This window comes from Caulobacter sp. GW821-FHT09B08, assembly GCF_059418225.1.
Map to the genome: position 1 here is coordinate 55757 of NZ_JBWKPL010000004.1, position 225096 is coordinate 280852.

At 69.0% G+C, this 225096-nt stretch carries 206 protein-coding genes, 4 tRNA genes and 4 pseudogenes (2 of these 214 only partly in view); 124 read left to right on the forward strand and 90 right to left on the reverse strand.

Going from position 1 to position 225096, the window contains the following annotated elements:
- The 4 genes from AC07OA_RS13640 to mopJ all read right to left on the reverse strand — a co-directional run.
- On the reverse strand, positions 1 to 40 hold the start of the coding sequence (locus AC07OA_RS13640) for a DUF5985 family protein (RefSeq protein WP_494664362.1). The gene continues 242 nt to the left of window position 1, outside the view; 40 of the gene's 282 nt are visible here — the first part of the coding sequence; its start codon is at positions 38 to 40; the stop codon falls past the left edge of the window.
- On the reverse strand, positions 37 to 306 hold the full coding sequence (locus AC07OA_RS13645) for a DUF5985 family protein (RefSeq protein WP_494664363.1): 270 nt from the start codon (positions 304 to 306) through the stop codon (positions 37 to 39). The genes AC07OA_RS13640 and AC07OA_RS13645 overlap by 4 nt, the downstream gene beginning before the upstream one ends.
- A complete protein-coding gene (locus AC07OA_RS13650) occupies positions 303 to 677 on the reverse strand; it encodes a hypothetical protein (RefSeq protein WP_494664364.1) in 375 nt (124 codons plus the stop codon). Before AC07OA_RS13650 ends, AC07OA_RS13645 begins: the two co-directional genes overlap by 4 nt.
- A 112-nt stretch (positions 678 to 789) precedes the next feature.
- Positions 790 to 1296 carry a motility/cell cycle regulatory protein MopJ gene (mopJ, locus tag AC07OA_RS13655; protein WP_494664653.1) on the reverse strand — a complete coding sequence of 169 codons (507 nt, stop codon included), beginning with the start codon at positions 1294 to 1296 and terminating at the stop codon, positions 790 to 792.
- A gap of 339 nt (positions 1297 to 1635) precedes the next feature.
- On the opposite strand from mopJ, the gene AC07OA_RS13660 reads away from it, so the two are divergent.
- Entirely contained in the window at positions 1636 to 2652 is a 1017-nt protein-coding gene (locus tag AC07OA_RS13660) for a 2-hydroxyacid dehydrogenase (RefSeq protein WP_494664365.1), read from the forward strand.
- A 171-nt stretch (positions 2653 to 2823) separates the two neighbouring features.
- On the opposite strand, the gene AC07OA_RS13665 is transcribed toward AC07OA_RS13660, so the two are convergent.
- From AC07OA_RS13665 to AC07OA_RS13680, 4 genes are all read right to left on the reverse strand, one after another.
- Entirely contained in the window at positions 2824 to 3243 is a 420-nt protein-coding gene (locus tag AC07OA_RS13665; protein ID WP_494664366.1) for a Ros/MucR family transcriptional regulator, read from the reverse strand.
- A gap of 218 nt (positions 3244 to 3461) precedes the next feature.
- On the reverse strand, positions 3462 to 4682 hold the full coding sequence (locus tag AC07OA_RS13670) for a DUF2336 domain-containing protein (protein ID WP_494664367.1): 1221 nt from the start codon (positions 4680 to 4682) through the stop codon (positions 3462 to 3464).
- Positions 4683 to 4809: 127 nt separating this feature from the next.
- On the reverse strand, positions 4810 to 7149 hold the full coding sequence (locus AC07OA_RS13675; RefSeq protein ID WP_494664368.1) for a methyl-accepting chemotaxis protein: 2340 nt from the start codon (positions 7147 to 7149) through the stop codon (positions 4810 to 4812).
- A gap of 145 nt (positions 7150 to 7294) precedes the next feature.
- Positions 7295 to 8977 carry a hypothetical protein gene (locus AC07OA_RS13680; RefSeq protein WP_494664369.1) on the reverse strand — a complete coding sequence of 561 codons (1683 nt, stop codon included), beginning with the start codon at positions 8975 to 8977 and terminating at the stop codon, positions 7295 to 7297.
- A 177-nt stretch (positions 8978 to 9154) separates the two neighbouring features.
- Here AC07OA_RS13680 and AC07OA_RS13685 point away from each other — a divergent pair, with 177 nt between their 5' ends.
- Complete coding sequence (locus tag AC07OA_RS13685; protein WP_494664654.1) at positions 9155 to 9832, forward strand: DNA alkylation repair protein; 678 nt, start codon at positions 9155 to 9157, stop codon at positions 9830 to 9832.
- 150 nt (positions 9833 to 9982) lie between these two features.
- Here the strand turns inward: AC07OA_RS13685 and AC07OA_RS13690 are convergent, their stop codons facing one another.
- From AC07OA_RS13690 to AC07OA_RS13710, 5 genes are all read right to left on the reverse strand, one after another.
- On the reverse strand, positions 9983 to 11188 hold the full coding sequence (locus AC07OA_RS13690) for a hypothetical protein (RefSeq protein WP_494664370.1): 1206 nt from the start codon (positions 11186 to 11188) through the stop codon (positions 9983 to 9985).
- A 123-nt stretch (positions 11189 to 11311) separates the two neighbouring features.
- Positions 11312 to 12343: a hypothetical protein gene (locus AC07OA_RS13695; protein WP_494664371.1), complete on the reverse strand. Its 1032-nt coding sequence runs from the start codon at positions 12341 to 12343 to the stop codon at positions 11312 to 11314.
- Positions 12226 to 13146, reverse strand: a complete 921-nt coding sequence (locus tag AC07OA_RS13700; RefSeq protein WP_494664372.1) for a glycosyltransferase family 2 protein — start codon at positions 13144 to 13146, stop codon at positions 12226 to 12228. Before AC07OA_RS13700 ends, AC07OA_RS13695 begins: the two co-directional genes overlap by 118 nt.
- A 23-nt stretch (positions 13147 to 13169) precedes the next feature.
- Positions 13170 to 14300, reverse strand: coding sequence for a GNAT family N-acetyltransferase (locus tag AC07OA_RS13705; protein WP_494664373.1), 1131 nt, complete (start codon positions 14298 to 14300; stop codon positions 13170 to 13172).
- Positions 14301 to 14387: 87 nt separating this feature from the next.
- Positions 14388 to 14882 carry a GAF domain-containing protein gene (locus AC07OA_RS13710; protein ID WP_494664374.1) on the reverse strand — a complete coding sequence of 165 codons (495 nt, stop codon included), beginning with the start codon at positions 14880 to 14882 and terminating at the stop codon, positions 14388 to 14390.
- Positions 14883 to 15086: 204 nt separating this feature from the next.
- On the opposite strand from AC07OA_RS13710, the gene AC07OA_RS13715 reads away from it, so the two are divergent.
- A complete protein-coding gene (locus AC07OA_RS13715) occupies positions 15087 to 16193 on the forward strand; it encodes a Fic family protein (protein ID WP_494664375.1) in 1107 nt (368 codons plus the stop codon).
- A gap of 9 nt (positions 16194 to 16202) precedes the next feature.
- Here the strand turns inward: AC07OA_RS13715 and AC07OA_RS13720 are convergent, their stop codons facing one another.
- Entirely contained in the window at positions 16203 to 17087 is an 885-nt protein-coding gene (locus AC07OA_RS13720) for a crotonase/enoyl-CoA hydratase family protein (protein ID WP_494664376.1), read from the reverse strand.
- A 192-nt stretch (positions 17088 to 17279) separates the two neighbouring features.
- On the opposite strand from AC07OA_RS13720, the gene AC07OA_RS13725 reads away from it, so the two are divergent.
- The 7 genes from AC07OA_RS13725 (at position 17280) to AC07OA_RS13755 (ending at position 24703) form a co-directional block, all read left to right on the forward strand.
- Positions 17280 to 18950, forward strand: a complete 1671-nt coding sequence (locus AC07OA_RS13725) for a GMC family oxidoreductase (RefSeq protein WP_494664377.1) — start codon at positions 17280 to 17282, stop codon at positions 18948 to 18950.
- Complete coding sequence (locus AC07OA_RS13730) at positions 18950 to 20488, forward strand: acyl-CoA synthetase (RefSeq protein ID WP_494664378.1); 1539 nt, start codon at positions 18950 to 18952, stop codon at positions 20486 to 20488. Before AC07OA_RS13725 ends, AC07OA_RS13730 begins: the two co-directional genes overlap by 1 nt.
- A gap of 150 nt (positions 20489 to 20638) precedes the next feature.
- Positions 20639 to 21070: a hypothetical protein gene (locus AC07OA_RS13735; RefSeq protein WP_494664379.1), complete on the forward strand. Its 432-nt coding sequence runs from the start codon at positions 20639 to 20641 to the stop codon at positions 21068 to 21070.
- Positions 21067 to 21747, forward strand: a complete 681-nt coding sequence (locus AC07OA_RS13740; RefSeq protein WP_494664380.1) for an HTTM domain-containing protein — start codon at positions 21067 to 21069, stop codon at positions 21745 to 21747. The genes AC07OA_RS13735 and AC07OA_RS13740 overlap by 4 nt, the downstream gene beginning before the upstream one ends.
- A gap of 52 nt (positions 21748 to 21799) precedes the next feature.
- Positions 21800 to 23128, forward strand: a complete 1329-nt coding sequence (locus tag AC07OA_RS13745) for an Nramp family divalent metal transporter (protein WP_494664381.1) — start codon at positions 21800 to 21802, stop codon at positions 23126 to 23128.
- A 52-nt stretch (positions 23129 to 23180) separates the two neighbouring features.
- Entirely contained in the window at positions 23181 to 24197 is a 1017-nt protein-coding gene (locus tag AC07OA_RS13750) for a nucleotidyltransferase family protein (RefSeq protein WP_494664382.1), read from the forward strand.
- 59 nt (positions 24198 to 24256) lie between these two features.
- Positions 24257 to 24703 (forward strand): MaoC family dehydratase, encoded by a 447-nt coding sequence (locus tag AC07OA_RS13755; protein WP_494664383.1) that lies wholly within the window; start codon positions 24257 to 24259, stop codon positions 24701 to 24703.
- A gap of 83 nt (positions 24704 to 24786) precedes the next feature.
- On the opposite strand, the pseudogene AC07OA_RS13760 reads toward AC07OA_RS13755, so the two are convergent.
- Together AC07OA_RS13760 and AC07OA_RS13765 are read right to left on the reverse strand one after the other, a co-directional pair.
- Positions 24787 to 24986 (reverse strand): annotated as a pseudogene (locus AC07OA_RS13760) (CsbD family protein).
- Positions 24987 to 25070: 84 nt separating this feature from the next.
- A complete protein-coding gene (locus AC07OA_RS13765) occupies positions 25071 to 25925 on the reverse strand; it encodes a trypsin-like serine peptidase (RefSeq protein ID WP_494664384.1) in 855 nt (284 codons plus the stop codon).
- Between the two features lie 104 nt (positions 25926 to 26029).
- Between AC07OA_RS13765 and AC07OA_RS13770 the strand changes: the two genes are divergently transcribed.
- Together AC07OA_RS13770 and AC07OA_RS13775 are read left to right on the forward strand one after the other, a co-directional pair.
- Positions 26030 to 28225 carry a S9 family peptidase gene (locus tag AC07OA_RS13770; protein WP_494664385.1) on the forward strand — a complete coding sequence of 732 codons (2196 nt, stop codon included), beginning with the start codon at positions 26030 to 26032 and terminating at the stop codon, positions 28223 to 28225.
- On the forward strand, positions 28222 to 28773 hold the full coding sequence (locus tag AC07OA_RS13775) for a GNAT family N-acetyltransferase (protein WP_494664386.1): 552 nt from the start codon (positions 28222 to 28224) through the stop codon (positions 28771 to 28773). The genes AC07OA_RS13770 and AC07OA_RS13775 overlap by 4 nt, the downstream gene beginning before the upstream one ends.
- 3 nt (positions 28774 to 28776) lie before the next feature.
- On the opposite strand, the gene AC07OA_RS13780 is transcribed toward AC07OA_RS13775, so the two are convergent.
- Entirely contained in the window at positions 28777 to 29667 is an 891-nt protein-coding gene (locus AC07OA_RS13780) for a hypothetical protein (protein ID WP_494664387.1), read from the reverse strand.
- Between the two features lie 146 nt (positions 29668 to 29813).
- Between AC07OA_RS13780 and AC07OA_RS13785 the strand changes: the two genes are divergently transcribed.
- Positions 29814 to 30161 carry a hypothetical protein gene (locus AC07OA_RS13785; protein WP_494664388.1) on the forward strand — a complete coding sequence of 116 codons (348 nt, stop codon included), beginning with the start codon at positions 29814 to 29816 and terminating at the stop codon, positions 30159 to 30161.
- Positions 30162 to 30222: 61 nt separating this feature from the next.
- The gene (locus AC07OA_RS13790) at positions 30223 to 31560 is read left to right on the forward strand and encodes a hypothetical protein (protein WP_494664389.1); all 1338 of its coding nucleotides are present in this window, start codon (positions 30223 to 30225) and stop codon (positions 31558 to 31560) included.
- A gap of 76 nt (positions 31561 to 31636) precedes the next feature.
- On the opposite strand, the gene AC07OA_RS13795 is transcribed toward AC07OA_RS13790, so the two are convergent.
- Both AC07OA_RS13795 and AC07OA_RS13800 read right to left on the reverse strand, forming a co-directional pair.
- Positions 31637 to 32065, reverse strand: coding sequence for a Ros/MucR family transcriptional regulator (locus AC07OA_RS13795; RefSeq protein ID WP_477096600.1), 429 nt, complete (start codon positions 32063 to 32065; stop codon positions 31637 to 31639).
- Between the two features lie 593 nt (positions 32066 to 32658).
- Positions 32659 to 32732, reverse strand: a tRNA-Gln gene (locus AC07OA_RS13800).
- A gap of 170 nt (positions 32733 to 32902) precedes the next feature.
- On the opposite strand from AC07OA_RS13800, the gene AC07OA_RS13805 reads away from it, so the two are divergent.
- Positions 32903 to 32979, forward strand: a tRNA-Pro gene (locus AC07OA_RS13805).
- Positions 32980 to 33122: 143 nt separating this feature from the next.
- Positions 33123 to 34910 carry a signal peptide peptidase SppA gene (gene sppA, locus AC07OA_RS13810; RefSeq protein WP_494664390.1) on the forward strand — a complete coding sequence of 596 codons (1788 nt, stop codon included), beginning with the start codon at positions 33123 to 33125 and terminating at the stop codon, positions 34908 to 34910.
- Positions 34911 to 35425: 515 nt separating this feature from the next.
- Here sppA and AC07OA_RS13815 read toward each other — a convergent pair.
- The gene (locus AC07OA_RS13815; protein ID WP_494664391.1) at positions 35426 to 38488 is read right to left on the reverse strand and encodes a TonB-dependent receptor; all 3063 of its coding nucleotides are present in this window, start codon (positions 38486 to 38488) and stop codon (positions 35426 to 35428) included.
- Positions 38489 to 39106: 618 nt separating this feature from the next.
- Between AC07OA_RS13815 and AC07OA_RS13820 the strand changes: the two genes are divergently transcribed.
- The gene (locus AC07OA_RS13820; protein WP_494664392.1) at positions 39107 to 39517 is read left to right on the forward strand and encodes a TIGR01244 family sulfur transferase; all 411 of its coding nucleotides are present in this window, start codon (positions 39107 to 39109) and stop codon (positions 39515 to 39517) included.
- Between the two features lie 9 nt (positions 39518 to 39526).
- Here the strand turns inward: AC07OA_RS13820 and AC07OA_RS13825 are convergent, their stop codons facing one another.
- Entirely contained in the window at positions 39527 to 39679 is a 153-nt protein-coding gene (locus AC07OA_RS13825; RefSeq protein ID WP_494664393.1) for a hypothetical protein, read from the reverse strand.
- Positions 39680 to 39754: 75 nt separating this feature from the next.
- Between AC07OA_RS13825 and AC07OA_RS13830 the strand changes: the two genes are divergently transcribed.
- Complete coding sequence (locus AC07OA_RS13830) at positions 39755 to 40648, forward strand: MBL fold metallo-hydrolase (RefSeq protein ID WP_494664394.1); 894 nt, start codon at positions 39755 to 39757, stop codon at positions 40646 to 40648.
- 141 nt (positions 40649 to 40789) lie between these two features.
- Here the strand turns inward: AC07OA_RS13830 and AC07OA_RS13835 are convergent, their stop codons facing one another.
- Positions 40790 to 43828, reverse strand: a complete 3039-nt coding sequence (locus AC07OA_RS13835; protein ID WP_494664395.1) for a long-chain-fatty-acid--CoA ligase — start codon at positions 43826 to 43828, stop codon at positions 40790 to 40792.
- Between the two features lie 209 nt (positions 43829 to 44037).
- On the opposite strand from AC07OA_RS13835, the gene AC07OA_RS13840 reads away from it, so the two are divergent.
- Positions 44038 to 45813, forward strand: a complete 1776-nt coding sequence (locus AC07OA_RS13840; RefSeq protein ID WP_494664396.1) for an ATP-binding protein — start codon at positions 44038 to 44040, stop codon at positions 45811 to 45813.
- 4 nt (positions 45814 to 45817) lie between these two features.
- Here the strand turns inward: AC07OA_RS13840 and AC07OA_RS13845 are convergent, their stop codons facing one another.
- Entirely contained in the window at positions 45818 to 46645 is an 828-nt protein-coding gene (locus AC07OA_RS13845) for an SDR family oxidoreductase (RefSeq protein ID WP_494664397.1), read from the reverse strand.
- 129 nt (positions 46646 to 46774) lie between these two features.
- Positions 46775 to 48274, reverse strand: a complete 1500-nt coding sequence (locus tag AC07OA_RS13850) for a bifunctional aminoglycoside phosphotransferase/ATP-binding protein (RefSeq protein WP_494664398.1) — start codon at positions 48272 to 48274, stop codon at positions 46775 to 46777.
- Between the two features lie 142 nt (positions 48275 to 48416).
- Between AC07OA_RS13850 and AC07OA_RS13855 the strand changes: the two genes are divergently transcribed.
- Positions 48417 to 49040, forward strand: coding sequence for a TetR/AcrR family transcriptional regulator (locus AC07OA_RS13855; RefSeq protein WP_494664399.1), 624 nt, complete (start codon positions 48417 to 48419; stop codon positions 49038 to 49040).
- A gap of 3 nt (positions 49041 to 49043) precedes the next feature.
- Here the strand turns inward: AC07OA_RS13855 and pdxH are convergent, their stop codons facing one another.
- The gene (gene pdxH / locus AC07OA_RS13860) at positions 49044 to 49709 is read right to left on the reverse strand and encodes a pyridoxamine 5'-phosphate oxidase (RefSeq protein ID WP_494664655.1); all 666 of its coding nucleotides are present in this window, start codon (positions 49707 to 49709) and stop codon (positions 49044 to 49046) included.
- A gap of 91 nt (positions 49710 to 49800) precedes the next feature.
- Between pdxH and AC07OA_RS13865 the strand changes: the two genes are divergently transcribed.
- Together AC07OA_RS13865 and AC07OA_RS13870 are read left to right on the forward strand one after the other, a co-directional pair.
- Positions 49801 to 50142, forward strand: coding sequence for a hypothetical protein (locus AC07OA_RS13865; protein WP_494664400.1), 342 nt, complete (start codon positions 49801 to 49803; stop codon positions 50140 to 50142).
- Positions 50143 to 50199: 57 nt separating this feature from the next.
- Positions 50200 to 50901 carry a DnaJ domain-containing protein gene (locus AC07OA_RS13870; protein ID WP_494664401.1) on the forward strand — a complete coding sequence of 234 codons (702 nt, stop codon included), beginning with the start codon at positions 50200 to 50202 and terminating at the stop codon, positions 50899 to 50901.
- Positions 50902 to 50911: 10 nt separating this feature from the next.
- Here AC07OA_RS13870 and AC07OA_RS13875 read toward each other — a convergent pair.
- The 4 genes and pseudogenes from AC07OA_RS13875 to AC07OA_RS13890 all read right to left on the reverse strand — a co-directional run.
- A pseudogene (locus tag AC07OA_RS13875) lies at positions 50912 to 51052 on the reverse strand (hypothetical protein); the annotation flags it as partial.
- A complete protein-coding gene (locus AC07OA_RS13880; protein ID WP_494664402.1) occupies positions 51051 to 51218 on the reverse strand; it encodes a hypothetical protein in 168 nt (55 codons plus the stop codon). The pseudogene AC07OA_RS13875 and the gene AC07OA_RS13880, both read right to left, overlap by 2 nt.
- Positions 51219 to 51442: 224 nt before the next feature.
- Entirely contained in the window at positions 51443 to 53374 is a 1932-nt protein-coding gene (locus AC07OA_RS13885; RefSeq protein WP_494664403.1) for a sialate O-acetylesterase, read from the reverse strand.
- A gap of 61 nt (positions 53375 to 53435) precedes the next feature.
- Positions 53436 to 55916: a glycoside hydrolase family 3 N-terminal domain-containing protein gene (locus AC07OA_RS13890; protein WP_494664404.1), complete on the reverse strand. Its 2481-nt coding sequence runs from the start codon at positions 55914 to 55916 to the stop codon at positions 53436 to 53438.
- A 140-nt stretch (positions 55917 to 56056) separates the two neighbouring features.
- Here AC07OA_RS13890 and AC07OA_RS13895 point away from each other — a divergent pair, with 140 nt between their 5' ends.
- The 5 genes from AC07OA_RS13895 (at position 56057) to AC07OA_RS13915 (ending at position 63059) form a co-directional block, all read left to right on the forward strand.
- Entirely contained in the window at positions 56057 to 58030 is a 1974-nt protein-coding gene (locus AC07OA_RS13895) for a glycoside hydrolase family 97 protein (protein WP_494664405.1), read from the forward strand.
- A 12-nt stretch (positions 58031 to 58042) separates the two neighbouring features.
- Entirely contained in the window at positions 58043 to 60232 is a 2190-nt protein-coding gene (locus tag AC07OA_RS13900; protein WP_494664406.1) for a hypothetical protein, read from the forward strand.
- An 8-nt stretch (positions 60233 to 60240) separates the two neighbouring features.
- Positions 60241 to 61863 carry an alpha-L-fucosidase gene (locus AC07OA_RS13905; protein ID WP_494664407.1) on the forward strand — a complete coding sequence of 541 codons (1623 nt, stop codon included), beginning with the start codon at positions 60241 to 60243 and terminating at the stop codon, positions 61861 to 61863.
- 192 nt (positions 61864 to 62055) lie between these two features.
- Positions 62056 to 62817, forward strand: coding sequence for an SDR family NAD(P)-dependent oxidoreductase (locus AC07OA_RS13910; RefSeq protein ID WP_494664408.1), 762 nt, complete (start codon positions 62056 to 62058; stop codon positions 62815 to 62817).
- Between the two features lie 56 nt (positions 62818 to 62873).
- Positions 62874 to 63059 (forward strand): hypothetical protein, encoded by a 186-nt coding sequence (locus tag AC07OA_RS13915; RefSeq protein WP_494664409.1) that lies wholly within the window; start codon positions 62874 to 62876, stop codon positions 63057 to 63059.
- Between the two features lie 2 nt (positions 63060 to 63061).
- On the opposite strand, the gene hutC is transcribed toward AC07OA_RS13915, so the two are convergent.
- On the reverse strand, positions 63062 to 63775 hold the full coding sequence (gene hutC, locus AC07OA_RS13920) for a histidine utilization transcriptional repressor HutC (RefSeq protein ID WP_494664410.1): 714 nt from the start codon (positions 63773 to 63775) through the stop codon (positions 63062 to 63064).
- Positions 63772 to 65277 carry a formimidoylglutamate deiminase gene (locus AC07OA_RS13925; RefSeq protein ID WP_494664411.1) on the reverse strand — a complete coding sequence of 502 codons (1506 nt, stop codon included), beginning with the start codon at positions 65275 to 65277 and terminating at the stop codon, positions 63772 to 63774. The genes hutC and AC07OA_RS13925 overlap by 4 nt, the downstream gene beginning before the upstream one ends.
- An 84-nt stretch (positions 65278 to 65361) precedes the next feature.
- Here AC07OA_RS13925 and hutI point away from each other — a divergent pair, with 84 nt between their 5' ends.
- From hutI to AC07OA_RS13955, 6 genes are all read left to right on the forward strand, one after another.
- Complete coding sequence (gene hutI / locus AC07OA_RS13930) at positions 65362 to 66567, forward strand: imidazolonepropionase (protein WP_494664412.1); 1206 nt, start codon at positions 65362 to 65364, stop codon at positions 66565 to 66567.
- Positions 66568 to 68103 (forward strand): histidine ammonia-lyase, encoded by a 1536-nt coding sequence (gene hutH, locus AC07OA_RS13935; protein WP_494664413.1) that lies wholly within the window; start codon positions 66568 to 66570, stop codon positions 68101 to 68103.
- Positions 68100 to 68915 carry an N-formylglutamate deformylase gene (gene hutG, locus AC07OA_RS13940; RefSeq protein ID WP_494664414.1) on the forward strand — a complete coding sequence of 272 codons (816 nt, stop codon included), beginning with the start codon at positions 68100 to 68102 and terminating at the stop codon, positions 68913 to 68915. Before hutH ends, hutG begins: the two co-directional genes overlap by 4 nt.
- The gene (hutU, locus tag AC07OA_RS13945) at positions 68912 to 70576 is read left to right on the forward strand and encodes a urocanate hydratase (RefSeq protein WP_494664415.1); all 1665 of its coding nucleotides are present in this window, start codon (positions 68912 to 68914) and stop codon (positions 70574 to 70576) included. Before hutG ends, hutU begins: the two co-directional genes overlap by 4 nt.
- Before the next feature lie 13 nt (positions 70577 to 70589).
- Positions 70590 to 71174 (forward strand): HutD/Ves family protein, encoded by a 585-nt coding sequence (locus tag AC07OA_RS13950; RefSeq protein WP_494664416.1) that lies wholly within the window; start codon positions 70590 to 70592, stop codon positions 71172 to 71174.
- Positions 71175 to 71306: 132 nt separating this feature from the next.
- Positions 71307 to 71987, forward strand: coding sequence for a peptidoglycan DD-metalloendopeptidase family protein (locus tag AC07OA_RS13955; protein WP_494664417.1), 681 nt, complete (start codon positions 71307 to 71309; stop codon positions 71985 to 71987).
- 172 nt (positions 71988 to 72159) lie between these two features.
- On the opposite strand, the gene AC07OA_RS13960 is transcribed toward AC07OA_RS13955, so the two are convergent.
- The 4 genes from AC07OA_RS13960 to AC07OA_RS13975 form a co-directional block, all read right to left on the reverse strand.
- On the reverse strand, positions 72160 to 75000 hold the full coding sequence (locus AC07OA_RS13960; RefSeq protein ID WP_494664418.1) for a TIM-barrel domain-containing protein: 2841 nt from the start codon (positions 74998 to 75000) through the stop codon (positions 72160 to 72162).
- Positions 75001 to 75067: 67 nt separating this feature from the next.
- Positions 75068 to 76720, reverse strand: a complete 1653-nt coding sequence (locus tag AC07OA_RS13965; RefSeq protein ID WP_494664419.1) for a DUF5597 domain-containing protein — start codon at positions 76718 to 76720, stop codon at positions 75068 to 75070.
- 300 nt (positions 76721 to 77020) lie between these two features.
- Entirely contained in the window at positions 77021 to 78526 is a 1506-nt protein-coding gene (locus AC07OA_RS13970) for a tryptophan halogenase family protein (protein WP_494664420.1), read from the reverse strand.
- A gap of 125 nt (positions 78527 to 78651) precedes the next feature.
- Entirely contained in the window at positions 78652 to 81663 is a 3012-nt protein-coding gene (locus tag AC07OA_RS13975) for a TonB-dependent receptor (protein ID WP_494664421.1), read from the reverse strand.
- 283 nt (positions 81664 to 81946) lie between these two features.
- Here AC07OA_RS13975 and AC07OA_RS13980 point away from each other — a divergent pair, with 283 nt between their 5' ends.
- The 14 genes and pseudogenes from AC07OA_RS13980 to AC07OA_RS14045 all read left to right on the forward strand — a co-directional run bounded on the left by AC07OA_RS13980 (position 81947) and on the right by AC07OA_RS14045 (position 97489).
- Positions 81947 to 83683, forward strand: a complete 1737-nt coding sequence (locus AC07OA_RS13980; RefSeq protein WP_494664422.1) for an IlvD/Edd family dehydratase — start codon at positions 81947 to 81949, stop codon at positions 83681 to 83683.
- 8 nt (positions 83684 to 83691) lie between these two features.
- Positions 83692 to 84627, forward strand: a complete 936-nt coding sequence (locus AC07OA_RS13985) for a 2-dehydro-3-deoxygalactonokinase (RefSeq protein WP_494664656.1) — start codon at positions 83692 to 83694, stop codon at positions 84625 to 84627.
- Positions 84620 to 85240, forward strand: a complete 621-nt coding sequence (locus AC07OA_RS13990; protein WP_494664423.1) for a 2-dehydro-3-deoxy-6-phosphogalactonate aldolase — start codon at positions 84620 to 84622, stop codon at positions 85238 to 85240. The genes AC07OA_RS13985 and AC07OA_RS13990 overlap by 8 nt, the downstream gene beginning before the upstream one ends.
- 42 nt (positions 85241 to 85282) lie before the next feature.
- Entirely contained in the window at positions 85283 to 86839 is a 1557-nt protein-coding gene (locus tag AC07OA_RS13995; protein ID WP_494664424.1) for a sodium/sugar symporter, read from the forward strand.
- A 188-nt stretch (positions 86840 to 87027) separates the two neighbouring features.
- The gene (locus tag AC07OA_RS14000) at positions 87028 to 87750 is read left to right on the forward strand and encodes a FadR/GntR family transcriptional regulator (RefSeq protein ID WP_494664657.1); all 723 of its coding nucleotides are present in this window, start codon (positions 87028 to 87030) and stop codon (positions 87748 to 87750) included.
- Between the two features lie 102 nt (positions 87751 to 87852).
- A complete protein-coding gene (locus tag AC07OA_RS14005; protein WP_494664425.1) occupies positions 87853 to 88857 on the forward strand; it encodes a glycoside hydrolase family 5 protein in 1005 nt (334 codons plus the stop codon).
- Positions 88858 to 88994: 137 nt separating this feature from the next.
- Positions 88995 to 90011, forward strand: coding sequence for an L-glyceraldehyde 3-phosphate reductase (mgrA, locus tag AC07OA_RS14010; RefSeq protein ID WP_494664658.1), 1017 nt, complete (start codon positions 88995 to 88997; stop codon positions 90009 to 90011).
- A 46-nt stretch (positions 90012 to 90057) separates the two neighbouring features.
- Positions 90058 to 90252: pseudogene (locus AC07OA_RS14015) on the forward strand (helix-turn-helix domain-containing protein); the annotation flags it as partial.
- Between the two features lie 157 nt (positions 90253 to 90409).
- Positions 90410 to 90751, forward strand: coding sequence for a hypothetical protein (locus AC07OA_RS14020; protein ID WP_494664426.1), 342 nt, complete (start codon positions 90410 to 90412; stop codon positions 90749 to 90751).
- A 209-nt stretch (positions 90752 to 90960) separates the two neighbouring features.
- A complete protein-coding gene (locus AC07OA_RS14025; protein WP_494664427.1) occupies positions 90961 to 91314 on the forward strand; it encodes a hypothetical protein in 354 nt (117 codons plus the stop codon).
- A 151-nt stretch (positions 91315 to 91465) separates the two neighbouring features.
- Positions 91466 to 91903, forward strand: a complete 438-nt coding sequence (locus AC07OA_RS14030; RefSeq protein ID WP_494664428.1) for a hypothetical protein — start codon at positions 91466 to 91468, stop codon at positions 91901 to 91903.
- A gap of 143 nt (positions 91904 to 92046) precedes the next feature.
- Positions 92047 to 93111, forward strand: a complete 1065-nt coding sequence (locus AC07OA_RS14035; protein WP_494664429.1) for an efflux RND transporter periplasmic adaptor subunit — start codon at positions 92047 to 92049, stop codon at positions 93109 to 93111.
- Positions 93112 to 93120: 9 nt separating this feature from the next.
- Complete coding sequence (locus tag AC07OA_RS14040; RefSeq protein WP_494664430.1) at positions 93121 to 96246, forward strand: efflux RND transporter permease subunit; 3126 nt, start codon at positions 93121 to 93123, stop codon at positions 96244 to 96246.
- Positions 96247 to 96379: 133 nt separating this feature from the next.
- Positions 96380 to 97489 (forward strand): YeiH family protein, encoded by a 1110-nt coding sequence (locus tag AC07OA_RS14045; protein ID WP_494664431.1) that lies wholly within the window; start codon positions 96380 to 96382, stop codon positions 97487 to 97489.
- Here the strand turns inward: AC07OA_RS14045 and AC07OA_RS14050 are convergent.
- Positions 97482 to 98156 carry an arylesterase gene (locus AC07OA_RS14050; RefSeq protein WP_494664432.1) on the reverse strand — a complete coding sequence of 225 codons (675 nt, stop codon included), beginning with the start codon at positions 98154 to 98156 and terminating at the stop codon, positions 97482 to 97484. The two genes, AC07OA_RS14045 and AC07OA_RS14050, sit on opposite strands and share 8 nt — an antisense overlap.
- A gap of 57 nt (positions 98157 to 98213) precedes the next feature.
- Here AC07OA_RS14050 and AC07OA_RS14055 point away from each other — a divergent pair, with 57 nt between their 5' ends.
- Together AC07OA_RS14055 and AC07OA_RS14060 are read left to right on the forward strand one after the other, a co-directional pair.
- Entirely contained in the window at positions 98214 to 98912 is a 699-nt protein-coding gene (locus AC07OA_RS14055) for an ABC transporter ATP-binding protein (protein WP_494664433.1), read from the forward strand.
- Positions 98912 to 101425 (forward strand): ABC transporter permease, encoded by a 2514-nt coding sequence (locus AC07OA_RS14060; protein ID WP_494664434.1) that lies wholly within the window; start codon positions 98912 to 98914, stop codon positions 101423 to 101425. Before AC07OA_RS14055 ends, AC07OA_RS14060 begins: the two co-directional genes overlap by 1 nt.
- Here the strand turns inward: AC07OA_RS14060 and AC07OA_RS14065 are convergent.
- Positions 101319 to 102476 carry a D-alanyl-D-alanine carboxypeptidase family protein gene (locus tag AC07OA_RS14065; RefSeq protein ID WP_494664435.1) on the reverse strand — a complete coding sequence of 386 codons (1158 nt, stop codon included), beginning with the start codon at positions 102474 to 102476 and terminating at the stop codon, positions 101319 to 101321. The genes AC07OA_RS14060 and AC07OA_RS14065 overlap by 107 nt on opposite strands.
- 82 nt (positions 102477 to 102558) lie before the next feature.
- Between AC07OA_RS14065 and AC07OA_RS14070 the strand changes: the two genes are divergently transcribed.
- Positions 102559 to 103656: a L,D-transpeptidase family protein gene (locus AC07OA_RS14070; protein ID WP_494664436.1), complete on the forward strand. Its 1098-nt coding sequence runs from the start codon at positions 102559 to 102561 to the stop codon at positions 103654 to 103656.
- Positions 103657 to 103829: 173 nt separating this feature from the next.
- On the opposite strand, the gene AC07OA_RS14075 is transcribed toward AC07OA_RS14070, so the two are convergent.
- Entirely contained in the window at positions 103830 to 105824 is a 1995-nt protein-coding gene (locus AC07OA_RS14075; protein ID WP_494664437.1) for a TonB-dependent receptor, read from the reverse strand.
- A gap of 167 nt (positions 105825 to 105991) precedes the next feature.
- Here AC07OA_RS14075 and AC07OA_RS14080 point away from each other — a divergent pair, with 167 nt between their 5' ends.
- Positions 105992 to 107449, forward strand: a complete 1458-nt coding sequence (locus tag AC07OA_RS14080) for a carotenoid oxygenase family protein (RefSeq protein ID WP_494664438.1) — start codon at positions 105992 to 105994, stop codon at positions 107447 to 107449.
- On the opposite strand, the pseudogene AC07OA_RS14085 reads toward AC07OA_RS14080, so the two are convergent.
- From AC07OA_RS14085 to AC07OA_RS14100, 4 genes and pseudogenes are all read right to left on the reverse strand, one after another.
- Positions 107437 to 107517, reverse strand: a pseudogene (locus tag AC07OA_RS14085) (hypothetical protein); the annotation flags it as partial. The gene AC07OA_RS14080 and the pseudogene AC07OA_RS14085 overlap by 13 nt on opposite strands.
- A 47-nt stretch (positions 107518 to 107564) precedes the next feature.
- A complete protein-coding gene (locus AC07OA_RS14090) occupies positions 107565 to 108455 on the reverse strand; it encodes a hypothetical protein (protein ID WP_494664439.1) in 891 nt (296 codons plus the stop codon).
- Between the two features lie 64 nt (positions 108456 to 108519).
- Entirely contained in the window at positions 108520 to 109305 is a 786-nt protein-coding gene (locus AC07OA_RS14095) for a DUF1295 domain-containing protein (protein ID WP_494664440.1), read from the reverse strand.
- On the reverse strand, positions 109302 to 110522 hold the full coding sequence (locus AC07OA_RS14100; RefSeq protein ID WP_494664441.1) for an acetyl-CoA acetyltransferase: 1221 nt from the start codon (positions 110520 to 110522) through the stop codon (positions 109302 to 109304). The genes AC07OA_RS14095 and AC07OA_RS14100 overlap by 4 nt, the downstream gene beginning before the upstream one ends.
- Positions 110523 to 110634: 112 nt before the next feature.
- On the opposite strand from AC07OA_RS14100, the gene AC07OA_RS14105 reads away from it, so the two are divergent.
- The gene (locus AC07OA_RS14105) at positions 110635 to 111579 is read left to right on the forward strand and encodes a winged helix-turn-helix transcriptional regulator (RefSeq protein WP_494664442.1); all 945 of its coding nucleotides are present in this window, start codon (positions 110635 to 110637) and stop codon (positions 111577 to 111579) included.
- Here the strand turns inward: AC07OA_RS14105 and dgcA are convergent.
- Together dgcA and didA are read right to left on the reverse strand one after the other, a co-directional pair.
- Positions 111576 to 112589, reverse strand: coding sequence for an N-acetyl-D-Glu racemase DgcA (dgcA, locus tag AC07OA_RS14110; RefSeq protein WP_494664443.1), 1014 nt, complete (start codon positions 112587 to 112589; stop codon positions 111576 to 111578). The two genes, AC07OA_RS14105 and dgcA, sit on opposite strands and share 4 nt — an antisense overlap.
- 32 nt (positions 112590 to 112621) lie before the next feature.
- Positions 112622 to 112831, reverse strand: coding sequence for a DNA damage-induced SOS-independent cell division inhibitor A (gene didA / locus AC07OA_RS14115; protein WP_494664444.1), 210 nt, complete (start codon positions 112829 to 112831; stop codon positions 112622 to 112624).
- A 126-nt stretch (positions 112832 to 112957) separates the two neighbouring features.
- Here didA and AC07OA_RS14120 point away from each other — a divergent pair, with 126 nt between their 5' ends.
- The gene (locus tag AC07OA_RS14120; protein ID WP_494664445.1) at positions 112958 to 113269 is read left to right on the forward strand and encodes a polyhydroxyalkanoic acid system family protein; all 312 of its coding nucleotides are present in this window, start codon (positions 112958 to 112960) and stop codon (positions 113267 to 113269) included.
- Between the two features lie 25 nt (positions 113270 to 113294).
- Here AC07OA_RS14120 and AC07OA_RS14125 read toward each other — a convergent pair whose 3' ends face one another.
- The gene (locus AC07OA_RS14125; RefSeq protein WP_494664446.1) at positions 113295 to 113777 is read right to left on the reverse strand and encodes a low affinity iron permease family protein; all 483 of its coding nucleotides are present in this window, start codon (positions 113775 to 113777) and stop codon (positions 113295 to 113297) included.
- 91 nt (positions 113778 to 113868) lie between these two features.
- Here AC07OA_RS14125 and AC07OA_RS14130 point away from each other — a divergent pair, with 91 nt between their 5' ends.
- From AC07OA_RS14130 to AC07OA_RS14165, 8 genes are all read left to right on the forward strand, one after another.
- Positions 113869 to 115131, forward strand: coding sequence for a cation:proton antiporter (locus AC07OA_RS14130; RefSeq protein ID WP_494664447.1), 1263 nt, complete (start codon positions 113869 to 113871; stop codon positions 115129 to 115131).
- A gap of 109 nt (positions 115132 to 115240) precedes the next feature.
- Complete coding sequence (locus tag AC07OA_RS14135) at positions 115241 to 117304, forward strand: MASE1 domain-containing protein (RefSeq protein ID WP_494664448.1); 2064 nt, start codon at positions 115241 to 115243, stop codon at positions 117302 to 117304.
- Positions 117305 to 117380: 76 nt separating this feature from the next.
- Positions 117381 to 118361 (forward strand): ABC transporter substrate-binding protein, encoded by a 981-nt coding sequence (locus AC07OA_RS14140; protein WP_494664449.1) that lies wholly within the window; start codon positions 117381 to 117383, stop codon positions 118359 to 118361.
- A gap of 8 nt (positions 118362 to 118369) precedes the next feature.
- Positions 118370 to 119113, forward strand: coding sequence for an ABC transporter ATP-binding protein (locus AC07OA_RS14145; protein WP_494664450.1), 744 nt, complete (start codon positions 118370 to 118372; stop codon positions 119111 to 119113).
- The gene (locus AC07OA_RS14150) at positions 119110 to 119865 is read left to right on the forward strand and encodes an ABC transporter permease (protein WP_494664451.1); all 756 of its coding nucleotides are present in this window, start codon (positions 119110 to 119112) and stop codon (positions 119863 to 119865) included. Before AC07OA_RS14145 ends, AC07OA_RS14150 begins: the two co-directional genes overlap by 4 nt.
- Before the next feature lie 105 nt (positions 119866 to 119970).
- Entirely contained in the window at positions 119971 to 120627 is a 657-nt protein-coding gene (locus tag AC07OA_RS14155) for a hypothetical protein (RefSeq protein WP_494664452.1), read from the forward strand.
- Positions 120624 to 121715 (forward strand): DUF2336 domain-containing protein, encoded by a 1092-nt coding sequence (locus AC07OA_RS14160; protein ID WP_494664453.1) that lies wholly within the window; start codon positions 120624 to 120626, stop codon positions 121713 to 121715. The genes AC07OA_RS14155 and AC07OA_RS14160 overlap by 4 nt, the downstream gene beginning before the upstream one ends.
- Positions 121716 to 121783: 68 nt before the next feature.
- Complete coding sequence (locus tag AC07OA_RS14165; RefSeq protein WP_494664454.1) at positions 121784 to 122356, forward strand: hypothetical protein; 573 nt, start codon at positions 121784 to 121786, stop codon at positions 122354 to 122356.
- Between the two features lie 7 nt (positions 122357 to 122363).
- Here the strand turns inward: AC07OA_RS14165 and AC07OA_RS14170 are convergent, their stop codons facing one another.
- The 4 genes from AC07OA_RS14170 to AC07OA_RS14185 all read right to left on the reverse strand — a co-directional run bounded on the left by AC07OA_RS14170 (position 122364) and on the right by AC07OA_RS14185 (position 125429).
- Complete coding sequence (locus AC07OA_RS14170; protein WP_494664455.1) at positions 122364 to 122807, reverse strand: hypothetical protein; 444 nt, start codon at positions 122805 to 122807, stop codon at positions 122364 to 122366.
- 67 nt (positions 122808 to 122874) lie between these two features.
- On the reverse strand, positions 122875 to 123177 hold the full coding sequence (locus tag AC07OA_RS14175) for a hypothetical protein (RefSeq protein ID WP_494664456.1): 303 nt from the start codon (positions 123175 to 123177) through the stop codon (positions 122875 to 122877).
- A 61-nt stretch (positions 123178 to 123238) separates the two neighbouring features.
- On the reverse strand, positions 123239 to 124615 hold the full coding sequence (locus AC07OA_RS14180; protein ID WP_494664457.1) for a hypothetical protein: 1377 nt from the start codon (positions 124613 to 124615) through the stop codon (positions 123239 to 123241).
- A gap of 364 nt (positions 124616 to 124979) precedes the next feature.
- Positions 124980 to 125429: a DUF2214 family protein gene (locus AC07OA_RS14185; RefSeq protein WP_494664458.1), complete on the reverse strand. Its 450-nt coding sequence runs from the start codon at positions 125427 to 125429 to the stop codon at positions 124980 to 124982.
- A gap of 117 nt (positions 125430 to 125546) precedes the next feature.
- Between AC07OA_RS14185 and AC07OA_RS14190 the strand changes: the two genes are divergently transcribed.
- Positions 125547 to 126017 (forward strand): ribonuclease H, encoded by a 471-nt coding sequence (locus AC07OA_RS14190; protein WP_494664459.1) that lies wholly within the window; start codon positions 125547 to 125549, stop codon positions 126015 to 126017.
- A 3-nt stretch (positions 126018 to 126020) separates the two neighbouring features.
- Here AC07OA_RS14190 and AC07OA_RS14195 read toward each other — a convergent pair whose 3' ends face one another.
- The 5 genes from AC07OA_RS14195 to AC07OA_RS14215 all read right to left on the reverse strand — a co-directional run bounded on the left by AC07OA_RS14195 (position 126021) and on the right by AC07OA_RS14215 (position 130148).
- Entirely contained in the window at positions 126021 to 126248 is a 228-nt protein-coding gene (locus tag AC07OA_RS14195; protein ID WP_494664460.1) for a DUF6289 family protein, read from the reverse strand.
- 92 nt (positions 126249 to 126340) lie between these two features.
- Positions 126341 to 126721, reverse strand: coding sequence for a methylglyoxal synthase (locus AC07OA_RS14200; protein WP_494664461.1), 381 nt, complete (start codon positions 126719 to 126721; stop codon positions 126341 to 126343).
- 85 nt (positions 126722 to 126806) lie between these two features.
- Positions 126807 to 127376, reverse strand: coding sequence for a hypothetical protein (locus AC07OA_RS14205; protein ID WP_494664462.1), 570 nt, complete (start codon positions 127374 to 127376; stop codon positions 126807 to 126809).
- Entirely contained in the window at positions 127373 to 128440 is a 1068-nt protein-coding gene (locus tag AC07OA_RS14210) for a hypothetical protein (protein ID WP_494664463.1), read from the reverse strand. The genes AC07OA_RS14205 and AC07OA_RS14210 overlap by 4 nt, the downstream gene beginning before the upstream one ends.
- A gap of 106 nt (positions 128441 to 128546) precedes the next feature.
- Positions 128547 to 130148: a peptide chain release factor 3 gene (locus AC07OA_RS14215; protein WP_494664464.1), complete on the reverse strand. Its 1602-nt coding sequence runs from the start codon at positions 130146 to 130148 to the stop codon at positions 128547 to 128549.
- Positions 130149 to 130368: 220 nt separating this feature from the next.
- On the opposite strand from AC07OA_RS14215, the gene AC07OA_RS14220 reads away from it, so the two are divergent.
- Positions 130369 to 130512: a hypothetical protein gene (locus AC07OA_RS14220; protein WP_494664465.1), complete on the forward strand. Its 144-nt coding sequence runs from the start codon at positions 130369 to 130371 to the stop codon at positions 130510 to 130512.
- 118 nt (positions 130513 to 130630) lie between these two features.
- Here AC07OA_RS14220 and AC07OA_RS14225 read toward each other — a convergent pair whose 3' ends face one another.
- A complete protein-coding gene (locus tag AC07OA_RS14225; protein ID WP_494664466.1) occupies positions 130631 to 131011 on the reverse strand; it encodes a hypothetical protein in 381 nt (126 codons plus the stop codon).
- 245 nt (positions 131012 to 131256) lie between these two features.
- Here AC07OA_RS14225 and AC07OA_RS14230 point away from each other — a divergent pair, with 245 nt between their 5' ends.
- From AC07OA_RS14230 to AC07OA_RS14240, 3 genes are all read left to right on the forward strand, one after another.
- Entirely contained in the window at positions 131257 to 133056 is a 1800-nt protein-coding gene (locus AC07OA_RS14230) for a PAS domain-containing hybrid sensor histidine kinase/response regulator (protein ID WP_494664467.1), read from the forward strand.
- 94 nt (positions 133057 to 133150) lie between these two features.
- Entirely contained in the window at positions 133151 to 133876 is a 726-nt protein-coding gene (locus AC07OA_RS14235; RefSeq protein WP_494664468.1) for a 2OG-Fe dioxygenase family protein, read from the forward strand.
- Positions 133877 to 133983: 107 nt separating this feature from the next.
- Entirely contained in the window at positions 133984 to 135918 is a 1935-nt protein-coding gene (locus AC07OA_RS14240) for a PAS domain-containing protein (RefSeq protein WP_494664469.1), read from the forward strand.
- Between the two features lies 1 nt (position 135919).
- Here AC07OA_RS14240 and AC07OA_RS14245 read toward each other — a convergent pair whose 3' ends face one another.
- The gene (locus AC07OA_RS14245) at positions 135920 to 136261 is read right to left on the reverse strand and encodes a DUF1491 family protein (RefSeq protein WP_494664470.1); all 342 of its coding nucleotides are present in this window, start codon (positions 136259 to 136261) and stop codon (positions 135920 to 135922) included.
- Between the two features lie 69 nt (positions 136262 to 136330).
- Here AC07OA_RS14245 and AC07OA_RS14250 point away from each other — a divergent pair, with 69 nt between their 5' ends.
- Positions 136331 to 137224 carry a hypothetical protein gene (locus AC07OA_RS14250; protein WP_494664471.1) on the forward strand — a complete coding sequence of 298 codons (894 nt, stop codon included), beginning with the start codon at positions 136331 to 136333 and terminating at the stop codon, positions 137222 to 137224.
- A gap of 153 nt (positions 137225 to 137377) precedes the next feature.
- On the opposite strand, the gene divJ is transcribed toward AC07OA_RS14250, so the two are convergent.
- Entirely contained in the window at positions 137378 to 139132 is a 1755-nt protein-coding gene (divJ, locus tag AC07OA_RS14255) for a cell cycle sensor histidine kinase DivJ (protein WP_494664472.1), read from the reverse strand.
- Positions 139133 to 139322: 190 nt separating this feature from the next.
- On the opposite strand from divJ, the gene AC07OA_RS14260 reads away from it, so the two are divergent.
- Both AC07OA_RS14260 and AC07OA_RS14265 read left to right on the forward strand, forming a co-directional pair.
- The gene (locus tag AC07OA_RS14260) at positions 139323 to 140186 is read left to right on the forward strand and encodes a sensor histidine kinase (protein WP_494664473.1); all 864 of its coding nucleotides are present in this window, start codon (positions 139323 to 139325) and stop codon (positions 140184 to 140186) included.
- Positions 140187 to 140227: 41 nt separating this feature from the next.
- On the forward strand, positions 140228 to 140650 hold the full coding sequence (locus tag AC07OA_RS14265) for a SufE family protein (protein ID WP_494664474.1): 423 nt from the start codon (positions 140228 to 140230) through the stop codon (positions 140648 to 140650).
- Positions 140651 to 140702: 52 nt separating this feature from the next.
- Here AC07OA_RS14265 and AC07OA_RS14270 read toward each other — a convergent pair whose 3' ends face one another.
- Positions 140703 to 140864, reverse strand: a complete 162-nt coding sequence (locus AC07OA_RS14270) for a hypothetical protein (RefSeq protein WP_494664475.1) — start codon at positions 140862 to 140864, stop codon at positions 140703 to 140705.
- A 78-nt stretch (positions 140865 to 140942) separates the two neighbouring features.
- Between AC07OA_RS14270 and trhO the strand changes: the two genes are divergently transcribed.
- Genes trhO through AC07OA_RS14285 form a run of 3 tightly spaced genes read left to right on the forward strand, consistent with a single transcriptional unit; the run spans position 140943 to position 142792 of the window.
- Positions 140943 to 141887, forward strand: coding sequence for an oxygen-dependent tRNA uridine(34) hydroxylase TrhO (gene trhO / locus AC07OA_RS14275; protein ID WP_494664476.1), 945 nt, complete (start codon positions 140943 to 140945; stop codon positions 141885 to 141887).
- A 59-nt stretch (positions 141888 to 141946) separates the two neighbouring features.
- Positions 141947 to 142312, forward strand: a complete 366-nt coding sequence (locus tag AC07OA_RS14280) for a hypothetical protein (protein ID WP_494664477.1) — start codon at positions 141947 to 141949, stop codon at positions 142310 to 142312.
- A gap of 27 nt (positions 142313 to 142339) precedes the next feature.
- Positions 142340 to 142792: a PA2169 family four-helix-bundle protein gene (locus tag AC07OA_RS14285; protein WP_494664478.1), complete on the forward strand. Its 453-nt coding sequence runs from the start codon at positions 142340 to 142342 to the stop codon at positions 142790 to 142792.
- Positions 142793 to 142880: 88 nt separating this feature from the next.
- Here AC07OA_RS14285 and gafZ read toward each other — a convergent pair whose 3' ends face one another.
- The 3 genes from gafZ to AC07OA_RS14300 form a co-directional block, all read right to left on the reverse strand.
- Entirely contained in the window at positions 142881 to 143594 is a 714-nt protein-coding gene (gene gafZ, locus AC07OA_RS14290) for a gene transfer agent activator GafZ (protein WP_494664479.1), read from the reverse strand.
- On the reverse strand, positions 143591 to 143977 hold the full coding sequence (gafY, locus tag AC07OA_RS14295; protein ID WP_494664480.1) for a gene transfer agent production transcriptional regulator GafY/HdaB: 387 nt from the start codon (positions 143975 to 143977) through the stop codon (positions 143591 to 143593). The genes gafZ and gafY overlap by 4 nt, the downstream gene beginning before the upstream one ends.
- Positions 143978 to 144116: 139 nt before the next feature.
- A complete protein-coding gene (locus AC07OA_RS14300; RefSeq protein ID WP_494664481.1) occupies positions 144117 to 145034 on the reverse strand; it encodes a sugar kinase in 918 nt (305 codons plus the stop codon).
- A 128-nt stretch (positions 145035 to 145162) separates the two neighbouring features.
- On the opposite strand from AC07OA_RS14300, the gene AC07OA_RS14305 reads away from it, so the two are divergent.
- The gene (locus AC07OA_RS14305) at positions 145163 to 145723 is read left to right on the forward strand and encodes a type II toxin-antitoxin system PemK/MazF family toxin (protein WP_494664482.1); all 561 of its coding nucleotides are present in this window, start codon (positions 145163 to 145165) and stop codon (positions 145721 to 145723) included.
- Between the two features lie 131 nt (positions 145724 to 145854).
- On the opposite strand, the gene AC07OA_RS14310 is transcribed toward AC07OA_RS14305, so the two are convergent.
- The 3 genes from AC07OA_RS14310 to AC07OA_RS14320 all read right to left on the reverse strand — a co-directional run bounded on the left by AC07OA_RS14310 (position 145855) and on the right by AC07OA_RS14320 (position 148471).
- Positions 145855 to 147609: a DUF885 domain-containing protein gene (locus AC07OA_RS14310; RefSeq protein WP_494664483.1), complete on the reverse strand. Its 1755-nt coding sequence runs from the start codon at positions 147607 to 147609 to the stop codon at positions 145855 to 145857.
- 50 nt (positions 147610 to 147659) lie between these two features.
- Positions 147660 to 148265 (reverse strand): hypothetical protein, encoded by a 606-nt coding sequence (locus AC07OA_RS14315; protein WP_494664484.1) that lies wholly within the window; start codon positions 148263 to 148265, stop codon positions 147660 to 147662.
- A 131-nt stretch (positions 148266 to 148396) separates the two neighbouring features.
- Positions 148397 to 148471: transfer RNA gene (locus AC07OA_RS14320), tRNA-Gly, on the reverse strand.
- A 192-nt stretch (positions 148472 to 148663) separates the two neighbouring features.
- Here AC07OA_RS14320 and AC07OA_RS14325 point away from each other — a divergent pair.
- The gene (locus AC07OA_RS14325; RefSeq protein WP_494664659.1) at positions 148664 to 149512 is read left to right on the forward strand and encodes an SDR family oxidoreductase; all 849 of its coding nucleotides are present in this window, start codon (positions 148664 to 148666) and stop codon (positions 149510 to 149512) included.
- Here AC07OA_RS14325 and AC07OA_RS14330 read toward each other — a convergent pair.
- The 3 genes from AC07OA_RS14330 to AC07OA_RS14340 are packed head-to-tail and all read right to left on the reverse strand — an operon-like array spanning position 149509 to position 150996.
- A complete protein-coding gene (locus tag AC07OA_RS14330; protein ID WP_494664485.1) occupies positions 149509 to 149793 on the reverse strand; it encodes a type II toxin-antitoxin system RelE/ParE family toxin in 285 nt (94 codons plus the stop codon). The genes AC07OA_RS14325 and AC07OA_RS14330 overlap by 4 nt on opposite strands.
- A gap of 4 nt (positions 149794 to 149797) precedes the next feature.
- Positions 149798 to 150067 carry a CopG family ribbon-helix-helix protein gene (locus AC07OA_RS14335; RefSeq protein ID WP_494664486.1) on the reverse strand — a complete coding sequence of 90 codons (270 nt, stop codon included), beginning with the start codon at positions 150065 to 150067 and terminating at the stop codon, positions 149798 to 149800.
- 56 nt (positions 150068 to 150123) lie between these two features.
- Entirely contained in the window at positions 150124 to 150996 is an 873-nt protein-coding gene (locus AC07OA_RS14340) for an alpha/beta hydrolase (protein ID WP_494664487.1), read from the reverse strand.
- 56 nt (positions 150997 to 151052) lie between these two features.
- Between AC07OA_RS14340 and AC07OA_RS14345 the strand changes: the two genes are divergently transcribed.
- Both AC07OA_RS14345 and AC07OA_RS14350 read left to right on the forward strand, forming a co-directional pair.
- Complete coding sequence (locus tag AC07OA_RS14345; RefSeq protein ID WP_494664488.1) at positions 151053 to 152219, forward strand: glycosyltransferase family 4 protein; 1167 nt, start codon at positions 151053 to 151055, stop codon at positions 152217 to 152219.
- Complete coding sequence (locus AC07OA_RS14350; protein WP_494664489.1) at positions 152216 to 153187, forward strand: glycosyltransferase family 9 protein; 972 nt, start codon at positions 152216 to 152218, stop codon at positions 153185 to 153187. The genes AC07OA_RS14345 and AC07OA_RS14350 overlap by 4 nt, the downstream gene beginning before the upstream one ends.
- A 24-nt stretch (positions 153188 to 153211) precedes the next feature.
- Here the strand turns inward: AC07OA_RS14350 and AC07OA_RS14355 are convergent, their stop codons facing one another.
- The 3 genes from AC07OA_RS14355 to AC07OA_RS14365 form a co-directional block, all read right to left on the reverse strand.
- Entirely contained in the window at positions 153212 to 153751 is a 540-nt protein-coding gene (locus AC07OA_RS14355) for a hypothetical protein (protein ID WP_494664490.1), read from the reverse strand.
- Between the two features lie 210 nt (positions 153752 to 153961).
- A complete protein-coding gene (locus AC07OA_RS14360) occupies positions 153962 to 154489 on the reverse strand; it encodes a hypothetical protein (protein WP_494664491.1) in 528 nt (175 codons plus the stop codon).
- Between the two features lie 195 nt (positions 154490 to 154684).
- Positions 154685 to 155296 carry a YitT family protein gene (locus AC07OA_RS14365; protein ID WP_494664492.1) on the reverse strand — a complete coding sequence of 204 codons (612 nt, stop codon included), beginning with the start codon at positions 155294 to 155296 and terminating at the stop codon, positions 154685 to 154687.
- Between the two features lie 256 nt (positions 155297 to 155552).
- On the opposite strand from AC07OA_RS14365, the gene infC reads away from it, so the two are divergent.
- The 17 genes from infC to AC07OA_RS14450 all read left to right on the forward strand — a co-directional run bounded on the left by infC (position 155553) and on the right by AC07OA_RS14450 (position 172687).
- A complete protein-coding gene (gene infC / locus AC07OA_RS14370; RefSeq protein ID WP_494664493.1) occupies positions 155553 to 156074 on the forward strand; it encodes a translation initiation factor IF-3 in 522 nt (173 codons plus the stop codon).
- Between the two features lie 173 nt (positions 156075 to 156247).
- Complete coding sequence (locus AC07OA_RS14375) at positions 156248 to 158197, forward strand: alpha/beta hydrolase family protein (RefSeq protein ID WP_494664660.1); 1950 nt, start codon at positions 156248 to 156250, stop codon at positions 158195 to 158197.
- A gap of 92 nt (positions 158198 to 158289) precedes the next feature.
- Positions 158290 to 159540 carry an MFS transporter gene (locus tag AC07OA_RS14380; RefSeq protein ID WP_494664494.1) on the forward strand — a complete coding sequence of 417 codons (1251 nt, stop codon included), beginning with the start codon at positions 158290 to 158292 and terminating at the stop codon, positions 159538 to 159540.
- 58 nt (positions 159541 to 159598) lie between these two features.
- Complete coding sequence (locus AC07OA_RS14385) at positions 159599 to 161527, forward strand: S9 family peptidase (RefSeq protein WP_494664495.1); 1929 nt, start codon at positions 159599 to 159601, stop codon at positions 161525 to 161527.
- Between the two features lie 161 nt (positions 161528 to 161688).
- Positions 161689 to 161889 carry a 50S ribosomal protein L35 gene (gene rpmI, locus AC07OA_RS14390; RefSeq protein ID WP_494664496.1) on the forward strand — a complete coding sequence of 67 codons (201 nt, stop codon included), beginning with the start codon at positions 161689 to 161691 and terminating at the stop codon, positions 161887 to 161889.
- A gap of 15 nt (positions 161890 to 161904) precedes the next feature.
- Positions 161905 to 162264, forward strand: coding sequence for a 50S ribosomal protein L20 (rplT, locus tag AC07OA_RS14395; protein WP_494664497.1), 360 nt, complete (start codon positions 161905 to 161907; stop codon positions 162262 to 162264).
- A 123-nt stretch (positions 162265 to 162387) separates the two neighbouring features.
- A complete protein-coding gene (pheS, locus tag AC07OA_RS14400; protein ID WP_494664498.1) occupies positions 162388 to 163461 on the forward strand; it encodes a phenylalanine--tRNA ligase subunit alpha in 1074 nt (357 codons plus the stop codon).
- Between the two features lie 56 nt (positions 163462 to 163517).
- Entirely contained in the window at positions 163518 to 165956 is a 2439-nt protein-coding gene (gene pheT, locus AC07OA_RS14405) for a phenylalanine--tRNA ligase subunit beta (protein WP_494664499.1), read from the forward strand.
- Positions 165957 to 166216: 260 nt separating this feature from the next.
- Positions 166217 to 166360 carry a hypothetical protein gene (locus AC07OA_RS14410; RefSeq protein ID WP_494664500.1) on the forward strand — a complete coding sequence of 48 codons (144 nt, stop codon included), beginning with the start codon at positions 166217 to 166219 and terminating at the stop codon, positions 166358 to 166360.
- A 118-nt stretch (positions 166361 to 166478) separates the two neighbouring features.
- Positions 166479 to 166775: a hypothetical protein gene (locus tag AC07OA_RS14415; protein WP_494664501.1), complete on the forward strand. Its 297-nt coding sequence runs from the start codon at positions 166479 to 166481 to the stop codon at positions 166773 to 166775.
- Between the two features lie 56 nt (positions 166776 to 166831).
- Positions 166832 to 167047, forward strand: a complete 216-nt coding sequence (locus tag AC07OA_RS14420) for a hypothetical protein (protein WP_494664661.1) — start codon at positions 166832 to 166834, stop codon at positions 167045 to 167047.
- A gap of 65 nt (positions 167048 to 167112) precedes the next feature.
- Complete coding sequence (msrA, locus tag AC07OA_RS14425) at positions 167113 to 167721, forward strand: peptide-methionine (S)-S-oxide reductase MsrA (protein WP_494664662.1); 609 nt, start codon at positions 167113 to 167115, stop codon at positions 167719 to 167721.
- A gap of 51 nt (positions 167722 to 167772) precedes the next feature.
- Positions 167773 to 168075 carry a hypothetical protein gene (locus AC07OA_RS14430; protein WP_494664502.1) on the forward strand — a complete coding sequence of 101 codons (303 nt, stop codon included), beginning with the start codon at positions 167773 to 167775 and terminating at the stop codon, positions 168073 to 168075.
- 126 nt (positions 168076 to 168201) lie between these two features.
- Complete coding sequence (locus AC07OA_RS14435) at positions 168202 to 169581, forward strand: DUF4139 domain-containing protein (RefSeq protein WP_494664503.1); 1380 nt, start codon at positions 168202 to 168204, stop codon at positions 169579 to 169581.
- A gap of 206 nt (positions 169582 to 169787) precedes the next feature.
- Positions 169788 to 171287 (forward strand): DUF4139 domain-containing protein, encoded by a 1500-nt coding sequence (locus AC07OA_RS14440; protein WP_494664504.1) that lies wholly within the window; start codon positions 169788 to 169790, stop codon positions 171285 to 171287.
- 8 nt (positions 171288 to 171295) lie between these two features.
- A complete protein-coding gene (locus AC07OA_RS14445; protein ID WP_494664505.1) occupies positions 171296 to 171823 on the forward strand; it encodes a TIGR00645 family protein in 528 nt (175 codons plus the stop codon).
- Positions 171824 to 171883: 60 nt separating this feature from the next.
- Positions 171884 to 172687 carry a transglutaminase-like domain-containing protein gene (locus tag AC07OA_RS14450; RefSeq protein ID WP_494664506.1) on the forward strand — a complete coding sequence of 268 codons (804 nt, stop codon included), beginning with the start codon at positions 171884 to 171886 and terminating at the stop codon, positions 172685 to 172687.
- 122 nt (positions 172688 to 172809) lie between these two features.
- Here AC07OA_RS14450 and AC07OA_RS14455 read toward each other — a convergent pair whose 3' ends face one another.
- On the reverse strand, positions 172810 to 173424 hold the full coding sequence (locus AC07OA_RS14455; RefSeq protein WP_494664507.1) for a DUF1134 domain-containing protein: 615 nt from the start codon (positions 173422 to 173424) through the stop codon (positions 172810 to 172812).
- Positions 173425 to 173567: 143 nt separating this feature from the next.
- Here AC07OA_RS14455 and lepA point away from each other — a divergent pair, with 143 nt between their 5' ends.
- Genes lepA through AC07OA_RS14485 form a run of 6 tightly spaced genes read left to right on the forward strand, consistent with a single transcriptional unit; the run spans position 173568 to position 179936 of the window.
- Complete coding sequence (gene lepA / locus AC07OA_RS14460; protein ID WP_494664508.1) at positions 173568 to 175376, forward strand: translation elongation factor 4; 1809 nt, start codon at positions 173568 to 173570, stop codon at positions 175374 to 175376.
- Between the two features lie 30 nt (positions 175377 to 175406).
- Positions 175407 to 175820 (forward strand): very short patch repair endonuclease, encoded by a 414-nt coding sequence (locus AC07OA_RS14465; protein WP_494664509.1) that lies wholly within the window; start codon positions 175407 to 175409, stop codon positions 175818 to 175820.
- Positions 175817 to 176977, forward strand: a complete 1161-nt coding sequence (locus AC07OA_RS14470) for a DNA cytosine methyltransferase (protein WP_494664510.1) — start codon at positions 175817 to 175819, stop codon at positions 176975 to 176977. The genes AC07OA_RS14465 and AC07OA_RS14470 overlap by 4 nt, the downstream gene beginning before the upstream one ends.
- Complete coding sequence (locus tag AC07OA_RS14475) at positions 176974 to 177621, forward strand: Eco29kI family restriction endonuclease (RefSeq protein ID WP_494664511.1); 648 nt, start codon at positions 176974 to 176976, stop codon at positions 177619 to 177621. Before AC07OA_RS14470 ends, AC07OA_RS14475 begins: the two co-directional genes overlap by 4 nt.
- A gap of 53 nt (positions 177622 to 177674) precedes the next feature.
- Positions 177675 to 179303, forward strand: coding sequence for an NAD(P)/FAD-dependent oxidoreductase (locus tag AC07OA_RS14480; protein WP_494664512.1), 1629 nt, complete (start codon positions 177675 to 177677; stop codon positions 179301 to 179303).
- A gap of 9 nt (positions 179304 to 179312) precedes the next feature.
- On the forward strand, positions 179313 to 179936 hold the full coding sequence (locus tag AC07OA_RS14485) for a glutathione S-transferase family protein (protein WP_494664513.1): 624 nt from the start codon (positions 179313 to 179315) through the stop codon (positions 179934 to 179936).
- On the opposite strand, the gene AC07OA_RS14490 is transcribed toward AC07OA_RS14485, so the two are convergent.
- Positions 179933 to 180751 (reverse strand): protein NO VEIN domain-containing protein, encoded by an 819-nt coding sequence (locus AC07OA_RS14490; protein ID WP_494664514.1) that lies wholly within the window; start codon positions 180749 to 180751, stop codon positions 179933 to 179935. The two genes, AC07OA_RS14485 and AC07OA_RS14490, sit on opposite strands and share 4 nt — an antisense overlap.
- Positions 180752 to 180823: 72 nt before the next feature.
- Between AC07OA_RS14490 and AC07OA_RS14495 the strand changes: the two genes are divergently transcribed.
- On the forward strand, positions 180824 to 181006 hold the full coding sequence (locus AC07OA_RS14495; RefSeq protein ID WP_494664515.1) for a hypothetical protein: 183 nt from the start codon (positions 180824 to 180826) through the stop codon (positions 181004 to 181006).
- Positions 181007 to 181058: 52 nt separating this feature from the next.
- The gene (locus AC07OA_RS14500) at positions 181059 to 181610 is read left to right on the forward strand and encodes a hypothetical protein (RefSeq protein ID WP_494664516.1); all 552 of its coding nucleotides are present in this window, start codon (positions 181059 to 181061) and stop codon (positions 181608 to 181610) included.
- Between the two features lie 212 nt (positions 181611 to 181822).
- Here AC07OA_RS14500 and AC07OA_RS14505 read toward each other — a convergent pair whose 3' ends face one another.
- Complete coding sequence (locus tag AC07OA_RS14505) at positions 181823 to 182542, reverse strand: sensor histidine kinase (protein WP_494664517.1); 720 nt, start codon at positions 182540 to 182542, stop codon at positions 181823 to 181825.
- A gap of 342 nt (positions 182543 to 182884) precedes the next feature.
- On the opposite strand from AC07OA_RS14505, the gene AC07OA_RS14510 reads away from it, so the two are divergent.
- The 7 genes from AC07OA_RS14510 to AC07OA_RS14540 all read left to right on the forward strand — a co-directional run bounded on the left by AC07OA_RS14510 (position 182885) and on the right by AC07OA_RS14540 (position 188877).
- A complete protein-coding gene (locus AC07OA_RS14510) occupies positions 182885 to 183133 on the forward strand; it encodes a hypothetical protein (RefSeq protein WP_494664518.1) in 249 nt (82 codons plus the stop codon).
- A 76-nt stretch (positions 183134 to 183209) separates the two neighbouring features.
- Entirely contained in the window at positions 183210 to 185315 is a 2106-nt protein-coding gene (locus AC07OA_RS14515) for an acylase (protein WP_494664519.1), read from the forward strand.
- Between the two features lie 92 nt (positions 185316 to 185407).
- On the forward strand, positions 185408 to 185542 hold the full coding sequence (locus AC07OA_RS14520; RefSeq protein WP_494664520.1) for an entericidin A/B family lipoprotein: 135 nt from the start codon (positions 185408 to 185410) through the stop codon (positions 185540 to 185542).
- Positions 185543 to 185840: 298 nt separating this feature from the next.
- Positions 185841 to 186254: a DUF983 domain-containing protein gene (locus AC07OA_RS14525; protein ID WP_494664521.1), complete on the forward strand. Its 414-nt coding sequence runs from the start codon at positions 185841 to 185843 to the stop codon at positions 186252 to 186254.
- Positions 186255 to 186342: 88 nt separating this feature from the next.
- Positions 186343 to 186498 (forward strand): DUF3309 family protein, encoded by a 156-nt coding sequence (locus AC07OA_RS14530; protein WP_062097700.1) that lies wholly within the window; start codon positions 186343 to 186345, stop codon positions 186496 to 186498.
- Between the two features lie 115 nt (positions 186499 to 186613).
- Complete coding sequence (locus AC07OA_RS14535; protein ID WP_494664522.1) at positions 186614 to 188047, forward strand: MFS transporter; 1434 nt, start codon at positions 186614 to 186616, stop codon at positions 188045 to 188047.
- A gap of 47 nt (positions 188048 to 188094) precedes the next feature.
- Positions 188095 to 188877 (forward strand): DUF599 domain-containing protein, encoded by a 783-nt coding sequence (locus AC07OA_RS14540; protein WP_494664523.1) that lies wholly within the window; start codon positions 188095 to 188097, stop codon positions 188875 to 188877.
- Positions 188878 to 188887: 10 nt separating this feature from the next.
- Here the strand turns inward: AC07OA_RS14540 and AC07OA_RS14545 are convergent, their stop codons facing one another.
- The 3 genes from AC07OA_RS14545 to msrA (AC07OA_RS14555) are packed head-to-tail and all read right to left on the reverse strand — an operon-like array spanning position 188888 to position 190679.
- Entirely contained in the window at positions 188888 to 189670 is a 783-nt protein-coding gene (locus tag AC07OA_RS14545) for a hypothetical protein (protein WP_494664524.1), read from the reverse strand.
- A 23-nt stretch (positions 189671 to 189693) separates the two neighbouring features.
- Positions 189694 to 190029 (reverse strand): MmcQ/YjbR family DNA-binding protein, encoded by a 336-nt coding sequence (locus AC07OA_RS14550; RefSeq protein ID WP_494664525.1) that lies wholly within the window; start codon positions 190027 to 190029, stop codon positions 189694 to 189696.
- Positions 190026 to 190679, reverse strand: a complete 654-nt coding sequence (gene msrA / locus AC07OA_RS14555; protein ID WP_494664526.1) for a peptide-methionine (S)-S-oxide reductase MsrA — start codon at positions 190677 to 190679, stop codon at positions 190026 to 190028. The genes AC07OA_RS14550 and msrA (AC07OA_RS14555) overlap by 4 nt, the downstream gene beginning before the upstream one ends.
- Before the next feature lie 154 nt (positions 190680 to 190833).
- Here msrA (AC07OA_RS14555) and AC07OA_RS14560 point away from each other — a divergent pair.
- Positions 190834 to 190923, forward strand: a tRNA-Ser gene (locus tag AC07OA_RS14560).
- Positions 190924 to 190949: 26 nt separating this feature from the next.
- Here AC07OA_RS14560 and AC07OA_RS14565 read toward each other — a convergent pair.
- Both AC07OA_RS14565 and AC07OA_RS14570 read right to left on the reverse strand, forming a co-directional pair.
- Positions 190950 to 191603 (reverse strand): metal-independent carbonic anhydrase family protein, encoded by a 654-nt coding sequence (locus tag AC07OA_RS14565; protein WP_494664527.1) that lies wholly within the window; start codon positions 191601 to 191603, stop codon positions 190950 to 190952.
- 103 nt (positions 191604 to 191706) lie between these two features.
- Positions 191707 to 192870 (reverse strand): alpha/beta hydrolase family protein, encoded by a 1164-nt coding sequence (locus tag AC07OA_RS14570; protein ID WP_494664528.1) that lies wholly within the window; start codon positions 192868 to 192870, stop codon positions 191707 to 191709.
- An 84-nt stretch (positions 192871 to 192954) separates the two neighbouring features.
- Here AC07OA_RS14570 and AC07OA_RS14575 point away from each other — a divergent pair, with 84 nt between their 5' ends.
- The gene (locus AC07OA_RS14575) at positions 192955 to 193641 is read left to right on the forward strand and encodes a VOC family protein (RefSeq protein ID WP_494664529.1); all 687 of its coding nucleotides are present in this window, start codon (positions 192955 to 192957) and stop codon (positions 193639 to 193641) included.
- Between the two features lie 89 nt (positions 193642 to 193730).
- Here AC07OA_RS14575 and AC07OA_RS14580 read toward each other — a convergent pair whose 3' ends face one another.
- From AC07OA_RS14580 to AC07OA_RS14595, 4 genes are all read right to left on the reverse strand, one after another.
- On the reverse strand, positions 193731 to 194057 hold the full coding sequence (locus tag AC07OA_RS14580; RefSeq protein WP_494664530.1) for an ArsR/SmtB family transcription factor: 327 nt from the start codon (positions 194055 to 194057) through the stop codon (positions 193731 to 193733).
- Positions 194044 to 194490, reverse strand: a complete 447-nt coding sequence (locus tag AC07OA_RS14585; RefSeq protein WP_494664531.1) for an SRPBCC family protein — start codon at positions 194488 to 194490, stop codon at positions 194044 to 194046. Before AC07OA_RS14585 ends, AC07OA_RS14580 begins: the two co-directional genes overlap by 14 nt.
- A gap of 207 nt (positions 194491 to 194697) precedes the next feature.
- Positions 194698 to 195162 carry an EF-hand domain-containing protein gene (locus AC07OA_RS14590; protein ID WP_494664532.1) on the reverse strand — a complete coding sequence of 155 codons (465 nt, stop codon included), beginning with the start codon at positions 195160 to 195162 and terminating at the stop codon, positions 194698 to 194700.
- 14 nt (positions 195163 to 195176) lie between these two features.
- The gene (locus AC07OA_RS14595; RefSeq protein WP_494664533.1) at positions 195177 to 195977 is read right to left on the reverse strand and encodes a DUF4198 domain-containing protein; all 801 of its coding nucleotides are present in this window, start codon (positions 195975 to 195977) and stop codon (positions 195177 to 195179) included.
- Positions 195978 to 196144: 167 nt separating this feature from the next.
- Here AC07OA_RS14595 and AC07OA_RS14600 point away from each other — a divergent pair, with 167 nt between their 5' ends.
- From AC07OA_RS14600 to AC07OA_RS14610, 3 genes are all read left to right on the forward strand, one after another.
- Positions 196145 to 198415: a TonB-dependent hemoglobin/transferrin/lactoferrin family receptor gene (locus AC07OA_RS14600; RefSeq protein WP_494664534.1), complete on the forward strand. Its 2271-nt coding sequence runs from the start codon at positions 196145 to 196147 to the stop codon at positions 198413 to 198415.
- A gap of 169 nt (positions 198416 to 198584) precedes the next feature.
- Entirely contained in the window at positions 198585 to 199454 is an 870-nt protein-coding gene (gene purU / locus AC07OA_RS14605; RefSeq protein ID WP_494664535.1) for a formyltetrahydrofolate deformylase, read from the forward strand.
- Between the two features lie 115 nt (positions 199455 to 199569).
- The gene (locus AC07OA_RS14610) at positions 199570 to 200592 is read left to right on the forward strand and encodes a MerR family transcriptional regulator (RefSeq protein ID WP_494664536.1); all 1023 of its coding nucleotides are present in this window, start codon (positions 199570 to 199572) and stop codon (positions 200590 to 200592) included.
- A 315-nt stretch (positions 200593 to 200907) separates the two neighbouring features.
- Here AC07OA_RS14610 and AC07OA_RS14615 read toward each other — a convergent pair whose 3' ends face one another.
- Positions 200908 to 209451: a M10 family metallopeptidase C-terminal domain-containing protein gene (locus AC07OA_RS14615; RefSeq protein ID WP_494664537.1), complete on the reverse strand. Its 8544-nt coding sequence runs from the start codon at positions 209449 to 209451 to the stop codon at positions 200908 to 200910.
- Positions 209452 to 209919: 468 nt separating this feature from the next.
- Here AC07OA_RS14615 and AC07OA_RS14620 point away from each other — a divergent pair, with 468 nt between their 5' ends.
- The 3 genes from AC07OA_RS14620 to AC07OA_RS14630 are packed head-to-tail and all read left to right on the forward strand — an operon-like array spanning position 209920 to position 211599.
- Positions 209920 to 210429 carry a phage tail protein gene (locus AC07OA_RS14620; protein ID WP_494664663.1) on the forward strand — a complete coding sequence of 170 codons (510 nt, stop codon included), beginning with the start codon at positions 209920 to 209922 and terminating at the stop codon, positions 210427 to 210429.
- A gap of 36 nt (positions 210430 to 210465) precedes the next feature.
- On the forward strand, positions 210466 to 211020 hold the full coding sequence (locus AC07OA_RS14625; RefSeq protein WP_494664538.1) for a phage tail protein: 555 nt from the start codon (positions 210466 to 210468) through the stop codon (positions 211018 to 211020).
- A gap of 33 nt (positions 211021 to 211053) precedes the next feature.
- Positions 211054 to 211599 (forward strand): phage tail protein, encoded by a 546-nt coding sequence (locus tag AC07OA_RS14630; protein ID WP_494664539.1) that lies wholly within the window; start codon positions 211054 to 211056, stop codon positions 211597 to 211599.
- A gap of 84 nt (positions 211600 to 211683) precedes the next feature.
- Here the strand turns inward: AC07OA_RS14630 and AC07OA_RS14635 are convergent, their stop codons facing one another.
- Entirely contained in the window at positions 211684 to 211980 is a 297-nt protein-coding gene (locus AC07OA_RS14635; RefSeq protein WP_494664540.1) for a DUF6916 family protein, read from the reverse strand.
- A gap of 98 nt (positions 211981 to 212078) precedes the next feature.
- On the opposite strand from AC07OA_RS14635, the gene AC07OA_RS14640 reads away from it, so the two are divergent.
- The 7 genes from AC07OA_RS14640 to AC07OA_RS14670 all read left to right on the forward strand — a co-directional run bounded on the left by AC07OA_RS14640 (position 212079) and on the right by AC07OA_RS14670 (position 219177).
- Positions 212079 to 212573 (forward strand): GNAT family N-acetyltransferase, encoded by a 495-nt coding sequence (locus AC07OA_RS14640; protein WP_494664541.1) that lies wholly within the window; start codon positions 212079 to 212081, stop codon positions 212571 to 212573.
- On the forward strand, positions 212570 to 213550 hold the full coding sequence (locus tag AC07OA_RS14645; RefSeq protein ID WP_494664542.1) for a Gfo/Idh/MocA family oxidoreductase: 981 nt from the start codon (positions 212570 to 212572) through the stop codon (positions 213548 to 213550). The genes AC07OA_RS14640 and AC07OA_RS14645 overlap by 4 nt, the downstream gene beginning before the upstream one ends.
- A 324-nt stretch (positions 213551 to 213874) precedes the next feature.
- On the forward strand, positions 213875 to 215137 hold the full coding sequence (locus tag AC07OA_RS14650; protein WP_494664543.1) for a nucleotide sugar dehydrogenase: 1263 nt from the start codon (positions 213875 to 213877) through the stop codon (positions 215135 to 215137).
- Between the two features lie 2 nt (positions 215138 to 215139).
- On the forward strand, positions 215140 to 215784 hold the full coding sequence (locus tag AC07OA_RS14655) for an acyltransferase (protein WP_494664544.1): 645 nt from the start codon (positions 215140 to 215142) through the stop codon (positions 215782 to 215784).
- Positions 215781 to 216701 (forward strand): NAD-dependent epimerase/dehydratase family protein, encoded by a 921-nt coding sequence (locus tag AC07OA_RS14660; RefSeq protein ID WP_494664545.1) that lies wholly within the window; start codon positions 215781 to 215783, stop codon positions 216699 to 216701. The genes AC07OA_RS14655 and AC07OA_RS14660 overlap by 4 nt, the downstream gene beginning before the upstream one ends.
- A complete protein-coding gene (gene wecB / locus AC07OA_RS14665) occupies positions 216698 to 217774 on the forward strand; it encodes a non-hydrolyzing UDP-N-acetylglucosamine 2-epimerase (RefSeq protein ID WP_494664546.1) in 1077 nt (358 codons plus the stop codon). Before AC07OA_RS14660 ends, wecB begins: the two co-directional genes overlap by 4 nt.
- The gene (locus tag AC07OA_RS14670) at positions 217771 to 219177 is read left to right on the forward strand and encodes a hypothetical protein (protein WP_494664547.1); all 1407 of its coding nucleotides are present in this window, start codon (positions 217771 to 217773) and stop codon (positions 219175 to 219177) included. The genes wecB and AC07OA_RS14670 overlap by 4 nt, the downstream gene beginning before the upstream one ends.
- Positions 219178 to 219180: 3 nt before the next feature.
- On the opposite strand, the gene AC07OA_RS14675 is transcribed toward AC07OA_RS14670, so the two are convergent.
- The 3 genes from AC07OA_RS14675 to AC07OA_RS14685 all read right to left on the reverse strand — a co-directional run bounded on the left by AC07OA_RS14675 (position 219181) and on the right by AC07OA_RS14685 (position 221735).
- Positions 219181 to 219351, reverse strand: coding sequence for a hypothetical protein (locus tag AC07OA_RS14675; protein ID WP_494664548.1), 171 nt, complete (start codon positions 219349 to 219351; stop codon positions 219181 to 219183).
- Positions 219348 to 220430, reverse strand: coding sequence for a hypothetical protein (locus AC07OA_RS14680; RefSeq protein WP_494664549.1), 1083 nt, complete (start codon positions 220428 to 220430; stop codon positions 219348 to 219350). Before AC07OA_RS14680 ends, AC07OA_RS14675 begins: the two co-directional genes overlap by 4 nt.
- Before the next feature lie 159 nt (positions 220431 to 220589).
- Positions 220590 to 221735 (reverse strand): helix-turn-helix domain-containing protein, encoded by a 1146-nt coding sequence (locus AC07OA_RS14685; RefSeq protein WP_494664550.1) that lies wholly within the window; start codon positions 221733 to 221735, stop codon positions 220590 to 220592.
- A gap of 360 nt (positions 221736 to 222095) precedes the next feature.
- Between AC07OA_RS14685 and AC07OA_RS14690 the strand changes: the two genes are divergently transcribed.
- Complete coding sequence (locus AC07OA_RS14690) at positions 222096 to 222578, forward strand: hypothetical protein (RefSeq protein WP_494664551.1); 483 nt, start codon at positions 222096 to 222098, stop codon at positions 222576 to 222578.
- Positions 222579 to 222587: 9 nt separating this feature from the next.
- On the opposite strand, the gene AC07OA_RS14695 is transcribed toward AC07OA_RS14690, so the two are convergent.
- From AC07OA_RS14695 to AC07OA_RS14705, 3 genes are all read right to left on the reverse strand, one after another.
- Complete coding sequence (locus AC07OA_RS14695; RefSeq protein ID WP_494664552.1) at positions 222588 to 224273, reverse strand: MFS transporter; 1686 nt, start codon at positions 224271 to 224273, stop codon at positions 222588 to 222590.
- Positions 224274 to 224355: 82 nt separating this feature from the next.
- Positions 224356 to 224547 (reverse strand): hypothetical protein, encoded by a 192-nt coding sequence (locus tag AC07OA_RS14700; protein WP_494664553.1) that lies wholly within the window; start codon positions 224545 to 224547, stop codon positions 224356 to 224358.
- A 9-nt stretch (positions 224548 to 224556) separates the two neighbouring features.
- Positions 224557 to 225096, reverse strand: partial view of a hypothetical protein gene (locus AC07OA_RS14705; RefSeq protein WP_494664554.1) — the 3' portion only. The gene runs 369 nt beyond the window's last position; only the last 540 of its 909 coding nucleotides appear in the window; its start codon lies off the right edge, out of view — the gene reads right to left on this strand; its stop codon occupies positions 224557 to 224559.

Sequence of the window (225096 nt, forward strand, 5' to 3'; positions counted from 1 at the left end):
CGGCGATCAGGCCTTCCAACGGGGTGATCGGGAAGCTCATTCGTCCACCTCCCAGATGAAGCCGTACAGCAGCGTGGCGATGGCCAGGCCCGCGGTGGCCTGGCGGTAGGGCAGAAGGTTCACCTGGGTGATGAAGATCACGAGGTCCGCCACCAGCAAGAGGTTGTTCAGCGCCAGGAAGCCGAAGCTGATCGCGGTCCAGAGCAGCAGGCGCGAGCGGCTGCCCCGCCAGGCCCGGACCAGCAGGCCCGCGCACGCCAGGCTGGCCAGCATGCACAGGATATAGACCACCGTGGGCCCGCTCATCGGTCTTTCCCCTTGAACTTGAAGGCGTCGGCCAGGGACTGCAGGCGCTCGGTCGGGGCCGAGATCCAGCGGATCACCGTGACGGGCTTGTCGCGATAGGCCGCCTCCAGGTCGTCACAGACCTTGGCCAGGGCCGGAGCGGCGGGGGCGTAGCGGAAGCAGCCGGCGTCGTCCTCGATCACCAGCCCGGCCTGCTCCAGGGCGACCAGATTGTCCTTCACCAGGCTATGGCTGGCCCGCAGGTCGCGCACCAGGTCGTCGACCAGCCAGCACCGCTCGGGCTCGTGCTTGAGGCGCAGCAGCAGCTCCAGCGCCCAGACCGAACGCACGTGCTCGCGAATGAAGTGAAAGACGTCGCGCTCGGCGGTCACCCCGGCCCTTTCCCCCAGATTCCCAGATCAGCCTCGGGGCGGACAATAGGCGGGGATGTCGCGGGAGCAAGCTGAGCCATAAGGAATAGATCCTCCCGCACAGGGGGAGGATTTAAGCCGCGCGGATGCCGCTGTGCTGGTCGCCCGCCTGGGCGCCGACCACGGCGTCGTAGCCGAGGATCATGTCGACGTCCTTGCCGTTGCTGGCCAGGGGCAGGCGCAGCCACAGGATCGACATGTGGGGCGAGCCCTTCCAGGCCAGGTTGTGCACGCCCACGCCGGGACGGCGCTCGTTGACGACCTTGTCCAGTTCGCGCCGCCAGTATTCGACGGCGGCGGTGTTGTAGACGTCGTCCAGGGTGCGGCCGGTGATCTCGCGGCCATAGACCGAATAGAGGCCGGTGCCGGCCAGGCGCAGGCGGTAGTCGATCGCGCCGTCGAAGTCGCGCTTGACGTCGATCAGGCTGACGGTCGGCAGCATCCGCTTGATGCCCGAAGGGTGCAGGTCGACGCGCGACGGGAGGCTCGCCCCCCGACGGAGGGACGCCCAGTAGGCGAACATCTCCTGGTGAGCGCGGGCCGCCGTGGCCGATGCGCTCAGCTGCGCGTTCATCTTCAGATTCCTTAACAAGCCGTTGGAATCACGACGATTCACTATGTCTTAAGCACCGAATCGGCGCCAGCCGAAAATGGCCTTCCACGGCAAAGTTTGTTGAGATGAGTCAATCCGCAAGCGAAACGTCCGGGCGAAAAACAGGCTGCAAAACATCGGTGAAAAAGCACGCATCCAGCGCAACCGATTGTTTGAATTAAAGTTAATGAACGCTCAGACTCACCGCCTCCGGGGCGGGCGAGGCGCGGGCCGCCCCCTCCCCCAGCGGCAAATTTGCATCACTGCGCTCGACGCCCGATACAAGCCGAGGACCCAAATCGGGCGTTCCTGAGGAAAGGCGCTCCCATGCGCGTGGCGGTGTTCTCGACCAAGGCCTACGACCGCCGCTTCCTGGACGAGGCCAACGGCGCCTTCGGCCACGCGCTCGACTATTTGGAGGCGCGGCTCGACGCCACCACCGCGCCCCTGGCCAGGGGCCACGACGCCGTCTGCGTGTTCGTGAACGACCGCGTGGACGCCCAGACCCTGACCGTCCTGGCCGAAGGCGGGACGCGCGTGGTGGCCCTGCGGTGCGCCGGCTACAACAATGTCGACCTGGAGGCCGCAGCGCGGCTGGGTATCGCCGTGGTCCGCGTGCCGGCCTACTCCCCCGAGGCGGTGGCCGAGTTCACCCTCGGCCTGATCCTGGCCCTGGACCGCAACATCCCCCGCGCCTGGAACCGCGTGCGCGAGAACAACTTCGCCCTGGACGGCCTGATCGGCCGCAATCTGGCGGGGCGCACGGCCGGCGTCGTCGGCACCGGCCGCATCGGCGCCCTGGTCGCCCGGGCGCTGCGCCTGGGCTTCGGCTGCTCGGTGCTGGCCAGCGACCTGGTCGAGGATCCCGAACTGGTCGCCATCGGGGTGCGCTATGTCGATGTCGACACCCTGATGCGGCAGGCCGACCTGATCAGCCTGCACTGCCCGCTGACGCCGGAGACGCGTCATCTGGTCGATGGCCGGAGACTCGCGGCGGCCCGCCCGGGCGTGACGATCGTCAACACCAGCCGGGGCGCGCTGATCGACACCACGGCGCTGATCGAAGGCCTGAAGTCACGCCAGGTGGGCGGGGTGGCGCTGGACGTCTACGAGCAGGAGGCCGACCTCTTCTTCGAGGACCTGTCCAACGAGATCATCCAGGACGACGTCTTCCAGCGCCTGCTGACCTTCCCCAACGTGCTGGTCACGGGCCACCAGGCCTTCCTGACGCAAGAGGCCCTGTCGGCCATCGCCCAGGCCACACTGGGCAGCCTGGCCGACGTCGAGGCCGGCCGGCCGCTGGTCCGCGCGGTGACGGCGGAAAGCGTGCGGGCGGGACGGTAGGTCGGCGTCGCGACGCCCCCTCCGTCGGGCTTCGCCCGCCACCTCCCCCGTTGCACGGGGGAGGAGAAGGTTCGTTCGGCGTCCACCTCACCCGCAAAGCGGGGGAGGTGGCGCGATGCGGCACGCATCGTGACGGAGGGGGCGTCCCTCAGCTGCGGCCCTTGAGTTCCGTCAGCCCCGCTTGCGGGCCGGCTTCCGGCCGCCCTGCCCCAGGCCCATCTGCTTGGCCAGGTCCGAGCGGGCCTGGGCGTAGTTGGGGGCCACCATCGGGTAGTCCTTGGGCAGGTCCCAGCGGGCCCGGTACTGCTCGGGGCTCATGTCGTACTTGGTGCGCAGGTGGCGCTTGAGCGACTTGAACTTCCGGCCGTCCTCCAGGCAGATCAGATAGTCCGGCGTGATCGACCGCCGGACCGACACGGCCGGCTCCTTGGCGGTCTCGGCCACGACCTCGGCCGCGCCCCCGACGTTCGCCAGGGCCTTGTGCACGCTGCGGATCAGGCCGGGCACGTCGGCGGCGGCGATCGTATTGCCGCCTACATAGGCCGCCACCACGCTCGCGGTGACTTCGAGAAGATCGGACTGCTCGTCCATTTTCTTGGTGCTCCCCCGGTTCGCCTTGGCCCAAGCGGGGCCAATTCAGTTTTGGATAGCAGATTATTGCTTTCCGGCAACATAGAGGAGGCGGACTCTAGCCGCATCGAACGAGAGTGCATTGGTCTTACCAATCGACACCAACACTTCCGCGCCCGCCAAAACTCTTCGTTTCTGAGAATCATTCGCCGCTGAATGCGTTCGGCGACTATTGGATTCTAACGGCCGAAATCTCGGGAGAGGGCCAGCATGGCGGCGCGCTGCGGGACGGAATACTCATCGACCGCCGCCTCGTCGCCCTCGCGGATGGCCTTGAGCAGGGCCGGCGTCATGGCCGACGACAGCGACCAGTTCCAGTAGCGCAGCATGGTCTGGGCGCGGTCCACGGCGATGGTGTCGAAGGCCGTCAGCACCCGCTCCAGGCCCGGCGTCGGCGCGCCGGCGGAGTCGGTCTCGGGACGCCGCAAACCCCGCCACAAAGCCCTTACGGCCCCGCGCGGCAGGCCGGTGGCCTTGCACAGAATAGCCAGGGGCTCACCGCCCGGATCGGTGAAAATCTTCGCTCCGGTCATGGGCTTGAGGCCCGACAGATACGAGATCTCCTCGGCCGTTTCGCGGGTCATGCCGTTCTGGGCGGCGGCGACCGCGTCCTCCAGGCTGTCGTACGGACTCTTGGCGATGGCGGCGCGATTTCGCTGACGACGTTCGATGAACTGCAACGCCTTTCGAGACAGCGGATCCTGCCAGCCCTCGGCCGAGGCCAGGGGGAAGACGTCGCCGACCGCGTCCTGCAGGATCTCCCGCGAGACGGCAAAGCGTTGCAAAATCGTCCGCCGCGCCTCGGCGTCGGACCACCAGAACATCACATAGGCGTGGCTGGGCCGCAGTTCCGGGCGCTTCAGCAGCAAGGGAATCAGTTGCGGGTTGTCGCGGGTGGCCGCGACGATGTTCTCCAGCCCCTGGTGGCTGAAGCGCACCAGCTCGTTCTTCAGCAGGGTCTCGGTGACCGCCGTCTCGTCCATGTCGACCAGGGCGTCGGCGACCACCTCGCTGACCCCCCGCCGCAGGGCGATCAGCCGGCGATGGTCCTGGGTGGCGTTATAGAGGCAGCTGATCAGGTCGGCGTCGCTGAGGGTGGGCGAGTTCTCCAGGAGAGCCCGGGCCACCGGCAACTCGTCGCGCAGCAGCATGCGCACCAGCACGCCGGGCATCTCGGTCAGGTTGGCCAGGCGCCGGGCGACCTTCTCGCGCTCGTCGGTGACCGCGTCGCGCAGCATCTCCACCAGCAGGTCGGCGGTCATGGCCCGCTCGAAGGCGTTGATGCGGCTGGCGGGCAGGCAGACCACGTCGGCCAGCCGCTTGAGCAGGGCGGCGCGCGAGCGCGGCTTGGCGGCCGGCTCGGCCTGGGGACTGTCGAAGGGCGCGGCGCGTTCGTTCATGGTCGTCCTGACGGGAGCCCCCCGCCTTACTCAAATCTCGTACTCGAAGCTCGGGCGGGCGCCCTTAACAGAGAATGTGGGGCGCTTCGCTTGGCTCCGCCACAACGCAAGAGGTCGTCGCGGTTCCTTAGAACTCCTGCCACTCGCCGGGACGCGAGCGCGGCTCGATCTTCAACGCGTTGGAACCCTGGACGTAGCGCTCGCGGAAGGCCTCGCGACGCTGCGGCGCGGGGATGTCGCGGCGCGGACGCTCCTCGCGCGGACGGTATTGGTGGATCTCGGCGCCCACCTGGAAGCGGCCGATCAGGCGCTCCAGCTCGGCGGCCTCGGTGGCCAGGGCGTGGCTGGCGGCGGTGGATTGCTCCACCATGGCCGCGTTCTGCTGGGTGACCTGGTCCATCTGGTTCACCGCGGTGTTGATCTCGGCCAGGCCCACGGACTGCTCCTTGGACGAGGCGGCGATCTCGCCGACTAGGTCGTTGATCTCGACCACCTGCGACAGGATCTGGTCCAGGGTCTGGCCGGTCTCGCCGACCAGCTTGACGCCCTTGCCGACCTGCTCGCTGGAGTCGCGGATCAGGTTCTTGATCTCCTTGGCCGCGTCGGCCGAGCGCTGGGCCAGGGCCCGCACCTCTTGGGCGACCACCGCGAAGCCCCTGCCCGCGTCACCGGCGCGCGCGGCCTCGACCCCGGCGTTGAGGGCCAGAAGGTTGGTCTGGAAGGCGATCTCGTCGATCACGCCGATGATCTGGGTGATCGACTGGGAAGACTTCTCGATGCCGCCCATGGCCTGGACGGCCTCGCGCACCACCTGGCCGCTGCGTTCGGCGTTGGTCTTGGCGCTCATGGTCACGCCCCGGGCCTTCTCGGCGTTGTCCGAGCTCTTCCTGACCGTGGCGGTCAGTTGGTCGAGGGCGGCGGCGGCCTGCTCCAGGCCGGCGGCCTGGCGCTCGGTGCGCTGCGACAGGTCGTCGGCGGCGTGGCTGATCTCGCCGCAGCCGGTGCGGATGCTGCGGGCGGCGCCCAGGATGCCGGCCATGGTCTGCTGCAGGCTTTCCACGGCGGCGTTGAAGTCGCTGGGGATCTTGCGGGCTTCGGGGGCGAAGGCGTCCTCGCGCATGCGCCAGATCAGGTCGCCGTCGGCCAGCTTCTCCATGCCGTCGGCCAGGGTCGAGACGGCGCGGGCTTGGCTCTGGGCGAAGGCCTCGGCCTCCTGGGCGTGGCGCTGGCGCTCGGCCTCGGCGAGCGCGCGCTCGGCCTCCTGCTCGGCGCGGGCGCGCTCGCCCCGGGCCAGGTCGTGGCGGAAACCGTCCAGGGCGCGGGCGATCTGGCCGATTTCGTCGCCGCCGTCGATGCCCGGCACGGCCTGGTCGTAGCGGCCCGCGCTGAGGGCGTCGACCGAGCGGGTCAGGCCCGCCAGGGGCTTGCGCACCAGGCTGGCGCTGGCCAGGAACAGGGCCCCCAGCACGGCGGCGGTGATCAGCAGGCCACCGACGAACAGGATCTTGGCCAGCTTGTCGGCCGGACCGGTGACGGCGGCGCGCGGCACGTCCATGACCAGCACCCAGGTGGCGTTCAGGCCCGGCATGGCGATGGGGCGCACGATGCGTTCCATCTCCACGTCGCCGACCTTGACGCCGGCGATGGTGGCGTCGCTCTCGCCGCCCTGCAGAGCGGCCTGCACCTGGTCGGCGCCCGGATCGGCATAGGCGGTCGTGCGCTTGGTCGCGTCGGGGTGGGCCACCCACTTGCCGGCGCCCGACAGCAGCATCACCCGGCCGCCGCCCAGGGGCTTCATGGCCGACAGGCGCTGGGAGATGGTGTCCAGCGACAGGTCCAGGCCCGCCACGCCGATGAACTGGCCGTTGGGCTTCACCGGGAAGACGACCGAGGTCATCAGCACCGACTTGCCGGCCACGTCGTAGGGATAGGGCTCGACGATGGCGGCCTTACCGGTCTTGGCCGGGATCGCATAATAGGGCTGGTTATAGGTGTCGCCGTCGTCCAGCGGCTGGAAGATCACCTTGTCGCCGTCGTGCACCCAGTAGGGCGACAGCTGGCCCTGGCCGTTCGAGCCGACGGCGGTCTGGCCGGCCATCTCGGCGTCCTTGCCGTCGAAGGCGTTGGGGGCCGACATGAACCAGCTGCCCAGCACCATCGGCGTGGCCTCGGCCTGGGGCTTCAGCATCTGGGTGACCGTCATGCGGTCGCGCAGGCCCTGGGCGTGGGCGGCCTCGATCGAGCCGGCCATCGAGCGCGCGGTGGCCTCGACCTGGCCGATCTGGGCCTTGACCTCCTCGATGGCGTCGTCGGCCACGGCGTCGGCATAGCGGTGCGTCAGGCCCGCGACGATGGCGCTGGTGTGCGAGGACACGGCCACGGCCGCGCCCATCAGCAGGAGGCCGATGGCGAGGCCCGCCACCACCACCAGCTTCCACGCGATCGTCAAGCGGCCGAACGCCTTCATCTCGAATCTCCAGGCCCGTCCAAGGCTAAGCCAAGCAATGGCGGCTGATTCCTAACGGCGCATTAACCATGAGGTCGCTGCGACAATCTGACGGGGCGCGGCCCCTCCCCCGCCCTTCCGGACGGGGGAGAAGCCGAACCTCGGATCAGGTGGCGATCACCTTGATGCCGCGCAGCTGGGCCAGCAGCTTGTTCAGCTGGTCGCCCGCGTCGCCCGGGGCCGCGCTGGTGGCGTTGGCCACCGCCGTCCCCTGGCCGGTCAGGACCGGCACGTCGTTGATCGACAGGGCCATGCCGGACGCCAGGTTGAAGCGGTCGGACGAGATGTAGCCCCGTTGCGTCCAGGACGCGCTGTTGGCCCGCTCGCCGAAGCCGTAGCGCACGCCGCTGCCGGTGTCGTAGGACGTCCATTTCCAGCCGTAGCCCGCCCCGTAGGTCGAGCCGATGCTTTCGTGGCCGTGGCCGTTGGCGAAGGTGGTCGTGCCGGCCGGGTTTACGCTGACGAAGTCGCCCGGAACCGTGGCGAAGGCCACGGGCGGACCGCCGGCGACATAGCCGCGGTTCGTCCATTCCTTCCGCGAGCTGGGGTCATAGTCGAACACCCGGTTGCCCGTGCCCAGGTCGCTGACCCGGCCCAAGGCGCCCGACGGGGCCGCGCGCACGTCGACATAGGCGTCGTTGGCGCCGGAGCGCACGGCGACGATGTAGTCGTAAGGCGCCGTCCCCGTGGTGGTCCGCACGACCTGGACCCCCTCGACGATATGGCCGCTGGAGGGGCCGTCCAGCACGATCAGGCCGCTGTTGCCCGAGGCGTGGGCGCAGTCGATCAGCTTGGGGCTGGAGATCCGGCAGTGCGACGGCGCGCGCGAGCCGCCCTCGTTCTGGAAGTAGACCGGCAGGCCGTCCACGTCGCGGAAGGTGTCCGAGAGGCTCTCGTGACGCCCGCCCTTGCCCGTGAACGCCAGGCCGATGTCGCTGTCCTCGACATAGTTGCCGATCGACTTGAAGTCGAAGTCCTCGGCCCTGGCGTCATTGGCGTTGGCGATGATCGCGGCGGCGTAGCCGGACGCGCTGCGCACCCCGTACAGCTGGTTGTGCGCGGCCACGCAGACTGCCGAGGCGATGGTGTCCGGGTCGCTGGGCGGCACGGCCCCCACGCCGGTGAACTGGATGCCCTGGGCGTTGGAACCGCGCCCGACGCAGCCGATCACCTTGGCGTAGCCCGCGCCCTCCCAATGGTCGAAGAAGGCGTTGGCCATGTTCTCGGCGTGGCAGCCGATCACCAGGGTGTCCAGGCACGCCACGTGCGAGGTGGCGTTGCCCGAATTGCGCACCGTGATGAAGCGCGCCTGGGCGCGGTCCACGAAGCGCATCAGCCAGGCGTGAGCGTCGCTGCCGCCCGTTCCCGGATCAAGGGCCAGGTCGGCCATGTCGATGGTCAGGCCGTCGATGGCGATGTCGTGGTCGCGATCTTCCGGCTCCTCCAGGAAGTTCCTGTTGAGGAAGCCGCAGTGGCGGTAGCCGGTGGAGGCGGCGGGACCGACCGGCGACCATTCGCCGGGCACGGCCAGCAGCCGGCCACCCCCGCGCAAGGTGGTGCTGGAGGGCACATAGAGCGGCGTGTTGAAGAGATAGAGGCCGTTGGTGATCTCCAGCTCGCCGCCGCCGATGTCTTCCATCGCGTCCAGGGCGTCCTGGAGATAGGTCGACATCAGTTCGGTGGACGTGCCGTCTCTGACGGCGGCCTGGAGGTCGTAGGGCACGAAATCCAGGATCGAGCGACGCTGCGCGAGGCGAGCGTCGAGGCTTTCGCCGATGGTGGGATGCATTTGATTTTCCAGTCTTGGATTTGAGAAAATGGGTCTTGGTTTTTCGGCCGCGCCAAAATTTCGCGACCCACGAATGTTCTTATTTTGTTCCGTCAGAGTCGGTCGTGGGCGGCGCCGCTCCGCGACGAAAAACTGGCGGGGATCGACAACCCCCTGCGTTGAAAATAACCGTTGGCCATGGAGACCGCCGACCGCGTCGAGGAGGCCCTGGCCGCTCTGCGGTCGGCGGCCACCGCCCATGACCTGGCCAATCTGGACCGGTTCGGCATCGTCGCGCCCGGCGCCCTGGGCGTGTCGATGGCCAATCTGCAGAAGATCGCCAAGCGGCTGGGCCGCGACCACGACCTGGCCGGCGGCCTGTGGGCCACGGGCGTCTACGAGGCGCGGATGCTGGCCAGCCTGGTCGACGATCCAGCCCTGGTGACGCCCCGGCAGATGGACGCCTGGCGGGCCGATTTCGACAATTGGGGCATCGTCGACACGGTCTGCTTCAAGCTGTTCGACCAGACGCCCCACGCCTTCGCCAAGGTCGGCGAATGGGCGGGCCTGAACGACGAATTCGGCCGCCGCGCGGCCTTCGCCCTGCTGGCCTGCCTGGCCCTGCACGACAAGACCACGGGCGACGGGCCGTTCCTGGACGGCCTGGTCCTGATCGAGCGGGCGGCGGGCGATGACCGGAACTTCGTCAAGAAGGCGGTGAACTGGGCGCTGCGGGCCATCGGCCTGCGCCAGAGCCCGGCGCTCAAGGCCGCCGCCCTCGAGACCGCTCGCCGCCTGGCCGCTTCATCGGAGGCGCCCCGGCGCTGGATCGGCAAGGACGCGGTAAAGGCGCTGGAGAAGGCGGCGAAAGCCTAAAGCAAGATCCCACTGAACGACCAAAGGCTCCGCTTTAGTACTAATGCCATCACCGACACGGTGCTGGACACGGCCAAGCGACAATTTTGCTTGGGTATCGCGCCCGCTGTATTGAGCTGAGCTTGCGAGTAGCTAGTGCGGCGGCGCAACTCAGGAAGAAGGTGGCTTGGCAGCTTCAACGGGGCTGCGCGGATCATCAAATTGAACGCGAAAAAGCTCCTTACCCGATCCCTCGTCGCGAGCCATCGCGCCAAGCAAAATGCAGCCGTGCAACTCAGTCTCCGCCCAATAGAGGAACTCTCGTCCTACATGGACGGCCGTCGCATTGGAGGGAACTGTGCCGGGTATGGTCAGATTCAAGCGACCAGCCCTAGGTACCTTGTCTTCATCGAGAAATCGGTACTGGACCAAGATCGCCATGACAGCTCCTTGTCGCCTAGCGTTGGCTAGGTGCCGCTCACCTATCCTTGGAGTGAACATAGCGCTGGAGAAGCTGTTAGCCACATCGCAAGCCAAGTGGACCGCAAAATCGGCAACCGGCTCAGCTTCGTCTTGACGATCAGGATGCCAAGCGTTTTTCTGCTTTAGATTGCCGTGAAAATAGAAGCCACGACGATCTATCAAATGAGCGATCATCTCGCGAGCGGTAGAATGAGAGCGGACTAAAGGGCGCGCCGCAGAGCGCTGATGGAGCGGGTCTCTTTCGAAATTAGTCAGTGCTGTTTCGACCAATTCGCGAAACTTATCATCACCAGTCATGGCATCAAGCAGCTGGTTAGTTTTGAATTTTCCCTGACCGAAAAGAGCTTCGAATAATAAGAAGCTATAGCGGAAGGCCGCGATATACTGCTTGTCCGCCAACGCTTCACGCGCGGCGCGCGCCATTCGCGAGGCAAAGGAAGGATCCTCTTCTCCTGCGTCCTCACCAGCAAAAAAGGCTTGCGCCAAAGTGGCGAAAACCAACCGCGAAGGGCGAGGTTCATGTGCGATCGAAAAAGACAAGATGGCAATCTTATCTCGTTCTGCTTCGTTAGCAGGAATGAATTCGATCGTCACATCCTGTGTAGATATGTCGATTGTGTGAAAAATATTGATGTAATCGCTAAATCGCTTGACGATGTTGTTGGCAATTTTGTCGGTAGGACTATCGAACGTCACTTGGGCCGCTATCGGCCCGGCCTGCTGGCACACCGTAGGCGCATAGGAGAGCGGCTGATCCTTAAACAGCAAGGTTAGGGCCTTAACGGCCTCGCCTTCACGCTCGAACTCAGCGACTACACCGCCATAGCCCTCCAATGGCCAGCTATCCTCAAGCAGGATCGCATTAGCTAGCGGATAGCGATAGCGAATATCCACGCCTAGAACCTCAATGGCCGCGCCTAGGATTTAAAGTCGAAGGTTTTGGCGGATGCCGCGTTTAGCGGAACCCTTCGTTGGGTCGGAAGCAATCACGTCGAACAATCTAGGTCTAGTGTGTAGCTAAGCCCGCTCGACCAGCACCCCTGGCCGCCCGGCGTCCAGGCCGAAGGTCACCGGCAGGTGGCGCACGTGGGGGGTCTGCAGGTTCAGGGCCTTGGCGCCGCGCGCCACGGCCAGCTTGCCCAGGGCCGTGGGGCCGAAGCCGTTCTGGATGCGCGGCTTCATCCCCGCGCGGCGGCGCAGCACGCCGTTGGCGTAGATGACATTGGCCCGCATTAGGGCCGGTGGGGTCATGAATTCGATCGAGACCGAGACGTTCAGCATCGGGCCGTTCTCGATCCGGTGCGGGGCGTTCTGGCGCCAGGTGACCATGGTCCCGGGAGTCATGTCGACGCACTGGGCGCCGGCGTCCCACGAGGGGTCGAAGGCGAACTGCTCGGCCGTCTCCTTCAGGACGATCTTCTCCAGGGCCAGCTCGCCCACATAGGGGTCGGCCACCGGATAGACCCAGACCTTCTTCTGACCGCGGATCTGCCACAGCGACACCAGCGGCACGTCGAGATGGTAGAAGACCTGGGCGTTGGCGCTGCTGATCAGCATGCCCAGGTCCCGCTTGAAGGTCTTCAGGCCCGGCACGCGGGCCTCCTTCTCGGCGAAGATCTCGTCGCACAGGGCGGCGTAGTCCGGCACGAAGTCGTTGGTCTTGCGCAGGTTCAGCCAGATGCGGCCGGCCTGGGCGGCCTCCAGCAGCTGGTCGCCCGTCAGATTGCCCGCCGCGCCCTTGCGCCAGGTGGTCCAGGCCTTGGGGTCCTCGCCCATGGTGAAGACGCCCAGCTGGTCGCGCGGATACTGGTCCAGCAGGCGCGCCAGGCCCTCGTCGTCGAACATCGGCCGCTCGTGCAGGCCGTGCTGGAAGATCAGGTTCTCGCGACCGAAAGCCTTGGCCTTGTCGTCGGTCCAGTCGGTGATGATGCTCACGACGCGGTCCTTCCGTAGAAATGGATCTTGAACGGCCCCCACCACAGGGTCTTGCCCAGGCCCCGGGCGGCGCGGTCCAGCCAGTCGGCGCGGTCGCCGGCGCGGACCAGCCACTTGAGGCCGGCCACGGCCCCGAACAGCCCGGCCTGCAACACGCCCACCACCATCCAGCGGGCCACGCCCACGCGGTCGGGCGGCACGGCGGCGGCGCAGTGCGAGGTCGGTCCCTGGCCGTAGGCGAAGGCGCGGCGGATCGTGTAGTCGAGCGACAGGCGGTCGGGCACGGGGTCCTCCCAGACCCAGGCCGCCGGCTCCCAGGCGAACACCGCGCCATGGGCCTGCATGTGGCCGAACAGCATGTCGTCCTCGCCGCCGATGTGGTTGCGCTCCACGGCGAACGGCGCGACCGGATCGGGCAAGGCGGCCCGGCGCAGCAAGCTGTCGCCGCAGCCGTAATAGTGGTCGATGACGCCCGCCTCGGCGGGTCCCTCGCGCGAGAAGAACCGCTCCAGATAGTCGCGATGGCTGGCCACGCTGGCCGGGGCGCGGGCCTTGACCGGACCGAACACCACGTCGGCGCCGTAGCGCGCCTGGGCGGCCAGCAGGGCGGCCAGCCAGCCGGCGGGGGCCTCTTCGTCGTCGTCCAGGAAGGCGACCAGCTCGCCGCCCGCCTTGGCCATGCCGGCGTTGCGGGCATGGGCCACGCCGGGGCGCGGCTCGTGCACGTAGTGGACGGGGAACGGCGCTTCAGCGGCCAGGGCGGCGGCAGTCGCCTGGGCCGACGCGACCTGGTCGTTGTCGACGATCACCAGCTCCAGGCCGCCGAAATCGACGCCCTCTTGAGCGAACACCGAACGGGCCGCGACGGCCAGGCCGTCGAGGCGCCGCTGGGTGGGGATCATGACCGTGACGCGCATGGCAACTCCAGTTTCGGGGGAGCTTACCCGCCTCGCCTTTGCGCTTGGTTAGCGAACGCATCGACCAGGCCGCGCACGCGACCGCCCAGGGTCAGCTCGACGCTGGCGATGGCGTCCATGCGCCGGGTCAGGCGTCCCAGCGGGCCCGCGCCCTTCGAGCCGGCCAGGGCCAGCACGTCGTCCAGCGAGCTGGCCATGCGGCCGGCCATGGTGGCGGCCGTGGCCGTGCCGTCGCCGATCTGCACCTGGCTCAGGGCATAGGCGCCCTTGTAGTGGTCGTGGCCGGGGCCGAGGTCGTAGCGGTGCAGGCTGAGGCCCGGCATCGCCGCGATGGCGCGCATGAAGAAGATCTGGCCCGGCGACCACTCGCCATAGGCCGGATTGGTCGAGGCGATCCACGGGTGGTAGACGCCGTTCAGCCGCACGCCGAAATGGCCCGCCACCAGCTGGCCGCCGGCATAGAGGTTGATCATCAGCCCCTGGAACGGCCCGGTGCGCTTGTTGAACAGGTCCAGCATCAGGTTGCGGGTCCAGTCGGGACGCAGGAAGTCGTGGACGCCGGTGCGCTCCAGCTGCTCGCGCTTCCAGGCGATCAGTTGGTCGAAGGCCTCGCGGGAGTCGTCGGGGGCGACCAGTTCGATGGCCCCCATCTCGCGTTCCAGCTTGTTGTCCAGCCGGCGCCAGTTCTTGATCTTCTTGGGGCTGGCCGCGCGGACGGCCTCCAGATAGGTGGAGACGTCGGTATTGGCCAAGCCGATGACATGGGCGGTCTTCAGCTCGCCCTGGCCGAACACGCCGTAAGGGTCGATCAGGCCGGTGTAGCGGAAGGCGGTCAGGTCGGCGGCGGCCAGCACCTCGGCGCCGTCGAGGTCGGCGTCGGGACGCGAGACCAGGCCGTGATAGTCCGACAGCGGCGAGCCGATGGCCCGGGCCATGGCGCCGGGACGGCGGTGATGCGGCAGGAAGCCCAGGGTCTCGCCGCCGCGACGGATCACCGCCACGCGCGCGTCGTCGCGCACCGCGCCGACGGCGCGCGCGAAATCGGGGCCCAGCAGCGGGCTGTCGAAGGCCGGCTCGGCCTGCGCCATCTCGCGCCACGCCTGCACGTCGGCCTGCGTCAGTTCGCCAGGGTGAAGGGTCTCAACGTCCAGCATCGCCATGAGTCCTAATCCGATCCGGTTAGGGAATGATTGGGATCAGGACTGCAACCCACGGGCCATCTTGTATCGACGCCGATACACTTAGGCGAAAGTCGCCTTCAGGATCGTCTCGATGCCGTTTTGATCAACGATATCAAAGGCCGCCGGCTTGTCGGAATCGACGTCGAACACCGCCAGCAAGGTTCCGGCCGCGTCGAACACCGGGACGACGATCTCGCTTTGGGAACGGCTGTCGCAGGCGATGTGTCCCGGAAAGGCATGGACGTCCTCGACCAGCTGGGTCTGGCCCGTGGCCGCCGCCGCGCCGCAGACGCCGCGCCCGAAGGCGATGCGCAGGCAGCCCAGCGTGCCCTGATAGGGCCCCACCACCAGCTCGCGGTCCTTCAGCGGATCGACCACGTAGAAGCCGGTCCAGAAGTAGTGGTCGAAGCTGGAGGCCAGCATCGAAGCCACCGTCGCCATGCGCGCGGTCAGGTTGGTCTCGCCGTCCAGCACCGAGGCGATCTCGTCGGCCAACTCGGCGTAGCGGGCGGCCTTGTCCTCGATAAGGACCTTGTCGTTGAAAGCTTCAGCCATGGGCGGGGATATAGCGCGTTTGGAGTGGGATGCGAGGGGCGATCGCTTTCCAGGCATGAAAGGTGAAAGCGCCATTCGCGCATCATAAGAACGCTTGTGAAACGTAGGCCTAATGCTAAGTGATTTGTGTAAGGTGAAATTCAAACCACCTTACACAAGGTATCATGACGCGACAATATGGATGCGCGTCACCCAGAGGCCGACATGCAGCCATGCATTCCTGATGAGTTGCCGCTTGCTGACCTCAACTGGCGCGCCCTGCTGCCACTCGTCGGCAAAGCAAACGGCGCGCTGGCGCGGTACGACGGGATGCTGCAGACGCTGCCCAATCCGGCCGTGCTTCTATCACCGATCACCGTAAACGAAGCGGTGTTGTCGTCCCGGATTGAAGGCACACAGGCAACTCTGGACGAAGTTCTGGAATTCGACGCTGGTCTGGGCGCCACGGACGCTCGGCTCGGCGACATCGAAGAGGTCTCCAACTATCGCGTCGCGGTCCAGATCGCCGAACAAGCGCTGACCGAACGTCCACTTTCACTGTCCCTGATCAAGAGCGTCCACCAGCGGCTCATGCAAGGCGTGCGGGGCCGTGACAAAGAACCAGGCGCCTTTCGAACCGATCAGAATTGGATCGGCCGTTATGGCGATCCAATGGAACGCGCACGCTTCGTGCCGCCCAGTCCGCTTGTACTTCCTCAAGCGCTGGAAGCCTGGGCGACCTATCTGCAATCCGAAGAAGAGGATCCCATCCTGCAAGTGGCCATAGCCCACGCGCAGTTCGAGATTCTTCACCCGTTCAAGGATGGCAACGGCCGGATCGGCCGCATGCTCATACCCCTGCTGCTCTATCAGCGCCGAGCGCTCTCGCGGCCGATGTTCTACCTGTCCGAATATCTGGAGGCCAATCGCGACCGGTATTACGATCAGCTGCTAGCCGTCACCGAAAGCGGTGATTGGCACGGCTGGCTTGAATTCTTCCTTGGAGCCCTGATCTCGCAGGCGGAGGCCAACCTGCGAAAGGTGAAAGCCATCCGTGATCTCTACGAAGAAATGCGGCGACGCTTCGTGGAGGTGACCCATTCGCAATTCGCGATGAACGCCGTGGACGCATTCTTCATGCGCCCGATCATCCCCGGGCCGGAATTCGGTCGCGTGGCCGGCTTCAACAACCGGATCACCGCCAACGGCATGCTCCGTCAACTCGAAGCCGCAGGACTGATTTCCCGGCTTCGAGAGGGGACGGGCCGCATTCCGTCGGTCTACGCCATGCCCGACCTCATCAATATCGCCGAAGGCCGGGCGGTGCTCTGAGCCCCGCCCCTACCGGAACGGATGCTCGCCCCACTCCGGCCAGATGTCGGGCAGGTCGGCCGAGACCTTGTCGGGATAGGCCGGGTGGCGCTTTTCCAGGAACGAGCTGACGCCTTCCTTGGCGTCGCCGGCCGCGCCGCGCGACTGGATGGCCCGGCTGTCGGCCTTGTGGGCCTCCATCGGATGGTCGGCGCCGGCCATGCGCCAGAGGAGCTGGCGGGAGAGCGCCACCGAGACCGGGGCGGTGTTGTCCGCGATCTCGCGGGCCAGGGCCTTGGCGGCCGGCAGCAGGTCTTCCGGCGCGTGCAGCGAACGGACCAGGCCCCGCTCCTGGGCCTCCTGGGCGCTGAACACCCGGCCGGTGAAGCACCATTCCAGCGCCGTCTGCATCCCCACCAGCCGCGGCAGGAACCAGGACGAGCAGGCCTCGGGCGTGATGCCCCGGCGGGCGAAGACGAAACCGAACTTGGCGTCGGTCGAGGCCAGGCGGATGTCCATCGGCAGTTGCATGGTCACCCCCACGCCCACGGCCGCGCCGTTCACGGCGGCGATGATGGGCTTGAGGCTCTCGTACATGCGCAGCACCACCCGGCCGCCGCCGTCGCGATAGACGTCGCCGACCTTGCCCTCCTCGCGCTCAAGGGCCTGGGGGTTGGTGCGGTCGAAGGTCGAGCCGCCGCCCGACAGGTCGGCCCCCGCGCAGAAGGCCCGGCCCGCGCCGGTGACGATCACCACCCGCACCGCGTCGTCGGCGTCGGTGATGTCGAAGACGTCGATCAGCTCCTTCATCATCCGCGCGGTGAAGGCGTTCAGCTTGTCGGGGCGGTTGAGGGTGATGGTCGCGATCCCGTCCTCGACGGCGTAGAGCAGGGTCTCGAAGGTCGGGGCGGCCATGGCGGGTTTCCTCCTGATTTGGCCGCACTCAAACACGCGTATGAACCCTCGGCAACCATCCTGGCTCGCCTTCCCCCCAAAGGTTCCCCGACGACACCCTTGCCTCCTGGCCAGACCCGCGCATTGTGGGTGAACGCCGATCACGCGGAGACACGCGGACGGCGCCCCGGGAGGGGACAAAGGGAGGATCCGATGACGTCGATCATCGAGGCCGACTACATCGTGGTGGGCGCCGGCTCGGCCGGTTGCGTGCTGGCGGCGCGACTGAGCGAGGACGGTCGCCACAAGGTGCTGCTGCTGGAGGCCGGCGGCGACGACCGGCCGACCAAGAACCCCTCGCAGTTCCTGTCCAACCTGATGATCCACATCCCGGTCGGCTACGCCTCGACCCTGAAGGACCCCAAGGTCAACTGGCTGTACCAGACCGAGCCGGACCCGGGCACGGGCGGGCGCCAGCACGTCTGGCCGCGCGGCAAGGTGCTGGGCGGCTCGTCCTCGATCAACGGCCTGCTCTATATCCGCGGGCAACAGGCCGACTATGACGGCTGGCGGCAGCTGGGATGCCAGGGCTGGGCCTGGGACGACGTCTATCCCTATTTCCGCAAGGCCCAGCACCAGGAGCGCGGCGGCTGCGGCGACTGGCACGCCACGGGCGGCCCGCTGAACGTCTCGGACGTCACCGAGACCAACCCCGTGTCGGACGCCGTGGTCGAGGCCTGCGTCGAGGCGGGCATCCCCCGCAATCCGGACCTCAACGGCGCCGAGCAGGAAGGCGTGGCCTACTACCAGCTGACGGTGAAGAACGGCCAGCGCTGCTCGGCGGCGGTGGCCTATCTGCACCCGGCCATGGGGCGGCCCAACCTGCGGGTCGAGACCAACGCCCTGGCCCGCCGGGTGCTGTTCGAGGGCAAGCGCGCGGTCGGGGTCGAGTTCAGCCAGGGAGGGCAGGTCCGCACGGCCAAGGCCCGGGCCGAGGTGATCCTGGCCGGCGGGGCGATCAACTCGCCGCAGCTCTTGCAGCTGTCGGGCGTGGGTCCGGGCCAACTGCTGGCCGAACACGGGATCCCGGTCGTCCACGACCTGCCCGGCGTGGGCGAGAACCTGCAGGACCACTATGTCATCAGCGCCCGCTATCGGCTGAAGGCCGGCACGGTCTCGGTCAACGAGCAGAGCAAGGGCGGCCGCCTGGCCGGCGAGGCTCTGAAGTACCTCTTCCAGCGCAAGGGCCTGCTGACCCTGTCGGCGGCCCACATCGCCGTCTTCTGCAAGTCGCGGCCGGAACTGGCCACGCCCGACATCCAGTTCCACATCCTGCCGGCCACCATGGACCTGGAGAAGCTGGTCGCCGAGCAGAAGATGGAGCTGGAGGGCGCGCCGGGCCTGACCATCGCGCCGTGCCAGCTGCGGCCCGAGAGCCGGGGCCACATCCGTATCAAGTCGGCCGATCCGACCGTCTATCCGGCGATCTTCGCCAACTATCTGTCCGATCCCATCGACCAGCAGGTGGCCGTGGCGGGCCTGCAGTGGTCGCGCCGGATCGCCGCCCAGCCGGCCCTGGCGCCGCTGATCGAGCACGAGATGGATCCCGGCCACGACGTGCGGACCGAGGCAGCCCTGCTGGACTACGCCCGCGCCGCCGGCTCGACGATCTATCACCCGGTCGGCACCTGCCAGATGGGCAGCGGACCGATGGCCGTGGTCGACGACCAGCTGCGGGTGCGGGGCCTGACCGGCCTGCGGGTGGTCGACGCCTCGATCATGCCGCGCCTGGTCTCGGGCAACACCAACGCCCCCACCATCATGATCGCCGAAAAAGCCTCGGACATGATCCGCCAGGCCGCCCGCACGGAGGTCGCCGCCTGATGCACCCGTTCCACCACGCCCGGAGCCAGCCCGAAAAGCCCGCCTACGTCATGGCCGGCTCGGGCGAGACGGTGACCTATCGCCAGCTGGACGACCGCTCCAACCAGGGCGCCCAGCTGTTTCGCTCCTGGGGCCTGAAGGCCGGCGACGTGATCGCCATCCTGATGGACAACAACGCCCGCTTCTTCGAGATCGCCTGGGCAGCCCAGCGCGCGGGGCTCTATTACACCTGCGTCTCCACCAAGCTGACGGCGGCCGAGGTCGAGTACATCGTCAAGGACTGCGGAGCCCAGGCGCTGATCGTCAGCCCCGCCCTGGACGCGGTCGCCCAGGCGGTCGCGCCGCTGATCCCGGGCGTGCGCCTGTTGCGGGTGGGCGGGGCCAAGGCGCCGTTCGAGGACTTCGAGGCGGCCCGCGACGTCATGCCGGCGACGCCCATCGCCGACGAGACCGCCGGCAGCGACATGCTCTATTCGTCGGGCACCACGGGCCGCCCCAAGGGCGTGAAACCCGCCCTCAGCGACGGCCCCATCGACGCGCCCAACGCCCTGCAGATGATGGCCATGGGCCTCTTCGGCTTCAGCGGCGACAGCCTCTACCTCTCGCCCGCGCCGCTCTACCACGCCGCTCCCCTGCGCTGGTGCATGACCGTGCACAAGCTGGGCGGCACGGTGATCGTGATGGAAAAGTTCGATCCGGAGGCCGCCCTGGCCCTGATCGAAAAGTACGGGATCACCTGCGGCCAGTTCGTGCCGACCCACTTCGTGCGGATGCTGAAACTGCCCGAAGAGGTCCGGGCCAAGTACGACGTCGGCTCGATGAAGTCGGCCGTCCACGCCGCCGCCCCCTGCCCCGTGCCGGTCAAGGAGCAGATGATCGCCTGGTGGGGGCCGGTGATCTTCGAATATTACGCCGGCACCGAGGGCAACGGCTTCTGCTGGATCAATTCGGAGAACTGGCTGGCCCACAAGGGCAGCGTCGGCCAGGCGGTGCTGGGCGAGCTGCGCATCTGCGACGAGGACGGCAACGCGGTCCCGCCCCGCACCGAGGGCGCGGTCTATTTCGCCAACGGCCCGGCGGTGAACTATCACAACGCCCCCGAAAAGACCGCCGAAAGCTACAACCAGCACGGCTGGACCACCCTGGGCGACGTGGGCTGGGTCGACGAGGACGGCTATCTCTACCTCACCGACCGCAAGAGCTTCATGATCATCTCCGGCGGGGTGAACATCTATCCGCAAGAGATCGAGAACCTGCTGATCACCCACCCCAAGGTCGCCGACGCCGCCGTGGTGGGCGCCCCGCACGAGGAGATGGGCGAACAGGTGGTGGCGGTGATCCAGCCCCTGGACGCTTCCGCCGACCAGGCGGCTCTGGCCGAGGAACTGATGGCCTTCGCGCGCGAGAACCTCAGTCACGTGAAGTCGCCCCGGCGCATCGACTTCATGGCCGAGCTGCCGAGGCACCCGACGGGCAAGCTCTACAAGCGGCTTATCCGGGATGCGTACTGGGGCAAGGGCGAGAGCCGGATCGTCTGAGGTCGGGGACATGCACTTGTGCGTGTCCCCAAGACTTGGCGCGGAGCTTTCGGATGGGGACACGCACAAGTGCATGTCCCCGGTCCGGGATCGTCTGAGCCGGCAACGCCGCGTAGGCTGACGCGCTCGCTGATTCCCAGAGAGAACACGTTGCCGAACCCTCTTCGCCTGCTGCTGCCGGCCCTGATCCCGTCGTGGAACTTCTTCGACGTGATCGCGCCCTCGCCGCGCATCGAGTACGCTCTGACGGCCGCGCGCGAAGACGCCCCAGGCGACTGGCGGGCGTTCAGGCCGCGGCCGGAGCATGTGTCGGTCCCGGCCATGCTGGGGCGGCTCGTCTGGAACCCGCGCTGGAACCAGACCCTGTTCGTCGTCGCTTGCGCCGAGCGACTGGTCGCCGATCCCACCGACCATAGCCAGGACGAGATCTTCCGCCGCATCGCCGCCGACCTGGACCGCGAGGCCGACGCGGGGTCGTGGCTGTCGTTCCGGCTGGTCTTCGTCAACCGCGAGGGCGAAACCATCCAGAGCGAGGTGCTGTACCAGTCCGCCCCACGCCGGCTCGCGGACATCGGCCGATGAGCCTGCACGACGCCGCCCGCCTGACCGAGATCCTGCTGGCCCTGGCCTTCACCCAGCAGAGCCTGGAGCACCTGCGCGGCTTTCGCGAGGAGCGGCTGCTGTTCGCGATCCGGATCGCCCTGTGCGGACTGGTCGCTTTCGGCGTCGCCAGTCCCTGGCCGCTGGTCGGACTGGCGGGACTGTCGCTGCTGATCCTGCACCGCTTCCAGGGACCCTATAACGGCGGCAGCGACCGGATGGGCCTGCTGGCCCTGTGGTGCCTGACCCTGGCGCGCCTGCTCCCCACGCCCCAGACCCAGGAGCTGGCCTTCGGCTATCTGGGCGCGCAGCTGGTGCTGTCCTATTTCATCTCCGGCGGGGTGAAGGTGGTGAACCCCGACTGGCGCAGCGGCCGCGCCCTGCGCGACGTGTTCCAGTTCTCGGCCTATCCGGTCAGCGAGGGCCTGCGGCGTCTGGCCGACCGGCCGGCGTTGCTGCGGGCCATGTCTTGGGCGGTGATCGCGTTCGAGCTGGCCTTTCCCCTGACCCTGCTGACCCGCGAGACCCTGATCGCGGGACTGGTCGTGGCGGCCACCTTCCACCTGGCCAACGCCTGCCTGTTCGGCCTCAACCGCTTCTTCTGGACCTGGCTGGCGGCCTATCCGGCGATCCTGTGGCTGCAGGCGCGGCTGTTCTGAGACGGCGCATATCTCCTATACGCGGCGCGAATCCACGCTAACGCTTGGCGCCATGTTCGCCCTGCCCGCTTGGCTGCCCAAAACCGCCACCGCCCCCTTCTGCCCCGCCGAGGTGCGCGGCGCGGTGGTGGTGCCCGACGGACTTTCCACGTGGCAGCGGGTGCTGCGCTTCGCCGGTCCCGGCCTGCTGGTCAGCGTCGGCTACATGGACCCCGGCAACTGGGCCACCGACATCGAGGCCGGCTCGCGCTACGGGACCAGCCTGCTGTTCGTGGTGGTGCTGTCGAGCCTGGCGGCCATCGTCCTGCAGACCCTGAGCCTGCGCCTGGGCCTGGTGACGGGCCGGGATCTCGCCCAGATGTCGCGCGACCGCTACGGCCCGCGCACGGTCAAGGTCCAGTGGTTCCTGGCCGAGATCGCCATCATCGCCTGCGACATCGCCGAGGTGTTGGGCAGCGCCCTGGCCTTCAAGCTGCTGTTGGGCGTGCCCCTGTGGGCCGGCGTGCTGCTGACCGCGTTGGACACGGTCATCGTGCTGGGCCTGAAGGGCAAGGGCTTCCGCCAGCTGGAGGCGATCATCCTGGGCCTGGTCGGCACGATCGGGATCTGCTTCCTGGCGCAGCTGATCCTGATCAAGCCCGACGCCGGCGAGGTGGCCCGAGGCCTCGTCCCCTCGCTGGACGCGCTGAAGCAGGGCAACGCCCTGTACCTGGCCATCGGCATCGTCGGGGCCACGATCATGCCGCATAACCTCTATCTGCACTCGTCCATCGTCCAGACGCGGGTGATCCCCGCCGACGAGCCGGGCAAGCGCGCGGCCCTGCGGCTGGCGACGCTGGACACCGTGGCCTCCCTGGCCGTGGCGCTGTTCATCAACGCCGCCATCCTGATCCTGGCGGCCTCGGCCTTTCACCGTTCGGGGATCACCGACGTCGCCGGCATCGAGGAGGCCCACCGGCTGCTGGACCCCCTGACCGGCGCGGCCGTGGCCGGCCTGCTGTTCGGGATCGCCCTGTTCGCCTCGGGCCAGAGCTCGACCTTCACCGGCACCATCGCCGGCCAGGTGATCCTGGAAGGGTTCCTGAACCTGAAGATCCCCTGCTGGCAGCGCCGCCTGATCACCCGGGGCCTGGCCATCGTCCCGGCCCTGATCGGCGTCCTGACCCTGGGCGAGCACTCGGTGGGCAAGCTCCTGGTCCTGACCCAGGTGGTGCTGAGCGCCCAGCTGCCCTTCGCCATCTTCCCCCTGCTGCGGTTCACCGACGACAAGACCCTGATGGGCGTCTTCGCCAACGGCTGGACGACCAAGGCCGTGGCCTGGACCCTGTTCGCGGTGATCTCGGCGGCCAATGCCTGGCTGGTGGTTCAGACGTTGTTCTGACGCATCGCATTTTGAGTTATACGCAATCTGAGAATTTGCGTATAACTTTCACATGATCCAGCGCCTGCCCCTGTCAGCCCAGACCAGCTACGCCGAGCTGATGGAGCGCTTGCGGCTGACGCGGGTCAGCGAGTTCCCGCCCGGCGCCAGCTTTACCTCCAAGACCGTGAAGGGCCGGCTTTACTGGTATGTGCAGATGCCGACCGGTTCTCCGCAGGGGCGGCGGCAGATCTATGTCGGTCCCGACAGCGACAGCCTGCGCGAACGGATCGAAAGCCATGGCCAGCATCGCGCCGACATCGCCGACCGGGGGCGGCTTGTCGCGGCGCTGATCGCCTCGGGCGCGCCGCGTCCCGATCCGGTGACGGCCCGCATCGTTCATGCGTTCGCCCAGGCCGGTGTCTTTCGCCTGCGCGCCATGCTGGTCGGCACCGTGGCTTTCCAGACCTATGCCGCGCATCTCGGCGTGCGGCTGCCCGTCACCAGCCTGGCGACGATGGACCTCGACGTCGCTCAGGACTTCGGTATCGCCACGCATCCTGACGATAGGCTGGACCGGCCGATCCTGGAGATCCTGCGGGACCTCGATCCCGGCTTTTCGCCGATCAGCTACGCCTTCGATGCGAGCAAGACGATCGGCTACGCCTTGGGCGAACGCTACCGCGTCGATCTGCTGACCACCAATCGTGGCGCACCGCGCGATGCGCCATCCCGCTTGCCGACCTTGAATAGCGACGCCGTGCCTCTGCCCTTCATGGACTTTCTGCTGCGCGATCCTATCGAAGCCGCCGTGTTGCAAGGCGGCGGCGTGCTGATCAACGTCCCCGCCCCGGCTCGCTACGCCGTGCACAAGCTGATCGTCAGCCGCCAGCGCAAGGTCAATCCGGAGAAGGCTTACAAGGACCGGCTTCAGGCCGAGCAATTGATCGAAATCCTCGCCCAGGACGATCCCTTCACCCTCGCCGACGTCTATGCCGAAGCCCGCTCGCGTGGTCCTGAGTGGCGCACCCTGCTGGATGAGGCCGTCAGCCTTTTGCCCGAGACGGCTCAAAGCCTCCTGACGAGGTGACAGGCCTTTCTTCCCGCGCTACCACTCGATGCAAACAAACGTTTGAGAGGGAAAGCGCCATGAAGGAAGTCGCCTATGCCGACGTCGCCGGCCTGGTCGGTCAGGAGATCGGGGTTTCCGACTGGGTCGAGATCAGCCAGGAGCGGGTCAACCAGTTCGCCGAGGCCACCGGCGACCACCAGTGGATCCATGTCGACGTCGAGCGCGCGACCCAGGAGATCGGAGGTCCGATCGCCCACGGCTACCTGACCCTGTCGCTGATCCCGATGCTGGGCGCCGATATCCTGCGGGTGAACGGCGTGACGCGCGGTATTAACTACGGCTGCGACAAGGTGCGGTTCACCGGCATGGTCCGCGTCGGCAAGAAGGTGCGCATGCGCCAGAAGCTGCTGGCGGTCGAGCCCAAGGCCGGCGGCCTGCAGCTGAAGAACGAGTGCACCATCGAAATCGAGGGCGAGGAGCGCCCGGCCTGCGTGGCCGAGACGATTTCGATCATCTACGGGTGACAGGATTGGGGACAGGCGCATGCGCCTGTCCCCAGCCGCGCAAAAGAAAACGGCCGCGGATCGCTCCGCGGCCGTTGTCCATTCTAGGCGTCGATCAAGCCTAGTGCTTGATGGCGTCGCCGATCTTGTCCTGGGCCTGGCCGACCTTGTTCTGGATGTCGCCCTTGGCCTTCTGGGCCGCGCCTTCGGCTTCCAGACGCTCGTTGTCCGTGGCCTTGCCGGCGGCTTCCTTCACAGCGCCGATACCCTTGTCGACAGCGCCTTCCACACGATTGGTGCTCATGGCTCGCTCCTGCTGAAATTGAACTCCCCTTAGAAACGGGAGGCGCGGAGCGAGGTTCCTATGTCGGCGAGACTACCGTTCGCCTCAGCGGCCGACGGCCATGGCGGTGGCCGAGACGGCCACGGCGTTCTGGGCCGCCCCTTGCGTCGACGGCGCGGTCGGCACGGCGGGCTTGGCCTGGATCACCGGCGGGCCGGCGGTCTTGTCGAGCAGGGCCACCGTCTCGCGAATGTATTTGGCGTGGGTGACGATGCCGATCTCGAGGCGCTCGCCCGACAGCTCGACCTGCTGGGTCAGCATGCCGGCCACGAACTGCACCTCCTGGCTCTCGGTCGAGCCGGGACGGCGGCGCGCCCCCTGGGCCATGAACACCGGCCCGCCCGAATTGCCGGGGAACACCGAGAAGTCCATCAGGAAGGTCGGAAACACGCTGGCCGGGGCCAGCGGATACGAAGCCACCCGGCCCGAGCGCAGGATCGGGAAGCCGGCGGGATTGGCCGACAGCCCCTTGGGGAAGCCCAGGGCCATCATCTCGTCGCCAGGACCCAGGCTGTACTTGTTGAAGGTGTCGTCCTGGGCCAGCCAGGCCAGGGGGATCGCCGCCTTGGCGAATTCCGGCGGGGCCTCGACCTCGATGGCCGCCACGTCGCGCGAGGGGTGCTTGACCCACAGCGGATGGTCGCCGTCGCGGATCTTCAGGGTGTGGGGGTCGTAGCGCCAGACGCCGTCGGCGCTCTGGATGCGATAGCCGATCTTGGCCGAGGCGTTCGGCATCTTGTCGAAGACGTGGGCGGCGGTGACCAGGATGGTGCGCGGCTTGCCGTCCGGCGTCGGGTCCTCGATCAGGAACCCGGTGCCGACCGTGCGCGATCCGTCGCCGAGCGGCTGTTCAAGCTGCACGGTCACCTGGATCAGATCGACCGACAGGTCCCAGGCCATAGAAACCTCACGCCCCCTGATTCACTCTACACGCGGGTTAGTTTGACCACGGCCAGGAAGGCGCACAAGTTGGCGTTCTGACGCATCGGCGGGGAAATCTGATCGTGAACCGGCGCAAAATGATGACGAGCGCGGCAGCGATGCTTACGTCAGCCTCGGCGATCCATCCCGGGACCGCCCAATCCGAGAGTCGCATGCCCGAGTCGAAGCTTCCCGCCGCCCCCGTCGCCAAGAAGATTCCCCTGCGCACCGAGCAGTTGGGCCGCGTCCGCGTCGACGACTACGCCTGGATGAAGGACGACAACTGGCAGAAGGTCCTGCGCGACCCCACCCTGATCAAGGCCGAGGTCAAGGACCACCTGACCGCCGAGAACGCCTACACCAAGGCCATGCTGACCTCGACCGAGGGCCTGCAGGCCAAGATGTTCGAGGAGATGAAGGGCCGCATCAAGGAGGACGACGCCAGCGTCCCCGCCCCCGACGGCCCGTGGGAGTACTATTCGCGCTTCGCCATCGGCGGTCAGCACCCGATCTTCTGCCGCCGCCCGAAGGGCCAGACCGCCGGCGAGGAAGTGCTGCTGGACGGCGACGCCCTGGCCAAGGGCAAGGCCTACAGCCAGGTCAGCGCCGCCGACCACAGCCCCGACCACAAGCTGTTCGCCTATGCCGAGGACGCACAAGGGTCCGAGGTGCACCACATCTATGTGAAGGACCTGGCCACCGGCGCGATCCTGTCCGAGCCGGTCGAAAGCAGCACCGGCGACTTCGCCTGGTCGCCCGACTCGGCCTGGCTGTTCTGGACCCACCGCGACGACAACGGCCGGTCGGACAAAATCTACCGCCGCCCCGCGCGAGGCGGCCTCAAGGACGACGTGCTGGTCTATGACGAGCCCGACGACGGCTTCTTCGTCAATGTGGGGACCACCGGCTCGGACGCCTTCATCACCATCAGCGCAGGCGACCACGAGACCTCCGAGACCCTGCTGATCCCGGCCGCCGATCCGACCGCCGCGCCCAAGGTGGTGGAGCCGCGCACCGTGGGGCTGCGCTATTCGGTCGAGCACTGGGACGGCCGGTTCGTCATCCTGACCAACGCCGACGAGGCCATCGACTTCAAGCTGGTCGAGGCCCCGATCGCCACGCCGGGCCGGGCGCACTGGAAGGACTTCGTGCCCCACAAGCCGGGCCGCTTCATCACCGGGATCAGCGCCTACAAGAACCACCTGGTCCGGGTCGAGCGCGTCAACGCCAACACCCGCATCGTCGTCACCGACCGCGCCAGCAAGGCCGAAAAGCCCATCGCCATGGACGAGGAGGCCTATGTCCTGGGCGTGGAGGGCGGCTACGAGTTCGACACGCCGGTGATGCGCTACGTCTATCAGTCGCCGACCACGCCCCGGCAGTGGTTCGACTACGACATGGCCACGGGCGCCAAGACCCTGCGCAAGACCCAGGAGATCCCGTCCGGCCACAACCCGGCCGACTACGTCACCAAGCGCCTCTACGCCAAGGCCGCCGACGGCGCCGAGGTGCCGATCACCATCCTGATGAAGAAGGGCGTGGCCCTGGACGGCAAGGCGCCGCTGCTGCTGTACGGCTACGGCAGCTACGGCCTGTCGATGGACCCGTCGTTCTCGATCCGCAACTTCAGCCTGGTCGACCGCGGCTGGATCTGGGCCACCGCCCACATCCGGGGCGGCTCGGAAAAGGGCTACGGCTGGTTCCTGGACGGGCGCAAGAACAAGAAAAAGAATAGTTTCACCGACTTCATCGCCTGCGCCGAGCACCTGCACGGCGCCGGCTACGGGGCCAAGGACCGCACGGTGGCCTATGGCGGCTCGGCCGGCGGCATGCTGATGGGCGCCATCGGCAACCTGCGGCCCGACCTGTGGAGCGGGATCATCGGGGCGGTGCCGTTCGTCGACGTGCTCAACACCATGAGCGACACCTCCCTGCCGCTCACCCCGCCGGAATGGCCCGAATGGGGCAATCCGCTGGAGGACAAGGAAGCCTACGACTACATCGCCAGCTACTCGCCGTACGACAACGTCGCGGCCAAGGCCTATCCTGCCGTGCTGGCCACCGGCGGCCTGTCCGATCCCCGCGTCACCTATTGGGAGCCCGAGAAGTGGGCCGCCAAGCTCCGCGAGCACACCACCAGCGGCGCGCCGATCCTGCTGAAGATCAACATGGAAGCCGGCCACGGCGGCGCTTCGGGCCGCTTCGATTTCCTGAAGGAGATCGCCCTGGACTACGCCTTCGCCGTCTGGGCGGTGGAAAAGGGCTGGGCCAAGGCGTGACCGTCACCGTCCGTCCCTCCACCGACGCCGATCTGCCGGCCATCGCCGCCATCTACGGCTGGAACGTGCTGAACGGCCTGGGCACCTTCGAGGAGATCCCGCCCGACGCGGCCGAGATGGGCCGCCGCCGCGCGGTCTTCCTGGCCAAGGGTCTGCCCTATCTGGTGGCCGAGGAGGACGGCCAGGTGCTGGGCTACGCCTATGCCGGCCCGTTCCGCTTGAGGGCCGCCTACCGCTACACCGTCGAGGACAGCGTCTATGTCGGCCCCGACGCCGTGGGCAAGGGCGTGGGCAAGGCCCTGCTGGCGGCCGTCATCGAGGCTTGCGAGGCCCTGGGCCTGCGCCAGATGTGCGCGGTGATCGGCGACAGCGGCAACGCCGCCTCCATCGGCCTGCACGCGGCCCTGGGCTTCGAGCACAAGGGCGTCTTCCCCGACATGGGCTACAAGTTCGGCCGCTGGGTGGATCTGGTCTGGATGCAGCGCCCGCTGAACGGCGGCGGGACGCGGGAGCCGGATGCGCCTGGGATGGAGCTGAGCGGGGTCTGAGCCCTACGGCGCCCGAGGCGTTCGGCCCAACCACTCGACGATGTTGACCAGGAACGTCTTGTCCTGTTTCGCCGACGGCTGGCCGAACCCGTAGGGCGCGCCCTTCACCAGTTGGTTGGTCAGGAAGGCGGCCTCGCTGATCACCACGACCCGTCCCTTGCCGTAGTGCAGCGCCGCGCCCCTCAGGTCCTGGCGGGTGGCCGGCCGCTGCCGGACGGTCGCATCGAACTTGCCGGCTTCCTCCGGGTAGAAGAGCGCCCAGCCCTCATCCAGCGTCATCAGCGGCGTCGCCCCGGCCGGAGCGCGGAACGACGAGCCCATGAGGGTCTGCACTTCGGTGACGGCGGGCGCGCGACCCATGCCGCGGGTGACGGCGTGGTCGGCCAGGGTCCCGGCGTCCCGGCTGAAAAGCTCGGCGGACTTGCCGTCGCCCTTGACGGCGTAGGCGTTGTCGAAGGCGAAGCCGAACGCGCCGCCCAGCTCGGCGGCGGCGCCGGCGAAGGGCATGTGGTCGGCGATCAGCAGCAACGCTCCGCCCCCCTCGACCCAGGACCTGACCGCCTGGATTTCGGCGCCGTCGAACGCCGAGGGCGTTGGCAGTTTCCAGTCCTCGACATTGGACAGGGCCAGGGCGTTGGCGATGACCAGCACGTCCACCTTCGCCAGGGACCCAGGCTCGAACCGACCAGACAGGGGAACCACGCGGAACCCGTCGTTTCGCAGCACCGCCCCGAACGGCGCATAGCGGCCTTGCAGCGTGTGGTAGTTGTTGTGGCCCTCGTCGAGGGCGACGACCGGGCCCGCGCCCATGGCGTAGGCCGGGTGCTCGACCGACACGTCGGTGTCGCTGTTCGCGACGGCCTGGGCGGACGCGCGCACTCCGATCGCCGTCACCACCAGGCTCGAGACAATGGCTGAAAGGGCCTGGCGGCGGCATGTTCGCATCGGGCCAGCTAACCGGAGCCTTGGCCGATCTGCAATGGGGGCGACAAGCTCAAGCCTAGCTGGACGCCCCACCCAAGACCCCCTACCCTGACGCCATGCACGGCCTGCGCACCCTGATGTTGATCCTGCTGGCGGCGGTCTTCGTCGTGGGCGGGCCGCTGCGCGCCCTGCCCTGCCATGCGGAACCCGCGGCGCCCCCGCCCTGCCACGAGATGGCGGCGGACATGCCGGGCATGGCTCACGACAAGGCGCCCTCCCACAAGCCCCGACCCGACGCGATGGCGCTCAGCTGCTGCGCCGGCTGCCTGCCGGTTTCGGCGCGCGAGATCGCGCCGGACCTGGCGCCCGGCCCGACGATCCGCATCGCCTTCGCAGCCCTGAGCCAAGCCTTCGCCGGCCTGAGCCCCGCGCCCGACCACGGCCCTCCCCGTCCCCTCGCCTGAAGCCTTCCGCGCGGCCGCCGCGCGGATCATCCTGTTTTCTGCTTCAGAAAGGTCGGTCCCGATGACCACCCAGACTTTCCGCGCGCGCCTGCTCGGCGCCGCCACCTTCGCCGCGAGCCTTTGCCTGGCCCTGCCCGCCTCGGCTCAAGACCACGACCATCACGCCATGGACGGCGCCGAGCCGCCCGCTCAGACCGCCGATCCCTGCGGCAACCCGCAAATCCTGGACTGCCAGCCGATCATGACCGTGGCCATGCACAGCCCGCTGGGCTTTTACGCCATGGCCCGCGACGCCTCCGGCACCAGTTGGCAACCCAACGTCTCGCCGCACGACGGCGTCATGATCCACACCGACAACGGCTGGATGCTGATGGGTCACGCCGTCTTCAACGGCGTCTATGACAGCCAGGGCGGCCCGCGCGGCGGCGACAAGGCCTTCGTGGCCGGCATGGTGATGGGCATGGCCCAGCGCCGGGTCGGCGACGGGACACTGGGCTTCAAGGCCATGGTCAGCCCCGACCCGTTCATGGGCAAGAGCGGCTATCCCCTGCTGCTGGCCACCGGCGAGACGGCCGACGGCGAGCATCCGCTGGTCGACCGCCAGCATCCGCACGACCTCTTCATGGAGCTTTCAGCCAGCTACAGCCGGCCCCTGGGCGGCGGGTTCGGCGGCTATCTCTATGCCGGCCTGCCGGGCGAGCCGGCGTTCGGCCCGCCGGCCTTCACGCACCGCCAGGCGGCCATGGACAGTCCCGAGGCCCCGATCAGCCACCACTGGTTCGACTCGACCCACATCACCTTCGGCGTGGTGACGGCCGGCCTGTCGCGCAAGACCTGGAAGGTCGAGACCAGCGCCTTCCGAGGCCGCGAACCGGACCAGCACCGCTACGACATCGAGACGGGCCAACTCGATAGCGTCTCGGCCCGGTTTTCCTGGAACCCGACGGAGAACTGGGCCTTGCAGGCCAGTTGGGCGCGGATCAACAGTCCCGAGGCGCTGGAGCCCGACGACGACGAGGCCCGCACCTCGCTCAGCGCGCTCTATTCACGACCGATCCTGGGCAAGGGCTCGGTCAGCGCCACCCTGGCCTGGGCGCGCAAGGACCGCATCCCGGGCGACGCCCTGCAGGCCTGGCTGTTCGAGGGCGCGATCCAGCCGAACCCCGCCTGGACCGTCTTCACCCGCGCCGAGCAGGTGGAGCAGGACGAGTTGGCCGGCCACCACGGCGGCGTCGCCACGGTGCGCAAGCTGTCGGTCGGGGCGATCCGCGACTTCCGGCTGTCGGACAACGTCAAGCTGGGCTTCGGCGGGCTGGTCAGCGCCTACGACGCGCCGTCCGCCCTGGGCTATGACGACCCGACCGGCGGCATGGCCTTCATGCGGCTGAAGATCGGCTAGCGCTCCCCAAACAGCCAAAGAAAAACCCCCGCCGTTTCCGGCGGGGGTTTTCGATCTTTCGACCTTGGAGGGTCGATCAGCCCTTGCGGCCGCGCGGGGCCTTGGCCTTGCGGCCGCCTTGACCCAGGCCCAGGGCCTTGGCCATGGCCGAGCGGGCTTCGCTGTAGGCCGGGGCGGTGGTGGGGTAGTCGTTGGGCAGACCCCACTTGGCCTTGTACTCGGCGACGGTCATGCCGTGCGTGGTCAGGTGGCGCTTCAGCGTCTTGTACGGCTTGCCGTCTTCGAAGCTGATCAGGGCGTCCGGCGTAATGCTGCGGCGGATTTGAGCCGGCGTAGCCTTCGTAACGGCCTCGACAGGAGCCGCTTCCGGCGAACCAATACCGGCCAGAGCGTCGTGAGTCGCCCGGATCAGAGCCGGCAGATCGGAAACCGACGTGCTGTTATTGGCCACGTAGTTGGCGACGATCTCGGCGGTGAGCTCGATCAGGGTAGCCTTGTCTTCCACGAGTGTCTCTCCAGTGGGTATTTGACTTGGAAATACACCCGCCTGATCGAAACACAAGTACTCAATCCGGGTAATCGTGTTTGCCGAGCCCTTAAGGCAAACGAATCTTGAGAACAACGACGAGAAAACCGCCCTGATTCTAAACCATGGGAAGCGCTGCAACCGTGGTTTCCGACCTCGAAACCGGCCGCTTCAGACCGACGTTGTTCGAGCGAAAGTTTCAAAACCGCAATGATTCGGGGCGCGCTCAGATAAGGCCAAGATCAGGATACTTTCGGTGATGCGCCTTGTCGGGCGCCCGCCTTTCCCTTGAATCGCAAAGACTTGCCGATCCGATCGCGACTTGAGGCGGGTGTGATCACAAACGCCCTTCGCCCCTGGCTCTCGTTGCGTCAGGTCGAGATCGCGCCATCGCCAGGACTTGGCCGCCGGGGCTGTCGCGATCCTACCGCCGACGGACGGATTCACCCCCGTGAGACGCCCAGGCTATTTCCTGTGGAAAACCGCGACGGGCGTATCGGCCAGGCGTCGCGAACGGCCATCGACGTCCCACGCGGACGATGATCGGCTTGTCGATGGGAAGATGGAGAGAGTGGCTGGGGAACTAGGACTCGAACCTAGAATGACGGTACCAAAAACCGCAGTGTTACCATTACACCATTCCCCAGCAGGAACGGCGGAAGCCATCCGGCCCCGGCGAGGCGGTGGAGATAGCGCAGGAGTCGGACGGATGCAACGTCGCTTTGCAGATCTTTTTCGCTGTCATTTTTCTTTTTGTGGGGTGTTTTTTGGCGCTTGCGGGAGCGAAGAGGCGCATCTATAAGCCGCCCTCCAAGTCGGAGTGTGGCTCAGTCTGGTAGAGCACTGCGTTCGGGACGCAGGGGTCGCAGGTTCAAATCCTGCCACTCCGACCATTTCCTTCCCGAGATTTTCCAACCCTTGTCATCGCCCTTCGGGGCGGCGCGCCGCAGCGCGAACGCCGGGTTGCGCGCTGTTCATTTGACCGCGCCGTCAACGTCGCTACTAGGTTGCGCGACACTTGGCGGCAGGATGACCGATGAAGCAGTTTCTCATGACCTTGGCCGGCGTCTTCGCGGGCCTGGTGTTGTTCCTCGTCGGCGTCCCCTTCCTTCTGATCGTCATGGCCGCCAGCGCCACGCGTCCGGCCCCGGTTCCCGCCCACACCGTCCTTCAGCTGGACCTGCGTGGCGGCCTGTCGGACCAGGATTCGCAGAACCCCTTCGCGGCCTTCGGCGGCGGCGGCGGCCAGTCGGTGATGTCGCTCATCGAGACCCTGCGTCGGGCCGAGACCGACGACAAGGTCGAGGCGGTGCTGGTGCGCCTGCCCGAGGGCGGCATGGCCCCGGCGGCGGCCGACGAGCTGCGCCTGGCCTTCAAGCACTTCCGCTCGGTCGGCAAGAAGCCGATCTTCACCCACAGCCAGGGGCTCTATCCGTCTGGCATGGTCGCCTCGACCTATATGCTGGGCGCTTCGGCCGACGAGTTCTGGATGCAGCCGGGCAGCGCCCTGCAGGCGGTGGGCGCGGCCAGCGAGGAGATGTTCTTCAAGCGCTTCTTCGACAAGTACGGCGTCAAGGCCGATTACGAGCAGCGCTACGAGTACAAGAACGCGGTCAATCCCTACCTTTATAGCGACTACACGCCCGCGCACCGCGAATCGACGCTGTCGTGGATGGGCTCGGTCTACGGCTCGGCCATGACCGCAGCGGCCCAGGACCGCAAGATCGCCCCGGCCGTCCTGACCAAGACCATCGAGGCCGGTCCCTACGGCGCCGAGGAGGCCAAGGCCAAGGGGCTGATCGACCGTGTCGGCCAAGTCAAAGACGTCCAGGACGCCCTGCTGGCCAAGGCCGGCAAGGGCGCCAAGCTGATGGACTTCGACGACTACGCCTCGCGCGCCCGGCGCTCGACGGCCAAGTCGGGCCCGGCCATCGCCGTGGTCTCGGCCGAGGGCGCGATCATGACCGGCAGCGGCCAGGGCGGCTCGCCGTTCGGCGGCGACAGCACCATCTATTCCGACCAGGTGGCCAAGGCCCTGTACGACGCCATCGACGACAAGGACGTCAAGGCGATCGTCTTCCGCGTCTCCTCGCCGGGCGGTTCGGACACCGCCTCCGAGCAGATCCTGGCCGCCGTGAAGGCCGCCCGGAAGGCCGGAAAGCCCGTCGTGGTCTCCATGGGCACCTATGCGGCCTCGGGCGGCTACTGGATCAGCTCGGGCGCCTCGGCGATCGTGGCGCAGCCCTCCACCCTGACCGGCTCGATCGGCGTCTACGGCGGCAAGTTCGCCCTGGGTCCGGCCCTCGAGCGGTTCGGCGTCGACACCCGCCAGCTGCACGTGGGCGGCGACTATGCCGGCGCGTTCGGCTCGGCCGACGGCTTCACCCCCGACCAGCGGGCCAAGTTCGCCGGCTGGATGGACCGCATCTACGCCGGCTTCATCGAACGCGTCGCCGAGGGCCGCAAGCTGCCGCCCGAGCGGGTGCGCGAGATCGCCAAGGGCCGGGTCTGGACGGGCGTCCAGGCCAAGCAGCTGGGCCTGGTCGACGAGCTGGGCGGCTTCTACGAGGCGGTCGAAAAGGCCAAGGCCCTGGCCAACCTCAAGGGCGACACCAGGCTCAAGAAGATCGGCGGCTCCAACTCGCCGTTCGAGGCCCTGGAGCGCGCCCTGGGCGTCAGCGGGACCTCGATGCGGACCCTGGCCGCCTCGGCCTGGCTGCTGGGCGACCCGCGCGCCCAGTCGATCCTGGACGACATGGCCCGCGCTCGCCTGCAATCCACGCCCAGCGGCGCGGCGGTGCTGGCCGACACGCCGGTGCGATAGGGCGCCAACGCCGCGATCAAGACCAAGGGCCGTCCGGGCGACCGGGCGGCCCTTTTTCGTAGCGGCGTTCCCGAACCCAAAGCCACGGAAAGACGGCCATCCCGACCGAGGCCCGGCGAAGCGGGCGGGGAGCCGGGACGCACGTGTGAATTCGGCGCTTCGGGTCGGTCCCGGTTCGGCGCGTTGCGCGCTTGTCTGGAAGGCCAAGATCGGCTTGGGCGCGGCCTACCGTCGGGCGACGCCGCCGGAAATCGGCTCTCGGCGACGCCTGGGCGCGCTAGCGTCCCGGCAGGAGATCGAGCCATCGAACCTCGTCCATGGTCCGCATGCTTCCGCCCAGCCGCTTGAGGGCGGCCATGCGGTCGCTGTTGGCCGGAGACCTTCGTGAGGCCTCGCCTTCGGCCCTGGCGGGCTTCGGACAACCCCTCCCCGCGCGCGCCCTCTCGTTCAGGCATAAAAAAATGGCGGGCTCCGAAGAGCCCGCCATCCTTGTCCGATCGCTCGGCGACTGGGGTTTAGTATTCCCAGTCGAAGCCCAGGCGCACGTAACGCGGCGACTGGTAGGAGGTCGGCAGACCGTAGCGGGAGTCAACCGCGCCGGTTTCGGTGTCGCCGAATTCCCAAGCGTTGGCGACGGCCTTGCTGTTGAAGACGTTGAAGACTTCAGCGCGCAGCGACAGAGCGCCCGGCAGCGAGAACCGGTCCGGAACCGTGTACTTGACCGACAGGTCGAGGTTCTTGGTCCAGTCCGTGGCGAACTGCGAACCACGCGGGGTCGACTTGCCTTGGCAGAAGAACGAAGCCGCGCCGTAAGCCTTGGCGTAGACGTCGGTCGGGTGCACGCCGATACAACCCAGGTGCTTCGGCGAGATCAGGCTCGCGTTGGCACCCAGCAGCAGGTTGTCGGTCACGGCGTAGGCGCCGAAGACCTTGAACTGATAGCCGCGGTGGTTCGGCAGCAGGCCGTACGAACCTTGGGTCAGACCCGGCTGGTCGAAGTCTTGCGTGATGCCGCTGTCGATCTGGCCGACGTCCGACTTCACGGCGCCTTCGTAGTTGCCCTTCGATTCCGAGAACACGGCCGAACCCTGCAGGGTCCACTTGCCGTCGAACGCGCGCTCGAAGTTGATTTCCAGGGCGGTGTATTCGCGCTTCACCGTCGGGTAGCCGAGGTCGGCGGCCGAGAAGGTGATGGTGCGAGCCGTGGATTCACCGTTGATCGGGCGACGCAGCGTGATGGTCGCGTCCTCGCCCGGGTTGATGATCGTGTACTGGTGGAAGCCGGTGAAGTTCGAGCAGCCCGGGATCGTCTTGTAGGCGCCGAACTCGCGGATGCAGTAGGCGTTGACGGCGGCGTCGATGGCCACGTCTTCAGCCGAACGGCCCAGGGTGCGGTAGGTCAGGTTGACGCCCGCCTTCCACAGCGGCGTGAACTGACGCTGCAGACCCAGGATGTATTCGTCTTCGTAGGTGGGCTTCAGGTTCTTGGACACCGTCGAGGTGATCGGGGTGGGCGAACCGTCGCCGGTCACCTCGCACCCGTTCACGCCCGTCGGGCCGACGCCGCCGGCGGGGCAAGGCGCCGCGCCGGAGAAGTTCAGCACCTGGGCGCCGCGGGTCGCCAGACCCGTGGTCGGGTCAGGCTGGCTGCCCATCAGGAAGACTTCGGTGAAGTACAGTTCGCCACCGGTCTGACGGTAGGCGGTGTTGGACGCCACCGGCAGGAAGTAGCGGCCGAACGAACCCGACAGCTTGGTCTTGGCGTCGCCGGTCACATCGTAGATGAAGCCGAGGCGCGGACCCTTGTAGTTCTTGTAGTTGATGAACACTTCCCCAGCGGAGTTCATGTTCTTGAAGCTGTCGCTGCGCAGACCCAGGTTCAGGGTCAGGCGGCTGGTCAGATCCCAGTTGTCCTGGATGTACAGGGCCTGGTTCTCGGCGTCGAAGGTGCCGCCGTTCAGGTAGGTCACGACAGCCATGTATTGGGTGCCGGCCGCGATGCCGTACTTATCCGCGGTGCCCGCGGTGTTGTACGTGTAGGACTGGCCGCCAACCGGCGTCGAGGCGCGCAGCAGCGACAGCTTTTCGTTGTCGATGCCGAAGCGGATGTGGTGCTTGCCGATCAGGTTGAAGTACAGGTCGCCGTCGACGCGGTAGAATTCGCGCGAGGTTTCGGCGAGGCTGGTCGAGGTCGAACGCTGCGGACCCAGCTGACGGACGTTGTTGGTGTCGCGCTGGTCGGTGATGTACGGCGAAACGGTGTTCGACGGGATGCTGTTGTCGGCGTCGTCGTTCTTGCCGTAGGCGGCCGACAGGGTGAACCAGTCGGTGAACGTGCCGGTGTACTTGGCGACCCAGCTCTGACCGCCGGCGCGACGCGTGGTCGTGCTCAGCAGACCGCCGATGGTGTCGGTGGTCGAGTCATAGTCGTAGATCGAGCGGTCGGTCTGACGGGTGGTGTCGAACCAGGTCAGTTCCACGTGCTGACGGTCGGTGATGTAGCCGTCCAGCTTGACGCCCCAGAACGGGTCGTTCGAGTGGTCGACGATCGTCGAGGCGTCTTCGATGTACGAGGCCGAGGCCTTCGAGTCGCGCTGTTGGTTCAGCACGAAGAAGTACAGGTGGTCCTCGATGATCGGACCGCTGACTTCGGTGATCAGGTCCTTGTACTTCACCACGTCGCGGTGGTTGGCGTCCTGGAAGGTGTCCGGGCTGGTCTCGGCCAGGCTGTTGGGCTCGTAGTTGCCGTGGATGCGGACGTGGAACTCGTTACCGCCCGACTTGGTCACGGCGTTGATCACGCCGCCGGTCGCGCGGCCGAACTCGGCCGGATAACCGCCGGTCTTCACTTCCACGGTCTTGTAGAAGTCGAACGGAACGGTCGAACCACCCAGGTAGGTGTTGAAGTTCGTGATGTTCAGGCCGTTGACGTAGAACGCGTTTTCAGCGCCCGAAGCGCCGGCCAGGGCGGGCTGGGCGCTGATCAGCGCGCCGTTGCTTTGCGCGGCGCCCGAGCCCTTGACGGCGCCGGGGGCCAGCAGGGTCAGGGCGGCGATGCTGCGGCCGAGCGGCACTTGCTTGGCCAGGTCTTCGACGTCGACCGACAGACCCGTGGTCGTCGCGGCGAAGTCGAGCTGCGGGTTGGCGGTGCCGGTCACGACGACGGCGTCCACTTCACCCGGACGGTTCAGCGTGAAGCCGTAACCGCTTTCGCCACCGAGACGCACGGTCGCGGCGCTGTTGGTGATCGGGTCGAAGCCGTCCTTGGAGACGCTGACGGTGTAGCCGCCGAGCGGGATCAGGGCCGCGCGGAACTTACCTTCGTCGTTCGTGGTCAGGTTGCGCGAGATGCCGGTGTTGGTGGACTTCACAACGACCGAAGCGCCCGAGACCGGGGCGCCCGACGAGTCGGTGATGGTGCCGACCAGGGTGCCGCTCGTGTAGTCCTGAGCCGAGGCCATGGTCGGGATCGCCGTGGCGACCGCCGTGATCGCCAGCGGCGCGGCGACGGTGGCCAGGCCGGCCAGCAGCGTCGACGTCAAAAGGCGCGCACGAGCGCCGCCCTTGGTGGAAGTCATCTTCATAATATCCCCTCTAGCATGGCAGAGCATCCCGACCGCCCGCACGTCCCCTTTCGGGGATGTTACGTTCGGCCTGTACGGATTTTTGCCCCAACTCCACCACGAGAACTTAGGTGTCCCGGAAAACATTTCCCCGGTTGGGCCGACGTTAGGAGGCGCGCCGCTCGGCGGTCAATTCCCATTACCGATCCGTAATCACATCGCCCGGTGCTGTCGCATTATCGCAACACGATCGCCTCATTTCTGACGAACGCCGCTCAGATTTGCCGCAAACCCAGGGATAACACGGGTCTCAGCCCTCATATCCCCTTGGTCCGCAAGGCAAATTCGCCCCACGAAACGCGGCGGGAAGATGTCGGCGCGCAAGCCGCGGAGATTGGGACAGAAACGCCCGCCTCGAGTTGACTTTTGGAAAAATGCTTCGACGGATAGCGATGTTATCGACTTCAATGTGTCACAGATCGTTAGAATGTGACGAAATTTCACCGTTCATCGCCCAAGTTTTCGACACAATTTGCCCCGGCTGACTGTTGCGCGGGCGCCTATCTCTCGGGGATGATGTTGCTTCGAAAGGCGCCAGTCCGGCGCCTCGCCACCATTAACGAATGAGACGCCATGACCGGGTTTCGACGCGTGACCGACTCGCTGTCGGTCAGTCCTCAGATCGCCACCGACGACCTGGATCGCGCCGCGCGCGAAGGTTTCGTTCTGGTGATCAACAACCGGCCTGACGACGAGGAGCCCGGCCAGCCGTCCAGCGCCCAGATCGAGGCCGCCGCCAAGGCCGCGGGGCTGGACTATGTGCATATTCCGGTGCGCGGCGGGCCGACCTACGACCAGGTGGAGGCCGTGCGCCAGGCGGTCGAGGCGGCCGAGGGACCGGTCCTGGCCTTCTGCCGGTCGGGCACGCGCTCGATCGTCACCTGGTCGCTGGGCCAGGCCGCTTCGGGCTCGGCCGATCGCGCCACCCTGGTGCGCCAGGGCGCCGAGGCCGGCTACGATCTGTCGGGCGTGCTGGGCGTCTAGGCGCCTGCGCTAGTAGTGGTGAGTCAGGGCGACCCGGGCGGCCATGGTCGAGGGCTCGGGTTCGCAGCTGGCCAGCACGAACTGCGCCGCCATGAGACAGAGGATGGCGAAGGCCGCGCGCTGGAGCCGTTTTGAGACAAAAATCGCTGCGTCGGCGGCCATGATCGGTACTCCGGAAGGTTTACGGGTCGTTCACCGCAAGTCCGGCGCCGGAGCCGCCCCCCAAATGAGGTCGCGATGATCCCCTACGTCCGCGAGATCGACTTCGAGTACGGGCGCTGCGACCAGGTCTCGCCGCTGATCCGCCGGGTGATCGCCGACAATCCCGGCCCCTTCACCTATGTGGGCACCGGCACCTACATCGTCGGGCGCGGGACCGTGGCGGTGATCGACCCCGGCCCGGACCTGGACGGCCACCTCCAGGCGCTGCTGGCGGCGCTGGAGGGCGAGACGGTGAGCCACATCCTGGTCACCCACCACCACAGCGACCATTCTCCCCTCGCCCGCCCGCTGCGGGACAAGACCGGCGCGAAGATCTTTGGACGCCGCGCGCCGCACCTGGCCGAGTTGGCGCCGGGCCTGGCGCTGGAGGCCGGCGAGGACGACGGCTTCCGCCCCGATGTCGAGATCGCCGACGGCGACGTGTTCGAGGGGCCAGGCTGGACGCTGCGGGCCGTGACCACGCCGGGCCACACCTCAAACCACGTCTGCTTTTCCCTGGACCAGGAGAACGCCCTGTTCAGCGGCGACCACGTCATGGGCTGGTCGACCACGGTGATCACCCCGCCCGACGGCGACATGGGCGACTATTTCGCCAGCCTGGAGAAGGTGGCGGCGCGGGCGTTCGAGACCCTGTGGCCCACCCACGGCGCGCCTGTGCGCGAGGTCGCGCCGTTCGTCCAGGCCTATGCCGACCACCGCCGGGCCCGCGAGGCCCAGGTGCTGGCGGCGCTGGGGGCTGGCCCGACCACCATCAAGGCCATGGTCCCGACGCTCTACGCCGCCGTCGACCCGCGCCTGCACCCGGCGGCGGCCATGTCGGTGCTGGCTCACATGCTGCTGCTGGTGAAAGAGGGGCGCGTGACGTGCGAGGGCGTGGCGGGGTTGGATAGCGTCTACAGGCTCAGCTGAGGCTACCGCTTGCCCCCTTCGGGCCTTCGGCCCTCCTTCCCCCGAAGGGGGAAGAGGACGCCGCGTTTAAAGTCCTCCGCCCCCTACGGGGGCGGACAGACCGCGAAGCGGTCAGGTGGGGCAAGTGGGTGAGCCTCCGCCCTACCCTCTGACCACCGCCAGCAACCCGCCCAAGCGGCGGCAGTTGCGGCCCATGTCGGCGCCGGGCTCGCGGCCGACCGAGCGCATGTCGACACGGGCGCCGTTGGCGTCGGGGCGCACCCGCACGATCAGGTCGTCCTTCAGACCGTACCAGAAACTCTGGCCGGTGGCCTCGAGGCGCCCGTCGATCGGGTCGTCGGTGACCAGGCTCAGGCCCGCCGCCAGCACGGCGGCCTTGGCCGCCTCGTAGGCGTCGGCGGGCGAGCGCTCGACCACCAGCGGGCGGGCGGCCGGGCAGGTCTCGGCGTTGACATCGGCGATGCGGCGGCCGGCATAGGCCAGCGAGCCGACCGGCAGGCTGGGGTCCTCCTCGACGGTCTGGGCGTCGCCGCCCCGCGCGGCCAGGCCCGCGTCCGACAGCATCAGCGGGGTCTTCCAGTCTGTGGAGACGTCGTGGATCGGCGGGGCGCGCCCGCCCACAGCGTTGGCGGCGACCATGGTCCCCAGCGTGGCGACCGTGATGGCCAGGGCCAGCAGGGCCTTGCCCCAGAACCGGGCGATGCCGCCGAACAGGGCCGCGATCAGGCCCAGCACGCCGGTGGCCACGCCCAGCATCGCCGCCTTGGGCGCCCAGTCCAGACTCATCTGGTCGTAGCCGACCGCCAACGGGAACACCCCGAACTTGACGCCCAAAGCCCCCGCCCCGACCAGCAGGGCCGGCGCCAGGGCGATCAGGATCGCCAGATCGAGCAAGCCCGAGGTCAGCCCCCCCGACTTTCCAGTCTTCTTGGCGCTCTTCTTCGCGTCCTTCTTGGTCTTGCGCGCGCTGGGCGGGATCAGCGGCATGGCCAGCGGCGCCTCCTCGGCCACGAAGACCGGCTGGGCGTGGAAGGCCTCCTCGGGCACCGGCGCCAGCTTGGCCTCGGTCGGCTTCAGCGGGCCGAGGGGGAAATGCTCCTCGTGCCCCCGGTCCTCGAAGACGGGCTCGACCTCGGGCTCGGCGGGCTTGGACACGACGGCCGCGACGCCGGCCGTGGCGGCCGCGGCGGTGGCGGCGGCGAGGATCGGCGCGATGGTGAGCTCGGCTTCCGGCGCGGCCTCGGGTTCCGGGGCCGGTTCGACTTCCAGGACCGGTTCGGCCTCGACATGCGCCACGGGCTCGGCCACCGGCGCCTCGGCCTCCGAAGCCTCTGCCACCAGCGGCTCCAGCATCGGCGGCTCGGCCAGGGGCGGCGGCTCCGACAGCGGCTCCTCCGGCTCGGGGGCGTAGATGCGCGCGGCCTGGGCCCCGTCGGCGGCGGCCAGGGTCGGGGCGGCGGGCGGCTCCCCCCCATCGGCTTCGACTTCGGCCTCGGCTTCCACCTCGGCGGCGACGGCCGCGGCGGCGGCCACGCCTGGCAGGACATAGTCCTTCATGCGCTGGCGGATCAGCTTCTTGTCGATCTTGCCGGTCGCGCCCAGCGGGATGTCGTCGACGAAGACCACGTCGTCGGGCATCCACCACTTGGCGATCTTGCCCTGCAGGAACTCCAGGAACTCTTCCTTGGTGGCGGTCTCGCCGTCCTTCAGCTTGACCAGCAGGATCGGCCGCTCGTCCCACTTGGGATGGGGCACGCCGATCACCGCCGTCATCGCCGCCTTGGGATGGCCCAGGGCGATGTTCTCGATGTCGATGGTGCTGATCCACTCGCCGCCCGACTTGACCACGTCCTTGGCCCGGTCGGTGATCTGCATGAAGCCGTGGTCGTCGATGGTGGCCACGTCGCCGGTGTCGAAGAAGCCCTCGTCGTCCAGGATCTTGCCGCCCGCGCCCCGGAAGTATTCGGCGGCGATGATCGGGCCCTTGATTTTCAGGTTGCCGAAGCTCTTGCCGTCGTGCGGCAGGCGGTTCCCCGCGTCGTCGGTCAGCTTCAGCTCCACGCCCAGCGGCGGGCGGCCCTGCTTGAGTCGATAGGGCATCTGCTGGTCGTAGGGCAGCTTCTCCAGCTCGTCGGTCATCACCGACAGGGTGCCGACCGGCGAGGTCTCGGTCATGCCCCAGGCGTGGACCACCTCGACGTCATAGTCCTCCTGGAAGGCGCGGATGATCACCTCCGGACAAGCCGCCCCGCCGATCACCACCTTGCGCAGGACGGGCAGCTTGGCGCCGGTGTCCTTCAGGTGTTGCAGCAGCATCTGCCACACCGTGGGCACGGCGGCCGAGAAGGTGACCCCCTCGGTGTCGAGCAGTTCGAAGATCGACGCCCCGTCCATCTTGGCCCCGGGCATCACCATCTTGGCCCCGGTGCCGGGCGCCGAGAACGCCACGCCCCAGGCGTTGGCATGGAACATCGGCACCACCGGCAGAATCACGTCCTTCTGCGACAGGCCCATCACGTCCGGCTGCAGGGTGATCAGGGTGTGCAGGAAGTTGGAGCGGTGCGAATACATCACCCCCTTGGGGTCGCCCGTCGTGCCCGAGGTGTAGCAGAGCCCCGCGGCCGTGCCCTCGTCGAACCCGCCCCAGGCGCAGTCGGCGCCGAACTGCTCGATCAGGTCCTCGAAGCACAGCAGCCCCTTGAAGTGGGGCGCCTCGGCGGCGAGCTTGAAGTCGGCCGGCATGTGGTCGCGATCGGTGAAGACGATCACGTGCTCCACGCTGGGCAGGCGCGGAACGATGCCGGCGATGATCGGCAGGAAGGTCAGGTCCACGAAGATCGCGCGGTCGCCGGCGTGATCGGCGATCCAGGCGATCTGCTCGGGGAACAGGCGCGGGTTCAGGGTGTGGCACACCGCCCCGATGCCCATGATGCCGTACCAGGCCTCCATGTGGCGGGCGGTGTTCCAGGCCAGGGTGCCGACGCGGTCGCCCGACTTGATCCCCAGGGCCAGCAGGGCGTTGGACACCCGCTTGGCGCGGTCGTGGATGGCGGCGTAGGTGGTGCGGACGATCGGCCCCTCGACCGAGCGGGTCACGACTTCGCGCCCGCCGTGCCACAGGGCGGCGTGGTCGATGATCTTGTCGACCGTCAAGGCCCCGTGCTGCATCAAGCCCTGCATCGGCCACGCTCTCCCGATCCGTTATCGTTGTTCAGCCAAGGCTAGCGGCGCGGCCGCGGCGGCGCAACGCGGCGCGCGCTTGAAGCGAAACCGAACGCGAAACCGACAGGGTTGCGCCAATCCGTCGCAGGCGCCGTTCAGGCCATGCTAGTGACGATGGCCTATTGTGTCGGCTGAACGACAGGACAGCCCTACGAGACCGGAGCGCGGTGAAGAGTTTCGACGCCATATGGGCCGACGACCGGCTGGACGAGGTGGCGATGGACACCCATCGCCTGCTGCCCTCGCGCCTGTTCCCGGCCCTGGCCTGCGCCGCCCTGACCGCCTACGCCCTGAGCTGGAAGACCGCCTTGGTCTGGCTGGGCGCCCTGGTGGTCGGCGAGGCCCTGGCGCGCCTGACCACCCGCCGGTTCAAGCGCGGAGTCCCCGGCTCGCCACGCGAGCGCGCGGTCTTCGTCTGGGCGGCCCTGCCGATCAATTTCACCTGGGCCATCCTGGGCATGCTCTACTGGCTGGCGCCCGAGGACGGCTTCAAGATCGGCGCCGTGGCCCTGTGGGCCGGCCAGATCATCTTCACCCAGAACTTCCGCCACCAACCGGCCGTGCTGATCGCCAACAGCGCCGGCGCACCGATGCTGTGCCTGCTGGTCTTCCCGATCTTCTTCTTCCCCGGCGCGCACGGCGTGGGCGCCGACATCGCCCGGATCAGCCTGGTGATGCTGGTGGCCACCTCGATCAGCGTGATGATGGCCAACCGCGCCGCCGCGCGGCGGATGGACGACCTGACCCGTGGCCTGCGCGAGGAGCGCGAGCGGGCCCTGGAGGCCAACCGCGCCAAGTCCACCTTCGTGGCCGTCACCAGCCACGAGCTGCGCACCCCGATGAACGGCCTGCTGGGCATGGCCTACGCCCTGGACCGCAGCAATCTCAACGAGGCCCAGCGCCGCCATGTGCGCCTGATGATCAAGTCGGGCGACAGCCTGATGCAGGTGCTCAACGACGTTCTGGACCTGTCGAAGATCGAGGCCGGCAAGGTCGATCTCGACCACGTGGCGACCAACCTGCCCGACCTGGTCCGCGCCGCCGGCGACGCCTGGCGCGACGCGGCCGCCGAGAAGGGCCTGTGGCTGCGCGTCGAGATCGATCCCTCCACGCCCGACTGGATCTCGGCCGACCCGCAGCGCATCCGCCAGGTGCTGATGAACCTGATCTCCAACGGGCTGAAGTTCACCAGCCAGGGCGGAGTCACCGTGCAGGCGGCGGCTTCGGCCACCGGCCCGGACGGGCTTTGCGAGGTCCGGCTGCGGGTGATCGACACCGGCATCGGCGTGGCCGCCCAGGTCCACGACCGCATCTTCGACAGCTTCACCCAGGCCGACAACGCCGTCTCGCGCAGCCACGGCGGCACGGGCCTGGGCCTGACCATCTCGCGCGCCCTGGCCCGCCAGATGGACGGTGACCTGACGCTGGAAAGCGGCGGCGACGGCGCGACCTTCGTCTTCACCCTGCGCGCCGCCCCCATCGCCGCCCCCGCTCTCGAGACCGAGGACGACGACTGGGCCGAGCCCGCGTCCGATCTCGACGCTCTGCGCGTGCTGATGGCCGAGGACAACGCCATCAACCAGGTGGTGGTCCGCACCATGCTGGAGGCCACGGGCGCGGTCCTGACCATCGTCGACGACGGCCAGGCGGCGCTGGACGCCCTGAAGGTCGGATCGTTCGACGCGGTGCTGATGGACATCAACATGCCGGTGATGGACGGCATGACCGCCCTGGCCGAAATCCGCGCCGGCCGCGCGGGCGACCCGGCCGTGCCGGTCATCGCCCTGACCGCCTCGGCCATGTCGGGCGACCGCGAACGGTTCCTGGCCATGGGCTTCGACGACCACCTGGGCAAGCCGATCCGGCCGGTGGAACTGCTGACGGCGATCTGCGGCGCGGTAAGGACCAAGACCGGACGCTGCGCGGAAGCGGCCCGATCCTAGGGCGTCACTTCGGCGCCAGTTCTCCAAACCAGTAGGCCGCCGTCACCCCGCCATCCATCAGGAAGTCGCTGCCGGTGATGAAGGCCCCGTCGGGTCCCATCAGCAGCGCCCCGACGTGGCCGACCTCGTCGGGCGTGCCGCCGCGTCCGGCCGGCGAGAACTCGATCATCCGCCGATAGCCCGCGCCTCGCGGTCCCTCCAGTTCGTCCTTGGCCAGAGGGGTGAAGATGATCCCTGGGCTGATCGTATTGACGCGCGCGCCGCGCTTTCCCCACCGCACCGCCTCGGCCATCACCCGCAGGGCGTTAGCGCGCTTGGAAACCTGGTAGGCGTGCAGCGGATCGCCGATCTGGTCGGGCTGCAACATCGGCAGGGCCAGCAGATCCTCGACCGGCGTCGTGGCCAGGGCCGTGTTCTGCTCGGGCGTCAGGGCCGGCAGGCGGTGGCCCGACTGCGAGGCGATGACCACCCCCGCCCCGCCCCGCGCCATGACCACGCCGAACGCTTCCAGCACCAGCGCCGTGCCATAGAGGTCGACCTTCAGGATCACCTCCGGCGGCGCCTGGCTGGGCGAAACCCCGGCGGCGTGGATCAGGCCCGTGACCTCGCCCAGCGCCGTAGCCGCCTGGACCAGGGCCTCGACCGAAGCCCGCGAGGAGACGTCGACCGTGGCCGTGCTGACCACGAAGCCGGCCTCGCTCAGGGTCTTGGCGGCGGCCTCGGCGTTGTCCAACCGCAGGTCGGCCAGCAGCACGTGCTTGCCCGCGCTGACCCGGCGGGCGATGGCCTGGCCGATCGATCCCGCCCCGATGACGACGACGACTTCCGTCATGCCCAACTCCCTTGGCCGCGCGTCGCGCGACGACCGCGCGACCTCGCTGGAGGAAGTAGGCCGAACGCCGGTCAGCGACTATGCGCTTAAATCGGCATGCGGTGATGAACTCAGATCATCAATGGGTCGCTAGCCCATCGACTCCGCCAGGGCCCGGGCCTCGTCCTCGAAGGCGCTGACCGTGTCGACCTTGCGCCAGGCGATCTCGCCGGTGTCGCGGGTCAGCTGGCTTTCCAGCACGGCCACGTCGGCGTCGGAGGCGTCGTTGACGCGGGCGGCGACGCGGGCGCGCAGCACCTCGGGCGGGGCCTCCAGCCAGACGCCCTGGAAGGCGACGTCGGCGCTCTTGGCCAGGGCCTCGGCGCGGGCGCGCTGCTCGGGCTTGAGGAACACCGCGTCGACCACCACCGAGCGGCCGGCGGCCAGGGTCAGGGCTGCGTCACGGAAGAGCTCGTCATAGACCCGGTCGCTCATTTCCGGCGTGTAGGCTTCCTTGGGCAGGCGCTGCAGCGACGGCACGCCCAGCAGACGCTTGCGGATCTCGTCGGTGCGCAGAACCACCGCGCCCGGCGCCGCGCCCAAGCCCGGCGCGCAGACGCGGGCGAAGGTCGACTTGCCCGAGCCCGAGAAGCCGCCGGTGGCCACCAGGCTGACCGGCTTGGGCGCCAGGTGCTCAAGCGCCGTGGCCAGGTAGGCGCGCGCGGCCTCGTCGTCGTTGCTGTAGGCCCACACGTGAGTGCGCACCGCGGCGCGGACGCTGAGCATCAGCGGCAGCGCCGCGAGACCGGTCCACAGCCCCTCGCCGAACGCGCGGGCGGCCTCGTCCAGATAGGCGTTCAGCACCCGGCCGGCCGCATCGCGGCGACGGCGGAAGTCCAGGTCCATCAGCAGGAAGGCCAGATCGTACTGGATGTCGATGTCCGACAGCGAGTCGTTGAACTCGATGCAGTCGAACAGGATCGGCTTGCCCTCTTCGACCAGGATGTTGCCCAGGTGCAGGTCGCCGTGGCAGTGGCGCGCGAAGCCCCGGCCGGCGCGCTCGTTGAGCAACGGCGCCAGGCGCGCCAGGGCCAGGTCGGTCTCGGCGATCAGCCGCTCGACGGCCTGGGCGCCCAGGCGCGGGGCGAGACCCCGCAGCAGGTTGGCGTTGGAGGCGATGGTGTAGCCCAGGGCCCCCACTCCGCCGCCCTCGGGGCGCAGCGGCGCTCCGGCATGGAACTGGGCGATGGTGCGGCCCAGCGACTCCTCCAGAGCGTCGTCGATGGCCCAGGGCTGCTGGGCCAGCACGCCCTGCTCGTCGAAGCGGCGCATTTCCAGCAGGTATTCGACGATCTCGCCGGGACCGTCCATCTCGACGCCGCCATTGTCGGTCCGCGTCAGGCGCCGCACGGCGCGGTAGATGTCGGGCGCGGCGGCGCGGTTGAAGCTGAGCTCCCGCTCCAGGGACCAGCGGCGCAGCTCCAGGGTGGAATAGTCCAAAAAGCCGAAATTGACCGGACGCTTGACCTTCCAGGCCGCCTCGCCGACCAGGAACACCCGGGCGCAAGAGGTCTCGATGACCCGGTCGGCCCGTTCGCCCATCCAGGCGGCCACTTCCTGCTCGCGAACCGTTTCCGCGTCCTTGATCACGCCAAAGCCTCATGCATCGCGCCAAGAGAACGGGCGCCGGCGTCCCCATAGCGGAAAGTTCCGTTCACGTCGCGCGTGACGCCTTGCTTGCGCTTGGGTTGAGTGATTATGGTGAAGTTCACCGAAGATCGAGTCACGCTACATGCTTACCGGCGATGGACCCAACCGGTCCGAACGCAAGAAGATCGAGATCCTGACGGCCGCGCGCGGCGTCTTCCTCAAGCAAGGCTATCCCGACGCCGGCATGGAGCTGGTGGCTCGATTGGCCAGCGTCTCCACCGCTACCCTTTATGCCCACTTTCCGAGCAAGGCCAAGCTGTTCGAGCTGGTGGTGCGCGACGCCGTCCAGCGCATGGCCGAGCCGGTGCTGGAAAGCCTGCGCACCGAAGGCGACGCCAGGACCCGCCTGACCGCCTTCGCCCTGGCCTACGCCACCTTCATGTCGCGGCCCGGCACCCGGGCGATGTTCCGGATGGTGACCAACGAGCGGCGGCGGTTCGAGTCGGTGGCCGATGACTTCCAGACCAGCGTCGGCGAGGTGCTGGGCGGGGCGGCGGTCCGGGTGATCGAGGCCCTGGCCGCGCGCGGCGAACTGGCGGTCGACACCCCCTCTCGCGCGGCCGACCAGCTGTTGGGCATGCTGGACCACCCCACCCTGCTGCGCGGCCTGCTGGCCGGCGACGACACCCTCCCGGCCCGCCCCCTCTGCGAGATCGCCGCCGAAGCGGTCGAAACCTTCCTGGCCCGGTATGGGGTAAAGGGGTGAGCGCTACGGATACAGCCGCGTCGTCCCCCAGCCTTCGCCGTCGCGCTGGTAGACCAGTCGCTCGTGCAGGCGGAAGGGGCGGTCGCGCCAGAATTCGATGACTTGCGGCACGACGCGGTAGCCCGACCAGTGCGGCGGGCGCGGCACCTTGCCCAGGCCGAACTTCAGCGCCATCTCGGCCACCCGGCGTTCCAGGGCCAGGCGGTCGGGCAGCGGCCGCGACTGGTCGCTGGCCCAGGCGCCCAGCTGGCTGTGACGAGCGCGGCTGGCGAAATAGGCGTCGGCCTCGGCTTCGGTGACCGGCTCGACCGCGCCGCGCACCCGCACCTGGCGGCGCAGCGACTTCCAGTGGAACAGCAGGGCCGCCTTGGGATGGGCGTTCAGCTCCACGCCCTTGGCGCTCTGGGTATTGGTGTAGAAGACGAAGCCCCGTTCATCGACGCTCTTAAGCAGCACCATGCGCGAGTCCGGCAGGCCGTCGGCGTCTACGGTGGAGACGGTCACGGCGTTGGGATCGTTGGGCTCGCTCTTGCCGGCCTCGGCCAGCCACTCTTCGAACAGGCGGATCGGATCGCCCTCCGGCAGCAGCGGCGGGGGCGTCGCCTCGGTCACCTGGCGGACATAGTCGTCCTCGGACGGCGAGGCGGGGATCAGGGGCGCGTCGGTCATGGGCTGGATATAGGGCGCCTCGCATCGGCGGGCCACGCTTGACGTCAGAGGCATGTCGCGCGCATCTGCCGCGCGACATGAAGGACACCCTATGAAACTCGGCACGCGGGCGCGACTGGCCTGGATTCCCCTGGCGCTGTGGTGCGCGGCCAGCCTCTGGATCGGCTATGTCGAGGCCGTCAAATGGAAGGGCGACGACGTCCAGGACTGGATCTTCCTGGCGCTGGGCGGCCTGTTCCTGTTCGCGGCGGGGGCCTGGAATCTCTGGCGCGTCCAGGCCAAGGCGGCCGAGCAGGCGCGGGTCGAGGGACCCGAGGTCGACGTCCCCGTCACCTGGTATCGCAAGAGCGGCTCATGGGCGGTGATCGTCTTCGCGGCCGGGGTCTTCGGCATCTTCGGCCTGGTCTGGCTGCTGGGCACTCAGATCCGCTAACCGACCCGAATGTCTTAACTTAACCCGCCGTTGACCAAAGGGCGGCAGGGTCGCGGCATGACCGCCGGCTCGTCTTCCGTTCTCAGTCTCCAGGCCGCCCGCGCCATCCTGGGCGTGGCGCCCGGCGCCGACGAGCGCGAGCTGCGGGCCGCCTATCGCGAGGCCGCCAAGCGCGCCCATCCCGACCGTCCCGGCGGCGACGCGGCCCTGTTCCGCGACGTGCTGGCCGCCTACCGCCTGCTGCAGGACACGCCCGTCCCGCCGATCCACTTCCCCCCCGCCGTGACCGAGCCCGCCCGCGTCGAACAGGCCACCCTGCGGATCGACGCCGCCCTGGCCTTCGGCGGCGGCGCGCTGGATCTGGCGCTCGACGCCCGCAAGCTGCGCCTTACCCTACCCGCCGGCCTGCGCGAAGGCGACAAGGTGCGGGTCGAGGACGTGATGTTCCGCGTGGCGATCGAGCACGATCCCGACGCCCTGGTGCGCGGCGACGACCTATGGCTGACCGCGCGCCTGGACGCCCGCGCCCTGGCCGAAGGCGGCCGCATCGAGGTGACGACGGCCCTGGGCCCGCGCCTGGTCTGGATCTCCACCAAGGCCGCCGCGCGGGGTCTGGTCCGTATGCCCGGCCAGGGCCTGCCGGCCCGCGCCGCCCACCGCGCCGGCGACCTCTTCCTGCGCCTGGAAGCCCTGGGCGACGGCGCCGAGAGCGCCGCCCGCTCGCAGCTGAAACGCTTCGCGGCCGCCTGGGCGGCCTAAGACCAAGGACGCCCCCTCCGTCACGATGCTTCGCATCGCGCCACCTCCCCCGTTTCACGGGTGAGGAGAGGTGCAGCGCGAGACCTCCTCACCCGCATAGCGGGGGAGGTGGCATGGCGCGGATACGCGACATGACGGAGGGGGCGTCCCTAGTGGCCCTCCTCGTCGTCGTCACTCTTGAAACTGTAAGGTTCGGCCGGCGGCAGGCACTTGACCATGATCTCCGCCGTCAGGCCGGGCTCGGCGACGACGGACGGCTTGTCGCCGAACACCGCCTCCCACAGGTCGGCCAGACGCTGGTACGCGAGATCGGACACGCCAACTCTTCCAAAGCCACTCTGAAAGAGACAATGCCCTTATGCGCCAAGGGGTTGCTGGTTAACGGCGCGCGCTTTTCAGCGCGCGCCGCCCGCCCCCTGCCCGCGCCTCCTCGACACCCCGAGGGTATCGACGGCCGGCAAGCATAAGCCAGACCGTGACCGTAGGCGCCTCACGGCTGCGCTGCCATGGGGTGAAACCCTGATTTCCGCGCGTTCTTGCCTTAAGGCGCGATCGCCAGCTCGAACGGCGTGGCCGGCAGGCCCGTCGCGCCGTAGAGGTTCAGGACCGGACTGTCGGCCCAGGCGAAGCGGACCTTGACCGGCGTGAAGCCCGCCGGAACCGCCAGGGCTGCCTGGTCGCCGCTCACGGTCGCGTCCACGAACCGGCAGGCGGCGCCGGCGTCGCACAGCTCGAAGCCGGCCGGGCGGACATCGCCCTGCACCACCGCCGACTGGTCCAAACGCACGGTCACCACGGCCCCCGAGCGCGTCGCCGACAACGGCGCGGGGCCGGCGGCGACCAGGCTGGTCTCGCCATAGGCCAGCTTGCGGGCCAGCAGGGCCAGGCGATGGCCGACCTGCTGCTTGTTGGCCGGATGGATGTCGTAGACGTCGCCGATGTCGACGGCCGAGGCCAGGCCCACCTTGGGATCGGCGGCGGCCGTGCGGCGCTGGACGTCGCGCACCCCCGCCCAGCCGGACTCGGCAGGCCGGGTCTGGCGCGGCCCGAAATCGGCCAGCTGCACCACCAGGAACGGCGCGTCGGGCGCCTGGAACGACGCCCGCCAATCGGCGACCAGGGCCGGCAGCAGGCGCGCATAGGCGGCCGGTTCGGCGACATTGGCCTCGCCCTGGTACCAGGCGAAACCCTTGACGCCGTAGGGGATCAGCGGCGCGATCATGCCGTTGCGCAGGGTCGACAGGCCGCTGGTGCCCACCCACGGAGCCTGGGGCGGCAAGCCCGACTGGGCGATGGTGGCCGAAACCTTGTAGCGCCAGGTCGCGCCCAGCGGAACGAACGACCCGTCGTCCAGCTTCAGCCCCTTCTGGGCGGCCGGCCCCCAGGCCCCGCCGCCGCCGCTGGTGTCGATGGCCCGCACGGCGATGACATTGGCGCCCGCCTTCAGCACGCCCGGCGCGATCTTGTATTCGCGCGGCCGGTCCCAGCCCTGGGACGAGCCGACCTCGCGGCCGTTGACGAAGGTGGTGTCCAGGTCGTCGATGGGACCCAGGGCCAGGGTCGCGCCCTGCTTGGCTTGCTTGGCGCTCAGGGTGATCGTGGCCCGCAGCCAGATCGTCCCGTCGAAGGTCTCCAGGCCCGGATTGGTCTCCCAGAACTGCTCGGCCGGCATGGTCGCCCAGGCGCGGTCGTCGAAATCCGGGCGGCTCCAGGCAGCGGCCTGGGGCTCGGCCTTGGCGGCCCAGCGGCCCAGCATGGCGCTCCAGTGGGCCATGCCCAGGTCCGGCGACTTGGCGTAGTCGGCCAGCACGGCCAGGCCCTCGTCATAGTCGCCCAGCGCGTGGAGACCTTCGCGGCTGATCCAGTCCTGGATCACCGAGCCGCCCCAGGTGGCGTCGATCAGGCCGATGGGCGCGCCGGTGGCCTTCTTGATCTCGCGCCCCATGAAGAAGCAGGCGGCGCTGAAGTTGTTGGCCGACTCCGGGCTGGCCGCGCGCCAGGCCGCTTCCTTGGGCAGGACGGCGGTCGGCTCGGGCAGGCTGACGCGGCCGGTCTGGAACAGGCGAATGTTCGGATCGGCCGAATTGGCCGCCTCGGCCTCGCCGTTCAGCGACCGGCGCAGCGGGTATTCCATGTTCGACTGGCCCGAGCACAGCCAGACGTCGCCGACCAGCAGGTCCGAGATCGTCTGGGTGTCGCCGTCGGCCTTGGCGGTCAGGGTCAGGGCCGCGCCCGGCTCGCGGGCCGGGAAGGCCGCCGACCAGCGCCCCGTGGCGTCGGCGGTGGCCGAGGCTTCGGCCTCGCCCAGCTTCAGCGAGACCACCGCCCCCGGCTTGGCCGCGCCCCATACGCGGATCGGCTGGCCGCGTTGCAGCACGGCGTGATCGGTGAAGACCGGAGCCAGGAGGGGCGCGGCCTGGGCCGAGACGGTCAGGGCGGTGGCGGCCACGAGGCCGAGGATCATCGAACGCATGGCCTGCACCCAAATCAAAATCCGCTCACCCCGACGGCAGCCGGGATGAGCGGTATAAAAGTCAGTTCGCCGCCTTGCCCGGGCAGGTCGCGCCCGCCGGGTCGGTGCTCAGCTTCACGGTCTGCAGCGACACCGTCAGCTTGCCGGCGGTCGCCAGCTCGAACGGGGTGACGACCTTGGTGACGTCGGTCCCGGCCGCCTGGAAGCACTTGAGCGGGATCTTCAGGCTCTTCCACTCGCCCACCGGCGATGCGTTCAGCACCGGCGTCAGGTCCAGCTTGCCCCAGCCGATGGCCAGGCTGACCGGCGCCGTCGGCTTGGCGTCGAGGCGATAGTCGATCTGCAGGTTCATTTCGGCGTTGGTCTGGAACGTCAGGTCGGCCTGCTCGCCCGAGATCGCCGCCGTCGCCAGCAGGTCGCCCGAGAAGGTGATCTGGCGGCCGGCTTCCTGCACGTTGCCGGCGTCCACGGGACGGATCTGCACCGCCGTGGTCGGGGTCAGCTTGAACTCGTACGGCGCGGGCGTCTTGCCGGCGACGTAGTAGTTGCTGACGTTCTCGGCCGCCACGGTCAGGCCCGGCTTCTCCGACAGTTGGCCGAGGCGCGTCTTGCTGACGTAGGTCAGGCCGTAGCCGTAGGCGAACTGCGGCGCGTAGTTCTTGTCGCCGCGGTTCAGGGTGAATTGGCCAGCGGTCTTGGGCCAGCTGAACGACAGTTTGCCGTGGAAGTCGTTGCGCGGCTTGCCCGCCTTGTCGCCGATCAGCACGTCGGCGACGCCGCCGCCTTCCGAACCGGGCAGCCATGCGGCCACGAAGGCGTCCGAGGCGTTGATCTCGGGGTTCACCCACAGCGGACGGCCCGACAGGAACACGCCCACCACCGGCACGCCGGCGGCCTTCAGCTTCTTCAGCAGGGCCAGGTCCGTCTTGGTCCCGGGCTGGAATTCCAGGGTCTTGATGTCGCCCACGCCCTCGGCATAGGGCGTCTCGCCGAACACCACGATGGCGACGTCCGGCTTCTTGTCGAAGCTGCCGTCGACGCTGAGCGTGGCCGAACCGCCCGCCGCGTCGACCGCTTCCTTCAGGCCCGAATAGATCGACTGGGCGTTGGGGAAGTCGGCCTTGGTGTTGCCGGTGCCCTGCCAAGACAGGGTCCAGCCGCCGGCCTGCTGGCCGATATCGTCGGCGCCGGAACCGGCGACCAGGATGTTGGCCGAGGCCTTCACCGGCAGGACGCCGTTGTTCTTCAGCAGCACCAGCGACTCGCGCACCGCCTGGCGGGCGATGGCCTTGTGCTCGGCCGAGGCCATGACGGCCTCCTTGCCTTCCAGCGGACGCGACTGCTGGAACAGGCCGATCTTGGCCTTCACGCGCAGGATGCGGCGCACGGCGTCGTCGACGCGGCTCATCGGGATCTCGCCCGACTTGACCTGGGCCACGGTGTTGTCGAACAGGCCCTTCCAGCTGTCGGGGGCCATGTACATGTCCAGGCCCGCATTGGCGGCCTGGGCGCAGTTGGTGGGCGTGCAGCCGGCGACCTGACCGTGGCCGTTCCAGTCGCCGACGATGAAGCCGTCAAAGCCCATCTTGCCCTTGAGCACGTCGGTCAGCAGGCTCTTGTTGCCGTGCATCTTCTCGCCGTTCCAACTGGAGAACGACGCCATGATGGTCAGGGTGCCGGCGTCGATAGCCGGCACGTAGCCCTGGGCGTGCAGTCGGATCAGCTCGGCCTCGGAGACCTGGGTGTCGCCCTGGTCCTTGCCCTCGTGCGTGCCGCCGTCGCCCAGGAAGTGCTTGGCGCTGGCCGCCACGTGGCCCTGCTGCAGGATGCCCGGTCCGCCGCCCTTGAAGGGCGACACCGCGCCCTGCAGGCCCAGGATCATCTCGCGGGCGTAGAGGCGCACGATCTCCGGATCTTCCGAATAGCCCTCGTAGGCGCGGCCCCAGCGGTCGTCGCGGGGCACGGTCAGGGTCGGGCCGAACGCCCAGTCGAAGCCGCTGGCGGCGGTTTCCTGGGCGGTGGCCGCGCCGATCTTGCGGATCAGCTCGGGATCGCGGGTCGCGCCCAGGGCGCTGTTGTGCGGGAAGAGCGTGGCGCCGACGGCGTTGCCGTGGCCGTGCACCGAGTCGATGCCGAACATCAGCGGGATGTGGGTGCCGCCCACGCGCTGCTCGGCGGCGGCGCGATAGGCCTTCACCGAGTCCACCCACGGGCCGATCGGCGAGCGGTCGGGCGCGCCCAGCGGCGGCGAGCTGCCCCCGGCCAGGATCGAGCCCAGGGGATAGGTCTTCAGGTCTTCCGGCTTCACCGAGCCGATGTCGCCCTGGATCATCTGGCCGACCTTCTCCTCGAGGGTCAGCTTGCCGAGCAGCGACTCCACGAAGGCTTCGGTCTGAGGATCGACGACGCCCTGGCTCTTGGCCGCGGGCCACAGGGCCGGATGGGCGGTGCTCTTGGTGTCGGCGGCCGAAGCGGCGCCAGTCAGCAGGGTGGTCGCCAGCAACGCGGCGCAGAAGGCCTTGGTATTCATAACTCCCCACATTTTCTCGTTGAGTCCCGACAGCGTTGTCAGTTGCACGACAACGTTGTCGGAGCAACCTTGGTACCGGTATCTAATCGCTCGACGGCGATCCATACACAGTCTAATTTGTGTGACAAATAGAAACGCCGGGGAGCGACGAAATGCTGGGAATTCGGTCTGGCCTGGTGGCCGGCGCGGCCATCGCGGTGGTCATGAGCGGCGCGGCGCGGGCCGCCGAGCAGTCCCTGGCTTCCCCCGACGGCGCCCTGAAGGTCACGGTTTCGGACGATGGCGGCCAGGCCCGCTACGCGGTCAGCTACAACGGCAAGCCGCTGCTGGCGCCCTCGCCCCTGGGCCTGGTGCTCAGCGCGGGCGGCTCGCTGACCCACGGCCTGAAGATCGCCGGCGCGGAGACCGCGTCCAGCGACACCACCTACGACCTGGTCGTCGGCAAGGCCAAGACGGTCCGCGACCACTACAACCAGATCAGCGTCGACTTCCAGGAGCCGCAGGGCCTGCATCGCAAGCTGCGCGTGATCGTGCGGGCCTACGACCAGGGCGTGGCGTTCCGCTACGTGCTGCCGCGCCAGCCGGGCCTGGACGCGGTGGACATCCGCAATGAAGAGACCCGCTTCGACTTCCCGGCCGACTACCGCTGCTGGGGCCTCAATCTGGGCAAGTTCGGCACCAGTCACGAGGGCGAGTACGACCCGATCCAGTCGTCGATGTTCCGCGAGCACAATCTCTACGAGGCCCCGGTGGTCTGCGAGGCCGGCGACGCCGCCTTCGCCCTGGCCGAGGCGGACCTCAAGGACTGGGCCGGCCTCTACCTGACCGGACGCGGCGACGGGGGCCTGGGCATGCAGGCCAAGCTGTCGCCGCGTCTGGACGATCCGACCGTGGCCGTGCGCACCCGCATCGGCGGCGACGTCGTCTCGCCCTGGCGGATCGTGATGGTGGCCCCCAAGGCCGGCCAGCTGATCGAGAACACCCTGCCCACCACCCTGAGCGCGCCGACCAAGATCGCCGACACCAGCTGGATCAAGCCCGGCAAGGCCGCCTGGGACTGGTGGAACGGCCCGTCGATCAGCGGCGTGGCCAAGGCCGGCATGAACGCCGAGACCCTTAAGCGCTACATCGACTTCGCCGCCGCCAACGGCCTGGAATACATGCTGATCGACGAGGGCTGGAACCAGGGCGCCGGCGGCGGCGGCACGGTCCGCCCGGGCGTCGACGTCACCCGCCCGATCCCCGAGATCGACCTGCCGGACCTCGTCGCCTACGCAAAGGACCGCAAGGTCGGCCTATGGCTGTGGCTGAACTGGAAGTCGCTGGACGCCCAGATGGACGAGGCCCTGCCCCTCTACGAGCAGTGGGGCATCAAGGGCATCAAGGTCGACTTCATGGACCGCGACGACCAGGCCATGGTCGACTTCTACCACCGTCTGCTGAACCGCACGGCCCAGCACCACCTGATGGTCGACCTGCACGGCGCCTATCACCCCACGGGCCTGATCCGTACCTTCCCCCACTACATGACCCAGGAAGGCGTCATGGGGGCGGAGTACAACAAGTGGGGCGGCCGCATCACCGCCACCCACAATGTCACCCTGGCCTATACCCGCATGCTGCTGGGGCCGATGGACTACACCCCCGGCGGCTTCCGCAACGCCACGCCGGCCACGTTCACCCCGCGCAACGAGCTGCCCTACGTCCAGACCACGCGCGGCCAGGCCGTGGCCATGTACGTGGTCTATGACAGCCCGTTCGGGATCGTCGCCGACAGCCCCGACACCTATCGCGACAGCCCCGCTGGGCTCGACTTCGTCAGCGCCACCCCGGCCAGCTGGGACGAGACCCGGTTCGTGACCGGCGAAATCGGCCAGTCGGTCGTGGTGGCCCGTCGCAAGGGCGCGGACTGGTGGGTCGGGGCCATGACCAACGAGACCGGTCGGACCGTGAAGGTCCCGCTGGGCTTCCTGGGCGCGGGCGGGTTCGCCGCCGACATCCGCGAGGACGGCGCGGCGCCCACCGACCTGGTGGCCCGCAAGAAGACGGTGAAGGCCGGCGACGTCCTGACCCTGAAGCTGGCGCCCAGCGGCGGCGCGGCCGTCCGCCTGACGCCCGCCCGCTAGAGGACGATCCGCGTGACCTCGTTCAAACGCCTCCTCGCCCTGGCGGCCGCCGCCGGCGCGCTGACCCTGGCCGCCCCCGCGCTCGCCGGCTCTCCGCCTGTCCAACCCTACGCCTGGAACACCGTCGAGGTGCTGGGCGGCGGCTTCGTCAGCGGGGTGGTCTACCACCCCACCGAGAAGGGGCTGGTCTATATCCGCACCGACATCGGCGGGGCCTATCGCCTGGACCGGACGACGGGCCGCTGGATCGCCCTGAACGACGACCTCAAGCGCGCCGACGGCCAGTTGGCGGGCGCGCTGAGCCTGGCGGTCGATCCGCAGGATCCGAACCGCCTCTACATGGCGGCCGGCGAATACACCGGCCCGGGCGCGCGCGGCGGAGCTCTGCTGCGCTCCACCGACCGGGGGACCACCTGGGCCAAGACCGAACTGCCGGTGAAGATCGGCGGCAACGAGGCCGGCCGCAACACCGGCGAGCGGCTGATGGTCGATCCCCAGAAGGGCTCGGTGCTGTTCCTGGGCGCGCGCGACGGCCTCTATCGCAGCGCCGACTTCGGGGCGACCTGGTCGCGGGTCGAGGCCTTCCCCAAGATGCACGTGACCCTGGTCGCCTTCGACCCGGTGCAGAAGACGCCGGCCGGCGAGACGGCGATCCTCTATGCCGGCGTCACCAACGCGGTGAAGGAAGGCGTGGCCGGCGGCGGCCTGCTGGTCAGCACCGACGGCGGCCAAACCTGGGGCCTGGTCAACGGCCAGCCCAAGGGCCTGGTCCCGCACCATGTGGGGATCGACGCCAAGGGCGTGGTCTATGTGGCCTATGGCAACGGCCTGGGCCCCAACGGCGTCACCGACGGCGCGGTCTGGAAGATGGACCCCGACACCGGCGCCTGGACCGACATCACCCCCGTCAGACCCGGCGGCGCCGACGTGTTCGGCTATGGCGGCCTCAGCCTGGACCCCACCCGTCCGGGAACGCTGGTGGTCTCCACCCTGGATCGCTGGATGGTGGGCGACGATGTCTTCCGCTCGACCGACGGCGGCAAGAGCTGGAAGGCCCTGCGCGAGAAGTCCGAGCACGACATCGGCGGCGCGCCCTGGGTTCGCAGCCTGGAGAACAAGGCCGCTCGGGCCATGGGCCACTGGATTGGCGACGTCGACATCGACCCCACCAATCCGGACGAGGCGATCTACGTCACCGGCTACGGCCTGTGGCGGACGAAGGACCTGACCGAGGCCGACCGCTCGGGCCGCACCCACTGGCGCTTCGACGACGAGGGGCTGGAGGAGACCGTGGCGCTGGAGCTGGTCACCCCACCCGGCGGTCCGCTGATCAGCACCATCGGCGACATCGGCGGTTTCCGGCACGACGACCTGAACTCGGCGACCAACAGCCGCTATTTCGAACCGCACGGCGGCACCAACCGGGGCCTGGACTATGCCGAGCTGGCGTCGAACGTTCTGGTGCGCACCAGCGACCCCACGCCCACGGCCGGCTTCCGCTCGACCGACGGCGGCAAGACCTGGAAGGCCTTCGCCACCTCCCCGCCCCGCGACGCCCACATCCACACCGGCCGCATCGCTCTCTCGGCCGACGGCAAGCGGATCGTCTGGGCCATGCGCGACGCCGCCCCCTACGTGTCCAGCGACGACGGCAAGTCGTGGCGGCCCGTGCAGGGGATCACCGCCGGCGACCGGCGCGAGTTCATGCCCGCTTCCGACCGCGTGAACCCGCAGCGCTTCTACGTCTATGACGCCGCCCAGGGCGCGGTGCTGGCCAGCGCCGACGGCGGCGAGACCTTCAAGGTCACCGCCCGCGACCTGCCCTATGGCCGCCAGCTGAAGGCCCTTCCCGGCGTCGAGGGCGAGCTGTGGCTGGCCACGGCCCAGGGCCTGATGCGCTCGACCAACGGCGGCGACAGCTTCAAGGCCGTGCCCGGCGTCGACGACGCGGGCCTGGTGGCCTTCGGCAAGGCCGCCCCGGGCCAGAGTCATCCGGCGGTGTTCGTCTGGGGCAAGGTCGGCGGGGTCGAGGGCGTGTTCCGCTCCGACGACGTGGGCAAGACCTGGATCAAGCTGCACGACGAGCGCTGGGGCTTCGCCGAGCTGCGGGCCATGACCGGCGATCCGAACCGCTACGGCCGCGTCTATCTGGGCGTCCACGGTCGGGGCATCCTCTATGGCGATCCGCCGGCCGCCCGTTAGGAAACAGCATGAGCCTCAATCGACGTGACCTGCTGAACCTGGGCGCCGGCCTGGCCGCCGCCTCGGCCTCGCCCGCCTTCGCCAAGCGCAAGGACGGCTTCCAGGCGAGTTGGGAATCCCTGGCCGACGGCTACAAGACCCCCGACTGGTTCCGCGACGCCAAGCTCGGCATCTGGTCGCACTGGGGTCCGCAATGCGTGCCCGAATACGGCGACTGGTACGGCCGCCAGATGTACCAGCAGGGCAACCCGTTCTACGAGCACCACGTCAAGACCTACGGGCACCCGACGCAGTTCGGCTTCATGGAATTCATCCCGCGCTGGAAGGCCGAGCACTGGGATCCCGAAGGCCTGATGAAGAAGTACCAGGCCGCCGGGGCCAAGTACTTCATGTCGATGGCCAACCACCACGACAACCTCGACATGTTCGCCAGCCGCCACCACGCCTGGAACACCCTGCGGGTGGGTCCGGGGCGGGATATCGTCGGGACCTGGGAGAAGGTCGCCCGCAAGCACGGCATGCGGTTCGGCGTCTCCAACCACGGCGCCCACGCCTGGCACTGGTGGCAGACGGCCTATGGCTACGACGCCGAAGGGCCGCTGAAGGGCCGGCGCTACGACGCCTTCCAACTCACCAAGGCCGACGGCAAGGGCAAGTGGTGGCAAGGGCTGGACCCGCAGGAGCTCTATACCGGCCGCAACATGGTGATCCCCGACGGCGTCGACAGCATCGCCGCCGCCAACGCCTGGCACGACAAGCACGACGGCGAGTGGCTGGAGACACCACCGCCGAACAATCCGGGGTTCACGGCCAACTGGCTGGCCCGGCAGAACGACCTGGTCGACCGCTATCGGCCCGACATGGTCTATTTCGACAATTACGGCCTGCCGCTGGGCCAGGCCGGGCTGTCGGCCACGGCTCACTATTACAACCAGGCCCGCGCCTGGCGCGGCGCCAGCGACGTGGTGGTGACCGGCAAGAAGCTGTCGCCGCTTCAGCGCCGGGGGATCGTCGAGGACGTGGAGCGCGGCTTCTCCGACCGCCTGCGGCCCGAGCCCTGGCAGACCGACACCTGCATCGGCAACTGGCACTACGACCGCGGCCTCTATGACCGCGACGGCTACAAGAGCGCCAAGGACGTGATCCAGCGGCTGATCGACGTGGTGTCGAAGAACGGCTGCCTGCTGGTCTCCATCCCCCAGCGCGGCGACGGCACGATCGACGACAAGGAAGAGAAGGTGCTGGAGGGCATGGCCGGCTGGATCGCCGTCAACGGCGCGGCGATCTACGGCTCGCGGCCCTGGCGGATCTATGGCGAGGGCCCGACGCGCCTGGTCGAGGGTATGCAGAACGAAGGCGCGGCCAAGCCGTTCGAGGCGGCGGATATCCGGTTCGTCACCAAGGGCGGAGATCTGTTCGCCTTGCCCATGGCCTGGCCGACGGGCGAGCTGGTGATCGAGAGCCTGGCGACGTCCCGCCCGACCAGCGCGGGCGAGGTGCGGCGGGTGGAGCTGCTGGGCGGCGGCGAGCTGGTGTTCAAGCGGGATGCGCGGGGGCTGCGGGTGACACTGCCCGAGCAGCGGCCGGCGTTCACGCCGGTGGTGAGGATCTCGGGGCCTGGGCTGGTCTGACCCACTTGCCCCCTTCGGGCCTTCGGCCCTCCTTCCCCCGGAGGGGGAAGAGGACGCCGCGTTTTCCGTCCTCCGCCCCCTACGGGGGCGGACAGACCGCGAAGCGGTCAGGTGGGGGCAAGTGAGGTTCGCCCTACGGCAGGATTGACCTCTCCCGGTACGGCCGAACACATGGCCGAAAAAGGAAACGCCATGACCGACCTCTCCGGCCGCACGATCCTCATCACCGGCGCCTCGTCCGGCATCGGGGCCAACCTCGCCCGCGCGGCCGCCAAGGCCGGCGCCAAGGTCGCCGCCGCCGCCCGCCGCGCCGACAAGCTGCAAGCCCTCGTCGCCGAGATCGCCGCCGCCGACGGAACCGCCCAGGCCTTCGCCATGGACGTCGAGGACGAGGCCTCGGTCATCGCCGGCTACGACGCCGTCGAGGCCGCGTTCGGCGCGCCCGACTCGGTGATCGCCAACGCCGGCATCAATGTCGAAGGCTCGGCGCTCGATATCGCCATCGAAGACTTCGACAAGATCCTGGGCGTCAACACGCGCGGCGTCTTCCTGACCGCCCGCGAGGGCGCGCGGCGGATGATCAAGGCCGGCAGCGCCGACAACCAACGCGGCCGCGTCCTGCTGGTGGCCTCCATCGGCGCCCACAAGGTGCTGCCGGGCCTGACCGCCTATGTCGCCTCCAAGGCCGCCACCGCCCACATGGGCAAGGGCCTGGCCCGCGAGTGGGCGCGCAAGGGCATCAACGTCAACGTCCTGTGCCCCGGCTACATCAAGACCGAGATCAACGACGACTGGTTCGACAGCGAAGGCGGCGCCAAGCTGGTGGGCAGCTTCCCGAGAAAGCGGCTGATGGAGACCTCGGATCTGGAGGCCATGGCGCTGTACCTGAGCTCCGACGCGGCCCGGGCGGTGACGGGCTCGGTGTTCACGGTGGACGACGGCCAGTCGCTGTAGGCTTGGACAAGGCCGGAACGGCCGCGTAGACCAGCGCCCTTTCGCAAGGAGCCCCCATGACCGACACCATCAAGCGCGGCGTCACCGTCGACCAGAAGCTGAAGGCTCACCGCTATCTCGCGGCCCTGACGCCCGCTCGCGCCGCCGAAGTGGCCAAGGCCGCCAAGGCCCGACTGGCCAAGAACCCGACCGGCCGCGACGAAGCCATCGAGGCCGCCTACGCCGACCTGTCGGTGAAGTAGCCCTACCCCCGGGCGGGCCCGAACCGCGCCACCAGGTCGTAGGCCTCGCCCGGGAACAGCTGGCGCACCCAGGTGACCGGCTCGCCGGCCCGCCAGGTGCGGCGCTCGACCGCCAGCAAGGCCGCGCCGGCGTCCAGGGCCAGAAGGCCGGCGACCACCGCCTCGGCCCCGACGGCGCCGATGCGGTTCTCGGCCTCGGTCCAGGGCACGTGATGCAGCAGCCAGGCGCCGGGCGGCTCGGCGGCGAAGTCGGTGGTCGCCGCCTCCGGCACGGCGGCCAGGCTGATCAGGCGATCCTCCAGGGCGAACGGCCGCCCGCCCGCCACGTGCAGGCCGCGCAGGACCAGCAGCTCGCCGCCCGCCGCCAGGGCCACCTCTTCGGCGTCGCCGGCCTTGGCCTTACGCCGCTTTTGCTCCAGCAGGTCGAAGCGATAGGTCTCGCCCCGCGCCAGGATCTGCGCCTGGATGTCGGGGATGTCGAGCACGGTGGAGTGGACGCGCGGCCGGGCCACGAACGAGCCGGCGCGGCGGCGACGCACGATCAGCCCCTCGTCGGCCAGGGCCGACATCGCCTTGTTGACCGTCATCCGCGAGCAGCCGTATTGCACCATCAACTCGGCTTCGGAGGGCGCCTTGCGGCCCGGCGCCCAGGCGCCCGAGCGGATCAAGTCCTCGATCTCGCCACGGATGCGCTGGTGGAGCGTGCCTTCACTCAAGCCAGGATGCTCCCCAGGACGGTTTTGTAGCGGGCGAGGATCGCCTCGCGCGCCTGGTGGCGGCCGCCGCTGACGACCTGGCGGCCGTGACGCCAGACGCCGTCGATGGCCCCGTGTCGCCCGGCGAACACCCAGCTGTCCAGCAAGGCGTCGCCGTGACGGCCGATCATCGCCGGGTGGGCGCGATCCAGGGTGACGAAGTCGGCGACGCGACCACGCCGCAAGCCGCCGGCCACGCCCAGGGCCTGGGCTCCGCCGGTGACCGCCGCCCGGAACAACTCCCCGCCCGTCGAGCTGCCCGGCGCCTTGGCCAGGACGTTGCGGGCCCGGCGCGTCAGGCGCTGGGCGTATTCCAGGGTCCGCAGCTCCTCGGCCGCGTCGATCAGCACGTTGCTGTCGGAGCCGATCCCGAACGCCCCGCCGGCCGCCAGGAAGTCGTGGGCCGGGAAGACGCCGTCGCCCAGATTGGCCTCGGTGATCGGGCAAAGGCCCGCGACCGCGCCGCTCTTGGCCAGGCGCTCGGTCTCCATGGCGTTCAGGTGCGTGGCGTGGACCAGGCACCAGCGCTTGTCGACGGGGGCGTTGTTCATCAGCCAGCGCACGGGCCGCGCGCCGGTGGCGGCCAGGCAGTCGTCGACCTCCTGCGTCTGCTCGGCGATGTGGATGTGGATGGGATTGGCGGCCGCAAAGGGGATGATCGCCGTCAGTTCCTCACCCGTTACCGCCCGCAGGCTGTGGGGTGCGATCCCGACGACCGCGTCGGGCAGGCCGGCCGTCGCCGCGCGACTGGCCTCGATCAGCCGGCCGTAGCCGTCGACGTCATGGATGAACCGTCGCTGGCCCTCCCCCGGCGCGACGCCGCCGAAGCCGGCATGGGCGTAGAACACCGGCAGCAGGGTCAGGCCGATGCCCGTCTCGTCGGCCGCCGCCGCGATCCGCGCGGCCATCTCGGCGGGGTCGGCGTAGGCGCCGCCGTCCTTGTCGTGGTGCAGGTAGTGGAACTCGCCGACGCGCGTCGAGCCGGTCTCCAGCATCTCCATGTAGGCCAGCGCCGCGATCGCCTGGACCTCGTCGGGACCGAGGCGGTCGACGAAGCGGTACATCAGCTCGCGCCAGGTCCAGAAGCTGTCGCCTGTCGGGCCGCGCGTTTCCGTCAGGCCCGCCATCGCCCGCTGGAAGGCATGGCTGTGCAGGTTGGGCAGGCCGGGGATGCAGGGGCCGTGGGCGGTCTCGTCGGAGCGGCGGGCGACGTCGGTGTCGACCCGGGCGATCATCCCCTCGCTGATCGTGAAGCGCACGTCCTTGGCCCAGCCGTCGGCCAGCAAGGCCTGTTCGAACCAGAGAGTCTGGGGGCCGGACGACGCGGCGGCAGGCGGCGGCGCTTCCTGAGGCGCGGGTTCCGGCATCGGTTCTTCCGCAACAGGCGCGGTCTCGCCGGGCGGCGTGTAGATCGGCGCCTCGTCGTCCTGATCGGCTTCTGGCGGAAACTCGTCGTCGGTCACTGGACAATCCTCATGGCCCGTGAATATGTCTATACATATTGAAGCCGTCGGCAAGGGGCCGAAGGCGTCGGGAGCGTCCCCGCCATGCGCTGCGATCGGGTGTGGAGCAAGGCCCGCCTGGCGACTTTCGCGCTGGGCCGGCCGGGAATCGGCGTCGTGGAGGACGGCGTCATCGCCAGCCTGGCCGGCCGCATCCTCTATGCCGGCCCCGCCGCCGAGGCCCCCGCCTTCGAGGCCCGCGAGACCCTCGACTGCGAAGGCCGCTGGATCACGCCCGGCCTGATCGATCCCCACACCCACCTCGTGTTCGGCGGCGACCGCGCCCACGAGTTCGAGCTGCGGTTGGCCGGCGCGTCCTACGAGGAGATCGCCCGGGCCGGCGGTGGCATCGTGTCGACCATGAAGGCCACCCGCGCCGCCTCGGAAGGCCAGCTGGTCGCCGCCGCCCTGCCCCGCCTGGACGCCCTGATCGCCGAGGGCCTGACCACCGTCGAGATCAAGTCCGGCTACGGCCTGTCGCTGGACGACGAACGCAAAAGCCTCCGCGCCGCCCGCGCGCTGGCCGACGTCCGACCGGTGTCGGTGACCACCACCTTCCTCGGCGCCCACGCCCTGCCGCCCGAGTTCGCCGGCGACGCCGATGGCTACATTGATCACGTCTGTCGCGAGATGATCCCCGCCGTCGCCGCCGAGGGCCTGGCCGACGCGGTCGACGCCTTCTGCGAGGGCATCGGCTTTTCCCCCGCCCAGACCCGCCGGGTGTTCCAGGCCGCGCGCGAGCACGGCCTGCCGGTCAAGCTGCACGCCGAGCAGCTGTCGAACCTCAACGGCGCCACCCTGGCCGCCGAGTTCGGGGCGCTGTCGGCCGATCACCTGGAGCACCTGGACGCCGCCGGGATCGCGGCGATGGCCAAGGCCGGCACCACCGCCGTGCTGCTGCCCGGCGCCTACTACTTCGTGCGCGAGACCAAGCTGCCGCCGATCGCGGCCCTGCGCGAGGCCGGTGTCCCGCTGGCCCTGGCCACCGACTGCAACCCCGGCACCTCGCCCCTGACCAGCCTGCTGCTAACGATGAACATGGCCGCCACCCTGTTCCGCATGACCGTCGACGAATGCCTGGCCGGCGTCACGCGCGAGGCCGCGCGGGCGATCGGACGGCTGGGCGACGTCGGCACGCTGGAGGCCGGCAAGGCCTGCGACCTCGCCATCTGGGACATCGAGCGTCCCGCCGAACTTGTCTACCGCATGGGCTTCAACCCGCTCCATGCGCGCGTCTGGAAGGGCCTGTAAGTGATCGAAGTCGTCCTCAATCCCGGTGAAGTCAGCCTGTCCGACTGGAAGGCCGTCTATCGCGGCGCGCCCGCTCGCCTGAACCCGAGTGCCGCCCCCGTGATCGCCGAAAGCGCCGCCGCCGTCGAACGCATCCTGGCCAAGGGCGCGCCGGTCTACGGCATCAATACGGGCTTCGGGAAACTGGCCAGCGTGCGCATCGGCGACGCGGACCTGGAGACCCTGCAGCGCAATATCGTCCTGTCCCACGCCGCCGGCACCGGCGCGCCGTCGCCGGTTCCGGTGATCCGATTGATGATGGCTCTCAAGCTGGCCAGCCTGGCGCAAGGCGCCTCGGGCGTGAAGCCGGCGACGACCGACCTCTTGGAAGCCATGCTCGTGAAGGGCCTGACGCCCGTCGTGCCATGCCAGGGCTCGGTCGGCGCCTCGGGCGATCTGGCGCCGCTGTCGCACATGGCCGCGACCATGATCGGGGTCGGCGAGATCTTCGTCGGCGGCCAGCGGCTGCCCGCCGTGCAGGCCCTCATGGAAGCGGGCCTCAAGCCCCTGACGTTGGGCCCGAAGGAAGGCCTGGCTCTGTTGAACGGCACCCAGTTCTCGACCGCCAACGCCCTGGCCGCCCTGTTCGACGCCGAGCGGCTGTTCCAGTCGGCCCTGGTCACCGGCGCCCTGGCGACCGAGGCGGCCAAGGGCTCGGACACCCCCTTCGATCCGCGCATCCACGTCCTGCGCCGCCAGCCCGGCCAGATCGAGACCGCCGCCGCCCTGCGCGCCCTGATGGCCGGCTCGGCGATTCGCGACTCCCACCGCGAGGGCGACGCCCGGGTGCAGGATCCGTACTGCCTGCGCTGCCAGCCCCAGGTGATGGGCGCGGCGCTGGACGTGCTGCGCCAGGCGGCCGTGACGCTGGCGACCGAGGCCAACGGCGTCTCGGACAACCCGCTGATCTTCCCCGATACCGACGAGGCCCTGTCGGGCGGCAACTTCCACGCCGAGCCGGTGGCCTTCGCCGCCGACATGATCGCCCTGGCCGTCTGCGAGATCGGCTCGATCGCCGAGCGCCGCATCGCCATGCTGGTCGACCCCGCCTGCTCGGGCCTGCCGGCCTTCCTGACGCCCAAGCCGGGCCTGAACTCCGGCTTCATGATCCCGCAGGTCACGGCCGCGGCCCTGGTGTCGGAGAACAAGCAGAAGGCCTATCCGGCCAGCGTCGACTCCATCCCCACCTCGGCCAACCAGGAAGACCACGTCTCGATGGCCGCTCACGGCGCCCGGCGCCTGCTGGCCATGGTCGAGGCGGCGGAAGCCGTGATCGGCATCGAGCTCTTGGCCGCCGTCCAGGGCTGCGACTTCCACGCGCCCCTGACCTCCAGCGCCCCGCTGGAAGCCGCGCGCGGCGCGCTGCGGGTCCAGGTGCCGTATCTCTCCGACGACCGCCATTTCCACCCGGACATGGAGGCGGCCAACGCCCTGGTCCGCTCGGGCGCCCTGATCGCGGCGGCGGCGGGCGTGGCCCTGCCGGGAGTGGAGGCGTGAGCGACTGGCTCCACGTCCATCGCGGCGAGGCCCCGCTGGTCGTGTCGATCCCTCACGCCGGGACCGATATCCCGGCGGACATCGAGGCCCGCCTTGTCTCGCCCTGGCTGGCGCGCAAGGACGCCGACTGGTGGATCCCGGAGCTCTACGCCTTCGCCGCCGACCTGGGCGCGACCGTGGTGCGCACGGCGATCTCGCGCACGGTGATCGACGTCAACCGCGACCCGTCGGGCGCCTCGCTCTATCCGGGCCAGGCGACCACGGGCTTGTGCCCCACCGAAACCTTCGACGGCGAGCCGCTGTATCGCGACGGTCAGGCGCCGGACGAGGCCGAGATCGCCGCGCGGCGCGAGGCCTTCTTTACGCCGTATCACGACACCCTCACCGCTGAACTCACCCGACTGAAAGCCGCCCACGGCAAGGTCGTGCTCTACGACGCCCACTCGATCCGCTCGCAGGTGGCGCGGCTGTTCGACGGCGAGCTGCCGCAGTTCAACGTCGGGACGAACAGCGGCGCGTCGTGCGATCCGTCCCTGACCGCCGCCGTCGAGGCCGCGTGCGACGCCTCGGGCCTGTCGCGGGTGACCAACGGCCGCTTCAAGGGCGGCTGGATCACCCGCCACTACGGTCAGCCGGAGATCGGCGTCCACGCCGTCCAGATGGAGCTGGCCTGCCGCGGCTATATCGACGAGCCGCCGGTCCTGACCCCGGGAAGTTGGCCCACGCCCTTCCACACGCCCCGCGCCGCACCGCTGCAAGCCGCGCTGAGCGACGCCCTCAAGGCTTGCCTCGCCTTCGGAGTTTCCGCATGACCCGTCTCGACAACACCCGCGTCATCCGCCCCGCCACCGGCACGGACCTCACCGCCAAGTCCTGGCTGACCGAAGCCCCGCTGCGGATGCTGATGAACAACCTGCACCCCGACGTCGCCGAGCGGCCCGAGGAGTTGGTGGTCTATGGCGGCATCGGCCGCGCGGCGCGAGACTGGGAGAGCTACGACAAGATCGTCGAGACCCTGCGCCGCCTGGAAGACGACCAGACCCTGCTGGTGCAGTCGGGCAAGCCGGTCGGCGTGTTCCGCACCCATGCCGACGCGCCTCGGGTGCTGATCGCCAACTCCAATCTGGTTCCGCGCTGGGCCAACTGGGAGCACTTCAACGAACTCGATAGGAAGGGCCTGGCCATGTACGGCCAGATGACCGCCGGCTCGTGGATCTATATCGGCGCCCAGGGCATCGTTCAGGGCACCTACGAGACCTTTGTCGAGATGGGCCGCCAGCACTATGCCGGCGACCTGTCTGGAAAGTGGCTGCTGACGGCGGGCCTGGGCGGCATGGGCGGGGCCCAACCCCTGGCGGCGGTGATGGCCGGGGCCTCGTGCCTGGCCATCGAGTGCCAACCCTCGCGGATCGAGATGCGTCTGCGCACCGGCTACCTCGACAAGGCCACCGAGAGTCTGGATGAGGCCCTGGCCTGGATCGAGGAGTCCTGTCGAAACCGGACTCCCATCTCGGTCGGCCTGTTGGGCAACGCCGCCGAACTGCTGCCGGCCATGTTCGCCGCCGGCATCCGCCCCGACCTACTGACCGACCAGACCAGCGCCCACGACCCGATCAACGGCTACCTGCCGGCCGGCTGGACGCTGGACCAGTGGGCCACCGCCAAGGAGCGCGAGCCTGAAACGGTGAACCGCGCCGCCCGCGCCTCGATGGCCGTGCACGTGCAGGCCATGCTCGACTTCCAGGCCGCCGGCGTGCCCACGGTCGACTACGGCAACAACATCCGCCAGATGGCGCTGGAGGAAGGCGTGGCCAACGCCTTCGACTTCCCCGGCTTCGTGCCCGCCTATATCCGTCCGCTGTTCTGCCGAGGGATCGGACCGTTCCGCTGGGCGGCGCTGTCGGGCGATCCGGAGGACATCCGAAAGACCGACGCCAAGGTCAAGGAACTGATCCCCGACAATCCCCACCTGCACCACTGGCTCGACATGGCCGCCGAGAAGATCAAGTTCCAGGGTCTTCCCGCCCGCATCTGCTGGGTGGGTCTGGGCGACCGCCACCGCCTGGGCCTGGCCTTCAACGAAATGGTCGCCTCGGGCGAGCTCAAGGCCCCTGTCGTGATCGGCCGCGACCACCTGGACAGCGGCTCGGTCGCCTCGCCCAACCGCGAGACGGAGGGGATGATGGACGGCTCGGACGCGGTGTCGGACTGGCCGCTGCTGAACGCTCTCCTCAACACAGCCTCGGGCGCCACCTGGGTGTCGCTGCACCATGGCGGCGGGGTGGGCATGGGCTTCTCGCAGCATTCGGGCATGGTCATCGTCTGCGACGGCACCGACGCCGCCGCCAAGCGCATCGAGCGCGTGCTGTGGAACGACCCGGCCACCGGCGTCATGCGCCACGCCGACGCGGGCTACGAGATCGCCAAGGATTGCGCCCGCGAGCACGGACTGGACCTGCCGGGCATACTCTGATCCTGATGAGCCCATGCGCGTCCTGAGAGCCGCCGATCGGATCGCCACGCCGTGGAAGAACGGCGGCGGCGTCACGCGCGAGGTCGCCGCCTGGCCGCCCGGCGCGGGTCTGAATGACTTCGAATGGCGGATCAGCCTGGCCGAAATCGAGGCCGACGGACCGTTCTCGACCTTCCCGGGCGTGGACCGCGTGCTGACCGTGATCGCGGGCGAAGGCCTGATGATGACGGTCGACGACCGGCTGCTGGCCCTGGACGCGGCCTCCCCGCCCCTGGACTTCTCCGGCGAGGCCAAGGTGACCGCGCGCCTGACCAGCGGCCCGATCAGCGACCTGAACGTCATGGTGCGGCGGGGGGCCTTGCGGGCCCGCACCCGCCGCCAGAGCATCGCCGGCGCCGGCGAGGTGGCGGCCCGGGCGCGGGTGACCCTGGTCCTGGCCCTGGACCCGCTGCGGGTCCTGCGGCCGGGCGGCGAGATCGACCTGCAGCCGCTGGACGCGGTGCTGCTGGAAAACGGCCACTCGCATCTGATCCTTGAAGGCCGTGGCCGAACGTTGATCAGCGAAATCATCGCCGATCCGGAACACTTTCTAAAGTAAAGCTTGGGACAAGCGGCGCCGTGCGACAATCCCTGCGCGACCTCGCGCCGCACTCGGTTTGCCACGTCTTCGCCTTATCTGGTCGCTAGTCGGGCCAACGCTCAAAGCCCAGAAACGATCCAGGACAATTTCATGCCGGCATCGGAAGCGAAGAAACTCGCCCCCCAGAAGGTCGCCCCCTGGGCGCGCGCCGCGATGGGTCTGGCCCTGGTCTTCGCTCCGATGGTGGTGGCGGCGATGGAGAACCCCCACCTGGCCCCGCGCGCCCCGGCGCCGGCCGTGCAGCGGCTGCTGGCCGAGATGACGGCCAAGGCCCAGAAGCCCGTCCGCAAGGAGCTGGTCTGGAGCGGGGCCGATGTCGACGGCGACGGCGCCCCCGACTTCGCCAACCCCACCGGCGGCGCCCCGCGCGGCCACGACGACTTCGGCGACGGCCAGTTCGGCGCCCGCCGCGACGGCGGCTCGCGCAGCCACGAAGGCGTCGACTACGTGGCCACGGCCGGCCAGGACGTCGCCGCCCCGATTTCCGGCTACGTCACCAAGATCGGCTACGCCTATGCCGGCTCCAGCGACCTGAAGTTCGTCGAGATTTCCAACCCCGCCCTGGGCTACGTGGCCCGCGCCTTCTACGTGACGCCCGACGTCGAGGTCGGCCAGGCCGTCCGCCTGGGCGAGACCATCGGCAGCGTCGAGAGCCTGCAGCGGCACTATCCCGGCATCACCAACCACGTGCACTTGGAGGTGATGGAGCCGGGCGGCGAGCGAGTGAACGCCGCGCAGCTGATCGTGAAGAAGCTGGTGGCGCAGGCCTAGGGTCGGCGGCGCACGCCCTTGCCCCCTACGGATCGCTTCGCGATCGTCTTCCCCCATAGGGGGAAGAGGCGCGCCGCGCTTGAAGCCTCCGCCCCCTACGGGGGCGGACAGACCGCGCAGCGGTCAGGTGGGGGCAAGTGGGTATGATCCCACCTTGCCCCCGACCTTCGAACTACTTCTTCCGCGTCACCACCACCGGCTGGCCGGCGTAGTCCACGGTCGCGTCCACCGTCTCGAAGTCGGTCGGCTTGGCGCCCGCGCCGATGAAGCGGACCTTGATCACGCGGTTCTCCAGCATGCCCTTGAAGCTGCCCGACCGCGCGCCGACCGTCAGGCGGCCCGTGGCGTTGTCGTAGCTCATCGGGATGCGGCTGTAGGCGCCGCGGGCGTAGCCGTTGGACAGGCCGTCGTCCTCGTAGAGTTCGAACACGCCGTCGGCGCCGGTGTAGACCACCACGGTCAGCGGGGCGTCGGGCTTTTCGCCGACATACTGCTGGACCACCGTGGTCGGCACGATGGAGCCGGCCTTCACGTAGAGCGGCATGCGATCCAGCGGGGCCTCGGCCTTGATCGTCTGGCCGCCCTTGAACGCCTTGCCGGTGTTGAAGTCGTACCAGGTGGTCGCGCCGGGCAGATAGACCGAGCGGGTGCGGGCCTTGAAGGCCGTGACCGGGGCCACCAGGAACGCCTTGCCGTACAGGTACTGGTCGTCGACGTTCTGGGCCTTCTTGTCGGCCGGATAGTCCATCACCAGGCCGCGCATGATGCTGCCGTCACGCTGATAGGTGTCGGCCGCCAGGGTGTAGGTGTAGGGCATCAGCCGGTAGCGCAGCTCGTCGTACCAGGCCAGGCTCTTGTAGACCTCGGTCCCCTCGTCGGCGAGGTTGTAGATCTCGCGGAACGGGGCCTCGCCGTGGCTGCGGAACAGCGGGCTGAAGGCGCCGAACTGGAACCAGCGCAGGTTCAGCTCCTGCCACTCGGCCCAGTGGGCCGGGTCCTTGTTCTCGTAGCGCTTCTCGACCGAGAAGCCGCCGATGTCGGTGGTCCAGTTGGGGATGCCCGACATCGACAGGTTCACGCCGGCCGAGATCTGGTCGCGGAAGTCGTCCCAGCGGGCCACGACGTCGCCGCTCCACACCGCCGAGGCGTTGCGCTGCAGGCCGCCGAAGCCCGAACGGGTCAGGATGAACGGACGCACGTCCGGGTTCAGCGCCATCTCGCCGTCATAGACGCCCTGGGTGTGCAGCAGCGAATAGCTGTTGAAATACTCGGCCGCCGGACCGAGCGCCGTGGGACCCATGCGCAGGGTGCGTTCCGGCACGTCGAGGTTGGAGTGCAGGTCGGGCTCCGAGGCGTCCATCCACCAGGCGTCGACGCCGAAGACCTTCAGGTTCTCCTTGACCTGGCGCCAGTAGATGTCGCGGGCTTCCTTCGGATAGGGGTCGTAGAACGAGTTCAGATAGCCGGGACCCACCCAGTCCAGCGCGCCCTGCTCGATGTTGCGCTTGTACATGTAGCCCTTGGCGTCCAGCTCCTTGAAGTTATCCGTGGTCGGATAGAACTTCGGCCAGATCGAGATCATGAAGTGGGCGTTGTTGGCGTGGATCTCGTCGACCATCGCCTTGGGGTCGGGGAAGCGCGAGGCGTCGAACTTGTGGCTGCCCCAGGTGGGGTCGGTCCAGTAGCGCCAGTCCATGACGATGTTGTCGAGCGGCAGCTCGCGCTTGCGGTACTCCTTGACCACGCCCAGCATCTGGTCGGCGGTCTCGTAGCGCTGGCGGCTCTGCCAGAAGCCGTAGGCCCAGCGCGGCATCATCGTCGACTTGCCGGTCAGCTCGCGATAGCCGCCCACCACCTGGTCCAGGTTGTCGCCGCCGACGTAGTAGTAGTCGATCGCCTTGCCGACCTCGGAGGTCAGCTGCAGCGAGTGGCGGTCCAGGGCCGCCATCGGGTTGTTGTGCAGCAGGCCGATATAGCCGCCGTCCGGCAGCCACTCGACCTTGATCTTGTGGGCCTTGCCCGGGGTCAGGGCGGTATCGAAGTCGTGGTACCAAGGGTTCCAGTTCTGGCGCCAGCGGTCGATCACCAGCTTGCCGTCGATCCAGACCTTGGCGTAGTCGCTGGAATAGAGCTCGAACTTGTGGACCCCGGCCTTGTCGGTGGTGATCGTCCCTTCCCACACCACCTTCTTGTCGGGCAGCGGCTTGCCGTCCGGGCCGTTCAGCTCGGCGGGCATGTTGGGCAGGTCCTTGAGGAACCGGTAGTCGATGTCCTTCTCGGTGCGGGTCAGCTTCAGCTGGCCGCCGACGTAATACTTGGCGGTGAAGCCGGGCTTGCCGTCCAGGCCCGTGATCTTCAGGTCGCGCGAAGCGACGTCATAGGGGATCGGGTCGCCGAAGCGGGTGATCGAATTGTTGTCCCACAGCAGGCCATAGCCCCGGCTGGACAGCAGCATCGGCACCACGATGGTGCGGTTGTAGTTCAGCAGCTCGACGTCCTGGCCATTGTAGTTCATCTGGCCGTTCTGGTGCTGGCCCAGGCCGTAGAAGGCTTCGTCCGTACCCGGATTGAACTGCTGGCGAACCTCGTAGAAATCCTGGCCCTGGACCTTCACCGGGGTGAAGGCGCCGCGGTCGCGCTCGGACAGCACCGTCTTGCCGGCGGCGTCCTTGAAGTCGACCGTGCCGTCGGCCAGCGAGACCTCCGCCGTGGCCTTGCCGGTCTTCAGCACAAGCTTGCCGCCCACCTGGTCGACCGTGAAGCCCGAGGTCTTGGGCTGGGCCTGGACCATCAGGCTCTTGGGTTCGTCGAAGGCCTCGGTCGGGACGGCGGTGACGTGAATGATGCGGTCGCTCATCACCTGCAGCCGCACCTTCTTGGCGGGGCCCGAGGCGGGGGTGACGATCACGCCGTCGGCGGTCTTCTCGAAGGCGCCGTCCAAAGCGAAGGCGCTGGTCGAGGCCAGGAGGGCCAGGGTCAGGCCGGCGGCCAGGGACTTGGAAAACATGCGCATGGGCTCTTCCCTATGATCTTCGTTCCAACCCCGCGCATCCCGGCCGACGCCGGCGCGCGGGTTCAATTCAGTACGTGGCCAGCTTGACCTTCAGCACCTGCGGCAGGGTCGTCAGGTTCAGGCCGTAGTCGATGGAGTCGCCGTTCCACAGCCGATCGAAGACCCACTTGCCGTTCTCGAAATGGCCTTCCTCGACCCGGGCCAGCATGAACTGCTCGCCCTTGGCCGAGCCGAAGGTGACGCGGGCGCGATAGCCGGTGACCAGGAATTCGTTGGGCGACAGCTGGGCGATCAGGGCGCCGCCGTCGGGCACCTCGCGATTGGGCTGCTTCTCGGTCTTGGCCATCCACGGCGCTTCCATCGAGCCGAACTGCCACTCGCCGAAGGTAACACGCGCTGTCCAGCGGCCGCCCAGGTCCAGGCTTTCGGCCGGGCCGCCGTCGGCCTCGCCCACGCCCCAGACCTTGCTCTCGTAGGACAGCCTGGCCCACTCGCGGGCCATCGGGGACAGCAGGCGGTAGTGGACGCCGAAGTTCTCCAGCGTCTGGGCGTCGACGGTCTTGGCCCCCAGCGGGAAGTTGGAATAGCCGGTGTAGTCCAGGCCGAAGGGCGCGAAGCCGATCCCCTGGTGACCCAGCACGTCATAGACGTGGCGGGCATAGCCCTTGTCGCTGCCGATCTCGGGCACGAACAGGGCGTTGTCGGGGCGGCCGTACTGCTCCAGCGTCTTCCGGACGCTCTTGCTCTCGCGCATGTAGATGTCGGGCGCCAGGGCGTCGATGGAGGGCGCGGCGGCTTTCCAGACGTCCAGCACGTTCCAGGTCGGGCCGCCCGACGAGTAGGTGTAGGGGTCCTGGTAGTTGAAGGGGTCGCGCAGGGCGGCGTTGACGTACATCGGCAGCGGCAGCTCGCGCTTGCCGGCGGCCGCCACTTCGTTGACGAACCGGCCGATGGCCCAGGCGTGGAAGAACTCGTCGGCGTCCTTGCCGAACACCTGGCTCCAGGTTCCCGGCTTCTTGCCCAGAGCCTTGACCAGCTCGGCCGGGACCGGACCCGCGAACAGCTTCTGGGCGGTCGGCGAATAGTCGCGCACGGCGCTGTAGGTGCCCGTCTCGTTCTCGGGCTGGACCATGATCACGGTGTGATCGGCGTCCACGTCCTTCAGGTGCCGCATCAGGGCGACGAAGGCCTTCTTGTCGGCCTCCAGCGTGGCGGGGAAGTGCGGCGACAGCGAGTTGCGGGTCTCGCCCTTGGCGGTGATCACCCTGGGGAAGCGCTTGTTGTCCAGCTTCACCCACTCGGGGGCGTATTGCGGGCCGTTGTTCTTCCAGGTGGCGAACCACAGCAGGACCAGCTTGGTGTCGTTCTCGCGGGCCTGCTTGAGCAGCACGTCCACATACGAGAAGTCGAACTTGCCCTCGACCGGCTCGATCTGCTCCCAGGCGACCGGGATCTCCAGGGTGTTGGCGTGCATGGCCTTCACGGCCGGCCACACCTTGGGCAATTGCGAGGGATAGTTGGCGGCGTTGTTGGCCTGGACACCCAGCATCAGATAGGGCGCGCCGTCCACCATCAGGGCGTGGCGGCCGTCCTTGGTCACCAGCTTGGGCAAGTCGGCGGCGAGGCCTGTGGCGGGAACCAGGGCGGCGGCCACGAGGGCCAGCGCGCTGGCGGCGCCGGCGAAGGCGCGCAGCGGGCGGATGACGCTATGGGATTGCAATCGGTCCCCTCCCCTTGGTCGGCCATCTGTCACGACGGCTCGTTACCGCTACCATATATGATACGACAAATACCCGACGACGCGGTCTTTGCAAGGCATTTGCTGGATCAGACTAGCCGGGGCCACGGCCAAAAAAAATCCGCGCATCGCCTGCAGGGGAACGATGCGCGGCCTAAGGGTCCGCACGGACTCGGGGAGAGAAACCGCGCGATTTCCACGGGAACCGGGCCAGGAGACCCCGCTCGCGTGACCTTGACTATAATCATACAAATCACGCCAGCAAGCATAATGTTAGCGCTATCAGGCGCGTATCTCGCTATTTCGGGCGATGAACTCGGCCTGGGTCGGCATGGACTGGACAAACCCGCCGACCATGTCGCGGATGCGGGCGAAATGACTGCGCAACGTCGCCTCGTCCAGCAGGTCGACGAACGGGTCATAGGACTGGGGCATGATCCCCAGGCCCAGATACATGGCGATCCAGCTGGGTTCGGCGAAGCTTTCCGGATCGCGGATCGACACGCGGGCGCTGGAACGGAACAGCTCGATCTGGTGCGCCAGGCGGTCGGGGATCGGCATGTCGCGGCAGTGGCGCCAGAACTCGGAATCGTCGCGCTCGGTGACCTTGTAGTGCAGGACCAGGAAGTCGCGGACGCTCTCGTACTGGGTGTCCATGCGGCGGTTGTATTCGTCGATCAGGGCCGGATCGAAGTCGCGGTCGGGGAACAGCTCGACCAGCCGCCCCACCCCGGTCTCGATCAGCTGGATGCTGGTCGACTCCAGCGGCTCCAGGAAGCCCGAGGCCAGGCCCAGAGCCACGCAGTTCTTGTTCCAGGCCTTGCGGCGGCGGCCGGTGGTGAAGCGCAGGCGGCGGGGATCGTCCAGCGCCTTGCCGTCCAGATTGGCCATCAGCACGCGCGCGGCCTCGTCGGGCTCGACGAAGCCGTCGCAGAACACGTGACCGTTGCCGATCCGGTGCTGCAGCGGGATCCGCCATTGCCAGCCGGCCGCCCGGGCGGTCGAGCGGGTGTAGGGCGTCAGCGCCCCGGCGCTCTCGCACGGCACGGCCCAGGCGCTGTTGCACGGCAGCCAGCGCGACCAGTCCTCGTAGCCGGTCTTCAGGGCCTGCTCGATCAGCAGACCCCGAAAGCCCGAGCAGTCCAGGAAGAGGTCGCCCGTCACCTCGGTCCCGTTCTCCAGCACCAAACGGTCGATGAAGCCGTCCTCGCCGCGCAGCCTGACGTCGACGATCTTGCCCTCGGTCCGCGTGACGCCGCGCGCCTCGGCATAGCCCCGCAGGTAGCGGGCATAGAGCGAGGCGTCGAAATGGAAGGCGTAGGAATAGGCGTTCAGCACCGAGGGCTGTTCGCCGGAGGGCGGCACGAAGCGGTCCAGGGCCGCGGCGCTGGCGGCCACCGAGCAGGCGTCGATCGGCGTCATGTCGCCCAGGGCCCGCAGCCTCAGCCAGTGATGATGCGGCGAGCGGTTCTCGATGCGCGGGCCGTAGTCGCCGAAGCCGTGGAAGAACTTGGCGCCCAGCCGGCCCCAGTCGCGGAACTCGATGCCCAGCTTGAAGGTCGCCTGGGTCTTGCGGATGAAGTCGGCGCCGTCCAGCTCCAGCGCGCGATTGTAGAAGCGGATGGTGGGCAGGGTGGCCTCGCCGACCCCGACCGTGCCGATCTCCTCGGACTCGATCAGCTGGATCTCGCAGCGCGCGCCCAGCATCTTGGCCAGCGGCGCGGCGGCCATCCAGCCGGCGGTGCCGCCACCTACGATGACGATCTTCCGGATGGCCTTGTCGGTCATCTCGTTCCCTCCCCAGGGCTATGTCTTCTTTCGTCGGCGCATCTACGCGCGCCTGACGCTTCGTCCAGACAGCACGAAACCCGCGCCCTTGCGAGCGCGGGTCCGTGTTGTTTACGCCGCGAGCCTTAGAAGGTGGCGCGCAGTTGCACGGTGTAGCGCGGACCGCTGGCGAACCAGGCCCGGCCCATCATGCCGATGTGCTGCTGCATCAGCTGCTTGTAGACCGAGTCCGTCAGGTTCTGGGCTTCCAGGCCGACCGTGACCTTGTCGTTGACCTTGTAGAAGACCGAACCGTCCAGCTGGCCGTAGTCGTCGGCCCAGGTCGGCAGGCCCCAGGCGATGCTCTGGCTCTGGCCGTTGGCGCCGCCGTCGGTGCCCTGGGTGCCGTTGACGTTCACGGCCTGCAGGTACTTGGAGCGCCAGTTGTAGGCTAGGCGCGCCGAGACCGGCCCCTTATCGAAGAGCAGCGCGAGGTTGTAGCTGTTCTTGGACAGGTTGGCCAAAGGCAGGTTGCCGAAGGTGCGCCCGTCGGTGTCGCAGCCGTTGAGGTTCAGGTTGAGGTTGGTCGCGCCGTTGACGCTGTCGACGCAGCTGGCCGCATTGACCGGGCTGTAGAGGTGCTGACGGCTGTCGACATAGGTGTAGTTGGCCTGGACGCCGAAGCCCGACAGCCAACCCGGCAGGAAGTCGAAGTACTGCTGGTAGGCCACTTCGAAACCGCGAGCCAGGCCGCGCGCGCCGTTGACCGGCGACGTCGTGGTGAAGTCGTAGGTCTGGCCGCCGGTCGAGGTGGCGCTCAGGGCCGTGACCTGGTTGATCACCACGTCCGACAGGTGCTTGTAGAACGCCGCGAAGGTCAGCGAACCGGCGTTGGAGAAGTACCACTCGGCCGAGACGTCGTACTGGTCCGACTTGGTCGGGGTCAGATACGGGTTGCCGCTGGCCGTGCCGGTCAGATTGTAGTCGGTGACCACGCCGCCCGAGCTGATGTAGTTCGGGGTCAGCTGGGTATAGGCCTGCAGCTGGCTGAAGTCCGGACGCGCGATGGCCTTGGCGGCCGCGAAGCGCACCTGGAACTCAGGCGACACCTTCACGCGCAGGTTCAGGCTGGGCAGGACGTTGGTGTAGTCGTTCTGGAACGACTGGTAGTCGCTGTCGGCGTTGAAGATCGGGATGTTCGGCGAACCGGCCGGGTTGCCGCCCAGGTTCGAGGCCGACAGCACGGTCACGCCGCGGGCGTGCAGCACGGTCTTGACCACGCGGACGCCGACATTGCCGTCCACCGGGTACTTCAGGTCGTCCCAGCCGAAGCGGGCCTGGGCGTAGGCCGCGTAGGTCTTCTCGTCCTGGACGTTGCGGTAGGCGTCGCTGCCGAAGGCGCTCGGCGCCCAGACGGGGCAGTCGCCCCAGCCCTGGGCCGCCGCCTGCTCGGCGCAGAGGATGTCGTGATAGCTGTGCAGCTTGACGTAGGTGTCCGGGAAGCCCTTGGCCAGCGAGGCGTCGGGGAACACCACGGCCGCCGGCATCGCCGCCTGGCCGTTGAAGAAGTTGTCGAAGCTGTGCAGCGTCGTGGCCGACTGGAAGCGCGGGTCGCTCAGATAGGCCAGGCCCGAGATGTTCCAGCCCACTTGCCAGGGCTGGGTGATGGCCTGCCAGTTGTAGGGCGCCTGGTCGTTGTTGGAGTCGCGGTCGCTGAAGCGCACGCCGGCGGCGACCGACCGCAGCGGGCCCTTGTCGACGTCGTACTCGGCGTCGGCGCGCCACGCCCACTCATGGGCCAGACTCGCGGTCTGGTTATCCATGGTGAAGCCCCAGTAGTAGTTGTCCTTGTCGGCCAGGTAGGCTGCGTCGGTCTTCACCGTCGGGACCTTGCCGGTCAGGTCGATCTGTTCGGACGGCACCAGCAGGCCGGTGGCGACGGTCGAGTCCAGACCCTTGGTGGTGGCGCGGACGTACTGCAGGTCCGACGTGATCGTCAGGCGGTCCGTGGCGCGCCACTTGACGTGGTAGGCGGTGTCGGCGGTCACCGACTTGCGGTCGGCGAAGCGGACGTCGTCGTTGAAGTTGATGCCGTTGTCGGTCGGATCGGTCAGGGTGCCCGACTGCAGGGCGCCGTTGGCGCCGAACTTCAGGTTCGAGCCCTGGATGTTCCAGACGTTGGCCTGCGAGAAGATCGCGTACTCGTTCCACTCCATCTTGTACTGCGAGCGGAAGTAGGTCAGCGACATCTCGATGTCGTCGGTCGGACGCCATTGCAGGGCGCCGTAGGCGCCGAAGCGCTTGCGGTCGAACTCCAGGGTCCGCCAGTTCACGCCCTTGGGGATCCAGACCTTCTGGGCCGCGTCGAACTGGGTCTGCGTCGGGTTCACCAGCAGGCTCGAGGTCGTGGTGTCGTAGGCGCGCTGATAGTAGGGCTCGACCTGGATGCCGTCGGTGCGGGTCTTGCTCTGCGAATAGGCTAGGTCGACCAGGGCGCCGAACTCGCCCAGCTTGGTGTCCCAACGGTCGGACAGCAGGATCGAGCCCGAGGGGGTGGCCTTGCCGCCGCTCAGTTCGCCGTAGCTGCCCTGGGCCGAGACGGACGCCTTGAAGCCCTTCTGGTCGAACGGCATCTGGGTGCGCAGGTTGACCAAGCCGCCGACGGCGCCTTCGATCTGCTGGGCGGAGGGGTTCTTGTAGACGTCGACGCCGGCCATCAGCTCGGGCGGCACGTCTTCGAAGCTCAGGCTGCGGCCGCCGTTGGCGGTGAAGCTGTCACGGCCGTTCAGCTCGGAACGGACATAGGTCAGGCCGCGGATGTTCACGCCCGAACCTTCGACCGAATAGTGCTCGGGGTCGCCGCGCGACATGGTGTGGTCGATGGTCACGCCGACGACGCGCTGCAGCGCCTCGGTGACCGAACGGTCGGGCAGCTTGCCGATGTCGTCGGCGACGATCGAGTCGACGACCTCTTCGGCGTTCTGCTTCAGCTTCTGGGCCGATTGCAGAGCGGCGCGCTGGCCGGTGACGACCACTTCCTCGACGGTGGAGTTCGCCGCGTCCTGGGCGAAGGCGACCGCCGGAACGGCGGCGCAGATCACGAGCGCGGACGCGCCCATGAGCATGAAGTTGCGATGTGACAGGTGGCGACGAGACATTCCCGGTTTCCTTCCCCCAGATGAGATCCGTCCCAGCGCTCTCAGGGCGCCGGTGACGTGCGCCACGTTAGCGGTCACACGATCTGAATGGACCTTTAGTCATATAAGTGAGACTGACAAGTCGAAATTGATAGCGCTATCATTTTTGCGTCCGCGAACGCGGCTTTGGCGCCACGCTCGCCTTAAACCCCCGTATTTCGTGGCGTTTGCAACCATCATTATTATACTATAAATGCCGAGCGCCGGGCACGAGTAAGCGTTGCCCGCGGTGTCAGGGAAGAACATGGGTCAGGGAAACGGGGGCGGTAAATTCCGCAGCGGGCACAGCTATGGGAAGCTGGATCGCGACGGGTTTATCCATCGCAGCTGGATGAAGAGCCAGGGCCTGCCCGACGACGTGTTCGACGGCCGCCCCGTGATCGGCATCTGCAACACCTGGTCCGAGATCACCCCCTGCAACGCGGGCCTGCGCGACATCGCCGAGCATGTGAAGCGCGGCGTGTGGGAAGCCGGCGGCCTGCCGCTGGAATTCCCGGCCATCAGCCTGGGCGAGACCCAGATGCGCCCGACGGCCATGCTGTTCCGCAACCTGCTGGCCATGGACGTCGAGGAGTCCATTCGCGGCAATCCCATCGACGGCGTCGTGCTGCTGGGCGGCTGCGACAAGACCACGCCGGGCCAGATGATGGGCGCGGCCAGCGTCGACCTGCCCACCATCGTCGTCTCGTCCGGCCCGATGCTGAACGGCAAGTTCCGGGGCAAGGACATCGGCTCGGGCACCGACGTGTGGAAGTTCTCCGAGGCCGTGCGGGCCGGCGAGATGACCCTGCCGGAGTTCATGTCGGCCGAGAGCGGCATGAGCCGCTCGCCCGGCACCTGCATGACCATGGGCACCGCCTCGACCATGGCCGCCATCGTCGAAGCCATGGGCATGAGCCTGCCCTACAACGCCTCGATCCCCGCCGTGGACGCCCGCCGCGCCGCGATGGCCCACCACACCGGCCGCACCATCGTGAAGATGGTCCATGACGGCCTGACCATGTCGCAGGTGGCCACCCGCGCCGCCTTCGAGAACGCCCTGCGCATCCACGCTGCCATCGGCGGCTCGACCAACGCCGTGGTCCACCTGCTGGCCCTGGCCGGCCGCCTGGGCGTGGAGCTCAGCCTCGAGGACTTCGACAACCTGTCGCGCGACGTGCCGCTGCTGGTCGACCTGCAGCCGTCGGGCCGCTTCCTGATGGAAGACCTGCACTATGCCGGCGGCCTGCCCGCCGTGATGAAGCAGATGGCTCCGTTCCTGAACCGCGAGGCCCTGACCGTTTCGGGCGTCGCCATCGGCGAGCAGTACGAGAAGGCCGAGGTGTTCAACGCCGAGGTCATCCGCAGCGTCGAGGCCCCCGTGAAGCCCGACAGCGGCATCTGGGTGCTGCGCGGCAACCTGGCCCCCGGCGGCGCAGTGATGAAGCCCAGCGCGGCCTCGCCCGAACTGCTGAACCACAAGGGCAAGGCCGTGGTCTTCGAGACCATCGAGGACTTCAAGGCCCGCATCGACTCGCCCGAGCTGGAGGTCGACGAGACCTCGATCCTGGTGCTCAAGGGCTGCGGCCCCAAGGGCTATCCCGGTATGCCGGAAGTGGGCAACATGCCCCTGCCGACCAAGCTGCTGGAAAAGGGCGTCAAGGACATGGTCCGCATCAGCGACGCCCGCATGAGCGGCACCGCCTTCGGCACCGTCATCCTGCACGTCACGCCCGAGGCCGACGCCGGTGGCCCCCTGGCCGTGGTCCGGAACGGCGACGAGATCGAAGTGAACGGCGACGCCCGGTCGCTGAACCTGCTGATCTCCGACGAGGAACTGGAAGCCCGCCTGGCGGTGTGGCGCGCCAACCCGCCGGCCCCCAAGGCCGTGCGCGGCTATGCCAAGCTCTACATCGACCACGTGCTGGGCGCCGACAAGGGCGCGGACCTGGACTTCCTGGTCGGCTCGTCCGGATCGGTCGTCACCCGCGAGTCGCACTGATGAATCCGATGGATGACTCGGTCACGATCTTCGGCGACTGGGGCACCTCGCGCCTGCGGCTCTATCTGCGCCAGGGCAAGATGGTGCTGGATCGCCGCGACGGGCCGGGCATCGGATCGCTGAACGGCGCCTCGCCGCGCGACGTATTCCTGGACCTGGTCGGCGACTGGCGCGAGGCGGGGCCGTCGCTGGCCCTGCTGTGCGGCATGGTCGGCTCGCGCAACGGCTGGCAGGAAGCGGCCTACGCCCCCTGCCCGGCCGGCGCCGCCGACATCCGCGAACGGCTGCTGCGCATCGACGCCGACGGCCTGCCCGTGGCCATCGTGCCGGGCCTGTCGTGCGTCAACGCCCTGGGCGGACCGGACGTCATGCGCGGCGAGGAGACCCAGATCCTGGGCGCCCTGGAGCTGGATCCGGCGCTCAAGCAGGGCCGGCGCCTGCTGGCCCTGCCCGGCACCCACACCAAGTGGGTCGCGGTCGAGGACGGCCGCATCGTCCACTTCGTCACCGCCCCGGTCGGCGAGCTCTACGCCCTGCTGCGCGAGCACTCGATCCTGGCCAAGGCCGCCCCCGGCGACAGCCCCGAGTCGCCCGAGGGATTCGCCCGCGGCGTCGCCCGGATCGTCGAACAGGGCTCGGCGCGCCTGCCGCACCTGATTTTCGAGACCCGCAGCCGCCAACTGATCGACGGCCTGCCCAAGGACGAAGCCATGGGCTTCCTGTCCGGCCTGCTGATCGGAAGTGATACCGCAACCACCTCAAGCTGGTTCGGGGATCTGGGCCAGGTGTCGCTGATCGGGGCCCCGGCCCTCAGCGCCCTCTACGCCCAGGCCATCGCCGCCCTCGGCGGCTCCAGCGTGACCGTCGACGGCGACGCGGCCGTCCTGGCCGGATTGACAACGTTGTCGCCAGCCTCAAACAGTGGAGTTCATGTCCTTGCCTAAGCCGAGCACACCGCCGATCGTCGCCATCCTCCGGGGCGTCAAGCCCGAGGAAATCCTCGACGTCGCCGCGGCCCTGGTCGAGGCCGGGATCGAGGCGATCGAAGTGCCGATGAACTCGCCCGACCCGCTGGTCAGCATCGGCAAGCTGTGCGCCACGTTCGGCGACAAGGCCCTGTGCGGAGCCGGCACCGTGCTGTCGCCTGAGGTGGTGGACCAGGTGGCCGGCGTCGGCGGCAAGCTGATCGTCACCCCCAATATCGACACCGCCGTCATCAGCCACGCCGTGGGCCTGGGCCTGACCGTCATGCCGGGCTTCGCCACGCCCAGCGAGGCCTTCGCCGCCGTCAAGGCCGGCGCCCGGTCGCTGAAGCTGTTCCCGGCCGGCACCTTCGGCCCCGGCCACATCAAGGCGGTGCGCGACGTGCTGCCCAAGGACGTCAGCGTCTATGCCGTGGGCGGCGTGGGCGCGGCCAATCTGGAGCCCTGGATCAAGGCCGGGGTCGCCGGCATCGGCGTCGGCGGCGAACTCTATCGCCCCGGCTACACCGCCGACGAGGTGGGCCAGAGGGCCAAGGCCCTAGTGGCGGCCTGGTCGCAGCAGACAGCTCAGTAAGCGCAGTACGAACAAGAAGCCGGCCCTAAAGGGGGGACCCCAGTGAAAACCATCGATTTCGTCATCCTGGCGATCTACGCCGTCGCCATCTTCGGCCTTGCCCAGTGGGTTTCCCGCGACAAGGGCGGCAAGAAGAAGGACTCGACCGACTACTTCCTGGCCGGCAAGGCCCTGCCCTGGTGGGCGATCGGCGCCTCGCTGATCGCCGCCAACATCTCGGCCGAGCAGATCATCGGCATGAGCGGCTCGGGCTACGCCATCGGCCTGGCTATCGCCTCCTACGAATGGATGGCGGCCCTGACCCTGCTGATCGTCGGCAAGTTCTTCCTGCCGATCTTCCTGAAGAACAACATCTCGACCATGCCGCAGTTCCTGGAGCAGCGGTACGGACCCAGCGTGCGGGCCTTGATGGCCTGGTTCTGGCTGGGCCTCTACGTCTTCGTGAACCTGACCTCGATCATGTGGCTGGGCTCGATCGCCGTGCACACCGTGACCGGCATCGATCAGATGCAGGCCCTGATCGTCATCGGCGTCTTCGCCCTGGCCTATCAGCTGTGGGGCGGCCTGAAGGCGGTGGCCCTGACCGACATCGTCCAGGTGACCCTGCTGGTCCTGGGCGGGCTGATCATTGTCTATCTGTCGCTGAGCAAGATCGGCGGCGAGGGCGGCGTCGTGGCGGGCTTCACCCACCTGACCAGCCAGTTCCCCGAGCACTTCAAGATGATCCTCGACAAGTCCAGCCCCCACTACAAGGAGCTGCCGGGCCTGTCGGTGCTGCTGGGCGGCCTGTGGGTGATGAACGTGTCGTACTGGGGCTTCAACCAGTACATCATCCAGCGCGCCCTGGGCGCCAAGGACATCGCCGAGGCCCAGAAGGGCATCGCCTTCGCCGCCTATCTGAAGCTGCTGATGCCGGTGATCGTGGTCGTTCCCGGCCTGGCCGCCCTGGTGCTGGCGCCGAACCTGCTGAAGCCCGACCAGGCCTATCCGGAGATGATGAAGCTGCTGCCGCCCGGCCTGCTGGGCCTCGTGTTCTCGGCCCTGGTCGCGGCGATCATCGCGTCGCTGGCCGCCAAGATCAATTCGATCGCCACCATCTTCACGCTCGACATCTACGCCAAGCACAAGAAGGGCAGCTCCGAACAGCACCTGGTGCTGGTGGGCCGGATCGCCGCCGTCGTGGCCGTGATCGTCGGCATCATCGCCGCCAAGCCGCTGCTGGGCGGCGCCGACCAGGTGTTCCAGCTGATCCAGGAATACACCGGCTTCTTCACCCCGGGCATCGTGGTGATCTTCATGCTGGGCCTGTTCTGGAAGCGCGCCACCACCGCCAGCGCCCTGGTGGCCACGGCCGGTTCGGTGATCCTGTCGCTGGCCCTGAAGTTCGGCCTGCCCGACATGCCGTTCATGAACCGCGTCGGCGTCGTCTTCCTTCTGGCCCTGGCCGCGGCCGTGATCGTCTCGCTGGTCGCGCCGCAGAAGAAGGAGGTCAACGTCGTGTCGCTGGAGGGGGTCAGCTACAAGACCACCAACGGCTTCAACATCGCCGGCCTGGGCGTGATCCTGATCCTGATCGCCCTCTACGCCGTCTGGTGGTGATGCCTGGGTGGTGATGAAGGGCGCGGCGATCCACGCCCTTCCCTGATCAAAGCCCCGTCACGCTGGCCGTGGCGGGGCTTTTCGCCTGGGAGATGAATGTTCCGGCCACAGGCGAAGCACGCTACACACGGCCGGGCCGATCTAGACGACACCGTTTCAAGAGTGTTTGGGGGAAAGCGAACTTGGTGATCCGTACGCAGCCCGGCCTCAGCCTGACCTATGGCCTCGTCGAGTCTCTCGGCCAGGCCATCGTCACCGGCGAGTATGTCGAGGTCGGCTTTCCCACCGAAGGCGAACTGTCCAAGAAGTTCGGCGCCAGCCGCACGGTGACGCGCGAGGCGGTCAAGATGCTGACCGCCAAGGGCCTGCTCAGCGCCCGCCCCCGCCACGGCACCGTGGTCGAGCCCGAGACCCGCTGGAACCTGCTGGACCCCGACGTCCTGCGCTGGCTGCTGGAGCGCAAGTTCTCGCTGAAGCTGCTGTCGGAGTTCACCGAGATGCGCCTGGGCATCGAGCCGGCGGCAGCGGCCCTGTCCGCCCGCAACGGCGACGAGGCCGGCTTCGAGGGCATCCGCAAGGCGCTGGACCGCATGAAGTCGGCGGCGCGCGGCGAGGACGATCCGCTGTCGGCCGACATCGCCTTCCACGTGGCGATCCTCAACGCCACCAAGAACCCTTTCTATCGCGACCTGCACGAGCTGGTGAACACCGCCCTGCGGATCTCGATCCGCTTCACCAACCGCATCAAGGGCCGCACCGCCTCGATCCCGTCGCACCAGGACGTGGCCGACGCGATCTTCGCCCGCGACGCCGAAGGCGCCCAGAAGGCCATGCAGATCATCCTGGTCGACGTGCTGGACCTGATCCGGGCCGCCTCGCCCGAGGCCGAAACGGTCGCCGCGCGCCCCTGATCGGGTCTTGCCCCGCACACGCTCGCGCGTGACATAGACGGCGTCGCCGCCGCTCCAGCCCATGAAGCCCGCCGCGCGAACGGCGCAGATGCGAGGAACGCCATGCCGTCTTCCCTTCGGACGCTCGCCGCCGCCGCCATGGTCGCGGCCCTGGCCGCCTTTCCCGCCGCCGCCCGCGAGCTGACGCCCGAGGCCCAGGTCAAGGCCATGCGCCGGGGGGTCAACGTCCTGGGCTACGACCCGCTGTGGAAGGATCCGGCCAAGGCCCGCTTCCAGATGCGTCACTTCAAGACCATCAAGGCCGGCGGCTTCGACACCGTGCGGATCAACCTGCACGCCTTCGAACACATGGACGCCGACAACCGGATCGACCCGGCCTGGCTGAAGACCCTGGACACGGTGGTCCAGGCGGCCCTGGCCCAGAAGCTGACGGTCATCCTCGACGAGCACGACTTCAACGTCTGCGGCGAGGACCCCGTCGCCTGCAAGCCCAAGCTCCTGGCGTTCTGGAAGCAGATCGGCGAGCGCTACAAGGACGCGCCCGACAAGGTGGTGTTCGAGCTCCTGAACGAGCCCTGCAAGGGCCTGACCGACGAAGTCTGGAACGCCTGGATCCCCGACCTGCTGTCGACCGTGCGCGCCGCCAACCCCACCCGCAACGTGGTGGTCGGCCCGGCCTTCTGGAACAACATCAGCCACCTGCCCCAGCTGAAGCTGCCGCAGAGCGACCGCCACCTGATCGCGACCGTCCACTACTACCTGCCCATGGAGTTCACCCACCAGGGCGCGTCGTGGAACCCGGACACGGCCAAGACCGGCGTCACCTGGGGCACGCCCGCCGAGCGCGCGCGGATGAAGGCCGACTTCGACACGGTCCAGGCCTGGGCCAAGGCCAACGGCCGGCCGATGCTGATGGGCGAGTTCGGGGCCTACGACAAAGGCGACATGGCCTCGCGCGCCGCCTACACCGCCACCGCCGCCCGCGAGGCCGAAGCGCGCGGCTGGGCCTGGGCCTACTGGCAGTTCGACAGCGACTTCATCGCCTACGACCTCAAGAAGGACGCCTGGGTCGCGCCGATCCACGGGGCGCTGGTTCCGAAGAAATAGCCACCGATACGCGTCACCCCATGGAGTGGGATGACAAGCCCGCCTTTCCGCGCCATTCCCTCCCCATCCGTGCTCTCCCCACACAGGACCTCCCCGTGCAGAAGCCCTACGTCGCCGCCGACACCCGCTATGACGCCATGCCCTATCGCCGCACCGGCCGCAGCGGCCTGGACCTGCCGGCGATCTCGCTGGGCCTGTGGCAGAACTTCGGGGGAACCGACGTGTTCGAGACCGGCCGCGCCATCCTGCGCCGGGCCTTCGACCTGGGCGTCACCCACTTCGATCTGGCCAACAACTACGGCCCGCCCTACGGCTCGGCGGAAGAGAACTTCGGCAAGGTCATGGCCTCCGACTTCAAGGCCCATCGCGACGAGCTGATCGTCTCCACCAAGGCCGGCTGGGACATGTGGCCGGGCCCCTACGGCAAGATCGGCGGCTCCCGGAAGTACCTGATCGCCAGCTGCGACCAGAGCCTCAAGCGCATGGGCCTGGACTATGTCGACATCTTCTACTCGCACCGGGTCGATCCCATGACGCCGCTGGAGGAGACCATGGGCGCCCTGGCCCACCTGCACCGCCAGGGCAAGGCGCTGTACGTGGGCATCTCGTCCCATTCGCCCGAACTGACCCGCCAGGCCGCCGCCATCCTGAAGTCGGAAGGCGTGCCGCTGCTGATCCACCAGCCGTCCTATTCGATGCTGAACCGCTGGATCGAGGACGAGCTGCTGGACACCCTGGACGAGCTGGGCGTCGGCTGCATCGCCTTCTCGCCCCTGGCCCAGGGCATGCTGACCAACAAGTACCTGGGCGGCGTGCCCCAGGACTCCCGCGCGGCCAAGGCCGGCTCGCTGGGCGGCCATCTGCTGAGCGACGACAACATCGCCCGCATCAAGGCCCTGAACGAGATCGCCAAGGCGCGTGGCCAGAGCCTGGCCCAGATGGCCCTGGCCTGGGTGCTGCGCGACCCGCGCGTCACCTCGGCCCTGATCGGCGCCCGCACCGTGGCCCAGCTCGAGGATTCCCTGGCCGCGCTGAACACCCTGGCGTTCTCGGCCGAGGAACTTGCCCAAATCGATCGCCATGCGACCGAAGGCGCGGTCGATCTGTGGAAGATCTCGTCGAATCTGGCCGCCTCGGACTTGCCAAACGGCTAGTACGCCTTGCGGTGGAGCGTCGCAAGAATACACTCATCCCATGAGCATGGGGGCGAGTGGCTTGGACCAGGCAGCGAGTGGCGTTGATCGGCTGACGGCGCGCGAGCGCGACTGCCTGCAGCTGGTCGACGAGCACCTCAGCTCCAAGGAGATCGCCCGGCGCCTGGGCCTGTCCAAGCACACCGTCGACTGGCACCTGGACAAGGCCCGTCGGCGGCTGGGCGTGGCCGACCGCTACGAGGCCGCGCGGCTGGTCTCGCCCCGAAACCAGCCCGCCCGCCTCCCAAACCACCCTCCCTCCCCCCCTCCTATCGCGTCGGGGTCCGACGCGGCGGGGCTGGTCCGGCCGCCGGTTCAGGGTTCTGCTGGCCTCGTCGAGATCGAGGAAGGAGCAGCAGGTGACCCCCATCACGGACCCCCAGAGGCGCGCCATCGACCAGGCCCTGAGCCTGCGCCAGGACGCCCTGGACTTTCACCAGGCCTGGCCGCCCCTCAATTCCCAGGACGACCTGACGCCGCCCTTCACCTGGACCCAGCTGGAACGCCAGCTCTCCAGCCTGGCGGTCAATTCCCGCAGCGCCATGATGGCCTCGGACCTGGTCAGCGCGACGCGCAAGCAGGCCAGCTTCAAGCCGGCCGAGATGGTGCTGCGCGAGATCCTCTGCGTGGCCGGCGCGCTGATGGACGAGAGCTTTCCGGCGCCTGGCCCTTCCGATCCGGAGGAGGCGCCGATGACCTGACGCCTAACGACCTCACGCCAAATAACCTCACGATCGTCCAGAGGCTGGCCTATATCGCCGCCTTCACGCTCGCGACCGCCTTCGCGTTCGGATCGCTGCTGGCCGGACTGCACGCCCTGCGTGGGCTGCTCTAGGCCGCGAACCCCGCGCCTTCGCTTCACCTTCAACCCGATGACGCGCCGGCCGAAGTCGGCGCGAGGAGAACCGTCATGCTCAAGGATCGCCGCAACGCCGCCGAGGCCGTGGCCGAGGCCCTGTTCGCCGCCGAGAAAGCCATCGACGCGGCCATCGCCAGCACCGCCGCCCTGACCCACCTGATGCCGGCCCAGCGCGACGCGGCCAATCTGTCGGTGATGGTCGGGCAGGACGCCCTGATCAGCGCCATCGAGACCCTGCGCACTCTGGGCCAGGCCCGGCAGGGCATCCTGGAAACCCACCAGGGCCTGAGCAAGGCCCAGCACGAGATCGGCCTGTCGGCCGTGTCCTTCGGCGGCGGGGGCATCAAGCCCGCCTTCCTGTTCGGCGGTCCGCGAGCGGCGCCGAGCTCGCGCGAAGTCGCCTGATCCCCCAACCCAGGCCCGCGCGGCGGGTCCGGTCGCTCACCCCCAACCGCGACCGGACCCGCGATTTCGCCCCGCTCTTCCTGCCTTCGCCCCTTCCGCCTCGACAAAGACCCCGGCCGGCCTAGTCTCGCGGCGTCGCCGGAACACAACGATGTACGTCCACACCCCAGACCAGCTGTTCAGCCTCGCCGTGCTCCTGGCCTGCTGCGGCCTGGCCGTCTGGCGGGGACGCCACGTCGAGCGGATCGCCGCCGCGGCCATGGTCGCCGCCTGGTTCGTCACCCCGCTGGTCCAGAACCACAGCCAGACCCTGGGCCCCCAGAGCGGCGTGGTGATCGTCGACGTCCTGCTGCTGGCGGTGCTGCTGTGCCTGGCCCTGACCTCGGACCGTTGGTGGACCATGGCGGCCACCGCCTTCCAGGGCGCCGGGGCCCTGGTCCATCTAGCCGCCGCCGTCGACCGCCAGATCGATCCCCGCGCCTACTACGTCGCCGGCAGCCTGCTGAGCTATCTGGTCATGGGCGCGCTGCTGGTCGGCGCGTGGAACGCCGGTCGGCGAACCGTGCCGCAAAGGCCACGGCGGGCCTGAAACCGCTTGTCTCCTTACGATCATTTAATCCGGGGAACATCGTTTCTCGGCTAGAAGGCGGGTGGCTGTTCAAAATGACTGGAGCTGAGGTGGTCGTGCATCAACGGATCAAACAACGCGGCCTGCGTTCGACTGCGTTACCCGTGGTGCTCTGCATCGCCGCCTTGGGTCTGACCGGCTGCGGAAAGGACGACAAGGCCAAGGCCAAGACGGCCAAGACCTCGCAGGTCGCCACCCAGACCGTCACCGTCGCGCCGGTCGAGATCCAGTCCCTGCCCCGCATCGTCAGCGCCTCGGGCACGGTCACGCCGTGGGAAGAGGTGCCGGTCGGCGCCGAGACCGGCGGCCTGACGGCCGTCTCGGTCAATGCCGAGGAAGGCCAGACCGTCCGCCAGGGCCAGGTCCTGGTCGCCATGAACGACACCATGCTGCGCGCCCAGTTGCGCCAGCAGGAGGCGTCGGTCGCCAGCGCCAAGGCCACCCTGGCCGAGGCCACCGCGTCGCTGGGCCGCTCGCGCGAGCTGCAGGCCAAGGGCTATCTGTCCCAGGCCTCGCTCGACACCGCCACCGCCCGCCAGGCCACGGCCGCCGCCCAGCTGGCCGCCGCCGACGCCTCGCGCAACGAGACCGTCGCGCGCCTGGGCCAGGCCGTGGTCCGCGCCCCCGTCTCGGGCCTGATCAGCCGCCGCAGCGTCACCAAGGGCCAGATCATCGGCGCGGGGACCGAACTCTTCCGCATCGTCCGCGACGGCCGCCTGGAACTGGACGCCGAGGTGCCGGAGACCGATCTCCTGGCCCTGCGCGCCGGCATGCCGGCCACCGTCACCTCCGACCAGGTGGGCCAGACCACCGGCACGATCCGCATCGTCACCTCCGAGGTGAACACCCAGACCCGCGTCGGCATCGCCCGCATCAGCCTGGCGCCCGGCGGCGGCTTCCGCTCGGGCATGTTCGCCCGCGCCCAGATCTCGGCCGGCTCGCAGCCCGCCCCCACCATCCCGACCGCCGCGATCCTGTATCGCCAGAACCAGGCGGGCGTGTTCGTGGTCGGCGCCAACAACCACGTCCAGTTCCGGCGCGTCGACATCCTGGCCCGCACCGCCGACCGCACCGCCGCCAACGGCGTCAATCCGGGCGAGCGGGTGGTGATCGACGGCGCCGGCTTCCTGGGCGAAGGCGACGCCGTGCGCGTCGTCGCCAAGCGCTAGGGACCGGCGATGAACAACATCTCCCGCTGGGCGATCCAGAACCCGATCCCCGTCATCCTGCTGTTCCTGCTGCTGACCCTGTCGGGGATCTCCGGCTTCAGCAGCATGCGGATCAACGACAATCCCGACGTCGACCTGCCCCTGGTGATCGTCAACGCCTCGCGTCCGGGCGCCGCGCCCACCGAGCTGGAGACCCAAGTCACCCGGCTGATCGAGGACTCGGTCGCGGGCCTCGGCCAAGTGCGCCACATCAGCTCCACCGTCGGCGACGGCTTCTCGTCGACCTTCATCGAGTTCGAGCTGGGCGTCGACCACGAGCGCGTCACCAACGACGTCCGCAACGCCATGTCCAACCTGCAGAGCTCGCTGCCGCAGGACATGCAGCTGCCCAACGTCACCCGCATCGACATCTCGGGCGACGACCTGATCACCTACGTGGTCCAGGCCCCCACCCTGACGCCCGAGCAGCGCAGCTGGTTCGTCGACCACGACGTCAGCCGCGCTCTGCTGGCCATCAAGGGCGTGGGCGAGGTCAACCGCCGGGGCGGCGTCGACCGCGAAATCCAGGTGGCTCTCGACCCCGACCGCCTAGCCGCCTTGGGCGTCACCGCGGCCCAGGTCAGCCAGGCCCTGCAGTCGGCCAACGCCGACCTGCCGGGCGGCCGCGTCACCGTCTCCGGCTCCGAGCGCGCCATTCGCACCCTGGGCGCGGCCGGCTCGATCGAGCAGCTGCGCGAGACCCGCGTCCAGCTGGGCAACGGCCAGACCGTGCGCCTGGCGGACCTGGGCCAAGTCGACGATCGCTGGGCCGAGCCGCGCAGCCGCGCGCGCTTCAACAGCCAGGAGGTCGTGACCTTCAGCATGATCCGCTCGCGCGGGGCCAGCGAGGTCAAGGTCGCCGAGAAGGTCCGCAAGGAAGTCGAGAAGCTCGACAAGGCCCATCCCGAGATCAAGATCGTCGAGCTGACCTCCAGCGTGAAATATGTCGAGCAGGCCTATTATGCCTCGCTGGAGGCCCTGGGCCTGGGCGCGGTGCTGGCCGTGCTGGTGGTGCTGCTGTTCCTGCGCGACTGGCGGGCGACGTTCCTGTCGGCCGTCGCGATCCCCTTGTCGCTGATACCCACCTTCGCGGTGATGGCGCCGATGGGCCAGTCGCTGAACGGCGTCACCCTGCTGGCCCTGTCGCTGACCGTCGGCATCCTGGTCGACGACGCCATCGTCGAGATCGAGAACATCGTCCGGCACATGCGCGGGGGAAAATCGCCCTACGCCGCGGCCATGGAGGCGGCCGACGAGATCGGCCTGGCGGTCGTGGCCACCACCTTCACCATCGTGGCGGTGTTCGCGCCGGTCGGCTTCATGCCGGGCATCGTGGGCCAGTTCTTCAAGGCCTTCGCCCTGGCCGCCTGCGTCTCGGTGCTGTTCTCGCTGCTGGTCGCCCGCATGCTGACGCCGCTGATGGGCGCCTACATGCTCAAGGCCCACAACAAGCCCGACACCGATCCGTTCTGGATGGCGCCCTATCTGAAGGCCCTGAACTGGGCGCTGGGCCACAAGATCATCGTGGCCCTGGCGGCCATCCCGATCCTGGTCGGATCGTTCCTGCTGGCCCAGAAGCTGCCGGTCGAGTTCCAGGGCGCCATGGACCGAGGCCGCGCGCCGTTCAGCGTCGAGCTGCCGCCGGGGGCCACCCTGGACGAGACCGACGCCATCGTCGCCCGCATGACCCGCGAGCTGGAGGCCCGGCCCGAAGTGACCGGCGTCTACGCCTCGGTCGGCAACGACGGCGTCAACAGCGCCCGCGTCACCGCCGACCTGGTGCCCAAGGGCGAGCGCATGGGCCTGCGCGAGTTCAGCCGCGCCATGGTCGACCAGTTCAAGGCCATCCCCGGCGCCCGCATCGGCGCCGGCGGCAACAACGGCGGCGGTCCCAGCGACGGCTCGTCCTATACGCTGCGCCTGGTCGGCGACAACGGCCCGCAGCTGGAAGCGGCGGCGCGTGCGGTCGAGGCCCAGATGCGCGGCGTGAAGGGCCTGGCCAACGTGGTCAACACCGCGGCCATCGCCCGTCCCGAGATCATCGTCACCCCCCGGCCCGACCAAGCCGCGCGGGCCGGCGTCTCGGCCGGGGCGATCTCGCAGGCCGTGCGCGTGGCCACCATCGGCGACATCGACCAGTCCCTGCCCAAGTACAATCTGGGCGACCGCCAGGTGCCGATCCGCCTGCGCCTGACCGACGACGCCCGCGAGAACATGGCCGTGCTGGAGACCCTGCGGGTGCCCTCCAGCCACGGCGGCTCGGTGCCGCTGAACGCGGTGGCCGACGTCAAGTTCGGGGCGGGTCCGTCGCAGATCTCGCGCCAGGACCGTTCGCGGGTGGCCGAGATCACCGCCGAGCTGGACGGCATCGTCGTGGGCGACGCGGCCAAGGCCGTCCACGCCCTGCCGGCGGTCAAGAACCTGCCGATGGGGGTGAAGGAAGCCCCGGCCGGCGACGTCGAGTTCATCCAGGAGATGCTGACCGGCTTCGTCGCCGCCTTCGTGACCGGCATCCTCCTGATGTACGTCGTGCTGGTGCTGCTGTTCCGCAGCTTCGCCCACCCGGTGACCATCATGGCCGCCCTGCCCCTGGCCATCGGCGGCGCCTTCGCCCTGCTGGTCATGGCCAAGAGCAGCTTCTCGATGTCGACCCTGATCGGCATCCTGATGCTGATGGGCATCGCGGCCAAGAACTCGATCCTGCTGGTCGAGTACGCGATCATGGCCATGAAGGACGGCATGACCCGCAAGGAGGCCTTGATGGACGCGGCCCACAAGCGGGCCCGGCCGATCATCATGACCACGGTCGCCATGGCCGCGGGCATGGCCCCGGTGGCCCTGGGCTTCGGCGCCGACGTCGAGTTCCGCGCCCCGATGGCCATCGCGGTCATCGGCGGCCTGATCACCTCGACCTTCCTGTCGCTGCTCTACATCCCGGTGGTGTTCATCTTCATGGACATGCTGAAGAACTGGTCGACCAAGGTCATGGACAAGGTCTTCCGCCACCAGCACGCCGCGCCCAGCCATGCCCCGCACGGCCACGGCCCCGTGACCCATCCGTCCGAACCGATCGTGGGCGGCGGCCGGGAGCTTTAACCCCGGTCCACGCCTTCGAACGCCAAGTCGAACCCCTCGCCCCAGCGGCGAGGGGTTTATTTTTGGCTTGTCCCCGCCCGCGCCTTCGGGTCTCGATCACTGGACCGGCGCGACTCGCCGGCAGGGCCTAGCAATGAACTCCGACCTCGATACAGACACGGCCGCCGCCAGGGCGCTCTTCCAGTCGCTCGAGGGGATGGAAGGGCTGTCGCGCCCCGAACCGGCGCCCGCCGCGAAGGCCAAGGCCCGCTTCCCGGGCCAGGCGGCCCTGGTCAAGCTCTATCCCGGCGTGCTGGTGGCCGTTACCATCGCCCTGGCCTCGCAATGGCTGGCCCAGCACTACGGCGCGCCGGTGATGCTGTTCGCCCTGCTGTTCGGCATGACCTTCCACTTCCTGCACCAGGAAGGCCGCTGCATCGCCGGCATCGAGTTCTCGTCCAAGGCCATCCTCCGCTTCGGCGTGGCCCTGCTGGGCGCGCGGATCACCGCCAGCCAGATCCTGGGCCTGGGCCTGACGCCCATCGTCATGGTGATCGTCGGCATCGGCTCGACCATCGCCCTGGGCGCGTTCCTGGCCAAGCGGATGGGCCTGCGCTCCAGCTTCGGGGTGCTGTCGGGCGGGGCCGTGGGCATCTGCGGAGCCTCGGCGGCCCTGGCCATCGCCTCGGTCCTGCCGCGCGGCAAGGACGCCGAGCGCGACACCATCCTGGCGGTCGTCACGGTCACGGCCCTGTCGACCATCGCCATGATCACCTATCCGCTGCTGACGGCGGCCCTGCATCTGGACCACACCCGCGCGGGCATCTTCCTGGGCGGCACCATCCACGACGTGGCCCAGGTGGTGGGCGCGGGCTACATGATCTCGCCCCACACCGGCGACGTGGCCACCTATGTGAAGCTGCTGCGGGTGACCATGCTGCTGCCGGTGGTGTTCGGCATCGCCTTCGTCGTGGCCCGAATGGGTCCCGGCGCCGGCGGCGGCGCCAAGCCGACCGTGCCGCTGCTCCTGCTGGGCTTCGCGGCCCTGGTGATCGTCAACAGCCTGGGATGGCTGGCCAAGCCGGTCACCGACGCGGCCAACGAGATCTCGCGCTGGTGCCTGGTCACCGCCATCGCGGGCCTGGGCATGAAGACCTCGTTCAAGGACCTGATGACCGCCGGCTGGCGGCCGGTGGCCCTGATGATCGTCGAGACGGTGTGGATCGCCGGCGTGGTGCTGGTGGCGGTGACGTTCTTTACCTAGCCGCGGTTTTCACCGGTATCGCCGCCAGCGCCTGGGCCACCAGCGGGGCCAGCTTCTCGCCAATGATCTTGGCCCCGGCCGCGTTGGGGTGGATGCCGTCGCTCTGCATCAGCTGCCGCGACCCGCCGACTCCGGCCAGGATGTTCGCATAGAGCGGCGCGTTGAACTCCCGCGCCAAGTCCCGATAGACGGCGTTGAACTCGCGGGCATAGGCCGCCCCGATCAGCGGCGGCGCGCCCACCCCGACCAGCACGATCCCGATCCTGCGGTTGCGCAGGCTCTGCAGGATGGCGCGCAGATTGGCCTTGGTCACCCGGGGCTCGATGCCTTGCAGCAGGTCGTTGCCGCCCAGGGCCACCACGCACAGCGCCGTGTCGGGCGCGACGCTGAAATTGACCCGCGCCAGGCCGCCGCCGCTGGTGTCGCCTGACACTCCGGCCGCCCGCACCTTGGCGAAGACGTTCATGCGAGTCAGGGCCGCCTGCAGCTGGGCGGGCATGGCGCTCTGGGCGGGCAGACCCAGGCCTGCCGTGATCGAGTCGCCCAGCACCGTCACCACCGGCGACTTGGGCGGCACGGCCGGAGTCGCCGCCAATTGCGAGGCGGCGGCCAGGCCCACGAAAAGGACTTGGCGGCGATCGAGAAAACGCGGTGCGGTGAAGCTCATGGCTTCCTATGTAGGTCTGCTGACATCCAGACAATGACCAGGAAATCAGGAAGTTTCATGGCCGAAGGTTCCCTCGCCCCCGTGCTCGCTCTCGAGGCCGTGACGCTCACCCTGCCATCAGCGGCCGGACCGGTGAACATCCTGAGGGGCGTGGACCTGACCGTCGGGACGGGCGAGCGGCTGGCGGTGATCGGACCGTCCGGTTCGGGCAAGTCGTCGCTGATCGCGGTGGGCGCCGGACTGGAGCAGCCGACCTCGGGCGTGGTGAAGCTGTTCGGCCAGGACCTGGCCAAGCTGGACGAGGACGGCCGGGCGCGTTTGCGGCGCGGCCGCGCGGCCCTGGTGTTCCAATCCTTCCACCTGCTGCCCAACATGACCGCCGAGGAGAACGTCGCCACCCCGCTGGAGATCGCCGGCGCCAAGGACGCCTTGGCCACGGCCCGCCAGTGGCTGGAGCGCGTGGGCCTGCCCCACCGCCTGACCCACTATCCGCACCAGCTGTCGGGCGGCGAGCAGCAGCGCGTCGCCCTGGCCCGCGCCCTGGCCGCGCGCCCCGCCCTGCTGTTCGCCGACGAGCCGACCGGCAATCTCGACTCCAAGACCGCCGCCGTCGTCGCCGACCTGATGTTCGACCTCGTCGCCGAGGTGGGCGCGGCCCTGGTGATGGTCACCCACGATCCGGTCCTGGCCGAGCGCGCGGACCGGATCGTGCGGATGGCGGATGGCCAAATCGTCTCTGGACAGCTCGTTTCCTGATGGCCGCCCTCTCCTTCCGCCTGGCCGCCCGCGAGCTGCGCTCGGGCGTGCGCGGCTTCCGCATCTTCCTGGCCTGCCTGGCCCTGGGCGTGGCCGCCATCGCCGCCGCCGGCTCGACCGCCGAGGCCTTCCGCCACGGCCTGGCCAGCCAGGCCCGCGAGATCCTGGGCGGGGACCTGTTCTTCTCGGTCGAGAACCGCGACTTCACGCCGAAGGAACGCGCCGCCTTCGAGGCGCTGGGGACCACCACCTACACCGCCGCCGCCCGCGCCATGGCCCAGGCGCCCAGCGGCGAGCGGCGGCTGGTCAGCCTGCGCGGCGTCGACGGCCGCTTCCCCCTGGCCGGGACCGTCAAGGTGGACGGCGCGCTCACGCTCGCCGCCGCCCTGGCCGACCGCGACGGCGTGCCCGGCGCGGCGGTCGAGCCGGCGCTGCTGGATCGCCTCCACCTGAAGCTGGGCGACCGGTTCGACGCCGGTCCCATGACCCTGCGCGCCGCCGCCGTGCTGGTCAGCGAGCCCGACGGCCTGTCGCGCGGCTTCGCCCTGGGTCCGCGCGTGGTGGTGCGCGGCGAGGTGATGGAACGCTCGGGCCTGCTGGCGCCCGGCGGCCTGTCGGGCCGCGCGGTCCGCATCGCCCTGCCTGTCGGTCAGGACCCGCGCGCCACGGGCAAGGCCCTGCAGGCGAGGTTCCCGGACGCCGGCCTGGAGATGCGCGACCGCCTGGACGCCGCCCCCGGCGCGCGGCGGCTGATCGACCAGCTGGAATACTTCCTGGGCTTCATCGGCCTGGCCTCGCTGGTGGCCGGAGGCTTGGGCGTGGCCGGCGCCGTGAGCGCCTATCTGGCCACCCGCGAGCCCTCCATCGCCGTGCTCAAGGCCCTGGGCGCGGACGGGGCGCTGATCCGCAATCTCTACCTGATCCAGATCGGTCTGCTGGCCGGGCTGGGCGTCGCCATCGGCCTGGGGATCGGGGCCGTCGCGCCCTTGATCCTGGGACAGCTGGCCGGATCGTCCCTGCCCATCCCCGCCCTGTTCGCCGTCTATCCCTGGCCCCTGGCCAAGGCCGGCCTGTTCGGTCTGCTGGCGGCGGCGGCCTTCTCGCTGATCCCGCTAGCCAGGGCCCGCCGCACCCCGCCCTCGGCCCTGTTCCGCCGCACGCTCGGCGGGCGCATCCCGCTCAGCCTGGAGACCCTCGGCGCCGTCTTGGCTGGAGCCGGCCTGGCCGCCCTGTCGGTGGCCACCGCGCCGACGCCGCTGTCGGCCGCGATCATGATCGCGGGCGTGGCCTTCTCGTTCGCGATCCTCTGGGCGCTGGGACGCGGCGCGGCCTGGGGCGCGGGACGCGCGCGCCGGCTCTCCAGCGGTCCCGCCAAGCTGGGCCTGGCGAACCTGGCCGGACCGCGCTTGGCGGCCCGCACCGCCAGCCCGGCCATCGGCCTGGGTGTGGCCCTGCTGGCCTGCGTGGTGCTGATACAGTCGGCCCTGCTGGCCCAGATCACCACCACCGCCCCACGCACGGCGCCGGCCATGGTCTTCACCGAGATCCCCGGCAGCCAGGCGCCCGCCTTCGACGCCGAGGTCGCCAAGGTCATGCCCCTGACGCCCGAGACCTATCTGCGCCTGCCCTTCGCCACCGGCCGGATCAGCGGCCTGAAGGGCGCGCCGGTCGACAAGGAGAAGATCAAGCCCGGCCAGCGCTGGGCCTTCGACAACGACATCGGCATGACCCTGCTCCCCGGCCAACCAAAGGACGGCAAGACGGTCGCCGGCCAATGGTGGAAACCCGACTACGCCGGCCCGCCCCTGCTGGCCCTCAACGCCGAGCTGGCTGAGGGCGCGGGGCTGAAGGTGGGCGACACTGTCACCCTGACCATACTGGGCCGCGAGATCGAGGCCCGCATCGCCGTGCTGCGCCGGATCGAGTTCGGCGGCTTCGGTCCCAACTTCAACCTCGTGCTCAACGCCCGGGCCCTGGAGGGCGCCGACCTGCGAAACGTCGCCATCGCCCGCCTGGGCAAGCCGCAGGAGGCCGCCCTGACCCGCGCCCTGGGGGTCAGCTTTCCGACGGTCAATGTGATCAGCGTCCGCGAGCAGTTGGACGCGGCGGCCGCCCTGTTCGACCGCCTGGCCCTGGCCGTGCGCGGGGCGGCGGCCGTCGCGGCGCTGGCCGGTTTGCTGGTGCTGGCCGGGGCCATCGCCGCCGGCGCGCGGGCCCGGGCGCGGGAGGCCGCGACGCTCAAGGTCCTGGGCGCCACGCGCGGCCAGATCCTGACGGCCTACGCCATCGAGTACGGCGCGGTCGGGCTGATCGCCGGGGCGGCGGGCGTGGCCCTGGGCTTCGCGGCGGCCTGGCCGGTGGTGGTCAAGGTGTTCGAGGCCAGCTGGAGCGTCGACTGGGGCGGGGTCATGATCCTGCTGGGCGGCGCGGCGGGGCTTTCGACGGCGGGTGGGCTTTTGGCGGCGGCCTTGGCGCTGTCGCAGCGGCCGGCGCCGGTGCTGCGGGCGGATTGAGCAGCGGGTCACCGGGCAAGCCCGAGCCGGCGCGCGGCAGGCTGTTGATCGGCACGCCCGGCAGCATCGGCTCGCCCGTCCATTCCCAGTGCCAGGGCTCGAACACGTAGTTGACGAAGCCGAACCGCCCGGCGTTGGCGACCATCCAGCGATAGACGTCCGACCGGGCCATGGCCCGGCGGTTGTCGTCGGCGCTGGAGTCCGGACCGAAACCCGGGGCGGCGGCGATGAACACGTCCATGGCCAGGCCCGTGCGGTGGGCCGAGCAGATGGTGCGCGACACGCCCTGGCAGTTGTTGTCCCGCGCGCAGCGGGCGGCGTCGGCGGCCGGGTCGCGGAAGCCGGAGAAGATGGTCAGCACGCGCGGGTCACGCACCACGCCCGCCGCCTTGGCCTCGGCCACCATCCGGCGATAGGCGTCCATCGCGCCGGGGCGCAGCTGGATGGTCTTGCCGCCGTAGCTTTCCTCCGGCTTGGCGGTGGACAGCAGGGCGACGGCGGGCGCGCCGGGGCACATGCCGTCGGCATTGACCTTCACGAACGGCCGGGCGCGGTGCCAGCGCACCAGCATGGCCTTGAAGGTGTCGGGATCGAAGGTCCCCGTCGCCCGCAGACCGTGCCCGCCCTGCCAGCGCGCCAGGGCGGCGGCGAAGCGGTTGGAGCCGGGCGGACAGGACGTCTGGATCTCGCTGGCGACGCGCGGAGCATAGATCTCCCAGCCGATCTCGTCGCGCCCGAACGGGGCCCAGGTCATGGTCGTCAGGGAGGCGGCGTTGACCGGGGCGGAGCTGACCCCGGCCCCGCCCGCCTGGCAGTCCTCGGGGCTGGCGACGCCCGCCGGGCCGGGGGCGAAGCTCGGGCTGGACGGCGGATCGTTGGACGGCAGATAGGTCGGCGGCTCGTAGGCCAGAGGCTCGCGGGGCGCCGATATCGCCGGCGGCGGCATGGCCGGCGCGGGCCGGACAGACGGCCACATCACCCACGCCACGAAGCCGGCGGCCAGCAAGGCCAGCCCGCCCAAAACCCAGATCAGCCGACGCAGGATCTTCAACCCGGGCTCCTCGCTCGCGGTGGAACTTCGCCATGGCTCAAGGCTTGAGAGGGGCAAGGCGTTCCCGCCTCGGAGTTGTTGCATGCCCTCGCCCCTGCGTCCCGTCGTCCTGTTGCTCGGCTGCGTGATGGCCACCGCCGCCTGTTCCGACCCCGCGCCCCAGCCGCAGAAGCCGGCCGCGCCCAAGCCCGCGACGCCGCCGCCGCAGACCCCGCCGCCCCTGGTCGCCGCCCCGCCGGCGCCGGCGCCCGCCGCGCCCTCGCCGATGGCCACGGCCGTGAACGCCGCCGCCTTCGATCCCGCCGCCACGACGCCCGAGGCCAAGAAGGCCTATCTGGTCCGCGCCCAGGTGCTGCTGGACCGCGCCCACTTCTCGCCCGGCGTCATCGACGGCCAGGAGGGCAGCAACCTGACCCTGGCCATCAGCGCCTTCCAGGAGGCCCACCGCCTGACCGTCGACGGCAAGCTGAGCCCCGCCGTCTGGGACGCTCTGGCCGCAGACAGCGCGCCGGCCGTCACCGACTACGTCATCACCGCCGAGGACGTGGCCGGGCCTTTCACGCCCGACATCCCCAAGGACGACTACGAAGCGATGGCCAAGCTGCCGGCCCTCGGCTACGCCACCCCGCTGGAGGCCCTGGCCGAGAAGTTCCACATGGACGAGCCGCTGCTCCAGGCGCTCAATCCCGGCGTCGACTTCAGCAAGGCCGGGACCACGATCATCGTCGCCGCGCTCGGCGCCGAGGGCCTGGACGGCAAGGTGACCCGCATCGAGATCGACAACGCCAAGGGCACGCTCAAGGCCTATGCCGACGGTGACAAGCTGCTGGCGGTCTATCCGGCCACGGTGGGCAGCACCGAGCGCCCCGCCCCGGTCGGCGAATGGGCGGTCAACACCGTGGCCCCGCGCCCGACCTACACCTACGACCCGTCACGCCTGACCTTCGGCAAGCCCAAGTCCAAGCTGACCATCAAGGCCGGGCCGAACAATCCGGTGGGCTCTACCTGGATCGACCTGACCAAGGACACCTATGGCATCCACGGCACCCCGGACCCGAAGCTGGTGAACAAGCGGGCCTCGCACGGCTGCGTGCGGCTGACCAACTGGGACGCGGCGGAGTTGGGCGCGGCCGTGCAGAAGGGCGCGAAGGTGGTGTTCGAGGGCAAGCCGGTGAGGTGATCCCTTTCTCAAACCCTCTCCCGGAGGGGAGAGGGAGGGGCTCAACCGCGAAGCGGTTGGGAGGGTGAGGGGTGAAGGCGTCCGACGGCGTGCCGGCACTCCGTTGAGGGCGTAACCCCTCATCCTCCCACGCTTCGCGCGGGCCCCTCCTTCTCCCTCTGGGAGAAGGTAATTTAGAGCGCCACTCGCAACCCCACCCGCACCACGCGCGGCGCGGCGTAGCCCGCCACGCCATCCGCCGTCCGCGACGTTTGAATCTCGGCGTCCAGCAGGTTGTCGCCCGCCACATAGACCGTTACCAGCGGCCGCACCCGCCAGTCCAACCGGGCGTCCAGCCGCCAGGCCGGGTCGAGCACGCGGCTGTTGAGGTCGTCCTCGAACCGCTTGCCTTCCCAGGTCAGGTCGGTGGCCAGCACCAGCCCCTCCTGTAGCTGCGCCGACAGCCCCGCCGTGGCGCTCCAGATCGGGGCCTGAGCGGGGCGCTTGCCGGTCAGTTGGGGGGCGGCCCCTCCGCCGTCCACCCGCGCGTCGGTGACCGACAGGGCCGAGGTCAGGGTCACGGGGCCGATCTCGCGTTCCGCCCGGCCTTCCAGGCCCACGGCGTCGATGCTGCCCGCGTTCTGGCGCTGACGCAGCACCCCGCCGGCCGGAATGAAACCGCCGATCGGGAAGGTTCCGGGGCCGGCGCCCAGGGTGACGTTGACGATCGGGTCCTCGATCCGGTTCCAGAAGGCCGTGGCCTCGACCAGCCCCTTGTCGCCCTTGCGCGACAGGCCCAGCTCCAGTCCCTGCAGCCGCTCGGGCTTGAGCGCCGCATTGGCCTCGGTGACGTCGTTGCCCACCCGGAACGGACGATAGAGCTCGTTCAGGGTCGCGGGCCGGAAGCCGGTGTAGCCGGCGAGGCGCGCCACGGCCCCGCCCAGGTCGCGCGTCACGCCCAGGCGGCCGCTGACCACCTCGCCTTCGCGGTCGGCAGGACGCTGGTCCAGCAGCACCGCGCTCGTGGCCAGCAGGCGCTCGACGCGGAAGCCGTCGGTGTTCTCCCAGTGGTCCAGCCGCAGACCGCCGGCCACCAGCCACGGCCCCTGGGTCCACGAGCCGTCGGCATAGGCGCCGACCACCGCCGTCTTGCCGCCCGCCACCCGGGCGCGGGTATAGGCGCCGGCCGAATAGCTGTAGCGCTCGCGCTCCTCGCCGTCGTTCAAGCGGGCGTCGGCGCCCAGCTCCCACTCGACGGCGCCGACCTTCTGGCGCAGGGCGCCGTTGACGCCCCAGCCGGTGGCGGGGGTCTTGTCCTGGCTGTTGGCCGGAGTGGTGCTGGCGCGGTTGGCGGCTACGGCGACCGAGCTGTTGAAAAGGTCGCTGGTCCGCCGCCATGCCTGCAGCCGCCAGCCCAGGGCGCCGGCGCGCGGCGTGCGCACCAGGGTGGCGCTGAACACGTTGCCCGAGGCGTTGGCCCGCGCCCCAGCGAGGCCCGCCCCGCGGTCCTCCTCGAAGAAGCCGCCGCGCAGCGACAGCAGGCCAAAACCCGTGGCCATGTCGACGCGGCCGGAGATGCTCTTGGCCTCCAGGTCGGTCCGGGTGTCGGCCGCGCCCTGGGCCGGGCCACGCACGGGCACGTAGCCGTCGGACTTGTCGTACGACGCCGCGCCCATGAACTCGAACCGGCCGAAGGTCGAGACCGCCGACGCCGAGGCGCGTTGCGAGCCCAGCTCGCCGGCCGAAACGTCGGCGGCGATGCCCGCATCGCGCTCCTTCAGGCCGATCACCCCGGTCAGGGCGCCCGCGCCGTAGGGCCCCGCCCCGGCCCCGCGCACGATGTCGATCCCGGTCAGGGACTCCGGCGCCAATTGCGACCAGATCACCCAGCCGCCGAACGGGTCGTTCAGCGGCACGCCGTCCAGAGTGACCAGGGTGCGGCCGGCGCCCGACGGTGCGATGGCCCGCAGGCTGATCCCTTGCGTGGTGGGATTGGCCGAAAGGCTGGAGGTGCGGCGGAACAGCGAGACGCCCGGTGTCTGGCCCACGGCCTCGTCCACCCGCTGGGTCTTGGCCAGGTCGCCCTCGCTCAGGCGCGTGATCGAGAAGGCCGCGTCGGCCGCCGCGGGCGGCAGACGGGCGGCGGTGACGATCACCTGCTCGACGGGGGGCGGGGTGTCGAAGGCCATCTGGATCCTCGCGCGGGAAACGCTGCCGATGACCTAGACCGGTTCGGACGGCGGAAGAACGGCGCTCTCGCCGCCCCGGCGATTTTCCGTCGCTTGCACAACGAGACTGACATTTCTAATGTCATCCTCAAGGCGCGACACGACGCCGGGAAGCCAGGAGACGCGCCATGAAAATCGACCGCCTGCCGCCGGTGCGCGCCTCGCTGGGGCCGACCAACCATCCGTACATGACCGGGGCCTGGACGCCGCTGCACGAGGAGGTCGATGCGGTCGATCTGGAGGTGCTGGAGGGCGCGATCCCGACCGACCTGGACGGCGTCTATCTGCGCAACACCGAAAACCCCGTCCACCAGCCGCTGGGCCGCTACCACCCGTTCGACGGCGACGGCATGGTCCACCAGATCGAATTCAAGGACGGCGCGGCCAGCTACCGCAACCGCTTCATCCGCACGCGCGGCTTCGAGGCCGAGCAGGAGGCGGGCGAGAGCCTTTGGGGCGGTCTGGCCGACGGGCCAGGCACGTCCAAGCGACCGGGCTTCGGCGCCCATGGAAGTCTGAAGGACACCGCCAGCACCGACATCGTCGTCCATCGCGGCGAGGCCATCGCGACCTTCTACCAGTGCGGCGAGGCCTATCGGCTGGACCCGCTGACCCTGGAGAACCTGGGCGTGGCCGCCTGGGCGCCGCTGGACGGGGTGTCGGCCCACGCCAAGGTCGACGAGTCGACCGGCGAGCTGCTGTTCTTCAACTACTCCAAGCACGCGCCCTACATGCACTACGGCGTGGTCGACGCGGCGGGCAAGCGCACGGTCTACCAGCCCATCGACCTGCCCGGTCCGCGCTTGCCGCACGACATGGCGTTCACGGCCAACTATTCGATCCTCAACGACCTGCCGGTGTTCTGGGACCAGAACCTTCTGGAGCGCGACATCCACGCCGTGCGCCTGCACAAGGGCGTGCCCTCGCGGTTCGGGATCGTGCCGCGCCATGGGGGCGAGGTGCGCTGGTTCGAGGCCGCGCCGACCTATGTGCTGCACTGGCTGAACGCCTATGAGGACGGCGACGAGATCGTGCTGGACGGCTACTTCCAGGAAAATCCCACCCCACGCCCGCTGGAGGACGCGCCCGAGGGCCACGGCCACCTGATGGCCTATCTGGACGAACACAGCTTCCGGCCCAAGCTCCATCGCTGGCGCTTCAACCTGGCCACCGGCGAGACCACCGAACAGCACCTTGACGAGCGGATCCTGGAGTTCGGCATGTTCAACCAGGCCTATGCGGGCCGCCCGTACCGCTACGCCTATTCCACCACCGCCAAGCCCGGCTGGTTCCTGTTCAACGGCTTCGTCAAGCACGACCTGGAGACCGGCCAGAGCTGGTCGCTGCCCCTGGAGCCCGGCCGCTACGCCAGCGAGGCGCCGTTCGCGCCGCGCGTGGGGGCCACCAGCGAGGACGACGGCTATCTGGTCAGCTTCATCATCGACGAGAACCGGGGGACGTCGGAGTGCCTGGTGGTCGATGCGCGGACCATGCAGCCCGCCTGCCGCATCGCCCTACCTCACAAGATCAGCAGTGGAACGCATGCGGTGTGGGCGGGGCGGAGCCTTCTGAACCCTCTCCCATAGGGAGAGGGAGGGACCCGTCGCGAAGCGATGGGAGGGTGAGGGGTTACGCCGTCAGACGCCCTAACCCCTCATCCGTCGGCTGCGCCGCCACCTTCTCCCTCTGGGAGAAGGAAGCCTAGCAACTCCCCGGATTATCCCGCTTCAGCACACAGATCATCTTCCCCCCGCGCGCCGGGCCGTAGCGGATGATCAGCTGGCTCTCGAAGAACGCCCACTTGCTGGCCGTGTCCTGGGCGGCGACGGCCATGGCGCGGTTGTAGGCGGCGATGCCCCGCGAGGTGCCCGTGCCGTCCTTGTTGAGATAGGCGTGCTTCACGCGGCCGCCGCAGTACAGCGACTCCGGGAAGCCGTCGTAGCAGCCGCTGATCAGGCCGGCGGGGAACGGCAGGAACACCGGCCCCAACCAGGGCGCGGGCACGGTCTGGTTCAGCCCCTGCGGATTGGTGATCGTCGGCGAGGGGCGCGGCGTGTCGATCCAGTTGCTGTGCGAGTAGAAGTCCTGGGCGGCGTGGAAGGCCATGCCCATGTCCTCGAACACGTTGCACTTGGCCCGGCCCTTGACCCCGTTGAAGGTGCAGCCGCCGAAGATGCTGGTGCTGTCCAGCGACAGGTCGGGCTTCACCAGGCGCGCGGCGTCGTTCACCGCGGCGTTGATGTTGTTGTAGATATAGCCCCGGCACGACGACAGGATGTTCTGGGCGGCCAGCTGGCTCTGCGGATAGCCGGCGCTGGGGAAGAAGTCGCCGCCGTCGCAGTGGGCCGACTTGTTGCCCATCAGGCCCCGGGTCGGATTGTCGGGCGCGCCGACCGCCCCGAACGTGCCGTTGGCGCCGGCCAGCTGGGTCAGGGAACTGGGGCCGAAGCCCAGCGGCCCCAGGGCGTTGCGGGTGATCCGCTCGTGCTCGGCGTTCTGGCCCAGACCGTGGATGGTGCCGAAAGCAAGGGCCTGAGGCGCGGCGATGGCCGCAAGAGCGACGGCGACAATGGCAATCGAACGCTTACGCATGGCGTGTCCTCCCGATTGTTTCAATCGAGAATTGCATACCTGCACGCGGGAGTACAGTGAAGGCTCAGCCCTTGGGGAACCACGGCACGAAGCCCGAGGTGCGCGCCACATAGGCCTCGTAGTCCGGACGCTTGCGGCGCATGCGGCCCTCGACCGTCGGCACGCCGCTCCAGCGGGTCAGCAGCACGGTGATCAGCACCGGCCCCGGCAGGGCCCAGGCGCCCAGGCCGGTCTCGGCGGCGATCAGGTAGAGCCCCCACCACACGCAGGCGTCGCCGAAATAGTTGGGATGGCGGGTGTAGCGCCACAGGCCGGTGTCCAGCACCTTGCCGGCATTGGCCGGATCGGCCTTGAAGCGGACCAGTTGCCAGTCGCCCAGGCTCTCGAACAGGATGCCGATCACGGCCAGCACGGCGCCCGCGACCGCCAGCCCGCCCAGCGGCGCGGGGCTCTGGCCCAGCTGGACCGGCAGGGCCACGACGAAGGCCAGGGCGTATTGCAGGGCGAAAACCAGCCGCAGCGAGGCCTTGGAGAAGCTCCAGCCGCGCTGGGTTTCGGCGTAGTGCATCATGGTCACGTAGCGGCGGTCCGGCCCCTGCTTGCGCCAGCGCCACAGGAGATAGCCGCCCAGCCGCGCGGCCCACACCGTGCACAGGCCGGTCAGCAGCACGCCGTGCGGGGTGACGCCAAGCTGGATCAGGGTGGTCCAGGCGATCAGCGCCATGCCCACGCCCCACCAGGCGTCGACGAAGCTGACGTCCTTCAGCCTCAGGCCGATCCGCCACAGGATGAAGAAGGCCAGCGCCGAGACGGCGGCGTTGATCAGGAGAAGGGTCAGGAGGGAGGTCACAGCCCCACCACCAGGCTCACCGTCGTGGTCGTGGACCCGCCGATGTTGAGGGTCTGCACCGTCCGGGCGCCGTCCACTTGGCAGTCTCCGGCCCGGCCGGTCACCTGCTTGAAGGCGTCCAGCGCCATGCGCACGCCGGTGGCGCCCACGGGGTGGCCCGCCCCGATCAGGCCGCCCGAGGGGTTGATCGGCAGGCGGCCGCCCATGGCGATGGAGCCGTCCTCGACCGCCTTCCAGCTCTCGCCCGGCGCGGTGAGGCCCAGATGGTCGATGGCCATATATTCGGTGGCCGTAAAGCAGTCGTGGACCTCGACGGCGTGGACCTGGGACAGGTCGGTGATCCCGGCCCGGGCGCGGGCGTCCTCGACCGCGCGGCGCACCTGCGGGAAGACGTAGGGCTGACCACGACTGGCCTCGACCTTGCGGGCATAGCTGATCGGCGCGGAGCGATGGCCCCAGCCCTTGATGCGCGGCAGGCGGTCCAGCGGCACGCCACGCTGGAAGGCATAGGCCCGCGCCCGCTTCTCCGACGCCAGGAAGACCACGGCCGTCCCGTCGGTGACCTGGCCGCAGTCCTGCTTGCGCGTGCGCCCCTCGACCACCGGATTGGCCGTGTCGTCGGCGGTGAAGGCTTCCGGCGGGAACCGCCAGTCGCGGGTCTGGGCGTTGGGATTGCGGCGGGCGTTGGCGAAGTTGTTCTCCGCTATGGCCATCAGGTGCTCGTACTTCAGGCCGTAGCGGCGGTCGTATTCGTCGGCGAGGTCGGAGAAGGCGCGGGGCCAGAGGAAGCGGGCGTCCTGGAACTCGTGCCCCACCCAGGCGGCAGAGCCCAGGTGCTCGGCGGCGGTCTGGCCCGGGACGTTACGCATCTGCTCGATGCCGACCACGCAGGCCAGGTCGTAGCGGCCCGCCTCGATCTCGGCCGCGGCGGCCAGGATCGCCACGCTGCCCGAGGCGCAGGCCGCCTCGTGGCGCATGGTCGGCAGGCCGTCCAGGGTCGGATGCACCTGGCCGAAGAAGCCGCCCAACAGCCCCTGCCCCGCGAACAGCTCGCCGGCGAAATTGCCCACATGGCCGGTCTCGATGTCTTCCGGGTCCAGGTCGACGGCGGCCAGCCCCTCGCCCACCGCCTGGGAGAAGGCGTCGATCAGCCCCTGGCCCTGACGCGCCCAGTTGGCCGAGAAGTCGCTCTGCCACCCGCCCAGGATATAGACCATGCCACGCTCCTCCTCCGGTCTGCCGCCAGAGTGAGTCTTACTATACAAGTGACCTGAAGCCAGGCAATGCAGCGCGTTGACATCGCGTCGCGAAACAGCCGAACCAGAAGTCATGCCAGAGATCGCAAATGGGGTCGCCGCCCCCGCCGCTCAGATGGTCCGCGCCAGTTCGGCGGCCCGGGCCCTGAACCTGATCGGCGACCGCTGGACCCTGCTGACCCTCTATGCCGCCTTCATGGGCCAGACCCGGTTCGACGGCTTCGTGAAGCTGACCGGCATGGCCCGCTCGCTGCTGGTCGACCGGCTGGCGCGGCTGGAGACGGCGGGCGTGCTGGAAAAGCGCCCCTATCAGGATCGCCCCGTTCGTCACGGCTATCACCTGACCGCCATGGGGGCCGACCTCTACGACGCGGCCCTGATGATCCTGCGCTGGGAAACCCGCTGGCACTACGACGAGGCCAGCCCCTCGCACCGCATCCAGCACGTGACCTGCGGCAAGCCGCTGGTGGCCGAGCTGGTTTGCCAGGCCTGCGAGAAGCCGGTGACGGCGGGCGAGGTCGAGCTGGTTCCCGGTCCCGGCGCGGGCCTGGAGCCGGCCCCGCGCGCCCGGTTGCAGCGCCGCTCCATCGCCGAAACCGCCGCGCCCCTCGCCCCGATGCTGGAGCGCTCGATCGCCGTGCTGGGCGACCGCTGGACCGCCCACCTGCTGGCCGCCGCCTTCTATGGCCGGCGGCGGTTCAAGGACCTGCAGGCCGAGCTGGGCGTGGCCACCAACATCCTGTCCGACCGCCTGGCGCGGCTGGTGGCCCTGGGCATGCTGGAGCGCCGCCTCTACCAGGCCCGGCCCGAGCGCTGGGAGTATCGTCTGACCGACGAGGCCCGCGACCTCTTCCCGCTGATCGTGGCCCTGATGACCTGGGGGGATCGCTGGCTGGCCGGCGAGGCGGGACCGCCCGAGGTGCTGGTGCACAAGCCGTGCGGCTCACCGCTGAAGACGGCCGTACGCTGCGAGGCGTGCCACGGGGCGGTGGACGTGCGCTCGACGCGGCTGGCCTAGAGCCACAGCCCCGTCGCCGTCACCCCGTCGCCCCAGAACCCCTCCGCCGGGCGCGTCATACGACCATCGGCCACGTGGCAGCCGCCGGGATGGTCTTCCGCCAGCCACCAGGGACCGTCGAGATCGGCATAGGCGCAGGCGTTGGCCAGGTGCAGGGCGGGCGCGATGGCCAGGGACGAGGCGACCATGCAGCCGACCATCAGCTCGAAGCCGTGGTTCCTCGCCTCCTCCAGCATCAGCAGGGCCTCCGACAGCCCGCCGGCCTTGTCGAGCTTGAGGTTCACGGCGCGGTAGCGACCCTTCAGCCCGGCCAGGTCCTCGGCCACGTGCACCGACTCGTCGGCGCAGATCGTGTACGGCGGGTCGTAGCCCTCCAGAGCGGCGTCGGCGCCAGCCGGCAGGGGCTGTTCGACCAGGGCGATGTTGAGGTCCGACAGGATGGACTTGAGCCCGTCGAGGATGGCGAAGTCCCAGCCCTCGTTGGGATCGACGATCAGCCGGGCGTGAGGCGCGGCCTTGGCCACGGCCAGCAGGCGGGTGGCCGGATCCTCGGCCGACAGCTTGACCTTGATCAGCGGCGCCGAGGCCACCGCCAGGGCCGCCGCGCTCATGGCTTCGGGGCTGTCGAGGCTGACGGTCACGGCCGTGACCAGGCGATCGGGCAGGTGCAGGGCGGTCAGGGCCTCGACGCTCAGCCCCTCGCGCTTGGCCCGCAGGTCCCAAAGGGCGCAGTCGAGGGCGTTGCGGGCCGCGCCCGGGGACAGCAGGGCCAGGGCCTCGTGCGGCCTGGCGCCGTCGCGCAGGGCCTGGGCGGCGGGCTGGAGCTGGGCGATCACGCTGTCGACCGTCTCATCATAGCGGGCGTAGGGCACGCTTTCGCCGCGCCCGATCAGCCCGTCCTCGACAATCTCGACCACCACCACCTCGGCGGCGGTCTTGACCCCGCGCGAGATGCGGAACGGGGCCTTCAGGCGGTGGCTGACATGGGCGATCGAGACGGTGCGCTGCATGTCCCTGCCATCCCACCGATCGGCGGCCTTGGCTAGTGACGGCGGCGGATCGGGGAGTCGGCGCGACGCTCGCGGAACACCTGCATGGCCAGGCGCGGGTCCCAGACGAACAGCGCCGCCCAGACCACCAGCACGCCGGCATAGTTCAGGGCGCCGAGGACGCCGCCGGGACGGCCCGGGCGCGTGAAGCGGACCGAGCGGGGCTGGGGCTGGAACAGGCTGGGCATGGCGATGTCGGTCATGGCGTCCTCCGTGGATGACCAGACCTTGGCCGCGCGTTACGACAGGTTCGGACGTAGCCCGCGCGCCGTCGCGCACCCATATCCGGCGTCGGGCGTTTGCCCCCTGTCCAACGAGAGCCCTTTCGCATGAGCAAGCCGGTCACCATCACCATTCCCCACCAGCTGGGCGCCGCCGAGGCGCGCCGCCGCATCGAGGAAGGGTTCGGCCAGCTGCTCAGCCAGACGGGCGGCATGGTCAAGGACGTCCAGAAGTCGTGGACCGGCGACGCCATGACCTTCTCGGCCCAGGCCATGGGCCAGCCGATCTCCGGCGTGCTGACGGTGTTCGCCGACTCCGTGCGGATGGACATCGTCCTGCCGGGCCTGCTGGGCATGATCGCCGGCAAGATCACAGGGCAGGTGAAGAAGCAGGGTCAATTGCTGCTGGAGAAGAAGTAGGCGCGTCCGCCAGGTCCGGCCCGCGCTAGACCTTCACCCGCCGCGCCGGGGCGTTCTTCGCCGGAGGACGCTTGGCCGGCGCGCGCTTGGCGCGGGGCGAAGACTTGGCCTTCTTCCGCGACTCCCGCACGGCGGCGACCTTGTCGAGCCGGTCCTGAGCGATCTTGGCGTGCTCGGCGCACCGCTCGTGCATGGCCGCCAGTTCCTTCTCGGTCAGCTTCTCGATGCCCATGAACTCGTTCTCGGCGCCCGAGGTCAGGATCAGCTCGTCCAGCTTGGTCTGAACCGCCTCGCCGTCGCGGTTCTGGGTGTTCTGGATCAGGAACACCATCAGGAAGGTGATGATCGTGGTGCCGGTGTTGATCACCAGTTGCCAGGTCTCGGAGAACTTGAAGATCGGGCCGCTAACGGCCCAGACCAGCACCATGGCCACGCAGACGATGAAGGCCGGCGGGCTGCCGGTGATCCGCGCGGTGGCGTTGGCGAACTTGGCGAAAAGCTTGTCCATGAGAGCTCCCTCGCGGCTACAACGCGCCGGCATGTGATCGGGCTCCCCCGCCCGGCGCCCCCCGCGCCGCGCCTCGGGCGTTAGGGAGGGGATGTTCGATCCCTATCTGCTGTTTCTGCTGGGCCTGGGCGTGGTCGTGCTGCTGGTCGCCTGGCTGCCCATGGCGCTGAGCCGCCTGCCCCTGTCGCTGGCCATACTGTGCGTGCTGATCGGCGTGGCGGTGTTCCACGCCGCCGCCCTGCCCTTCCGCCCCAATCCCGTGCGGTTCTCGACCCTGACCGAGCACCTGACCGAGATCGTGGTCATCGTCTCGCTGATGGGCGCGGGGCTGAAGATCGACCGCAAGATCGGCTGGCGACGCTGGAGCTCGTCCTGGCGGCTGATCGCGATCACCATGCCCCTGACCATAGCGGCCGTGACCCTGATGGGCGTCCACGGCCTGGGCCTTGGTCTGGCCTCGGCCCTGCTGCTGGGCGGCGCCCTGGCGCCCACCGACCCGGTGCTGGCCTCCGACGTCCAGACCGGTCCGCCGCGCTCGGGCGAGGACGGCGAGGCCCGCTTCGCCCTGACGTCCGAGGCCGGTCTCAACGACGGCTTCGCCTTTCCGTTCGTGCATCTGGCCGTGGCCCTCGCCGTGGCGGGGGGAACCCTGAGCCAGGGCCTGGCCGTCCACTGGCTGGGCGTCGACGTCCTGTGGCGGGTCGCCGCCGGGGTCGGGGTGGGCTGGCTGGTCGGCAAGGCCCTGGGCTGGGCCACCTTCAAGGCCCCCAAGACCCGGCTGTCGGGCGCCGCCGACGGCCTGGTGGCCCTGGGCGCGACCCTGGTGGCCTACGGCGTGGCCGAGGCCGCCCACGGCTACGGCTTCCTGGCGGTGTTCGTCTCGGCCCTGGCCCTGCGCGCCACCGAGCGCGACCACGAATTCCACGAGGCCATGCACGACTTCGCCGAACAGGTGGAGCGCCTGCTGATGATGCTGGTCCTGGTGCTGCTGGGCGGAGCGGTGGCCGGGGGCCTGCTGGTCGGCCTGACCTGGAAGGAGATCGCCTTCAGCCTGGCCCTGGTCTTGGTCATCCGCCCCCTGGCGGGGTGGATCGGCCTGATCGGCGCGCCCCACTCCCGGCGCGAGCGGGCCGTGGTGGCGTTCTTCGGCATCCGGGGGATCGGCTCGTTCTACTATCTGGCCTACGGACTGAACCACGGCGACTTCCGTCACTGGGACCGGCTGTGGGCGATCACGGGCTTCGTGGTGCTGTGTTCGATCCTGATCCACGGGGTCACGGCCACCCCGCTGATGACCCGGATCGACGCCTGGCGACGGCGCGAAGTCCTGCACGAGACCGACCCGCAACCTTGAAGCGATTGCGCTTGACCTCAGGATGCGGCAAAGCGTCACACAGTCGCGTATCGAAGAAACTGGACAGCCTAGTTCGCGTATTCCTCCCGTCCGGGGAACGGGATCAGTAATGCAGGCTAACGTCGCCCATCAGGAGCAAAGGCGGCAGGACACGCTTCTGTTCGCCCTGGCCGTGGCGTTGGTGGCCAGCCAGGCGTTCAGCGACTTCCTGACCCGCAATGCACTCGGCATCGCCACCTTGTGGCCGTCGAACGCCCTGCTGGCGGCCGGCTTGCTGGTGCTCAACCCTTCGCGTCGCGTGATCCTGACCGTGGTGGCCGTCGTGGCCCACATGGCCATCGACCTGGCCGTCGGCGACGACATCGGCCGCGCCCTCCTCTACACCGCCGTCGACGTAGGCGAAGGGGCCCTGGTCTGGCTGGTGACCAAGCGCTTCTTCGGCGGGCCGCCGCGCGTGCGCACCATGCGCCAGTTGGCCCTGCTGACCACCCTGACCGCCCCGGTCACCCTGCTGATGTCCGTGGTCTGCTCGGCGGGCCTGGCGCTGTTCTACGACATGCCGTTCATCATCGTGCTGACCGACTGGTTCCTGTGCGGCGTCCTGGGCATGTCCATCGTGCTGCCCGCCGTGCTGGTGCTGCTGGACAGCGAGCACCGCCGCGCCTTCCAGCGCCCCCTGCCCGAACAGCTGGGCCTGTGCGCCCTGGTCGCCGTGCTGGCCGCGACGGTGTTCTACGCCAAGGGCCTGCCCGCGCCGTTCCTGCTGTTCCCCGCCGCCCTGCTGGCCGCCTTCCGCCTGGGGCCGCGCGGCGCCAGCCTGGCCTCGCTGATCGTGGCCTGCGTGGCCATCCCGCTGACGGTGCGCGGCCTGTGGACCCAGCAGATCTCCACCGACTGGTCGCAGGCCCACCAGAACCGCCTGGTCCAGGTGTTCGTCGGCGTATTGTTCGTCTCCAGCCTGGCCACGGGTCTCGCCCTGGCCCAGCAGGAGCGCCTGCGCCGCCTGCTGGTGCGCCGCGAGCAGCTGACCCGCGCCGCCCGCGCCCGGGCCCTGGCCGCCAACGAGGCCAAGACCGAGTTCCTGGCCACCATGAGCCACGAGATCCGCACGCCGCTGAACAGCATGCTGGGCTTCTCCCAGCTGCTGGTCGAGCGCAAGGACCTGCCGCCGGACGCCCGCCGCCAGCTGGGCCTGATCGACAGCGCCGGCACCGCCCTGCTGACCGTGGTCAACGACATCCTGGACTTCTCGCGCGTCGAGGCCGGCCAGGTGGAGCTGCTGTTCCAGCCGACCTCGGCGGCCGCCGTCCTGCACGACGCGGTGGGCATCATCCGCCCCGAGGCCGAGAACAAGGGCCTGAAACTGGAGGTCGAGGTCAACGACCCGGTCGGGGGCCTGCACGACCTGGACGGCCTGCGCCTGCGCCAGGTGCTGCTGAACCTGCTGCAGAACGCCGTGAAGTTCACCGAGGTGGGCCGCATCCGCGCCTGCCTGATCGTCGAGCCCGGCGAGATCGAGGACCGGCTGCGCTTCGAAATCGTCGACACCGGTGTCGGCATCGCCATCGAGCACCAGGGCCGCCTGTTCCAGCGCTTCAGCCAGGTCGACAGCTCGGCCAGCCGGGCCTATGGCGGCGCGGGCCTGGGCCTGGCGATCAGCAAGGCCCTGGTCGAGTTGATGGGCGGCAAGATCGGCGTCGACAGCGCGCTCGGTCACGGCTCGGCCTTCTGGCTGGAGCTGTCGGCGCCCCAGGTCGAGGCTTACGACACCGGCGAGCCCCAGCCTGCCGCCGCCCCCGGCGCGGCGCGCATCCTGCTGGTCGACGACCATCCGATGAACCGCGAGATCGGCGCGGCCCTGCTGACACTGGTGGGCTGCGAGGTCCAGACCGCCGACAATGGCCAGCAGGCCGTGGCCATGGCCGCGCGCGGCGGCTACGACATCATCCTGATGGACATCCACATGCCCGAGATGGACGGCCTGGCCGCCACCCGGGCTATCCGCGCCATGGGCGGCGAAGTGGGCCAGATCCCGATCATCGCCATGAGCGCCGACGCCCTGCCCCAGCAGGTGGAGCGCTGCTACGCCGCCGGCATGGTCGACCACGTGGCCAAGCCCGTGCAGCGCGAGGTGCTGTACGCCAAGATCGGCCGCTGGCTGGCGCGGAAGTAGGCGGGAAAACGCCTAGGCGACTTCCCACGCCCCGCCTCGCCCACTAACCTCCCCGCGCTGTTTCGGGGAGACGACGATGAAGATCCTGCGCCTGGCCGCCCTCGCCTTCTGCGCCGTCCTGGCCGCCTGTTCTCCCGCCAAGCAAGAGTCATCCAGCGCGCCCGGCCGCACGGCCCTGAAGCTGGCCACCGACTGGAAGGGCGAGGCCGAGCTGGGCGGCTACTACCAGGCCCTGGCCACCGGCGAGTACAAGAAGCGCGGCCTGGACGTGACCCTGATCCAGGGCGGCCCCGGCGTGAACGTGCCCCAGCTGCTGGCCACCGGCGCGGTCGATGTGGGCGTGGGCTCCAACAGCTTCATCGTGCTGAATCTCGCCAAGGAGAGGGTGCCGGTCAAAGCCGTGGCCGCCTTCATGGACAAGGACCCTCAGGTGCTGATCGCCCACGACGGCGTGGGCATCAATTCCATCGCCGACATGAAGGGCCACCCGATCCTGTTGTCGGACGCCTCGATCACCGCCTTCTGGGTGTGGCTGAAGGCCAAGCACGGCTTCACCGACGCCCAGGTGCGCAAGTACAACTATTCGGCCGCGCCGTTCCTGGCCGACAAGAGCGTGGTCCAGCAGGGCTACGCGACGTCGGAGCCCTACCTGATCCAGAAGGAAGGCAAGATCACCCCGAAGGTCTTCCTGCTGGCCGACGACGGCTATCCGGCCTACGCCTCGTTCGCCCTGGTCCCGACCGCCCTGATCGACAAGAACCCGGCGGCGGTGAAGGCCTTCGTCGAGGCCACGGCGGCGGGCTGGACCAGCTATCTCTACGGCGATCCCAAGCCCGGCGACGCCCTGATCCTCAAGGACAATCCGGAAATGACCCAGGACGTCCTCGATCAGGCGCGCGAGAAGATGCGGTCCTACGGCATCGTGTCCCGCCAGGGCGTGGGCAAGATGGACGACGCCCGCTGGGCCGAGTTCTTCAAGGTGGCGTCCGAGCAGGGCGTCTATCCCAAGGACATGGACTACAAGTCGGCCTACACGCTGGATTTCATTCCCCAGTGACCCTTGAAGTGATCGCGTCGCTCCGACAGGTCGAGGTCGACTATCCCGGTCGCGGCCGTGCGCTCGGCCCGGTCGACCTGAAGCTGAACGCCGGCGAGATCGTCGCCCTGGTCGGGCCGTCGGGCTGCGGCAAGTCCACGGCCCTGCGGCTTCTGGCGGGGCTTGAGGCGCCGACGCGCGGGGCCGTGACCCGCGCCGCCGACAAGGGCGAAACCTCGGTGGTGTTCCAGGCCCCCACCCTGGCCCCGTGGATGAGCGCGGCGGCCAATGTGGCCCTGCCGCTGGAGCTGGCCGGAACGCCCAAGGCCGCCGCGCGCGCCCAGGCGGTCGAGGCTCTCGCCAAGGTCGGGCTGAAGGGCGCCGAGAACGCCCGGCCGGCCCAGCTGTCGGGCGGCATGGCCATGCGCGCCTCGCTTGCCCGCGCCTTGGTCACCCGGCCGCGCCTGCTGCTGCTTGACGAGCCCTTCGCGGCCTTGGACGAGATCACCCGCCGGGCGCTGGCCGACGACGTCCTGGCCCTGGCGGCCGACCTGAAGCCGGCCGTGGTGTTCGTCACCCACAATGTCGAGGAGGCCGTCTACATGGCCCGGCGCGTGGTGGTGATGAGCCCGGGACCGGGCCGCATCGCCGGCGAGGTGGCGGTGGAGGGGCCGGTGATCCGGCCCGACGGCTTCCGCACGACGGCCGCTTTTCGCGAAACGGCGGAGGCGGTGTCGCGGCTGCTGGCGTCGAACCTGGGAGCGGCGGCGTGAAAGTCCTCGCCCCCCTGATCCTGATCGCTCTGCTCCTCGCCGCCTGGGAAGCCACCTGCCGGCTGCTGGCCGTGCCGGTCTACCTCCTGCCCGCGCCGTCGGCGATCGGCGTGGCCCTGGCCGACGGCTGGCCGCTGCTGCTGGACGGCGCCTGGAACACCCTGTCCACCGCCCTGGTCGGCCTCCTCCTGGCCAGCGCCCTGGCCTGCGGCCTGGCCCTGCTGGTCAGCCTGAACCCGACGATCGAGGACGCCGTGCGCCCGGTCGCCGTGACCCTGCAGGTCACGCCCCTCGTCGCCATCGGGCCGCTGATGACCATCTGGGCCGGGATCGAGCATCCGCAGCGTGCCGTGGTCGCCCTGGCGGCGGTGGCGGCGTTCTTCCCGATCTTCTCGGGCGCCCTGACCGGACTGAAGGCGACCGATCCGGACCTGTCGCGCCTGTTCGACCTCTATGGCGCGCGCCGCGTCCAGCGCCTGTGGCGGCTGCGCCTGCCCTCGGCCGTGCCCGCCCTGCTGGAGGGCCACAAGGTGGCGGCGGGCCTGGCCGTGGTCGGGGCCGTGGTCGCCGAGTTCGTGGCCGGATCGGGCGGCAACCAGGGCCTGGCCTGGCGCATACTGGAGGCCTCCAACCGCCTGCAGACCGCCCGGGTGTTCGCCGCCCTGGCGGTGCTGGCCATTCTGGGCGTTGCCCTGCACGGCCTGATGAGCCTGGCCGAGCGGCGCCTTCTGGCCTGGTGGCGCGGCCGCTAGCCGCAGTTCGCGCCAAACTGTGCTGAAATCGTTGTCTCGTTAGGCGGGGATTAAGTCAGCCTGCGTATGGATCGAGAGGAATCCCGCGCGCTTCCGGACCGGTCCATGCGTCTGCCCCTGCTGCTGCTGCCCGTGCTGATCAGCGTCGCCGCCCCGGCGTACGCCGATGGCGCGCGCGAGAGCCGCTACGGACCGACCACGCCCCGCGTGGCCAACGCCGCCGCCGCGGCCCGCTACGACGGCCCGATGCTGGGCTGGAGCAACAAACGCGCCGCCGTCGCCGCGCCCTCGGCCCCCACGCCGGCGCCGGCCGCCTATGCGCCCCAGGCCTACGCGCCTCAAGCCTACGCGCCGGCCGCCGCGCCCCTGCCCGCCAGCCTCTACGCCGCCCCGGCGCCTGTCGCCGCGCCTGTCGCCGCTCCTGTCGCGGCCCCCGGCGCGCCCAAGGACTGGTCCACCTACCGCAGCGCCCGCGTCGCCGCCGTGGCGACCACGCCCCAGCCCGCCGCGGCCGCGCCGGGCGCGACCGGCGCGCGCTTCTACTCGGTGGATCGCGACTACGGCCTGACGCCTGATCCAGCCCCGGCGGCGACGCCGGACAACCGCGTGCTGATCGCCACCACCGAGCCGCCGCCCGAGCCCAAGGACGCCGTCCCCCTGCACGGCTCGGCCGAGTGGCTGGCCGCCGGCGTGACCGGCGACGACGACCAGGACAGCGACAGCGCCAGCCGTCGCGCCAAGACCCGGAACGAAGCCCTGTGATCCAGTCGCGTCTCCACGACCTCATCGCCCTGGCCGACGAGCCCTCCAGCTCGCGCCGCCGCGAGCTGCTGCGCGGGGTCACCGACCTGTTCTTCGCCGGCGAGAGCCACGGCGACGTCGAGATGGGCCTGTTCGACGACGTGATGGGCCAGCTGGCCGGCGAGATGGAAGAGGCCGTCCGCATCGAGCTGGCCGAGCGCCTGGGCAATGCCCCGAACGCCCCGCCCGCCCTGACCCGCGCCTTGGCCAGCGACAACATCGCCGTGGCCCGACCGATCCTGCAGGGCGCGCCGCAGCTTTCGGAAGCCGACCTGCTGCACGTGGCCCGCACCCAGGGCCAGGACCACCTGCGCGCCATCTCCCAGCGCGAGACCGTGCCCAGCATCGTCTCCGACGCCATCGTCGAGCGTGGCGACGACACTACCCTGGGCGTCTTGCTACGCAACGAGGGCGCGGTTCTGTCCCGCCAGGCCCACGAGGCGGCGGTCGACCGCGCGGCGGCCAATCCGGCCCTGCACGAGGCGGTGATCGACCGTCAGGCCCTGCCGATGGATCTGCTCAACGAGATGTACTTCGTGGCCGAGGCGCGCCTGCGCGACCGGATCATGGAGCGCAACGCCAATGTCGATCCGGCGATCCTGGAAGCGGCCCTGAAGGCCGGCCGCAACCGCGTGGCCGCCAGCGACGGGTCCCTTCCGGCCGACTATCCGGCGGCGGTCAAGGAGATCGTAGCGCTGAAGCAGCGCGGCGCGATCACGCCCCAGGCCCTGGTCGGCATGCTGCGCGCCAACAAGACCAGCCAGTTCCTGGTGGCCCTGGCCGAGCTGGCCGACATCGACTTCCACACCGCCCGCAAGATCATCGAGCGTCGCGAACTGGACGCCCTGTCGGTGGTCTGCAAGGCGGCCGATTTCGACCGCGCCCTGTTCCTGACCTTCGCCCTGCTGATCCTGGATCCCAACGACAACGCCATGGGCAAGGCCAAGAGCTATGGCGAGCTCTATGCCGCCCTGCCCCGCGACGCGGCCCTGCGGACCATCCGCTTCTGGCGCATGCGCCGCACCACCGGCGACGTCGCGGCGGCCTAAGAGCCGGAACCGGGGGTCGCGCCCCACCGTTTTGATCACCGTCGAGGGGCCTCTTCCGGAGCGCCCTAGTGGAACTGCCCAAAAACAAGACGGCCCTGGCCGTCGGCGTCACCGTGGCCGCGATCGTCACCACGTCCGCCCTGGCCATCGCCGCCTGGCCCGCCCTGACGCGGCCCGATCCGCCGCTGGAAAAGGCGGGCGACGACGGCCTGCGCATCGCCCTGGTCCAGCCGCCCAAGGCGGCCACCGCGTCTTCCGCCCCGCTGGACGTCGGGCTTTCGGAGGCCGCCAAGGCCATGGCCAAGGGGCGCGAGGCGCTGTTCGTGCGGACCCCGCCCGTGCGCCAGCCCCCGCCTCCCGCGCGCCCGGCGCCGGTCCAGGTCGCCCAGGTCGAGGACGACGAGGATCTCGCGCCGCCGCCCGAACCGGTCGACGATCGCTGGGAGCGCGAGGCGGCCTGGCGCCGCGACCGCTTCGAGCGCGCCCGGCTGGAACGGGCCGAACGGCGGCGATGGCAGGAAGAGCGGCTGGCCCAGGCGGCCCGCGAGGAACAGGCCGCATGGGAAGACGCCCGCGAACAGGACCGCTACGGGGGCCCGCCGCCTCTGGACGAGCCGCCGCCTCCGCCGCCGGGCTGGTGAAGGATCCCTAGCCGCGCCGCCCGACGGTCAGGGTCAGCAGCCAGCCCACGCCCAGGCCGGCGATGACGGTGAGGGGGAAGGTCAGGGGCCGGGGGAGCGGCTCGTGGATCCACAGGTCGCGCCCCGCCAGCAGCAGCCAGGCCAGGCCGGCCCAGATCGCGCCATGCACCGCCCAGGGATGCTGGTCGATCCAGCCTTTCAGGCCGCGTCTCGGCGGGGGTTCGACGACGGGATCGACACTTGTCCCGCAATGGGCGCAGCGCCAACCACCCCAGGGGCCTAGCGGCGCGGCGGTCGGATCGACAGGCGTCTGGCAGGCGCCGCAACGTGGCGGCGCTATCCTGCGGCGGCGCACCGACGGCAGGCCGCGCAGACCCATGATGACGACGAAAAGATAGAGGACGAGATAGACCACCCGCGAAACGTCCAGGTCGTCGAAGCGCCCGTCCATGCTCACCCTCTCCAAAAGCGACGCGCCAAGCTAGGCCGCGTCGCCGCCGGGGTCGAGGGTTCGAAAACTAGCGGATGCGGATGCGGACCGGCACGTCGATGAACGAGCCGGCGCGGCTCTTGCCGTCGGGGCCCATCAGGTCGACCTGGAACTGCGAGGCCATCGACACGGCCGCCTTGCCCACGCCCATGTCGGCCGGGAACTCGCTCTGCACCGAGCAAGCCGTCAGGCCGCCGTCGCGCTTGACCATGCAGCTGAGCATGGCTTCGGCGATCTGGGGCTGGGTGTCCTTGACCTGCTGCACGCTGTTTTGCGCGACCGGGGTCGGAACGATCGAAACGGCGGCGGCGACGAGCAACGAAGCGATCACTGGGTCTTCCCTACTGTTCTCTGGGTCCTGGCCCCTTGGGGCCGGCCGGTTTCAAAATGGGTCAGGCGGCGTGCGCCTGCTTGACCCTCTGCAACCCCTGAGCCGCCAGGTCGGTCAGCGACCTCAGGCCTAGTTCGGCGAACACGTCGAAGGCGCTGGCCAAGGCCATGGCCGCCCGATCCAGCCGGCCGTCGTCGCGGCCGGTGATCTCGACCCGGGCCTCGTAGAGGCGGGCTAGGTTCATCTGGGTCACGGCCCAGGCGGCCGGATCACGGGCGCCCGGCGTCGAGGCCAGCTCGCCCTTGAAGGCCATCTCGGCCGCGTCCAGCACCGCGAGATCCGCGGTCAGCTCGGCGCAGCGCGCCAAGCTGAGGGCGCGGTTGTTGGCGACCACGGCGCGCAGGGCCAGGGCCGGCTGGGTCTTGAGGATGTGCGAGGCGCGGTCGTAGCAGGTGACCGCCCGCTCGAAGCAGCGCTCCGAGGTTGTGGCCTCGCCCATGGCCTGCAGGCCGGCGCCGAGAGCGGCTTGGGCTCGGGCCCAGTCCATCGGGCTGTGGTCGGCGTCGACCGGCTCGATGGCGGCGGCCAGGGCCTCGACGCCGTCGGCGATGTGGTTGATCTCGCCGTCCAGCTCGCCCAGTTGCACCAGGGCCGTCCCGCGCAGGGACTCCAGGCGCGACCAGGCCAGGGGTTCGAAATCGGGATCCAGCGCCGCCTCGGCGGTCTTGGCTTCGTTCAGGGCCACCTCGGTCAGGGCGCGATCCTTCAGGCGCGCGGCGCAGGACAGCAGCAGCTCCACACGGGCGGCGCGCTGGTCGGCCAGCAGCAGGCGCGAAGCCCCGCCCTTGACCCGGCGGGCTGCAGCCAGTCCACGCAGGGGCGCCTCGAAGGCTTGAGCGGCGGCCAGGGCGCGGTCGAGATCGTGCTCGCCCAGGGCCACGCGGCCTTCCAATCCGGCCAGCAGGGCCTCGACCATGGCGCAGCGGTGGCCCGGCGCGGTCTTGGCCAGGGTCAGGGTGGCGCCGGCGGCGGCGTGCAGCCCCTCGTCGCCGAACAGGTCGGCGCCCAGGACGGCCAGGGTGGCCTGCTCGCAGCGGGCGGCGGCCAGGGCTTCATGCTTGTGCTCGGCTTCGAACACCTTGGCGGCGGCCTCGGCCTGGGCCGCGCCCTTGCGCAGGGCCGCGGCGTCGCCCGAGCGGCGGGCCAGCTCGCGCCAGACCACGGCGGCTTCCAGCAGACGATGACCGCGATCCTTGGCCCCGATACGGCCGGCGGCCACGTCGGCCGAGCGGGCCTCGTTGACCAGCAGGCGCAGGTCCAGCAGTTCCAGCAGAGAGGTGTCGCCACCTGTGAGGCCGTCGCGGTGCGCGGCCGCCCTCGCGGGCGCCCCGGCGTCCACTCCGAAGAGTCGCTTCAGATCACGGCCGAAATCGAACATCGCTGCGCACTCCGCACACGGAACGTCCCACACCGGGACGTCCGGCAAGGGTTCAACGCTCGAGTAGCAAAGCCAGAGCCAACGCGTTTAACAAGCGGTTAACAGCTCTTAAGATGGCGTTAACCATAAATATTTGGAGCGTGTTTACATTTCGTTCCCAAATGCCGCCCAAACCCCTGTTTTTGCACCGATTTGGCACACTTCTTGCTTGTTTGACGCGGACGGCGAAACTGACGCCACCGCGAAAATTAGAACATTGTTCACTGAAGTGAAAATGACGTTAACCATAGATTTTAAGATCGGGTTTACAGTCTGTTCCGGCGCAGCTTTCCGCGCCCTCGTCGCCCGCTTGCTCTAGGGAAGACTAAAGCCCGTAGCCGCGCGCCATGGCGGCCGCGAAGATCGGGATGAAGGCGAAGACGATCAGCTCCACCGCTAGCGCCCGGCGCACCGTGGCGACCTCGGCGGCCGAGGGCGCGAAGGCCGGGTCGGCCTTGGCCTGGCGGCGCCATCGGAAGATCGCCAGGGTCGGCAGGATCGAGGCCAGGCCCACCACCGCGAAGGCGGCGATCTTGGCCCAGAACAGCGGGTTCTCCAGATAGAAGGCCGGCCCCTTGGCGCCCAGATAGACGCGGCAGAACCCCACCACCAGGATCAGCCCCGCCGTCGCCCCGTAGGCGGCGTCGATCGCCCCCAGGATCCGCAGCGTATCCCCGCCCACCCCGGGCCTGACCAGGATCCGCTCCACGGCCAGCAGGCCGGCCAGCGACAGGATCAGCAGGTGGTGCAGGGCGGCGAGAACGAGATCCGGCATGCCAGGCTCCGACTCGGGGAACGTGAGGCGAGCATGCCTCGGCGAACGGCGTTCGTCACGGTATCCAGGCGCCCTCCCCTCTGGCCACGGTCCGGACCCGGCTTTAAACAGAGCGCCATGACCGCTTCCGTCGATCTCTGGACCGCCGCCCTCGTCAAATCCGATCCCGGCTACGGCGGCTGGGCCCATGTGCGCCGCGCCGCCGATGGCGGCCTGGCCGGGGCGGCCGGCGGCGAACGACGCGTCAGCCGCGCCAAGATGGTGCTGACCGGGGTGATCGAGGCCCTGACCTCCATCGCCGACCTGCCGGCCGATACGGCCGTGACCCTGCACTTCGCCGATCCGGATCTCGCTGCCGAGTTGGTGGCCAGCGACGGGGCCTACGCCACGGCCGAGCCCGAGGCCTGGGCCGCCGCGCGCAAACTGGTGGCCGCCCGCCCCGTCCTGGCCCTGGCGCCGTTGTCGGACGCCGCGCCCGCCGCCGGCTTCCTGAAGGCCTGGGCCGACTTCGGCCTGGACACCGCCAAGACCCGGGGCACGTTCAAGGCCGCGATCCCGCGCCCGAACCTGATGAAGTTCCCGGGCTAGACCCTAAGGACAGAGCGTCGTCTCGCGGATGACGTAGGGCGTGCGCACGCCCCACGCCGATCCGGTTCCGTCGCAGTTGGTGTAGACCTCGCCGACCAGCTGGTTGAAGTCCGGCCCTGAATAGTACTGGGCTTCCACAGCATACAGGCGCGCCGAGGCCGGGTCGGCCCAGGCGAAGAGCGAAGCGGTCAACAGGGCGGCGGCGGCCAGCTTGGTGGTCAGGGTCTTCATGCGATCCTCCGTGGAACCGCCTCAGCGCAACACAGCCGATGATTGCGCACAACCTTGGCAATATCCGCGCGGGACTCACAACCCCGTGATGCTCAACGTCCCGCCACGATCAGGTCGGCGGTGGCCACGTTGCAGGCGAAAGGGATGTCGGCCAGGGTCGCCATGCGGATCAGCGCCTTGACGTCCACGTCGTGCGGCTGGGGCGACAGCGGGTCGACGAAGAACACCAACAGGTCCAGCAGCCCCTCGGCCAGCAGGGCGCCCAGCTGCTGGTCGCCGCCCAGCGGACCGCTCTTGAAGCGGGTGAGGTCCAGGTCCGGAAGGGCCTCCAGGATGCGCCCGCCGGTCGTGCCCGTGGCGTACAGCTTGTGCCGCGCCAGGAACGCCCGGTGCGCGACGGACCACTCGACCAGCGCCGCCTTCTTGTCGTCGTGAGCGACCAGGCCGATGGCGAGCGGGGCGTCGGCGGACATGGCGGCGGTCTCCGGAACTGTTTCGTCCCTCCTATCCGCTTCGCGCGGGAAAGCAAAAAGGGGAGCGTGGGCGCCGAGCCCCGCCTTAGGCGAACCGGATCTTGCCCACCGCCGCGAATTCCGGCGTGCCGCGCTCCAGCAGCACCTGGTGGTGCAGCGACAGCTTGGCGCTGGCCGTGCAGACCCCGGCGGTGGCGGAGACCACCTTGCCGCCCCGGATCTCCAGCCGCATGCCCTTGACCTTGAGGGCCAGCTCCATCTCGAAATCCAGGTCGGCAACCTTGACCGCGCCGTAGCGCAGTTCGATCCGGGGCTTGTGGGTGGAGGCGATCTTGTGGTCGTCCAGGTCTTGGAAGAAGGCGTCGTCGGGCCGGGCCTTGGACTCCTCGACGCACTTCTTGAAGCGCTCCAGCTTCATCCAGCCGTCGAACAGCACCCGCTCGATCGACAGGTCCATCAGCTTGTCCACCTCGCGCTGGCAGCCGCTCTGGACGTCGTCCCAGCAGGCGCTGGGGAACTTGCCGGCCGCCTCGGAGATCGCCTCGGTCAGGGGCGGCGCGGTCTTGCAGCCCTCCAGCGGATCGCCGCCCGCCTCGGCGAACAACAGCCGCCAGGTGGCGCCGGCGGGCGCCGTTTCGGCCGCGGCCTCGGTCATGGCGCGGTCTCCAGCGTGGGATAGTCGAGCCGCACCTCGCCTTCGCCCTCGTCCGCAGCGATCCGCATCGACACGGCCATGCCCGCGCGCGGCGGCCCGTCCGGCGTCAGCACGACCACGCCCGGGTCGGCGATCAGGGTGACCTCGGCCGGCGCGCAGGGCGCGGCCTGGACCTGGGGAGGCTTGGGCCACCGAATCCGCTCCAGCCAGCGCGACAGGCCGAACCCACCCGCCCCGGCGGCGGTCAGGGCGGCGATCGCGATCAGCCACCAGGCCCAGGTCGGCATGCCCGGCTCGGGCGGCGGCGAGACATCGACCACCTTGGGCGGCGCAGGCCTGGGCGTCACGGCGGGCGGCTTGGACGGCGGAACGACCTCGGCGGGCGGTTTCGGCGCCGATGCGTCGGGACCGGCGACCGGCGGCTTGGGCCTGACCGGCGGCGGGTCGGGCTTCAGGACGACCGGCGGTTCGACGGGGGGCGATACGGGCGGCTCGACCGGCGGGGCCTCGGGCGGGGCCTGCAGCACCAGCGGCGGCTGGCCTCTCAGGCCGCTGTCGCGCCAGCCGTCGGCCGTGCAGCGCAGCCAGCGCTGGGCGTTGCCCGCATACCGCGCGCAGGCCGCCTGGATCTGCGGGACCACCGCCAACGGATCGGCCGGCGGCGGCTTGTCGGGCTTGGGACGGTCCAGCCAAGCGTCGATCAGCTTGGTGACGTCGACGGGCTGGGCGGCCTGGGCAGGCTTGGGCGCGGTGTCCGGATAGCGCTGAGCGCACATCGTCCGCGCCTGGGCCGTCGCGCCATTGGCCTCGACGCAGGTGTCGTAGGAATTGACCGTCGGAGCCGGGAACAGTCGCCGGCAATAGGCCGCCACGTCCCGGCGCGTCGCATAGACTCGGGTGCATTCGGCGTAGTTGGTAACCACCGGCGCCTGGGCGGCGGCGGCGGGCCGAGCGGCCGCCTGCCGGGCCATCGCCGGGCCGGCGAACGCCAGGACCAGGGCCACGAGAATACCGCCGGTCCATCGCCCGGCGCGGTCGCCGCGCGGCCTGCCCTGATCTGTCATCCCACGACCTCGATCGCGCGGAAGGCCCCCAGGGTCAGAATTCGCCCCCGCGACCGCGCGGTCAAGTGGAATTGAAACTCAACTCAACCCAGGAGAAGGGGCGGGACTAGCCCCGTTCCTTGGTCCGTTCGAACCGCACCTTGGGGAAGCGCTCGGCGACATAGCCGATCTCCCAGGACGACTTGCCCAGGAACACCGGCTGTTCGTCGATGTCGTGGGCCATGGCCGAGCGGTGCTTGTTGACGAAGTCCTCGACGTCGGCGCGCTCGCCGTTCAGCCAGCGGGCCTCGGCGTAGGGGGCGTTCTCGAAGATCACATCCAGATTGTATTCGTTGGCCAGGCGGTCGGCCATGACCTCGAACTGCAGCTGCCCCACGGCGCCGACGATGAAGTCGGAGCTGCCGATCATCGGACGGAAGAGCTGGGTGACGCCCTCCTCGGCCAGGCCCTCCAGCGCCTTTTTCAGGTGCTTGGCCTTCAGGGGATCCTTGACGCGCACGCGGCGCAGGATTTCCGGGGCGAAGTTGGGCAGGCCGGCGAAGCGCAGCGCGCCCGTCTCCGACAGGCTGTCGCCCACCCGCAGCACGCCGTGGTTGGGGATGCCGATCACGTCGCCGGCGAAGGCGTCCTCGGCCAGCTCGCGGTCGGAGGCGAAGAACATGATCGGCGCGTTGACGCTCATGGCCTTGCCGGTGTTCTGGGCCTTCAGCTTCATGCCGCGCGTGAAGCGGCCGCTGGTCAGGCGCAGGAAGGCGATCCGGTCGCGGTGATTGGGGTCCATGTTGGCCTGGACCTTGAACACGAAGCCCGAGACCTCGCTGTCGCCGGGGGCGACATGGGTGTCGACGCCCGCCTTGCTGACCTTGGCCGGATGCGGGGCCGGGGCGTAGGCGCCGATGCCGGCCAGCAGCTCGTTGACGCCGAAGTGGCGCAGAGCCGAGCCGAAGAACACCGGCGTCATGTGGCCTTCCAGGAAGCTCTGGACGTCGAACGGCTTGCCGGCCTCGGTGACCAGCATGGCGTTCTCTTCCAGCTCGGCCTGTTCGTCGGGCTCCAGGTACTGGACGACGGCGTTGCCGTTGAAGGCGATGGGGTCGGGATGCCCCTCCTCGTCGGTCGAGCTCTTCTTGGCGTAGGGGATGAACTTCTGGGCCCGCAGGTCCAGCATGCCCTTGAACCGCCCGCCCGAGCCGGCCGGCCAGTAGAGCGGCGCGGGGTCGAGGGCCAGCTTGGACGACACCTCGTCCAGCAGCTCGAACGGGTCCTGAGCCTCGCGGTCCATCTTGTTGATGAAGGTGATGATCGGGATGTCGCGCAGGCGGCACACCTCGAACAGCTTCAGGGTCTGGGGCTCGATGCCCTTGGCGGCGTCCAGCACCATGATCGCCGCGTCGGCGGCGGTGAGGGTGCGATAGGTGTCTTCCGAGAAGTCCTCGTGGCCCGGGGTGTCCAGCAGGTTGAACATCAGGCCGTCGTGGTCGAACGTCATCACCGAGGCCGAGACCGAGATCCCGCGCTCGCGCTCGATCTTCATCCAGTCGGACTGGGTGCGGCGGGCCTGGCCGCGGGCGCGCACGGCGCCGGCCGCGCGGATCGCCCCGCCCGCCAGCAGCAGGTTTTCGGTCAGGGTCGTCTTGCCGGCGTCGGGGTGGCTGATGATGGCGAAGGTGCGCCGACGGGCGGCCTCGAGGGCGAGGGAGGTGCTCATCCCCGGGGGTTAGCGCCACGGGGGCCGCTTGTCACCCTCCTCCGGCCCGTTCCGGCGCCTGGGCGCCTGTCAACGCCCCGCGCGGGGTACGACGTCAGATACCGTACCGGCGATACGAAAACCCCGGGAACGACCCTAGTCAGTGTGGGGTTTTGGAGTCATGCTCAGGGTTCGGCGGATCGCTCACACAGAGGAGCGGCCGTGTAAGAGGAAACGACAAATGGCTTTGGTCCACGAGCCGCGCCACCGGCGCATCGCTTGCACCCCTCAAGGCAACGCCCTCTGCTTCGGCCTGTCGGTCGCTGGCCTGGTGGCGCTGGCGGTCGGGCTCAAGTGGCTCTTCAGCCTGATCGGCGTGCTCTAGCCGATCCAGGCTTTCGAAAGCGGGGCGGACGCCCCCTCTGAAAGACCCTTGGGCGCGGCCTCGAGGCATGACCTCGGTGCGCGCCTGAAGACGTTCCTATTCCGAAGTTAAGCGGCGATCAGGCGGCCAGGCGTCGCCAGACCTGCCGGTCGGCCTCCAGATTGCTCAGGGCGCCGGACTTCTGGCGCTCCAGCAGCGTGCCCATCACCTCCACGCCCAGCTGGGCGTAGCGCACCTGAACCTGGTCGACCAGGCAGCCGCGCGCCGGGGCGATGAACAGCGCCGCATTGACCTCGGGGGCCTTGGCGATGATCAGGGCGGCCAGGCGCTGGGCCTTTTCCGGATCCTTGTGGTGCAGCAGCGGCTCGGCCGCGTACAGCTCCTGGCCCAGCTTGGCGACGTAGTTCAGCGACAGCTTCGAGAACCGGTCGCGCGTGAGCGGCGGCGACAGTTCTGCGGCGTCGAGGCTGAGGACGACATCGTTGAGCAGGAAGAGCATAGGAACCTTTGCGAAGGCCTGATGGCGGACGAGAAGGCGCCCCGGAAGGAACTGGGAAGCACTGCGTCAACCTGCCACGTCGAGCTTTCGGTCAGGTTTAGGAGCAGGGTTAACAAGCTGGGATTTAGCGCGGCCTAAGGTCGCCGCCCCGAAAGCGCCCCCGCGTCAACACGCCTCAACGACCTGGACCACGGTATAGGTTAAGCGCTGGAAGCGCTTAACACGTGGAATTCGTTCGCCATCTCATGACACGCGCCAAGATCCTGCGGGCCCTGGCCATCACGTTGGTCGTCACCGCCACCACCATGGTGGCGGACTATGTCGTCAACGTCCTCGTCATGAACACGCCCAGCGCCTATTCGCCGCTCTCCACCCTGGCCATCTCGGTCCTGGTGGGCCTGCCGTTGGGCTACGCCCTGTCGAGCCAGCACATCGACCTGGCCGTGGCCCGCAACGCCCTGATCCGCACCCTGGCCGACCGCGAGCAGGCCGTGCGGGAGGCGCAGGACGCCCTGGAACGCTTCCGGGCCAGCGAGCAGCTCTACGGCCTGCTGGCCGACAACCTGTCGGACACCGTGTCGCTGTGGGACGGCCAGGGGAACAGGCTCTACAGCTCTCCGTCGATCCAGCGGCTGCTGGGCTACGACATGGACGAGTACATGCGCCTGCCCCCGAACGAGGGCATCCATCCGGACGACTATCGCCTCATCAACGCCCTGGTCGCCGACCTGACCCACGAGAACGGGCCGCGCACCGCCCAGTACCGCCGCCTGCGCCAGGACGGCATCGAGATCTGGCTAGAGAGCACCTATACGTCCCTGAAGGATCGCGGCGGCCTGATCTCGACCACCCGAGAGATCACCCAGCGAAAGAACCTGGAGCTGGAGCTGGTCGCCGCCCTGGAGCAGGCCCAGGCGGCCGTCGCGGCCAAGTCCGACTTCCTGGCCAACATGACCCACGAGCTGCGCACGCCGCTCAACGCCATCATCGGCTTTTCCCAGGTGCTGCAGCGGTCGCAGGACCTGGCCGAGCGGGACGCCCGCCACGTCCATCTGATCCAGTCGGCCAGCGCCACCCTGCTGGGCGTGGTCAACGACGTGCTGGACTATTCGCGGCTGGAGGCCGGCGGGGTGGACCTGGATCCGCAGCCCTTCGATCCCCTGGCCCTGGCCGAGGCCGCCTGCGCCCTGGTCGGCGAGCAGGCCGCCGCCAAGGGACTGGCGCTGACGCTGGAGCCCGGCCCGACGCCGCGCCCGATGGTCGGCGACGCGCCGCGCCTGTCGCGCGTGCTGCTGAACTTCCTGTCCAACGCCGTGAAATTCACCCGCGAGGGCCGGATCGTCACGCGCCTCAGCCAGGTCGAGACCGAGACCGGCGGCCTGCTGCGGATCGAGGTGACCGACACCGGCATCGGCATTCCCGCCCACCAGATCGACGGCGTGTTCGAGCGCTTCGCCCAGGCCGACGCGGCCGTCTCCCGACGGTTCGGCGGCGCGGGCCTGGGCCTGGCGATCTGCAAGCACCTGGTCGAGAAGATGGAGGGCCGGATCGGCGCCGACAGCCGGGTCAGCCAGGGCTCGACCTTCTGGTTCGAGGTTCCCCTGCCCTTCGCCGAGCGCGCGACGCCCTCGCCGGCCGCCCCCGCGCCCGAGGCCGAGTTCGACGCGCCCCTGCGCCTGCTGCTGGTCGAGGACAACGCGGTCAATCGCGAGCTGGTCTGCACCCTGCTGGAGCCGTTCGACGTGGTCATCGACACCGCCGCCGACGGGGTCGAGGGCGTGGAGGCCGCCCAGCGCCTGGCCTACGACCTGATCCTGATGGACGTGCAGATGCCGGTGATGGACGGGCTGACGGCCACCCGCCGCATCCGCGCCGCCGAGACCGGGGCGCGCGCGCCGATCGTCGCCATGACCGCCAACGTCCTGCCCGAACAGGTGGCCAACTGCCTGGCCGCCGGCATGGACGACCACGTGGGCAAGCCGATCGACGCCCAGCGCCTGCTCCAGGCCGTGGTGCGCTGGACCCAGCCCCAGGTCCCGGCCTGATACCTTTGTCGGGGAAAGCCTTGGCTTGAGTGAAGGCCTTGGCTTGAAGGTCTGGGCGCCCCATGTGGAGGCCTCGTTTCGCCGGAGGCCGCGCTTGCTCAGATCCGACATCGCCGCCGACTTGCGCGCCTCCGGCTTCCGCCGCGTGCTTCCGGACCAGATCGACGCCCTGCTGGGTCCCCAGGCCCTGGCCGACTGGGACGCCTTCGCCGACAGCTGGGACGACCTGGGGCTGGACCGCTTCATGGCCGACGGCGGCCGCTATCGCCGCCGGCGCTTCGCGGCCTTCGCCGCCGGTCCCGACGGCGTCGCCCGCAAGCCGCACCAGCCGCACTATCAGAGCCGCGACTACAACAGCCTGAACGGCGGGGTGCAGCGCTGGTTCGAGCCGGTGCTCGACGCCGTGGCCGACCATCCGGTGACCCAGGGCCTGCTGGTCGAGGGCCTGGCCCTGTTCCAGGGCCTGACCGCCGATCCCCCCGCCGCCTGGCACGTGGAACTGCACCAGTTCCGCATCGAGGCCGGCGACGGCGAGGCCGGTCTGCCCACGCCCGAGGGGGCGCACCGCGACGGGGTGGACTGGGTGATCGTCATGCTGGTGAACCGCCACAACGTGGCCAGCGGCGTCACCGACGTCTTCAGCCCCGACGGCGCGCGCCTGGGCGCCTTTACCCTGGAGCGGCCGCGCGACAGCGTCTTCCTGAACGACCACCGCGTGCTGCACGGGGTGACGGCCATCCATCCGCTGGAGCCGGGCGCCCCGGCGCGGCGCGACGTGCTGGTGGCGACCTTCCGGCGCGAGGACCCGGCCGGCGCCTAGTCGCCGCGACGGCCGATCCCGCGACCGTTTGTCACACGTTTTCCAAGCTCCACCCGTGACACGCTCCCGCCGCGCTCCTGATCGAGCGTTCACGAGCCCGCGTCCGCATGACCGATCCTTCGCGCATGTCCGGCAAGATCGAGCCCGCGGGAAACCGCGCGGTGTTCTCGGCCATGGTCGCCGACGCCGCGCCGGTGCTGATCGGCTATCTGGACCGCGACGAGCGCTACCGCTTCGTCAACCGCGCCTATGAGGAATGGTTCGGCCTGGAGCGCTCCCGCATCGAGGGCCGCACCTTGCGCCAGGTGCTGGGTCCGGACGGCTACGAGAGGGTCAGGCATCACGTGGCTCGCGCCCTGGCGGGCGAACGCGTCACCTTCGAGGGCGAGGTGCCCTATGCCGAGGCCGGCCTGCGCCACATCGAGGCCCAGTACGTGCCCGACCTGGCGCCGGACGGGACTGTCGCCGGCTATTGCGTACTGGTCACCGACATCACCGAGCGCAAGCGCGCCGAGGCCGAGATGTCGCGGCTGCTGGAGCAGGAGCGTCGCCGGGCGCTGATCCTGGAACTGGGCCGCCGCCTGCGCGAGGAGAGCGACCCGGCCGCCGTCATCGCCAAGGCCTGCGAGACCCTGGGCCGGCAGTTGAACGCCACCCGCGTGGGCTATGGCGAGGTCGACTTCGCCGTCGTCCACACTGACGTGGTGGGCGAGTGGAGCAACGGCGCTTCGGTGTCGCGGGTCGGGACACGCTATGTCCTGGACCGGTTCGGCACGGCGACGGCCGAGGAGATGCGGACCGGGCGCGAGACCGTGATCCACGACGTCGCCACCGATCCCCGCACCGCCGAGGCCGCCGCGGCCGGGGCGTTCGGCGAACCGCACATCGGCGCCTATCTCACCTTCCCGCTGATCCGGGCCGGTCGCCTGGCGGCCTATTTCTATGTCGTGCAGGACACGCCCCGCCGGTGGAGCGACCAAGACCTGGCCTTCGTCGGCGAACTGGCCCAGCTGACCTGGTCGGAGGCCGAGCGGGCGCGTTCGGACGCCGCCCTGGTGCAGGCCGAGGAGACCGAACGCCTGCTGATCCGCGAGGTCGACCACCGCGCCAAGAACGTGCTGGCCGTGGTCCAGTCCCTGGCCCAGCTGACGCCCTTCGTCGACAAGAGCCAGTACGTCACGGCCCTGTCGGGCCGCATCGGCTCGCTGGCCCGCTCGCATAGCCTGCTGTCCAGCAACCGCTGGAGCGGCGCGCGGCTGGACGTGCTGCTGCAGCAGGAGCTGGAGCCCTATGGCGCCGAGAACGACGGCCGGCTGACCATCCAGGGACCGCCGGTGCTGATCCAGGTCGAAGCGGCCCAGTCGCTGGGGCTGGTGATCCACGAGCTGGCCACCAATGCAGGTAAGTACGGCGCCCTGTCGGCCTCGTCCGGGGCGCTGGAGGTCAGTTGGCGCTGGGAGCCCGAGCGGCGGCTGGTCATCACCTGGCGCGAAACCGGCGGGCCGCACGCCACACCGCCCAAGCGCCAGGGCTTCGGCGCCACCCTGATCGCCAACGCCGGCCGCCAGGTGGGCGCGGCGATCACCCAGGACTGGCCGCCGGAGGGCCTGGTGTGCCGGATCGTGCTGGACAAGGGCGCCACGCCCTATTTCGGCACGCCGCCCAGGCCGTCGGCCGGCGACGGCGCCACCGGCGAGGCGGTGCGCAGCCTGGTCGACCAGCGGGTGCTGGTGGTCGAGGACGAGGCCTTGGTGGCCATGGAGCTGACCCGGATCCTGACCGACGCCGGCGCCCAGGTGATCGGCCCCACCGCCGACATCGACGACGCCCTGGCCCTGGTCGAGGCCGGCGGCATCGACCGCGCCCTGCTGGACATCAACCTGGCCGGCCGCCCGATCACCCCGGTGGCCAGCGCCCTGACCCGCAAGGCGATCCCGTTCGTCTATCTGACCGGCTACCAGGAACCCGACGTCGAAGGCGGCGTGGTGCTGAGGAAACCGGCCAACGCCGCGACGCTGGTCGGAGCGCTGGCGACGGTCTGAGCTAGGACGCCGGATCGGCCTCCACAGCCTCGGTCAGGAAGTGCCGCCCCTCGCGGTCTTCGATCTCGATCACCCAGATGTCCGGATCGATCCGCGCGGCGCGCTCGGCATAGGCGTCGAGATCCGGTTCGAAATCCGACCGCACCGGCTGCATCCAGAAGCGTTCGCCGTCGCCGCGCGTGGCCTCGCTGTAGAGCTTGGCGGTGTTGGCGCGGCGGTCGACGGCCTTGACCAGCACGGCCCCGGCGCGCGGGTCGCCCTTGCGGGCCACGGTGGCGAAGGCCCCGCCCAGCTCGGCGCGACGGATCAGCGCCCCCACCCAGATGTCCGTCGAAAGAAGCATCGCTAACTGAACCGCAACCTCGGCGCCCTAAGGCTGCCTGCTGAAACCGCTCTCGCAGAATACGAGACTATGACGTCGAAGAAGAAGACCCTTGGGGGTTCGACGGCGCGGTGGCTAGGGGTTTTCGTCGCGATCGCCGGGCTCGGCGCGTCGGGCCAGGCCCATGCCGCCGCCGTCGACCAGCTCTACGAACGCACGCTGATGACCTCGGCCGACGCGCGCTGCCGGCTGTTCAAGCCGGCGGTCGGCTCGGCCCTGGACGCCGCCCGCGCCCAGGCGCGCGGCGCCTCCCTGCGTTCGGGCGTCAGCGAGGTCCAGGTCCAGGCCGTCGAACAGCGCGCACGCGCCAAGGCCGGGGCCGCGGCCTGCAACTCGCCCGACATGCAGACCGCCGCCGGCCGCGTGCGCCAGGCCTTCGACGGCTATTCGACCATGCTGCGGATGACCTATCCCGGCGACCGGGCCACCTGGCAGGCCGACCGCTCGGTCTCGGCCACCATTCCGGTCTGGCGGCTGTCGCAGCCCGCCGGCTTTGGCGCCGACCGGCTGATGTTCGGCCTGTCGGGCCGCGCCAACCAGATGCTGGCCGTGGCGACCTTCGCCGACGGAGCCCAGCCCTACACCGCCCGCTTGGTGCTGCGCGACACCCTGCGCACCCAGGGGCCGTACCTCAACGCCGCCAACGCCAGGGGCCTGGCCGCCAACGCCGCCCCGCGCAACGCCAGCCGGGTGTTCGGCGCCGAGACCCGCGACCAGGCCCCGCTCACCCTGCTGCCGACCGGCGCCAAGACGGGCCTGGCCTTCCGCTTCCCGCAGGAAGCCGCCGACGCCCTCGGCCGCCTGGACCCGCGCGAGGCGGCCACGGTGGAGTTCGTGTTCACCAGCCGGAGCGGCCAGGACGTGGTGCGTCGGGCGTATGTGGAGGTGGGCGACTTCGCGGCGGGACGGGCGTTCTTGCGGTAGGCGCTCAGGCGGCAACACTTGCCCCCTACGGATCGCTTCGCGATCGTCTTCCCCCATAGGGGGAAGAGGAACCCCGCTTAGGCGCGCGTCCTCCGCCCCCTACGGGGGCGGACAGACGGCGAAGCCGTCAGGTGGGGGCAAGTGGGTGCGCGCCTACCTCGGCGGCGCGAACTTCACCACGTTCGGCCCCAGCTCCGGTTCTTCCGGCTCGATCTCCGGCTCCGGCGCGGGCTCCAGCAGCGGGGCCTCCATGGCCGGACGCGAGGCGCGCAGCAGCACCGGCATGCGCACCGAGACGCTGGTCCCCGCGCCCATGCGGCTTTCGATGTGCATCTCGCCGCCATGCAGCTTCGCGAAGGCCCGCACCAGCGACAGGCCAAGGCCCGTGCCCTTGGCGCGCTGGTCCACGCCCCCGGCCTGCTCGTAGGGACGGCCCAGGCGCTCCAGGTCTTCCGGCGAAATGCCCACGCCCGTGTCGGCCACCACCAGCTCGAACTCGCCGTCGTGGCCGTCGGCGGTGACCGTCACCTGACCGCCGCGCGGGGTGAACTTCAGGGCGTTGGAGACCAGGTTCAGCACGATCTGCTTGAGCGCCCGGCGGTCGGCGTCGACCTCCAGCTCGCCCGGCGGCAGCACGCCGCGCAGCTGGACCCCGGCCGCGTCGGCCTGGACCCGCATCAACCGCATCGCCGCCGTCACCGCCTCGCGGGCGTCGAACTCGCCGCGCTGCAGCTCGAAGCGCTCGGCCTCGATCTTGGACATGTCCAAGACGTCGTTGATCAGGTCCAGCAGGTGGCGGCCAGACTCATGGATCAGCTCGGCGTATTCGCCGTAACGGTCGGTCAGGGGGCCGAACATCCGCGCGCGCATGATGTCGGAGAAGCCCATGATGGCGTTCAGCGGCGTGCGCAGCTCGTGGCTCATGTTTGCCAGGAAGCGGGCGCGGCCGGCGGCCAGGCCTTCGGCCTCGGCGCGGGCCTGTTGCAGGGCGGTCTCGCGGGCCCGCTCGATGGTGGCGTCGCGCATGACGCCCACCAGGAGGTCGGGCGAGACCTGGCGCAGGTCCAGGCACACCGTGCGGGCCGGGTCCAGCAGCGGGGCGAAGGCGACGCTGGCCTCGCCCACCTCGAAGGCCGAGGCTAGGGCGGCGCTGACCTTCTGGCGGTCGCCGGCCGCGGCCGCCGAGGCCAGGCCCTCGTTGACCAGGTTGACGGCGCCGACGCCCCGGGGCGCGGCCCCGCGCAGGGTCTTGATGCGCCCGTGGCCGTTGATCACCAGCAGCAGTTGGGGCGCGCCGTCGACCAGGGTCTGAAGGATGTTGAGCTCGCCGACATTGCGGCTGTCGCGCTCGCCGGCCCGGCGATGGGTCAGGATCAGGCCGGCGGCCAGGCCCACCCCGACGGTGGCCACCGACAGGAAGCCCAGGACGAAGGCCAGCGGGCCGGTGGGCGCGTCGGGCGCCAGGCCCGACAGCTGGGTCAGGGCCGCCACGGCCCCGCCGATCAGGGAAAGACTGGCGCCCTCGGCCAGGCGACGGGGCGAGGACAGGGTCGAGGCCGCCGCGACCGGGGCCAGAATCCAAGCGCTCATCGCGCCGGAAACGCCGCCGGTGACCACCGCCGCGCCCGCGCCGCAGGTGGCCCACAGGACCAGGATCAGGGATTGCAGGCGCTCGTCCTGGCGTTCGCCTACCGCGAGAGCCGCCAGGGCCGGGACCGCGCCGGCCGCCAGGGCCAGCCAGACGTGCAGGCCGATGGTTCCAGGGGTGAAGGCCGCCGCGCCGGCCGCGAAGATCACCGTCGTCAGCCAGCCCAGCCGCCACAGATGCGCCGCGCCGAAGGCCCCCGTCGAGGACGGGGCCTGGCCCGCTTGGGGACCGGTTCGGAGCGGAGCGCCGTCGATGGGCAAGGCCGCGAGAATCCCTTCCCGTGAGTCTTCGAGTTCAAAGCTTAACGCGGGTCGGGACCTCTCCCAAGGCCGCACAATCGGCGCGCGATCCTTAACGCCAGAGCTTCTTGTGGACGGAAACGGATTCGTAAGCGCCTTGGTTCACCCTGATACATCGAAGTTACGGACAGAAGGTCCGGGAGTCCCACCGATGTCGCCACCGGCGATCACCGACGCGTTGGGCCAGGTCGAGACGCCGCGAGAAACCGCCGGCGCCGATACGGGCCTCATGTCGCAAACCGCCACGTTCCGGCGGGCGGCCGCGCGCGCGCGTCGCAAGCAAGCCCTGGACGACCAGAAGCGCTCGTTCCTGCGCATGGTCAGCCACGAGCTGCGCACGCCCCTGAACGCCGTCATCGGCTTTTCCGAGATCCTCTCCTGCGAGCTCTACGGCCCCCTGGGCGCGCCGCAGTACAAGGAATACGCCACCCTGGTGCACGAGAGCGGCCTGAAGCTGCTGCGGCTGGTCAACCAGATCGTCGAGATCGCCCGGCTGGAAGGCCACGTCACCGACCTGGACCTGGGCGTCGAGGACCTGGACGAGGCGGTCGAGGACGTGATCCTGCAGCTGCGGGCCGAGGCTGGCGCGCGCGGGGTCGAGATCGTCGCTCCCGGCGTCGAGGTCCTGCCCAGCCTGAAGGCCGACGGCCGGGGCCTGCGCACCGTGCTGACCAACCTGCTGCAGAACGCCATCGCCCACTCGCCGGAAGGCGGCCAGATCGTGATCGAGGGCCGGCGGATCGACGACGGCCTGGTCGAGATCGAGGTCCGCGACCAGGGCGCGGGCGTGGATCCCGCCGACCTGGCGCGACTGGTGCGGCCGTTCGAGCAGGGCGGCAGCACCTTGACCCGCTCGTCGGAAGGCGCAGGTCTTGGCCTGCCCATCGTCGACCTGCTGACCCGGGCCATGGGCGGTTCGCTGCGGCTGAAGTCGGCCCTGGGCCAGGGCTTCTCCGCCCTCTTCGTCCTGCCGGAGGCCCAGAGCAGCGTCGCCGTGGGCCGCCGTCGCCTCTGATCGGGCTTCCCCTTTCGGCCCAGGCGCATTAAGTGCGCCGCATGCAACGCCCCATCGACGCCGCTCTCGACGAACTGGCCGACGAGTTCGAACTCCTCGGCGACTGGGAGGAGCGCTATCGCTACGTGATCGAGCTGGGCAAGGAACTGGCCCCGCTGAGCGAGGCCGAGCATTCCGAAGCCAACAAGGTGCGCGGCTGCGCCAGCCAGGTGTGGCTGGTGACCGAACCGCAAGGCGACGGGACCATCGTCTTCCGGGGCGACAGCGACGCCCACATCGTCAGCGGACTTATCGCCATCCTGATGCGGCTCTATTCGGGCCGCCCGGCGCGGGATATCGTCGACTTCGACGCCGCCGCCGCCATGGCGCGGCTGGGCCTGTCGGAGGCTCTGTCCTCGCAGCGGTCGAACGGCCTGAAGGCGATGGTCGCGCGCATCCAGCGGGACGCGGCGGCGCTGGCGTGATCAACGGCTGGGGACACACGCATGCGTGTGTCCCCAATCGGTGCTTGGCCTATCAGAAGAACCCCGCCCGGGTTCCGATGAACCAGATCGCGATCACGATCAGCACCAGCTGGATCAGCCAGTTGACCGGCGAGGGAATGGGGCTGCGTTGGACCGCATAGAGCGCCAGGCCAAGCAGGACGAGGGTGACGAGAACGACGATCAGGATGCTCATGCCGGTGTAAGCGCCGCCGTCGGCCAATCGTTCCGCCGCGCTTGAGAACCCGCCTGACAGGGCCTATCAGCCCTGGCCATGAGCTTCCGCGTCGCCGCCCTCTATCGCTTCACCACCTTCGCCGATCCGCTGACCATCATGCGGCCGCTGTCGAAGCTGTGCTGCGGCCTGGGCGTGAAGGGCACGCTGTTGCTGGCCCGCGAGGGGATCAACGGCACCATCGCGGGCACGCCCGACGCCATCGACAAGGTGCTGGATCACATCCGCGCCCTGCCCGGCTGCGAGACGCTGGAGCTGAAGTTCGCCGACGCCGACGCCCTGCCCTTCCACCGCATGAAGGTGCGCATCAAGCGCGAGATCGTCACCCTGGGCGCCGGCGACCTCGATCCGGCCAGCAACGCCGGGACCCATGTGGACCCGGCCGACTGGAACGCCCTGATCGCCCGCGACGACGTGATCGTCATTGACACCCGCAACGACTACGAGGTGAAGGTCGGCACGTTCGAAGGGGCTATCGATCCCAAGACCGCCGCCTTTAGCGACTTTCCCGCCTGGTTCCGCGACTTCCGCCAGACCTGGGACCCGGCCGCCCCGCCGCCCAAGGTGGCGATGTTCTGCACCGGCGGCATCCGCTGCGAGAAGTCGACCGCCTTCCTCAAGGCCGAGGGCGTGGAGGAGGTGTTCCACCTGAAGGGCGGAATCCTCAACTATCTGGAGACGATCCCGAAGCCCGAGAGCCTGTGGCGCGGCGAGTGCTTCGTGTTCGACGAGCGGGTGGCGGTGGGCCATGGGCTGGAGCCGGGCGTCCACACCCTGTGCCGGGGCTGCCGCATGCCGGTGGGCCCCGAAGAGCGCGCCTCGGAGCACTACGTCGAGGGCGTCGCCTGCCCCGCCTGCCACGACCAGCGCAGCGAGGAGGACAAGGCCCGCTACGCCGAACGCCACCGCCAGGCCGCCCGGGCCAAGGAACTGGGCATCGAGCACGTCGGCGCGACGATGCCGCCGCGCGACGAAGCGCTGTAAGACGGGATCAACCCCGCCGCCCCCGCGTTATCGAGGCTCCCCTTCGCAAGGAGCCTCCCATGGCCGCCTATGACGCCTCCTACGGCACGCCCGCCCAAGCGCGGCAGGGTCTGCTGTCCAGCCTTTCCGACAAGCTGACCGGCCGGTTCCCCAAGGCCGCGCCCGATCCCTACGCCGCCGGAACCGCGGCCCCGCCCGCCGACTATGCGTTGAAGCCCGACGCCGAGGGCAAGATCACCCTGGCCGGCCGCAAGGTGCCCCTGGCCCTGGCCGTGCTGGGCGCCGGCGTGGTGGCGGGCCTGCTGATCAACCGCCGCACGCGCGGTCCGGCCATCGCCGCGGCCACCACCGCCTGGACCTTCCTGGGTTCGCAGGCCTCGACGCTGAAGTCGCGCCTCGAACCTTCCTCGCTGGTCCGGCGTTAGGCCGATCCCCATCTTCGGAGACATGTCATGACCCACACCAACGAAGACCACATCAAACTCGTCAACGGCCTGGTCGAGACCACCATCGACAGCGCCGACGGCTATGCCGAAGCCGCCAAGGACGCCGACGGCGCGCGCTTCAAGGACCTGTTCCAGCAGCGCGCCCAGGAGCGCCGCTCGATCGCCTCGGACCTGCAGAACGAGGTCCGTCGCCTGGGCGGCGATCCCAAGGACGACGGCACCATCCTGGCCGCCGCCCACCGCGCCTTCCTGAACCTGAAGGACGCCGTGACCAAGGGCGACGAGGCCGTGGTCAGCGAAGTCGAGGCCGGCGAGGATTACATCAAGGCCAAGTTCGAAAAGGCCCTGCAGGACACCGACGTCGACGCCCAGACCCGCGCCGCCATCGAGAAGGCCTGGACCTCGGTCAAGTCCGGCCACGACCAGATGCGCGACATCAAGCACATGCTGAAGCACTAGCGACCGACTTGGGGGACACACACTCGCGGCAGGGTCTCCGCCAGGAGAACTCGACGCCGAGGGCGAGTGTGTGTCCCCGCCTTCGCCCTCAAACCATCCGGTAGTGCGCCGCCAGCCGTTGCAGCGCCAGTTTCAGCACGGTCTTGCCCGCGCGCCTGGGCAGGCCCAGTTCGCGCTCGGCCACCTGCAGGGCGGTCTCGGCCAGGCACACCCGTTCCAGGATCTCGCGCAGGCCCGGACCGACCTCGGCCAAGGCGGCGGCGATGCGGTCCTTGGCGATGCGGGCCCGCAGGGCCGGGTCCAGGCGCGGACTGCCGCCGCCCGTCGCGCGCGGCTGGGCGTCCCAGTCCATGGTCAGGCGACCGACCGATCCGGCCTTCTGGAAATCCTCGCGCAGGCGCTCGCCGGCCATCACTTCCACGTCCTCCAGCCCGCCGCGCCGGGCCAGCCAGGCCAGGGGCGACTCGCCCAGATTGGCCTTCAGCACCACGTGCTGGCCGCTGCCCTCGATCACCACCCGCTCGCCCTCGATCACGCCGGGACGGCCGGGCGGCGGCGCGGGCGGGGCCATCGGCTTGACCAGGCGCCAGCCGCCCTCGCGGCGCGGGGCCAGGGCGCCGTCGCGGGCCAGCGCCCGGAAGGCCGCCTCGTCCACCGTCAGCATGGCCCGCCGCCGCGCGCCGAAGCGGACCACGTAGCCCAGTTCCTTGACCTCGATGAGCGCGCCCGGCCGCCGCAGCAGCCGCTCGGCGCGGGCGGCCAGGCGCTCGGCTTCCAGGGATTGCTCGAACACCGCGCTCATCGGTCGATCCCGATCTGGGTCAGTTCGGGAATGGTCTCGGGCGCCTGCTGCACGCAGGCCTCCAGAGCGGTCATGCGGGCGTCGAAGTCGGCGTTCTCGCGCATCTCCTCGATGCGGCTGCAGGCGTAGCCGCAGGTGCTGCGATCGCGGTTGAAGGCGAAGGCCACCCGGATCAGGGGCCAGTTGAAATTGACATGAGCCAGGTAGATGGCGATCTGCCGCGCCCGCGCCGCCGCCTTGCTGGCGCGGCCGGTCGAAGCGATGTCGGATGGCGACACGCCCGTCGCCAGGGCCACCGCGTGGGTGATGAACGCCGCCGCCAACTTGTCGCGACGCGGATCGGGCGAGATCGCCCACAACTCCTCGAGAACCTGAGCCAGCATCGGCATCCCCCTGCGTACCGCGCCCGAATGGCGCTTTCGACCACAAGCCTAGGTCGATATTCCGCAGGTAGGATAACTTTCCTATTGGTCGCGTCTAGTAGGAATATAAACCTTTGATTGCGTTGAGCCTGACCACTCTCTATCCCCGCGACCAAATGGGCATAGAGGCCTTGGGGATGATCGCGCCCTTGCAGGTGACGACCGCCGCCGCCAGGTCGTGGCCGCGACTCACGGCGGTCTCGACGGGCAGTCCGGCCAGGCGCGAGGCCAGGTAGGCAGCGTTGAAACTGTCGCCCGCCCCGGTGGTGTCCAGCGCCTTGACCCGGCCCGGCGCGGGGGTGGCGATGCGACCTTCCGGGGTGTGGACATTGACCGCGTGGCTCTCGTCGCGCGCCACCACCTCGGTGCCGACGGCGGCCCATTCGGCGGCCAGATCCTCGGCTTCGCGGCCATACAGCGGCCGGCTGTCCTCGCTGCTCAGCGACACGTAGCGGCACGAGGGCACCACGCCGTCCAGCGCCTCCCGCGCCGCCTCGGGCGAAGCCCACAAGGCCGGGCGATAGTTGAAGTCCAGCGCCACGGCCACGCCCAGCGAGTGCACATAAGCCAGGATGTCCTTCAGGCGCGCGCGGCCGATGTCGCCGATCACCGCCAGGGTGACCCCCGACAAATAGACCAGGTCGCTGGCCTTGGCGGCGGCGAACAGCTGATCGGCGGTGTGCTGGGAGAAGAGGTCGCGGATCGGCGCCCGCTCGCGCCAGTAGTGGAATTTCCGCTCGCCGCTGTCGTCCAGCACGATGGCGTAGAGGCCCGGCAGGCGGTTCTCGGCCTCGCGCACCAGGCGGGTGTCCAGACCCTCGCGGCGCATGGCGGCCAAGGCCCCGTCGCTGAACGGATCGCCCTTGCCCAGGGCCGTGCAGTAGGCGACCTCGTCGCCCAGCCGCGCCAGATAGACAGCGGTGTTGAAGGTGTCGCCCGCGAACCCCATCCGGTGCAGGCCCTCGCCCTCCGGCGACAACTCGACCATGCATTCGCCCAGGACGGTGATCTTGGCCATGTGACGGGGTCCCCTCGGTTCGGGGCGGTGATAGGGCGTTTTGGAGTTTGCTTCCAGGCGTGAGCCTGACCCTATCTTTTGCGCGACCTTCATTGATAAACTCCCCCATAGGGCGATTTGGGGGAGTGATGACGTTTCCGACCGATGAGGAACTAACCCAGGCTGGATGGATAAGGATCAGTCGCCGCCAACGACTGATCCTGAGCCGCGCACGGTTTCAGCAAGCCTATTGGGTCGATTTCCCGCATGACGCCTATGCGCCCGAGTTCGTCGGGGAGCATCCGGGCGTCGTCATTCGGTCGGCGGGCAATCTGAACGAACCCTGCGTGGCCATCCCGCTGACCTCCCGGGATCAAGGCGCTCGGCCTCATACCTACAAACTCGTCCACAATCCGAACCCGCGCTCAAACAGCGATTGCTGGGCCGTTTGCGACCATCTCTACACAGTCTCGCTATCTCGACTGAGACCCTTCCTGGATCGCTTCAAGCAAAACAGCTATCCAAAGGTCTCGGACCTCGACATGCACGAGATCACCAAAAGGGTGAAAGCGGCGCTCGATACTCTGTATGCCTCGGCGGCCACCCCGCCGACGGCGGAGCCCGAGCCCACGGCGCCCAAATCGGCCAAGGAACGACCGCCCGGTTCTCGGCCAGTCTTAAAACTCAAGACACAAGGCCCAACGTCGTAAGGGTTGCCGCGAGAGGCTCAATTCGCTATATACGATACACAGCTTCGGCTGCTGGACCCTTGGTCCTTACCCCCTTTGATGGGGGCTTAATGAAAAGGCCTTGGTGCGAACCAAGGCCTTTTTGCTGTCTGTTACTTCTTCCTGTCCGCGATCCAGGCGTCGATCTTGGCCTCCAGCACGGCCAGGGGCAGCGAGCCGTTGAGCAGGACCGCGTCGTGGAAGCCGCGCTCGTCGAACTTGTCGCCCAGGGCCGCTTCTGCGCGGTGGCGTAGTTCCAGGATCTTCAGCTCGCCCACCTTGTAGGCCAGGGCCTGGCCCGGCCAGGAGACGTAGCGCGCCACCTCGACGTCGATATTGGTGGGCGACAGGGCGGTGTTTTCGATGAAGCAGGCCTTGGCCTGGTCCAGGGTCCAGTGCTTGGCGTGGATCCCAGTGTCGGCCACCAGCCGGCAGGCGCGCCACATCTCGTAGGAGAGGCGCCCGAACAGCTCGTAGGGGTCGCGATAGATGCCCATCTCCTCGCCCAGCCACTCCGAATAGAGGCCCCAGCCCTCGCCATAGGCGTTGAAGTAGAGGGTCTTGCGGAAGTCCGGGACGCCGGTCTGTTCCTGGGCCAGGGCGGTCTGGATGTGGTGGCCCGGCGCGCCCTCGTGCAGCACCAGGGCCGGCAGCTCGTACAGCGGCCGCTGGTCCAGGGCCGAGGTGTTGATCATCAGCCCGCCCGCTCGGCCGGTCTTGGGATCGCCGCCGAAATAGCGGCCCGTGGTGTAGCCCTGCTCGATGCTGGCCGGCACCGGCCGCACACCATAGGTCAGGCGCGGCAGGACACCGAAGTGAGCGGGAAGCTGGTCGTCGGCCCGCTTGGCGATCTCGCTGGACTTCTCCAGCAGCTGCTGGCGGCTGGTGGCGTAGAAGCGCGGGTCCTTGCGCAGGAAGGCGATGAAGGCCGGAAGGTCGCCCTGGAAGCCGGCCTGCTTCATCACGACCTGCATTCGTCCCCGAATGCGCGCCACCTCCGACTGGCCCAGGGCATGGACCTGGTCGGCGGTCAGGTCGGTGGTGGTGTGGCGGCGCACCAGGAAGGCGTAGTAGCGCTGGCCGTCCGGCAGGTCCGACACCGCCAGGCTCTTGGCGGCGTGCGGCAGGTACTCGGTCTCCAGGAAAGCGACGAAACCGGCGCGGGCGGGCGCGACCTTGTCGGCCAGCACCTTCGTCCCTTCGGCCAGCAGGGCCGCGCGGCGGTCGGCGGGGATGGACGCGGGCAGGTCGCGCAGCGGGGCCAGCAGCGGCTCGTCGGCCAGGGGCGTGGCGGCCGTGCGGCGGGCGCGGTCCAGCACCGCCTGGGCGGTCGGCACAGCCTGGACGAAGCCGGTCGCCACCCCGCGCTGGGCATTGGCGATATTGGCGGCGTACCAGTCGGGCGTCTGGGCCAGCAGGGCGATCCACTGCCTGGCCTCGGCCTCGGACTTCAGGTGCATGCCGTTGGCGCGGTACAGCAGGATGACGTCGAAGCCGCCGTCGGTGCTGAACGGCATGCGGGCCTCGTCGAAGGTCAGGGCTTCGATCCGCTCGTCCAGGCTCCATTTCAGGATGGCGTGGGTCAGCTTCTGGTCGGGCGTCAGGGCGGCGACGGCCACGCCGTCCAGGCTCTTACTCGCCGAGGCCAGCAGGGCCTTGCGGTCGGCGTCGGCCTTGGGCCCCACCGGCGGGAACTTGAAGCGCGAGGCGTCGTCGGCCCCGCCCTCCCCGTCGTCCTCGCCGGCGCCCGAGGCCTCGTAAGCCTTCACCGCCTGGGCCAAGCGCTCGGCGGCGCCGGGCGCGGCGGCGAGCGCCGCGCCGTTCAGGGCCAAGGCCAGGGCCAGGCCCAGCAGCACGGATTTGGACATCGGAAACTCCCGCGAGGTCGTGCGGGCGTTAGAGCAGGAATCGCGGCGACCTAGAACCGCGTCTTGCAGCCTTGCTTGGCATGGACCCCGCGCAGGAAGCCGCGTCGGGCCAGCCCCGCATCGACGGCGGCGTTCAGGCGGCGGTCGGCGGGGGCCGCGCCGCTCAGCTCGCGCACGATGCCGCGGAACGGGATGATGGCGTTGACCACCGACTTGCCGCCGGCCTCGGCCAGCTTGCCGGCCTTGTTTTCCTTCAGCTCGTTGCCGACCGTATAGTCCTCGCCCAACACCTCGTTCAGACTGGTGACCTCGGTGGCCAGGGCCCTGCAGGTCTTCAGCCCCTTGAGGCTGTAGGGGTCCTCCTGCGCCTTGACCAGGATCGGCGGGATCTTGCGCTTGGTGATGCCGACGTCGCGCACCGGCTGGGTGCCGATCTCGACCGACTTCTTGCGCGCCTCGTCCCAGCCGCTCTCGCCCGGTTGGTCCTTCTCGGGCGTGGTGGACGAGTTGGGCAGGGTGACGGGCTTTTCGGGCTTGTCGTCCTTCTTGATCGGATACTGCGGCTTGACCTGGCCGGCCAGGACCGGGCTCGCGCCCGCCAGAGCCAGGATCATCGCCATCGCCGTCAGGCCCGCGCCGAGATCGGTTCGCGTCATGCCGCTATCCCCCATATCCCGCCCGCGCGGGTGATCACCGATCAGCAACGGCAAGGCCGCGCGACGGGTTCCATGGCCAAGCTACCAAGAGCCCACCGGATGCGTCACGCTTCAATTTTTGGGGAGGAAATTGGAGCGGGCGAAGAGATTCGAACTCTCGACCCCAACCTTGGCAAGGTTGTGCTCTACCACTGAGCTACGCCCGCATCGGAGGGGCCGAAAACAGCGCCCCGCGACGAGGAGGCGGCTTATGGCAGAGCGCCTTGCGGTTGGCAAGCGGTCAGATCGGGGTTGAGGCGCGTCATTGTGGACAATGGTGGTCGCCTCTTGCGCGAACGCTCGTTTTGCCCGCTCATTCGCCCCTTCGTTTCGGGGACTTGAGCGCCTTGCGTCTGTTCGTGTTCGGATTGGGTTATGTCGGCCAGGCCTTCTCAAAGGCCCTGATCGCGCGGGGCTGGAGCGTGGTCGGGACCACGCGCGGCGCCGACAAGGTCGCGGCCCTGAACGCACTGGGCATCGAGACGATCGACGCCGACGACCGCGCGGCCATGACCGCCGCCCTGACCGACGTCAACGCCGTGCTGGTCACCGCCCCGCCCACCGGCGAGGGCTGCCCCGGCCTTGAAGCGGTGATTCCCGCCCTGGCAGCGGCCCAGGCCTTCCCCGACTGGATCGGCTATCTGTCGACCACTGGCGTCTATGGCGACTTCGAGGGCCGCTGGGTGTTCGAAAGCTCGCCGCTCAAGGCCCAGTCGGTCGAGGGCGCCCGCCGCGTGGGGGCCGAGCGCGACTGGCTCCAGGTGGGGCGCGGCATGGGCCTGACGGTGACCGCTTTCCGCCTGCCCGGCATCTACGGCCCCGGCCGCAGCGCGCTCGACCGCCTGCGGGCCGGCGAAGGCCGCCGCATCGTCAAGGAAGGCCAGGTCTTCAGCCGCATCCACCTGGAGGACATCGTCACGGGCCTGTTGGCCTCGCTGGATCGGCCCAAGGCCGGCGGCGTCTACAATCTGGTCGACGACGAGCCCGCCCCGCCGCAGGACGTGATGGAGCACGCCGCCGGCCTGCTGGGCGTGGCCGTGCCGCCCGACCTGCCCTTCAACGAACTGGGCCTGTCGCCCGCCACCCGCCGCTTCTACGCCGAGAACAAGCGCGTCTCGAACGCCCTGGCCAAGGCCGAACTGGGCTGGCGGCCGAAGTACCCGACCTACCGCGAGGGCTTGGCGGCGATCCTGAGGGCGGGCGGTTAGAGGCTTTCCGGCCAGCGTCTAGCGCCGTGGAAAACCCTGAGGATCGCGATCTCGTCCCCGCGAATCTTGTACGCGACGATGAAGGGACCTCCGGGCACCACGAGTTCGCGAGCGCCGCCGCGACGCCCTGGCCGTCCGATGTTGGGGAAGTCTCGAAGCCCCGCGACTGCATTGATGATCCGCTGAACCTGGCCTGCGGCCGCGACAGGTCGATCCTGAGCGATCCACGCCCGAGCAGAAGCAAGATCGCGCTTGGCCGGCTCGGTCCAGACGACGCGCATGCAATCAGTCGCGCGAGGGCGCGGGACGTTCGTTCGGCGTGTCCCAAGAGGCGACCCATTCGGCGATTTCGTCGTGCTCGAAGACACGCCCTTCCTCGGCCGCACGCAGACCTTCGTCGATCGCCGCGTCCTGCCAGTCGCGCAACTCGAGGAAATCGCGCACGGCCTGTTCGACCAGCGCCGTCTTCGGCTGTTCCATGACCTCGGCGACTTCGGACAGACGCCGGTCCAGATCGCTGTCGAGCTCTATGCGGAGAGGAGCGGATTTCGCCATCGGCCTTCTCGAACAAGTCGTGAACATACCATACGACCGACAGCGGAAAAGACCAGCTATTCCTCGTCCGGCCCCAGGTCGGCCGCCGCCCAGGAGACCTCGGCGGGCTGGCCGGCGGCTCGGGCGCGGGCGGCGCGGGCCAGGCGGCGGGCCACGGGATCGTCCTCGATCGGTTCGGCCAGCACTCGCGCCTCGCCCACCGCCGCCAGCAGCCGCTCCAGGTCCTGGGGCCGCGAGAGGCGATGGTCGCCGTCCTTGATCAGGGTGAAGACCACGTCGTCGGAGGTCAGGCTGTTGGCCAGTTCCAGGGCGTGGGTCCAGGGCACGTCGGGATCGGCCCCGCCCTGCAGCACCCGCACCGGCACGTCGATCGGCACGGGCCCCGACAGGATCGACCACCGCGCCCCGTCCTCCAGGAGCTCGCGGGTGATCGCATAGCCGGCGTCGTCGTATTCGGAGGGGCGGATCCAGCGGCCGTCGCGGGCGATGGTGGCCTTGGCCTCGGCCGAGAGCTCGGGCTCCATCAGCTTCTCGGTGAAGTCGGGCGCGGGGGCGATCAGCACCAGGGCCTTGACCCGGTCGGGCCGGGCGATGGCGGCCAGGCACGCCAGCCAGCCGCCCATGGACGAGCCCACCAGCACCAGCGGCCCCTCGGTCAGTTGGTCGATCACCGCCAAGGCGTCCTCGCGCCAGCGGCTGATCGTGCCGTGCTCGAACTCGCCGTCCGACTCGCCGTGGCCGAAATAGTCGAAGCGCAGATAGCCGCCGCCGGTCGCCTGGGCCTGGTCGGCCAGGACCTGGGCCTTGGTCCCCGTCATGTCCGAGTGAAACCCGCCCAGCCAGACAACGGTGGGGCGATTTCCGGTAATCACGCGATACGCCAACCGAAGATTGTCGCCACGATCGAGATATTCGGGGGAATCGGTCATGGCGCGGCCTTGATCCTTTCGATAACTACGACGTCCTAACCTGGTTAGAGCAACGCGTGTCCATCCTTCCCGACGATTTCACCCTCTTGCAGGTGACTCCGGAACTCGAAACCGGCGGCGCAGAGCAGACGACGATCGACGTGGCCCACGGCGTGATCGCCCAGGGCGGCAAGGCCCTGGTCGCCACCAAGGGCGGGCGGATGGCCGCGCGGCTGGAGGCCGACGGCGGGCGCCTGGCCCAGATGCCGGCCCAGTCCAAGAACCCGCTCGTGATGCTGGGCAACGCCGCCCGCCTGATCGACCTGATCCGCCGCGAGAAGGTCAGCCTGGTCCACGCCCGCTCGCGCGCCCCGGCCTTCAGCGCCCTGTGGGCGGCGCACGCCACCAAGGTCCCGTTCATCGCCACCTATCATGGGGTCTACAACGCCAAGTCCAGCCTCAAGCGCTGGTACAACGCGGTGATGACCAAGGGCGACCTGGTGATCGCCAATTCCGAATACACCCGCGCCCATGTCATCGCCGAGCATGGCGTGTCGCCCGACAAGGTGGTGGCCATCCCGCGCGGCGTGGACCTGACGCGCTTCGAGCCCGGCCTGGTCTCGGCCGAGCGGGTCGAGGCCCTGCGCAAGGCCTGGGGCGTGTCGCCCGAAGACCGCCGGCTGAAGGTGCTGCTGGCCGGCCGCCTGACCCGCTGGAAGGGCCAGGCCGTGGTGATCGAGGCGGTGGCCCGGCTCAAGGCCGTCGACGACGTCCGCATCCTGCTGCTGCTGGTCGGCGACGACCAGGGCCGCAAGGCCTATCGCGCCGAGCTGGAGCACATGATCGCCCAGGCCGGGCTGCAGGACAGCGTCAGGCTGGTGGGCCATTGCGACGACATGCCGGCCGCCTATCTGGTCGCCGACCTGGCCATCGCCCCGTCGCTGGAACCCGAGGCCTTCGGCCGTACGGCGGTGGAACCGCAGGTGATGGGCAAGCCGGTGATGGCCGCCGACCACGGCGCGGCGCGCGAGACGGTGGTCGCCGGCGAGACCGGCTGGCTGGTCGCCCCGGGCGACGCCGAGGCCTGGGCCGAAGCCCTCTCCAACGCCTGCGAGGCCGGCGCCGCGCGGCGGCAGGCCATGGGCATGGCCGCGCGGGTGCGCGCTCGTAAATTGTATTCTGTTGACGCGATGGTCGAAGCAACGCTCAAGGTCTACGCACGCGTTCTGGAGACGAAGAGTTGAGCAAGGAAATCAAGAAGGTCCTGGTCATCAAGCTGGGCGCCCTCGGCGATTTCGTTCTGGCCCTGGCGGCGATGAAGAAGATCCGCGAGGCCCACCCGCGCGCCAAGATCACGCTTCTGACCACCCCGCCCTTCGAGGCCCTGGCCAAGCTGTCGCCCTATTTCAACTTCGTCGAGACCGACGGCCGCCCCAGCGACTTCGGCGACCTGACCGCCATGCTGGGCCGCCTGCGCAAGGCGCGCTACGACCGGGTCTACGACCTGCAGACCAACAGCCGCACCGGCTGGTACTTCCAGGCCCTGCGCCCGTTCCCGCCGCAATGGTCGGGCATCGCGGCGGGCTGCTCCCTGCCCCAGCGCGGCAAGGCCCGCTACCACATGCACACCCTGGAGCGGCAGGCCGACCAGCTCAAGCAGGCCGGCATCTGGCCTGACGCCCCCACCGAGCCGGGCGGCGCGCCCGCGCCGGACCTGTCATGGATCCTGCGCCGAACCAAGGAGCCGCGCCCCGTGGCCGGCGCCCCCGCCCCGCGTCCCTATGTGCTGCTGGTGCCCGGCGGCTCGGCCCACCGGCCCGAGAAGCGCTGGCCCACCGAGAGCTACGCCCAGCTCGCCGCCCTGCTAAAGGCGCGGGGCCTGGACATCGTGATCATCGGCGGTCCGCAGGAAAGCGCCATGGCGCGGCAGATCCAGAAGGCCGTGGGCCAGGCCCGCGACCTGACCGGCCGCACCGACTTCGCCCAACTGGCCGTGCTGGGGGCCAAGGCGGCCCTGACCGTCGGCAACGACACCGGCCCCACCCACCTGCTCGCGGCCGCCGGGGCCCCGACCATCGCCCTGTTCTCGGACGCCTCGGACCCGGAACTGTGCGGTCCGCGCGGCCACGTGGCGGTGATCAAGTCGCCGGACCTGAAGGCCCTTCCGGTCAGCACCGTGGCCAGCGCGGCGATCTCTCTGCTGCCGCACTAGCCCTCCGGCGCACCGGAGCGGACGCTATTGCGCGTCCTGCGCCGCCTGGCTGTCCAGGGCCGCCGCCGCCTCGTCGGACACGTCGCCATAGGTCGAGCCGCCCACCGTCACCGAGGCCGGCACGCCGGCCGAGTCGGCCGAATAGGCGCCCGGTCCCGAGGTGTTGGCCGCCGCCATCCGGGTCTTCTCGGTGTCCAGCCAGCTGAAGTACAGCAGCCTCGACGCGGCCTCCTCGGCCACGTTGAACACGCGGGTGGGCCCGTTGGGCGCCGGCGTGGAATAGGCGTTGGTCCGCTGCCCGTCGACCAACAGCTCGCGATAGATCTGGCGCGCCTGCTCGAACCGGCCGGTGCGCTGATAGCCCGTCGCCAGGTTGAAGCGGTTCAGCGGCGTGTTGTGCTTGGCCGTCAGCCGTTTGAAGACGTTGGTGGCGAGCCAGGCCTTGCCGTCGGCCATCAGATTGATGGCGTCGGCTTCCTTTTCCTTCTTGGCGCCGTGGGCGTAGGCCGTCGCGCCCCCCAACACCAGACAGCCGGACAGAATGATGGCGTGAAGTTTCCGCACGTTCGAAGCCCCCCAGGTGATCAAGGTCACAGGCTTCCGACGTGTGAGGACTTGATCAGAACAAAGCCGACGCCGACTTGGCGATTAATGCAATATGATTAACATGAATTAACCATTTTGACAGCGGATATTCGGCAGAGACCTGACGGTATTTACATACCCTTCACGACCAACAATTCTGATCAGTTGCACGCAAGACTTCGATCGATGTCAGGGCGCGGCGCCCTGCATCCCCGCCTGGTCGAGCGCCAGGGCCTGGGCGTCGCTCACCTCGCCTCGTGCCATGCCGCCTTCGACGGCCGAGGCGTTGGCGCCCAGGCTCTCGGCCGAGACCGGCCCGCCGTCCGACGCACGCGCGACCTGCCCCGCCTGATCGGACTTCAGCCAATCGATGTAAGCCAGCCTGGAAGCGGCTTCGTCGGCCAGGTTGAAAGACCGCGAAGGCGCGGCCGGCGTGTCGGGCGTGGCCGTCACGACAGTGAAGCGGCCATTGCGCAGCAGGCCCTGGTAGAGGCCCTGCGCCTGGTCCAGCCGCCCCGTACGCTGATAACCGGTGGCCAGGTTGAACCGGTTGAGCGGCGTGTCATGCCGCTTCAGCTCGGCCTTCATGGCGTTGGTGCCGGCCCATTCGGCGCCCTGGTTCATCAGCTGAACCGCTTCGACCCCGGACATTTCGTTCAGGGGCTTCGCCGGGGCGGCGGTTTCGACCGCCTGGGCATAGGACACAGTGGCGCCCATAGCCGCGCACGCGGCTAGAATAACAGTGTGGATTTTCCGCACGTTCCCGTCCTCCAAAAGATCAAGGACGCAGGTTTCCGACGAGCGAAACCTTGATCAGACCAGGACAGCGCGCAGGTTTGAAATTGGTTTCTAGGTTTTTACTGACGCTTCTGAAAATTACTCGACAAGCTCAAGCTTACTACAGGCCAAGCTTCAGTATCCCTCGTATCGTCCGGGCTTGTGATTGGCGATGATCACCGCGCTGAGCGCGACGGCCGACAGGATCGACAGCAGCAGCTTGTCCCAGCTGATCACCGCGAAAGCCGCGCCCAGGATCACGAAATCGGACGCCATCTGCACCTTGCCGGCGCTGATCCCGCGCTTGTCCTGCAGCCACAGGGCCAGCACCCCGATGCCGCCGACGCTGGACTTGTGCCGAGCCAGGGCCAGGATGCCCATGCCGATGATCGTGCCGCCGAAGATCGCCGCGAAGACGGGATCGACCCCGCCGATCTTCAGCCACGACGGCAGGCCCAGGGCCAGGCCGGCCAGCAGCAGGTTGGTGACCAGGGTCTTGCCGGTGAACGCCCAGCCCATGGTGCGCTGGGCCAGCACGTAGAACGGGATGTTGATCACCAGGAACAGCACCCCGACCGGCCAGTGGGTCAGGTACGAGACGATCAGGGCGATGCCCGCCACCCCGCCGGTCGTGAGGCCGGCCGCCTTCAGCAAAGTCAGCCCCACGGCGATGAAGCTGGAGCCGATCAGCAGGGCGTGAACGTCCTCGATCGGGGTGTGGCGGGGCGCGGAAGGGGTGGTGGACATGGGGACGTGGAACGGATCGCGAGCGGAAATGGGACCAAGCCCGGCCCGGACGTTTCGCTTCCCCGGTCCCTCTTGACGCCCTCGGCCCCAGAAAGGCGGGCCTGTCGTGCGCATGCGCCTTGATAGCGCGGGACTCCTTCGTCATATATCACTTGCGAACGCGGCGTCCCCTGGACTCCGCGCGAACTCATTCAACGCTACCGCTTTAATACACAGCGCCCTTAAACAACACCGGAGCCGCCCTATTCGCCGTCCTATGCAAACGCCGCCCGTCAAGGATGGTCCGCGTATCAACGAAGACATCCGGGTCCCTCGCGTCCTGCTGATCGACCAGAACGGCGAGAAGCAAGGCGAGATGCCGATCTCCGCCGCCCTGGAAGCGGCCGAGGAAGCTGGCCTGGACCTGGTCGAGATCGTTCCGAACGCGAACCCTCCCGTCTGCAAGATCCTGGACTACGGCAAGTTCAAGTTCCAGGAGCAGAAGAAGAAGAACGAGGCCCGCAAGCGGCAGAAGATCGTCGAGCTCAAGGAAATCAAGCTGCGGCCCAACATCGACATTCACGATTACGACGTGAAGGCCAAGGCGATGCACCGCTTCTTCGACGAAGGCGACAAGGTCAAGGTGACCCTGCGCTTCCGCGGTCGTGAAATGGCGCACCCCGAGCTGGGCATGAAGCTGCTGCTGAAGGTCAAGGCCGACTTCGAGGAAGTGGCCAAGGTCGAATACGAGCCGCGCATGGAAGGCCGTCAGATGATCATGATCCTGGCCCCGCGCTAAGGATCGGCCTCCAGCCAGAATGCGAAACGCCCCGACCTCCCGGTTGGGGCGTTTTTCTTTGCCTGCGCGACGCCGTGACGATCGAATTCGCGAACGCAACCCTAGGCCGCAAACAAGCTCGACAGCAGATCGCGCTTTGCTAGATTGGCCGAAGTTTGGGGGGATTACGCGTGTTGAAGACGATTATCGCCACGGCGACGGCGAGCTTCGCCCTGGCCGGGGTTTGCGCCGGAACGGCGTCGGCGGCGGTTCCGCCGCTTTCGGTCTATGGCCGGTTGCCGCACATCGAGCAGGTCGAGATCTCGCCCGACGGCCAGAAGCTGGCGGTGTCGGTCACCGACGGCGAGAAGCGGATGCTGATCATTCGCGGCGCCGAGCAGGGCGGCCAGATCATGGCCGGCGTCAACATGGGCGACACCAAGCTGCGCAGCGTGCAGTGGGCGGGCCTGGACCACGTGCTGATCACCACCTCCACCACCGCCCAGCCCTTCGGCCTGCAGGGGCCCGCGCGCGAATGGTCCATGGGCTTCGACTACGACCTCGTCACCAAGAAGCAGCGCCTGCTGATGGCCGACGAGAAGGACTCGATGAACGTCATCCTGGACACGCCGGAGGTCCGCTTCATCGACGGTCAGGTCTACGCCATCGTCAAGGGCGTGCATTTCGACGAGGGCAAGGGCTCCAGCACCCTCTACAGGATCAACCTGAAGAACGGCGCCACCCGCATGCTGGACGGCAACGGGTCGTACGACACCGACGACTGGCTGGTCTCGAAGGACGGCCAGCCGCTGGCCCAGTCGGTCTACGAGGAGAAGAAGGGTGTCTGGTCGCTGAAGATCCGGGGCGATAGCGGCTGGATGACCGCCGCGCGGGCCGAGGCCAAGATGGGCTCGCGGCGCCTCAGCGGCATGGGCCGAGACGGCCGCTCGGTTCTGGTCTGGACCGAGGACGAGAACGACGAGGATCGCTTCGTCCTCAGCGAGTACGCGCTGGACGGCACCCACGTGCAGATCCCCGACAGCGACAAGTTCGACAGCCTGATCCACTCGTCCGACGGCGCCACCCTGGTCGGGGCCGTCGCCCTGGTCGGCGAGGAGCGCCGCTACACCTTCTTCGATCCCAAGCTGCAGGCCAGCTGGAAGGCCGTCGTGAAAGCCTTCCCCGGCGACCAGGTGTCGCTGGTCTCGTGGTCGGACGACAAGCGCAAGCTGGTGGTGCTGGTCGATTCCCCGACCGCCGGGCCGGCCTATGGCCTGGTCGACCTCGACGGCAAGACGGCCCGCTTCCTGGCCGACGTCTATGACGGCCTGACCGAAGAGGGCGTCGCCGAGGTCCGCCCCATCAAGTACAAGGCCGCCGACGGCCTGGAGATCACGGGCTACCTGACCCTGCCGCACGGCAAGGATCCCAAGAACCTGCCGCTGGTGGTGCTGCCGCACGGCGGCCCCAAGGTCCGCGACGAGCCGGGCTTCGACTATTGGAGCCAGGCCCTGGCCTCGCGCGGCTACGCCGTGCTGCGTCCCAACTATCGCGGGTCGGACGGCTTCGGCTGGGACTTCACCGAGGCGGGCTTTGGCCAATGGGGCAAGGCCATGCAGACCGACCTGTCGGACGGCGTGCGCCACCTGGCCAAGGAAGGGACCATCGACCCCAAGCGCGTCTGCATCGTGGGCGGCAGCTACGGCGGCTACGCGGCCCTGGCCGGCGCCACGCTTGACCGCGGCGTCTATCGCTGCGCCGTCTCGGTGGCCGGCCCCTCCGACCTGCCGCGCATGCTGCTCGACAACAATCTGCGCCAGAACTCCAGCCAGAACTCGACCCTGCGCTTCTGGCTGCGGTTCATGGGCGCCGACGGCGTCAAGGATCCCGACCTGGCCGCGATCTCGCCGGCCCGCCTGGCCGACAAGGCCGACATCCCGATCCTGCTGATCCACGGCAAGGACGACACCCGCGTGCCCTATGTTCAGAGCACCCTGATGGCCGACGCCCTGAAGAAGGCCGGCAAGCCGGCCCAGCTGGTCACCCTGACCGGCGAGGACCACTTCCTGTCGCGCGGCGCCACCCGCCTCCAGATGCTGACCGCCACGGTCGACTTCCTGGAAAAGAACAACCCGCCGAACTAGGAGCGACGCCCGAGCGTTATCTGGCGATCGCGATCTGAAATTTCAGATAGCGGTCGCCTTGACGCGCGTTCAGGCGTAAACCGCCCGCCCTGATGAGTACGCCCGCCGCCACCCCCGTTTCGATCGCCCAGACCACGCCCGGCGCCAGTCCGCGCGCGCTCTACGTCCTGCTGCTGGTGGTGTTCATCAACCTGGTGGGCTTCGGGCTGGTGATCCCGCTTCTGCCGTTCTACGCCAAGTCGCTGAACGCCAGCCCCTGGCAGGTGACGGCGATGTTCTCGGCCTATTCGCTGGGCCAGTTCCTGGCCGAGCCGTTCTGGGGGCGGCTGAGCGACCGGATCGGCCGGCGGCCGGTGCTGATCGTCACCATCCTGGCCAACACCCTGTCGTACGTGGCCCTGGCCTTCGCGCCCAACATGCTGTGGGCCTTCGCCGTCCGCCTGTTCAGCGGCTGCGCCACCGGCAACATCTCGACCATCCAGGGCTACATGGCCGACGTCACCCCGCCCGAGAAGCGGGCCGGACGCATGGGCCTGCTGGGCGCGGCGTTCGGCATGGGCTTCGTGGTGGGCCCCACCCTGGGCGGGCTGCTGCCGAGCCTGGCCAAGCTGTTCGGCCATTCCGACACCGGGCGCCTGGCCTTCCAGATCCCGCTGCTGACCGCCGCCGCCCTGGCCGCGACAGCCTCGCTGGGCGTCTTCCTGTTCGTGGTCGAGAGCCGCGCCCCCAGCCACAAGGACGCCCCGGTGATCCGCCGCCGCGACCACCTGAAGGCCGCCACGGCCCACCCGGTGCTGTCGCGCGTGCTGCTGGTGACCCTGATCTCCACCGCCGCCTTCGCGGGGATGGAGTCGGTCTTCGGCCTGTGGAGCCAGGCGCGCTTCGACTGGGGTCCCCGCCAGGTCGGGCTGTGCTTCGCCGTGATCGGCGTGATCGCCTCGGTCGGCCAGGGCCTGATCACCGGCCGCCTGGCCCGGCGGTTCGGCGAGGCCAAGGTGCTGACCGCGGGCCTGGCGATCATCGCCGCCAGCCTGACCCTGACCCCGTTCGTCCCGACCAGCGCCTTCGTGCCGCTGGCCGTGGGCTGCACCGCGTTCGGCCAGTCGCTGGTCTTCCCGTGCATCGCCGCCCTGATCTCGCGCGCCACCCCGCCCGACAAGCAGGGCGCCATGCTGGGGCTGAACGCCGCCGCCGGCTCTCTGGCCCGGATGAGCGGCCCGATGCTGGCCGGCCCTCTGTTCGGCCTGGCCATCGGCGGCCCGTTCTGGCTGGGCGGCCTCCTGATGCTGCCCGCCCTCGCCTTCGCCCTGACCATCGAAAGCCGGGTCAAGGCCGCCGCCTGACGCTGGACAACACCGCCGAGCGCGCGCTAACCCGACAATGTAGAGTTGGGGAACCGTCATGTTCAAATACCTGCTGGGAGCGAGCCTCGCGGCCGTGCTCGGCGCCACCGCCGTCCAGGCCGCGCCGATCGAGGCCTATGGCCGCCTGCCCGCCATGGAGGACGTCGAGATCTCGGCCGACGGCCTGAAGATCGCCTATATCGTCAACGGCGGCGGCCTCAGCCGCGTGGTCGTCCAGGGCCTGGACGGTGCGGTCATCCAGGTCCTGGACCTGGGCGCCCAGAAGGTGCGCGGCGTGACCTGGGCCGACAACGGCCATGTCATCGTCATGGTCTCGCAGACCACCGGCATCGACGGCATCGCCCTGGTCGGCGAGTTCTTCCAATCCCTCAGCCTGAACATCCAGACCGGCAAGAGCGTGCAGCTGCCCAGCGGCGTCGCGGACTCGGTGCTGAACGTCATGTGGGACGCCCCGATGGGCGGCGCCTTCGGCGGCAAGCCGGTGATCTGGGCCAGTCTGTATGCGACCGTCGCCAACAGCTATCAGAGCGATTCCGGACATCTGGACTTCTATCGCATCGATCCGGACACCGGTCAGGCGCGCCTGCAACAGACCGGCGACTCCGAGACCCGCAACTATCTGGCCCAGTCGGACGGCACGATCCTAGCCCGCGAGAAGTACCGCTCCAAGGACGGTCGCTGGCGTCTGGAACTGCGTGACGGCGGCTGGAAGGAGGCCTACGCCACCAACGCCTTGATCGACACGCCGGACCTTGTCGGCCAGTCCCTGGACGGCTCGTCGGTCATCCTCAACATCTGGGATGAGAAAAAGCAGATGTGGCGACTGGCCCCGATCAACCGGGCCGACGGCAAGATGGGCGAGACGTTCGGTCCGGAACGGCCGTACGGCACGGTGACCGACAACGACCAGCACCTGATCGGCTACGGCTACAACGACGTCTATCGCGAGTATGAGTTCCTCGAACCACGCCTGAAGGCCGCCTGGCCCAAGGTCCGTCAGGTGTTCGCGGGCCGTCAGGTGCGACTGACCTCGTTCACGCCCGACTACGCCAAGCTGGTGGTCTATGCCGAAGGCACCGGCGAGCCGGGCGGCTACTATCTGGTCGATCTGGGAGCGGGCAAGATCAAGCGGATCGGCGCGGCCTATCCGGGCCTGACCGGCGCCGACATCGCCCAGGTGCAGGCCATCAAGTACAAGGCCGCCGACGGCCTGGAACTGAACGGCTACCTGACCCTGCCCAACGGCAAGGCCCCCAAGAACCTGCCGCTGATCGTGCTGCCGCACGGCGGGCCGCAGTCGCGCGACACCGCCGGCTTCGACTATTGGTCCCAGATCTTGGCCTCGCGCGGCTACGCGGTGCTGCAGGTGAACTTCCGAGGCTCATCGGGCTACGGCCAGGACTTCATCGAGAAGGCCTACGGCGAATGGGGCGCGAAGATGCAGACCGACCTGTCGGACGGCGTGCGCTACCTGGCCAAGGCGGGCACGATCGACCCCAAGCGCGTCTGCATCGCTGGCGGCAGCTACGGCGGCTACGCGGCCCTGGCCGGCATCACCCTGGACAAGGGCGTCTATCGCTGCGCGGTCGCCGTGGCCGGCGTCTCGGATATGGGCAAGATGCTGGACTGGGAGATCAGCCGAAAGGGCGCGGAGAGCACCACCGTCCGCTACTGGAAGCGCTACATGGGCGCGGACCGGGCTTCGGATCCCAAGCTGGCCGCGCGCTCGCCGGCCAACGCCGCCGACAAGGCCGACGGCCCCGTCCTGCTGATCCACGGCAAGGACGACACGGTGGTCACCTACAGCCAGAGCGTCGATATGCGCAACGCCCTGGAGCGGGCCCACAAGCCGGTGGAGTTCGTCACCCTGAAGGCCGAGGACCACTGGCTGTCGCGCGAAGCCACCCGTGTGCAAGCCATGAGCGCGATGGTCACCTTCCTCGAGAAGAACAACCCGCCGAACTGACGCGGACCACGACGAAACGAGGGCGGCGGAGACGGTGCTTGCCATCTTCGCCCCTTTCCCGTATCAACCCCGCCTTTCCGGAACCGCCTGGCCAGTTTGGCATGCCATGGCGGTTCGTCATGCTATCCAGAGGACGGGGCCGTTAAACGCTCCGACGCGAAATGCCTAAGTTGAAGACCAAGTCGGGCGCTAAGAAGCGCTTCAAGATCACCGCCACGGGCAAGCTGAAGGCCGGCGTCGCCGGCAAGCGCCACCGCCTGATCGGCCACAGCGGCAAGTACATCCGCCAAAACCGCGGAACGAAGGTCATGAGCGAATCCGACGCCAAGATCATCCGTACCTACCTGCCCTACGGCCTTTAAGAGGAGCGCTGACACATGGCTCGCGTTAAACGTGGCGTCGTTGCTCACGCCAAGCACAAGAAGGTTCTGGAACAGGCGAAGGGCTTCTACGGCCGTCGCAAGAACACCATCCGGACCGCCAAGGCCGCCGTCGACAAGGCCGGTCAATACGCCTACCGCGACCGCAAGGTGCGCAAGCGCGCCTTCCGTTCGCTGTGGATCCAGCGCATCAACGCCGGCGCTCGCGTCGAAGGCTTCACCTACTCGCAATTTATCCACGGCCTGGACGTGGCGGGTATCGTGATGGACCGTAAGGTCCTCGCCGACATCGCCGGCGCCGATCCGGTCGCGTTCAAGGCCATCGCCGACAAGGTCCGCGCCGCCCTGGCCGCTTAAGGTCTATTTTCGGGTCCCTGATCCGAAGCTCGATCTGAAGAGCCCTCCGGTGCGAACCGGAGGGCTTTTTGCTGCGCGCTCCCCTACTCCCCGTCCCACGAATGCTCTAGACGGAACCCCGTCATGACCGATCTCACCATTCTCGAAGCCGACGTGCTGGCCCAGGTGGCCGCCGCCGGCGATCTCGCCGCCCTCGACGCCGTGCGCGTTTCCGCCCTGGGCAAGACCGGCTCGATCTCGGGCCTGCTCAAGACCCTGGGCGCCATGAGCCCGGAAGAGCGCAAGGAACGCGGCGCGGCCATCAACGTGCTGCGCGACCGCGTGCAGACGGCGCTGAACGACAAGAAGGCCGCGCTGGAAACCGCCGCCCTCGACGCGCGCCTGGCCAGCGAGACCCTGGACCTGACCCTGCCGGCCCCGCACCGCCGTCGCGGCAGCGTCCACCCCACCATGCAGACCATGGACGAGGTGATCGCCATCTTCGCCGAGATGGGCTTCGCCGTGGCCGAAGGTCCCGACATCGAGGACGACTTCCACAACTTCACGGCCCTGAACTTCCCGCCCAAGCACCCGGCGCGGGAGATGCACGACACCTTCTTCTTCAACACCAAGGAAGACGGCGAGCGCATGCTGCTGCGCACCCACACCAGCCCCGTGCAGGTGCGGACCATGGTGAGCACGAGCCCGCCCATCCGCATCATCGCGCCGGGCCGCACCTATCGCGTGGACAACGACGCCACCCACACCCCGGTGTTCCACCAGGTCGAGGGCCTGGTGATCGACAAGGGCATCCACATGGGCCACCTGAAGTGGACCCTGGAGACCTTCCTGGCCCGGTTCTTCGAGACCGACGCGGTCACCACCCAGTTCCGCCCGCACCACTTCCCGTTCACCGAGCCCTCGGCCGAGATGGACGTTCAGTGCGACCGCAGCGGCGGCGAGATCAAGATCGGCCAGGGCACCTCGTGGCTCGAGATCCTGGGCTGCGGCATGGTCCATCCGAACGTGCTGCGCGCCTGCGGCATCGATCCGGACGAGTACCAGGGCTTCGCCTTCGGCATGGGCGTCGACCGGCTGGGGATGCTGAAATACGGCATGCCCGACCTGCGCGACATGTGGGCGTCCGACGTCCGCTGGCTGAGCCACTACGGCTTTTCCGCCTTCGCCGCGCCGAACGCGGCCAGCGGCCTGAGCTGAAGAAACCCTGACCTTTCCACCAGCTCCCGCCGGGCGGGAGTTTGGAGACCGAACCGATGAAGTTCACCCTGTCCTGGCTGAAGGACCACCTCGACACCGAGGCCTCCGCCACCACCGTCGTCTCGGCCATGACCATGGCCGGACTCGAGGTCGAGCACGTCACCGATCCGGCGTCGAAGCTGGCCGCCTTCACCGTGGCCAAGATCGTCGAGGCCGTGCAGCACCCCAACGCCGACCGCCTGCGGGTCTGCCAGGTCGACACCGTCGACGGCCGCAAGGAGATCGTCTGCGGCGCGCCCAACGCCCGCGCGGGCCTGACCACCGTCTACGCCCCCATCGGCGCCTATGTGCCAGGCCTTGGCGTGACCCTGGTCGAGAAGCCGGTGCGCGGCGTGGTCTCCAACGGCATGCTGTGCTCGGGCTCGGAGCTCGAGGCCGACGACGGCTCCGAGGGCATCCTGGAACTGTCCGACGACCTGGCCGTCGGGACGCCCGCCGCCACGGCCCTGAGCCTGGAAGCCGTCATCGATTTCGAAGTGACCCCCAATCGCCCCGACTGGCTGGGCGTGGCCGGCATCGCCCGCGACCTCGCCGCCGCTGGCGTAGGCACGCTGAAGGACCTGTCGATCGCGCCGGTGCCGGGAACCTTCCCCTGCCCGATCAAGATCAAGGTCGATGGCGACGCCTGCCCGGTGTTCGCCGGCCGCCTGATCAAGGGCGTCAAGAACGGCCCCTCGCCCAAGTGGCTGCAGGATCGCCTGAAGGCCATCGGCCTGCGTCCGATCAACGCCCTGGTCGATGTGACCAACCTGATCAGCTACGACCGCGCCCGGCCGCTGCACGTCTATGACGCCGCCAAGCTGGTGGGCGACACCATCGAGGCGCGCCTGGGCCATCACGGCGTGCATGGCGACGAGCACCTGATCGCGCTGGACGGCAAGACCTACGAGCTGACGCCCGAGATGAGCGTGATCTCCGACGCCGCCGGCGAGCGGCCCATCGGCCTGGGCGGCGTGATGGGCGGCGAGAGCACCGGCTGCTCGGACGACACCGTCGACGTCTTCGTGGAATGCGCCTGGTTCGAGCCGATCCGCATCGCCCAGACCGGCCGCGCCACCGGCATCGCCAGCGACGCTCAGTACCGCTTCGCCCGCACGGTCGACACCGGCTCGGTCGTGCCCGGCCTGGAGCTGGCCACCAAGCTGATCCTGGAGCTCTGCGGTGGCGAGCCGTCGGAGATCGTCGTGGCCGGCGAGGCCCCGGCCGCGCCCGGTCCGATCCTGTTCGACCCGGCCTATGTGGGCCAACTGTCGGGCCTGGAGATCGCGCCCGAGCGCAGCTTGAAGATCCTGACCGATCTGGGCTTCGTCATCGAGCCGCCCAAGGACGTCTCGGCCGCCGCCTTCGCCACCGACGCCGCCAGCCTGGTCTGCGTGACCCCGCCCACCTTCCGCCGCGACGTGGAAGGCAAGGCCGACCTGGTGGAAGAAGTGGCCCGCATCGCCGGCTATGGCGAGCTGCCCTCGACGGCCCTGCCGGAGGTTCCGCGCGCCGTCGGCGGCGTGCTGACCGCCAAGCAGGCCCGCGCCCGCGTCGCCCGCCGCGCCCTGGCCGCCGCCGGCTACGCCGAGGCCCTGACCTACAGCTTCACCAGCCGCAAGACGGCCGAGCTGTTCGGCGGCGGCGCGGCCGAGTTGCTGCTGGCCAATCCCATCGCCTCGGAGCTGGACTGTATGCGTCCGTCGCTGCTGCCCAACCTGATCGACGCGGCCGGCCGCAACGCCCGCCAGGGCTTCGCTGACGTGGCCTTCTTCGAGGTCGGCCCCGTGTTCCACGGCGACCGCCCGCAGGACCAGAAGACCGTCATCGCCGGCATCCTGGCCCCGCGCGCGCCGCGCGGCTGGGACAAGGCTCCGGCCGAGAACCTGTTCACGGTGAAGGCCGACCTGACGGCCCTGCTGGAGGAGATCGGCGCGCCGGTCGACAAGCTGCAGACCGCTCAGGGCGACGCTTCGTCCTGGTGGCATCCGGGCCGCTCGGCGCGCCTGCAGCTGGGCCCGAAGGCGGTGCTGGCCGAGTTCGGCGAACTGCACCCGGCGGTGCTGAAGGCTCTGGACGTGGCCGGTCCGGTCTACGGCTTCGAGATCACCCTGGAAGCCGTGCCCGAGCCGAAGAAGAAGGCCATCAAGTCGCGTCCGGCCTTCTCGCCCTCGCCGCTGATGCCGCTGACCCGCGACTTCGCCTTCGTGGCCGACAAGGCCAAGGCGGCGGGCGACCTGGTGCGCGCGGCGGCCGGCGCCGACAAGGCCCTGATCGCCGCGGTGCGGGTGTTCGACGTCTACGAGGGCCCCGGCGTGCCGGACGGTTCCAAGTCGATCGCGCTCGAGGTGGTGATCCAACCGCGCGACAAGACCCTGACCGAAGCCGAGATCGAGGCCCTGTCGGCCAAGATCGTCGCGGCGGTCGAGAAGGCGGGCGGGAAGCTGCGGGGCTAGTCGCGCACCGACTTGCCCCCACCTGACCGCTTCGCGGTCTGTCCGCCCCCGTAGGGGGCGGAGGACGCCCGCTCTTAAGTCCTCTTCCCCCTCTGGGGGAAGGAGGGCCGAAGGCCCGAAGGGGGCAAGTGTTCGCCGTCGAAGCGCCGCCGCATAAAACTTGCGCAATCCGCGCCAAACGTCACACCCGCGCGGCAAGACCTTGCGCTAGCGTTACGCCCACGCTAACTGTGTAATCGCACACGGAGTTTCGCCGCCACATGCTCTCGCAGCTGGCCATGAACGTTCTGATCGCCACCGGCCTCACCGCCGGCGTCGCGATCATGTGCGCGCGCAATATTATGATGCAGGCCAAGATTAAAACCGTTCGTGTGCGAACGGGGCAGCACAGGCGCGCGGACTAGACCCGCAAAAACGCCGAAGATCGCAAGATCCGCAAAGCCCCGCTTCCCACAAGGAGCGGGGTTTTTGCTGTGCGGTCATCGGTCCTTCCCTTCACATCCAAGGAACCGAGAACCACCCATGAGCTACCTGCCTTCCCCACCCGCCTTCCACTCCGACCATGAAGGCGTCACCGTCCACCAGTTGCTGCTGGCCGCCCAGGACGCCCCCTCGGCCCTGGAAGCCGTCCGCGCCGGCCTGGCCGACAGCGGCGCGGAGCTGTGCGCCCTGTCGATGAAGCCCGTCGGCCAGATCGTCGAAGGCTCCCTGCGTGTGCGCCACCTCAGCGACCAGGCCGCCCGCCTGCTGGCCCGCGACCTGGCCGCCTGGCCCGGCGTCACCTCGGCCAGCGTCGAGCATCAGTGGGTGCGGCCTTGAGTCCGGACCTCAAACCTCCAAAGGACGAAGATGCGGACAAACGCCGCCTCTTCTTGGTGATCGCCGACGACACGCCCGACGCCCTGATGCGGGTGTTGGGCGTGGCCAATGTCCAGCAGACCCGCCTGCGCGCCCTGACCGCCCAGCCGGACGGCGCGGGCCTAAGCATCCGGCTGGAGCTGGACGACCAGGGCGACGAGCGCGCCCAGATCCTGGCCGCCCGCCTGTCGGCCTGCCCGTCGGTGCGCGGCGTCGGGTTCGGCTGGCGATAGGGGATGTAACCTTTGGCCGGTCCGATCCGTATCTAGGGGTATCCCTCCTTCGGAGACCTTCGATGATCCGCCGCCTTCTCGTCCTGATCGCCAGCTTCGCCGCCATCGTCCTGCCCGCCGACGTGCTGGCCGCATCCAAGGTTTCTGGCAAGCCCGTCGCCACCCAGACCGCCGTCTTCGCCGGCGGCTGCTTCTGGTGCATGGAGCACGACATGGGCGGCATTCCCGGCGTGCTGAAGGTGGAGAGCGGCTATACCGGCGGCCACGTGAACCGGCCCACCTATCGCGACGTGACCAGCGAGACCTCGGGCCACTACGAGTCCGTCCGCGTCACCTACGACCCGGCCAGGCTCGACTACGCCTTCCTGCTCTACAAGTACTGGAAGCTGGTCGACCCCACCGACGACGGCGGCCAGTTCTGCGACCGCGGCCCGTCCTATCGCCCCGCCGTCTTCGTCACCCCGGCCCAGCGCCCCATCGCCGAGAAGTCCCGCGCCGAGGCCGCCAAGCGCCTGAAGAGCGGCACGATGAAGACCCAGATCCTGGACCTGAAGACCTTCTGGCCGGCCGAGGCCTATCACCGCGACTACGCCAAGAACCATTCGATCGACTACAACATCTACCGCGTCGGCTGCGGCCGCGACGGGCGGCTGAAGCAGGTGTGGGGCGGGTGACGGCCTCCACTCAAGGTGGCGCTTGGCGAATGGCCTGCTAAGGTCATCGTCATGACCAACGCAAAAGCTCAGCCGGCCAGCCTCGAAAACATCAGCACCGGCCTGCTCAACGGCGCGATGGTGATGCTGCTGGGCTGTGCGGCCGCGAGCGTGCTGGCTTGGCAGATCATCGCGGAGGGATGGGGCCTCCTGCCCAATCTGAAGGCCATGACCGCCGACCTGCCGCCGCCCGCACCCAGCGGCGACGTCAACCTGCTTGAACTGGGGCTCCTCCTGGCGAGCCTCGGCTTCGTTTGGCGTGGCGCAAGGTACATCCGCGAGAACTTGGCGCTGCTGCGCGCGCACCGCAGCTGAGGCTGGACGACCACCAGGCAGAGAAGGCCTTGGCGTGAATCATAATTAGTTCACACTTGTAATTTCTCACTCGACTCCCGGCTGACCGCATGAAACCTTGAGCGCCGAAATCGGGAGACGCTCTGGATGTTCCGTCACGCTCTGCTGGCCACGGCCGCGCTCGCCATCTCCACGGCCGCTTACGCCCAGACGGCCCCCAAGCTGTCGGTGACCATCTACAACAACGACCTGGCCCTGGTTCAGGACATCCGTCAGATCGATGTGAAGGGCGGCCGCCAGAAGCTGGAGTTCAAGGACGTCTCGGCCACGATCCGGCCCGAGACGGTCAGCCTGTCGGCGTCGGGCGTGTCGGTGGTCGAGCAGAACTTCGACTACGACCTGCTGACGCCCAGCAAGCTGATGGAGAAGGCGGTCGGCCAGCAGGTGAAGATCGTCCGCACCAATCCCGGCGACGGCAAGGAGACCACCGAGACCGCCACGGTGCTGGCCGCCAACGGCGGTGTGGTGCTGAAGATCGGCGACCGCATCGAGGTGCTGCGCGACGACGGCTCGCCCACCCGCGTGATCTTCGACAAGGTGCCCGAGAGCCTGCGCGCCCGCCCGACTCTGTCGGTGACGGTGGAGGGCGACAAGCCCGGTCCGCGCCTGGTCACCCTCAGCTACCTGACCACCGGCCTCAGCTGGCAGGCCGACTACGTGGCCCTGTTCGACGAGGCCAAGGGGGCGCTGGACCTGCAGGGCTGGATCACCCTGGGCAACAACTCCGGCACGCCCTTCGACAACGCCGAGACCCAGCTGGTGGCCGGCCAGGTCAACACCCTGGCGGTCAACAACGGCTACCAGCCGCCGCGCCGCCCCTCCACGACCTCGGCCGGAGCCGAGAGCGGCGAGGACGACGCCGAACGGGTGGCCGACTACTACGTCTATCCCCTGCCCGAGCGCACCACGATCCTGGCCAGCCAGAGCAAGCAGGTCGGCTTCCTCAGCGCCCAGGGCGTGGGGGCCAGGAAGGCCTACGAGATCCGCGAGGGCGGCTTCTCCAGCCAGACCAGCCCGCGCTCGGCCTCGGTGGCCATCCAGTTCAGCAACGCCAAGCTGGCGGGCCTGGGCCGCCAGCTGCCGGCCGGGACCATGCGCGTCTACATGCGCGACAAGGCCGGCGATCCCAAGTTCATCGGCGAGAACAACATCGATCACACCCCCGCCGGGTCGGAGCTGTCGATCAAGACCGGCGACGCCTTCGACGTGACCAGCCAGGCCACCCTGGTGGCCAACACCAAGGTCTCCAAGACCCGCTCGCGCTACGAGATGAAGTACCTGCTGCGCAACGCCCGCGCCCAGCCGGTGACGGTGGAGTTGCGCCAGGGGGGCCTGGGCCGCGACGGCAAGGTCGTCGACGAGAGCCTGGCCAGCCGCCGCATCGACGCCCGCACCCTGGGCTGGAGCGTGCCGGTGCCCGCCAACGGCGAGACGACCCTGACCTTCACGGTCGAGACGGGCTGGTGATCTTCCAAAGCCGCAGGTCCTCCCCCTCTGGGGGAGGTGTCCGCGAAGCGGAAGGAGGGGGGAGTGCGCCGACGCCTCGCCAATCCCCCCTCCGTCGCCTGCGGCGACACCTCCCCCATGGGGGGAGGACCTGGCTGGCCGCGCTCGCGCTTCTTCTTCCGACGACCGCCCTCGCCGACACCATCGTCTCGCCCGCGCCCGACAAGGTGGCCGTCACCCTCTACCGGGCCGACGTCGCGCCGTGGCAGTCGCTGTATCCGTGGCAGCGCCAGATGGCGGCGCGCAACGGCCTGATCCTGGTCAGCGAGACCCGCACCGTCGACCTGCCGGCCGGCCGCCACACCCTGCGCTTCGCCGGCGTGGCCGACGCGGTGATCCCCCAGAGCGCCACGCTCGAAGGCCTGGCCGGCGGGGTGGTCGAGCGCAACTACGACTACGCGCTGCTGAGTCCCGGAACCCTGCTGGAACGCTCGCTGAACCAGCCGGTGGGCGTCGTGCGCACCAACGCCAAGACCGGCCGCAAGACCCAGGAGAGCGCCATCGTCCGCCAGGGCCCCTACGGCGTGGTCCTGGAGACGGCGGGCGGGGTCGAGGCCCTGGGCTGTTCGGGCGGGGTGGAGGGCCTGGTCTTCGACCGCGTGCCCGAGGGCCTGTCGGACAAGCCGGCCCTGTCGACCGTGGTCGAGGTCCCGGTCGCCACCAAGGCCCGCCTGACCCTGTCGTACCTGGCCACGGGCGTGACCTGGCAGGCCGACTACGTCGCCAGGATCCGTCCCGACGGCAAGACCCTGGACCTGGGCGGCTGGCTGACCCTGGTCAACACCAGCGGCACGGCCTTCGCCGACGCCCCCACCCAGGCCGTGGCCGGCAAGCTGTCGCGCCGCCCGGTCGACACGCCCCAGGGGCAGACCAAGCGGATCGACCGCGCGTGCTGGCCGATGGACACCACGACCGACGGGCTGGAGGTTCCGGACGCGGTCCAGATGCGGCCCATGATGGCCATGATGGCCCCGCCTCCGCCCCCGCCGCCACCTCCTCCGCCCGCGCCGGAAATGGTCGTCACCGCCAACCGCGTGCAGCTGGCCGAGCAGTCCGAGTTGGGCGACTACAAGCTCTACACCCTGCCCGAGCCGGTCACCATGGCCGCGCGCCAGACCAAGCAGGTGGCCTTCCTCGACCAGAAGGGCGTCGCCTTCCAGCGGCTCTACGCCCTGACGCTGGGACCGACCACCGACTATGACGGCCGCCAGTCCTGGGCGCCGTTCGTGGTGCTGCGGATGGAGAACAAGGCCTCCGAGGGCCTGGGCAAGCCCCTGCCCGCCGGCGCCCTGGCGGTGATGGAGACCGCCGGCGGCCGTCCCGCCTTCGCCGGCGAGCAGAAGCTGCGCGACATCCCCGTGGGCCAGCCCTTCGACCTGTCGATCGGCCAGGCCATGGACGTGCGGTTCCGACCGACCCTGGTCAAGGACGAACGGCGCGGCAAGAACCGCGTCCGCCGCACCTACGAGGTGGAGCTGACCAACGCCAAGACCGCGCCCGTGGCGGCGGAGGTGCGGCTGGCCCTGCCCGGCCTGACCGGCTTCAAGATCGTGTCCGGCCCCGGCCCGCACGAAATCCGCGACGGCGTGGCGGCCTGGCGCGTGCCGCTGGCGGCCGGAAGTCGCCGAACGGTACGTTATGTGCTGGAGTACCTCCCCAACCGTTAGGAGCTCCGATGCAGAAGCCGATCCTCGAAACCTGGCTGGAACGCGGCCTGTTCGCCTCGCGCTGGCTGATGGCGCCGTTCTATGTCGGACTGGTGATCGCGCTCGCCGCCCTGATGGTGGTGTTCTTCCAGGAGCTGATCCACGGCATCCCGCTGGTGTTCACCGCCAAGCCCGAGAACGCTATCCTCCTGGCCCTGTCGCTGATCGACCTGTCGCTGGCGGCCAACCTGCTGGTGATCGTCATACTGTCGGGCTACGAGAACTTCGTCTCCAAGATCGACACCGCCAGCCACGAGGACCGGCCCGAATGGATGGGCACGGTCGACTATTCGGCCATGAAGATGAAGCTGATCGCCTCCATCGTGGCGATCTCGGCCATCGCCCTCCTCAAGGCCTTCCTGCACCTGACCGAGCCCAAGGAGGTGCTGGACCAGCCGCGCCTGATGTGGCTGGTCATCGTCCACCTGGCCTTCGTGATCTCGGGCCTGCTGCTGGCCCTGATGGACTTCGTCAACAGCAAGGCGTCTAAGCACTGACACCCGTATGAACCTTCACCCGGGCAGGCCGTTGTCACGGCTCACCCCGGGGAGATGGCCATGCGCGTGCATGTCGAGGCGCGGCTGGACTACGACTTTCCGGAGCGCGCGGAATCCCTGCTGCAGATCGAGGCGGCCGTGGCCGACGACCAGACGGTGGTCGAAGAGACCCTGACCTTCGATCCGCCGCTCACCGTCACCCGCCGCGACGATCCAGCCAGCGGCGAACGCCGCGTGGCCTTCGAGCACCAAGGCCGGCTGTCGATCGTCTATGCGGCCACCGTCGAAATCGCCGCCCGCGACATGGACCTGACCGGCGCGGTCCAGCACCGGATCGCCGACCTGCCGATCGAGACCCTGCCCTATCTGCGCGGCAGCCGTTACTGCCCGTCCGACACCTTCGAGACCATCGCCGACCAGAAGTTCGGGGCGCTGAAGGGCGGCGCCCGCGTGGCCGCCATCGCCGCCTGGATCATCGGCCACCTGGAATACCGACCGTGCAGCGACTGGCGCACCACGGCGCTGGAAACCTATGTCCAGCGGGCCGGCGTCTGCCGCGACTTCGCCCACCTGGCCGTCACCCTCTGCCGGGCCAGCGACATTCCCGCCCGCGTGGCCAGCGTCTACGCCCTGACGCTAGACCCGCCCGACTTCCACGCCGTGGTCGAGGTCTTCGTCGGCGGCCGCTGGCGCCTGCTGGATCCGACGGGACTTGCGCCCATCGACGGCCTGGTCCGCATCGCCTACGGCCGCGACGCGGCGGACGTGGCGTTCCTGACGATCTTCGGCAAGGCGGAGATGGTGGGACAGAGCGTGACGGTGGCGGCGGCTCAGGCCGAGGCGCGCCCACTTGCCCCCACCTGACGGCTTCGCCGTCTGTCCGCCCCCGTAGGGGGCGGAGGACGAAAAACGCGCGTCCTCTTCCCCCTCCGGGGGAAGGAGCGCCGTAGGCGCGAAGGGGGCAAGTGTTCGCCCCCTCTGACCGGCTAGAACGGCAGGATGTTCCGTTGCCGGCTGTACGCCAGATACCCCACGTTCGCGCCCAGGCGCAGGCCCACGCCCGCGCGGATCGGGGCCAGGGTGATGGTGTCGGCCTTCTGGTAGTTCACGCCCAGGCCGCCGACCAGATAGGCCGAGCCTTCCACGCCCGGGAAGCGGCGGAAGATCGCGTCCGGATACTGCAGGTTATAGCAGAGGGTGAAGACCCGGCTGGCGTTGCCGCCCCAGTCCCAGCCCACCGACGGCCCCTGCCAGAACACCTCCTGGGTGGGACGCTCCTTCATGTAGAGCAGGCCCCGGCCGTAGCGCAGGCCCACGCCGATGGCGCCCGAGCCTTCCTCGCCGGCGACGTAGCCGGTGGGCCGGCCGTTGTCGCGGAAGATGCGCTCGATCGCGCCGCCGATGGTCTCGGCCGTCACGCCCAGGAAGTCCGAGCCGCTGCGGATGATCTCGTCGGCCGAATAGGTGGCCGCCGCGCCGGTGTCGTAGGTCGGCGCCTGGCCCGTGGCCGGATCGCCCGGCGCGCGCGTCTGGGCGGTGCTGGCGCAGCCGCCGAGCCCGGCGGTGGCGATGCCCGTGAGGATCAGCTTACGGCGGTCCATATGTTCTCTCGCGTTTCCGACAGCTCATACTGTCTCAACCCATTGAGTCGGGTTTGCGGCCTGAACCTTAAGCGCGAGTTAACCATGAGGGCTCCTGTGCATCGACCCTCGCGAAACCCGGCAAATATGCTAGACGCAGCGCCATGACTTCGACGCCTCTCGACAAGATCCGCAACTTTTCCATCGTGGCCCACATCGACCACGGCAAAAGCACCCTCTCCGATCGTCTGATCCAGACCACCGGCGGCCTGACCGCGCGCGAGATGAGCGCCCAGGTGCTGGACAACATGGACATCGAGAAGGAACGCGGGATCACCATCAAGGCGCAGACCGTGCGCCTGAACTACAAGGCCAATGACGGCGAGACCTATGTCCTGAACCTGATGGACACCCCCGGCCACGTCGACTTCGCCTACGAGGTGTCGCGCTCGCTGGCCGCCTGCGAAGGCTCGATCCTGGTGGTGGACGCCTCGCAGGGCGTGGAAGCCCAGACCCTGGCCAATGTCTACCAGGCCATCGACAACAACCACGAGATCGTCCCGGTCCTGAACAAGGTCGACCTGCCCGCCGCCGACGTCGACCGGGTCAAGGCCCAGATCGAGGAGGTCATCGGCCTGGACGCCTCGGACGCGGTCGAATGCTCGGCCAAGACCGGCGTCGGCATTCCCGACGTGCTGGAAGCCATCGTCAAGCGCCTGCCCGCCCCCAAGGGCGACCCGAACGCCCCGCTGAAGGCCCTGCTGGTCGACGCCTGGTACGACCCCTATCTCGGCGTCGTGGTGCTGGTGCGCGTCTTCGACGGCACGCTGAAGGCCGGCCAGCAGGTGCGCATGATGCAGACCGGCGCCACCCACAAGCTGGACAAGGTGGGCGTCTTCACCCCCAAGGCCACCGACGTGGCGGCGCTGGGCCCGGGCGAGGTCGGCTTCTTCACCGCCTCGATCAAGGAAGTGGCCGACGCCGCCGTCGGCGACACCATCACCGACGAGCGCAAGCCTACGGCCGAGGCCCTGAAGGGCTTCAAGGAAGTGGTCCCCGTGGTGTTCTGCGGCCTCTTCCCGGTCGACGCCGCCGACTTCGAGGACCTGCGCGCCGCCGTCGGCAAGCTGCGCCTGAACGACGCCAGCTTCACCTACGAGATGGAGTCGAGCGCCGCCCTGGGCTTCGGCTTCCGCTGCGGGTTCCTGGGCCTCCTGCACCTGGAGATCATCCAGGAGCGCCTGTCGCGCGAGTTCGACCTCGACCTGATCGCGACCGCCCCCTCGGTGGTCTACAAGATCAAGCTGCGCAACGGCGAAGAGATGGACCTGCACAATCCGGCCGACATGCCCGATCCGATGCAGATCGAGGAGATCGCCGAGCCCTGGATCAAGGCCACCATCTTCACCCCCGACGAGTTCCTGGGCGGCGTGATCAAGCTCTGCCAGGACCGTCGCGGCATGCAGCGCGAGCTCTCCTACGTCGGCAGCCGCGCCATGGTCGTCTACGACCTGCCGCTGAACGAGGTCGTCTTCGACTTCTACGATCGCCTGAAGTCGATCTCGAAGGGCTATGCCAGCTTCGACTACGCCCTGGAAGACTACCGCGCCGGCGACCTGGTCAAGATGCAGATCCTGGTCAACGCCGAGCCCGTCGACGCCCTGTCGATGCTGGTCCACCGCAGCCGCGCCGAAAGCCGCGGCCGGTCCATGTGCGAGAAGATGAAGGACCTCATCCCCCAGCACATGTTCGTCATCCCGATCCAGGCCGCCATCGGCGGCCGCATCATCGCCCGCGAAACCGTCCGGGCCCTGCGCAAGGACGTCACCGCCAAGTGCTACGGCGGCGACGCCAGCCGCAAGCGCAAGCTTCTGGACAAGCAGAAGGAAGGCAAGAAGCGGATGCGCCAGTTCGGCAAGGTCGAAATCCCGCAGGAAGCCTTCATCGCGGCGCTGAAGATGGACGAGGATTGATCCCTTCCTAACACCGAGCATTTCTTCGCCATGGACACCCTAACCCCCGCCGAGCGCAGCGCCCGCATGGCTCGGGTCAAGGGCAAGGGATCTGCCGCCGAGATGCTCGTGCGACGATTGGTTCACCACATGGGCTATCGCTATCGCCTGCACGGCGTGAGGCTTCCTGGCCGGCCCGACTTAGTCTTTCCCGGCCGACGCAAGGTGATCTTCGTTCACGGCTGTTTCTGGCATCGCCACCCCGATCCAAAGTGCAAGCTGGCGCGGCTCCCCAAATCACGGCACGACTTCTGGATACCGAAGTTGGAGGGGAATCGCGCCCGCGATCTTCGCAAGCTGTCGGAGCTGGAAGCCTTGGGCTGGAGCGCGCTGACCCTTTGGGAATGCAAGCTTAAGAATGAGGCTTTCCTAGAGAACGAAATTAGAACATTCTTGGACTCATGAAGTCGATCGAACTCTTCGCGGGGGCCGGAGGCCTGGGGATGGGCCTGTGCCGAGCCGGGTTCAAGCCAGCCAAGGTGGTCGAGTGGGATCGCTATTGCCGCGAGACCATTCGCGAAAACCGTGACTTGCCATTTTCGCCGATGCACGGCTGGCCGGAGGTCGAGGGCGACGTGCGGGGGGTCGATTTCCGGTCGCTCGAGGGCAAGGTCGCGCTGGTGTCGGGCGGCCCTCCTTGTCAGCCATTCTCGATGGGCGGCAAGCACAAGGCCTATGACGACGCACGCGACATGTTCCCGCAAGCCATCCGGGCAGTTCGCGAAACGCGCCCCAAGGCCTTTATCTTCGAGAACGTGAAGGGCCTGACGCGGGCCAGCTTCCGAAACTATTTCGAGTATATCCGGCTCCAGTTGGAGCATCCCTACGTGACCGCCTTGCCAGACGAGGACTGGGCCGATCATCTCGCGCGGCTGGAACGTCACCATACTCACGGAGACCGCGACGGCGCCTATCGCGTGATCGCCCGCGTTCTGAACGCCGCCGACTATGGCGTGCCTCAGAAGCGAGAACGGGTGATCTTCGTAGGCTTCCGCGACGACCTCGACATCGAATGGAGCTTCCCAGTCGAGACCCACTCGTCAGACGCACTGCTGTGGGCCCAACACCGCGACGGAAACTATTGGGATCGTCACAAGGTCGCCAAGACCCAGCGCCCCGACGCGACGGGCGCGCCAGTTCGCGCCCTGCGGCTTGAGGAAAAGCCGGCGACCATAGCCTGGCGCACCGTGCGCGACGCCATCGCCGATCTGCCCGACCCCGAATTCCACCCAAGGAAAGCCACGGAACACCGCAATCATCGCTTTCAGCCTGGCGCGCGCAGCTATCCCGGGCACACTGGCAGCCCCCTCGACGAGCCAGCCAAGACTCTTAAGGCGGGTGTCCACGGCGTGCCCGGCGGGGAGAACATGCTCGCCCGCCCCGACGGTTCGGTTCGCTATTTCAGCATTCGGGAAAGTGCGCGCCTGCAGACCTTCGCAGACGATTTCGTATTCCATGGCTCGTGGAGCGAGACCATGCGTCAACTCGGCAACGCCGTGCCGGTTCGACTAGCGGAGGTCATTGGCAAGGATGTCGCTCGGAAGCTACGCTACGCGGCATGAGCGTAGCCTATAACCCCCTCGCCACGATCAATTTGGCACGCAGCATCCAGAATGCGATTCTGGAGCAGCCGCTTCGCCCGCTTGCAACTCTAGCTAGCGAACGCGGAGCGGGAGTCTACGCAATCTACTATTCAGGTGATTTTCCCGCCTATTCGATGCTGACGCTTGGCACGCGATCCAACGAAGAAGTGCCGATCTACGTTGGCAAAGCGATCCCGAAAGGCGGTCGGATAGGCGGCCTCACGCGTGATGCTGAGCATGGCCGACGTTTGGGCGAGCGCTTAAACATCCATGCGGATTCAATTCGCGAAGCCATCAATTTGGACATCGATCACTTTCACGCCCGTTCGTTGGTGATCGAAGACGTGTGGATTTCTCTTGGCGAGAACATGCTGATTCAGCAATTTCGCCCCGTGTGGAATGTTGTTACCGCCGGCTTTGGCAACAAGGCCCCTGGAAAGGGCCGCCAAGATCAGGCGATGTCGCTTTGGGACACCCTGCACCCGGGTCGGGCCCATTCGCGCATGCTGGGCCCCAACAAGGTCTCCAACGCTGAGATCGTCTCCCGTGTCACGGCTTTCTTATCAGGTCGAAAAGTGCCTCTGGATATTGAGAAAGCAGACGACGAGGAGGAGACGGAGTAGGCTTTCCGGCAGCTAGATGGCGCATCGCGCCCAGCAGGGCTAAACCCGCCACCATGCTCCGCCTATCCAACCTGTCACTCCCCCTCGGCCATCCGCCCGAGGCCCTGGCTCCCGCGATCTGCAACCGCCTGGGCGTCCCCGAGCGCGACCTCCTGAGCCACGTCGTCGCCCGCCGCGCCCATGACGCGCGGAAGAAGGCGGCGATTCTGATGGTCTATACGGTCGATATCGCCCTGCGCGACGAGGCGGTCGTGCTGGAGCGGTTCAAGGGCGACAGCCAGGTGCGGCCGCGGCCCGACACCGACTATCGCCTGGTAGCCCGCGCGCCGGAGGGGTTCGACGGCCCTCGCCCCGTCGTCATCGGCGCCGGCCCCTGCGGCCTGTTCGCCGGGCTGATCCTGGCCCAGATGGGCTTCAAGCCGATCATCCTGGACCGGGGCAAGGTGGTGCGCGAGCGGACACAGGACACCTGGGGCCTGTGGCGGCGCGGCGAGTTGAACCCGGAGTCCAACGTCCAGTTCGGCGAAGGCGGCGCGGGCACCTTCTCGGACGGCAAGCTCTACAGCCAGATCAAGGATCCCCGCTTCCTGGGCCGCAAGGTGCTGGAGGAGTTCGTCGCGGCCGGCGCGCCCGAGGAGATCCTGACCGAAGCCCACCCGCACATCGGCACCTTCCGCCTGGTGCACATGGTCGAGAACATTCGCTCGCTGATCGAGAGCCTGGGCGGCGAGTACCGCTGGCAGCACCGGGTCGAGGACTTCGACATCGGGACCGCCGCCGACGGCTCGCGCAAGCTGAAGGGCCTGCATATCGCCGGCGGCGACTACATCGCGGCCGGGCACGTGGTGCTGGCCGTCGGCCATTCCTCGCGCGACACCTTCCAGACCCTCTACGACCGTGGCGTCCACATCGAGGCCAAGCCGTTCTCGATCGGGGTGCGGATCGAGCATCCGCAGTCGTGGATGGACAAGGCCCGCTTCGGCGCCTGCGCCGGCCATCCGGACCTGGGCGCGGCCGACTACAGCCTGTCGCACCATTGCAGCAACGGCCGCACGGTCTACAGCTTCTGCATGTGCCCGGGCGGCACGGTGGTGGCGGCGACGTCCGAACCGAACCGTGTGGTCACCAACGGCATGAGCCAGTATTCGCGCAACGAGCGGAACGCCAATTCCGGCTTCGTGGTGGCCATCGACCCCGAGCGCGACTATCCGGGCCATCCCCTGGCCGGCATCGAGTTTCAGCGCAAATGGGAGAGCCTGGCCTTCACGGCCGGCGGCGGCGACTACAAGGCCCCGGCCCAGAAGGTCGGCGACTTCCTGGCCCGTCGGCCGTCGGAGGACCTGGGCGAGGTCCAGCCCTCGTACAAGCCCGGGATCAAGATGACGGATCTCGCCGAATGCCTGCCGCCGTTCGTGCTGGAGGCCATGCGCGAGGCCCTGCCGGTGTTCGGCCGCCAGATCGCCGGCTACGACCATCCCGACGTGCTGATGACGGGCGTGGAGACCCGCACCTCCTCGCCGATCCGCATCACCCGCGGCAAGGACTTCCAGAGCCTGAACGTCGCGGGCCTTTTCCCGGCCGGCGAGGGCGCGGGCTATGCCGGCGGCATCCTCTCGGCGGCCGTGGACGGCATCAAGGTGGCCGAGGCGGTGGCGCGGGCGTATGTGGGCGAGACGCAATAGGGACACGCCATGCTCAAGATCCTCGGCCGCACCTCGTCGCTGAACGTGCGCAAGGTGCTGTGGACCTGCGACGAGCTGGGCCTGGCCTATGAGCGCGAGGACTGGGGGACGGGCTTCGCCTCGACCAAGAGCCCCGAGTTCCTGGCCCTGAACCCCAACGGCCTGGTGCCGGTGCTGATCGACGAGCACGGCGCGCTCTACGAGAGCAACACCATCTGCCGCTATCTGGCGAGCCGATACGGCGGCGGCCACCTGCTGCCGGCCGAGCCGCGCGCCCGGGCCGTGGTTGAGCAGTGGATGGACTGGCAGGCCACCACCCTGAACCCGACCTGGGTCTACGCCTTCCTGGCCCTGGGCCGGCCGACGCCGGGCTATGACGAGCCCGCCCGCATCGCCGCCAGCGTCAAGGCCTGGAACGGCGCCATGACCATTCTCGACCAGCGCCTGGCGCAGACCGGCGCCCACACCACCGGCCACGACTTCACCCTGGCCGACGTGGTGCTGGGGGTCTCGGTCCACCGCTGGAAGCGCACGCCGATGGACCGCGCCGACCTGCCGGCGGTCGAGGCCTATTACGCCCGCCTGAAGGAGCGCCCGGCGTTCGGGCCGTGGGCGCTGGACACGGTGAACTAGGCCGTCGCGGCTTCTCGCGCGCTTCGCACCCGGAACACCCGGGCCTCGCGCGCCACGTCGTAGAGGCGGTAGACCACGAAGGCGTCCGGCTGGGCCGCGCGCAGGGCCTCCTCGTCGGGGGTCAGGCGGAAGGGCGTGGCCGGGCCGCCGGTGGTGGCCTTCACCGCGGTGCGGCGGGGCGCGCCGGTGCGGCTGAAGCTGATCAGGTCGCAGCCGGGCGCGTCGGTGGGCAGGACCAGGCGCACCTGGGCGGCCAGGTCCTCGCGACCGCGCTCTTCCAGCCGGCGCTGCTCGTAGGCCAGGGCCGAGGCCACGGCGATGCGGGCCAGGATGCGGGCGTCCTGGTCGCGGGCGGCGGGGTCGAACCGGGCTGTCAGCCGCGCGACGCGCTCGGCGTGCGGCGTGGCCGGGACGACCGAGGGACCGCCCTCGGCCAGCACCGGCGCGGTTGCGCGGCCCAGCAGGGCCGGCGGCTGGGCCAGGTCCTTGAGGATGGCGGGCTTGGCGGTCAGGCAGCGGTCGACCGAGTCGATCAGGGCCTCGCCGAAGTCCCAGCGCGGCGGGTGGTCCTTGAGGATCGGCAGGCCCACCAGGGTCAGGATCGCCGAGATCTCGCCCTGCAGGAAGACGATCGCCCCGCCCGAGCGGTTGGTGACGAAACGCAGGGCGCGCTGATGGTTGGCCGGATCGTAGGCGCGACCGGTCATCGTCTTGTCGAGCATGACGAGGTAGTCGCCGACCACCATGTCCAGCTCGGCCTCGTTCCAGGTCTTTCCGTTGATCGCCGAGTCGCCCACGCGCCGACGATGCCTCAAGCGGAGCCTCGGCGCCAGGATTCGGCGCTCCGGCCCCGGACAGATCGCCGGGGCCGTGCTAGAAGCCGCCTCATGAGCGACCAGCCCGAAAATCCGCCCGAAATTCCTGGCGAAACGCCGATCCAGCGCGCCCTGCGTCTGAAGAAGGCCGCTATCGCCGCCAAGCCCAAGCCCCCGCGCGGCGGCAAGTTCCAGCGCGAGCAGGCCGCGGCCGCCGCGTCCAGCAGCAAGAGCAAGCCCTGGATGACCCGCTAGCCGGCTCCACCGCGGCCTTGAGAAGGCCCAGCTTTGCGGTCACGGTGGCGACATGCGCGCCATCGTCCCCGTCCTGATCCTCTGCCTCGCCGCCGGTCCGGCCCTGGCCCAGGCCGTAAAGCCGCCCGAGACGCCCAATCCGGTCTCGCCGGTCACCATCATGCCGCCGACCCAGAAGCCCAAGATGGTCGCCTCCTGGCCGGCCGAGGGCCAGACGGTCGCGCCGGGCGTGCTGGTGCTGAAACTGACCTTCGACCAGCAGATGACGCCGCGCGACTTCGCCTATGGCCTGGGCTCGGGCGCCGACGCCCTGTCGTGCCTGAAGACCCCGCGCCTGCTGAACGACGCCAAGACCTTCGTCCTGCTGTGCGCCACCCTGCCGGGCAAGACCTACGCCATCAGCCTGAACGCCGATCCGGCCGGCACGGCGCCGACCGGCTTCAGCAACCTGGCCGAAAACCGCGCAAGCGCCGGCCAGCTGTCGTTCACCACCGGAACCGGCGAGCCCGTCACCAAGTTGCGCGACGCGATCAAGGCCGCCGGCCTGGGCGACCTGGACATGCCGGTGGAGGAAGCGCCGCAACTGGCGACCACCGCGCCCTGACTGTCGAAATAGAGGGGGGAGAGCCGGCCGAATTCGTGCGTCGGGACACCCCGGCCGGCTCTCAGCCTGCAGCCGGACCCGCCCCGTCGGAATTAGGCGGCCCGGCACATCGAGGGGAATCGGGGGAGGACACCTCGACGTCTGCAAGCCCGTACAGGTTGCAACATCCGCCTTCTCGCCGCCATCGGGTGAAACCCTGAACGCGCGATGATTTAGTCCCGGTCGGGCCAGAGCGGGATGACCTGATGCGCGTCGTCGGCGCCCAGGGTCAGGCGCACGGTCAGGCCGACGCCGACGGACTCGTAGTCCAAGGTCGCGCCCAATTGCCGGGCCAGCCCCCGCACGACCCGGAAACCCAGGCCGCCGTCGGTGCGCGGATCGAACTCCTCGCTCAGGCCCACGCCGTCATCCGTGACCTCGACCACGAAGCCGGTGGGCGTCGAATGGCACGAGACCAGGATACTGCCGGCCACGCCGGTGGGATGGGCGTATTTCAGGGCGTTGGTCACCAGCTCGGCGACGATCAGGGCGACCGGCGTGGCCTGGTCGGGCCGCACGATGCAGCCGCCGCCGTCCCGGTGCGAGATCGTGGTGTCGCCGGCGAAGCTGACCGTCTGGACCAGACTGCCGCACAGCTTGTCGAGATAGCGGCCCAGGTCGATGCCGCCATCGCCGTGCGTCGGCGCGGCTGACAGCAGGCGGTGCAGATCGCCCACCGTCTCGATGCGGGCGGCCACCTCTTCCAGCGCGATGCAGGCCTCGCGCGCCGACAAGGGCCGGCCGGCCTTGTGCAGCCGCGTGGCTTGCAGGCGAGTATAGCCGGCGATCAGGGCCAGATTGTTGGCGATGCGGTGCTGGGCTTCGCTCAGCCGGTCGTCGGACCCGACATGGCGAACGGCCGCAGCACCGAACTCTCGGTGTTCGACGTCCATGACACGGGGGCTTTCGGTAAGGCGGCAGGAATTTCCGTCACCCCATGCAAACACAGATCGAGCTAAAACGCGACGCTTTTATTTGATCGAGAATCCGATCTTTATTTGCAAGCCCTGAAATCGAACCTTTATGTCGAGTATGCGACCTATGTCTTGACTACGTCTCCAGACTTTTATCACTTGATGCTTACTTAGCGATCAACGCCTACGGCGATTAATGAGTAAGCGGCCCTTTTTTGGCAATACGCTGTTTTTGGGCTAGGATGGAACCCGACGGCGGAGCTCGTGCGTTAGCTCCACCGAACAAAAGGAGAGCTGCCTCTTTTCCGGGGGCCGAGACCCATGAACGACCTGACCCGACCTGAACGCCTGCAGATCATGCTCACGCAGGCAGAGCTCGCCGCGTTGGATGACTGGCGCTTCTCGCGCCGCATGCCCAGCCGAGCGGCGGCCGTACGCGAATTGCTGAAGCGCGGCCTTGAAGCCGAAGGCATAGAACTGGCCGACGGCAAGATGCGCTCGCGCGACTTCGGCGTGGTCGAAGGCCCGCTGCGCTCCAGCGGCACGAACGGCGACGACGCGGCCGAATAGGCTTCCCCAAGGTCGGGCTATCCCCGGCCGCGATCCGCGCCCATCATCGCCCCAAAACAACGAGGGGCGGAAACTCATGCGGTGGATCCTGCGCGGCCTGCTGGTCGTCCTGGGCCTGGCGGTCGGCGTCGTGGCGGGGCTGATCGGCTTCGACCTCGTCATGCGGCCGCCCAAGCCGGACACCCAGGTGATCATCGCCAAGGCTTCCGTCTACGACGTGCGCATCCGCCGTGACGCGTGGGGCGTGCCGCACATCCTGGGCAAGCGCGACGCCGACGCGGCCTTCGGCCTGGCCTACGCCCAATCCGAGGACGACTTCGCCACCGTGCAGTCGGTCACCCTGGCCACGCGCGGAACCCTGGCCCGGCGCGACGGGCCCAAGGCGGCGGTCACCGACTATCTGGTGGGGCTGCTGGACGTGTGGCCGACGGTCGAGGCGGGCTATCCCAAGCTGCCGGCCGATGTGCGCGCTCAGCTCGAGGCCTATGCCGACGGGGTCAACTACTACGCCGCGCTAAACCCCAAGGCCGTGACGCCGGGCCTTCTGCCGGTGAGCGGCAAGGACATCCTGGCCGGCTTCGTCTTCAAGCAGCCGTTCTTCTACGGCCTGGACGGCGAGCTGAAGCGGCTGAACGCGCCGGAGGAGCCCCAGAAGGCCCCACCCAAGGGTTCGAACGGCCTGGCCCTGGCCCCGTCGCGCACGGCCGACCACCTGCCCCGCCTGCTGGTCAATTCGCACCAGCCCTATACCGGCCCCGTCGCCTGGTACGAGGCCGTGGTCCAGAGTGGCGAAGGCTGGCACGTGGCGGGCGGCTTCTTCCCCGGCGCGCCATTCATGCTGCACGGCCACAACGAACACCTGGGCTGGGCCAATACGGTGTCCAAGCCCGACCTGTTCGACGCCTATCGGCTGGTCATCAATCCCGACAACAAGAACCAGTATCGGCTGGACGGCGCCTGGCGCGACTTCCAGCGTCACGACGTGAAGATGCGGGTGCGGCTGTGGGGCCCGATCGTCATCCCCGTCACCAAGCGCGCCCTGCGCTCCGTCCACGGCCCGGTGCTGGAGACCAAGCACGGTCTCTTCGCTCTGCGCTACGCCGGCATGGGCGAATATGGCCAGCCGCTGCAGTACTGGCGGCTGAACAAGGCCCGCGACATGGCCGAATGGCGGGCGGGCATCGCCACCCACGCCCTGCCCAGCCTGAACTACGTCTATGCCGACGCGGCCGGGAACATCGGCTTCGTCCACAACGGCCAGTATCCCAACCGCCGCGAGGGCGTGGACTGGGGCGGCGTGCTGCCGGGCGACCGTGGCGACCTGGTCTGGCGCGGCTACCGCCCCGTGGAGGCCATCCCGCAACTGTGGAACCCGAAGTCGGGCTATGTCTACAACTCCAACAACAGCCCGTTCCTGGCTAGCGATCCGGCCGACAACCTCAAGCCCGGCGCCTTCCCGGCCAGCCAGGGCCTGCAGACCAACGTCACCAACCGCGCCCTGCGCATCCAGGAACTGGTCGGCGCCGATCGCGCCATCACCGAGGAGGCGTTCCGCCGCTACAAGTACGACATCACGTACAGCGAACACTCCTCCGAGGCGGCGATGATCAAGGCGCTGACGGCGCTCGATCCGGGCGGCGACGCCGACCTGAAAGCCGCCCAGGCGATCCTGCGCGGCTGGGACCGCCGCACCGACGTCCACAACCGCGCCGCCGCCCTGGCCTCGCTGACGATCCAACCGATCCTGGTGGCCCAGATCAACGGCGACACGCCCCCCGCTCCGCTAGACAGTCTGAAGGCGGCGATCAAAACCCTGAAAGGAAGCTTCGGGCGCCTGGATCCCGAATGGGGCCAGGTCAACCGCATCCGGCGCGGCAAGGTCGACCTGCCCATCGACGGCGGCGCCGACACCTATCGCTCGGTGTGGGGGATCCCGCAGAAGGACGGCACGCTCACCGCCGACGCGGGCGACACCTTCATCATGTTCGTGCGCTGGGACGCGGCGGGCGCGGTGCATTCCGACAGCATCCACCAGTTCGGCTCGGCCACCCTGGACGCGGCCTCGCCCCACTATGCCGACCAGACCCCGCTGTTCGCGACCATGCGGGTCAAACCGGTGCTGTTCACCGAGGACGAGCTGCGCGGGCACGTGAAGGAGGACTACCGGCCGGGGACGCGGTGACGCCACGACTTCGTCACGCTCCCACGCTTGAACGCTGCCGTGGGCCAAGGCTAAGGTCCCGCCGCCCTTCCTCCCCAATGTCGGACACCTCCATGCGCAAGATCCTGATCCTCGCCGCCGCCGCGACCGCCCTGATGGTTTCGGCCTGCAACACCGTCGAAGGCGTCGGCAAGGACGTCTCGGCCGCCGGCCGCGCCGTCAGCAACACCGCCAAGGACGCCAAATAGTCGCAGCACCGGCGGTTGCGGGCTCCGACAGACCGGAGTCCGCGAACCCCGGTATAGTTAAGCCTTCGCAGCTTATGGCTCCGCTTGGCTTCCACTTTCCCAACCTTGGCCACGACTTATCCACAACGCCGCAAAGCAGTTGTGGTTAACCGGATGGAATAACAGCGTTTCTACACGCTCGCCTTTCGGCTGAACTCTTTGGCGTTCAGATATTTAACTCTACGAAACCTGATTCAAATTGGCGCATGCGACCCCGCGCCCCCTTTCGCCCGGCCGCTCAGGGAGGCATATGCACGGCATGAACGAGCACTCCTCCTCCTCCCGGCCCCAAGACGAAGGGCCCCAGGCCAGCGTCCTGACCGGCATGAAGCGCGGCGTCCGCCACCGTTGCCCCAACTGCGGCGAGGGCCGCCTCTACACGCGCTACCTGAAGGTGGACCTGGACTGCGAGGTCTGCGGCCACGACTTGGCGCGCTATCCGGCCGACGACGGCCCCGCCTATTTCACCATCCTGATCATCGGCCACCTGTTCGTGGCGCCGCTGCTGCTGTTCCCGTTCATCTGGCAGCTGTCGCCGGCCCTGGTGGTGCCCCTGACCGTGCTGCCTCTGGGCGGCCTGACCCTGCTGCTGCTGCCCCGCGTCAAGGGCGCGGTCATCGGCGCCCTATGGGCCATCGGCCTGCGCAAAGCCCAGGACTGCCCCAGCGGCTGAGGCCGCCACCGGAACCGTGGCCGCGCTTGCCGCATTCCCTCCGCCTGAACCCCTGCGCGCACCGCGCGCGGACGCAACGGAGACGGACATGCTCGGCACGATCCTCATCATCATCCTGATCCTGGCCCTGATCGGCGCCCTGCCGACCTGGGGCCACAGCCGCTCGTGGGGCTACTTCCCCAGCGGCGGCCTGGGCCTGATCCTGGTCATCCTGATCATCCTGGTCCTGATGGGCAGGATCTAGCGAACGATGGCTGGGGACACACGCATGCGTGTGTCCCCAATCGCATGCACGCCCCTCCCCCGGCGACCGATGTTCGCCTAAGGTCTCCTGAACAAAGAGACCCGAGGGGGGCCAGATGACCGACACCGCCACGCCGGCGACACTCAGCGCCTGGCGCCGCACCCGGGCCATCCTCGGCGGATCGGCCGGCAATCTGGTCGAGTGGTACGACTGGTTCGCCTACGCCGCCTTCTCGATCTATTTCGCCAAGGTCTTCTTCCCCAAGGGCGACCAGACCGCCCAGCTGATGCAGACCGCCGCCATCTTCGCCGTGGGCTTCGGGGCGCGTCCCGTCGGGGCCTGGCTGATGGGGCTCTATGCCGACCACAAGGGACGCAAGGCCGCCCTGACCCTGGCCGTGGGCCTGATGTGCGCCGGCTCGCTGATCATCGCCCTGACGCCCGGCCATGCCGTTATCGGCGACCTGGCCCCGGTGATCCTGCTGCTGGCCCGCCTGCTGCAGGGCCTGTCGGTGGGCGGCGAATACGGCGCCAGCGCCACCTATATGAGCGAGATGGCCGGCCGGAAGCGGCGCGGCTTCTGGTCCAGCTTCCAGTACGTGACCCTGATCATGGGCCAGCTGGTGGCGGCCCTGGTGCTGGTGATCCTGCAGAACACGCTCGACAAACACGCCCTGGCCGAATGGGGCTGGCGCATCCCGTTCTTCATCGGCGCGGCCCTGGCCGTGGTGGTGTTCTGGATCCGCACCGGAATCGAGGAGAGCGTTTCCCACCAGAACGTCACCCAGCGCGACCCGGTCAGCCGCCGCCAGGTGGTCTGGGTGGGCGCCCTGCTGCTGGCGACCATCGGCGCGATGATCCTCGGCTTCACCGAATTGCCCTTCGCGACCACCGCCCAGTACGGCTCGGCCCTGCTGCTGGTGACCACCTATGTGGCCCTGGTCGCGCCGCTGGTCTCGCGCCATCCCAAGCAGACCCTGGCGATCATCGGCCTGACCGCCGGCGGCTCCTTGGCCTTCTACGCCTACACCACCTACATGCTGAAGTTCCTGACCAACACGGCGGGCTTCGACAAGGCCACGGCCGGGGCGATCAACCTGGCCACCCTGGCCGGCTTCATGCTGGTGCAACCGCTGTTCGGCTGGCTGTCGGACCGGCTGGGGCGCAAGACCATGCTGGTCTTCGCCTTCGCCATCGGCGCCCTGATCGCCTGGCCGGTCTTCACCCTGGTGGCCAAGGCCGGCACGCCGCTGGTCGCCTTTGGCCTGATCCTGGCGGCCCTGGTCGTGCAGTCGGGCTACACCTCGATCAGCGCCGTGGTGAAGGCCGAGCTCTTCCCCACCCACGTGCGGGCCCTGGGCGTGGCCCTGCCCTACGCCATCGGCAACGCCGCCTTCGGAGGCACGGCCGAATATGTGGCCCTGTGGTTCAAGTCCCGGCACATCGAGAGCGGGTTCTACATCTATGTGTCGGCGATCATGGTCGTGGGCCTGGCCGTGTCGCTGATGCTCAAGGACACCGGCAAGCACAGCCTGATCCTCGAGGACTGATAACGCTCCCCTTTCGCCGACTCTCGTTCCCGACTTAAGTTCGCCGCATGCACGCTCCGCACCCGCACGCCCTCTCCCAGCAATTCCTGGCCCTGCCGGTCATCGACCTGGTGGTGCTGGCCTTCTTCCTGTTCTGCTGGCTGTTCTACGAGCCGATGCTCAAGCGGCTGGGCCACGAGAAGAACGTCATCAACACCGACATGACCGTCATCCGCCGCCGGTGGATGGCCGAGATGGCGGTGCGCGAGATCGCCCTGCTGGACGGCCAGCTCCTGGGCCACGCCATCAACTCGGCCTCGTTCTTCGCCTCGTCGAACCTGATCCTGATCGCGGCGGCGGCCGGGGTGCTGTTCGGCGGCGACAGCGCCCTGAAGTCCATCGAGGGCCTGGCGGTGCTGGCCCCGGCCTCGGCCCTGGTGTTCCAGATCAAGATGGGCGTGGTGCTGATCGCCCTGGCGCGCGGCCTGCTCGACTTCATCTGGGCGATCCGCCAGATGAACTACTGCCTGGCCGCCATCGGCGCGACCCCGATGTGGGCCCCGCGCAAGGTGCTGGAAGAGTATGCCGAGGCCACCGGCGCGATCCTCAACCCCGCCCTGTCGGCCTTCAACGCCGGGGTGCGCGGCTACTATTTCGCCCTGGCGGCGGCGGCCTGGCTGCTGGGTCCGATCGCTTTCGCCGTGGCCACCGGCGGGGCCATGGTGCTGCTGCTCTGGCGCCAGCGCCGCAGCCCGGCCTCGGCCGCCGTGCGCAAGGTTCGCCAGATCCTGGAACGCCAGCCGGTGGTGGTGGGTCCCCACCTGGCCGGCAAGGACGGCGAGCAGGTCTAGCTGCCCTTTTCTAGCTGCCCAGGCCTCGCCCCTGGAGCGCGGCGAACAGGCCGAAGATCGCCAGGGCCACGACGACCACCGCCGGCCTGAACCCTATCCGCGCCGCGTCCGCCCAGGCCGACACCCCGCCCACGCCGCGCGGGATCAGCAGCAGCGGCGCGGCGGCCAGGCCGATCTCGCTCGCCGCGTCATGCACGTTCCGACCCGCGTCGGCGCCCTGGTAGAGCAGGGCCGCCAGCACCGCGCCCGCGAGGGCTGCCAGCCAGGCGGTCCGCGCCGCGCGACGCGCCGCCTTCAGGTCCGGGAACAGCCCCGCCAGCCCCCGCGCGGTCACGACCACCGCCCCGCCGTAGATCGCCACGCCGACCGCGCCCAGGGCGATCCGCCAGGCCAGGCCGTCGCCGCCCAGAAGGTCGCGGGCGGCGAAATAGCTGTCGCCGTCCCGAGTCGCCATGGCCTGGACCAGATAGCCGCCGTCCCAGAACCAACTGAACGCCGTCACCAGGATCAGAAAGAGCCTGGCGCTCGCCCACCTCGCCGGCAGACGCGCCCGCAGGAGCAGGGCCAAACCGCCCAGCGAGAGGTTGGTCAGCGGTCCGGCCAAGTCGATCAGGGGCGAGGCGCGGTCGCAGCGGAACAGCGCGGTCGTCAGGCGCTCCACATGCCCGCCCAGGGCCAGGCAAGCCCCGCCGTGCCCCGCCGCCTCGTGGGCGAAGGTGACCAGGCACATGGCGACCAGGGCCAGCGCCCCGACGGTGGCCAGGCTGTCTCGCGGCTGCGTCGACGCTGTCATGGGAGCCCCCACCCCGTCGTCGTTCAGAGCCCGATCTCGGCCCGCGCCTTCTTGGTCAGCTTGGCGGCGATCAGGCCATGGGCCGTCTTCAGCCAGTCGGCCACCTCGGCGTCGTCCTCCGCCGCCAGGTCGTCGAACTTCACCCACTGGGCGCGGGCCAGATAGGGGGCGGGAATCGCCCGGCCGGTCTCGCTCAGCACCTCGAACGCCACGTCCGACGCCTTGAACGAAAACCCGCCCTCGCCGTACACGGCGAACATCTTGCCACCCACCTTGTAGACGTGATCGGCGCCCCACTGGATCGTCATCGTCGCGCCCGGCAAGGCCATGGCGGCGGCGTGGAAGGCTTCGGGGGTCATGCTTGGACTCCGATCCCGATCGGGCAGACCACGCCCGTGCCGCCGATGCCGCAATAGCCCTCGGGGTTCTTGGCCAGGTACTGCTGGTGATAGTCCTCGGCGAAATAGAACGGCCCGGCCGCGCCGATCTCGGTGGTGATGGTCCCCAGGCCCTGGGCGTCCAGCGCCTGCTGGTAGGCCTCCTTGGACGCCACGGCCGCGGCGGCCTGGGCGTCGGAGGTGACATAGATCCCCGAGCGGTACTGGGTGCCGATGTCTCCGCCCTGGCGCATGCCCTGGGTGGGGTCGTGGTTCTCCCAGAAGACCTTCAGCAAGGCCTCGTAGGTGACCACGCGCGGGTCAAAGATGACCTGCACCACCTCGGTGTGGCCCGTGCGGCCGGTGCAGACCTCCTCGTAGGTGGGGTTGGGCGTGATCCCCGCCGCATAGCCGGCGGCGGTCACGTGGACGCCCGGGACCTTCCAGAACACCCGCTCCACGCCCCAGAAACAGCCCATGGCCAGCACCGCGATCTCCATCCCGTCGGGATAGGGACCCTTCAGGTCGTGGCCGTTGACGAAGTGCTTGTGGGCCGTCGGGATCGCCGCCGCGCGCCCCGGCAGGGCGGTGTCGACGGTCGGCATTTCGAGGGTTTTCTGGACGGACGGCATGGCGAGGACTCTGGGCGGAAACGAGATCGCCGATACTAAGTCGTTCGCGATCTCGTTTCACCTCGTATGGCCGCTTGTGCGCGCAACCTTCCTGAGTATATTGCGCCCCTTCCTGCGTCGGGGGTCTCAACCGCCTTCCGCATACGGTGCGCATGGTGAGGTGGCCGAGTGGTTGAAGGCGCACGCCTGGAACGCGTGTATAGGGGAAACTCTATCGAGGGTTCGAATCCCTCTCTCACCGCCATCGCCCCCTTCGGCCACCCGCAAGCTTCAGCCTGAAACCAGTCCGTAACACACGTCGGTCTTGGGATCGTACGGCGGCTGGGTGCTGGGCGCCGACGGCAGGGCTTCGGACGAATGGTGCAGGATGATGCGCACCACGCCCTTGCTGTCCTTCTTGAACACCCAGGTCTTGTCGACCGTGGTCACCCCGCCGTCCTTGTTGACGATCAGGACCTTGCCCATGGTGTTGGCCAGATCGCCGTTGATCTGGACGCCGATGTTGCGCACCTCGACCGAACGCCAGTGCTTGAGCGCGAAGCCGTCGTCGTTGGGATAGTTGGGGTCGTGGCCGACGAAATAGGCCAGGGCCCCCTCCTTGGTGGTGCGGAAGGTCTGGGGATCGCGGGTCAGGGTCGGCTTGAACAGCACCGGACCCAGGTTGTAGCCGTAGGCGGTGTCGATAGCGTTCTTGGCGGCCGCGCGCGCCGGTGCCAGCCCGCCGCCCTCGTCATAGGCCTTCGATATGCCCACCAGGGCGGCGCCCCAGGCCTTCTGGGCGGCGCAGACCTCTTTCAAGGTGATCGCGGCGACGGGCGCCGCGGGCGGCGGTGGCTGCGGCGTGGGTTTGCAGGCCGTCACGGCCACGAGCGAGGTCAGCGCCAGGGCCGGAACGGCCATGGCGCGGCGGGTGGAGGAGATCATTGTGGTTCTTGCCCCTGTTGCGAACACGATGAACGCGACTCAACTGATGGGCGCTATATAATCATACTCAATCCGTGGGATCATCCCGCGTCGGGAAGCCGACCTAGAATCCGTGTTCCGCCAACCAGCCCTCCACCACCCCCACGGCCTGGGGCAGCAGGTCGGGCCGCTCGATGTAGTAGTGGTCGGCGTCCTTGATCTCGGCATAGCGCTTGTCGGGGCCGGCCAGGGCGTCGAACAGGCGGCGGGCGTGGCTGGGGGTGCAGGCCAGGTCGGCCGTGTTGCTGATCACCAGCGCCGGACAGGTGACATTGGCGGCGTTGAGCACCCCGTTGGCGCGGCTCTCGTCGTAACTCCACTGCGACAGCCATGAGCGGAGGGTCGTGAACCGCGCCAGGCCCACCGGGCCGTCGTTGGCGATGCGCGGGTCGCCCAGATAGCAGGTGTGGGGACGGCGGTCGGACGGGTCCTGGGCCGGGTCGGTCCAGCGCACGTCGCATATGGTGCCGTAAACCACGAACGGCCGCTCCATGTCGGGATCGACGGTCTTGAGTTCGTCTAGGGTCGCACGGACGCGGGCGGTGATGCGACGGTTGCGAGCCAGCTGGGCCTGTCGGAACCGCGCCACGAAGGCCTCGTCATAGGGCGGCCGGTGCGGGCAGTCGGAGGCGTAGATGTTGAGGTCGCGGTCGCGCTCGAACGGCCGGTCCTCGTCCAGGATCGAGGGGTCCAGCCACTCGGTCAGGGTCACCGAGCGGCTGATGTGAGCGGCCAGCAGCATGATCCCGTCGGCGGGCTGGAGCTCAGCCCCCACCAGGTCGACCGGATCGCCGGCCGGGGTCTGCGTGATCGTCGGGTTGGTGGCCTGGTCCTGGTAGAACAGCGACAGCGAGCCGCCGCCCGACCAGCCGCCCAGGATCACCTTGTCGTAGCCGAACCGCGCCTTCACGTCGGCGACGCAGGCGCCCAGGTCCAGCACGCACTTCTCCAGGATCAGGGCCGTGTCGTTGCCCCGATAGCGGGTGTTGCAATAGACGACGTGCCTTCCCGCCCGCGCCAGGGCCGTGACCAACGGCAGGAACGAGCCACCGCCGATGGGATGGCTGAACAGGATGACGGTCTTGCTGTCGCCCGTCTCGGGGCGGATGCGCATGCACTCGACGAACACCTGGCCGTCGGGGCCGCCATAGGTCTCCTTCAGCCGCGAGCGTTCGGCATAGGCGTAGCCGTAGGGCTCGCGGACGATGCGGACCGGATCCTTCGCCATCTTGCCTCCCGTAGCGTAACGTCGTTATCCGACGATCAAGGGGCGGAAACTGTCCCCAGGGAAGTCAAGGCAGGGAGGACCGCCATGGCGCAGCATCCGACGGGCATCCACCACCTGGCCTTCATGGCCGGCGACATCAAGAAGCACATCGCCTTCTTCTCCGAGGTCATGGGCTGTCCGCTGGTGGCGCTGTTCGACATGCACGGCGTGCCCGGCGGCCTGCACGCCTTCCTGCGGATGAACGACCACGGCTACTTCTCGATCGTGCAGCTGCCGGACGTCGACAAGATCCCCGTCCAACTGGGCGTCACCCACGCGGGCAACGGCGCCCTGCCTTGCGCCCCCGGCACGCTGCAGCACCTGGCGTTCCGGGCCGACACCGAGGAAGAGCTGCTGGCCCTGCGCGACCGCATCCGCAGCCACGGCGTCAATGTGATCGGCCCCATCGACCACGGCATGTGCCGCTCGATCTATTTCGCCGGCCCCGACCAACTGACCCTGGAGGTGGCCTGCTCGTCGGAGCCCATCGATCCGGCCCGCTGGATCGATCCGGCGGTGCTGGCCAAGGCCGGCATCAGCCCCGACGAGGCCGCCCGCTTCAAGGCCCCTGCCCCTTATGACGGCCCCAGCCCCGTGCCCCAGCCGGCCTATGCCGAGGACAAGCCGCACATGGCCTATCCCAAGGCCATGTACCTGCAGATGCTGGCCGCGCCGGACGCGCTGATCACGGCCTCGGCGTCGTACGCCGAGCCCCCGGTGAAGGTGGGATGACCGGCCGGGGACATGCCCTTGCGGCGTGTCCCCAACTCTTGGCGCCGTGGATGCTGATGGGGACACGCCGCAAGGGCATGTCCCCGGCCCTACTCTTCCACGAACGCCTTCAGGCGGCCCAGCGTGTCGTCCCACTGGCGCGACACCCGGTCCAGATAGGCCCGGGCCTCGTCCAGCGTCTCGCGCCGGGCGGCGAAGCGGCTTTCGCGGCCGACGCGCAGGGACGCCACCAGGCCGGCGTCCTGCAACACGTGCAGGTGCTTGGTGATCGCCTGGCGGGTCAGGGCGGTGTCGGTCGACAGGGCCGCGATGGACCGCGCCTGGCCGTCGCCCAGCTTGGCCAGCAGCGCCAGACGGGTGCGGTCGCCCAGAGCCGCGAAGATCGGCGCGGGGTCGGGAAGGCTAGGCGTCAACATGGGCCTTGATGTTCTGGACCTGCTGGGCCCAGCCCCCGTCGTTCATCCGGAAGGCCTCGTCGCGGCGATGGGCGGGCACCTTGTCGAAGCCGGACTCGACCACGGTAAGCCGCGTGCCGGCCCCGGCGGGCTCCAGCAGGAACTCGACCAGGGTCGGCTCCTCCTTGGTGTAGTCGATGTCGGGATCGACGCCGTAGGGATGCCAGGTGAAGGCCAGGCGCGTAGGCGGCTCGATGGCCACCACGTCGACGGTCCAGGTCAGGTGCTCGTAGCCGGGATAGGTGATCTTGCCGGTCGCCGCTTGGCCCACGGCGAACGGCCCGTCCAGGGCGACCCGGAACCAGGTTCCGAATTCCTTGTGGTCGCTAACGGCGCGCCAGACGCGCTCGATGGGCGCGTCCAGGTCGATGGTCTTTTCGATGCGGTCGGACATGATGGCAACCTCCTGGTTGCCTATCCGTGACTCCGCCCGAGCGAAAAGGCAACCCGGAGATTGCCCTTCCATTTCGCAACATCCCGACGAAAGTCGGGACCCAAGCTGACGGTCAGCAAGGGTCCCGGAACGATCGATCGGTCACGGCCCAATCCCACGCGCCGCTTGGGTCCCGGCCTGCGCCGGGATGTTGGGCGGTGGAAAGTCTCAGTTCGTGTCTTCGGCCACCGGATCGGCGGCCGAGACGGCGCCGTCCTTGTTGGTGTCGTGGGTGACGAACATCCGCCAGCCCGAATATTCGAACTCGGCCAGGGTGATGCCGCCGCTCTTGTCGGTGTCGAGCACGCCGAAGCGCACCTCGGCCTGACGCTCCTGACGCTGGCGCTCTTCTTCCTTCTTTTCGGCCGTGTCGGTCGAGGCGGCCAGGCGCTTGGTCAGGCGGGCCTTGAACTCGCCGACATATTCGTCGTGCGACAGCACGCCGTTCTTGTCGGCGTCGATGCCGGCGAACTGCTTCTCGCGGCCGGTCTTGAACTCTTCCTTGCTGACCGAGCCGTCGCCGTTGAGGTCCTGTTCCTTGATGAAGGTGTCGCGGGCGTGCGAAGCGGCGAAGGCGGGCGCGGCGGCGCAGATGGCGGCGGCCGCTGCCAGGATGGCGATCTTGGTCTTCATGGGGCTGTTCTTTCTCAGCGCAGGGATTCGAAGGTCAGGGCGTAGGTGTAGGAGTGGCCCACCGGGTCGGCGGCCGTGGGGGCCAAGCGATAGCGGCTCTGGATCTGGTAGACGCCCGACTTGGCCGGCTTGATCGTGAAGCGGCCCTGGTCGTCGCTGGTCACGTCGACCGGCGCGGCCTTGGTGTCGGCATAGCGGTCGTCGGCGCCGTGCAGGGTGATGGCCTGGCCCTTCAGCGGCTTGCCGTCGAACAGCACCACGAACTTGGCGTCCTGGCCGGTGACGATGTCGCTGGGATGGGTGACGGCCACGAATTCGAGACCTTTACCAATGGGCGCCAGGGCCGTGGCGTTGGGCGCGCCGCGCGTCACATAGACGTCGGCCAGGGTCAGGCTCTGCATGTCGACCGGGGTCGTGCCGGCCGGGGCCTTGCTAGGGTCTTCCAGGAACTCCCACTCGCCCTTGACCAGCACGGCCTTGGCGGTGCGGCCGGTGCGCTGGCCGGTGGTGATGCGGTAGGTGCCGGCCTGCTCGACGGGCACCTCGACCAGGGCCAGTTCGCGCAGGTTGGTGGCGGTCAGGGGCTTGCGCGCCCCGTCCGGACCGACCACCGCCCAGGCGTCCGACTTCATCACCACTTCCGGCGTGAAGAAGCTCTCGGTGAACGAGCCCTGCACGGTCACGATCTTGCGGTCGCTGGCGTCGAACACGGTGGGCAGCAGGTAGGGCGAATGGGCCTGGGCCGCGCCGGCCAGGGCCATGCCGGCGAGGGTCACCCCGGCCACGACAGCGGCGGATAGAAGCGAACGGCGCATGGGCGAGTCTCCGATCTGAAAAGCGTCGCCGTCGGCTCTATCGCTAGTGATTCTAAGAATCAATCTCATTTAGCTTGACCGCGCCGCTCAATGGCCGTAGCTGACCGCCCATAAGATGCGAACAATTCGCATTAACAAGATCATGTCTCAAGTCCCTGGGGGTCTGTATGTCTCGCTCCAAGCTCGCCATTTTCGCCGCCGCCTCGGCCACGGCCCTGCTCTGCGCCCAAGCGGCCTTCGCCGCTTCTGGCGCCGCTGAAACCGCGGTGGATTCCGCCGCCGAGGTCGACAAAGTCACCGTCACCGCCACGCGTTCGGAAAAGAAGCTGCAGGACGCGCCGGTCACCGCCAGCGTCATCTCCGCCGACGAGATCGAGGAAGGCCTGGTCACCAACATCAAGGATCTGGTCCGCTACGAGCCCGGCGTCTCGGTTCGCCGCGCCGCCGTCCGCTTCACCGCCGCCGGCGCCTCGACGGGCCGCGACGGCAACGCCGGCTTCAACATCCGGGGCCTGGACGGCAACCGCGTGCTGACCCTGGTCGATGGCGTGCGCGTGCCGGACGGCTACGCCTTCGGCGCCCAGAACATGGGTCGCGGCGACTATGTGGACCTGGACCTGCTGAAGTCGGTCGAGATCGTGCGCGGCCCGGCCTCGGCCCTTTACGGCAGCGACGGCCTGGGCGGCTCGGTCAGCTTCTTCACCAAGGATCCGTCGGACCTGCTCAAGGACGGCAAGAGCTTCAGCCTGCGCGCCCGCGCCGGCTACGCCTCGGCCGACGAGAGCACCACGGGCAGCCTGGTCGCCGCCGGCCAGCAAGGCGCCTGGGAAGGCCTGATCGCCTATACCCGTCGCGACGGCGAGGGCCAGAAGACCTCCGGGACCAACGACTCGGCCAATATCGACCGCACCACGGCCAATCCCGAGGACAACAGCTCCAACGCCGTGCTGGCGCGGGTGGTCTATAACCTCAGCGACAACAACCGCTTCCGCCTGACCTACGACCACCTGGACACCGACACCGACTGGGTGGTGCTGAGCGCCATCGCCAAGACCCCGGTCGCCTCCACGGGCGTGATCGGCCTGACCGCCTTCGACAAGGTCAAGCGCGACCGCGTCAGCCTGGACCACCGCTTCACTGGCGGCGAGGGCCTGATCCAGTCGGCCACGACGACCCTCTACTACCAGAACAGCACCACCCGGCAGTTCTCGGCCGAGGACCGCTCCACCGCCGCCGACCGCACCCGCGACGCCACCTTCGACAACGAGGTCTGGGGCGCGGCCCTGGAACTGCACAGCGAAGCCGGCCTGGGCGGCGTAACCCACAAGTTCGTCTGGGGCGGCGACGCCTCGATCACCCGCCAGGAAGGCATCCGCGGCGGCACCGTCCCGCCGGCCGGCGAGACCTTCCCCACCCGCGCCTTCCCGACCACCGACTACACCCTGGCCGGCGCCTATGTGCAGGACGAGATCGGCGTGGGCTCGGTGACCTTCTATCCGGCCGTCCGCTTCGACTACTACAAGCTGGAGCCCAAGAAGGACGCGCTCTACGTGGCCAACGTGCCCGAGGGCCAGAGCGACTCGCACGTCTCGCCCAAGCTGGGCGTGGTGTGGAAGGCCACCGACCTGGTGACCTTCTTCGCCAACGCCGCCGCCGGCTTCAAGGCCCCCTCGCCTTCGCAGGTCAACAACGGCTTCTCCAACCCGATCCAGAATTACATGTCGGTGTCCAACCCCGACCTGAAGCCCGAGACCAGCGAGACCCTGGAAGTCGGCGTGCGCCTGAACCGCGCCCGCTGGAACGCCAGCGTCACCGGCTTCACCGGCAAGTACGACGACTTCATCGACCAGGTGATGGTGCGCGGCTCGTTCACCGCCGCCGACCCGGCCGTCTACCAGTACATCAACCAGGCCAAGGCCGAGATCGCCGGCGCCGAGGCCAAGGTGTATGTCGAGCTGGGCGCGGGCTTCACCCTGCAGGGCGCGGCCTCCTATGCGCGCGGCAATTCGGAAAACAACGGCGTGAAGACGCCGCTGGCCTCGGTCGATCCGGCCAAGTTCGTGGCGGGCCTGGGCTATCGCGATCCGGGCGGCAAGTTCGGCGGCGAGCTGAGCGCCGTCCACGCCAACCAGCAGACCACCGGCCGCTCGGGCGGCAGCTGCAGCCAGTTCGTCAACACCCAGACCGGCGCCGGCACGGGCCTGACCGGCTCGCAGTACTGCTGGATGCCCAAGGCGTTCAACGTGTTCGACCTGACAGCCTACTGGAACGTGACCGACAACGTCACCCTGCGCGGCGGCGTCTTCAACATCACCAAGCAGAACTACGCCTGGTGGAGCGACGTGCGCAGCCTGAACATCTCCGACGCCTCGCCCATCAAGGACGCCTACACCCAGCCCGACCGCAACTACAGCGTCTCGCTGGCGGTGAAGTTCTAGGGCTTCCACGGTTTCAGCCGGGCATATCCCCTTAGACCGGCTGTGAGTGCGGGTCGCGATCGTGTCGGCGGTCGCGGCCCGCTTTCGTTCGGGCGTCCGCCTTTTTGTGGAAGCCCTTCAAGAACAACGAGGCTTGGCCGGACGCCTTGGGTCGACTAGGACCCCAGGCATGACCACCCAGACCGCCGCCGACCGCTACATCCTGATCCTGCAATGCCCCGACCGTAAAGGCGTGGTGGCGGCCGTGTCCGGCTTCCTGGCCGACAACGACGCCTCGATCGTTGAGAGCAGCCACTTCAACGACGGCCTGGCCGACCAGTTCTACATGCGCACGGTCTTCCGGCCCGACGGCGCCATGCCGGGGATCGACGAGCTGCGCCAGGGTTTCGAGCTGATCGCCAAGCGCTTCGGCATGACCTGGGCCCTGCATGACGCGAACGCCAAGCCCAAGGTGCTGATCGCGGTCTCCAAGTTCGGCCACTGCCTGTTCGACCTCCTGCACCGCTGGCGCGCGGGCCTGCTGCCGGTCGAGATCGTCGGCGTGGTGTCCAACCACGAGGACATGCGCTCGTTCACCGAGTGGAGCGGCCTGCCCTATTTCCACCTGCCGGTCGACAAGGCCAACAAGGCCGGGCAGGAGGAGGCGTTCCTCAAGCTGGTCGACGACCTGGACGTCGATCTGGTGGTGCTGGCCCGCTACATGCAGATCCTGTCGCCGGCCCTGTGCGCGCGGCTGTCGGGCAAGTGCATCAACATCCACCACTCGTTCCTGCCCAGCTTCAAGGGCGCCAAGCCCTATCACCAGGCCCACGAGCGCGGCGTGAAGATCATCGGCGCCACGGCCCACTACGTGACCACCGACCTGGACGAAGGTCCGATCATCGAACAGGGCGTCCACCGCGTGGACCACAGCCACACCCCCGACGACCTGGTGACCCTGGGCCGCGACGTGGAATGCACCGTGCTGGCCCGCGCCGTGACCTGGCACGTGGAGCACCGCGTGCTGATCGCCGGCGCCAAGACGGTGGTGTTCGACTAATCCTCCCCCTCCGGGGAGGTGTCGCCCGAAGGGCGACGGAGGGGGCCTTTCCCCTTGACCCGGCCCCAGGGTCCGCCTCGATAAGGGCAGCGCTCCGCCGCCAACGAGGTGATTCATGCGCGCTCCCGACGACTTCCTGAACCCCGCCGAGGCCGCGAGGCGCCTGGGCGTATCGGCCAAGGCCCTGCGGCTCTACGAGCGGCGCGGCCTGGTCGCGCCGGTGCGCACGGCGGCCGGCTGGCGGGCCTACGGACCCCAGCAGATGGCCCGAGCCGGCGAGATCGTGGCCCTGCGCGCCCTGGGCCTCAGCCTGGCCCGGATCGCCGACGTCCTGGACGGCGACGCCCAGGCCCTGGAGCCGGCCCTGGCCGACCACCAGGCGGCGCTGGAGAGCGAGATACGCCGGGTGAACGCCGCCGTCGACCAGGTGCGCCGCCTGCGCGCCGGCCTGGCCCAGGGGCACGCGCCCGAGGCGGGCGACCTGGCCTCGCTACTGGCCTGTCCCGCTGGGCCGAGCATCGCCTTCGACCTGCCCTGGCCCTGGGGCGGCGAGCGGTTCGAACTGCGGGACATCGCCCCGCTGACCTACCTCACCGGCCCGCTGGGCAGCGGCAAGACGCGGCTGGCTTTGAGGATCGCAGAGACCCTGCCGGGCGCGCGGTTCCTGGGCCTGGACCGCCCGGCGGCCTCAGCGGCCGATCCCGCCCACGCCGCGCGGGTCGAGGCGGCCCTGGCCTGGCTGGTCGAGGACGGCGCGACCGTGTCGGACGCCTTGCGGGCGCTGCTGGTCGCCCTGGAGGACGACGCCCCCGCCGCCCTGGTCATCGACATGCCCGAACAGGGCCTGGACCAGGCCGCGCAGGAGGCTCTGGTCGCCCGCCTGCGTCGGCGTGGCCCCGGGGCGCGGCCGCTGGTGCTGCTCACCCGCTCCAGCGCGATCCTCGACCTGGCCGCCGTGGGTCCCGGCGAGGCGATCCTCTACTGCCCCGCCAACCACGCCCCGCCGTTCCTGGTCGCCCCCCATGCCGGCGCGCCCGGCCACGAGGCCGTCGCCGGCTGCCTGGCCTCGCCGTCCGTGCGGGCCCGCACCGAGGGCATGATCGCGACGATGGGTGGGCGTGTGGCCGGTCATCCCTGACACGCTGCGGCATGGAGCCGGCCGACATTCAGCCGCGGCCCATCCCCCATAACAGCCGTCATTCCGGGCCCTGTGCCCGGAACCCCTGGTTCAGCTTGCATGTGAAGCGCATGCGGACCGCCAACGGTCCGCCCCATACGCACCTGCGGCGGACAGAGGGGTTCCGGGCACAAGGCCCGGAATGACGATCGTTTTAGGATCCGACGCGGCTCTTCGGCCGGGATGACAGCTGAAATCAGTGGGCGCCCCAAAACGCGAAAGGGCCGGACCGACCCGTGAGGATCGATCCGGCCCCGTCGTCGGGAGCGTCCCGCCCTAGAGCAGGATGTCCGAGGCCGAAAGCGTCGTGGTGGCCTTCACCGCGATGACGAAATCGGCGACGCCGTCGCCGTTCACGTCGCCCGAGACGTGGTAGTAGCCCGACGCGTCCGGCGTGGCGATGATCAGCTGGCCGGCCGTGTGGTTGAAGGACGACACCACCGTGAAGGCGTCGTTGGCCCCCGTGTTGGAGTTGGCGTCGATCGCCGTCAGGCTGATCTTGTCACCTTGGCTGGTGGTGAAGTCGAAGATCAGGTCCGAGGCGAAGGGCGAGCTTTGGTTGGCGGCCGTGTACACGAAGGTGTCCGCCCCCGTGCCGCCCACCAGGAAGTCGGCCCCGCCGCCGCCCGTCAGGGTGTCGTTCCCGTCCAGGCCGTAGAGGATGTCGTTCCCGCCCAGGCCCACCAGGGTGTCGGCCACATTGTGGTTGTTGCCGTCGCCCACGATGTTGAAGGCCTGGTTGGTGGTGCTGACGACCAGGTCGGAGACCTGCAGCTGCGTGCCCTGGACCGCGATGACCGACTGCAGGTCGCCGCTGCCGTTCGGCGCCGAATAGACGAAGGTGTTGCCTTCGAAACGGGCCATCGTGACCTTGCCGCCGTCGATCGCCGAGATGTCGATCTTGTCGTGGCCGTAGTCGAAGCCGACGATCAGGTCGTAGGCGGTCAGGTTGGAGTGCGACACCGAGGTGTAGAGGAAGGTGTCGTTGCCGCCGCCGCCGTACAGGATGTCGGCCCCGACGCCGCCGATCAGGGTGGTGTTGCCCGTTCCGCCGATCAGCACGTCCTTGCCGGCCCCGCCGCGCAGCGTCTCGGTTCCGAAGCCGCCGAAGATGGTGACCCCGGTGACCGCGCCGCTGACGATCAGGTCGTCGACATTGATCTCGCCGTTGACCTGCACGACGTTGCCGCTGCCCGACCCGAAGTAGATGAAGTTGGTCGTGCCGAAGCGGGCGATCACCACGGTGCCGGCGTCGGCCGCCGAGATGTTCAGCTTGTCGCTGCCCGTGGTGAAGTCCGAGATCAGGTCCCAGCCGCTGAGGGTGGAGTCGCCGTTCGCATAGACGAAGGTGTCGGCCCCGGCCCCGCCGTACAGCAGGTCGGCGCCGCCGCCGCCGCGGATGGTGTCGCCGCCGCCGAAGCCGGCGATCACGTCGGCGCCCGCGCCGCCGGTCAGGGTGTCGGCCCCGCTGGAGCCGTAGACCGTGAAGCCGAAGTTGGCGTTGCCGGTGACGATGTCGGTCACCTCCAGGCCCAGGCCCTGCGACAGGATCAGGCCGTCGGACGTGCCGTCGCCGTTCTGGTCGATATAGAGGAACTTGTTGGTTCCGTCGGTGACCAGGGTCAGCTTGGTCGAGCCGGTGATCAGCGGCGTCAGGCGCAGGGTGTCCGCGCCGTGCGTGAAGTCGGTGATCGTGTCGTAGGCCGACAGGGTGGAGTCGCTGAGCGCCTCGTAGGCGAACACGTCGGCCCCGCCGCCGCCCGTCAGGGTGTCGGCCCCGCCACGGCCCGTCAGGGTGTGGGCGTTGCCGTCGCTGATGATGATGTTGGCGTTGGCGTTGCCGGTCGCCGAGCCGGTGATGGTCACCGTCAGCTGCGCGGTCGCCGAGGCCCCCGACGGATCCTTGATGGTGTAGTCGAACTTGTCGGTCACCACCTGGCCGATGATCAGGCCTTCCTGGTTGGCCACATAGCTGTAGGTGCCGTCCGGATTGATCGTCAGCGTGCCGAAGCCGCCGACCACCGAGGTGCCGCCGGCCACCACGTTCTGGTTCACGTGGGTGAAGTTGAAGGCCACGTTGGTGACCGTCAGGGCCGAGGTGGCGTTGTCGATGTCGCTGTCGTTGGTCCGCACCGAGCCGGTGACCGACAGGCGCTGCACCACCGAGATCGCGTCGTTGACCGCCACGGGGGCGTCGTTGACGCCGGCCACCGCGCCGGTCGCCGTGCTGGTCTTGGTTTCCGGCGTGGCGTGCAGGTCTGTGTAGCTGACGACGACGCGGAAGGTCGCGCCCACGTCGGCGTCGCCGAGCGTGTAGGTGGCCTGGTCGGAGCCGACATTGACGAAGCCCGAACCGCTGTTGCGCTGCCATTGGTAGTGCAACGGACCCAGACCGTCGGCGTCGCCCAGGGTCGAGGTGTTGGCCGTCAGGACGCTGTCCTCGGCGACCGTGCCGGTGATGGTCACCGCGCCGGTCGGGGCGTCGTTGATATTGACCACCGCGGCGGTCGCGGCGCTGGTTTCGCTCTCGAAGACGCCCTGGCCGTCGGTGTAGCTGACCACGACGCGGATCGTGGCGCCCACATCGGGATCGCCCAGGGTGTAGGTCGCCTGGTCCGAGCCGACATTGACGAAGCCCGAGCCGGTGTTGCGCTGCCACTGGTAGTGCAGCGTGCCCAGCCCGCCCGGGTCGGCCAGGGTCGAGACCGCCGTCAGCACCTGGTCTTCCGTCGTCGTGCCGGTGATGGTCACCGTGCCGGTGTGCGGGCCGTTGGCGGCGGCGATGGTGGCCGTGGCCGCCGAGGTCGCCGATTCCGCCGTGCCGTGGCCGTCGGTGTAGCTGGTCACCACGCGGATCACGCCGCCGATGTCGCCCGCGCCCAGGGTGTAGGTGGCCTGGTCGGCGCCGACATTGGTAAAGCCCGAACCGGTGTCGCGCTGCCACTGGTAGTGCAGCGTGCCCAGGCCGTCGGCGTCCGCCAGGGTCGAGTTGGCGGTGAGGGTCTGGTTCTGGGCGGTCGTGCCGGTGATCGACACGCCGCCGGTGTGGGGATCGTTGACGTTGGCGATGGCGGCGGTGCCGGCGCTGGTGGCCGATTCCGAGAAGCCCTGGCCGTCGGTGTAGCTGATCACCACCCGGACCGTGGCGCCCACGTCGGCGTCGCCCAGGGTGTAGGTCGCCTGGTCGGCCGCGCCGGTCGAGACGTAGCCGCTGCCCGTGTCGCGCTGCCAGTCGTAGTGCAGCGTGCCCAGGCCATCGACGTCGGCCAGGGTCGAGACCGCGGTCAGCACCTGGTCCTCGGTCGTCGTGCCGGTGATCGACGCCCCGCCGGTGTGCGCGTCGTTGACGGCGGCGATGGCGGCCGTGCCCGCGCTGGTGGCGGCGTTGGAGAAGCCCTGGCCGTCGGTGTAGCTGACCACCACGCGGACCACGCCGCCCACGTCGGCGTCACCCAGGGTATAGGTCGCTTGGTCGGCCGCGCCGGTCGAGACGAAGCCCGAGCCGGTGTCGCGCTGCCAGTCGTAGTGCAGCGTGCCCAGGCCGTCGACATCGGCCAGGGTCGAGGTGTCGGCGGTCAGCACCTGGTCCTCGGTCGTCGTGCCGGTGATCGACACGCCGCCCGTCGGGGCGTCGTTGACGGCGGCGATGGCGGCGGTGCCGGCGCTGGTGGCCGATTCCGCGAAGCCCTGACCGTCGGTGTAGCTGATCACCACCCGAACCACGCCGCCGACGTCGGCGTCGCCCAGGGTGTAGGTCGCCTGATCGGCCGCGCCGGTCGAGACGAAACCGCTGCCCGTGTCGCGCTGCCAGTCATAGTGCAGCGTGCCCAGGCCATCGACGTCGGCCAGGGTCGAGACCGCCGTCAGCACCTGATCCTCGGTCGTCGTGCCGGTGATCGAGGCCCCGCCAGTGTGCGGATCGTTGACGCCGGCGACGGCGGCGGTGCCGGCGCTGGTGGCCGATTCCGAGAAGCCCTGGCCGTCGGTGTAGCTGATCACCACCCGGACCGAAGCCCCCACGTCGGCGTCGCCGAGCGTGTAGGTCGCCTGGTCGGCCGCGCCGGTCGAGACGTAGCCGCTGCCCGTGTCGCGCTGCCAGTCGTAATGCAGCGTGCCCAGGCCATCGACATCGGCCAGGGTCGAGACGGCCGTCAGCACCTGGTCCTCTGTCGTCGTGCCGGTGATCGACGCCCCGCCGGTGTGCGCGTCGTTGACGGCGGCGACGGCGGACGTGCCGGCGCTGGTGGCCGATTCCGTGAAGCCCTGGGCGTCGGTGTAGCTGATGATCACCCGGACCACGCCGCCCACGTCGGCGTCGCCGAGCGTATAAGTGGCCTGGTCGGCCGCGCCGGTCGAGACGAAGCCCGAACCCGTGTCGCGCTGCCAGTCGTAGTGCAGCGCGCCGATGCCGTCGACGTCGGCCAGGGTCGAGACCGCGGTGAGGACCTGGTCCTCGGTCGCCGTGCCGGTGATCGAGGCCCCGCCGGTGTGCGGGTCGTTGACGCCCAGGATTTGGTTGGTGTCGGCCGAGGTCACCGAATTGGAGAAGCCCTGGCCGTCGGTGTAGCTGACCACCACGCGGATCGTGGCCCCCACGTCGGGGTCGTCCAGGGTGTAGGTGGCCTGGTCGGCCGCGCCGATCGAGACGAAGCCGCTGCCCGTATCGCGCTGCCAGTCGTAGTGCAGCGTACCCAGGCCGTCGCTGTCGGCCAGGGTCGAGGTGTCGGCGGTGAGAACCTGGTCCTCGGTCGTCGTGCCGGTGATCGACACGCCGCCCGTCGGGGCGTCGTTGGTGGCGGTGACGGCGGCGGTGCCGGCGCTGGTCGCCGATTCCACCGTGCCGCCGGCGTCGGTATAGTAGATCACCACGCGGACCACGCCGCCGATGTCGCCGTCGCCCAGGACATAGGTCGCCTGGTCGGCGCCGACATTGACGTAGCCGCCGCCGACGTCGCGCTGCCATTGATAGTGCAGCGTGCCCAGGCCGTCGGGATCGGCCAGGGTCGAGACCGCGGTCAGCGTTTCGTCCTCGGCCACCGTGCCGGTGATGCTGGCGCCGCCGGTGTGGACGTCGTTGGTCGCGGTGATGTTGACCAGGACGACGCCGGTGGCCTGCTCGCTGCTGACCCCGCCCTGGTTGCCGCTCGAGCCGCCATCGACGATCTGGTAGGAGATGTTCACCGACGAGGGCGGAGCGTCGCTGGTGTTGGTGTAGGTGATGTGCTGCACCACATCGTCGACCAGGGCCGAGGTGGCCACGGCGCCCGAGCTGGTGAAGGTGATGGTCAGTTGGCCGCTCACCACCGCGAAGGTGGCGAAGGTCAGGCCGCCGACCTGCAGGTTCGAACCGCTGACCGTGAACGACGCGCCGCTGGTGCTGAAGCCGAAGGTGTCGGCGGTGTTGGCCCCGCCGTTGCGCTGGACCACGAAGGTGGCGCCGGCATAGTCGCCCGAGCCGCCGTTGAAGGCGTCCAGGTCGGTGTCGGACACCGCCAGCGAACCCAGCAGGACCGCCGCCGTCTGTTCGGTGGCGCCGACCGCGGTGGCCGTGGCCGGAACCACGGGCGTGTCGTTGACCGCCGCGATGGTGGTGGTGAGGTCGACCGTGCCGCTGCTGTAGTGGGTCTGGCCGCCGTTGCTGCTGATATCGGTCGAGGCGCTGAAGCTGACCGCGCTGGAATCGTCGATCACGTGCGCGGTCAGGGCCGGGACGGACCCGTTGAAGTTGGCCGCCGGCAGGAACCGGAGCAGCGCGGAGCTCGGCAGGATGAGCGCCGTGCTGGTGGTCGGCGAGCCGACGGCGGTCCAATTGGCGCCGCCGTTGGTCGAGTACTGCCACGTGCCCTGGGTGGTCGCCGCATTGCCGGTGATCGCCACGCCGCCCAGGCCGTCGCCGTCGGGGTCGCTGAAGTGCGAGGTGAACAAGCTGGAGACCGTGGCGCCGCCGGGGCTGGCGGTGTCCTCGTTGACCGAGCCCAGGGTGGCCGAGCCGCTGGCCACCGGAGCGTCGTTGGTCGCCGTGACCGTGATGCCCAGGGTCATGGCCGTGCCGTACGGGGTCGCGCCGCCGGTGGTGGTCAGGTCCAGCGTCTGGCCCGTGGTGACCGCGCCGCCCGCGTCCTCGATCATGTGGACGGTCAGGCTGGGCGGCATGCCGGAATAGTCGGCGGCCGGCACGAAGCGCACCAGGGTCGAGACGCCGATGACAAAGGCGCTGGACGTCGAGACGGCCGGCAGGTCCTGCCAGGTCACACCGTCATAGTACTGGTAGACGCCCTGGGCCGCCGAGGCGCCGTTGGCCGTCACCGCGATGCCGGTGAAGTTGCTGGCGTCCACGCCGTCCTTGGCGTCGCTGAAGTGGCTGGAGAACAGCGAGGTGACGGTCTGGCCGGCGCTGGGCGCGCTGTCCTCGGCGACCGAGGTCAGGGTCACGGCCGCGCCGTTGATGGTGACCGGCGAGTCGTTGACCGCGGTGACCGTGTGGCTCAGCACCACCGTGCCGGTGCTGAACGAGGTCGAGCCGCCGTTGGTGGTGGTGTTGACGACCGTGCCGTTGGTGATGGCGCCGTTCGAGGCGTCGACCAGCCGCACCGTCAGGGTCGGGGCCGCGCCGTTGAAGTCGGTGACGGGCGCGAAGCGGATCGCCGTGGAGGCGGACAGTTCCACCGCCGCCGCCGTCGAGGTCGAGCCGATGTTCACCCAGGTCGCGCCGTTCCAGTATTGCCACTGGCCGGTGCTGCCCGAGGAACCGTTCGCGATGATCGCCACGCCCGCGAAGGCGTCGCCGTCGCCGTCGGCGTACTGCCCGCCGAACAGGCTGCTGATCGTGTTGCTCAGCGTGGTGGGCGAAATGTCTTCGTTGGTCGCCGAGACGGACTCGGTGCCGTCGCCGCTCACGGTCGGCGCATCGTTCACGTTGGCGATGGTGATCGTGTAGTTGTCGGTGTCGCTCAGCGTGCCGCCCGAGCCGGTGGACCCGCCGTCGCTGGTGACCACCGTCAGGGTGTCGGTGCCGCTCTGATTGGCGTTGCCGTGGAAGAGCAGGCCGTTGCTGGCCGCCAGGGTGGCGTTGATGGCGTTGATCGTGCCGGTGATGGTCACCGTGGCGGTGCCGTTGCCGCTGAGATTGCCCGCCGTCAGGCCGCTGGCGACGTTGGTCCGCAGGGTCAGCACGCCCTTGGTGACGCTCAGGGTGACCGTCATGGTGGCCGAGGCCGGATTGGCGTCGGCGTCGCTGATCTGCAGGCCGGTGACGGCGATGTCGCTGGCTTCGTTGCCCGAGGCGCTGGAAACCGTGCCATTGACCGGCGCGTCGTTGACCGCCGAGACGTTGATCGTGGTCGTGCCGCTGTTGGTCGAGCCGGCCAGCACGCCCTGGGTGCCGTCCGACACCGTCCAGGTGACGGTGCGGGAGGTGTTGGACCCGTAGTTGGTCGGATTGTCGCCCGTGGCCCAGTAGGTGATGGAGGCCAGGGCGGCCTGGTAGTTGGCGACGGTGTCGTAGCCGCTCAGCGTCAGGGTCTCGGTCGCCGCCGTCCAGCTGATCGTGATGTTGGTGCCGGCGATCGTGCCCGAGATCTGCTTGGACGACGTGTAGCCCAGGTGATCGTCGGACGTGCTGTTCTCGTTGGACGAGAAGGTGCCGCCGGTGATCTGCACCGTGGCGCCGGTCAGATAGCCGCTGTCGGTGTCGGTGATCGTCACGCTGTTCAGCGCGGTGATCGTGGCGCCCTGCTCGGTCGCGCCGGTGCTGGTGCCCGTCACCGCCAGGGTCGGCAGGTCGGTGAAGGCCATGCCTTCGATGTTGGCGCCGCTCAGCGTGAAGCCGGGCGAGATCGAGCGGACATAGGTGGCCGTCGTGCCGGCGGCGTCCAGCTGGAGGACGTAGATCACGTCGTCGGTGTCGCTGCCCGTCGTCTCTTCGCTCTCGACATAGATCTGACGCGTCGATTGATCGAACGTCATGTCGCCGCCGTAGTAGAAGTTGGCCGGCATGCCGCTCAGCGTCACCTTGGTGGGCGTGCCATCGGTCGCGCTGGCGTCGATCCACCAGATGGCGTTGTCGTTGGCGTCGTAGTTGGCGCCGCCCGAGGGCGTGATCGACCGGGTCGTGAAATAGACCTTGTGATTGCTCTCATCGACCTCGACGTCGATGATCCGGCCGTTGCTCCCGTTCAACGGGAAGGCGCTGGCGGCGATCATGTTGGTGGCGGTGTTCGGCGCGGTCAGGTCGAGGCGATACAGGGCCAGGGACGTGGAGCCCAGCCGCTCGGTGTAGAACAGCCGGCCGCCGGCGACGACCGAGTTGTCGAGCGCGAAGTCCTGCGGATCCAGGATCTTGAGGCCGCTGATATCCGCGCGACTGTCGGTGTTGGCGGTGGTGATGTAGCCCAGGTCGGTGAGCGTGCCCGCCGTGTCGTAGCTGTAGACCTTGATGCCGGTGACGGCGCCGTTCGATCCCGAGCCGTCCTGGATCCCGACGTAGATCCTGTGGGTGAAGGCGTCGACCTCGATCGTGTTGACGATGTAGGTGGACGTGAAGGTGACCACGGCGGTCGGCGCGGCCGAGCTTCCGATCGCCCCCCTCACCAGGGTGGCGTTGTCGTTGTTGGCGCTGCTGATGATCGCGAAATAGAAGCCCGCCGCGGTGTCGACACCCAGGTCGCCGAGCAACGAGCCGCTGAACTTGTCGTCGCCCGTACCCGCGGAGCCGTTGTCGACGATGGTCGTGCTGTTGGTGCCGTCGTCATTGATGCGGACGAGGCGAGTGTCGGCGTCGCCGCCTTCGGTGAGGTACCACAGTTGGCCGGAAAACGGCATGGAATCAGTCCCTTATGCCTCGGCGGACCGTGCGCAGTCACGCGCGCGCGGGAAGCCGCTGGGCGCTACGCGCCACATGAAAAATGTCGAGGAATGGGTGCGAGACGCACTGACGCGCCACACGATGCGAAGCTCGATTTCGCGCGTGCGGGCATCCAACTGAAGCGGCTTCCCCCCAACTCCCTTTTGCCTGTAGTCGAACGCTGAGCGCAACCTTAACGAGGAGTCCCCAGCGACACAAGCACACTTACGCCAATCGGCGAACGACGTTCTCCACATCTATTGTGCAGCTCAGGATAGTGAGTTACGACATGGTCAATCGCGAGGTGGGGGCGCCTTTTCTAGTCAAGAACTAGGTCGTTCAAGGCGACTCAGGGTTTAAAGTCCCAGAGACGCACCCTAAAATTGCGCACAGACTTTGGAGCGAGGGAACCAAGCATGACCCAGCCTTATGTTGGCGAAATCCGTATGTTTGGGGGCAACTTCCCCCCACAGGGTTGGGCGATGTGCGACGGCGCGATCCAGGCGATCGCCGACAACGACACGCTGTACAACCTGATCGGCACCACCTACGGCGGCGACGGGGTGACCACCTTCGCGCTCCCCGACATGCGGGGCCGGGTTCCCACCCACCAGGGCACCAACGCCGGCACGACCTATGTCATGGGCGAGAAGGCCGGCGTCGAGAGCGTCACCCTGATTTCCCAGCAGATGCCCGCCCACACCCACCCGATGTTCGCGTCCAACAACGCGGGCACCCTGACCGTGCCCACGACCAGCAGCATGCTGTCGAACCAGGGGCCGACCGGCACGGGCATCAACGCCTACATCCCCTACAGCGCCGCGAACGCGCAGATCGCCCTGACCGCCAACTCCACGACGATCGCCGGCGGCAACCAGCCGCACGAGAACATGCAGCCCTATCTGGGCATCAACTTCATCATCGCGCTGTACGGCATCTTCCCGTCGCAGAACTGAAGCCCTCCGCTCGAAAAAATCTGGAGACTCAAAGAGATGAGCGATCAATTTCTCGCGGAGATTCGCATCTTCAGCTTCCCCTTCGCTCCGAAGGGCTGGGCTCAATGCAACGGCCAACTGATGCCGATCTCGCAGAACACCGCACTGTTCTCGCTGCTGGGCACCACCTACGGCGGCGACGGCCGCGCGACTTTCGGCCTGCCCAACCTGATGGGCAGCATCCCGCTGCACGTGGGCCGCAACCAGCCGGGCCCCGGCCTGCAAATCTATGACCTGGGCCAGGTCGGCGGCACGGCGAGCGTGACGCTGATTCAGACCGAGATGCCCATGCACGCCCACTCGCCGATGGTGACAACCGCGTTCGGCACCGTCACCACCGCGGCGAACAACCAGCCGGCCAAGGCCTATTCGGGCAACATCCAGGACTATACCGAGGGCCTGTTCTACAGCCCCATAGGCTCGCCCCAGACACAGTTTCCGCCCCAGACCCTGGGCCTGGCCGGCGGCAGCCAGCCGCACAACAACATCATGCCGACGTTGTTCATGAACTACTGCATCGCCCTGCAGGGCGCTTTCCCCGCCCGTAACTGACCCGGACCGCAAAGAACACGAGGAGCAAGACTCATGGGCATGCAATACATGGGCGAGATCCGGATCATGTCGTTCAACTTCGCCCCCAAGAACTGGGCGATGTGCAACGGCCAGCTCCTGTCGATCGCCCAGAACCAGGCGCTGTTCTCACTGCTTGGCACCACCTACGGCGGCAACGGCACGACCAACTTCGCCCTGCCCAATCTGAGGACCATGGTCCCGGGCCATGTGGGCCAGGGCTACGTGCTGGGCGAGCAGCTGGGCCAGTACAGCCATACCCTGCTGCAGACCGAAATCCCCCAGCACGTCCACTTCCTGAAGGTGGACGCCACCGCCGCCGCCGGCAGCAACACCTCGGGGGCCGCGGCCGGTAACAGCTTCGGCCAGACCGCGGGCCTGAGCAGCGCCGGCACCGCGGTGGCCTTCAACATGTACAGCCCGACGACCACGCCGACGTCGTTGATGGCGCCCCAGGCCCTGGGCATGGCGGGCGGCAACCAGCCGCACGAAAACCGCCAGCCCTACCTGACGCTGAATATCTGCATCGCCCTGAACGGGATCTATCCTTCGCGGAACTAGAAACTTCGCCTTGGCTTTCCGGCGCGCCTCGAACCCTGAAACGGCTCGGGGCGCGCCTTTGTTTTCGGGTCGCGTCGCGTGCCGCTAGTTGAACACCGCCTGATAGTCCTGACGCCCGGGCGCGGGCGTGTGGATCGGGATCAGATAGAGATCGAAGGCCGCGCCGTCCTCCAGCGTCACGGTGTGCAGACCCTCGGCCAGCACGTTTCCGGGCGGGGCGCTGAACACCAGGGTGAACGGCGGGCGCGGGCTCCAGTCCTCCTTGACGCCGATTTCGATGTCGCTGAGCGCCAGGGCGTGATCGGCGCCTTCCACCTTGAAGATCTTGCCGATGTGCGGATCGAAGGTCTCGGCGCTCAAGATGACGGGCCCGTCGGTCATGGTGTTCCCCCTGTTGGAATCGAAGCCCCGTCATTATGGGCGCTTCGCCACCTGGACGGGAAGAGCCTCCCGCCCCACCCTCTCGGAGAGCAGGCCCGATGAGCGCCTCCCCGCCCTACAGCCTGCGCCCCGAGACGGAGGCCGACGCGGCCTTCCGCCTGGCGCTGTTCCGCGTCTCGCGCGGCGCGGCCTGGGACCTGGTCCCCCTGCCGCCCGAGATGCTGGCCAAGATCATGGAGCAGCAGTTCGAGCTCCAGACCCGGGGCTATGCCGCGACCTATCCCGACGCCCGGCTGGAGATCGTCGAGATCGACGGCGCCCCGGCCGGGCGGCTGGCCACCCATCGCGGCGACGAGGCCCTGCACCTGATCGACATCGCCCTGACGCCCGAGCGACGCTCCCAGGGCGTAGGCGGCGCCATCCTGCGGGCCCTGATGGACGAGGCAAAGGCCCGCGCCACGCCCCTGACCCTGCAGGTGGCCGTCGACAATCTGGACGGCCAGAGGTTCTACCACCGGCTGGGCTTCGTGCTGGAGGCGGTGGGCGAGACCCACCTGGCGCTGCGCTGGCCCGGCCCCGAGGCCTCTGCATGACCCGTGTCGCCGTCGTCGGCTGCGGCGCCTGGGGGCGCAACCTGGTCCGCACCTGCGCCGAGCTGGAGGTTCTGGCCGCCGTGGTCGACGAGGACGCGGCGACGGCGGAGGCCCAGGCCGCCGCCCATGGCGTTCCCGCCCTCTCCCTGGCCCAGGTGCTGAACGATCCCGGGATCGACGCCCTGATCGTCGCCACCCCGGCCCTGACCCACGCCGCGCTCTGTCGCCAGGCCTTGGCGCACGGTAAGGACGTCTTCGTCGAGAAGCCTCTGGCGTTCGACCTGGCGCAGGCCGAGGCCCTGGCCGCCGAGGTCCGCCGCTCGGATCGCGTCTTCATGATCGGCCACCTGCTGCGCCACCATCCGGCGTTCGAGGCCCTGCTGGCCATCGTCGCGCGCGGCGAGATCGGCGCCCTGCGCTACATCTCGGCCTCGCGCCTGAGCCTGGGCCGGGTCCGCGCCCACGAGAACGTCTTCCTCAGCTTCTCGCCGCACGACATCTCGATGATCCTGGCCCTGGTCGGCGGGGCCGCGCCCGACGAGACGCGCGCCCTCGGCCAAGCCTTCGTCACCTCGGGGATCGTCGACGAGGCCCATGTCGATCTCGTCTTTCCCGGCGGCGTCCACGCCCACATCGCCGCCGGCTGGCTCAGCCCCTTCAAGGAGCAGAAACTGGTCGTGGTCGGCGAGACCGGCGCCCTGGTGTTCGACGACGTGCGCCCCTGGCCCGAGAAACTGGCCTGGCGGCGCCAGGCGGTCACCGCCACGTCGAACGGACCGGTCGCTTCGGGCGAGGATCCGCGGTTCGTCGATCTGGTCGCCGAAGCTCCCCTGACGCGCGAAATCCGTCACTTCCTCGAATGTTGCCGGACCCGTGACACGCCCTTGACGGGTATTGAGGAAGGCCTTCACGTGCAACGCGTCCTGGAGCGTGTGCAAACTCAACTGAACCCCGCCAAGCCTCAGTTCTCGGAGTGAAGTTTCGGAGCCCCAGGCATCTTGCCAACGCCGCATAACAACGGTCGACGACTGCGAGAGTGAAAGATCTTTATCTGAACAATACAGTGAATACAGAAGCTGAAACGGCCGATTTCGAACACATCGTAAAGACGAACGCCCCTTGCCTAAGCCAACCTACAGAGTAGATTACTTCCATGTCGGCTGGGGCGTCGACACCAACGATAACGAACGACGATCGAGGGGCCAATGAACGTCCATGTGCCAGCGTTTCCATTGGCAGGTCTCGACGTCGAGGCTCCCAACTTTCAAGATCTGATCCGGAAGTTTCAGCAGCGCGAGGCCGTGATCGGCGTCGTCGGCATGGGCTATGTGGGCCTGCCGCTGTCGGAGGCCTTCGTCACGGCGGGCTTTCCGGTGCTGGGCTTCGACCGGGATTCGGCCCGCCTGGCGTCCCTGACCGGCGGCCGCTCGTACCTCAGCCACTTCTCCGACGCCCGGGTGGCGGAGATGCGCGAGGGGGGCTTCGCCGCCACCGGCGCGGCCGACGTCCTGGCCCGCGCCGACGCCATACTGATCTGCGTGCCCACCCCGATTACCTCGCACCGCGCGCCCGACCTGAGCCACGTGGTCGAGGTGGCCGAGACCCTGGCCGGCGTGCTGCGCCCGGGCCAGTTGGTGGTGCTGGAATCGACCACCTTCCCCGGCGCCACCGCCGACGTGCTGCGGCCGATCCTGGAGCGCAGCGGCCTGCGCGCGGGCCGCGACTTCGCCCTGGCCTATTCGCCCGAGCGCGAGGATCCGGGCAATGTGGCGTTCGACACCACCTCCACCCCCAAGATCGTCGGCGCCGACAGCGAGATGGAACGGCGCCTGACCTGCGCCCTCTACGACAGCATCACCACCACGGTGCCGGTGGGCGACACCCGCACCGCCGAGGCGGTCAAGCTGACCGAGAACGTCTTCCGCTTCGTCAATATCGCCCTGGTCAACGAGCTGAAGGTCGGCTTCGACGCCATGGGCATCGACATCTGGGAAGTGATCCAGGCGGCCCAGACCAAACCCTTCGGCTTCATGCCCTTCTTCCCCGGCCCCGGGATCGGCGGCCACTGCATTCCGGTCGACCCCTTCTACCTGGCCTGGCGGGCCAAGGCCGAGGGGACCTCGCTGCGCATGGTCGAGCTGGCCGGCGAGATCTCGCAGGCCATGCCCCGGCGGGTGATCGACAAGACCCTGGACGCCCTGGCCGAGCGCGGCCGCTCGCCCGTCGGCGCGCACGTGCTGGTGGTCGGGGTGGCCTACAAGCGCAACATCGACGACACCCGCGAGACCCCGGCCCGCGACATCATCGAGATCCTGCGCAGCCACGGCGTCCTCGTCAGCTATCACGATCCGCTGGCGCCCGAGCTGGTGGTCGGCGACACCGTCATGACCTCGGTCGACATCGACCGCGACGCCCTGGCCGGCTTCGACTGCGCCATCGTCGTCACCGATCACGACGCCGTCGACTACGAGCGCCTGGTGCGCGAGACCGCACTGGTGGTCGACACCCGCAACGCCACCGCCAAGGTCGATCCGGCCCTGAGCGGCAAGATCGTGAAGGCCTGAGCGTGGGATCCGATACGCCGGCGGCCTGGGCCCACCCCTCGGCCGAGATCGAGCCCGGCGCGACGCTGGGGGCCGGCACGCGCGTCTGGCGCTTCAGCCATGTGGCCGCCAGCGCCCGGATCGGCGCCGGCTGCGTGCTGGGCCAGAACGTCGCCGTCGGTCCTGGCGTCGTCATCGGCGACCGCTGCAAGATCCAGAACAATGTCAGCCTCTATGCCGGGGTGGTGCTGGAGGACGGGGTGTTCTGCGGCCCCAGCTGCGTGTTCACCAACGTCACCACCCCGCGCGCCGAGATCGAGCGCAAGACCGAGTTCAAGACCACCCGCGTGCGGCGCGGCGCGACCATTGGGGCCAACGCCACCATCGTCTGCGGCAACACCCTGGGCGCCTGGTGCCTGATCGCAGCGGGGGCGGTCATCACCCACGACGTCCCGCCCCTGGCCCTGATGGCCGGCGTCCCGGCGCGGCGCATCGGCTGGGTCAGCCACGCCGGCGAGGTGCTGGGTCCGGACCTGGTCTGCCCCCGCACGGGCGACCGCTACGCCGAGCGTCCTGAAGGGCTGCGACGGGTGATCAATCTTTCGGGCTTCGGCGAGGACGACCTCGACCAGGCCGCCAGTAGCGAACAGTCAGCGAGCGTCGGATGAAGCGGGCCCTGGTCATCGGATCGGAAGGCAATATCGGCAAGCCCCTGGCGGCCCACCTGCGGGCCCAGGGCTGGGAGGTGCTGTGCGCCGACATCAAGCCCGGCTGGCGCAAGGACTACCTGCAGGTCGACATCAACCAGCCGGCCGACCTGATGCCCACCCTGCGCTGGAAGCCCGACGTGATCTTCGCCCTGGCCGCCGTGGTCAGCCGGGTGACCTGCGAGCAGGCCTCCAGCCTGGCGGTCAGCACCAACCTGGGGGGCCTGAACAACGTCGTGCTGCTGGCCCAGGCCGCCGACGCCAAGCTGGTCTATTTCTCGACGTCCGAGGTCTACGGCCCCACCGACGGCCCGATGGACGAGGCCGCCACCGTTCCCCGGCCCAACAACCGCTACGGCCTGACCAAGCTGCTGGGCGAGAGCCTGGTGGACTACGAGGTGGCCCAGCACGGCCTGCGCGCCGTCACCCTGCGGCCGTTCATGATCTATGACGAGAACGAGGACTTCGGCGACCACCGCTCGGCCATGATCCGCTTCGCCCACGACCTGGCGCGCGGACGGCCCATCGAGGTGCACCGGGGCAGCGCCCGCGGCTGGCTGCACATCTCCGACGCCGTGCGCGCCATCGAGGCGGCCGCGAACGTCGAGGAGCATGCGGTGATCAATATCGGCCACCCCGAGGTGACGCCGATCGAGGCCCTGGCCGAGGGCCTGCGCGCCCGGCTGAACGCCTCGCCCTCGCTGATCACCCTGCACGACCTGCCCGCCCGGATGACCGCCGCCAAGCAGCCCAGCCTGACCCGCATGCGCGACCTGCTGGGGGTGACGCCGAAGGTGTCGCTGGACGAGGGGCTGGACCGCATGGTGGCCCGGGTGCGCGCGCGCCTTGCCCAGGTCGCCTCGGAGCAGCCGGCGTGACACATCGCCTACTGACCGTGGTCGGCGCCCGGCCGCAGTTCGTCAAGGCCATGCCGGTCAGCCGCGCCATCCGGCGCGCCGGCCTGACCGAGGTCTTGGTCCACACCGGCCAGCATCACGACGCGGCCCTGTCCGACAGCTTCTTCCGCGAGCTGGGTCTGCCCGAGCCCGCCGAGAACCTCGGGATCCACGGCGGCTCGCACGGCGAGATGACCGGCCGGATGCTGGCGGCCCTGGACGGGGTGATCGCCCGCGTCCGGCCCGACCTGGTCGTGGTCTATGGCGACACCAACTCCACCCTGGCCGGGGCCCTGGCCGCCGCCAAGTCCGGCGTGCCCGTGGCCCATGTCGAGGCGGGCCTGCGGGTGTTCGACCGCTCGATGCCGGAAGAGACCAACCGCGTGGTGGTCGATCATCTGTCCCGCCTGCTGTTCGCCCCCACCCGCGCCGCCGTCGGCCATCTGGCGCGCGAGGGTCTGGTCGAGGGCGTCGAGCATGTGGGCGACGTGATGCAGGACGCCGTCCTGGCCATGGCCGCCCTGCCCGTCTCCGGCGACAACATCCTGGCGCGCCTGGGCCTGGCGCCGGACGCCTATGCCGTGGCCACCCTGCACCGCGCGGCCACCACCGACAGCGCCGCCGCCCTGGCCGCCGCCGTCGGCTATCTGCGCCGCGAAGCCAAACGACTGCCGGTGATCCTGCCCCTGCACCCGCGCACCCGCCAGGCCGCCGCCCGCTTCGGGGTGGACCTGTCGGGCCTGACGGTGATCGAGCCCGTCGGCCCTCTGGACATGCAGCGCCTGCTGGCCGGCTGCGCCCTGGTGCTGACCGACTCCGGCGGCCTGCAGAAGGAGGCCTATTTTCATCGCAAGCCGTGTGTCACCCTGCGCGACGACACCGAATGGAGCGAGACCGTGGACGCGGGGTGGAACCGCCTGTGGACGGTGGCCGATTATCGCCCCCGCCGCGACATCGACGACTACGGCGCCGGCGACGCGGCCGAGCGGATCGTCCGCACGATCGCCCGATTCCTGGCGAACGACGCCGCTTCCGCGACCGGAGCGCGGGCATGAAGGACACCCACGACACCCCACCGCCCCCTCCTGGTCCGAAGCCCGACTTCGCCGATCGCAAGCGGCGCGCCCGGGTGGCCGAGGATCCGGCCGCGCGCAAGGATCGGCCGCTGCGCGTGCTGCTGGCCTGCAACTACGATCCGCAGAACGCCGCCACGATCTGCGACCACATCAACGCCTTCGTCCGCTACTCCCGCCACGACATCCACGTGCTGTCCAAGACGGGCGAGATCTTCGACGGCGTCAAGCTGTCGACCTTCGACGCGGTCGTCATCCACTACTCGCTGTTCCTGGCGATGGAGGCCTATGTCGGCCCGCGCTCGCGCCGAGCCCTGGCCGCCTTCAAGGGCGCCAAGGCGGTGTTCATCCAGGACGAATACCGCTTCGTGAACGCCACCCTGGAGGCGCTGGAAGCCTGCGGCGTGGACATCGTCTTCACCTGCCTGGGGCCGTCCGAGGCCGCGCGGGTCTATGGCGGGGTCCGCCAGGGCCGGCTGCTGACCCACCAGGTGCTGACCGGCTACGTCCCCTATTGGCTGCCCCACTACCAGCCGCTGCCCCTGGCCGTGCGCAAAACCATGGTGGGCTATCGCGGCCGCACCTATCCGGCCTGGCACGGCGAGCAGGGCCGCGAGAAGGTGCGGATCGGCAAGCTGTTCAAGCGCGACGCCCAGCGCCTGGGCATTTCGACCGACATCGCCTGGTCCGAGGAGAGCCGGCTCTACGGCCGCGACTGGATCGACTTCATCCGCAACTGCCAGGCGGTGCTGGCCGTCGAGAGCGGCGCCAGCGTCTTCGACTTCGACGGCGCGGTGGCCGCGCGCAGCGAGAGCTTCGCGGCCCTGGTCGAGCGTCCGCACCCTATCCCCGGCATGGGCAAAAAGGTCTCGTACGAGACCCTGCGCGACCGGTTCTTCTCGGGGCGCGAGGACGAGATCGACATCGCCCAGATCTCGCCCCGGGTGTTCGAGGCCATCGCCCTGCGCACCCTGATCATCGCCTATCCCGGCCGCTATTCCGACGTCATGCAGCCGTGGCGGCACTACGTCCCGCTGGACAAGGACCACGGCAACATGGCGCAGGTGGCCGAGGTGCTGCGCGACACCGACCGGGTGGCCGAGATCATCGCGAACGCCTATGCCGAGATCGCCCTGAACCCGGCCTATTCCTATTCGGCGATGATCGAGCAGTTCGACGGGCGGGTGGCCGAGCTGATGGCCGACCGCCCCCGCGCCTCGTCGCACGAGGGCGTCGGCGCCAAGTTCCGCGCCGCCCATCCGGTGCAGCTGATCGACAACCCCCACGAACTGCGCAAGCCTCGCCCCGCGCGCCGCCTGGCGGGCGGCGTCCTGCGCCGGCTGGGGCTGTACGGCCTGTTCAACCGCCTGCGCCGGCCGAGGTAGGCCTCAGTCGATCCCCAGCAGCCGCCGCACGGGCCGCACCCGCGCCACGCGGCGCAGGACGGCGCGCACCGGGGCGGGCGCCGACTGCCAGCGGGACTCCACCACGATCATCGCCCAGCCCGCCCAGTCGCGCAGGCGCAGCAGGGTCACCAAGCCCAGCGGGGGGCGGCTCACGCCAGCACCTGGTCGCTAACCGCCCGCACGGCCGTGCGCCAGCTGTAGCGGCCCGAGGCGACGATCTCGTCATAGGCCCGGTCGGCCATGGCCTGGGCGTGGGGCAGGTCGCGGCTGCGGTCCAGGGCCGCGTCCATGTCGGCCAGGTCCCGCCCCACCGGCTGGTAGTGGCGCCCCGCCTCCAGCACCCCGCAATAGTCGCCCTCGACCAGGACCTGGAAGGTGCGGGTGACCACCGCCTCCAGATGGCGCGGCGACAGGGCCCGGACCTCTGTCGGCCGCGCCGAGGCCGGCGGCGACCAGGCTCCGTCCAGATCCAGCGGCGTGGGATCGTCGACCGGCAGGTCGCCGTCGGTGTCGATCAGGGACGAGCCGCCCTCGACCCCGGCCACCGCGCGGCTGGAACCCAGCAGGCGGATCCAGGCGTCGCCGACCAGCCGCCGCTCGCCGTCCACCGCCACGTCGGCGCGATGCCCCCGGTCGTGCGCCCAGGCCGCGGCCCGCAGACCGACCTCGCGCTTGAGCGCCCCCATCTCGCCCAGCCAGGCCGGCGCGGCCCAGGCCCGGTAGCTGACCGCGATCGGCCGCTTGGCCAAGTCAGGCGACACCTTCGAGGCCAGCCGCACCAGGGCGTCGTCGACATAGGCGGTGAGAAAGCGGCGGATCTCGTAGGGCCGGTTTTCGGGCGGATAGAAGCCGTCCCACTGGGCCGGATCGACGGCGGTCAGCAAGAGGTCGATCCGCGCCCGGACCAGGAAGTCGCGCAGGCGGCCCAGGCTGAGGAACTCGTCCAACGGAGCCGCCACGCGGCGGGCGCGGGCCGGGATGGCGGCGGCGGCCTGCTCCAGCGCGCCCCAGCCACGGGGCGTATAGCGCCCGGCCAGGGCGGTGGCGTCGATCAGCACCACCTCCGGATCCAGCGCCGATATCCAGGCCGGATTGAAGGGAAAGCCCAGGTTCAGGAACACCACCCGCCCGGGGAAGTGCGCCTTCCAGGCGAAGATCCGCTGATGCTCCCAGCGGCGCATCGGCCACTGGCCGCGCCAGTCGTACAGGACAAGGGCCGTGGGGCGGCGCATGGAGGCCTAGCGACCGCCGTCGGGAGGGACGCCCCGCGCGAGCCTTGCAACCATCTACGCCACCTCACCCCAAGGCGCCCCGTGCGCCCGAGGCCAAACTCGGGGGGTGGGCGGCCCCTGTCAACGTTCAGGGTTCGTCGAGCGGCGATCTTTAGGCGGTCAGCGCCCCCTCGGCCCCTCGCCCAGGGCGCCGCGCAGGGTCTCGGACGGCGCCTCGCCGAACATCGCCCGGTAGGCGCCCGAGAACCGGCCCAGCTCCCAGAAGCCGTGGTCGAGGGCCACCTGGGTCACGGTGGTGGGATGCGCGCGGCCGTCCAGCAGCCGGGCCCGGGCCGCCGACATGCTGCGCAGCCGCAGATAGGCCTTGGGGCTGACGTCCAGCAAGTCGTGGAAGGCCCGGTAGAGCGTACGGCGCGAGATGTTCAGGGCCTCGCAGATGTCCTCCACCTGGATGGCCTGCCGCGCCCCGCCGCCCTCGACGAAGTCCTCGGCCCCGCGCACGATCCGGGCGGCGTTGAGCGCGCCCTGCCGGCGCACGCCGTCGGCCTTGGACCGGGCCAGGGCGGTCAGCACCCCGTCCAGAAGCTCTTGCCGCAGGAAGGCCACCGCGCTGGCCGGCACCGCCCCGCCCATGGCCCGCAACAGGCTGGAGCAGCCCTGCAGCACCCGCTTGCAGGCGGCGCGCGCCTCGGGTGGGGGCGAATGGATGGCCGCCTCGGTCCAGAACTGGGGATCGGCCAGCCACTCGAAGGCCTGGGCCCGCTGCATCACCAGCCCCCAGGGCGCGGTGACGACGGCGTAGGCCGTGCGCCCCTGGAACCGTCCGTCCAGTTCGCCGCCGGGCGGGATGGCCAGGATGTCGCCCTCCTCGATCCGGTGGCCCCACTGGTTCAGCACCCCGTCCTGCTCCAGCACCGAGACGATGCTGAAGCCCTTGGTCGCCAGGGTTCCGCGCACCCGCAGGTCGCCGTCGAAGCCGCCGGCGTCGAAGCCCATGTCGCCCAGGCCGGCGCGCAGCAGGTGGCCTCGGCAGGGCTGGGGCGTCAGCTGGGTGACCGCCAGGTCGCGCCCGGCGGCATGGGCCCAGACCTCGTGGGGGCCGCGCGTCTCGCGCAGCGCCACCTGGCCCAGCACGACCTGGCTGGCCGGACGCGCGCCGAACGAGCGCTCCTCGTCCAGCGTGCCGACCACCAGACCTTCGTCCGCGCGGTCGCCGATCCCGGCGTCGGGCAACCCTTGCAGCCGCCGCCAGTCGGCGTCCTGCCAGGGGTAGAAAAAGGTCTCCGTCACGCCTTCGCCGTCCATGGGACTTCTCCCGGCGGGAGACGATGCGATCTCGGCGACCCCGCCGTGACCTTCAAGCGACCGCATCCGTCATCGCGCCCGATTCACCCCTCGAAGATGGCACGGACGATTCGCGATGTAAGTAAGGTGAAACCACTAGAAAGCATCGAAACAGCAGAGAAATTTATAAAATTTTCCACAGCACAGCTTGTTTCATCAGTTTCAGGTGTAGTTAATTTCGTATTATCTATTAATACACAAAATCTCGAATTAACTCACATTGATTGGCACTCGCCGCATAGCAACCAACAACATCCCATAGAACTATGAGGTCGAATTGGGGTCATGGAGGACTCTATGGTTCGGCGAAATTGGAAAGGGATGACGATCTTCGGAAAGCGGGGTCTCTTGGACACTCCGCGCGAAGGCGAGGCGCAAGATCACTGGGCGCAGGCCCTGCGCGACATGAAGGCCGCCTGCGACGGCGAGCGTCGGCAAAGGCGCCAAATCGCCGAGAGCGGGGCGCGCCAGCTGACCCGGGCCCAGGCGGTGCTGGCCGAAGCCGAGACCCGTCAGCGCGACGCCGAGGCGGCGCTGCGCCGGGCGCGGCGGATGGCAGCCGTCGGCTGGATGGCCGCCGAAGCCTGCCGCGACATGACCGCCCTGCACGCGGTGGCCGCCAAGGCCCTGACCGCCTCGCGCGAGCGGCTGCATGGCGACCACCGCACGGTCAGCGAGATCGACTGGGCCCTGGGCGGGCTGAGCCAGGCCGAGCAGATGCTGGACCGGGTGACGGCCTATCTGGACGCCCGCCGCGAAACCGCCCAGGCCGCCCGGATCGACGGCCTGCTGGGCGGGACGTGACGCCGAGCCTCACGCCTCGATGTCGACGTCCTTGGTTTCCTTCAGGAACAGGATCCCGACCACGGCCGTGATCGCCGCCACCACGATCGGGTACCACAGGCCGTAATAGATATTGCCCGTGGCCGCGACCATGGCGAAGGCCGTGGTCGGCAGAAAGCCGCCGAACCAGCCGTTGCCGATGTGGTAGGGCAGGCTCATCGAGGTGTAGCGGATATTGGTCGGGAACAGCTCGACCAGCATGGCGGCGATCGGGCCGTAGACCATGGTGACGTAGATCACCAGGATCGCCAGCACGCCCACCACCAGCGGCTTGTTGACCAGAGCGGGGTCGGCCTTGGCCGGATAGCCCGCCGACTTCAGGGCCGCGCCCAGCTCCTTTTCCCAGGCCGTCTTGCGCGCCTTGAAGTCGGCCTTGTCGAGGGCCTCGCCGTGGAAGGAGTCCAGGGTCGCGCCGCCGATCTTCACCTGGGCGACGCTCCCTGCCGGGGCGGTCTGGTTCGTATAGGTGACGCCGGCCTTGGCCAGGTACGACTTGGCCAGGTCGCACGAGCGGTTGAACACCGTCTTGCCGACGGGGTCGAACTGGAACGAGCAGTCGGCCGGGTCGGCCACGACGGTGACCGGGGCGCTGGCCACGGCCGCGGCCAGGCGCGGATTGGCCGCCGTGGTCAGGGTCTTGAACAGCGGGAAATAGGTCAGGGCCGCCAGGATGCAGCCCAGCATGATGATCGGCTTGCGCCCCACCTTGTCCGACAGCCAGCCGAAGAAGACGAAGAACGGCGTGCCGATCAGCAGGGCGATGGCCACCAGGGTGTTGGTCGTGGCCAGATCGACCTTCAGCATCTTCTCCAGGAAGAACAGGGCGTAGAACTGGCCGGTGTACCAGACCACCGCCTGGCCGGCGGTCAGACCTACCAAGGCAAGAATGACGATCTTCAGGTTGCCCCACTTGGCGAACGAGTCGGCCAGGGGCTTCTTGCTGCCCTTGCCCTCGTCGACCATCTTCTGGAACGACGGGCTCTCCGACAGCTGCAGGCGGATCCACAGCGACACGCCCAGCAGCAGCACCGAAATCAGGAACGGGATGCGCCAGCCGAAGGCCTCGAAGGCGTCCTCGCCGGTGACGTTGCGGGTCAGCAGGATCACCACCAGGCTGAGGAACAGACCGAAGGTGGCCGTCACCTGGATGAAGCTGGTGTAGAAGCCGCGCCGTCCGGGCGGGGCGTGCTCGGCGACATAGGTCGCCGCCCCGCCATATTCGCCGCCCAGGGCCAGGCCCTGGACCAGGCGCATGACCACCAGCAGCGCCGGCGCGAGCACCCCGATCTGGGCGTAGCTGGGCAGCAGGCCGACCACGAAGGTCGACAGGCCCATCAGCAGCATGGTGACGAGGAAGGTGTTCTTGCGCCCCCACAGGTCGCCCAGCCGTCCGAACACCAGCGCCCCGAACGGCCGCACCGCGAAGCCGGCGGCGAAGGCCAGCAGGGCGAAGATGTAGCCGGTGGTCTCGTTAACGCCGGAGAAGAAGTGCTTGGTGATGTAGGTCGCCAGCGAGCCGTACAGGTAGAAGTCGTACCACTCGAACACGGTGCCGACCGAAGCGGCCCCGATGACCAGGGCGTCCTTGCGCCCCACAGCTTGGCCGCCCTTGGCGCCCTTGACGCTTCCGCTCGCCGGTTTGCCGGTGTCGCTCATATCACCCCCTGTTTCGCCAACTGACGCGGCGTGCGGGGGACGATGCACGATCCTCCGCCGGAAGCAAACGGGTACCGGTAACTTATCCGGAGAAGACTTCGACCTTGGCGGGCTTGGGCGGAACGCAGGGTTTATAAGTCGCCGTGACCGTCCACTTGTCGTTCGGCTGCTGGGTCTTGGTCACGCTCACCGGATCATCGAGTTTAAAGGTGTCGACCACGCCATCGACCCGGTTGCCCGGAACCTCGGTCACTTGCCAAACGCCACACGGCATCGTCGCCTCCTAATTGCTGGGAACGGGGGGAACGGAGAGCGCCTGCACGGCCTCCTTGCGGGCGTCGGCATAGGGGCCTGTGTAGACAAAGCTTCCCAGACCGGGGTCCCACCCGTTGCCGTTCAACCAGGTCCGCAAAGCCGCGACCCGGTCCTTGTTGGGCTGCGCCGGCTGCCCGGCGGAGTCGAGCAGACTGCCTCCCGGCCCCTTGGAAACGCCGGTGGGCCAGATCCAGGCCGCCAGACGCTTGGACGAGTCGTCCTCCACGAACGGCGACGAACGAAGCGCCTCGATCTGCCGATCGGCCACGGCTTTCTTGGCGCCCGCCGCGACCTGCACCTCCATCAACGCGCCCTGGATCGTGCCGGCTTCGTAGTACTGCTGCAGATCGACGAGAGCCTGGCCCAGAGGATACTGCGTCTCGTCGTCCTGCAGCCCCTTGAGGATCGGCACCAGGGCGGCCTGGCGGCTGGCGTTCATCTGGGTGACCAGGGCCGGCACGGTCTGCTCGGCGAAGAAGTTCTTGTCGATGGCCAGGCGCGAGCCGTT

Coding starts and splice junctions, on each gene's coding strand:
- AC07OA_RS13645 (WP_494664363.1), bottom strand. CDS start 306: ATGAGCGGGCCCACGGTGGTCTATATCCTGTGCATGCTGGCCAGCCTG.
- AC07OA_RS13660 (WP_494664365.1), top strand. CDS start 1,636: ATGCGCGTGGCGGTGTTCTCGACCAAGGCCTACGACCGCCGCTTCCTG.
- AC07OA_RS13665 (WP_494664366.1), bottom strand. CDS start 3,243: ATGGACGAGCAGTCCGATCTTCTCGAAGTCACCGCGAGCGTGGTGGCG.
- AC07OA_RS13670 (WP_494664367.1), bottom strand. CDS start 4,682: ATGAACGAACGCGCCGCGCCCTTCGACAGTCCCCAGGCCGAGCCGGCC.
- AC07OA_RS13675 (WP_494664368.1), bottom strand. CDS start 7,149: ATGAAGGCGTTCGGCCGCTTGACGATCGCGTGGAAGCTGGTGGTGGTG.
- AC07OA_RS13680 (WP_494664369.1), bottom strand. CDS start 8,977: ATGCATCCCACCATCGGCGAAAGCCTCGACGCTCGCCTCGCGCAGCGT.
- AC07OA_RS13685 (WP_494664654.1), top strand. CDS start 9,155: ATGGAGACCGCCGACCGCGTCGAGGAGGCCCTGGCCGCTCTGCGGTCG.
- AC07OA_RS13700 (WP_494664372.1), bottom strand. CDS start 13,146: ATGCGCGTCACGGTCATGATCCCCACCCAGCGGCGCCTCGACGGCCTG.
- AC07OA_RS13705 (WP_494664373.1), bottom strand. CDS start 14,300: ATGCTGGACGTTGAGACCCTTCACCCTGGCGAACTGACGCAGGCCGAC.
- AC07OA_RS13710 (WP_494664374.1), bottom strand. CDS start 14,882: ATGGCTGAAGCTTTCAACGACAAGGTCCTTATCGAGGACAAGGCCGCC.
- AC07OA_RS13715 (WP_494664375.1), top strand. CDS start 15,087: ATGCAGCCATGCATTCCTGATGAGTTGCCGCTTGCTGACCTCAACTGG.
- AC07OA_RS13720 (WP_494664376.1), bottom strand. CDS start 17,087: ATGGCCGCCCCGACCTTCGAGACCCTGCTCTACGCCGTCGAGGACGGG.
- AC07OA_RS13725 (WP_494664377.1), top strand. CDS start 17,280: ATGACGTCGATCATCGAGGCCGACTACATCGTGGTGGGCGCCGGCTCG.
- AC07OA_RS13730 (WP_494664378.1), top strand. CDS start 18,950: ATGCACCCGTTCCACCACGCCCGGAGCCAGCCCGAAAAGCCCGCCTAC.
- AC07OA_RS13740 (WP_494664380.1), top strand. CDS start 21,067: ATGAGCCTGCACGACGCCGCCCGCCTGACCGAGATCCTGCTGGCCCTG.
- AC07OA_RS13745 (WP_494664381.1), top strand. CDS start 21,800: ATGTTCGCCCTGCCCGCTTGGCTGCCCAAAACCGCCACCGCCCCCTTC.
- AC07OA_RS13750 (WP_494664382.1), top strand. CDS start 23,181: ATGATCCAGCGCCTGCCCCTGTCAGCCCAGACCAGCTACGCCGAGCTG.
- AC07OA_RS13755 (WP_494664383.1), top strand. CDS start 24,257: ATGAAGGAAGTCGCCTATGCCGACGTCGCCGGCCTGGTCGGTCAGGAG.
- AC07OA_RS13765 (WP_494664384.1), bottom strand. CDS start 25,925: ATGGCCTGGGACCTGTCGGTCGATCTGATCCAGGTGACCGTGCAGCTT.
- AC07OA_RS13785 (WP_494664388.1), top strand. CDS start 29,814: ATGCACGGCCTGCGCACCCTGATGTTGATCCTGCTGGCGGCGGTCTTC.
- AC07OA_RS13790 (WP_494664389.1), top strand. CDS start 30,223: ATGACCACCCAGACTTTCCGCGCGCGCCTGCTCGGCGCCGCCACCTTC.
- sppA (WP_494664390.1), top strand. CDS start 33,123: ATGAAGCAGTTTCTCATGACCTTGGCCGGCGTCTTCGCGGGCCTGGTG.
- AC07OA_RS13815 (WP_494664391.1), bottom strand. CDS start 38,488: ATGACTTCCACCAAGGGCGGCGCTCGTGCGCGCCTTTTGACGTCGACG.
- AC07OA_RS13820 (WP_494664392.1), top strand. CDS start 39,107: ATGACCGGGTTTCGACGCGTGACCGACTCGCTGTCGGTCAGTCCTCAG.
- AC07OA_RS13825 (WP_494664393.1), bottom strand. CDS start 39,679: ATGGCCGCCGACGCAGCGATTTTTGTCTCAAAACGGCTCCAGCGCGCG.
- AC07OA_RS13830 (WP_494664394.1), top strand. CDS start 39,755: ATGATCCCCTACGTCCGCGAGATCGACTTCGAGTACGGGCGCTGCGAC.
- AC07OA_RS13835 (WP_494664395.1), bottom strand. CDS start 43,828: ATGCAGGGCTTGATGCAGCACGGGGCCTTGACGGTCGACAAGATCATC.
- AC07OA_RS13845 (WP_494664397.1), bottom strand. CDS start 46,645: ATGACGGAAGTCGTCGTCGTCATCGGGGCGGGATCGATCGGCCAGGCC.
- AC07OA_RS13855 (WP_494664399.1), top strand. CDS start 48,417: ATGCTTACCGGCGATGGACCCAACCGGTCCGAACGCAAGAAGATCGAG.
- pdxH (WP_494664655.1), bottom strand. CDS start 49,709: ATGACCGACGCGCCCCTGATCCCCGCCTCGCCGTCCGAGGACGACTAT.
- AC07OA_RS13865 (WP_494664400.1), top strand. CDS start 49,801: ATGAAACTCGGCACGCGGGCGCGACTGGCCTGGATTCCCCTGGCGCTG.
- AC07OA_RS13870 (WP_494664401.1), top strand. CDS start 50,200: ATGACCGCCGGCTCGTCTTCCGTTCTCAGTCTCCAGGCCGCCCGCGCC.
- AC07OA_RS13885 (WP_494664403.1), bottom strand. CDS start 53,374: ATGCGTTCGATGATCCTCGGCCTCGTGGCCGCCACCGCCCTGACCGTC.
- AC07OA_RS13890 (WP_494664404.1), bottom strand. CDS start 55,916: ATGTGGGGAGTTATGAATACCAAGGCCTTCTGCGCCGCGTTGCTGGCG.
- AC07OA_RS13895 (WP_494664405.1), top strand. CDS start 56,057: ATGCTGGGAATTCGGTCTGGCCTGGTGGCCGGCGCGGCCATCGCGGTG.
- AC07OA_RS13905 (WP_494664407.1), top strand. CDS start 60,241: ATGAGCCTCAATCGACGTGACCTGCTGAACCTGGGCGCCGGCCTGGCC.
- AC07OA_RS13910 (WP_494664408.1), top strand. CDS start 62,056: ATGACCGACCTCTCCGGCCGCACGATCCTCATCACCGGCGCCTCGTCC.
- AC07OA_RS13915 (WP_494664409.1), top strand. CDS start 62,874: ATGACCGACACCATCAAGCGCGGCGTCACCGTCGACCAGAAGCTGAAG.
- hutI (WP_494664412.1), top strand. CDS start 65,362: ATGCGCTGCGATCGGGTGTGGAGCAAGGCCCGCCTGGCGACTTTCGCG.
- hutU (WP_494664415.1), top strand. CDS start 68,912: ATGACCCGTCTCGACAACACCCGCGTCATCCGCCCCGCCACCGGCACG.
- AC07OA_RS13950 (WP_494664416.1), top strand. CDS start 70,590: ATGCGCGTCCTGAGAGCCGCCGATCGGATCGCCACGCCGTGGAAGAAC.
- AC07OA_RS13955 (WP_494664417.1), top strand. CDS start 71,307: ATGCCGGCATCGGAAGCGAAGAAACTCGCCCCCCAGAAGGTCGCCCCC.
- AC07OA_RS13960 (WP_494664418.1), bottom strand. CDS start 75,000: ATGCGCATGTTTTCCAAGTCCCTGGCCGCCGGCCTGACCCTGGCCCTC.
- AC07OA_RS13970 (WP_494664420.1), bottom strand. CDS start 78,526: ATGACCGACAAGGCCATCCGGAAGATCGTCATCGTAGGTGGCGGCACC.
- AC07OA_RS13975 (WP_494664421.1), bottom strand. CDS start 81,663: ATGTCTCGTCGCCACCTGTCACATCGCAACTTCATGCTCATGGGCGCG.
- AC07OA_RS13980 (WP_494664422.1), top strand. CDS start 81,947: ATGGGTCAGGGAAACGGGGGCGGTAAATTCCGCAGCGGGCACAGCTAT.
- AC07OA_RS13985 (WP_494664656.1), top strand. CDS start 83,692: ATGGATGACTCGGTCACGATCTTCGGCGACTGGGGCACCTCGCGCCTG.
- AC07OA_RS14005 (WP_494664425.1), top strand. CDS start 87,853: ATGCCGTCTTCCCTTCGGACGCTCGCCGCCGCCGCCATGGTCGCGGCC.
- mgrA (WP_494664658.1), top strand. CDS start 88,995: ATGCCCTATCGCCGCACCGGCCGCAGCGGCCTGGACCTGCCGGCGATC.
- AC07OA_RS14025 (WP_494664427.1), top strand. CDS start 90,961: ATGCTCAAGGATCGCCGCAACGCCGCCGAGGCCGTGGCCGAGGCCCTG.
- AC07OA_RS14030 (WP_494664428.1), top strand. CDS start 91,466: ATGTACGTCCACACCCCAGACCAGCTGTTCAGCCTCGCCGTGCTCCTG.
- AC07OA_RS14040 (WP_494664430.1), top strand. CDS start 93,121: ATGAACAACATCTCCCGCTGGGCGATCCAGAACCCGATCCCCGTCATC.
- AC07OA_RS14045 (WP_494664431.1), top strand. CDS start 96,380: ATGAACTCCGACCTCGATACAGACACGGCCGCCGCCAGGGCGCTCTTC.
- AC07OA_RS14050 (WP_494664432.1), bottom strand. CDS start 98,156: ATGAGCTTCACCGCACCGCGTTTTCTCGATCGCCGCCAAGTCCTTTTC.
- AC07OA_RS14055 (WP_494664433.1), top strand. CDS start 98,214: ATGGCCGAAGGTTCCCTCGCCCCCGTGCTCGCTCTCGAGGCCGTGACG.
- AC07OA_RS14060 (WP_494664434.1), top strand. CDS start 98,912: ATGGCCGCCCTCTCCTTCCGCCTGGCCGCCCGCGAGCTGCGCTCGGGC.
- AC07OA_RS14070 (WP_494664436.1), top strand. CDS start 102,559: ATGCCCTCGCCCCTGCGTCCCGTCGTCCTGTTGCTCGGCTGCGTGATG.
- AC07OA_RS14075 (WP_494664437.1), bottom strand. CDS start 105,824: ATGGCCTTCGACACCCCGCCCCCCGTCGAGCAGGTGATCGTCACCGCC.
- AC07OA_RS14080 (WP_494664438.1), top strand. CDS start 105,992: ATGAAAATCGACCGCCTGCCGCCGGTGCGCGCCTCGCTGGGGCCGACC.
- AC07OA_RS14090 (WP_494664439.1), bottom strand. CDS start 108,455: ATGCGTAAGCGTTCGATTGCCATTGTCGCCGTCGCTCTTGCGGCCATC.
- AC07OA_RS14100 (WP_494664441.1), bottom strand. CDS start 110,522: ATGGTCTATATCCTGGGCGGGTGGCAGAGCGACTTCTCGGCCAACTGG.
- AC07OA_RS14105 (WP_494664442.1), top strand. CDS start 110,635: ATGCCAGAGATCGCAAATGGGGTCGCCGCCCCCGCCGCTCAGATGGTC.
- dgcA (WP_494664443.1), bottom strand. CDS start 112,589: ATGCAGCGCACCGTCTCGATCGCCCATGTCAGCCACCGCCTGAAGGCC.
- didA (WP_494664444.1), bottom strand. CDS start 112,831: ATGACCGACATCGCCATGCCCAGCCTGTTCCAGCCCCAGCCCCGCTCG.
- AC07OA_RS14120 (WP_494664445.1), top strand. CDS start 112,958: ATGAGCAAGCCGGTCACCATCACCATTCCCCACCAGCTGGGCGCCGCC.
- AC07OA_RS14125 (WP_494664446.1), bottom strand. CDS start 113,777: ATGGACAAGCTTTTCGCCAAGTTCGCCAACGCCACCGCGCGGATCACC.
- AC07OA_RS14130 (WP_494664447.1), top strand. CDS start 113,869: ATGTTCGATCCCTATCTGCTGTTTCTGCTGGGCCTGGGCGTGGTCGTG.
- AC07OA_RS14135 (WP_494664448.1), top strand. CDS start 115,241: ATGCAGGCTAACGTCGCCCATCAGGAGCAAAGGCGGCAGGACACGCTT.
- AC07OA_RS14140 (WP_494664449.1), top strand. CDS start 117,381: ATGAAGATCCTGCGCCTGGCCGCCCTCGCCTTCTGCGCCGTCCTGGCC.
- AC07OA_RS14155 (WP_494664452.1), top strand. CDS start 119,971: ATGCGTCTGCCCCTGCTGCTGCTGCCCGTGCTGATCAGCGTCGCCGCC.
- AC07OA_RS14170 (WP_494664455.1), bottom strand. CDS start 122,807: ATGGACGGGCGCTTCGACGACCTGGACGTTTCGCGGGTGGTCTATCTC.
- AC07OA_RS14180 (WP_494664457.1), bottom strand. CDS start 124,615: ATGTTCGATTTCGGCCGTGATCTGAAGCGACTCTTCGGAGTGGACGCC.
- AC07OA_RS14185 (WP_494664458.1), bottom strand. CDS start 125,429: ATGCCGGATCTCGTTCTCGCCGCCCTGCACCACCTGCTGATCCTGTCG.
- AC07OA_RS14190 (WP_494664459.1), top strand. CDS start 125,547: ATGACCGCTTCCGTCGATCTCTGGACCGCCGCCCTCGTCAAATCCGAT.
- AC07OA_RS14195 (WP_494664460.1), bottom strand. CDS start 126,248: ATGAAGACCCTGACCACCAAGCTGGCCGCCGCCGCCCTGTTGACCGCT.
- AC07OA_RS14200 (WP_494664461.1), bottom strand. CDS start 126,721: ATGTCCGCCGACGCCCCGCTCGCCATCGGCCTGGTCGCTCACGACGAC.
- AC07OA_RS14205 (WP_494664462.1), bottom strand. CDS start 127,376: ATGACCGAGGCCGCGGCCGAAACGGCGCCCGCCGGCGCCACCTGGCGG.
- AC07OA_RS14210 (WP_494664463.1), bottom strand. CDS start 128,440: ATGACAGATCAGGGCAGGCCGCGCGGCGACCGCGCCGGGCGATGGACC.
- AC07OA_RS14215 (WP_494664464.1), bottom strand. CDS start 130,148: ATGAGCACCTCCCTCGCCCTCGAGGCCGCCCGTCGGCGCACCTTCGCC.
- AC07OA_RS14220 (WP_494664465.1), top strand. CDS start 130,369: ATGGCTTTGGTCCACGAGCCGCGCCACCGGCGCATCGCTTGCACCCCT.
- AC07OA_RS14225 (WP_494664466.1), bottom strand. CDS start 131,011: ATGCTCTTCCTGCTCAACGATGTCGTCCTCAGCCTCGACGCCGCAGAA.
- AC07OA_RS14230 (WP_494664467.1), top strand. CDS start 131,257: ATGACACGCGCCAAGATCCTGCGGGCCCTGGCCATCACGTTGGTCGTC.
- AC07OA_RS14240 (WP_494664469.1), top strand. CDS start 133,984: ATGACCGATCCTTCGCGCATGTCCGGCAAGATCGAGCCCGCGGGAAAC.
- AC07OA_RS14245 (WP_494664470.1), bottom strand. CDS start 136,261: ATGCTTCTTTCGACGGACATCTGGGTGGGGGCGCTGATCCGTCGCGCC.
- AC07OA_RS14250 (WP_494664471.1), top strand. CDS start 136,331: ATGACGTCGAAGAAGAAGACCCTTGGGGGTTCGACGGCGCGGTGGCTA.
- AC07OA_RS14260 (WP_494664473.1), top strand. CDS start 139,323: ATGTCGCCACCGGCGATCACCGACGCGTTGGGCCAGGTCGAGACGCCG.
- AC07OA_RS14265 (WP_494664474.1), top strand. CDS start 140,228: ATGCAACGCCCCATCGACGCCGCTCTCGACGAACTGGCCGACGAGTTC.
- AC07OA_RS14270 (WP_494664475.1), bottom strand. CDS start 140,864: ATGAGCATCCTGATCGTCGTTCTCGTCACCCTCGTCCTGCTTGGCCTG.
- trhO (WP_494664476.1), top strand. CDS start 140,943: ATGAGCTTCCGCGTCGCCGCCCTCTATCGCTTCACCACCTTCGCCGAT.
- AC07OA_RS14280 (WP_494664477.1), top strand. CDS start 141,947: ATGGCCGCCTATGACGCCTCCTACGGCACGCCCGCCCAAGCGCGGCAG.
- AC07OA_RS14285 (WP_494664478.1), top strand. CDS start 142,340: ATGACCCACACCAACGAAGACCACATCAAACTCGTCAACGGCCTGGTC.
- gafZ (WP_494664479.1), bottom strand. CDS start 143,594: ATGAGCGCGGTGTTCGAGCAATCCCTGGAAGCCGAGCGCCTGGCCGCC.
- gafY (WP_494664480.1), bottom strand. CDS start 143,977: ATGCTGGCTCAGGTTCTCGAGGAGTTGTGGGCGATCTCGCCCGATCCG.
- AC07OA_RS14300 (WP_494664481.1), bottom strand. CDS start 145,034: ATGGCCAAGATCACCGTCCTGGGCGAATGCATGGTCGAGTTGTCGCCG.
- AC07OA_RS14305 (WP_494664482.1), top strand. CDS start 145,163: ATGACGTTTCCGACCGATGAGGAACTAACCCAGGCTGGATGGATAAGG.
- AC07OA_RS14310 (WP_494664483.1), bottom strand. CDS start 147,609: ATGTCCAAATCCGTGCTGCTGGGCCTGGCCCTGGCCTTGGCCCTGAAC.
- AC07OA_RS14315 (WP_494664484.1), bottom strand. CDS start 148,265: ATGACGCGAACCGATCTCGGCGCGGGCCTGACGGCGATGGCGATGATC.
- AC07OA_RS14330 (WP_494664485.1), bottom strand. CDS start 149,793: ATGCGCGTCGTCTGGACCGAGCCGGCCAAGCGCGATCTTGCTTCTGCT.
- AC07OA_RS14335 (WP_494664486.1), bottom strand. CDS start 150,067: ATGGCGAAATCCGCTCCTCTCCGCATAGAGCTCGACAGCGATCTGGAC.
- AC07OA_RS14340 (WP_494664487.1), bottom strand. CDS start 150,996: ATGACCGATTCCCCCGAATATCTCGATCGTGGCGACAATCTTCGGTTG.
- AC07OA_RS14360 (WP_494664491.1), bottom strand. CDS start 154,489: ATGGGCGCCACTGTGTCCTATGCCCAGGCGGTCGAAACCGCCGCCCCG.
- AC07OA_RS14365 (WP_494664492.1), bottom strand. CDS start 155,296: ATGTCCACCACCCCTTCCGCGCCCCGCCACACCCCGATCGAGGACGTT.
- infC (WP_494664493.1), top strand. CDS start 155,553: ATGCAAACGCCGCCCGTCAAGGATGGTCCGCGTATCAACGAAGACATC.
- AC07OA_RS14380 (WP_494664494.1), top strand. CDS start 158,290: ATGAGTACGCCCGCCGCCACCCCCGTTTCGATCGCCCAGACCACGCCC.
- AC07OA_RS14385 (WP_494664495.1), top strand. CDS start 159,599: ATGTTCAAATACCTGCTGGGAGCGAGCCTCGCGGCCGTGCTCGGCGCC.
- rpmI (WP_494664496.1), top strand. CDS start 161,689: ATGCCTAAGTTGAAGACCAAGTCGGGCGCTAAGAAGCGCTTCAAGATC.
- rplT (WP_494664497.1), top strand. CDS start 161,905: ATGGCTCGCGTTAAACGTGGCGTCGTTGCTCACGCCAAGCACAAGAAG.
- pheS (WP_494664498.1), top strand. CDS start 162,388: ATGACCGATCTCACCATTCTCGAAGCCGACGTGCTGGCCCAGGTGGCC.
- pheT (WP_494664499.1), top strand. CDS start 163,518: ATGAAGTTCACCCTGTCCTGGCTGAAGGACCACCTCGACACCGAGGCC.
- AC07OA_RS14410 (WP_494664500.1), top strand. CDS start 166,217: ATGCTCTCGCAGCTGGCCATGAACGTTCTGATCGCCACCGGCCTCACC.
- AC07OA_RS14415 (WP_494664501.1), top strand. CDS start 166,479: ATGAGCTACCTGCCTTCCCCACCCGCCTTCCACTCCGACCATGAAGGC.
- AC07OA_RS14430 (WP_494664502.1), top strand. CDS start 167,773: ATGACCAACGCAAAAGCTCAGCCGGCCAGCCTCGAAAACATCAGCACC.
- AC07OA_RS14435 (WP_494664503.1), top strand. CDS start 168,202: ATGTTCCGTCACGCTCTGCTGGCCACGGCCGCGCTCGCCATCTCCACG.
- AC07OA_RS14445 (WP_494664505.1), top strand. CDS start 171,296: ATGCAGAAGCCGATCCTCGAAACCTGGCTGGAACGCGGCCTGTTCGCC.
- AC07OA_RS14450 (WP_494664506.1), top strand. CDS start 171,884: ATGCGCGTGCATGTCGAGGCGCGGCTGGACTACGACTTTCCGGAGCGC.
- AC07OA_RS14455 (WP_494664507.1), bottom strand. CDS start 173,424: ATGGACCGCCGTAAGCTGATCCTCACGGGCATCGCCACCGCCGGGCTC.
- lepA (WP_494664508.1), top strand. CDS start 173,568: ATGACTTCGACGCCTCTCGACAAGATCCGCAACTTTTCCATCGTGGCC.
- AC07OA_RS14465 (WP_494664509.1), top strand. CDS start 175,407: ATGGACACCCTAACCCCCGCCGAGCGCAGCGCCCGCATGGCTCGGGTC.
- AC07OA_RS14470 (WP_494664510.1), top strand. CDS start 175,817: ATGAAGTCGATCGAACTCTTCGCGGGGGCCGGAGGCCTGGGGATGGGC.
- AC07OA_RS14475 (WP_494664511.1), top strand. CDS start 176,974: ATGAGCGTAGCCTATAACCCCCTCGCCACGATCAATTTGGCACGCAGC.
- AC07OA_RS14480 (WP_494664512.1), top strand. CDS start 177,675: ATGCTCCGCCTATCCAACCTGTCACTCCCCCTCGGCCATCCGCCCGAG.
- AC07OA_RS14485 (WP_494664513.1), top strand. CDS start 179,313: ATGCTCAAGATCCTCGGCCGCACCTCGTCGCTGAACGTGCGCAAGGTG.
- AC07OA_RS14495 (WP_494664515.1), top strand. CDS start 180,824: ATGAGCGACCAGCCCGAAAATCCGCCCGAAATTCCTGGCGAAACGCCG.
- AC07OA_RS14500 (WP_494664516.1), top strand. CDS start 181,059: ATGCGCGCCATCGTCCCCGTCCTGATCCTCTGCCTCGCCGCCGGTCCG.
- AC07OA_RS14505 (WP_494664517.1), bottom strand. CDS start 182,542: ATGGACGTCGAACACCGAGAGTTCGGTGCTGCGGCCGTTCGCCATGTC.
- AC07OA_RS14510 (WP_494664518.1), top strand. CDS start 182,885: ATGAACGACCTGACCCGACCTGAACGCCTGCAGATCATGCTCACGCAG.
- AC07OA_RS14515 (WP_494664519.1), top strand. CDS start 183,210: ATGCGGTGGATCCTGCGCGGCCTGCTGGTCGTCCTGGGCCTGGCGGTC.
- AC07OA_RS14520 (WP_494664520.1), top strand. CDS start 185,408: ATGCGCAAGATCCTGATCCTCGCCGCCGCCGCGACCGCCCTGATGGTT.
- AC07OA_RS14525 (WP_494664521.1), top strand. CDS start 185,841: ATGAACGAGCACTCCTCCTCCTCCCGGCCCCAAGACGAAGGGCCCCAG.
- AC07OA_RS14530 (WP_062097700.1), top strand. CDS start 186,343: ATGCTCGGCACGATCCTCATCATCATCCTGATCCTGGCCCTGATCGGC.
- AC07OA_RS14535 (WP_494664522.1), top strand. CDS start 186,614: ATGACCGACACCGCCACGCCGGCGACACTCAGCGCCTGGCGCCGCACC.
- AC07OA_RS14540 (WP_494664523.1), top strand. CDS start 188,095: ATGCACGCTCCGCACCCGCACGCCCTCTCCCAGCAATTCCTGGCCCTG.
- AC07OA_RS14545 (WP_494664524.1), bottom strand. CDS start 189,670: ATGACAGCGTCGACGCAGCCGCGAGACAGCCTGGCCACCGTCGGGGCG.
- AC07OA_RS14550 (WP_494664525.1), bottom strand. CDS start 190,029: ATGACCCCCGAAGCCTTCCACGCCGCCGCCATGGCCTTGCCGGGCGCG.
- msrA (WP_494664526.1), bottom strand. CDS start 190,679: ATGCCGTCCGTCCAGAAAACCCTCGAAATGCCGACCGTCGACACCGCC.
- AC07OA_RS14565 (WP_494664527.1), bottom strand. CDS start 191,603: ATGATCTCCTCCACCCGCCGCGCCATGGCCGTTCCGGCCCTGGCGCTG.
- AC07OA_RS14570 (WP_494664528.1), bottom strand. CDS start 192,870: ATGGCGAAGGATCCGGTCCGCATCGTCCGCGAGCCCTACGGCTACGCC.
- AC07OA_RS14575 (WP_494664529.1), top strand. CDS start 192,955: ATGGCGCAGCATCCGACGGGCATCCACCACCTGGCCTTCATGGCCGGC.
- AC07OA_RS14580 (WP_494664530.1), bottom strand. CDS start 194,057: ATGTTGACGCCTAGCCTTCCCGACCCCGCGCCGATCTTCGCGGCTCTG.
- AC07OA_RS14585 (WP_494664531.1), bottom strand. CDS start 194,490: ATGTCCGACCGCATCGAAAAGACCATCGACCTGGACGCGCCCATCGAG.
- AC07OA_RS14590 (WP_494664532.1), bottom strand. CDS start 195,162: ATGAAGACCAAGATCGCCATCCTGGCAGCGGCCGCCGCCATCTGCGCC.
- AC07OA_RS14595 (WP_494664533.1), bottom strand. CDS start 195,977: ATGCGCCGTTCGCTTCTATCCGCCGCTGTCGTGGCCGGGGTGACCCTC.
- AC07OA_RS14600 (WP_494664534.1), top strand. CDS start 196,145: ATGTCTCGCTCCAAGCTCGCCATTTTCGCCGCCGCCTCGGCCACGGCC.
- purU (WP_494664535.1), top strand. CDS start 198,585: ATGACCACCCAGACCGCCGCCGACCGCTACATCCTGATCCTGCAATGC.
- AC07OA_RS14610 (WP_494664536.1), top strand. CDS start 199,570: ATGCGCGCTCCCGACGACTTCCTGAACCCCGCCGAGGCCGCGAGGCGC.
- AC07OA_RS14615 (WP_494664537.1), bottom strand. CDS start 209,451: ATGCCGTTTTCCGGCCAACTGTGGTACCTCACCGAAGGCGGCGACGCC.
- AC07OA_RS14620 (WP_494664663.1), top strand. CDS start 209,920: ATGTTTGGGGGCAACTTCCCCCCACAGGGTTGGGCGATGTGCGACGGC.
- AC07OA_RS14625 (WP_494664538.1), top strand. CDS start 210,466: ATGAGCGATCAATTTCTCGCGGAGATTCGCATCTTCAGCTTCCCCTTC.
- AC07OA_RS14630 (WP_494664539.1), top strand. CDS start 211,054: ATGGGCATGCAATACATGGGCGAGATCCGGATCATGTCGTTCAACTTC.
- AC07OA_RS14635 (WP_494664540.1), bottom strand. CDS start 211,980: ATGACCGACGGGCCCGTCATCTTGAGCGCCGAGACCTTCGATCCGCAC.
- AC07OA_RS14640 (WP_494664541.1), top strand. CDS start 212,079: ATGAGCGCCTCCCCGCCCTACAGCCTGCGCCCCGAGACGGAGGCCGAC.
- AC07OA_RS14645 (WP_494664542.1), top strand. CDS start 212,570: ATGACCCGTGTCGCCGTCGTCGGCTGCGGCGCCTGGGGGCGCAACCTG.
- AC07OA_RS14660 (WP_494664545.1), top strand. CDS start 215,781: ATGAAGCGGGCCCTGGTCATCGGATCGGAAGGCAATATCGGCAAGCCC.
- AC07OA_RS14670 (WP_494664547.1), top strand. CDS start 217,771: ATGAAGGACACCCACGACACCCCACCGCCCCCTCCTGGTCCGAAGCCC.
- AC07OA_RS14680 (WP_494664549.1), bottom strand. CDS start 220,430: ATGCGCCGCCCCACGGCCCTTGTCCTGTACGACTGGCGCGGCCAGTGG.
- AC07OA_RS14685 (WP_494664550.1), bottom strand. CDS start 221,735: ATGGACGGCGAAGGCGTGACGGAGACCTTTTTCTACCCCTGGCAGGAC.
- AC07OA_RS14690 (WP_494664551.1), top strand. CDS start 222,096: ATGACGATCTTCGGAAAGCGGGGTCTCTTGGACACTCCGCGCGAAGGC.
- AC07OA_RS14695 (WP_494664552.1), bottom strand. CDS start 224,273: ATGAGCGACACCGGCAAACCGGCGAGCGGAAGCGTCAAGGGCGCCAAG.
- AC07OA_RS14700 (WP_494664553.1), bottom strand. CDS start 224,547: ATGCCGTGTGGCGTTTGGCAAGTGACCGAGGTTCCGGGCAACCGGGTC.